Origin of the sequence: Escherichia sp. AM3 (assembly GCF_032029835.1) — a bacterium.
Taxonomy (GTDB): Bacteria; Pseudomonadota; Gammaproteobacteria; order Enterobacterales; family Enterobacteriaceae; genus Escherichia; species Escherichia coli.
Genome location: NZ_JAVUPQ010000003.1, coordinates 1 through 176,968, shown reverse-complemented (window position 1 = coordinate 176,968; position 176,968 = coordinate 1). Strand labels below are relative to the sequence as shown.

Annotated in this window: 167 protein-coding genes, 1 tRNA gene, 6 pseudogenes and 1 riboswitch; of the genes and pseudogenes, 80 read left to right on the top strand and 94 right to left on the bottom strand. The window is 50.8% G+C overall.

The features are described 5' to 3' along the window. Window positions 1-78 precede the first annotated feature (78 nt). From RTW80_RS02995 to RTW80_RS02960, 8 genes and pseudogenes are all read right to left on the bottom strand, one after another. Window positions 79-1,311 (bottom strand): annotated as a pseudogene (locus tag RTW80_RS02995) (DNA internalization-related competence protein ComEC/Rec2); the annotation flags it as partial. 207 nt (window positions 1,312-1,518) lie between these two features. Next, window positions 1,519-1,803 carry an integration host factor subunit beta gene (gene ihfB, locus RTW80_RS02990; RefSeq protein WP_000167336.1) on the bottom strand — a complete coding sequence of 95 codons (285 nt, stop codon included), beginning with the start codon at window positions 1,801-1,803 and terminating at the stop codon, window positions 1,519-1,521. A gap of 159 nt (window positions 1,804-1,962) precedes the next feature. Further along, the gene (rpsA, locus tag RTW80_RS02985) at window positions 1,963-3,636 is read right to left on the bottom strand and encodes a 30S ribosomal protein S1 (protein WP_000140327.1); all 1,674 of its coding nucleotides are present in this window, start codon (window positions 3,634-3,636) and stop codon (window positions 1,963-1,965) included. Window positions 3,637-3,746: 110 nt separating this feature from the next. After that, window positions 3,747-4,430 carry a (d)CMP kinase gene (cmk, locus tag RTW80_RS02980; RefSeq protein WP_000125016.1) on the bottom strand — a complete coding sequence of 228 codons (684 nt, stop codon included), beginning with the start codon at window positions 4,428-4,430 and terminating at the stop codon, window positions 3,747-3,749. Window positions 4,431-4,602: 172 nt separating this feature from the next. Further along, complete coding sequence (ycaL, locus tag RTW80_RS02975; protein ID WP_001379643.1) at window positions 4,603-5,367, bottom strand: metallopeptidase YcaL; 765 nt, start codon at window positions 5,365-5,367, stop codon at window positions 4,603-4,605. A gap of 168 nt (window positions 5,368-5,535) precedes the next feature. Beyond that, on the bottom strand, window positions 5,536-6,819 hold the full coding sequence (gene aroA, locus RTW80_RS02970; RefSeq protein WP_000445249.1) for a 3-phosphoshikimate 1-carboxyvinyltransferase: 1,284 nt from the start codon (window positions 6,817-6,819) through the stop codon (window positions 5,536-5,538). Window positions 6,820-6,889: 70 nt separating this feature from the next. Beyond that, the gene (serC, locus tag RTW80_RS02965; protein ID WP_000057149.1) at window positions 6,890-7,978 is read right to left on the bottom strand and encodes a 3-phosphoserine/phosphohydroxythreonine transaminase; all 1,089 of its coding nucleotides are present in this window, start codon (window positions 7,976-7,978) and stop codon (window positions 6,890-6,892) included. A gap of 198 nt (window positions 7,979-8,176) precedes the next feature. Continuing rightward, entirely contained in the window at window positions 8,177-8,869 is a 693-nt protein-coding gene (locus RTW80_RS02960; RefSeq protein WP_000642849.1) for a DUF421 domain-containing protein, read from the bottom strand. A 129-nt stretch (window positions 8,870-8,998) separates the two neighbouring features. Between RTW80_RS02960 and ycaO the strand changes: the two genes are divergently transcribed. The 4 genes from ycaO to pflA all read left to right on the top strand — a co-directional run bounded on the left by ycaO (window position 8,999) and on the right by pflA (window position 15,291). Next, window positions 8,999-10,759: a 30S ribosomal protein S12 methylthiotransferase accessory factor YcaO gene (gene ycaO, locus RTW80_RS02955; RefSeq protein WP_032247746.1), complete on the top strand. Its 1,761-nt coding sequence runs from the start codon at window positions 8,999-9,001 to the stop codon at window positions 10,757-10,759. A 405-nt stretch (window positions 10,760-11,164) separates the two neighbouring features. After that, window positions 11,165-12,022 carry a formate transporter FocA gene (gene focA, locus RTW80_RS02950; RefSeq protein WP_000642546.1) on the top strand — a complete coding sequence of 286 codons (858 nt, stop codon included), beginning with the start codon at window positions 11,165-11,167 and terminating at the stop codon, window positions 12,020-12,022. A gap of 54 nt (window positions 12,023-12,076) precedes the next feature. Next, window positions 12,077-14,359, top strand: coding sequence for a formate C-acetyltransferase (gene pflB / locus RTW80_RS02945; protein WP_001292822.1), 2,283 nt, complete (start codon window positions 12,077-12,079; stop codon window positions 14,357-14,359). 191 nt (window positions 14,360-14,550) lie between these two features. Next, window positions 14,551-15,291: a pyruvate formate lyase 1-activating protein gene (pflA, locus tag RTW80_RS02940; RefSeq protein ID WP_000111043.1), complete on the top strand. Its 741-nt coding sequence runs from the start codon at window positions 14,551-14,553 to the stop codon at window positions 15,289-15,291. 81 nt (window positions 15,292-15,372) lie between these two features. On the opposite strand, the gene RTW80_RS02935 is transcribed toward pflA, so the two are convergent. Further along, window positions 15,373-15,963 (bottom strand): NAD(P)H oxidoreductase, encoded by a 591-nt coding sequence (locus RTW80_RS02935; RefSeq protein WP_001190363.1) that lies wholly within the window; start codon window positions 15,961-15,963, stop codon window positions 15,373-15,375. A 99-nt stretch (window positions 15,964-16,062) separates the two neighbouring features. On the opposite strand from RTW80_RS02935, the gene RTW80_RS02930 reads away from it, so the two are divergent. Continuing rightward, entirely contained in the window at window positions 16,063-16,971 is a 909-nt protein-coding gene (locus tag RTW80_RS02930) for a LysR family transcriptional regulator (RefSeq protein WP_001242684.1), read from the top strand. On the opposite strand, the gene RTW80_RS02925 is transcribed toward RTW80_RS02930, so the two are convergent. Beyond that, a complete protein-coding gene (locus tag RTW80_RS02925; RefSeq protein WP_000918506.1) occupies window positions 16,972-18,402 on the bottom strand; it encodes an APC family permease in 1,431 nt (476 codons plus the stop codon). A gap of 209 nt (window positions 18,403-18,611) precedes the next feature. Further along, complete coding sequence (locus RTW80_RS02920; RefSeq protein ID WP_000109259.1) at window positions 18,612-19,760, bottom strand: MFS transporter; 1,149 nt, start codon at window positions 19,758-19,760, stop codon at window positions 18,612-18,614. Between the two features lie 313 nt (window positions 19,761-20,073). Between RTW80_RS02920 and ycaC the strand changes: the two genes are divergently transcribed. Further along, complete coding sequence (gene ycaC, locus RTW80_RS02915; RefSeq protein ID WP_000165879.1) at window positions 20,074-20,700, top strand: isochorismate family cysteine hydrolase YcaC; 627 nt, start codon at window positions 20,074-20,076, stop codon at window positions 20,698-20,700. A 34-nt stretch (window positions 20,701-20,734) separates the two neighbouring features. Here ycaC and dmsC read toward each other — a convergent pair whose 3' ends face one another. The 8 genes from dmsC to lrp all read right to left on the bottom strand — a co-directional run bounded on the left by dmsC (window position 20,735) and on the right by lrp (window position 33,032). Then, window positions 20,735-21,598, bottom strand: a complete 864-nt coding sequence (gene dmsC / locus RTW80_RS02910; RefSeq protein ID WP_032247738.1) for a dimethyl sulfoxide reductase anchor subunit DmsC — start codon at window positions 21,596-21,598, stop codon at window positions 20,735-20,737. Between the two features lies 1 nt (window position 21,599). Beyond that, window positions 21,600-22,217 carry a dimethylsulfoxide reductase iron-sulfur subunit DmsB gene (gene dmsB, locus RTW80_RS02905; RefSeq protein WP_000213098.1) on the bottom strand — a complete coding sequence of 206 codons (618 nt, stop codon included), beginning with the start codon at window positions 22,215-22,217 and terminating at the stop codon, window positions 21,600-21,602. A 10-nt stretch (window positions 22,218-22,227) separates the two neighbouring features. Then, complete coding sequence (dmsA, locus tag RTW80_RS02900; protein WP_000850303.1) at window positions 22,228-24,672, bottom strand: dimethylsulfoxide reductase subunit A; 2,445 nt, start codon at window positions 24,670-24,672, stop codon at window positions 22,228-22,230. A gap of 238 nt (window positions 24,673-24,910) precedes the next feature. Next, a complete protein-coding gene (gene serS / locus RTW80_RS02895) occupies window positions 24,911-26,203 on the bottom strand; it encodes a serine--tRNA ligase (RefSeq protein ID WP_000886683.1) in 1,293 nt (430 codons plus the stop codon). 90 nt (window positions 26,204-26,293) lie between these two features. After that, window positions 26,294-27,637 (bottom strand): replication-associated recombination protein RarA, encoded by a 1,344-nt coding sequence (gene rarA / locus RTW80_RS02890; protein WP_000067755.1) that lies wholly within the window; start codon window positions 27,635-27,637, stop codon window positions 26,294-26,296. Window positions 27,638-27,647: 10 nt separating this feature from the next. Then, window positions 27,648-28,259 carry an outer membrane lipoprotein chaperone LolA gene (lolA, locus tag RTW80_RS02885; RefSeq protein WP_001295343.1) on the bottom strand — a complete coding sequence of 204 codons (612 nt, stop codon included), beginning with the start codon at window positions 28,257-28,259 and terminating at the stop codon, window positions 27,648-27,650. A 154-nt stretch (window positions 28,260-28,413) separates the two neighbouring features. Beyond that, a complete protein-coding gene (ftsK, locus tag RTW80_RS02880; protein WP_000077006.1) occupies window positions 28,414-32,403 on the bottom strand; it encodes a DNA translocase FtsK in 3,990 nt (1,329 codons plus the stop codon). 134 nt (window positions 32,404-32,537) lie between these two features. Then, a complete protein-coding gene (gene lrp / locus RTW80_RS02875; RefSeq protein WP_000228473.1) occupies window positions 32,538-33,032 on the bottom strand; it encodes a leucine-responsive transcriptional regulator Lrp in 495 nt (164 codons plus the stop codon). 544 nt (window positions 33,033-33,576) lie between these two features. Here lrp and trxB point away from each other — a divergent pair. From trxB to RTW80_RS02845, 8 genes and pseudogenes are all read left to right on the top strand, one after another. Beyond that, window positions 33,577-34,542: a thioredoxin-disulfide reductase gene (gene trxB / locus RTW80_RS02870; protein WP_000537418.1), complete on the top strand. Its 966-nt coding sequence runs from the start codon at window positions 33,577-33,579 to the stop codon at window positions 34,540-34,542. A 122-nt stretch (window positions 34,543-34,664) separates the two neighbouring features. After that, entirely contained in the window at window positions 34,665-36,431 is a 1,767-nt protein-coding gene (gene cydD, locus RTW80_RS02865; RefSeq protein ID WP_001043577.1) for a heme ABC transporter permease/ATP-binding protein CydD, read from the top strand. Continuing rightward, the gene (gene cydC, locus RTW80_RS02860) at window positions 36,432-38,153 is read left to right on the top strand and encodes a heme ABC transporter ATP-binding protein/permease CydC (protein ID WP_023281794.1); all 1,722 of its coding nucleotides are present in this window, start codon (window positions 36,432-36,434) and stop codon (window positions 38,151-38,153) included. It begins immediately after the preceding gene. Window positions 38,154-38,194: 41 nt separating this feature from the next. After that, window positions 38,195-38,899, top strand: a complete 705-nt coding sequence (gene aat, locus RTW80_RS02855; protein ID WP_001241678.1) for a leucyl/phenylalanyl-tRNA--protein transferase — start codon at window positions 38,195-38,197, stop codon at window positions 38,897-38,899. Beyond that, window positions 38,900-39,044 (top strand): annotated as a pseudogene (locus RTW80_RS31235) (hypothetical protein); the annotation flags it as partial. Window positions 39,045-39,103: 59 nt separating this feature from the next. Then, window positions 39,104-39,256 (top strand): annotated as a pseudogene (locus tag RTW80_RS31230) (hypothetical protein); the annotation flags it as partial. Beyond that, complete coding sequence (gene infA, locus RTW80_RS02850; protein ID WP_001040187.1) at window positions 39,184-39,402, top strand: translation initiation factor IF-1; 219 nt, start codon at window positions 39,184-39,186, stop codon at window positions 39,400-39,402. The pseudogene RTW80_RS31230 and the gene infA, both read left to right, overlap by 73 nt. 253 nt (window positions 39,403-39,655) lie before the next feature. Next, window positions 39,656-39,743, top strand: a tRNA-Ser gene (locus RTW80_RS02845). Between the two features lie 457 nt (window positions 39,744-40,200). Here RTW80_RS02845 and clpA read toward each other — a convergent pair. The 3 genes from clpA to yljB form a co-directional block, all read right to left on the bottom strand. After that, window positions 40,201-42,477: an ATP-dependent Clp protease ATP-binding subunit ClpA gene (clpA, locus tag RTW80_RS02840; protein WP_000934041.1), complete on the bottom strand. Its 2,277-nt coding sequence runs from the start codon at window positions 42,475-42,477 to the stop codon at window positions 40,201-40,203. A gap of 30 nt (window positions 42,478-42,507) precedes the next feature. Then, window positions 42,508-42,828, bottom strand: a complete 321-nt coding sequence (clpS, locus tag RTW80_RS02835) for an ATP-dependent Clp protease adapter ClpS (RefSeq protein WP_000520781.1) — start codon at window positions 42,826-42,828, stop codon at window positions 42,508-42,510. A 98-nt stretch (window positions 42,829-42,926) separates the two neighbouring features. Beyond that, window positions 42,927-43,001: a protein YljB gene (yljB, locus tag RTW80_RS02830; protein ID WP_001406719.1), complete on the bottom strand. Its 75-nt coding sequence runs from the start codon at window positions 42,999-43,001 to the stop codon at window positions 42,927-42,929. A 149-nt stretch (window positions 43,002-43,150) separates the two neighbouring features. On the opposite strand from yljB, the gene cspD reads away from it, so the two are divergent. Next, window positions 43,151-43,375, top strand: a complete 225-nt coding sequence (cspD, locus tag RTW80_RS02825) for a cold shock-like protein CspD (RefSeq protein ID WP_000410785.1) — start codon at window positions 43,151-43,153, stop codon at window positions 43,373-43,375. Window positions 43,376-43,447: 72 nt separating this feature from the next. On the opposite strand, the gene macB is transcribed toward cspD, so the two are convergent. Together macB and macA are read right to left on the bottom strand one after the other, a co-directional pair. Next, entirely contained in the window at window positions 43,448-45,394 is a 1,947-nt protein-coding gene (gene macB / locus RTW80_RS02820; protein WP_000188180.1) for a macrolide ABC transporter ATP-binding protein/permease MacB, read from the bottom strand. Further along, window positions 45,391-46,506 (bottom strand): macrolide transporter subunit MacA, encoded by a 1,116-nt coding sequence (gene macA, locus RTW80_RS02815; RefSeq protein ID WP_000746460.1) that lies wholly within the window; start codon window positions 46,504-46,506, stop codon window positions 45,391-45,393. The genes macB and macA overlap by 4 nt, the downstream gene beginning before the upstream one ends. A 150-nt stretch (window positions 46,507-46,656) precedes the next feature. Here macA and RTW80_RS02810 point away from each other — a divergent pair, with 150 nt between their 5' ends. Then, window positions 46,657-47,613: a VirK/YbjX family protein gene (locus RTW80_RS02810; RefSeq protein WP_001380339.1), complete on the top strand. Its 957-nt coding sequence runs from the start codon at window positions 46,657-46,659 to the stop codon at window positions 47,611-47,613. Here the strand turns inward: RTW80_RS02810 and RTW80_RS02805 are convergent. After that, window positions 47,610-49,268 (bottom strand): ATP-dependent endonuclease, encoded by a 1,659-nt coding sequence (locus tag RTW80_RS02805; RefSeq protein WP_000599802.1) that lies wholly within the window; start codon window positions 49,266-49,268, stop codon window positions 47,610-47,612. The genes RTW80_RS02810 and RTW80_RS02805 overlap by 4 nt on opposite strands. A gap of 424 nt (window positions 49,269-49,692) precedes the next feature. Here RTW80_RS02805 and aqpZ point away from each other — a divergent pair, with 424 nt between their 5' ends. The 8 genes from aqpZ to RTW80_RS02765 all read left to right on the top strand — a co-directional run bounded on the left by aqpZ (window position 49,693) and on the right by RTW80_RS02765 (window position 60,000). Then, window positions 49,693-50,388 carry an aquaporin Z gene (gene aqpZ / locus RTW80_RS02800; RefSeq protein ID WP_001298299.1) on the top strand — a complete coding sequence of 232 codons (696 nt, stop codon included), beginning with the start codon at window positions 49,693-49,695 and terminating at the stop codon, window positions 50,386-50,388. 494 nt (window positions 50,389-50,882) lie between these two features. Further along, complete coding sequence (gene lysO, locus RTW80_RS02795; protein ID WP_001338421.1) at window positions 50,883-51,782, top strand: L-lysine exporter LysO; 900 nt, start codon at window positions 50,883-50,885, stop codon at window positions 51,780-51,782. Window positions 51,783-51,925: 143 nt separating this feature from the next. After that, a complete protein-coding gene (gene hcp / locus RTW80_RS02790) occupies window positions 51,926-53,578 on the top strand; it encodes a hydroxylamine reductase (protein WP_000458809.1) in 1,653 nt (550 codons plus the stop codon). 11 nt (window positions 53,579-53,589) lie between these two features. Next, entirely contained in the window at window positions 53,590-54,558 is a 969-nt protein-coding gene (hcr, locus tag RTW80_RS02785; RefSeq protein ID WP_000178660.1) for an NADH oxidoreductase, read from the top strand. Window positions 54,559-54,690: 132 nt separating this feature from the next. Then, complete coding sequence (gene poxB / locus RTW80_RS02780) at window positions 54,691-56,409, top strand: ubiquinone-dependent pyruvate dehydrogenase (RefSeq protein WP_312718352.1); 1,719 nt, start codon at window positions 54,691-54,693, stop codon at window positions 56,407-56,409. 36 nt (window positions 56,410-56,445) lie between these two features. Then, the gene (gene ltaE / locus RTW80_RS02775) at window positions 56,446-57,447 is read left to right on the top strand and encodes a low-specificity L-threonine aldolase (RefSeq protein ID WP_000566372.1); all 1,002 of its coding nucleotides are present in this window, start codon (window positions 56,446-56,448) and stop codon (window positions 57,445-57,447) included. Window positions 57,448-57,457: 10 nt separating this feature from the next. Beyond that, the gene (locus tag RTW80_RS02770) at window positions 57,458-58,888 is read left to right on the top strand and encodes an SDR family oxidoreductase (RefSeq protein ID WP_001136559.1); all 1,431 of its coding nucleotides are present in this window, start codon (window positions 57,458-57,460) and stop codon (window positions 58,886-58,888) included. A gap of 98 nt (window positions 58,889-58,986) precedes the next feature. Beyond that, on the top strand, window positions 58,987-60,000 hold the full coding sequence (locus RTW80_RS02765; protein ID WP_063119401.1) for an NAD-dependent epimerase/dehydratase family protein: 1,014 nt from the start codon (window positions 58,987-58,989) through the stop codon (window positions 59,998-60,000). On the opposite strand, the gene amiD is transcribed toward RTW80_RS02765, so the two are convergent. Then, window positions 59,997-60,827, bottom strand: coding sequence for an N-acetylmuramoyl-L-alanine amidase AmiD (gene amiD / locus RTW80_RS02760; RefSeq protein ID WP_001255167.1), 831 nt, complete (start codon window positions 60,825-60,827; stop codon window positions 59,997-59,999). The two genes, RTW80_RS02765 and amiD, sit on opposite strands and share 4 nt — an antisense overlap. Beyond that, window positions 60,824-61,147, bottom strand: a complete 324-nt coding sequence (locus RTW80_RS02755; protein ID WP_001160737.1) for a heavy metal-binding domain-containing protein — start codon at window positions 61,145-61,147, stop codon at window positions 60,824-60,826. Before RTW80_RS02755 ends, amiD begins: the two co-directional genes overlap by 4 nt. Before the next feature lie 125 nt (window positions 61,148-61,272). On the opposite strand from RTW80_RS02755, the gene RTW80_RS02750 reads away from it, so the two are divergent. From RTW80_RS02750 to artJ, 6 genes are all read left to right on the top strand, one after another. After that, window positions 61,273-61,788, top strand: a complete 516-nt coding sequence (locus RTW80_RS02750; RefSeq protein ID WP_001270734.1) for a lipoprotein — start codon at window positions 61,273-61,275, stop codon at window positions 61,786-61,788. A 217-nt stretch (window positions 61,789-62,005) separates the two neighbouring features. Then, the gene (gene artP / locus RTW80_RS02745; protein ID WP_312718347.1) at window positions 62,006-62,734 is read left to right on the top strand and encodes an arginine ABC transporter ATP-binding protein ArtP; all 729 of its coding nucleotides are present in this window, start codon (window positions 62,006-62,008) and stop codon (window positions 62,732-62,734) included. Between the two features lie 17 nt (window positions 62,735-62,751). Beyond that, on the top strand, window positions 62,752-63,483 hold the full coding sequence (artI, locus tag RTW80_RS02740) for an arginine ABC transporter substrate-binding protein ArtI (RefSeq protein ID WP_000756569.1): 732 nt from the start codon (window positions 62,752-62,754) through the stop codon (window positions 63,481-63,483). A 6-nt stretch (window positions 63,484-63,489) separates the two neighbouring features. Next, entirely contained in the window at window positions 63,490-64,206 is a 717-nt protein-coding gene (artQ, locus tag RTW80_RS02735; protein WP_001001691.1) for an arginine ABC transporter permease ArtQ, read from the top strand. Beyond that, a complete protein-coding gene (gene artM, locus RTW80_RS02730) occupies window positions 64,206-64,874 on the top strand; it encodes an arginine ABC transporter permease ArtM (protein ID WP_000464491.1) in 669 nt (222 codons plus the stop codon). The genes artQ and artM overlap by 1 nt, the downstream gene beginning before the upstream one ends. 225 nt (window positions 64,875-65,099) lie before the next feature. After that, window positions 65,100-65,831 carry an arginine ABC transporter substrate-binding protein ArtJ gene (gene artJ, locus RTW80_RS02725; RefSeq protein WP_001295905.1) on the top strand — a complete coding sequence of 244 codons (732 nt, stop codon included), beginning with the start codon at window positions 65,100-65,102 and terminating at the stop codon, window positions 65,829-65,831. A gap of 198 nt (window positions 65,832-66,029) precedes the next feature. On the opposite strand, the gene rlmC is transcribed toward artJ, so the two are convergent. The 10 genes from rlmC to RTW80_RS02670 all read right to left on the bottom strand — a co-directional run bounded on the left by rlmC (window position 66,030) and on the right by RTW80_RS02670 (window position 74,762). After that, window positions 66,030-67,157 carry a 23S rRNA (uracil(747)-C(5))-methyltransferase RlmC gene (gene rlmC, locus RTW80_RS02715; RefSeq protein ID WP_001149740.1) on the bottom strand — a complete coding sequence of 376 codons (1,128 nt, stop codon included), beginning with the start codon at window positions 67,155-67,157 and terminating at the stop codon, window positions 66,030-66,032. Between the two features lie 40 nt (window positions 67,158-67,197). After that, window positions 67,198-67,686: a YbjO family protein gene (locus RTW80_RS02710; RefSeq protein ID WP_000389260.1), complete on the bottom strand. Its 489-nt coding sequence runs from the start codon at window positions 67,684-67,686 to the stop codon at window positions 67,198-67,200. Window positions 67,687-67,745: 59 nt separating this feature from the next. Then, the gene (gene potI / locus RTW80_RS02705; RefSeq protein ID WP_063119399.1) at window positions 67,746-68,591 is read right to left on the bottom strand and encodes a putrescine ABC transporter permease PotI; all 846 of its coding nucleotides are present in this window, start codon (window positions 68,589-68,591) and stop codon (window positions 67,746-67,748) included. Continuing rightward, entirely contained in the window at window positions 68,588-69,541 is a 954-nt protein-coding gene (potH, locus tag RTW80_RS02700; RefSeq protein ID WP_000105444.1) for a putrescine ABC transporter permease PotH, read from the bottom strand. The genes potI and potH overlap by 4 nt, the downstream gene beginning before the upstream one ends. A gap of 9 nt (window positions 69,542-69,550) precedes the next feature. After that, a complete protein-coding gene (potG, locus tag RTW80_RS02695; protein WP_000996005.1) occupies window positions 69,551-70,684 on the bottom strand; it encodes a putrescine ABC transporter ATP-binding subunit PotG in 1,134 nt (377 codons plus the stop codon). Between the two features lie 94 nt (window positions 70,685-70,778). Next, complete coding sequence (potF, locus tag RTW80_RS02690; RefSeq protein ID WP_000126069.1) at window positions 70,779-71,891, bottom strand: spermidine/putrescine ABC transporter substrate-binding protein PotF; 1,113 nt, start codon at window positions 71,889-71,891, stop codon at window positions 70,779-70,781. A gap of 350 nt (window positions 71,892-72,241) precedes the next feature. Then, window positions 72,242-72,718: a YbjN domain-containing protein gene (locus tag RTW80_RS02685; RefSeq protein ID WP_000203025.1), complete on the bottom strand. Its 477-nt coding sequence runs from the start codon at window positions 72,716-72,718 to the stop codon at window positions 72,242-72,244. A gap of 87 nt (window positions 72,719-72,805) precedes the next feature. Then, window positions 72,806-73,708, bottom strand: coding sequence for a 30S ribosomal protein S6--L-glutamate ligase (rimK, locus tag RTW80_RS02680; protein ID WP_000684321.1), 903 nt, complete (start codon window positions 73,706-73,708; stop codon window positions 72,806-72,808). Between the two features lie 60 nt (window positions 73,709-73,768). Then, a complete protein-coding gene (gene nfsA, locus RTW80_RS02675) occupies window positions 73,769-74,491 on the bottom strand; it encodes a nitroreductase NfsA (protein ID WP_000189162.1) in 723 nt (240 codons plus the stop codon). Beyond that, a complete protein-coding gene (locus RTW80_RS02670; RefSeq protein ID WP_001201560.1) occupies window positions 74,475-74,762 on the bottom strand; it encodes a DUF1418 family protein in 288 nt (95 codons plus the stop codon). The genes nfsA and RTW80_RS02670 overlap by 17 nt, the downstream gene beginning before the upstream one ends. Window positions 74,763-74,921: 159 nt before the next feature. Here RTW80_RS02670 and grxA point away from each other — a divergent pair, with 159 nt between their 5' ends. Further along, complete coding sequence (gene grxA, locus RTW80_RS02665; protein ID WP_001195225.1) at window positions 74,922-75,179, top strand: glutaredoxin 1; 258 nt, start codon at window positions 74,922-74,924, stop codon at window positions 75,177-75,179. Between the two features lie 29 nt (window positions 75,180-75,208). On the opposite strand, the gene RTW80_RS02660 is transcribed toward grxA, so the two are convergent. Further along, entirely contained in the window at window positions 75,209-75,586 is a 378-nt protein-coding gene (locus RTW80_RS02660; protein WP_000681108.1) for an inner membrane protein YbjM, read from the bottom strand. A 269-nt stretch (window positions 75,587-75,855) separates the two neighbouring features. Here RTW80_RS02660 and RTW80_RS02655 point away from each other — a divergent pair, with 269 nt between their 5' ends. Next, entirely contained in the window at window positions 75,856-77,541 is a 1,686-nt protein-coding gene (locus RTW80_RS02655) for an aspartate:alanine antiporter (protein ID WP_001024876.1), read from the top strand. A 235-nt stretch (window positions 77,542-77,776) separates the two neighbouring features. Here RTW80_RS02655 and RTW80_RS02650 read toward each other — a convergent pair whose 3' ends face one another. After that, window positions 77,777-77,995 carry an ogr/Delta-like zinc finger family protein gene (locus tag RTW80_RS02650; protein ID WP_000972391.1) on the bottom strand — a complete coding sequence of 73 codons (219 nt, stop codon included), beginning with the start codon at window positions 77,993-77,995 and terminating at the stop codon, window positions 77,777-77,779. A 90-nt stretch (window positions 77,996-78,085) separates the two neighbouring features. Continuing rightward, window positions 78,086-78,853, bottom strand: a pseudogene (locus RTW80_RS02645) (contractile injection system protein, VgrG/Pvc8 family); the annotation flags it as partial. Between the two features lie 97 nt (window positions 78,854-78,950). Here RTW80_RS02645 and RTW80_RS02640 point away from each other — a divergent pair. Beyond that, window positions 78,951-79,481: a hypothetical protein gene (locus tag RTW80_RS02640; RefSeq protein ID WP_000019233.1), complete on the top strand. Its 531-nt coding sequence runs from the start codon at window positions 78,951-78,953 to the stop codon at window positions 79,479-79,481. 5 nt (window positions 79,482-79,486) lie between these two features. On the opposite strand, the pseudogene RTW80_RS02635 reads toward RTW80_RS02640, so the two are convergent. Beyond that, window positions 79,487-79,768 (bottom strand): annotated as a pseudogene (locus tag RTW80_RS02635) (phage virion morphogenesis protein); the annotation flags it as partial. Between RTW80_RS02635 and RTW80_RS02630 the strand changes: the two are divergent. Both RTW80_RS02630 and RTW80_RS02625 read left to right on the top strand, forming a co-directional pair. Then, a pseudogene (locus tag RTW80_RS02630) lies at window positions 79,765-80,766 on the top strand (terminase large subunit domain-containing protein); the annotation flags it as partial. The pseudogenes RTW80_RS02635 and RTW80_RS02630 overlap by 4 nt on opposite strands. Continuing rightward, window positions 80,766-81,812, top strand: a complete 1,047-nt coding sequence (locus RTW80_RS02625) for a phage portal protein (protein WP_217823827.1) — start codon at window positions 80,766-80,768, stop codon at window positions 81,810-81,812. The pseudogene RTW80_RS02630 and the gene RTW80_RS02625, both read left to right, overlap by 1 nt. Before the next feature lie 55 nt (window positions 81,813-81,867). Here the strand turns inward: RTW80_RS02625 and RTW80_RS02620 are convergent, their stop codons facing one another. The 15 genes from RTW80_RS02620 to RTW80_RS02550 all read right to left on the bottom strand — a co-directional run bounded on the left by RTW80_RS02620 (window position 81,868) and on the right by RTW80_RS02550 (window position 90,302). Further along, complete coding sequence (locus RTW80_RS02620) at window positions 81,868-82,137, bottom strand: DUF6953 family protein (RefSeq protein WP_096997786.1); 270 nt, start codon at window positions 82,135-82,137, stop codon at window positions 81,868-81,870. Next, complete coding sequence (locus RTW80_RS02615) at window positions 82,127-82,318, bottom strand: hypothetical protein (RefSeq protein WP_024169233.1); 192 nt, start codon at window positions 82,316-82,318, stop codon at window positions 82,127-82,129. The genes RTW80_RS02620 and RTW80_RS02615 overlap by 11 nt, the downstream gene beginning before the upstream one ends. A 215-nt stretch (window positions 82,319-82,533) precedes the next feature. Further along, window positions 82,534-83,376, bottom strand: a complete 843-nt coding sequence (locus RTW80_RS02610; RefSeq protein WP_113993492.1) for a hypothetical protein — start codon at window positions 83,374-83,376, stop codon at window positions 82,534-82,536. Next, the gene (locus tag RTW80_RS02605) at window positions 83,376-83,591 is read right to left on the bottom strand and encodes a hypothetical protein (RefSeq protein ID WP_000094764.1); all 216 of its coding nucleotides are present in this window, start codon (window positions 83,589-83,591) and stop codon (window positions 83,376-83,378) included. The genes RTW80_RS02610 and RTW80_RS02605 overlap by 1 nt, the downstream gene beginning before the upstream one ends. 270 nt (window positions 83,592-83,861) lie before the next feature. Further along, window positions 83,862-84,095 carry a DinI-like family protein gene (locus RTW80_RS02600; protein WP_001217575.1) on the bottom strand — a complete coding sequence of 78 codons (234 nt, stop codon included), beginning with the start codon at window positions 84,093-84,095 and terminating at the stop codon, window positions 83,862-83,864. 10 nt (window positions 84,096-84,105) lie between these two features. Further along, on the bottom strand, window positions 84,106-84,294 hold the full coding sequence (locus RTW80_RS02595) for a hypothetical protein (protein ID WP_047090128.1): 189 nt from the start codon (window positions 84,292-84,294) through the stop codon (window positions 84,106-84,108). A gap of 153 nt (window positions 84,295-84,447) precedes the next feature. After that, complete coding sequence (locus RTW80_RS02590; protein WP_097493132.1) at window positions 84,448-86,820, bottom strand: replication endonuclease; 2,373 nt, start codon at window positions 86,818-86,820, stop codon at window positions 84,448-84,450. Then, the gene (locus tag RTW80_RS02585) at window positions 86,820-87,641 is read right to left on the bottom strand and encodes a hypothetical protein (protein ID WP_001420002.1); all 822 of its coding nucleotides are present in this window, start codon (window positions 87,639-87,641) and stop codon (window positions 86,820-86,822) included. Before RTW80_RS02585 ends, RTW80_RS02590 begins: the two co-directional genes overlap by 1 nt. Window positions 87,642-87,646: 5 nt before the next feature. After that, entirely contained in the window at window positions 87,647-88,501 is an 855-nt protein-coding gene (locus RTW80_RS02580; protein WP_049066405.1) for a DNA adenine methylase, read from the bottom strand. Beyond that, entirely contained in the window at window positions 88,498-88,725 is a 228-nt protein-coding gene (locus RTW80_RS02575; protein ID WP_000752613.1) for a TraR/DksA family transcriptional regulator, read from the bottom strand. The genes RTW80_RS02580 and RTW80_RS02575 overlap by 4 nt, the downstream gene beginning before the upstream one ends. After that, window positions 88,725-88,958 carry a DUF2732 family protein gene (locus tag RTW80_RS02570; RefSeq protein WP_001244228.1) on the bottom strand — a complete coding sequence of 78 codons (234 nt, stop codon included), beginning with the start codon at window positions 88,956-88,958 and terminating at the stop codon, window positions 88,725-88,727. Before RTW80_RS02570 ends, RTW80_RS02575 begins: the two co-directional genes overlap by 1 nt. Window positions 88,959-89,025: 67 nt before the next feature. Further along, window positions 89,026-89,367: a DUF5347 domain-containing protein gene (locus tag RTW80_RS02565; RefSeq protein WP_000963473.1), complete on the bottom strand. Its 342-nt coding sequence runs from the start codon at window positions 89,365-89,367 to the stop codon at window positions 89,026-89,028. Further along, window positions 89,331-89,531 carry a phage filamentation protein Fil family protein gene (locus RTW80_RS02560; RefSeq protein ID WP_000956182.1) on the bottom strand — a complete coding sequence of 67 codons (201 nt, stop codon included), beginning with the start codon at window positions 89,529-89,531 and terminating at the stop codon, window positions 89,331-89,333. Before RTW80_RS02560 ends, RTW80_RS02565 begins: the two co-directional genes overlap by 37 nt. A 7-nt stretch (window positions 89,532-89,538) precedes the next feature. Further along, complete coding sequence (locus RTW80_RS02555; protein ID WP_000460893.1) at window positions 89,539-90,048, bottom strand: phage regulatory CII family protein; 510 nt, start codon at window positions 90,046-90,048, stop codon at window positions 89,539-89,541. Between the two features lie 32 nt (window positions 90,049-90,080). Then, window positions 90,081-90,302: a regulator gene (locus tag RTW80_RS02550; RefSeq protein WP_152928262.1), complete on the bottom strand. Its 222-nt coding sequence runs from the start codon at window positions 90,300-90,302 to the stop codon at window positions 90,081-90,083. A gap of 87 nt (window positions 90,303-90,389) precedes the next feature. On the opposite strand from RTW80_RS02550, the gene RTW80_RS02545 reads away from it, so the two are divergent. The 4 genes from RTW80_RS02545 to RTW80_RS02530 all read left to right on the top strand — a co-directional run bounded on the left by RTW80_RS02545 (window position 90,390) and on the right by RTW80_RS02530 (window position 94,575). After that, window positions 90,390-91,328 (top strand): phage repressor protein CI, encoded by a 939-nt coding sequence (locus RTW80_RS02545; protein ID WP_042096903.1) that lies wholly within the window; start codon window positions 90,390-90,392, stop codon window positions 91,326-91,328. Window positions 91,329-91,371: 43 nt separating this feature from the next. Continuing rightward, window positions 91,372-93,141 carry an ATP-dependent endonuclease gene (locus tag RTW80_RS02540; RefSeq protein WP_152928264.1) on the top strand — a complete coding sequence of 590 codons (1,770 nt, stop codon included), beginning with the start codon at window positions 91,372-91,374 and terminating at the stop codon, window positions 93,139-93,141. Window positions 93,142-93,213: 72 nt separating this feature from the next. After that, window positions 93,214-94,245 carry a tyrosine-type recombinase/integrase gene (locus tag RTW80_RS02535; RefSeq protein WP_053289766.1) on the top strand — a complete coding sequence of 344 codons (1,032 nt, stop codon included), beginning with the start codon at window positions 93,214-93,216 and terminating at the stop codon, window positions 94,243-94,245. Between the two features lie 60 nt (window positions 94,246-94,305). Beyond that, on the top strand, window positions 94,306-94,575 hold the full coding sequence (locus RTW80_RS02530; RefSeq protein WP_001004343.1) for a hypothetical protein: 270 nt from the start codon (window positions 94,306-94,308) through the stop codon (window positions 94,573-94,575). A 150-nt stretch (window positions 94,576-94,725) separates the two neighbouring features. On the opposite strand, the gene rcdA is transcribed toward RTW80_RS02530, so the two are convergent. Further along, window positions 94,726-95,262, bottom strand: coding sequence for a DNA-binding transcriptional regulator RcdA (rcdA, locus tag RTW80_RS02525; RefSeq protein ID WP_001297003.1), 537 nt, complete (start codon window positions 95,260-95,262; stop codon window positions 94,726-94,728). 83 nt (window positions 95,263-95,345) lie between these two features. On the opposite strand from rcdA, the gene RTW80_RS02520 reads away from it, so the two are divergent. From RTW80_RS02520 to ybjH, 3 genes are all read left to right on the top strand, one after another. Further along, complete coding sequence (locus tag RTW80_RS02520; RefSeq protein ID WP_000217864.1) at window positions 95,346-96,554, top strand: MFS transporter; 1,209 nt, start codon at window positions 95,346-95,348, stop codon at window positions 96,552-96,554. Further along, a complete protein-coding gene (gene ybjI, locus RTW80_RS02515; protein ID WP_001299614.1) occupies window positions 96,554-97,369 on the top strand; it encodes a 5-amino-6-(5-phospho-D-ribitylamino)uracil phosphatase in 816 nt (271 codons plus the stop codon). The genes RTW80_RS02520 and ybjI overlap by 1 nt, the downstream gene beginning before the upstream one ends. Window positions 97,370-97,454: 85 nt before the next feature. Then, window positions 97,455-97,739, top strand: a complete 285-nt coding sequence (gene ybjH / locus RTW80_RS02510) for a protein YbjH (RefSeq protein ID WP_000605478.1) — start codon at window positions 97,455-97,457, stop codon at window positions 97,737-97,739. A 40-nt stretch (window positions 97,740-97,779) separates the two neighbouring features. On the opposite strand, the gene mdfA is transcribed toward ybjH, so the two are convergent. Further along, a complete protein-coding gene (mdfA, locus tag RTW80_RS02505) occupies window positions 97,780-99,012 on the bottom strand; it encodes a multidrug efflux MFS transporter MdfA (RefSeq protein WP_001180090.1) in 1,233 nt (410 codons plus the stop codon). Between the two features lie 284 nt (window positions 99,013-99,296). Here mdfA and ybjG point away from each other — a divergent pair, with 284 nt between their 5' ends. After that, entirely contained in the window at window positions 99,297-99,893 is a 597-nt protein-coding gene (gene ybjG, locus RTW80_RS02500) for an undecaprenyl-diphosphate phosphatase (protein WP_001295291.1), read from the top strand. Between the two features lie 57 nt (window positions 99,894-99,950). Beyond that, window positions 99,951-100,709 (top strand): DNA-binding transcriptional repressor DeoR, encoded by a 759-nt coding sequence (deoR, locus tag RTW80_RS02495; protein ID WP_000450121.1) that lies wholly within the window; start codon window positions 99,951-99,953, stop codon window positions 100,707-100,709. Between the two features lie 46 nt (window positions 100,710-100,755). On the opposite strand, the gene dacC is transcribed toward deoR, so the two are convergent. Then, a complete protein-coding gene (dacC, locus tag RTW80_RS02490) occupies window positions 100,756-101,958 on the bottom strand; it encodes a serine-type D-Ala-D-Ala carboxypeptidase (RefSeq protein WP_001300708.1) in 1,203 nt (400 codons plus the stop codon). 246 nt (window positions 101,959-102,204) lie between these two features. Between dacC and gstB the strand changes: the two genes are divergently transcribed. Then, entirely contained in the window at window positions 102,205-102,831 is a 627-nt protein-coding gene (gstB, locus tag RTW80_RS02485) for a glutathione S-transferase GstB (RefSeq protein ID WP_001295292.1), read from the top strand. On the opposite strand, the gene yliI is transcribed toward gstB, so the two are convergent. Both yliI and bssR read right to left on the bottom strand, forming a co-directional pair. Then, window positions 102,828-103,943 (bottom strand): aldose sugar dehydrogenase YliI, encoded by a 1,116-nt coding sequence (gene yliI / locus RTW80_RS02480; protein ID WP_000555031.1) that lies wholly within the window; start codon window positions 103,941-103,943, stop codon window positions 102,828-102,830. The genes gstB and yliI overlap by 4 nt on opposite strands. Window positions 103,944-104,053: 110 nt before the next feature. Next, window positions 104,054-104,437: a biofilm formation regulator BssR gene (bssR, locus tag RTW80_RS02475; protein WP_000497137.1), complete on the bottom strand. Its 384-nt coding sequence runs from the start codon at window positions 104,435-104,437 to the stop codon at window positions 104,054-104,056. Between the two features lie 213 nt (window positions 104,438-104,650). On the opposite strand from bssR, the gene rimO reads away from it, so the two are divergent. The 3 genes from rimO (at window position 104,651) to RTW80_RS02460 (ending at window position 106,907) form a co-directional block, all read left to right on the top strand. After that, entirely contained in the window at window positions 104,651-105,976 is a 1,326-nt protein-coding gene (gene rimO / locus RTW80_RS02470) for a 30S ribosomal protein S12 methylthiotransferase RimO (RefSeq protein ID WP_000049367.1), read from the top strand. A 225-nt stretch (window positions 105,977-106,201) separates the two neighbouring features. Next, entirely contained in the window at window positions 106,202-106,588 is a 387-nt protein-coding gene (locus RTW80_RS02465) for a type II toxin-antitoxin system RelE/ParE family toxin (RefSeq protein WP_000539521.1), read from the top strand. Further along, on the top strand, window positions 106,578-106,907 hold the full coding sequence (locus tag RTW80_RS02460; RefSeq protein WP_001280945.1) for a helix-turn-helix domain-containing protein: 330 nt from the start codon (window positions 106,578-106,580) through the stop codon (window positions 106,905-106,907). Before RTW80_RS02465 ends, RTW80_RS02460 begins: the two co-directional genes overlap by 11 nt. A 69-nt stretch (window positions 106,908-106,976) precedes the next feature. Here RTW80_RS02460 and RTW80_RS02455 read toward each other — a convergent pair whose 3' ends face one another. The 7 genes from RTW80_RS02455 to iaaA all read right to left on the bottom strand — a co-directional run bounded on the left by RTW80_RS02455 (window position 106,977) and on the right by iaaA (window position 117,072). Next, window positions 106,977-108,305 (bottom strand): GGDEF domain-containing protein, encoded by a 1,329-nt coding sequence (locus RTW80_RS02455; RefSeq protein ID WP_000086877.1) that lies wholly within the window; start codon window positions 108,303-108,305, stop codon window positions 106,977-106,979. Between the two features lie 7 nt (window positions 108,306-108,312). After that, on the bottom strand, window positions 108,313-110,661 hold the full coding sequence (locus RTW80_RS02450; RefSeq protein WP_032247305.1) for an EAL domain-containing protein: 2,349 nt from the start codon (window positions 110,659-110,661) through the stop codon (window positions 108,313-108,315). 177 nt (window positions 110,662-110,838) lie between these two features. Next, complete coding sequence (gsiD, locus tag RTW80_RS02445) at window positions 110,839-111,750, bottom strand: glutathione ABC transporter permease GsiD (RefSeq protein WP_001236042.1); 912 nt, start codon at window positions 111,748-111,750, stop codon at window positions 110,839-110,841. Window positions 111,751-111,752: 2 nt separating this feature from the next. After that, window positions 111,753-112,673 carry a glutathione ABC transporter permease GsiC gene (gsiC, locus tag RTW80_RS02440; RefSeq protein WP_032247294.1) on the bottom strand — a complete coding sequence of 307 codons (921 nt, stop codon included), beginning with the start codon at window positions 112,671-112,673 and terminating at the stop codon, window positions 111,753-111,755. 17 nt (window positions 112,674-112,690) lie between these two features. Next, window positions 112,691-114,229 carry a glutathione ABC transporter substrate-binding protein GsiB gene (gsiB, locus tag RTW80_RS02435; protein ID WP_032247295.1) on the bottom strand — a complete coding sequence of 513 codons (1,539 nt, stop codon included), beginning with the start codon at window positions 114,227-114,229 and terminating at the stop codon, window positions 112,691-112,693. Window positions 114,230-114,248: 19 nt separating this feature from the next. Beyond that, on the bottom strand, window positions 114,249-116,120 hold the full coding sequence (gsiA, locus tag RTW80_RS02430) for a glutathione ABC transporter ATP-binding protein GsiA (RefSeq protein ID WP_012135848.1): 1,872 nt from the start codon (window positions 116,118-116,120) through the stop codon (window positions 114,249-114,251). Then, complete coding sequence (iaaA, locus tag RTW80_RS02425) at window positions 116,107-117,072, bottom strand: beta-aspartyl-peptidase (protein WP_000513788.1); 966 nt, start codon at window positions 117,070-117,072, stop codon at window positions 116,107-116,109. Before iaaA ends, gsiA begins: the two co-directional genes overlap by 14 nt. A gap of 203 nt (window positions 117,073-117,275) precedes the next feature. On the opposite strand from iaaA, the gene moeA reads away from it, so the two are divergent. Together moeA and moeB are read left to right on the top strand one after the other, a co-directional pair. Beyond that, a complete protein-coding gene (gene moeA, locus RTW80_RS02420; protein ID WP_000397372.1) occupies window positions 117,276-118,511 on the top strand; it encodes a molybdopterin molybdotransferase MoeA in 1,236 nt (411 codons plus the stop codon). Beyond that, window positions 118,511-119,260 (top strand): molybdopterin-synthase adenylyltransferase MoeB, encoded by a 750-nt coding sequence (gene moeB, locus RTW80_RS02415; protein WP_000829242.1) that lies wholly within the window; start codon window positions 118,511-118,513, stop codon window positions 119,258-119,260. The genes moeA and moeB overlap by 1 nt, the downstream gene beginning before the upstream one ends. A 75-nt stretch (window positions 119,261-119,335) precedes the next feature. Here moeB and fsa read toward each other — a convergent pair whose 3' ends face one another. Then, window positions 119,336-119,998: a fructose-6-phosphate aldolase gene (gene fsa, locus RTW80_RS02410; protein ID WP_001301278.1), complete on the bottom strand. Its 663-nt coding sequence runs from the start codon at window positions 119,996-119,998 to the stop codon at window positions 119,336-119,338. Window positions 119,999-120,128: 130 nt separating this feature from the next. Here fsa and RTW80_RS02405 point away from each other — a divergent pair, with 130 nt between their 5' ends. The 4 genes from RTW80_RS02405 (at window position 120,129) to RTW80_RS02390 (ending at window position 125,844) form a co-directional block, all read left to right on the top strand. After that, window positions 120,129-121,028: a glycyl-radical enzyme activating protein gene (locus RTW80_RS02405; protein WP_063119388.1), complete on the top strand. Its 900-nt coding sequence runs from the start codon at window positions 120,129-120,131 to the stop codon at window positions 121,026-121,028. A 5-nt stretch (window positions 121,029-121,033) separates the two neighbouring features. Further along, window positions 121,034-123,466, top strand: coding sequence for a glycyl radical protein (locus RTW80_RS02400; RefSeq protein WP_000209326.1), 2,433 nt, complete (start codon window positions 121,034-121,036; stop codon window positions 123,464-123,466). A 145-nt stretch (window positions 123,467-123,611) separates the two neighbouring features. Continuing rightward, window positions 123,612-124,427 carry a sugar-phosphatase YbiV gene (ybiV, locus tag RTW80_RS02395; RefSeq protein WP_032247299.1) on the top strand — a complete coding sequence of 272 codons (816 nt, stop codon included), beginning with the start codon at window positions 123,612-123,614 and terminating at the stop codon, window positions 124,425-124,427. A gap of 151 nt (window positions 124,428-124,578) precedes the next feature. Further along, window positions 124,579-125,844, top strand: a complete 1,266-nt coding sequence (locus RTW80_RS02390) for a DUF1479 domain-containing protein (protein ID WP_000168787.1) — start codon at window positions 124,579-124,581, stop codon at window positions 125,842-125,844. Between the two features lie 240 nt (window positions 125,845-126,084). Here the strand turns inward: RTW80_RS02390 and RTW80_RS02385 are convergent, their stop codons facing one another. After that, window positions 126,085-127,677, bottom strand: coding sequence for an ABC-F family ATPase (locus RTW80_RS02385; protein ID WP_000961458.1), 1,593 nt, complete (start codon window positions 127,675-127,677; stop codon window positions 126,085-126,087). Between the two features lie 218 nt (window positions 127,678-127,895). Here RTW80_RS02385 and ldtB point away from each other — a divergent pair, with 218 nt between their 5' ends. Further along, on the top strand, window positions 127,896-128,816 hold the full coding sequence (gene ldtB / locus RTW80_RS02380) for a L,D-transpeptidase (RefSeq protein ID WP_001056384.1): 921 nt from the start codon (window positions 127,896-127,898) through the stop codon (window positions 128,814-128,816). Between the two features lie 58 nt (window positions 128,817-128,874). Here the strand turns inward: ldtB and RTW80_RS02375 are convergent, their stop codons facing one another. Together RTW80_RS02375 and mntR are read right to left on the bottom strand one after the other, a co-directional pair. Beyond that, window positions 128,875-129,993: an anion transporter gene (locus RTW80_RS02375; protein WP_000056442.1), complete on the bottom strand. Its 1,119-nt coding sequence runs from the start codon at window positions 129,991-129,993 to the stop codon at window positions 128,875-128,877. Then, the gene (gene mntR / locus RTW80_RS02370) at window positions 129,990-130,457 is read right to left on the bottom strand and encodes a manganese-binding transcriptional regulator MntR (protein WP_000091016.1); all 468 of its coding nucleotides are present in this window, start codon (window positions 130,455-130,457) and stop codon (window positions 129,990-129,992) included. The genes RTW80_RS02375 and mntR overlap by 4 nt, the downstream gene beginning before the upstream one ends. Window positions 130,458-130,642: 185 nt before the next feature. On the opposite strand from mntR, the gene mntS reads away from it, so the two are divergent. Then, entirely contained in the window at window positions 130,643-130,771 is a 129-nt protein-coding gene (mntS, locus tag RTW80_RS02365) for a manganase accumulation protein MntS (protein WP_001001761.1), read from the top strand. A 271-nt stretch (window positions 130,772-131,042) separates the two neighbouring features. After that, window positions 131,043-132,626 (top strand): phosphoethanolamine transferase, encoded by a 1,584-nt coding sequence (gene opgE, locus RTW80_RS02360; RefSeq protein WP_001054678.1) that lies wholly within the window; start codon window positions 131,043-131,045, stop codon window positions 132,624-132,626. A gap of 48 nt (window positions 132,627-132,674) precedes the next feature. Here the strand turns inward: opgE and ompX are convergent, their stop codons facing one another. Beyond that, on the bottom strand, window positions 132,675-133,190 hold the full coding sequence (ompX, locus tag RTW80_RS02355; RefSeq protein ID WP_001295296.1) for an outer membrane protein OmpX: 516 nt from the start codon (window positions 133,188-133,190) through the stop codon (window positions 132,675-132,677). 52 nt (window positions 133,191-133,242) lie between these two features. After that, complete coding sequence (locus tag RTW80_RS02350; RefSeq protein WP_120795379.1) at window positions 133,243-133,308, bottom strand: protein YliM; 66 nt, start codon at window positions 133,306-133,308, stop codon at window positions 133,243-133,245. Between the two features lie 234 nt (window positions 133,309-133,542). Between RTW80_RS02350 and rhtA the strand changes: the two genes are divergently transcribed. The 6 genes from rhtA (at window position 133,543) to ybiO (ending at window position 140,385) form a co-directional block, all read left to right on the top strand. Further along, window positions 133,543-134,430 carry a threonine/homoserine exporter RhtA gene (gene rhtA / locus RTW80_RS02345; RefSeq protein ID WP_001295297.1) on the top strand — a complete coding sequence of 296 codons (888 nt, stop codon included), beginning with the start codon at window positions 133,543-133,545 and terminating at the stop codon, window positions 134,428-134,430. Window positions 134,431-134,728: 298 nt separating this feature from the next. Beyond that, on the top strand, window positions 134,729-135,232 hold the full coding sequence (dps, locus tag RTW80_RS02340) for a DNA starvation/stationary phase protection protein Dps (protein WP_000100800.1): 504 nt from the start codon (window positions 134,729-134,731) through the stop codon (window positions 135,230-135,232). A 403-nt stretch (window positions 135,233-135,635) separates the two neighbouring features. Next, window positions 135,636-136,382 carry a glutamine ABC transporter substrate-binding protein GlnH gene (gene glnH / locus RTW80_RS02335; RefSeq protein ID WP_000843866.1) on the top strand — a complete coding sequence of 249 codons (747 nt, stop codon included), beginning with the start codon at window positions 135,636-135,638 and terminating at the stop codon, window positions 136,380-136,382. Between the two features lie 138 nt (window positions 136,383-136,520). Continuing rightward, entirely contained in the window at window positions 136,521-137,180 is a 660-nt protein-coding gene (gene glnP, locus RTW80_RS02330) for a glutamine ABC transporter permease GlnP (protein WP_001159065.1), read from the top strand. Continuing rightward, window positions 137,177-137,899, top strand: a complete 723-nt coding sequence (glnQ, locus tag RTW80_RS02325; RefSeq protein ID WP_000569083.1) for a glutamine ABC transporter ATP-binding protein GlnQ — start codon at window positions 137,177-137,179, stop codon at window positions 137,897-137,899. Before glnP ends, glnQ begins: the two co-directional genes overlap by 4 nt. A 260-nt stretch (window positions 137,900-138,159) precedes the next feature. Then, the gene (ybiO, locus tag RTW80_RS02320) at window positions 138,160-140,385 is read left to right on the top strand and encodes a mechanosensitive channel protein (protein WP_001267253.1); all 2,226 of its coding nucleotides are present in this window, start codon (window positions 138,160-138,162) and stop codon (window positions 140,383-140,385) included. Here ybiO and rlmF read toward each other — a convergent pair. Next, window positions 140,382-141,308, bottom strand: a complete 927-nt coding sequence (gene rlmF / locus RTW80_RS02315) for a 23S rRNA (adenine(1618)-N(6))-methyltransferase RlmF (protein WP_001295299.1) — start codon at window positions 141,306-141,308, stop codon at window positions 140,382-140,384. The genes ybiO and rlmF overlap by 4 nt on opposite strands. Window positions 141,309-141,583: 275 nt before the next feature. Here rlmF and mcbA point away from each other — a divergent pair, with 275 nt between their 5' ends. From mcbA to ybiJ, 5 genes are all read left to right on the top strand, one after another. Continuing rightward, on the top strand, window positions 141,584-141,844 hold the full coding sequence (mcbA, locus tag RTW80_RS02310) for a DUF1471 family periplasmic protein McbA (protein ID WP_000710619.1): 261 nt from the start codon (window positions 141,584-141,586) through the stop codon (window positions 141,842-141,844). A 264-nt stretch (window positions 141,845-142,108) separates the two neighbouring features. Continuing rightward, window positions 142,109-144,391 (top strand): catecholate siderophore receptor Fiu, encoded by a 2,283-nt coding sequence (locus RTW80_RS02305; RefSeq protein ID WP_000430057.1) that lies wholly within the window; start codon window positions 142,109-142,111, stop codon window positions 144,389-144,391. Window positions 144,392-144,432: 41 nt separating this feature from the next. Next, complete coding sequence (gene ybiX / locus RTW80_RS02300; protein ID WP_000990177.1) at window positions 144,433-145,110, top strand: PKHD-type hydroxylase YbiX; 678 nt, start codon at window positions 144,433-144,435, stop codon at window positions 145,108-145,110. A gap of 73 nt (window positions 145,111-145,183) precedes the next feature. Beyond that, entirely contained in the window at window positions 145,184-145,450 is a 267-nt protein-coding gene (gene ybiI, locus RTW80_RS02295; protein ID WP_000146343.1) for a C4-type zinc finger protein YbiI, read from the top strand. 264 nt (window positions 145,451-145,714) lie between these two features. After that, on the top strand, window positions 145,715-145,975 hold the full coding sequence (gene ybiJ, locus RTW80_RS02290) for a DUF1471 family protein YbiJ (protein ID WP_000849301.1): 261 nt from the start codon (window positions 145,715-145,717) through the stop codon (window positions 145,973-145,975). Between the two features lie 102 nt (window positions 145,976-146,077). Here ybiJ and ybiE read toward each other — a convergent pair whose 3' ends face one another. From ybiE to dinG, 4 genes are all read right to left on the bottom strand, one after another. Next, complete coding sequence (gene ybiE / locus RTW80_RS02285; RefSeq protein WP_211180490.1) at window positions 146,078-146,137, bottom strand: protein YbiE; 60 nt, start codon at window positions 146,135-146,137, stop codon at window positions 146,078-146,080. A 66-nt stretch (window positions 146,138-146,203) separates the two neighbouring features. Beyond that, window positions 146,204-147,289: a hydroxycarboxylate dehydrogenase HcXB gene (gene hcxB / locus RTW80_RS02280; RefSeq protein ID WP_000443530.1), complete on the bottom strand. Its 1,086-nt coding sequence runs from the start codon at window positions 147,287-147,289 to the stop codon at window positions 146,204-146,206. A gap of 140 nt (window positions 147,290-147,429) precedes the next feature. Then, complete coding sequence (ybiB, locus tag RTW80_RS02275) at window positions 147,430-148,392, bottom strand: DNA-binding protein YbiB (protein WP_000386551.1); 963 nt, start codon at window positions 148,390-148,392, stop codon at window positions 147,430-147,432. 27 nt (window positions 148,393-148,419) lie between these two features. Then, window positions 148,420-150,570, bottom strand: a complete 2,151-nt coding sequence (gene dinG, locus RTW80_RS02270; protein WP_001300645.1) for an ATP-dependent DNA helicase DinG — start codon at window positions 150,568-150,570, stop codon at window positions 148,420-148,422. Between the two features lie 119 nt (window positions 150,571-150,689). Between dinG and ybiA the strand changes: the two genes are divergently transcribed. After that, on the top strand, window positions 150,690-151,172 hold the full coding sequence (ybiA, locus tag RTW80_RS02265) for an N-glycosidase YbiA (protein WP_001145126.1): 483 nt from the start codon (window positions 150,690-150,692) through the stop codon (window positions 151,170-151,172). A 231-nt stretch (window positions 151,173-151,403) separates the two neighbouring features. Here the strand turns inward: ybiA and rhlE are convergent, their stop codons facing one another. After that, window positions 151,404-152,768, bottom strand: a complete 1,365-nt coding sequence (gene rhlE, locus RTW80_RS02260) for an ATP-dependent RNA helicase RhlE (RefSeq protein ID WP_000007101.1) — start codon at window positions 152,766-152,768, stop codon at window positions 151,404-151,406. 228 nt (window positions 152,769-152,996) lie between these two features. On the opposite strand from rhlE, the gene cecR reads away from it, so the two are divergent. Genes cecR through RTW80_RS02235 form a run of 5 tightly spaced genes read left to right on the top strand, consistent with a single transcriptional unit; the run spans window position 152,997 to window position 158,638 of the window. Further along, window positions 152,997-153,668, top strand: coding sequence for a DNA-binding transcriptional regulator CecR (gene cecR / locus RTW80_RS02255; protein ID WP_001296991.1), 672 nt, complete (start codon window positions 152,997-152,999; stop codon window positions 153,666-153,668). A 2-nt stretch (window positions 153,669-153,670) separates the two neighbouring features. Continuing rightward, window positions 153,671-154,666, top strand: a complete 996-nt coding sequence (gene hlyD / locus RTW80_RS02250) for a secretion protein HlyD (protein WP_000743444.1) — start codon at window positions 153,671-153,673, stop codon at window positions 154,664-154,666. Continuing rightward, complete coding sequence (locus tag RTW80_RS02245) at window positions 154,659-156,395, top strand: ATP-binding cassette domain-containing protein (RefSeq protein WP_000996107.1); 1,737 nt, start codon at window positions 154,659-154,661, stop codon at window positions 156,393-156,395. The genes hlyD and RTW80_RS02245 overlap by 8 nt, the downstream gene beginning before the upstream one ends. Next, entirely contained in the window at window positions 156,388-157,521 is a 1,134-nt protein-coding gene (locus RTW80_RS02240; protein ID WP_063119387.1) for an ABC transporter permease, read from the top strand. The genes RTW80_RS02245 and RTW80_RS02240 overlap by 8 nt, the downstream gene beginning before the upstream one ends. A gap of 10 nt (window positions 157,522-157,531) precedes the next feature. Next, entirely contained in the window at window positions 157,532-158,638 is a 1,107-nt protein-coding gene (locus RTW80_RS02235) for an ABC transporter permease (protein WP_000469031.1), read from the top strand. Here RTW80_RS02235 and RTW80_RS02230 read toward each other — a convergent pair. Then, window positions 158,600-159,010 (bottom strand): YbhQ family protein, encoded by a 411-nt coding sequence (locus tag RTW80_RS02230; RefSeq protein ID WP_000871982.1) that lies wholly within the window; start codon window positions 159,008-159,010, stop codon window positions 158,600-158,602. The genes RTW80_RS02235 and RTW80_RS02230 overlap by 39 nt on opposite strands. A 132-nt stretch (window positions 159,011-159,142) precedes the next feature. On the opposite strand from RTW80_RS02230, the gene RTW80_RS02225 reads away from it, so the two are divergent. Genes RTW80_RS02225 through RTW80_RS02215 form a run of 3 tightly spaced genes read left to right on the top strand, consistent with a single transcriptional unit; the run spans window position 159,143 to window position 162,098 of the window. After that, window positions 159,143-159,904, top strand: coding sequence for an endonuclease/exonuclease/phosphatase family protein (locus RTW80_RS02225; protein WP_001113347.1), 762 nt, complete (start codon window positions 159,143-159,145; stop codon window positions 159,902-159,904). Further along, window positions 159,901-161,142 carry a cardiolipin synthase ClsB gene (clsB, locus tag RTW80_RS02220; protein WP_000650314.1) on the top strand — a complete coding sequence of 414 codons (1,242 nt, stop codon included), beginning with the start codon at window positions 159,901-159,903 and terminating at the stop codon, window positions 161,140-161,142. The genes RTW80_RS02225 and clsB overlap by 4 nt, the downstream gene beginning before the upstream one ends. Beyond that, the gene (locus RTW80_RS02215) at window positions 161,142-162,098 is read left to right on the top strand and encodes a YbhN family protein (RefSeq protein ID WP_000045446.1); all 957 of its coding nucleotides are present in this window, start codon (window positions 161,142-161,144) and stop codon (window positions 162,096-162,098) included. The genes clsB and RTW80_RS02215 overlap by 1 nt, the downstream gene beginning before the upstream one ends. Before the next feature lie 35 nt (window positions 162,099-162,133). On the opposite strand, the gene RTW80_RS02210 is transcribed toward RTW80_RS02215, so the two are convergent. The 7 genes from RTW80_RS02210 to moaA all read right to left on the bottom strand — a co-directional run bounded on the left by RTW80_RS02210 (window position 162,134) and on the right by moaA (window position 166,596). Further along, entirely contained in the window at window positions 162,134-162,847 is a 714-nt protein-coding gene (locus RTW80_RS02210) for a Bax inhibitor-1/YccA family protein (protein WP_000446897.1), read from the bottom strand. Window positions 162,848-163,051: 204 nt separating this feature from the next. Next, window positions 163,052-163,756, bottom strand: coding sequence for a Bax inhibitor-1/YccA family protein (locus tag RTW80_RS02205; RefSeq protein ID WP_000373624.1), 705 nt, complete (start codon window positions 163,754-163,756; stop codon window positions 163,052-163,054). A gap of 136 nt (window positions 163,757-163,892) precedes the next feature. Beyond that, window positions 163,893-164,345, bottom strand: coding sequence for a molybdopterin synthase catalytic subunit MoaE (gene moaE / locus RTW80_RS02200; RefSeq protein ID WP_000852297.1), 453 nt, complete (start codon window positions 164,343-164,345; stop codon window positions 163,893-163,895). A gap of 1 nt (window position 164,346) precedes the next feature. After that, complete coding sequence (gene moaD / locus RTW80_RS02195; RefSeq protein WP_000598619.1) at window positions 164,347-164,592, bottom strand: molybdopterin synthase sulfur carrier subunit; 246 nt, start codon at window positions 164,590-164,592, stop codon at window positions 164,347-164,349. Continuing rightward, the gene (gene moaC, locus RTW80_RS02190; protein ID WP_000080888.1) at window positions 164,585-165,070 is read right to left on the bottom strand and encodes a cyclic pyranopterin monophosphate synthase MoaC; all 486 of its coding nucleotides are present in this window, start codon (window positions 165,068-165,070) and stop codon (window positions 164,585-164,587) included. Before moaC ends, moaD begins: the two co-directional genes overlap by 8 nt. Before the next feature lie 2 nt (window positions 165,071-165,072). After that, window positions 165,073-165,585, bottom strand: a complete 513-nt coding sequence (gene moaB, locus RTW80_RS02185; RefSeq protein WP_000084639.1) for a molybdenum cofactor biosynthesis protein B — start codon at window positions 165,583-165,585, stop codon at window positions 165,073-165,075. 21 nt (window positions 165,586-165,606) lie between these two features. Continuing rightward, complete coding sequence (moaA, locus tag RTW80_RS02180) at window positions 165,607-166,596, bottom strand: GTP 3',8-cyclase MoaA (protein ID WP_001408763.1); 990 nt, start codon at window positions 166,594-166,596, stop codon at window positions 165,607-165,609. Further along, window positions 166,584-166,728: riboswitch (molybdenum cofactor riboswitch) on the bottom strand. Its footprint overlaps the gene before it by 13 nt. 264 nt (window positions 166,729-166,992) lie before the next feature. Between moaA and yvcK the strand changes: the two genes are divergently transcribed. After that, on the top strand, window positions 166,993-167,901 hold the full coding sequence (yvcK, locus tag RTW80_RS02175; RefSeq protein ID WP_001295302.1) for a uridine diphosphate-N-acetylglucosamine-binding protein YvcK: 909 nt from the start codon (window positions 166,993-166,995) through the stop codon (window positions 167,899-167,901). Window positions 167,902-168,092: 191 nt separating this feature from the next. Here yvcK and uvrB read toward each other — a convergent pair whose 3' ends face one another. The 5 genes from uvrB to bioB all read right to left on the bottom strand — a co-directional run bounded on the left by uvrB (window position 168,093) and on the right by bioB (window position 174,296). Continuing rightward, the gene (gene uvrB / locus RTW80_RS02165; protein ID WP_000042533.1) at window positions 168,093-170,114 is read right to left on the bottom strand and encodes an excinuclease ABC subunit UvrB; all 2,022 of its coding nucleotides are present in this window, start codon (window positions 170,112-170,114) and stop codon (window positions 168,093-168,095) included. Between the two features lie 578 nt (window positions 170,115-170,692). Next, entirely contained in the window at window positions 170,693-171,370 is a 678-nt protein-coding gene (gene bioD / locus RTW80_RS02160; RefSeq protein WP_000044837.1) for a dethiobiotin synthase, read from the bottom strand. Continuing rightward, window positions 171,363-172,118 carry a malonyl-ACP O-methyltransferase BioC gene (gene bioC / locus RTW80_RS02155; RefSeq protein ID WP_000246761.1) on the bottom strand — a complete coding sequence of 252 codons (756 nt, stop codon included), beginning with the start codon at window positions 172,116-172,118 and terminating at the stop codon, window positions 171,363-171,365. Before bioC ends, bioD begins: the two co-directional genes overlap by 8 nt. Then, window positions 172,105-173,259, bottom strand: a complete 1,155-nt coding sequence (bioF, locus tag RTW80_RS02150; protein WP_032247303.1) for an 8-amino-7-oxononanoate synthase — start codon at window positions 173,257-173,259, stop codon at window positions 172,105-172,107. Before bioF ends, bioC begins: the two co-directional genes overlap by 14 nt. Continuing rightward, entirely contained in the window at window positions 173,256-174,296 is a 1,041-nt protein-coding gene (gene bioB / locus RTW80_RS02145; RefSeq protein WP_000951213.1) for a biotin synthase BioB, read from the bottom strand. Before bioB ends, bioF begins: the two co-directional genes overlap by 4 nt. Before the next feature lie 86 nt (window positions 174,297-174,382). Here bioB and bioA point away from each other — a divergent pair, with 86 nt between their 5' ends. Continuing rightward, window positions 174,383-175,672 carry an adenosylmethionine--8-amino-7-oxononanoate transaminase gene (gene bioA, locus RTW80_RS02140; RefSeq protein ID WP_001300379.1) on the top strand — a complete coding sequence of 430 codons (1,290 nt, stop codon included), beginning with the start codon at window positions 174,383-174,385 and terminating at the stop codon, window positions 175,670-175,672. 58 nt (window positions 175,673-175,730) lie between these two features. Beyond that, entirely contained in the window at window positions 175,731-176,207 is a 477-nt protein-coding gene (locus RTW80_RS02135) for a kinase inhibitor (RefSeq protein ID WP_000767389.1), read from the top strand. Between the two features lie 699 nt (window positions 176,208-176,906). Here the strand turns inward: RTW80_RS02135 and RTW80_RS31225 are convergent. After that, window positions 176,907-176,968, bottom strand: a 62-nt coding sequence (locus RTW80_RS31225; RefSeq protein WP_071528444.1) for an IS1 family transposase, incomplete at its 5' end; no start/stop codon positions are given.

Below are 176,968 nucleotides of genomic sequence, written 5' to 3'. Positions count from 1 at the left end.
AGCTGATAGAAACAGAAGCCACTGGAGCACCTCAAAAACACCATCATACACTAAATCAGTAAGTTGGCAGCATCACCCAACCATCGCGGCGAGGATCAACGGAACCGTGATAAATGTCACCAAGGGAATTGCTAATAGATTTGCAATAAACGAGGTCAGACTAATGCCATGAAATATGACGATTTGCACGGGCATAAGCAGAAGTGTGATTCCCAGTTGCAGATGGATGAGGGAAACAACTGCACGCAATACCGGCGGCAGTTGCCACTCAGGACAGGGAAACCACTGATACCAAAATATCAATGCCGCGACCGCAGCGGCAGAGAGCCATAAACTTTGCGAGAGAATGGCAACAGGATCCATCAGCAAAATTGCCGCCAGACAACATATCCATACATCCCAGCCACTCCACTGTCGCCCACTTAACTTAAGCATTCCCCACGTAGCAAGCGCCACCATGGTACGCAATGCAGGAGGTTGCATTCCCGTCAACCAGGCATAAAAAGCAGCACAGCAGATTCCGCCAATTAATGGTATTTGCCAGTGGATCCAGCGCCCAGGCAGAAAAATTTGTCCACTGCGAATGAGTCCGGCAGCCAGCAACGCCGCAAAAGCGATGTGCAATCCCGATATCGCCATTAAATGCGCCGTTCCAGTATCGCGCATGATATTTTTGATTTCTTTGGGGACGGATAACCGTTCCCCCATACCTAAACCAAGAATAACCGCATTCCACGGATAGGGTTGCAGCGTTGTTTGTAGTGACGCCAGATACTGTGCACGCAGGCTACAATTCGGTTCAATGACACTTGCCTGCAGAAAACGGCCGGTGAGCGGCTGATGCTGGGCAATGGCATAACGCTGGCTATCAAAGCCGCCATCATTAAGTTGGCCATGAACTGCACGAACTTTGAGTTTCATTGACCATTGTTGTCCAGCACAAACCGCTTGCGGAAGATATTCGCCATACATCACGAGACCTGACGCAGGGAATATACGTCGACCTTGTAGATGAGTAATTTGACCGTAATGAGTGGTCATGCCGTCAGTTGCAGTGATCTCAACAATTGCATCCTGCGTCGCGCCAGTTAAGGTTTCTCCTGCCCACAAAATTTGCTTTGCTGATAATATGCCCCAAACGAAAAACAGCAACGTCAGCGCGATATAACGGACGGTTTTAACAGGGATAAATGCCAGTACGCAGGCGAAGAGAGTCAGAAACGCAAGGGTTAATGTCCCAGGCAATTGGGGCAAAATCAGCAACGGAAAAATTCCGCTAATTATGCATACACCGACTGTCGTTATTTTCATGCACCCCTCCCTGTTTATGGAAAGTGTGCAACTTTGTTGAGCGGTTGTCTGGTGGGAATTTTGCGTTCCCCGAGGCATATTCAGAAGAATTTAACGAAAGGGTGAAAACTGTTCAAAACTCTGCGAGGCAGCTTCCAGTTCCAGATTAGAGAAATGAAAAAAGCACCCGACAGGTGCTTTTCTCTCGTTCAAGTTTGAGTAAAAAACTTAACCGTAAATATTGGCGCGATCGCGCAGTTCTTTACCAGGTTTAAAGTGAGGAACGTATTTTCCTTCCAGTTCTACTTTATCGCCAGTCTTCGGATTACGTCCGGTACGTGGTGCGCGGTAGTGCAAAGAGAAACTGCCGAAACCGCGGATTTCAATACGCTCGCCCTGCGCAAGAGTCGAGGCCATATGCTCCAGCATCTCTTTTACTGCATCTTCAACCGTCTTGGCGGGAATGTGCGATTGCTGGGTGGCAAGTCTTTCTATCAATTCTGACTTGGTCATGATTCCTCCGGTTCCTTAAAGGCAAATTAAGCGGCTGCTGTTGCTGCATTGATTAAGGGCGGCCGTAGCCGCCCTTAGTGCTTGATTACAGGACGAAACCTGCAATCTGTCAAGTAAACTCAACAAACTTCGGAATAAAAATCCCGAAGAGTCAGAGAATTACTCGCCTTTAGCTGCTTTGAAAGCTTCAGCCATTGCGTTGTTGGAGAAGTTTGCATCTTCCTGTTTGTTAACAGTTGCGATTGCATCTTTCTCGTCAGCTTCGTCTTTCGCACGAACAGACAGGCTGATTGCGCGGTTTTTACGATCAACGCCGGTGAATTTAGCTTCAACTTCGTCGCCAACGCTCAGAACCAGGGTAGCGTCTTCAACGCGGTCACGGGATGCTTCAGAAGCACGCAGGTAACCTTCAACGCCGTCAGCCAGTTCTACGGTTGCGCCTTTAGCGTCAACTGCAGTTACTTTACCGGTTACGATAGCGCCTTTCTTGTTTAGAGCAACCCAGTTGTTGAACGGATCTTCTGCGAGCTGTTTAACGCCCAGGGAGATACGTTCACGTTCTGCGTCAACCTGCAGAACAACTGCAGCGATTTCGTCGCCTTTTTTGTATTCACGAACTGCTTCTTCGCCTGCAACGTTCCAGGAGATGTCAGACAGGTGAACCAGGCCGTCGATGCCGCCGTCCAGGCCGATGAAGATACCGAAGTCAGTGATAGACTTGATTTTACCTTCAACACGGTCGCCCTTGTTGTGGGTTTCCGCGAACTGCTGCCACGGGTTAGCTTTGCACTGTTTCAGACCCAGGGAGATACGACGACGTTCTTCGTCGATATCCAGAACCATAACTTCCACTACATCGCCAACGTTAACAACTTTGGACGGGTGGATGTTTTTGTTGGTCCAATCCATTTCGGAAACGTGTACCAGGCCTTCAACGCCTTCTTCGATTTCAACGAAGCAGCCGTAGTCGGTCAGGTTGGTCACGCGACCAGTCAGTTTGGTACCTTCCGGATAACGTTTAGCGATAGCTACCCACGGATCTTCGCCCAGCTGTTTCAGGCCCAGGGATACACGGGTACGTTCGCGGTCGAACTTCAGCACTTTAACAGTGATTTCGTCGCCCACGTTGACGATTTCGCTCGGATGCTTAACGCGTTTCCAGGCCATGTCAGTGATGTGCAGCAGGCCGTCAACGCCGCCCAGATCAACGAATGCACCGTAGTCAGTGAGGTTCTTAACGATACCTTTAACTTCCATGCCTTCCTGCAGGTTTTCCAGCAGCTGATCGCGCTCTGCGCTGTTTTCGGATTCGATAACGGCACGACGAGAAACAACAACGTTGTTGCGCTTCTGATCCAGCTTGATTACTTTAAATTCAAGCTCTTTGCCTTCCAGGTGCAGAGTGTCACGCACCGGACGAACGTCTACCAGAGAACCTGGCAGGAACGCACGAATACCGTTCAGCTCAACAGTGAAGCCGCCCTTAACTTTGCCGTTGATAACACCGGTAACAGTTTCAGCATCTTCGTAAGCTTTTTCCAGCGTGATCCAGGCTTCGTGACGTTTAGCTTTCTCACGGGACAGCAGAGTTTCACCGAAGCCGTCTTCTACTGCGTCCAGAGCAACGTCAACTTCGTCACCTACCTGGATTTCCAGCTCGCCCTGGGCGTTTTTGAACTGCTCAGCCGGGATGGCGGACTCAGATTTCAGACCAGCGTCAACCAGTACTACGTCTTTGTCGATAGCAACAACAACGCCACGAACGATAGAACCCGGGCGGGTTTCGATTTCTTTTAAGGACTCTTCAAAGAGTTGAGCAAAAGATTCAGTCATGTTTAATCTTCAGGTTTATATTTAACGTCCACCTGGCTCCATGCCGGATGGGGTTGTTTAACATACCCGCTGTCATTCCATTGCAACGGGGGTACTGCAAATTCGGTCGCTTATGCGAGAGCCAATTTCTGGCGCGCGTATTGTAGCGCTTTTTCAATCACTTGCTCAATGCTTAAGGTGGTGGAATCCAACACTAAAGCATCGGCTGCCGGAACCAGTGGCGCTACCGCTCGGTTACGATCGCGGTCGTCGCGTTCTTTGATCTCGGCCAAAAGGCGCTCAAAGTTAACACTAAAGCCCTTCTCCTGCAACTGTAGCATGCGGCGATGCGCACGTTCTTCCGAGGAGGCGTCAAGGAAAATTTTCACTGGTGCATCAGGGAATACCACCGTTCCCATGTCGCGGCCATCGGCAATCAGACCTGGTAATTCGCGAAACGCGCGTTGGCGACGCAATAATGCTTCACGAACGCGTGGGAATGCCGCGACTTGTGAAGCTGCATTCGCCACTTCCTGAGTACGAATTTCGCCGCTGACATCTTCCCCTTCGAGGATCACTTCCAGATTGCCATTGGTCGACACAAAACGTACATCCAGATGGGATGCCAGCGGTACCAGCGCATCTTCCGACGCAACATCAACATGGTGATGTAATGCCGCCAATGCCAGTACGCGATAAATTGCACCCGAGTCCAGCAGATGCCATTGCAACGCTTCCGCCATAGCCTTACACAAGGTGCCTTTCCCTGCACCGCTTGGGCCATCAATGGTAATAACCGGGGCAATTGCCGTCATCTTTATCTCCTTAAAACAGGCGTACCGTTAACATAACCGCGCGCATTATACGCGCCGACGCCACAAATCGTTAACGTTGTGTGCAAAAACCAGTTTTGTCTGTATTCAGATGGGGATTTATTGCGCAATTATAGCGGGCTGGCAGAAGACCAGCCCGAAAGATGACAATGATTTACTTACCAGAGGCGATACGATCACGGATGTGTTGCGCACGCTCTGTTGATGGTGGGTGAGAGTCAAACATGGACTGGGTGCGACCGCCATCCAGGCTAGCCAGTTTTTCAAAGCTGCCAACCAGCCCCTGGGTGCTGATGCCACGTTTCTTCAACAGATCAAAGGAGAAATCATCTGCTTCGGACTCTTTATCACGGGAGTATTTAGCATTGATAGCGCCTTCTGCGATATCACCTAATTGTGAGCGGGAAAGCTGGGAAGCCACACCGCTGGTAGCTGAAATGGCATCGCGTGCGGCAACGATCGCATAAGAAGCTTTCATTTCAGCCAGCGAGTGACCCAACGCGACGTGGCCCAGTTCATGGCCCAGAACGCCTTCAATTTCGTTGTCATTCATCATGTCCATCAGGCTACTGTAGACACGAACACAGCCGTTCGCCATCGCCCATGCGTTGACGTCGCTGGTCATATAAACCTTATAGTTGACCGGCGTGCCATTAATATTGTTACCCAATGCTTTGGCGATTTTTGCCAGACGTTTACCGTACTTGCTGGATTTACTTGCGACTTGATTGCCGCTGTCCATTTCTGCACAGCCCTGATTGGCAATCGCTTTTGCATCGGCATCGCTTAATGTTGCTGCTTTATAGGCATTTAAACCGGAGCTGATAGCCATATTGGTATCAATACCGTGGGTATTTTGACACCCTGTCAGTAATGCTGCAGAGGTCGCAATCGCCAGCAGTAATTTAGTATTCTTCATGTGAATCATCCGTTGATTAATCATATATAAATATTATGTATCAACAACTTACATTGACAAGCGACGCTACCATTAATCAAAATGACTCACAAGGTCCGAAAAAAAACGCCGACAATGTGCCGACGTTTTGATAAAGAAAGATTTGGCTATTTATTGCCCGTTGTTCATTCAGGCTGCCTGGCTAATCCGCGCCAGCTGCTCGAAATAATCCGGAAATGTTTTGGCCGTGCATTTGGGATCAAGAATCGTCACTGGTGTATCTGACAACGCCACCAGCGAGAAACACATCGCCATCCGGTGATCATTGTATGTCGCGATCTCGGCAAAGTTCAGTTTTTCCGGTGGAGTGATACGAATGTAATCGTGCCCCTCTTCTACTTCCGCACCGACTTTACGCAGTTCTGTTGCCATCGCAAACAGGCGATCGGTTTCTTTAACACGCCAGTTATAGATATTGCGCAGCGTGGTGGTGCCTTTTGCAAATAACGCCGCCGTGGCAATGGTCATCGCCGCATCGGGAATATGGTTCATATCCATATCAATAGCGTTCAGTTCACCACGCGTGCAGGAAATATAATCATCGCCCCAGCAAATGGTCGCGCCCATTTTTTCCAGCACATCAGCAAAGCGAATATCACCCTGCATACTGTTACGTCCAATACCGGTCACTTTTACAGTGCCGCCTTTGATTGCTGCTGCTGCCAGAAAGTAAGAAGCCGAAGATGCATCGCCTTCGACCAAATAAGTACCCGGAGACTGATAAGACTGCCCGCCTTTTACGACAAATTGTTGATAGTGCTGATTTTCAATTTCAACACCAAACGTCTTCATCAGATTGAGTGTGATGTCGATATAAGGTTTAGAAACCAGATCGCCTTTAATACGAATCACCGTATCTTCCGGCGCAAGAGGCGCAGTCATTAACAGTGCGGTGAGGAATTGGCTGGAAACGGAGCCATCAACGTCAACGTTGCCGCCGGTAAAGCCGCCCTGTAAACGCAACGGCGGATAATTTTCTTGTTCCAGGTAAGTGATCTTCGCCCCGCCCAGGCGCAGAGCATCCACCAGATGACCAATCGGGCGTTCTTTCATACGCGGCTCACCGGTCAGCACAATATCATTGCTACCCAGACAAAGAGCTGCCGCCAGCGGACGCATTGCCGTTCCGGCGTTACCGAGGAACAACTCCAGGGCACCTTCTGCGTGTAATGGACCGCCGTTACCGATAATTTCGCAACGCGTACGATCGGCTGAAAGCGTATAGCTTACCCCTAACCCTGTTAATGCATTCAGCATATGGCGCACGTCATCGCTATCCAGCAGATTGGTTAATACTGTTTTGCCGTGTGCTAATGCCGCCAGCAATAAAGCGCGGTTAGAAACGCTCTTGGAACCGGGCAGATTAATAGTGCCATCGACACGAGCGATGGGTTGTAACGTCAGGGATTCCATGAACTCAACTCTCTACAACAGAAATAAAAACCCCACAGGCTGGCTGTGGGGATTAAGCAAAATTTCGGCATTAGCCGTGACGGCGTTCGAACTCAACCATGAAGTCTGTCAGCGCTTTAACGCCTTCCAGCGGCATGGCGTTATAAATAGACGCGCGCATTCCGCCGACCACACGGTGACCTTTCAGTGCATGAAGGCCAGCAGCAAAAGACTCTTCAAGGAACAATTTGTCAAGCGCACTGTCCGCCAACTGGAACGGCACGTTCATCCGCGAACGGTTAGCTTTCGCCACGTCATTGCGGTAGAAATCGCTGTTATCAATCACCCCATATAGCAGTTCTGCTTTTTGCTGATTGATTTTATCCATTTCAGCTACACCGCCGTTCGCTTTCAGCCATTTAAAGACCAGACCAGATAGATACCAGGCAAATGTCGGCGGCGTGTTAAACATGGAGCCGTTATCGTTGAGGATGGAATAATCCAGAATCGACGGACACGCGATATTCGCTTTGCCCAGCAAATCTTCACGAACGATGACGATTGTCAGGCCAGCCGGGCCGATATTTTTCTGCGCGCCAGCGTAAATTACACCATAACGGCTGACGTCAATCGGACGGGAAAGAATGGTTGAAGAGAAGTCGGCGGCGACCACCACATCTTTGCCGAAGTCTGGCGTCTCGTCGATGGCGATACCGTCGATGGTTTCATTCGGGCAGTAATGCATATAAGCCGCATTATCAGAGAGTTGCCATTCACGCATTGGCTTAACCGCGCGCAGACCATCAACAGTCACTTTGGCGTCAAAGACATTAGGCGTGCAGTATTTTTTCGCTTCTTTAATGGCACTTGCCGCCCAGTAACCGGCATCAACATAATCTGCGGTGGTTTTATCACCGAGAATATTCAGCGGTACCGCAGCAAACTGACCGCGACCACCGCCATGGCAGAATAATACCTTGTAGTTGGAGGGGACATTAAGAAGATCGCGAAAATCCTTCTCGGCTTCCTCTGCAACCTGAATGAACTCTTTGCCACGGTGACTCACTTCCATCACCGACGTACCAAGACCGTTCCAGTCGCGCAGTTCCTGTTGAGCCTGTTTAAGCACCTCTGCCGGTAGCATTGCCGGACCAGAACTAAAATTGAAGATTTGAGCCATTTCCCCTCACCACGTTGCGTTGCTATTAACCCGCGGTCAATCGATTGCGACCACAGGTAATACATTATTCCTGTGGCTATCGGTTTTATCATTCAGTGACACACATCGCAATGAGTAAAACCGTTGAGGGCAAAAATGTGGCTTGCATCACACAAAAGAATCTCTCGGATTATTAGCAAAAAGCCGATGTTTTTACTGTCAGGTCACCCGTTTTGCCCGACTTGCCTTCGTCCATTCTGGATTTGCACAGCGCGGACATAATTGTTTTTCCCCCGCTTTCATATGAATGATTTCACTACAACGAATACAGGCATAGTCCGCCGACTCCGGCACCACTTTGTAACGCTGCGTACAATCACTGGGTAAAATAAGTAAACCCGGTTTCACCTTGTCATCTTCAAAGAAATAGACACTGATTTGCCCGTTGGTTTCGAGAATCGCCAGACGTACCTGCCCCAGCTGCTCCACGCCACGCAATCGTAGCTCCATAAAGAACTCAAATTCCGTCATGTTGGAGTTATTGAGTTTCGACCAGGCCAGCTCGCCATCTTCAATAATGACAACTGGCTTGCCTTCCAGAAGATCTTCCAGTTTTTCACTGTGCGCCATCAACCACATTACCAGGCGGTATAACAACGCCAGAGTAATAAAGACGATAAGTACCGGGACCATCGGCACATCATCATAAAACGCCACATCTCCCGCCGCTGATCCCAGCGTCAGAATGATTAAAACTTCAAACAGCGACATCTGCCGCACACCGCGTCTTCCGGTCATTTTGAGGAACAAAAAGACCAGTACAAAGGTATAAAGACTACGTAGTGCAACTTCGCCAAGGAAATCAAAAGGCACTTTATCAAATGCCATACGGTGGAGATCGAACGCCTTCATTTTTATGCTCTTAACGTGGTTTATCCGCTAAAAGCATAGTCAACAGTTCATCGGCATGGCGGCGGTGATAGCGCCTTTGAGATAAAACCCGTATTATTGCGCGCTTTCCGTACGACTAAAGTGATTTTCATGACGCAAACATTTATCCCCGGCAAAGATGCCGCTCTGGAAGATTCCATCGCTCGCTTCCAGCAAAAACTTTCAGACCTCGGCTTTCAGATTGAAGAGGCCTCCTGGCTGAATCCCGTGCCTAACGTCTGGTCTGTACATATTCGCGACAAAGAGTGCGCACTGTGTTTTACCAACGGTAAAGGCGCAACCAAGAAAGCGGCGCTGGCTTCTGCACTCGGTGAATATTTCGAGCGTCTCTCAACCAACTACTTTTTTGCGGACTTCTGGCTGGGCGAAACCATCGCCAACGGTCCGTTCGTGCATTATCCCAACGAAAAATGGTTCCCACTGACCGAAAATGACGATGTGCCAGAAGGGCTGCTCGATGACCGTCTGCGCGCGTTTTATGATCCGGAGAATGAACTGACCGGCAGCATGCTGATTGACCTACAATCCGGTAACGAAGATCGTGGTATTTGCGGCCTGCCGTTTACGCGTCAGTCCGACAATCAGACCGTTTATATTCCGATGAATATCATTGGTAACCTGTACGTCTCCAACGGTATGTCCGCAGGTAATACCCGCAACGAAGCACGCGTTCAGGGATTGTCTGAAGTTTTCGAACGCTACGTGAAAAACCGCATTATTGCTGAAAGCATCAGCCTGCCAGAGATCCCGGCAGACGTGCTGGCGCGTTACCCAGCAGTAGTTGAAGCCATCGAAACGCTGGAAGCGGAGGGTTTCCCAATCTTCGCTTATGACGGTTCGCTTGGCGGCCAGTATCCGGTGATTTGCGTGGTACTGTTCAATCCTGCTAACGGTACCTGCTTTGCCTCTTTCGGTGCGCATCCTGATTTTGGCGTAGCACTGGAACGTACCGTGACCGAGCTGCTGCAAGGTCGTGGCCTGAAAGATTTGGATGTGTTTACTCCGCCAACCTTCGATGATGAAGAAGTCGCTGAACATACCAACCTCGAAACGCACTTTATCGATTCCAGCGGTTTAATCTCCTGGGACCTGTTCAAGCAGGATGCCGATTATCCGTTTGTGGACTGGAATTTCTCCGGCACCACGGAAGAAGAGTTCGCCACACTGATGGCTATCTTCAACAAAGAAGATAAAGAAGTTTATATTGCCGATTACGAGCATCTGGGCGTTTATGCTTGCCGTATTATCGTGCCTGGCATGTCCGATATTTATCCGGCTGAAGATCTGTGGCTCGCGAATAACAGTATGGGCAGCCATTTACGTGAAACGATTCTTTCGCTACCAGGCAGCGAGTGGGAAAAAGAAGTTTACCTGAACCTCATCGAGCAACTGGATGAAGAAGGTTTTGATGACTTTACCCGCGTGCGTGAGCTGTTGGGTCTGGCGACCGGGTCGGATAACGGTTGGTACACCCTGCGTATCGGTGAATTAAAAGCCATGCTGGCGCTGGCTGGTGGCGATCTGGAACAGGCTCTGGTCTGGACCGAATGGACGATGGAGTTTAACTCATCAGTATTTAGTCCGGAACGCGCCAACTATTATCGCTGCCTGCAAACGTTGTTATTACTGGCACAGGAAGAAGATCGCCAGCCGCTGCAATATCTGAATGCGTTTGTTCGCATGTACGGCGCAGATGCCGTAGAAGCCGCCAGTGCGGCAATGAGCGGCGAAGCGGCGTTTTACGGCCTGCAACCGGTAGATAGCGATCTGCACGCGTTTGCTGCACATCAGTCGTTGTTGAAGGCCTACGAAAAGCTGCAGCGCGCCAAAGCAGCATTCTGGGCAAAATAAAATCAAATAGCCTACGCAATGTAGGCTTAATGATTAGTCTGAGTTATATTACGGGGCGTTTTTTTAATGCCCCGCTTTACATATATTTGCATTAATAAAATAATTGTAATTATAAGGTTAAATATCGGTAATTTGTATTTAATAAATACGATCGATATTGTTACTTTATTCGCCTGATGCTCCCTTTTAATTAACTGTTTTAGCGGAGGATGCGGAAAAAATTCAACTCATTTGTTAATTTTTAAAATTTATTTTTATTTGGATAATCAAATAGTTACTCCGTATTTGCATAAAAACCATGCGAGTTACGGGCCTATAAGCCAGGCGAGATATGATCTATATCAATTTCTCATCTATAATGCTTTGTTAGTATCTCGTCGCCGACTTAATAAAGAGAGAGTTAGTGTGAAAGCTGACAACCCTTTTGATCTTTTACTTCCTGCTGCAATGGCCAAAGTGGCCGAAGAGGCGGGTGTCTATAAAGCAACGAAACATCCGCTTAAGACTTTCTATCTGGCGATTACCGCCGGTGTTTTCATCTCAATCGCATTCGTCTTCTATATCACAGCAACCACTGGCACAGGCACAATGCCCTTCGGCATGGCAAAACTGGTTGGCGGCATTTGCTTCTCTCTGGGGCTGATTCTTTGTGTTGTCTGCGGAGCCGATCTCTTTACTTCCACCGTGTTGATTGTTGTTGCTAAGGCGAGTGGGCGCATCACCTGGGGTCAGTTGGCGAAAAACTGGCTAAATGTCTATTTTGGCAACCTGGTCGGCGCACTGCTGTTTGTACTTTTAATGTGGCTTTCCGGCGAGTATATGACCGCAAATGGTCAATGGGGACTAAACGTCCTACAAACCGCCGACCACAAAGTGCACCATACTTTTATTGAGGCCGTCTGTCTTGGTATCCTGGCAAACCTGATGGTATGTCTGGCAGTATGGATGAGTTATTCTGGCCGCAGCCTGATGGACAAAGCGTTCATTATGGTGCTGCCGGTCGCGATGTTTGTTGCCAGCGGTTTTGAGCACAGTATCGCAAACATGTTTATGATCCCGATGGGTATTGTAATCCGCGACTTCGCATCCCCGGAATTTTGGACCGCAGTCGGTTCTGCACCGGAAAATTTTTCTCACCTGACCGTGATGAATTTCATCACTGATAACCTGATTCCGGTTACGATCGGCAACATTATCGGTGGTGGTTTGTTGGTTGGGTTGACATACTGGGTCATTTACCTGCGTGAAAACGACCACCATTAATGGTTGTCGAAGTACGCAGTAAATAAAAAATCCACTTAAGAAGGTAGGTGTTACATGTCCGAGCTTAATGAAAAGTTAGCCACAGCCTGGGAAGGTTTTACCAAAGGTGACTGGCAGAATGAAGTAAACGTCCGTGACTTCATTCAGAAAAACTACACTCCGTACGAGGGTGACGAGTCCTTCCTGGCTGGCGCTACTGAAGCGACCACCACCCTGTGGGACAAAGTAATGGAAGGCGTTAAACTGGAAAACCGCACTCACGCGCCAGTTGACTTTGACACCGCTGTTGCTTCCACCATCACCTCTCACGACGCTGGCTACATCAACAAGCAGCTTGAGAAAATCGTTGGTCTGCAGACTGAAGCTCCGCTGAAACGTGCTCTTATCCCGTTTGGTGGTATCAAAATGATCGAAGGTTCCTGCAAAGCGTACAACCGCGAACTGGATCCGATGATCAAAAAAATCTTCACTGAATACCGTAAAACTCACAACCAGGGCGTGTTCGACGTTTACACTCCGGACATCCTGCGTTGCCGTAAATCTGGTGTTCTGACCGGTCTGCCAGATGCATATGGCCGTGGCCGTATCATCGGTGACTACCGTCGCGTTGCGCTGTACGGTATCGACTACCTGATGAAAGACAAACTGGCACAGTTCACTTCTCTGCAGGCTGATCTGGAAAACGGCGTAAACCTGGAACAGACTATCCGTCTGCGCGAAGAAATCGCTGAACAGCACCGCGCTCTGGGTCAGATGAAAGAAATGGCTGCGAAATACGGCTACGACATCTCTGGTCCGGCTACCAACGCTCAGGAAGCTATCCAGTGGACTTACTTCGGCTACCTGGCTGCTGTTAAGTCTCAGAACGGTGCTGCAATGTCCTTCGGTCGTACCTCCACCTTCCTGGATGTGTACATCGAACGTGACCTGAAAGCTGGCAAGATCACCGAACAAGAAGCGCAGGAAATGGTTGACCACCTGGTCATGAAACTGCGTATGGTTCGCTTCCTGCGTACTCCGGAATACGATGAACTGTTCTCTGGCGACCCGATCTGGGCAACCGAATCTATCGGTGGTATGGGCCTCGACGGTCGTACCCTGGTTACCAAAAACAGCTTCCGTTTCCTGAACACCCTGTACACCATGGGTCCGTCTCCGGAACCGAACATGACCATTCTGTGGTCTGAAAAACTGCCGCTGAACTTCAAGAAATTCGCCGCTAAAGTGTCCATCGACACCTCTTCTCTGCAGTATGAGAACGATGACCTGATGCGTCCGGACTTCAACAACGATGACTACGCTATTGCTTGCTGCGTAAGCCCGATGATCGTTGGTAAACAAATGCAGTTCTTCGGTGCGCGTGCAAACCTGGCGAAAACCATGCTGTACGCAATCAACGGCGGCGTTGACGAAAAACTGAAAATGCAGGTTGGTCCGAAGTCTGAACCGATCAAAGGCGATGTCCTGAACTATGATGAAGTGATGGAGCGCATGGATCACTTCATGGACTGGCTGGCTAAACAGTACATCACTGCACTGAACATCATCCACTACATGCACGACAAGTACAGCTACGAAGCCTCTCTGATGGCGCTGCACGACCGTGACGTTATCCGCACCATGGCGTGTGGTATCGCTGGTCTGTCCGTTGCTGCTGACTCCCTGTCTGCAATCAAATATGCGAAAGTTAAACCGATTCGTGACGAAGACGGTCTGGCTATCGACTTCGAAATCGAAGGCGAATACCCGCAGTTTGGTAACAATGATCCGCGTGTAGATGACCTGGCTGTTGACCTGGTAGAACGTTTCATGAAGAAAATTCAGAAACTGCACACCTACCGTGACGCTATCCCGACTCAGTCTGTTCTGACCATCACTTCTAACGTTGTGTATGGTAAGAAAACGGGTAACACCCCAGACGGTCGTCGTGCTGGCGCGCCGTTCGGACCGGGTGCTAACCCGATGCACGGTCGTGACCAGAAAGGTGCAGTAGCCTCTCTGACTTCCGTTGCTAAACTGCCGTTTGCTTACGCTAAAGATGGTATCTCCTACACCTTCTCTATCGTTCCGAACGCACTGGGTAAAGACGACGAAGTTCGTAAGACCAACCTGGCTGGTCTGATGGATGGTTACTTCCACCACGAAGCATCCATCGAAGGTGGTCAGCACCTGAACGTTAACGTGATGAACCGTGAAATGCTGCTCGACGCGATGGAAAACCCGGAAAAATATCCGCAGCTGACCATCCGTGTATCTGGCTACGCAGTACGTTTCAACTCGCTGACTAAAGAACAGCAGCAGGACGTTATTACTCGTACCTTCACTCAATCTATGTAATTAGATTTGACTGAAATCGTACAGTAAAAAGCGTACAATAAAGGCTCCACGAAAGTGGGGCCTTTTTTAGCGCGAGAGCCTTTTTTGTCAGCTATCTATACTTTAAGGTGACTGCCAAAACAGACTCGACGTAGCCTTCGAGCTGCGCACCAACACGGCCTCAGATGGGCCACATCTGGAGAAACACCGCAATGTCAGTTATTGGTCGCATTCACTCCTTTGAATCCTGTGGAACCGTAGACGGCCCGGGTATTCGCTTTATCACCTTTTTCCAGGGCTGCCTGATGCGCTGCCTGTATTGTCATAACCGCGACACCTGGGACACGCATGGCGGTAAAGAAGTTACCGTTGAAGATTTGATGAAGGAAGTGGTGACCTATCGCCACTTTATGAACGCTTCCGGCGGCGGCGTTACCGCATCCGGCGGTGAAGCAATCCTGCAAGCTGAGTTTGTTCGTGACTGGTTCCGCGCCTGCAAAAAAGAAGGCATTCATACCTGTCTGGACACCAACGGTTTTGTTCGTCGTTACGATCCGGTGATTGATGAACTGCTGGAAGTAACCGACCTGGTAATGCTCGATCTCAAACAGATGAACGACGAGATCCACCAAAATCTGGTTGGAGTTTCCAACCACCGCACGCTGGAGTTCGCTAAATATCTGGCGAACAAAAATGTGAAGGTGTGGATCCGCTACGTTGTTGTCCCAGGCTGGTCTGACGATGACGATTCAGCGCATCGCCTCGGTGAATTTACCCGTGATATGGGCAACGTTGAGAAAATCGAGCTTCTCCCCTACCACGAGCTGGGCAAACACAAATGGGTGGCAATGGGTGAAGAGTACAAACTCGACGGTGTTAAACCACCGAAGAAAGAGACCATGGAACGCGTGAAAGGCATTCTTGAGCAGTACGGTCATAAGGTAATGTTCTAATTTCCCCGTAAAGCGGCAACTTTATTGAGTTGCCGCTTTTTTATTCCGCGCTTCATTCTGCTACAGCGTTTTTAACACATCTTATAGTGCATCTACCATATCCCGTACCTGAGATAATAACGACTGATAATAGCTCGCGTGAAGTTCTTCCCCATCGAATACCACTGTATTACACAAGAAAGTGACATCGGCATCTTCAATACCAAGATAACTGCACATATTTTTTAAATAATCGCTTATATTTTTTTCCCAGCCCATCTGGACAAATGATTCTTTGTCTCCTCCAACCAGCGCCACCCAACGAACTTTATTGAATGGTAATTTGTGCCCATCTCCATAAGCCAGCCCATTATTCCATACTCTGTCAATATATCCTTTTAGCATTGCCGGGAAGCTGTACCACCAGAGAGGAAAAACCACCACTAACGTGTCATGTTCAAGCAGCTCTGAATAAAGCTGATGAACCTCTGGAGAATAACGTTTATCCATATTCTTCCAGTCTGGTTCATCTTCCGGCGTCATCACTGGGTTGAAATTACGCCGATATAAATCGAGTTCCGTCACCTGTATTTTCCGCTCCATTGCCCGCTGATGGATCGCATCAGCAATATGTGCGGTCAATGAATCATGACGAGGATGGGCCCATACCAAATAAATACGTTCAGACTGCATAATTTTACCTCCACGTTAAGTTCTGGAGCGCACTTTACGCAGGCGGCATAATCCTGTAAACGTGATGATTCAGGATGAGTTAATGAAGGATTTTCACTAATGCGGATGAATATGTCTGACTTTGCCACTTTCTTTGCCGTGGCCCGTAATCAAAGCTTTCGTGCAGCGGGCGATGAGTTAGGCTTATCCTCGTCCGCCATTAGCCATAGTATTAAAACACTGGAACAACGTCTTAAAATTCGCTTATTCAATCGGACAACCCGAAGCGTATCGTTAACGGAAGCGGGTTCTAATCTCTATGAACGATTGCGCCCAGCTTTCGACGAAATTCAGATCATGTTAGATGAGATGAATGATTTTCGTCTGACACCGACAGGAACGCTCAAAATCAATGCCGCCCGGGTAGCTGCACGTATATTTTTAATGTCTTTACTGGTTGGTTTCACACGTGAATATCCTGATATTAAAGTCGAGCTCACAACTGACGACTCTCTTGTCGATATCGTCCAACAGGGCTTTGACGCTGGCGTTCGACTTAGTTGCATCGTCGAAAAAGATATGATCAGCGTGGCGATCGGCCCGCCAGTGAAATTATGTGTAGCAGCAACGCCAGAGTACTTTGCAAGATATGGCAAACCCCGCCATCCTCATGATCTGCTTAATCATCAATGTGTTGTTTTTCGTTATCCCAGCGGCAAACCTTTCCACTGGCAATTTGCAAAGGAGCTGGAAATTGCTGTCGCAGGAAATATCATTCTGGATGATGTTGATGCTGAACTGGAGGCCGTTTTGATGGGTGCTGGTATCGGGTATCTGCTCTATGAACAGATCAAGGAGTACCTTGATACTGGTCGTTTAGAATGTGTACTGGAAGACTGGAGCACAGAGCGTCCAGGCTTCCAGATCTATTATCCAAACCGCCAGTATATGTCCTGCGGCTTGCGCGCATTTCTCGATTATGTAAAAACGGGTCAGATCTGCCAGAGTCAGCGTCACCGACCACAATAATTATTTACTATTCGCTTTACGCGCCAGCAGCGGGAATATCAGTCCTAATCCTACCAGCACAAACGGCGTTGCAACATTCAGCGCCAACTGGAAGGTCCACTCTGCAGTGAAGGCTTCCATTTTCGGGAAGATCCCCGTCAAACAGGCAAAGGCGGTAAAGGCAAAACACCAAATCCCGACGGTCATTGCCAGAGGCTTATTACGAATAAAGACATATTCTGGTTTATATTTCTGCGCCAAGCGAACGACTGCAATAAATGCAACAAATACCCATAAATAACGCAGCGGCATCACTACCGAATTAAGGTTCAACAGCCATTTATAGAGATTGTTCATATCACCAATGCCGAGAGTCGGCAGCATAATCAGAATCGCCACCAGTACCAGGGTCAGAAAATAGCCATTAACGGGCGTACCAGAAGCGTTGGTACGACATAAACTGGCTGGAATATATTTGCTGTCAGCATCACCTAATAGCACTTTAAGCGGGGCATCAATCGAGAATACCAGCGCCGCTACTTGTCCCAGGGTATTCGCAATGGCGTAAATCACCATTAAAGTATTACCCATGTTGTAATACTCGCCCAGCTTCTGAAAGGCGTAATACTGACCGTTGGTCATTAAGTCATCCGGGATATTACGCGAATCAAACATCATCCCCATCGCCAGCGAGCCCAGAATGGCACAAACCGCAACCATCACCGCCAGGCATAACATCCCTTTTGGAAATTCTTTTCCTGGGTTGCGCGTTTGATTAACGTAAGGAGAAATCTTCTCTGCTCCGCCAACCGCGAAAACCAGCATTGAAATAGTGGTAATGTAGGTAAAGTCGATATGAGGAATGAACGTTTCCCAGGTAATGTTTGTGGTCGCAATATGCACTTCAGTAATTGCAGGCGCGGTTACCGCCATCGCCACATACAGGAGCGACATAACAAACATAGCAATCCCTGCCACAGAACCGACGATTTTCAGCGATTTCATACCGCGTGAAGCAACCCACATAAAGAAGATAAACAGCACCAGCGTTAACCCCTGTAACGCTACGACTGAATATTCTTTGATTAGCGAACCGTCGCCTTTCATCGCCCAACCGAGCGCAATCAGAATTGCCTGGGGTTTTTGTGCCAGATAGGGAATATGCACCACCCAGTAGGTCCACGCGGCGAGATAAGCCAGTCCGGGTCCCATCGTGTGTTTAATCCAGGTACTGACCCCGCCCTTCCCATCTTTGAAGGTCGAGCCTAACTGACCAACAATTAGCGCATAAGGTGTGAAATAGAGTGCAAAGATAAACACCCATGAAAAAACAACCACCAGCCCCTGGTTGGCATAGTTATTAACAACGTTGCCAAAACCCCAGACAGTGATAAAAGACATCAGCGCAATGTTGTACCATCGCAACTGTTTTTCCTGAACATTCCCAGCCATAGACAAATCCTTCGCCAAAATTAAAGGGGCATCTGTAAAACGAGGGATTATGCGCGGCAAATAAGAAGTGCGGAAATAGCGAAATGCAAAATTATAACCTGCTGCACATTTTATTTTTAAACGAATAAAATTTGGAATAAAGCAAGTCAGATAGAAGAAACAAAAAAGCAGAGTGTGAAACAGTAAGTTCACACTCTGCTTGAATTCATTTACACGTGAGCAACGGGTTTCGGCGTATGACCGGCGTTGCGCAGCAGCATCAGCAAATAGATAAACGATACGCTGGCGATCATGATAAACAATAAATTATCGGAGAAATTCTGCATTAGCATAGCGGTAAATGACGGGCCAAGCAGACTTCCCACAGTATAGCTCAACAGTAAGGCCTGGTTCATCGCCACCAGTTGATGATGTTCAACTTTCTCGCAAGCCCATGCCATCGCCACCGGATATAGCGTAAAGCCAGCGGCACCGAGGATGAATAACGCTGGGGCCATCGCCGCCTGGCTAAGCATCGCGATACTGCCGAGAATGACGACAAAGACCTGAACACGCAACACCAGCAGTCGACCAAACTTATCCGCCAGACGTCCAATCGGCCATTGTCCAAGGATACCCGCACTGACCAGTACCGCCATCCAGAAACCAATGCTGGCATTGCTCACCCCTTTGTGATTGAGGTACAGCGGCATCAGGCCATATAGAGATCCCAGAACGATTCCTGAGATAATGCAGCCATTCACGCCAAGCCGCGCCTGACGGAGTTTTAGCATTGACGTAATTGACGTCGAATCATGGTTTTCAGCCTGCTGATTCAGCACACGCGTAAACAACAGCGGTAAGATCCCTGCCAACGTCAAACCTGTAACCCACGGCAATACGGACATCAGCTCGGTTGAAACTTTGCTGACCAGTAACTGGCCTAAAAACGTTCCCACGTAATAAACCATCATATACGCAGCAAGCAAACGCCCACGGTTACGTGACGTCCCACTGCACATCAGCGCGCTCTCAACAACCACCCAAATCATGGCACAGCCGACGCCCGCGACAAAACGCCAAGCCAACCAGCTCCAGAATCCAATCATCAGGCCAAGGCCGGCACAGCCAGCGGCAAAAATGAAGGAGGCCAGATAATAGCTGCGGTTAAAGCCAATGCGCTTAATGACATACCCTGTCAGCAATGTACCGACAAGGTTGCCGGTAAAATAGGATGAGCTGACAACGCCTACCTGCCATGTGGACATGTGTTCCTGGGCGAGCCAAAGCGGCACGAGTGTATTTAACACCGCAATCGCCAGAGTCAACAAAAGCAGGCCAGACAGCAAAAGCATGACAGGCTGGGTATACGTGGACATGAATTAAAACCGTGAGGAAGTTCAAATTTCATGCGCATCATGCCACCGCCAAAAACATTGTCAATGGGTGAAAATACGCGATATCCCAGCGGCGGTATTATCGATTTATATTACTCATTCATAACGCTAATGCTGAAGAGATGATTAGTCTCATCTGATTGTTTTTATTGAACTAACACAAATTTCATACGCTTCGTTCAGTCGAAAAATTTCATGGTCACAGCAAACTCATATTTCCCGTCTATGCTTTCAGAGCAATGCATCGCGTCTGATCGATTTCAGACGTACCACTGACTCTCGAAAGGAGAAGAGGATGACCAAACCGTATGTTCGTCTTGATAAAAATGATGCTGCCGTTTTGCTTGTTGATCACCAGGCTGGTTTACTTTCCCTTGTACGGGATATCGAACCCGATAAGTTTAAAAATAACGTGCTGGCGCTGGGTGACCTGGCTAAGTATTTCAACTTACCAACTATTCTTACCACCAGTTTTGAAACCGGTCCTAACGGCCCATTAGTTCCAGAACTGAAAGCACAATTCCCCGATACACCTTACATTGCTCGCCCGGGAAATATTAACGCCTGGGATAACGAAGATTTTGTAAAAGCTGTCAAAGCGACAGGTAAAAAACAGTTAATTATTGCCGGTGTGGTAACCGAAGTTTGCGTGGCATTCCCGGCGCTTTCAGCCATTGAAGAAGGGTTTGACGTCTTTGTCGTGACTGACGCGTCAGGGACCTTTAATGAAATTACCCGGCATTCGGCATGGGATCGCTTGTCGCAAGCTGGTGCGCAATTGATGACATGGTTCGGCGTGGCGTGCGAGCTGCATCGCGACTGGCGTAATGATATTGAAGGACTGGCGACGTTGTTCTCTAACCACATTCCTGATTATCGTAATTTGATGACCAGTTATGACACGTTAACGAAGCAGAAATAAAAGAGAACCGGGGCCGAAACCCCGGTTGTTATGATTAGCTTGCGACGGCCATCCCCACGGTCATATGCAAACCATAGAATACGCCGCGACCGATTAATTCCCCTGCCAGAAGCAGAATGAATGATACAGAAAGTAGCGGAACCGCAGGCTGATAACCTTTTAGCTGTGGTGCAATCCACAAGCACAGGGCAACGGCCAAAAGCACGATCCGCCAGGACATCAGCGCACCATAGTCCGGCACCAGCGCTGCGGCCTGCTGCACAGAACTATGAATAGTCGCCAGCTCTGCGCCCTGCATCACTGACACCACGCCACTCACTACCAGTGCCAGTACAGAAATTGCTGGCAGCAGACGCATCACCCAGCCATCGACGCCAGCCAGACTCAACAACAGGTAACCCAGTAACGGGCCGCCCATAAACATCGTCAGGAAGAAGCCCATCGGCGTCCAGATGCTGTACCAGGTCGGAACGGTATCAATGCTGTTATACACACGCACCATCATCCAGACAAAGATGACGCCAAGAACCATCGTCACTATCAGCCACAGCGTACGCAATGCCGGTGACAGCTTTTTCAGCATTGCCAGCAACCAGCCGATGCCGCCTACGGCAAAAAAGATCGAACCGCTGGCGATTTCGTTACTGAGTGCTGAAGCCCCTACCCGGTTGAGCGAGTTAAAAGCGCGCATTGGTGAACCAAGATGGAGCATAGAGGCGATAAAGCCAATGCCCATCAGCACCCATAAACCAAACATGCAGGCGATAACACGCTGCTGGGCTTCTGCTCGCAGGTCGCCTTTGAGCAGCGCCAAAGCCAGAACGATAAAACCACCTGCTACACATTGCCCGAAGACCGTGAAGATCATCAGCGGCCATTCATGCCATCCACTTCCCATCTCACACCTCCTTCGGGTTTGCCAGATAGCCAGTGGTATCCCCGGTCGGGCGGCTATTGGCATTGGGTTTGATCACAATATTCGGTTTGGTAAAGTGAGCTCGCGGCAACGGCGCAACGGCCGCCAGATCGCCATGTTTTTTACGCAGCTCGTCGATAGGGCCGAAATCCAGCGCCCGCAGCGGACAAGATTCAACACAGATCGGCTTTTTACCCTCCGCAACACGGTCATAACAACCATCGCATTTGGTCATATGGCCTTTCGTTTCGTTATATTGCGGTGCGCCATACGGGCAAGCCATATGGCAGTAGCGGCAGCCAATGCACACATCTTCATCGACCACAACAAAACCATCTTCACGTTTATGCATCGCACCGCTCGGGCAGACTTTAGTACAAGCCGGATCTTCGCAGTGGTTACATGAAATCGACAGATAGTAGGCAAACACGTTCTGGTGCCAGACACCGTTATCTTCCTGCCAGTCGCCGCCAGCATATTCATAAATGCGGCGGAAGCTGACTTCTGGCGTCAAATCTTTGTAGTCTTTACAGGCCAGCTCGCAGGTTTTGCAACCGGTGCAACGGCTGGAATCAATAAAAAATCCATACTGGGTTGTCATCGGTTACTCCTTACACCTTTTCAACCTGAACAAGGTTTGTATGTGACGGATTCCCCTTAGCGAGAGGAGACGGACGTTGAGTGGTCAGTACGTTAATACAACCACCCTTATCGACACGTTTTGCATCCGGGTCATACCAGGCACCTTCACCCAGTGCGACCACACCCGGCATCATTCGTGGCGTCACTTTCGCCTCAATATGAACCTCACCACGATCGTTAAAGATCCTGACTTTATCGCCGTTGTGGATACCGCGTTTTTGGGCATCAAGCGGGTTGATCCACATTTCCTGACGGCAAGCCGCTTTCAGCACATCAACGTTGCCGTAAGTTGAGTGAACGCGAGATTTATAGTGGAAACCTGTAAGCTGCAGCGGATACTGTTTGTTCAGCGGATCCTGATAACTTTCAAAGCCCGGCGTGTAGATCGGCAGTGGATCGATCACATCGCCTTCAGGCAATTCCCAGGTAGCGGCAATGTCAGCCAGCGCCTGCGAATAAATCTCAATTTTGCCCGATGGCGTAGTCAGTGGGTTTGCCTGCGGATCTTCACGGAAGGCTTTATAAGCAACGTGATGCCCTTGTGGGTCGCGCTTTTTAAAGATCCCCTGCTTGCGGAACTCTTCAAACGTTGGCAGTTCAGGAATCGCTTCCCGCGACTGGGCATACAGATGCCGCATCCACTCTTCCTGGGTACGGCCTTCAGTAAACTGTTGCTCAACGCCAAGACGTTTTGCCAGTTCGCTGGTCATTTCATAGATGGTCTTACATTCAAAGCGCGGTTTAATCACCTGATCGTTGAAAATCACGTAAGACATATTCCCGCAGGATGCATCCAGCGCAAAGTCCATCTGTTCGGAAGCGGTGCAGTCAGGCAGCAGGATGTCAGCATATTTCGCCGATGAGGTCATGTGGCAGTCGATAACCACAATCAGCTCGCACTTCTTATCATCCTGAAGGATTTCATGGGTACGGTTGATTTCAGAATGCTGGTTAATCAGGCAGTTACCGGCATAGTTCCAGATCATTTTGATCGGCACATCCAGCTTATCTTTCCCGCGTACACCATCACGCAGCGCCGTCATTTCCGGGCCACGTTCAATGGCATCGGTCCACATAAACATCGAAATGCTGGTCTGGATCGGGTTTTCCAAGGTCGGCATACGGACAAACGGTAAGCTGTATGAACCTTCACGCGCGCCGCTGTTGCCTCCGTTAATACCAACGTTACCGGTCAGAATCGCCAGCATCGAGATAGCACGGGTTGCGATTTCACCGTTAGCGTGACGCTGCGGGCCCCATCCCTGGCTGATAAACGCCGGTTTGGTACTACCGATTTCACGAGCCAATTTGATGATTTTGTCTGCCGGAACACCAGTGATTTGCGAGGCCCATTCCGGCGTTTTAGCCACGCCATCTGGCCCTTCACCCAGAATATAAGCTTTATAGTGGCCATTTTTCGGCGCACTGGCTGGCAGGGTTTTCTCATCGTAGCCAACGCAATATTTATCGAGGAATGCCTGATCCACCAGGTTTTCAGTGATCATGACGTACGCCAGACCGTTAACCAGTGCGGCATCTGTTCCCGGACGAATAGGGATCCACTCATCTTCGCGCCCGGCACCGGTGTCGGTATAGCGCGGATCGATGATGATCATGCGGGCATTAGATTTCTGGCGTGCCTGTTCAAGATAGTAAGTCACCCCACCGCCACTCATTCGCGTTTCGCCAGGGTTATTACCAAACAGCACTACCAGCTTACTGTTTTCGATATCCGACGGGCTGTTGCCATCTGCCCAGCCGCCGTAGGTATAGTTCAAACCTTCCGCAATTTGCGCGGAGGAGTAGTCGCCGTAATGGTTCAGATAGCCGCCGCAGCAGTTCATCAGCCGCGCGACCAGGGTATTTCCCGGCGGCCAGGAGCGGGTCATGGTGCCGCCCAGCGTACCGGTGCCATAGTTCAGATAGATAGACTCGTTGCCGTACTCTTTGATCAGGCGCTGCATATTGGTCGCGATGATGTCGTAGGCTTCTTCCCAGCTAATGCGCTCGAATTTGCCTTCACCGCGCGCCCCGACTCGTTTCATCGGATATTTCAGGCGGTCCGGATTGTAGACACGGCGACGCATGGAACGCCCACGCAGGCAGGCGCGAACCTGGTGCAGGCCGTCGTAATTGTCATCGCCGGTATTGTCCGTTTCGACATATTTGATTTCACCGTCCACGACGTGCATACGTAGCGGGCAGCGACTACCACAGTTAACTGTACAGGCGCTCCAGATAACCTTTTCGTCTGATTTTGTTGGAATGGCGCTATCGACAGCGTGCGCAATCCGACTAAAAGGTAATGTTAATGCGCTGCTGGCCATTGCCAGGCCGCCGATCGCTGTCGTTTTTACCAAACCACGGCGACTCACCTCAGCAGCCAATACCGCATCAGGGATTTTCGTTTTCATAATGGCTCACTCAAGCTTGCTCACGATTGATTCCAGTAACAAACCGTATTGTGTAATTATTTCTATAGCAGTTCGCTATATAGGCTTGTATACATCGAATAATTTGAAAATCAAAGAGATAGGTAGATTTTCACTCGAAAGTAGTATTACGTGTAAGTGAGGAGTAATTATTGTTCGGTATCAAAGGGAGACAAAAAAAGCGCCCGCAGGCGCTTTTTAGATTCAGAAAAATTGGGTATTAGCCAATATATTCCAGTCCGTTCATATACGGACGCAGAACTTCTGGTACTTCAATACGACCATCAGCCTGCTGATAGTTTTCCATTACTGCAACCAGCGTACGACCAACAGCCAGACCAGAACCGTTCAGGGTATGAACCAGACGGGTTTTCTTGTCCGACTTGCTGCGGCAACGTGCCTGCATACGACGTGCCTGGAAATCCCAAACGTTGGAGCAGGAAGAGATCTCACGGTAGGTGTTCTGTGCCGGGATCCATACTTCCAGGTCGTAAGTTTTGCAAGCGCCAAAGCCCATGTCGCCAGTGCAAAGGATGATTTTACGGTACGGCAGGCCCAGCAACTGCAGGACTTTTTCTGCATGACCAGTCATCTCTTCCAGCGCCGCCATTGAGTCTTCTGGGCGCACGATCTGCACCATTTCAACTTTGTCGAACTGGTGCATACGGATCAGACCACGGGTGTCACGACCATATGAACCGGCTTCAGAACGGAAGCATGGGGTGTGGGCGGTCATCTTAATTGGCAGATCATCTTCATCGATGATTTCACCGCGCACCAGGTTAGTCAGCGGAACTTCTGCCGTTGGGATCAGCGCATAGTTACTGGTGTCTGCTTCTTCTTCCAGCGGACGAGTATGGAACAGATCGCCAGCAAATTTCGGCAGTTGACCCGTACCGTACAGCGTGTCCTGGTTAACCAGGTACGGAACATAGTTCTCACTGTAGCCATGCTGTTCGGTATGCAGATCCAGCATAAACTGCGACAGTGCGCGGTGCATGCGAGCAATCTGCCCTTTCATTACCACAAAGCGGGAACCAGTCAGCTTAACTGCAGCTGCAAAGTCGAGGCCAGAGTGCATTTCACCCAGCGTCACGTGGTCACGAACTTCAAAGTCAAACTCACGCGGGGTACCCCAGCGGCTGACTTCAACGTTGTCATTTTCGTCTTTACCTACCGGCACTTCATCTGCAGGCAGGTTAGGGATGGTCAGCGCGATATCGCGAATTTCAGCCTGTAAAGCATCCAGCTCGGCTTTTGCTGCATCCAGCTCTTCGCCCAGTTTGTTCACTTCCAGACGTAAAGGCTCGATATCTTCCCCGCGCGCTTTCGCCTGGCCAATGGATTTCGATCGGGAGTTACGCTCCGCTTGCAGGTTTTCCGTTTTGACCTGCAATACTTTACGACGCTCTTCAAGAGCGCCCAGCTTATCTACATCCAGCTTAAAGCCCCGGCGTGCCAGTTTTTCAGCGACTGCGTCTGGCTCATTACGCAGCAGATTGGGATCGAGCATGCTTATCCTGTGCTTATCGAATTAAATGGGAGATGTGGCCACAGCCTGCGACCACAGGGATACAGTAACAACATTACCGCAACGATAACATTAACGGTAGCGTTTTATGGGGCTATTTTGATCCTGTTCAGCCAGCCAGGCGAGCTTTTCGCCAATCTTGCCTTCAAGGCCCCTGTTTGTCGGGAAATAATAGCGTGTTTGTGCTATTTCCGGCGGGAAGTAAACCTCACCGGCAGCATAAGCGTTTGCTTCATCATGAGCGTAACGATATTCCTGCCCGTAGCCCATTTCCTTCATTAATTTCGTCGGCGCATTACGCAAATGAACCGGCACGTCATAATCCGGGCGTTCGCGAGCATCGGCCAGCGCGGCTTTAAACGCAGTGTAGACAGCGTTGCTTTTTGGCGCGCAGGCCAGGTAAACAATCGCCTGAGCAATGGCGCGTTCACCTTCCGCCGGGCCAACGCGAGTAAAGCAATCCCAGGCCGCAATTGCCACCTGCATCGCCCGTGGATCGGCATTACCGACGTCTTCAGACGCAATCGCCAGACAGCGACGCGCGACATATAACGGATCGCCACCAGCGGTAATAATTCGCGCATACCAGTACAGCGCCGCATCGGGTGCGCTACCACGTACCGACTTATGCAGTGCGGAAATCAGATCGTAAAAGCGATCGCCTTTGTTATCAAAGCGGGCGCTACGTTCACCGGCGATTTCGGTCAGTAATTCAGGCTTCAGGACCCGCTTACCGCTATCATCGACTTCGGCCATATCCGCCATCATTTCCAGCGTATTTAACGCCCGGCGCGCGTCGCCATTCACCAGTTCAGCAATGGCGCGTCGTGTTTCATCTGGCAGAACAATATCCTGACCACCATAGCCACGGGTTTTGTCTTCCATCGCCTGAGTTAGTACTTGCTCAATATCCTCTGTACTCAGGGATTTCAACAGATAGACACGGGCACGGGAAAGCAGTGCCGAATTAAGCTCAAACGACGGGTTTTCAGTGGTTGCGCCAATAAAAGTGATGGTGCCGTCTTCAATATGTGGCAGAAATGCATCCTGCTGGCTTTTGTTGAAACGGTGAACTTCGTCAACAAAAAGAATAGTGCGGCGACCTGCATTGCGGTTTTGCCGGGCGCGCTCGATCGCCTCGCGAATCTCTTTCACGCCAGAGGTGACGGCAGAAATACGTTCCACATCAGCGTTCGCATAGCGGGCAATCACTTCAGCGAGAGTTGTTTTGCCGGTACCCGGCGGCCCCCAGAGGATCATAGAATGTAAATGCCCGGCTTCGATAGCGCGCGGCAACGGCTTCCCCGCAGCCAGCAAATGTTGCTGGCCGATATACTGTGCTAAATTTTCTGGCCGCATACGCGCGGCCAGAGGTTGAAAAGTATTATCCGAAAAATCGAGCGACAGATTGCTCACTCAGGTGCCTCTACTTACGTTGATCATCTACCGTGACGCCTTGCGGCGGGGTGAAGGTAAATTTCGCTGCATCCACAGCCCCATTTTGCTGGGATTTCAGTTGATAACTGCTGCGCTGATCGTCCTGCTCCACCGCGCTAAACTGATGGATTGTGCCATCACGTCCCACGTTAATGGTGAACTGCTTCAGATTGCCATTGCTGGCTTTCGGCGTCAGGACAAAGTCATCGCCATTCTGTTTGATATTGTACTGCTGCCAGTCGCTGGACTGGTTGCGGGCAATCAGCATAAACGGCGTATTACCGGTGGCATCTTTCAGCCAGGTTGCCGTAGCTTGCTCAACGAACGGGTTATAGAACCACAGTGTTTTACCGTCAGAAACCAGAATGCTTTCATCAGGTTGTGTCATATGCCAGTTGAATAAGTTTGGACGTTTCACCCACAGATCGCCCTGACCTTCCTGCACCGCCGCGCCGCTACCGTCAGTCACTTTTTGTGTGAAGCTGGCGTGGAAGCTGCTGACTTTATCCAGGCGGCTTTTCAGATCGCTTGCGGCATCAGCCCAAACGCTGCTTGCTACTAAGCTTGAGAGTAATGCACAGGTGATGGCAATTTTTTTCATCATTATTCCTCAAATTACGTCACTCCCGATCGGGAGTTCCCTCTACTCTCTATTCCAGGCTAATAATCAGCTTGAGGAAAGAAGAAAATACTGAATTTTCAGTTGATAGAGTGCCGGATGCGACGCTACCGCGCCTTATCCGGCAATGCATTAATTAGTCAAACGGCGGTGGGGCCAGCACTTCACGATTACCGTTGTGCCCCTGTTCGCTGACAATCCCCTGCGCTTCCATCTGTTCGATAATACGCGCTGCACGGTTATAACCAATGCGGAACTGACGCTGTACGCCAGAAATTGACGCTTTGCGTTTTTCAGTGACAAACTGCACCGCCTGATCGAACAACGGATCCAGTTCTTCAGCGCCATCGAAACCACCCGCACCACCTTCGCTTTCGCTGTCGGAGGTGATGCCATCAACATACTGTGGGCGACCACGCGCTTTCCAGTCCTGCACCACGGCATGAACTTCCTGATCGCGAACAAAAGCACCATGGACACGTACCGGCAACGTGGAGTTCGGCCCAGAGTAGAGCATATCCCCCATACCCAGCAGTGATTCCGCGCCAGCCTGATCAAGAATGGTACGTGAGTCAATCTTACTGGATACGGTAAAGGCGATACGGGTCGGAATATTCGCTTTAATCAGACCAGTAATAACATCAACCGATGGACGCTGAGTTGCCAGTACGAGGTGGATACCCGCGGCACGGGCTTTTTGCGCCAGACGTGCTATCAGCTCTTCCACTTTTTTACCTACCGTCATCATCAGGTCGGCAAATTCGTCAACCAACACCACAATGTATGGTTCTTTTTTCAGCACCGGATGCTGGGCATCCATACTGTCACCCGGCTTCCAGTACGGGTCTGGAATCGGACGCATCATGCGATCGGCTTCAGCAATTTTTTCGTTATAACCCGCCAGATTACGCACACCCAGCGCAGACATCAGTTTATACCGACGCTCCATCTCGTTAACACACCAGCGCAGCGCGTTGGCGGCATCTTTCATATCAGTAACGACTTCCGTTAACAGATGCGGAATGCCTTCATAAACCGAAAGCTCCAGCATTTTCGGGTCGATCATGATGAAACGCACATCTTCTGGCTGTGCTTTATAAAGCATGCTCAGGATCATCGCGTTCACACCGACAGATTTACCGGAACCGGTAGTCCCCGCAACCAACAAGTGCGGCATTTTCGCCAGATCGGCAACCACCGGCTCACCGGCGATATCTTTACCCAGCACCACGGTTAATGGCGACGGATTATCGCGGAATTTGGCGTTATCCAAAACTTCGCGCAGATAAACGGTTTGTCGTTTTTTATTCGGTAACTCCAGACCTACATAGGGTTTGCCAGGAATAACTTCAACGACACGCACCGCCACCGTCGAAAGTGAACGGGCAAGGTCCCGTGACAAGTTAGAAATGCGCGCCGCTTTTACGCCCGGTGCCAGGTTCAATTCAAAGCGAGTGATAACCGGCCCCGGAGAGTAATTGACGACATCGGCTTTAATACGGAAATCAGCCAGACGCGCTTCCACCAGGCGAGCCATTTGTTCAAGCGCAAAGGTATCTACCGGCTCCACTTCGCTCGGCGGCGGTGTCAGCAAATCCAGAGAAGGCAGCGGCGTCGTCGGTTTATGCAACGGACGGCTGTCGCCATTACGCATCAACAGCGGATGAAGCAGGGTATCCTGCGGTTGTGGCGCAACTGGCTGTTGTGGCTGCTGATACTGCTGCTGCGGCGCAACCGGTTGTTGCGGCTGCTGATATTGCTGCTGTGGCGCAACCGGTTGTTGCGGCTGCTGATATTGTGGCTGCGGCGCAACCGGCTGTTGTGGCTGCTGATACTGCGGCTGCGGCGGAACTGGTTGTTGCGGCTGCTGATATTGCTGCTGCGGTGCAACCGGTTGTTGCGGCTGCTGTACAGGTTCAACAATTGGCGTAAACAACGGTTCGTGTGGACCATCATCCAGCAACGCTTTCATTGGCGAAAATTCAAAATCATCCAGCGAGAACGGATTCGCCCCAGCCGGTTGTTCGCCGGAATAACGTTGTTGTTGAGTTTGCGCAAACTGACGAGCCAGTTCAGCCTCTGCCGCAGCATCTGCATCTTCTGCGTTTACGGGCACATCATGTTGATACTGTTCGCCATAGCGTTGCTGCTGTGTCTGGGCGAACTGACGTGCCAGTTCATCCTGCTGCATCGCATCGATTTCATCATCGTTGTACTGATCGCCAGAATCGTACTGATTGCGCTGGGCTTCACGGGCTTTTTCTTCCGCCGCACGCTGTGAGGGCAGCTTAATACCGTAAGACGCCAGTTCACGACGAGTTGGCACGCGGATACGTTTCGGTCGTGGCAACTGCGGACCAATCCCCTCTTTGACCTGAGGACGCGGTCCACCGCTATTTGCCAGACTGAAGACTGGCGCGGCAACGGTTGCGGCAGCCCCCGTCGCCAGTGTCGCTTTTTTCACGCCAGATGCCAGCGGGGAAACAGCGGCAGCGGCTTCTACTGGAGGTACTGCTGCAACAGAAGGTGCTTTCAGCGAAGATTTGATCGGTTCTGGTTCTTTAACCGGTTCTGGAATCGGTTGATACCAGGCCGCAAGTTGTTCACGTTCACGGGCTCGCTTCTCTTCAACTTCTTCAAAGTAGTAAAGCGGCGGACGCGCGGGTTTTGTCTCTTCTACAACGGGTTCAGGCTCCACAACAGGCTGCTGTTCAACGGGTTGCGGCTGTTGGTACAACGGCTCCTGAGCGGCTGGCTGCTGATAAGTTTGCTCAGTCTGGTATGTAGACTGTGGAGCAAAAGTGGATTGCTGCTCTTCGGCTTGCCAGGCGTTACCTGCCACCGGTTGTTCTGGCGCAGGGGCATAATACGGCTGTTGCGCAGGTTGTTCAGCTGCAGGTGCATAATACGGCTGCTGCGGCTGTACTGGTTGTTGCAGCGGCTCATTATATTGCACTGCAGGCTGCGCATATTGTGACTGCTGTGGGTAACCTTCCGGTGCAGGAGCAATAACCGGCTCTCCCGTTTGTGGACCCGGTACAGGCTGCCAGGCTACTGTAGGTTGCGCAGGTGGAACATCAACAGAGGCAACAGGCGGCGTCTGAGTCACAGGTTCAACCGGCGCAGCCCAGCTTTGTGTCGCCGTGGTAGCAGCAGCTGCTACAGCGACAGGTTCGGTAATTGGCGCACCGTTTAATAATGGATCGTATTCGTCATATTCTGGCTGCGTTGCACGATTGCCCGAAAATAGGACGTCGTCCGGGTCGGCAGCCACACCGCGTGCAGTGTAGGTAATCTCTTCGTCATCATCCATCCGCTTACCGGAGAACAACGCAGCGTCTGTTTGCCGCCCCATCGGATTAATGAATTTTTCCGCCAACCGTTTACGACGCGCTAGCGCGCCGCGAAGAATACGGGCACGGCGTGATTCATGCTGTTTGCCGTGATTTTCATCTTCATACTCTGCGTCGTCTTCATACTCATCTTCATCGACCCAGGTATCATCGCGACGGGTACGATTACTGGCGAAGGTGAGAATGTTTAAAATCCAGCCGCCGAGTTTTTCAGCAATGGTCACCCATGACCAACCGGTGAACAACGTCAGGCCCGCTGCCCAAACGCAGAGCAGCGCAATAGTTCCCCCGCTACTGTGTAGCAGTGGTTGTAGCGTAGTGCTTAGTAAGCTGCCAATGACGCCACCGGAGGCAAAATACCAGATATCGTCAGCGTTGATTGCCGCCAGACCACAGGAGGTAAGGATGAGCGCCAAAACGCCAATGATGCGTAGCGAAACGGCAAAATAATCAATGTATTCGTCGCTGGACTGATGACGCCAGGCAAACCAACAACCGCCGACAATAATGACGGGAATGGTGTAAGCCATCACGCCAAAAATAAAGAACAGCGTATCTGCCAACCACGCACCGGGCATCCCACCTAAATTATGGATAGGTTCATGCCAGGCCGTTTGCGACCAGCTGGGGTCCGAAGGGTTAAAGCTTAGTAAGGCAGCCATCAACCAGACGGCAAACAGGACAATAAGGATCAGCAACGCCTCCAGAAGGCGGCGGCCGCTACTTAACTTTGTCAATGTGACTTCTTTGTCTTCAGTGTATTCCTGGCTCAAGAAAGGCTCTCCAGGTTACAGGCTTTTCCTGCCCGATGCTAAAACGGACAACAGTACCAGGTTACCCCAGTACTGTTGCTGTATGGATTAACAGGAGTGTAATCAAAATACGCCGATTTTGCACCTGTTCCGTGTTAGCGCGTCTTAATAACCAGACGATTACTCTGCTTGACTTCTTCCATAACAACGTATGTCCGTGTGTCATTGACGCCAGGCAGACGCAGCAGGGTTTCCCCCAGCAACTTACGGTAGGCTGACATATCCGGCACGCGTGTTTTCAACAGGTAGTCGAAATCACCGGATACTAAATGACACTCCTGAATTTCTTCAAGTTTTTGTACAGCGGTATTGAATTGTTCAAACACATCCGGTGCGCCACGATTCAGAGTAATCTCAACGAATACCAGAAGTGATGCATCCAGATAATGGGGGTTAAGCAGCGCCGTATAGCCCTGAATAAACCCTTGTCTTTCCAGCCGACGCACACGCTCAAGGCACGGCGTTGGGGAAAGTCCCACACGTTTAGAAAGCTCGACGTTAGAAATACGCCCATCCTTTTGCAACTCATTAAGAATGTTACGATCGATACGGTCGAGATCTTTGCCAGGGCGCTTCTTGCTATCTACCATTATTATTGTCTCTCTGTATTCCTTCCCTACTCCTGTCTGACCCTGAAACATCACTGTTCAGAGTCGCTACCCGTCACGATAGACCGAAATCATGAAGATTCACGGCGCGCAATGCCTGGGTCTACGGTGAGAAGACCGTTGCCTTGTGGCAGCTATCGACATCACGAATGGCGTCTGTCCACGCCATACGTAGATTTCACTAGCACGGTAAACATGGTATTTACATGCATGGTTATGCGCATATAAGAATACTGTTTTTTTTCTTCCTCGAATGTTTTCGCAAAACACCAGGGGATTGTCAAAGCAAAACATCGATTTTTAGTACAACATGCCAGATATTCATTAACAGGGGCGTTTATTCATCATTTAATCGGCTTATAAAGCGGGAAATTTAAGTAGCAGAGGTGATAATGACGGGAGAATTTGACCTGCTTATCGATGCTGCCGATTGCACAAATTGTTAACAAAATCGTCATACTCTTTTTTTACGTCTGTAAATTCCCTACAATCCTGCCCATTGTCTGCCAACAACTATGGGGATCTCATGGGCACGACCAAACACAGTAAACTGCTTATCCTGGGTTCAGGCCCGGCGGGATACACCGCTGCTGTCTACGCGGCGCGCGCCAACCTGCAACCTGTGCTGATTACCGGCATGGAAAAAGGCGGCCAACTGACCACCACCACGGAAGTGGAAAACTGGCCTGGCGATCCAAACGATCTGACCGGTCCGTTATTAATGGAGCGCATGCACGAACATGCCACCAAGTTTGAAACTGAGATCATTTTTGATCATATCAACAAGGTGGATCTGCAAAACCGTCCGTTCCGTCTGAATGGCGATAACGGCGAATACACTTGCGACGCGCTGATTATTGCCACCGGAGCTTCTGCACGCTATCTCGGCCTGCCCTCTGAAGAAGCCTTTAAAGGCCGTGGGGTTTCTGCTTGTGCAACCTGCGACGGTTTCTTCTATCGCAACCAGAAAGTTGCGGTCATCGGCGGCGGCAATACCGCGGTTGAAGAGGCGCTGTATCTGTCTAACATCGCTTCGGAAGTGCATCTGATTCACCGCCGTGACGGTTTCCGCGCGGAAAAAATCCTCATTAAGCGCCTGATGGATAAAGTGGAGAACGGCAACATCATTCTGCACACCAACCGTACGCTGGAAGAAGTGACCGGCGATCAAATGGGTGTCACTGGCGTTCGTCTGCGCGATACGCAAAACAGCGATAACATCGAGTCACTCGACGTTGCCGGTCTGTTTGTTGCTATCGGTCACAGCCCGAATACTGCGATTTTCGAAGGGCAGCTGGAACTGGAAAACGGCTACATCAAAGTACAGTCGGGTATTCATGGTAATGCCACCCAGACCAGCATTCCTGGCGTCTTTGCCGCAGGCGACGTGATGGATCACATTTATCGCCAGGCCATTACTTCGGCCGGTACAGGCTGCATGGCAGCACTTGATGCGGAACGCTACCTCGATGGTTTAGCTGACGCAAAATAATTTTACAAATCAGTAACAAAAGTAAAGAAGGCGACACCATGCGACTATGGGTCGCCTTTATTTTTTCCCCGTTGTAACATTGCTCTGCAAATAATTCTGATAACTCACCTGCTAAGCGTGCAATGAATAAATCTCGTCAAAAAGAGTTAACCCGCTGGTTAAAACAGCAAAGCGTCATCTCCCAACGTTGGCTGAATATTTCTCGTCTGCTGGGCTTTGTGAGCGGCATATTGATCATTGCCCAGGCCTGGTTCATGGCGCGAATTCTGCAACATATGATTATGGAGAATATTCCCCGTGAAGCCCTGCTGCTTCCCTTTACGTTACTGGTTCTGACCTTTGTACTGCGCGCATGGGTGGTCTGGTTACGCGAACGGGTGGGTTATCACGCCGGGCAGCATATCCGCTTTGCCATCCGCCGTCAGGTTCTCGACCGTCTGCAACAAGCAGGGCCAGCGTGGATTCAGGGTAAACCTGCGGGGAGCTGGGCGACGCTGGTACTCGAGCAAATTGACGATATGCATGATTACTATGCACGCTATCTGCCGCAAATGGCGCTGGCAGTGTCGGTGCCGTTGCTGATTGTGGTGGCGATCTTCCCCTCTAACTGGGCTGCGGCGCTCATTCTGCTGGGCACAGCACCGCTAATTCCGTTGTTTATGGCGCTGGTTGGAATGGGGGCTGCCGATGCTAACCGACGTAACTTTCTCGCTCTTGCTCGCTTAAGTGGGCATTTCCTCGATCGCCTGCGCGGCATGGAAACATTGCGTATTTTTGGTCGTGGTGAAGCTGAAATTGAAAGTATTCGTTCTGCTTCGGAAGATTTCCGCCAACGGACAATGGAAGTGCTACGACTGGCGTTTTTATCCTCCGGCATTCTCGAATTTTTTACCTCGCTGTCAATTGCTCTGGTGGCGGTCTACTTTGGTTTTTCCTATCTCGGCGAGCTGGATTTTGGTCACTACGATACTGGCGTGACGCTGGCTGCGGGTTTTCTGGCCCTGATCCTTGCGCCAGAGTTTTTCCAGCCATTACGCGATCTCGGTACGTTTTATCATGCTAAAGCCCAGGCTGTTGGTGCAGCTGACAGTCTGAAAACGTTTATGGAAACCCCGCTCGCCCATCCGCAGCGCGGTGAGGCGGAATTAGCATTGACCGATCCGCTGACCATTGAGGCCGAGGATCTGTTTATCACGTCGCCGGAAGGTAAAACGCTGGCCGGACCGCTGAACTTTACTTTGCCAGCAGGCCAACGTGCAGTGTTGGTTGGTCGCAGCGGTTCAGGTAAAAGCTCACTGCTGAACGCGCTTTCTGGTTTTCTCTCATATCAGGGATCATTACGAATCAACGGGATAGAATTACGCGATTTATCACCAGAATCATGGCGTAAACATCTCTCCTGGGTTGGGCAAAACCCACAATTACCGGCAGCAACATTACGGGATAACGTACTACTGGCGCGACCTGATGCCAGCGAACAAGAATTACAAGCAGCGCTGGATAACGCCTGGGTCAGCGAGTTTCTACCGCTCCTGCCACAAGGCGTTGATACGCCTGTTGGCGACCAGGCTGCCCGCCTTTCCGTGGGGCAGGCGCAGCGCGTGGCGGTGGCCCGTGCGTTACTAAATCCCTGTTCGCTATTACTGTTGGATGAACCCGCTGCCAGCCTTGATGCTCACAGTGAACAGCGCGTAATGGAGGCGCTGAATGCCGCCTCTCTGCGCCAGACAACGTTAATGGTCACCCACCAGTTAGAAGATCTTGCTGACTGGGATGTCATTTGGGTTATGCAGGATGGCCGGATTATTGAGCAAGGACGTTACGCGGAATTAAGTGTGGCTGGTGGCCCATTCGCCACATTACTGGCCCATCGTCAGGAGGAGATTTAAATGCGCGCTTTGCTACCCTATCTGGCACTGTATAAACGTCATAAATGGATGTTAAGTCTTGGTATTGTGCTGGCAATTGTGACGCTGCTCGCCAGTATCGGTCTGTTGACACTTTCCGGCTGGTTCCTCTCGGCCTCAGCGGTTGCGGGGGTTGCCGGACTGTACAGCTTCAACTATATGCTACCCGCTGCGGGCGTGCGTGGCGCAGCAATCACCCGTACTGCCGGGCGCTATTTTGAACGTCTGGTAAGTCACGACGCGACTTTCCGCGTGTTGCAGCATCTGCGCATTTACACCTTCAGCAAATTGCTGCCCCTCTCCCCTGCCGGACTGGCGCGCTATCGTCAGGGCGAATTGCTCAATCGCGTGGTGGCGGATGTTGATACGCTCGATCATCTTTACCTGCGCGTTATCTCGCCGCTGGTGGGCGCTTTTGTGGTGATTATGGTGGTGACAATCGGGTTAAGTTTCCTTGATTTCACCCTCGCCTTTACGCTGGGCGGCATTATGTTACTGACGCTTTTCCTGATGCCACCGCTGTTTTATCGTGCGGGAAAAAGCACCGGGCAAAATCTGACTCATCTTCGCGGACAGTATCGCCAACAACTGACGGCCTGGCTGCAAGGGCAAGCTGAGCTGACCATTTTTGGTGCCAGCGATCGTTATCGCACGCAACTAGAGAATACAGAAATTCAATGGCTGGAAGCGCAACGCCGTCAATCTGAACTGACCGCATTGTCGCAAGCGATAATGCTGCTCATTGGCGCATTAGCGGTGATCCTGATGCTGTGGATGGCGTCTGGCGGCGTTGGCGGCAATGCTCAACCCGGCGCGTTAATTGCCCTGTTTGTCTTCTGCGCGTTAGCCGCGTTTGAAGCACTGGCACCAGTAACGGGTGCATTTCAGCATCTGGGGCAAGTCATTGCCTCTGCCGTTCGGATCACTGATTTAACGGATCAAAAACCGGAAGTCACCTTCCCTGATACCCAAACTCGTGTTGCCGATCGCGTTTCGCTGACATTACGGGATGTTCAGTTCACTTATCCGGAGCAATCCCAACAGGCACTTAAAGGGATTTCTCTTCAGGTAAACGCCGGGGAACATATTGCGATTCTCGGGCGAACCGGATGCGGCAAATCAACACTGTTACAACTGCTGACCCACGCTTGGGACCCGCAACAGGGCGAGATTTTGCTTAACGATAGCCCCATAGCCAGCCTGAATGAAGCGGCTCTACGACAGACCATCAGCGTTGTTCCTCAGCGAGTGCATCTGTTTAGCGCCACGCTGCGTGATAATCTGTTACTCGCCTCGCCTGGCAGTAGTGATGAGGCTCTGTCGGAGATCTTGCGTCGCGTTGGTCTGGAGAAGCTGCTCGAGGATGCAGGTCTCAACAGTTGGTTAGGTGAAGGCGGACGCCAGCTCTCCGGTGGTGAACTGCGCCGTCTGGCTATCGCCCGTGCGCTGTTACATGATGCGCCACTGGTGTTGCTGGATGAACCTACCGAAGGCTTAGATGCCACAACCGAAAGCCAGATCCTTGAATTGCTTGCAGAAATGATGCGTGAGAAAACGGTGTTAATGGTCACCCATCGACTTCGCGGACTCTCTCGTTTCCAACAAATAATAGTGATGGACAACGGGCAAATTATTGAGCAAGGTACTCACGCAGAACTGCTTGCCAGACAGGGGCGTTATTACCAGTTCAAGCAGGGTTTGTAAGCTATTATTGAACGATCCGACTTGCGTGGAGTTTTGCGGTCATGCGCCTGGTTCAGCTTTCTCGCCATTCAATAGCCTTCCCTTCCCCGGAAGGCGCATTACGTGAGCCTAACGGCCTGCTGGCACTTGGGGGCGATCTTAGCCCTGCGCGCCTGTTAATGGCTTACCAGCGTGGTATTTTTCCGTGGTTTTCTCCAGGCGACCCCATCCTCTGGTGGTCGCCCGATCCCCGCGCGGTGCTATGGCCAGAATCACTGCATATCAGCCGTAGTATGAAGCGATTTCATAAACGCTCGCCCTATCGTGTCACGATGAATTACGCTTTTGGTCAGGTCATTGAAGGCTGTGCCAGCGATCGCGAAGAAGGAACCTGGATCACGCGTGGCGTGGTCGAAGCCTACCATCGCCTTCACGAACTCGGTCATGCCCACTCCATTGAAGTCTGGCGTGAAGATGAGCTTGTCGGCGGTATGTACGGCGTGGCCCAGGGAACACTATTTTGTGGCGAGTCCATGTTCAGCCGGATGGAAAATGCGTCTAAAACGGCGCTTCTGGTATTCTGTGAGGAATTTATCGGTCATGGCGGTAAGCTTATCGACTGCCAGGTCCTTAACGATCACACAGCATCGCTTGGTGCCTGCGAAATTCCCCGCCGGGATTACCTTAATTATCTCAATCAAATGCGCCTCGGACGATTGCCGAATAATTTCTGGGTACCACGGTGCTTGTTTTCACCACAAGAATGAATGTTTTCGGCACATTTCTCCCCAGAGTGTTATAATTGCGGTCGCAGAGTTGGTTACGCTCATTACCCCGCTGCCGATAAGGAATTTTTCGCGTCAGGTAACGCCCATCGTTTATCTCACCGCTCCCTTATACGTTGCGCTTTTGGTGCGGCTTAGCCGTGTGTTTTCGGAGTAATGTGCCGAACCTGTTTGTTGCGATTTAGCGCGCAAATCTTTACTTATTTACAGAACTTCGGCATTATCTTGCCGGTTCAAATTACGGTAGTGATACCCCAGAGGATTAGATGGCCAAAGAAGACAATATTGAAATGCAAGGTACCGTTCTTGAAACGTTGCCTAATACCATGTTCCGCGTAGAGTTAGAAAACGGTCACGTGGTTACTGCACACATCTCCGGTAAAATGCGCAAAAACTACATCCGCATCCTGACGGGCGACAAAGTGACTGTTGAACTGACCCCGTACGACCTGAGCAAAGGCCGCATTGTCTTCCGTAGTCGCTGATTGTTTTACCGCCTGATGGGCGAAGAGAAAGAACGAGTAAAAGGTCGGTTTAACCGGCCTTTTTATTTTGTGATATGTATGAAGTACTTTGGAAGTATAAGTCCATAACTTGTCTCGATGTAGATATACTGCACAAGTTGTTTACAGTATGAGCAAACAATAATTATCATTAAAATTCTTCTTGACCGTTTTACTCCAACTCCCTATAGTAGCGCCCCGTTGCCACCCATGAGGTTTGGCAGCAAAACAATTTGGTGAGGTGTCCGAGTGGCTGAAGGAGCACGCCTGGAAAGTGTGTATACGGCAACGTATCGGGGGTTCGAATCCCCCCCTCACCGCCATATTTAAAGAAGAGCTCGTACGAAAGTGCGAGCTTTTTTTTCGCATTTTATCTGTCTGTACGGCAGTGAACATGGTGGGTGGAGTATGTTACCTGTGAATTTCTAAGCTGCCTGTACGGCAGTGAACGCCAACTTTCACAGCCTTTGCAAGATTGTTCCTTTCTAAGCTGCCTGTACGGCAGTGAACGTTCGCTGCAACCGCTAGCCAAGACGGTAGGTTTTTCTAAGCTGCCTGTACGGCAGTGAACTCAAATACTACACGTTTAGCCCGTTGTTAATAAAGCAAAACCATCCCATTCTCCTGCAGCACCCTTTTTTATCCTTACCTTCCCGCAGCACTAATTATCAACAACTTACCATCATCATTAAAAAAAGGGTCTGAACCTCCACCCCATAAATAAAAAGTCCGCAACCTCTTTCGAGATTACGGACTTGACCAACCTACCTGACAATCAGATTAATGCGCTGCTTCCGCCTTGTGCTTTTGTGCACTCTGGAATCCGTAAGTCAGCTCATTTTTCTCTTTATCCAGCGCGACGGTGACCTGACCGCCGTCCACCAGCGAACCAAACAGCAGTTCGTTGGCGAGCGGTTTTTTCAGGTTGTCCTGGATGACACGCGCCATCGGACGTGCGCCCATTGCCCGGTCGTAACCTTTCTCGGCCAGCCAGTTACGCGCTTCCTGGCTCACTTCCAGAGAAACACCTTTCTGATCCAGCTGAACCTGCAACTCGACGATGAATTTATCCACCACCTGATGGATCACGTCGGTTGACAGATGATCAAACCAGATAATGTTGTCGAGACGGTTACGGAATTCCGGTGTAAAGATCTTCTTAATCTCTTCCATCGCATCGGTGCTGTTATCCTGGTGGATAAGACCAATGGATTTACGCTCAGTTTCACGTACCCCGGCGTTGGTGGTCATCACCAGCACCACGTTACGGAAGTCCGCTTTGCGTCCGTTGTTATCGGTCAGCGTACCGTTGTCCATCACCTGCAACAGAATATTGAACACGTCAGGGTGCGCTTTCTCGATTTCGTCCAGCAGCAGAACCGCATGTGGATGCTTGATGACCGCATCAGTCAGCAAACCGCCCTGATCAAAACCAACGTATCCCGGAGGCGCACCAATCAGACGGCTGACGGTATGGCGTTCCATATACTCGGACATATCAAAGCGCAGAAGCTCAATGCCCAACGCTTTCGAAAGCTGTACCGTCACCTCTGTTTTCCCGACCCCGGTAGGACCGGCAAACAGGAACGAACCGACCGGTTTATGTTCGTGACCTAAACCTGCACGCGCCATCTTAATGGCTTCAGTCAGCGCCTCAATGGCTTTATCCTGGCCGAAGACCAGCATTTTCAGGCGATCGCCGAGGTTTTTCAGGGTATCGCGGTCACTCTGAGAAACACTCTTCTCTGGAATGCGTGCAATACGGGCCACCACGGACTCAATATCCGCCACATTAACGGTTTTCTTGCGTTTGCTTACCGGCATCAGACGTGCGCGAGCGCCCGCTTCGTCGATAACATCAATGGCTTTATCCGGCAGATGACGATCGTTAATGTATTTCACCGCCAGCTCTACCGCCGCACGCACCGCTTTTGCGGTATAACGCACGTCGTGGTGCGCTTCATACTTCGGTTTCAGGCCATTGATGATTTGAACAGTTTCTTCGATCGACGGTTCAGTAATATCAATTTTCTGGAAGCGACGCGCCAGAGCACGGTCTTTCTCGAAAATGTTGCTGAACTCCTGATAGGTTGTCGAACCAATTACGCGAATTTTACCGCTGGAGAGCAACGGTTTGATCAGGTTAGCCGCATCGACCTGGCCACCAGACGCTGCACCCGCACCGATAATGGTGTGGATCTCATCAATAAACAGGATGCTGTTAGTGTCCTGCTCCAGCTGCTTGAGCAACGCTTTAAAACGTTTTTCAAAGTCGCCGCGATATTTAGTGCCCGCTAACAGAGAACCGATATCGAGAGAGTAAATTGTACAGTCAGCCATCACTTCCGGCACATCGCCCTGAACAATTCGCCAGGCAAGACCTTCTGCAATCGCGGTTTTACCGACACCAGATTCCCCCACCAGCAGCGGGTTGTTTTTACGGCGACGGCAGAGAACCTGAATAGCACGCTCAAGCTCCTTCTCACGACCAATCAGTGGGTCGATTCCGCCCACGCGCGCAAGCTGATTCAGGTTCGTCGTGAAATTCTCCATACGTTCCTCCCCACCAGCTTGTTCTTCGCTGTTTGGCTGGCTGCCAGGATCAGAAGACTGTGTCGGCTCGTCTTTACGCGTGCCATGAGAGATAAAATTCACCACATCGAGACGGCTGACTTCATGTTTACGCAACAGATATGCCGCCTGCGACTCCTGTTCGCTAAAGATAGCGACCAGAACGTTTGCACCGGTAACCTCATTGCGACCGGAGGACTGGACATGGAAGACCGCACGTTGCAGTACACGCTGAAAACTCAGCGTCGGCTGTGTGTCGCGCTCCTCTTCACTGGCAGGCAGAACGGGTGTGGTTTGTTCAATAAAGGCTTCCAGTTCCTGACGGAGCGCAACCAAATCCACAGAACACGCTTCCAGCGCCTCCCGGGCAGATGGGTTACTGAGCAGCGCCAGTAACAAGTGCTCGACGGTCATAAACTCATGACGGTGCTCGCGCGCTCTGGCGAAAGCCATATTTAAACTGAGTTCCAGTTCTTGATTGAGCATAGGCACCTCCCCCAATTTTTATGCCTGCATTCAGGCTTTTTCTAGCGTACACAGCAATGGATGCTCATTCTCCCTCGCGTACTTGTTCACCATCGCCACTTTGGTTTCTGCAACCTCGGCGGTAAAGACTCCGCAAATGGCCTTCCCCTGGTAGTGAACAGCGAGCATCAATTGCGTTGCACGTTCTACATCATAAGAAAAGAATTTTTGTAACACGTCAATAACAAACTCCATCGGAGTGTAATCATCATTGACTAATATCACTTTATACATAGATGGCGGTTTTAGCGCGTCGCGAACTTTTTCTTCCGCCAGTTGATCAAAGTCCAGCCAGTCGTTCGTTTTACCCATTGTCAGTTATCATCTTCGGTTACGGTTATCGGCAGAACGCCCTGCCGCTGACAAGAGCTTATTTGCCTGACCAATCTACTCCACATGATAGATAACTATCATCTATCGTTGGCATCAGCGACATCTGTCACATTCCTGTCAATAGCGTTAACTGCTTCAAATTTTTGATTCATACCTGCCCCCTGTCCCCTGTCAAATGCTTGACGGCTCGCCCTAATTCTCTAAATTGTATTTCTAGAGTTGGCGAGGTTTTGAACAGCCCCCTCTCTGACCCCGGTTTATTCCATCTTACTTGTATAAGATTTGCGAAGGATGTCGAAGCATGGAAAAGGGTACTGTTAAGTGGTTCAACAATGCCAAAGGGTTTGGTTTCATCTGCCCTGAAGGCGGCGGCGAAGATATTTTCGCTCATTATTCCACCATTCAGATGGATGGTTACAGAACGCTAAAAGCTGGACAATCCGTTCAGTTTGATGTCCACCAGGGGCCAAAAGGCAATCACGCCAGTGTTATTGTGCCCGTCGAAGTAGAAGCGGCAGTCGCATAGCTCTTCTGTCTCATTGTGTACATCCTAAAGGCAAAATGCCAGCCCGATCGGCTGGCATTTTTATCTCAAAAATTACTCTCGTGCCAGAGCATCTACTGGATCCAGTCGTGCCGCATTTCGTGCGGGTAACCAGCCAAATAAAATCCCGGTGACCGTCGAGCAGAGAAACGCCAGCAGCAGCGCCAACGGTGAAAAACCAATCTCCCAGCCGGGTAAGAAAAGCTGCAAGGTGAAAGCAATTAACAGTGACAGTGTTATTCCCAACGCGCCACCGACCAGGCAAACCAGTACGGCTTCGATCAGGAACTGTTGCAAAACATCGCTTGCTCGCGCACCTACAGCCATGCGAATGCCAATTTCCCGCGTCCGCTCGGTCACTGACACCAGCATAATATTCATTACACCAATACCGCCCACCACCAGCGAAATCACCGCCACCAGCGTCAGAAACAGTTGTAAAGTACGTGTGGTCTTTTCAACAGTTTTCAAGACGCCGTCCATGTTCCAGGTAAAGAAATCCTTCTTTCCGTGGCGCAGTGAAAGTAAACGCGTGAGTTGCTGTTCCGCCTCGGCGCTGTCAAATCCTTCTTTCACCCTGACAGTAATGGAGTTAAGCCACGACTGGCCCATAACTCGCCCGGACATCGTGCTGTAAGGTAGCCAGACACGCAGCACTTTACTGCTACCAAACATCGACTGTTTTTCTTCCGCCACACCAATGACTCTGGCGGGCATATTGCCGACCAGAATCACCTCGCCAACCACATCTGCTTTATGGGGGAAAAGCTGGCGGCGAGTATTACTGTCGAGAACCACGACCTGCGCACGACCGTTCAGCTGCTCCTGATTAAAGGTGTTCCCTTCACTGAAGGTCATGCCATAGACATTAAAATAATCGCCGCTCACGCCATTGGCACTGGCAGCAACATCAACATTGTTATAACGCAGGCGCAGGTTTTGCGAGACGGCAGGTGTGGCTGAGGCGACCCACGGTTGTTTTTGGATGGCGATTAAGTCGTCGTACTTCAGCGCCTGTTGATATTGCGGATCGTCATCGCCAAAATCTTTCCCGGGATAGACATCAATAGTATTCGTACCAATAGAACGAATATCCGCCAGCACCATTTGTTTGGCGGCGTCACCCACCACGACAATGGAAACCACCGACGCAATACCGATAATAATCCCCAGCATGGTCAGTAAAGTACGCATTTTATTCGCTGCCAGCGCCCGCCATGCCATCGTCAGCGCCTCGTTAAAACCGCTGACAAACTGCCGCCAGCCAGACACCGTGTTGACAACAGGCTCCGTCCCGCCAGCAACATTCACTTTTTCAATGGCGGGAGGATTGCGCACAATTTCGCCGTCGCGAATTTCGATCACCCGCTCGGCCTGAGCAGCGACCTGCGGATCGTGGGTGACGATAATCACCGTATGCCCGCGATCGCGCAGCTGATGCAGGATCGCCATCACCTCTTCGCCAGAATGGCTGTCCAGTGCGCCGGTTGGTTCATCGGCAAGAATTACCTGACCGCCGTTCATCAATGCCCGCGCGATGCTGACGCGCTGTTGCTGACCACCCGAAAGCTGTGCCGGATAATACTCTGTACGGTCTTCCAGCCCCAGCCGTTGCAGCAACTCCTGGGCGCGAAGCAGCCGCTGTTTCCGCTCAAGACCAGCATAGACGGCGGGAACTTCAACGTTCTGCTCGGCGGTTAAATGCGAAAGCAAATGGTAACGCTGGAAAATAAAGCCGAAATGCTCGCGGCGCAGTTGCGCCAGCGCATCGGCGTCCAGCGTGGCAACATCCTGACCGGCGACGCGATAGGTGCCGCTGGTGGCCTTATCCAGACAGCCGAGAATATTCATCAGGGTCGATTTACCGGAACCCGAAGCGCCAACAATCGCCACCATCTCACCAGCATAAATATCGAGGGTGATGCCCTTCAACACCTCAACCTGCTCATCACCGGCAGGATAGCTGCGACGAATATCCTTTAATTCGAGCAAAGGCGTCATTGTGCAGCTCCTGGTTTGGCCTCACCAATCACCACTTCATCGCCCGCTTCCAGCCCTTTGACAATCTCAACATCGGTATCGTTACGTGCGCCAATCGTCACTTCACGCTCGCGTGTTTCACCATTACGCAACAATTTGACTTTATAACGATTATCGCCAACCGGATCGCCTAACGCCGACAGAGGGATCGTCAGCACATTTTTCACATCGGTGAGCTGAATATGCACTTGCGCAGTCATATCCAGCCGCAGCAAACCATTGGGGTTGGGGACTTCAAAACGGGCGTAATAGAAAATAGCGTCGTTAACCTTTTCCGGCGTCGGTAGTACATCCTTGATTTGCCCCTCGTAGCGCGTCAGTGGATCGCCAAGTACCGTAAACCAGGCTTTTTGCCCCGGCTTCAGGTGGATTACATCCGCTTCAGAAACCTGCGCTTTTACCAGCATGGTGCTCATATCTGCCAGCGTCAGAATGTTCGGTGCTTGTTGTGCGGCAATCACCGTCTGGCCTTGCAGAGTGGTGATTTGCGTGACTTCCCCGGCCATCGGGGCAACGATGCGAGTGTAATCGAGATTGGTTTTAGCCGTATCGAGAGAAGCCTGATTGCGCTTGATTTGCGCGTCAATGGTGCCAATTTGCGCCTGTTTCACAGCCATCTCCGTCGCGGCGGTGTCGAGATCCTGCTGTGAAACCGCCTGCGTTTGTGCCAGACGTTGCTGACGGGAATACGTCACCCGCGCCAGTTTCAGCTCCGCTTCCGCCTGCTGCCGCTGCGCGCGTAGCTCCATCAGCGTTGCTTCGACCTCCTTGATCTGGTTTTCAGCCTGTTCAGGATCAATGACCCCTAAAAGCTGGTCTTTTTTTACTTTATCGCCAATCGCCACCGACAGCGTTTTCAACTGACCGCTGACCTGCGCGCCCACGTCAACCTTACGCAGCGCGTCCAGCTTTCCGGTCGCCAGCACGCTTTGCTGTAAATCACCGGGGCGCACAATCAGTGTCTGATAAGTCGGCACGGGTGCGTTAAGAATTCTCCATAACGTAATCAGTCCGGCGATGACTATCACCAGCGCAATAACGTAACGCTTCTTCACGGTTTTCCGCTTTTTCATAAATATTCTGAATACTCCATATGCCAATCCGGGTCATTAACTTCAACGAAATATCAACAAACCCCTAAAATTTACGTTAGTAATCACACTATTGATGTTTGGTTAAGATACGCAATGGTGAAATCGACGTCATGTATAACCATTGATTTCATGAATATGTCGCAGCTAACTGAACGGACCTTTACGCCATCTGAATCTCTCAGCAGCCTGTCACTTTTTCTTAGTCTGGCACGTGGACAGTGTCGGCCGGGTAAATTCTGGCATCGCCGTAGTTTTCGCCAGAAATTTTTGCTGCGCTCGTTGATTATGCCGCGTTTAAGCGTTGAGTGGATGAACGAACTTTCCCACTGGCCTAATCTCAATGTATTGTTAACGCGCCAGCCGCGACTGCCTGTGCGTCTGCATCGCCCTTACCTTGCGGCGAATCTTAGCCGTAAGCAATTGCTGGAGGCGTTACGTTACCATTATGCGTTACTCCGCGAATGTATGTCGGCGGAAGAATTCAGCTTATATTTGAATACCCCCGGGCTGCAACTGGCGAAGCTGGAAGGCAAAAACGGCGAGCAGTTCACGCTTGAGCTGACCATGATGATCTCAATGGATAAAGAAGGTGACAGCACAATCCTGTTCCGCAACAGCGAAGGTATTCCTCTGGCAGAGATCACGTTTACCCTGTGTGAATATCAGGGGAAAAGAACGATGTTTATTGGCGGACTGCAAGGCGCAAAATGGGAAATTCCACATCAGGAAATCCAGAATGCGACGAAAGCCTGCCACGGGCTATTTCCCAAACGCCTCGTGATGGAAGCGGCCTGTCTGTTTGCCCAACGTTTGCAGGTAGAGCAGATTATTGCCGTCAGCAATGAAACGCATATTTACCGCAGCCTGCGTTATCGCGATAAAGAAGGCAAGATCCACGCTGATTACAACGCTTTCTGGGAATCGGTTGGCGGCGTATGTGATGCTGAACGCCATTACCGCCTTCCAGCACAGATAGCACGAAAAGAGATTGCCGAAATCGCCAGTAAAAAACGGGCTGAATACCGTCGGCGCTATGAGATGCTCGACGCTATTCAGCCACAAATGGCCACGATGTTTCGCGGTTAATCCGCGCGACCGCGCGCCAGCCACAGCACGCGTGAGAACATTTTTTTCAGCAGCGTCGGTACGGAGTCCACACCACGACGTCCTGCCTCCATTGCCACTTCAATGGCAAGATCGGGTTTGGAAGAGCGATGGATCGCTTTCGAGATAATTTTGCGTAGATTCATCGGTACATTTTCCGGGATTTGCGCCATGCGGTGGAACACATCGGAAAATCCCTGGCGATACATAAAATGTTCCATATCCAGCGCCGGTAACGCCGTTAAATGTTCTCGTTCGGCTTCCCGATCGTTATTCAACAGGCTGCGTACCGTAGCGGCATATTTCTTCCCTGCTTCATCGCCATCGACCAGTACATGCCATTCAATCCCCATTCGGCGGGCAAATTTAACCAGTGGCTTTAGCCCGGACTGGGCAAACTCAATGACCTTGATCCCTTCGGCATCAAAATGATGTCCGCACTGACGCGCCAGTTCATTGATAACCCAGGTTTCCGTTTCCCCTTCCACCAGCAACCAGCAGCGTGCAAACAGCGATGACGGACGGTTAAAACGAATGTGAAAGGATATGCGTCGGCTATCTTCGGTACTCAAGCCACTCGGCCCCAGACGCCAGGCGGCAACGCGCGAGGACTCACGTACCAGTCGGCAAACATGCTCTACCGGCGTTAACGAAAGCAACTCACCCGAGTTGGTGGTGGCAATGCGCTGCAATGGCAGAAGATTCAACAGATGCCAGGCAACTGAAAGCATAATGGGGTGTAAACGGGTTTCTGGATCTTCGATCAGCAACAATGGACGGGCGTCTTTATCCAGTCGCAATGTGCCTTTTGCCTGCAACAAAGTAGCAAACAGGCCGAGCAAAATAACCCGATACGAGCGCCCACCAGGTCGGTCAATCATCCGGTTGATGATATCCAGATAGCGCCAGCTTCGTTGCTCATTGCTGGCTCGCCGCCGCATTAAACGATATCGCGCCTGTCCGGCCCCCTGCTCAGAGAAATAATGCTCAAGCAGCTGTACCATTGCGGAAAGTCCCTGACGAATCTGCCCATCAGAGAGATTTTGCGGATGTGAGGATAACTCACGGGCGAGGAAATCGAGCTGGCGCGCGGTGACTTCCACATTAGGGACATTTGGCACCGTGCCGTTACGAATACGGCGCATAAAACGGGCATCACGCAAGCGCAGCACCGGCATTAAACGCACCAGATGGCGTGCCTGATCGTTAATATCCTCGACATCAATCGGATGTCCGTCTTTATCGAGAAAACTGCGCAGTGTCATCACGCTGCCGTCTTCCGCACTCTCCCCTTCCAGACGATAAAAAATACGGTGATAGCCATCGGTGCATGGCGTCCAGCACGCTTCCAGCGGCCGATAACGGCGAACCCGATGTCGGCCTGGCAGCGATTCGCGGAAGGTCAAAATAATATGCAGATGATGTTCTCGCCCGTTGATATCTCCCGGCGGGAACCAGAAATCGTCGCGCTCAAAATGGTAGAGATCTGATTCTGGCGATAGCAGCAGAGTTAAGGCGTCCAGCAAGCTGGATTTACCCCACGCGTTCTCCCCAATCAGGACGTTGTTTTGTTCCAGCATCAACGACAAACGGTTGATACCGCGAAAACCCACAATTTCAACGCGCTCAAGAATCATATCCCCTCCAGAAATATGTGACTTATCCTTTACGCTGGCAGTATAACGGGAAAGGCCTTGCTAATACGTGATGACATCACATTTAAGCATGGCAAATGTCTGAAAAATGAGCGAATAATCGCGTTATACTCCCTCTTGCTGATAAGTCTGCAAAAACAACAAAATCAAATAATTAGCATGATAAATTATTTTTTATTACGCCTAAAGGATTAAATCTTTTGCTTGCACTACACTGTCAATCAGACAAACGACTATATGGGGCAACCCGCTGTTGCCCTAAATCAAATTTACTGGATTTATTTATCTGGTGAATGACTCGCCTTCGTTTTTAAAATAGCCGCGCATTATTTCCGTCGTCACTTTTTACGACGGCCCTATAAAACGACCATATTTTTCACAGGGTCAATTTTTAATTGAGGTGGATATGTTCAGAAAATTAGCAGCTGAATGTTTTGGTACTTTCTGGCTTGTTTTTGGTGGCTGTGGTAGTGCTGTACTGGCCGCAGGCTTCCCGGAATTAGGCATTGGTTTTGCCGGCGTGGCGTTGGCGTTCGGTCTGACCGTTCTGACGATGGCCTTTGCTGTTGGTCATATTTCTGGTGGTCATTTTAACCCGGCGGTCACTATTGGTTTATGGGCTGGCGGACGTTTTCCGGCAAAAGAAGTCGTTGGCTACGTAATTGCCCAGGTTGTCGGCGGTATTGTTGCGGCAGCGCTGCTGTATTTAATTGCCAGTGGTAAAACGGGTTTTGACGCGGCAGCCAGCGGTTTTGCTTCTAACGGTTATGGCGAGCATTCACCAGGCGGTTATTCCATGCTTTCCGCGCTGGTAGTTGAACTGGTATTGAGTGCAGGTTTCCTGTTGGTGATCCACGGCGCAACCGACAAATTCGCTCCGGCAGGTTTTGCGCCGATCGCTATTGGTCTGGCCTTAACCCTGATTCACTTAATCAGTATTCCGGTGACTAACACTTCTGTTAACCCGGCGCGCAGCACCGCGGTTGCTATCTTCCAGGGCGGCTGGGCATTAGAACAACTGTGGTTCTTCTGGGTGGTGCCAATTGTCGGCGGCATTATCGGTGGTCTGATTTACCGGACCCTGCTGGAAAAGCGTGATTAATTAACGCAGAAGGCCTGGCGTAATGTCAGGCCTTTTTTTAAGATGTTGTTATATGTTGATTCATCATCTTGTTGCGCTCCTTTCATGAGCTAAGCCACATATTGCCACTGGCGCAAGGAGCGCGCAGGGGGCGGCCAATCGCCGCCGCCCCCTGCACCCCCGGGCTCTGGCGAACAAAATCGCCGCTGCGCGGTGCCCTCGACTTATCCCTTACGGCTACCGGGTCGGGCGCGAGGTAACATCCCTGTAAAACGCGCCCTCAGCCCACATCCATGTGGGCTGCCCCGGCCTTCAGGGAACGCCTCGGCGATTTTGACGCCACCAACATCGGTGCAGTTTGTAATTAAAGCGCAAGAATATCTTTAAATGAAAACGAATACTCTACTGCTCCTTATGCATAACATTTCCTTTTAATTGCAACTTTACTCGTCCTTCCGCTTTCAGTAGTGTGTCATCGCGCATTTCGACTTCATCTTTGCAAGGACTGGGTTTTCATGTTTTCTGGGCTGTTAATCATTCTGGTTCCCCTGATTGTGGGTTACCTCATTCCGCTTCGCCAAAAAGCTGCATTAAAAGTTATTAATCAGCTATTAAGCTGGATGGTTTACCTTATTCTCTTTTTTATGGGTATCAGTCTGGCGTTTCTCGATAACCTCGCCAGTAACCTGTTGGCGATTCTGCATTATTCTGCTGTCAGTATTACCGTTATTTTACTATGTAATATTGCCGCCCTGATGTGGCTGGAGCGAGGCCTGCCATGGCGCAATCACCATCAGCAAGAAAAACTCCCGTCGCGTATTGCGATGGCGCTGGAGTCGCTAAAACTGTGCGGCGTAGTAGTGATTGGTTTTGCCATTGGTCTGAGTGGACTGGCTTTCTTACAACACGCGACCGAAGCCAGCGAATACACGTTAATTCTGCTACTTTTCCTCGTCGGTATTCAGTTGCGCAATAATGGCATGACCTTAAAGCAGATTGTCCTTAATCGCCGGGGAATGATTGTCGCCGTGGTGGTGGTTGCCAGTTCATTAATTGGTGGTTTAATTAACGCCTTTATTCTTGATCTCCCCATCAATACCGCGCTGGCAATGGCCTCCGGTTTCGGCTGGTATTCTCTTTCCGGTATTTTATTGACCGAATCTTTTGGCCCGGTAATCGGGAGCGCGGCGTTTTTTAATGATCTGGCCCGTGAACTGATTGCTATTATGTTGATCCCTGGGCTGATTCGCCGCAGCCGCTCTACTGCACTGGGCTTATGCGGTGCCACATCAATGGATTTCACCCTGCCCGTTCTTCAACGTACTGGCGGGCTGGATATGGTCCCGGCGGCAATTGTTCACGGTTTTATTCTTAGCCTGTTAGTGCCGATCCTCATCGCCTTTTTCTCTGCGTAATACCTCTCTGGCGGTAGATCCCTGCCGCCAAAATTGCGCTAAATCAATCTCCCTTAAAGTTGCATGAAAAATCCCTTTTATCCCCGCGTTAAGCGTCTTAACCTTAAACATGTATATTAAATATAACTTTAAAAGGTGTGATCATGTTTTGTGTGCAATGTGAACAAACTATCCGTACTCCGGCAGGAAACGGCTGCTCATACGCGCAGGGGATGTGTGGTAAAACGGCGGAAACTTCTGACCTTCAGGATTTACTCATCGCGGCGCTGCAAGGGCTTTCTGCCTGGGCGGTAAAAGCGCGTGAATACGGCATCATCAACCACGATGTTGACAGCTTCGCGCCACGTGCCTTTTTCTCAACCCTGACCAACGTTAACTTCGATTCTCCGCGTATTGTCGGCTACGCTCGTGAAGCGATTGCCCTGCGCGAGGCGCTGAAAGCGCAATGCCTGGCTGTAGATGCCAACGCGCGCGTCGATAACCCGATGGCTGACCTGCAACTGGTGAGCGACGATCTCGGCGAGCTGCAACGTCAGGCAGCAGAATTTACCCCTAACAAAGATAAAGCGGCGATTGGCGAAAACATTCTCGGCCTGCGTCTGCTGTGCCTGTATGGCCTGAAAGGTGCGGCGGCCTATATGGAACACGCGCATGTTCTCGGTCAATACGACAACGATATTTATGCCCAGTATCATAAAATCATGGCGTGGCTGGGGACCTGGCCTGCCGATATGAACGCGCTTCTTGAGTGTTCAATGGAAATCGGCCAGATGAACTTCAAAGTGATGAGCATTCTGGATGCAGGCGAAACCGGTAAATACGGTCACCCGACGCCAACCCAGGTCAACGTCAAAGCGACGGCGGGTAAATGCATCCTGATTTCCGGTCACGATCTCAAAGATCTCTACAACCTGCTGGAACAGACCGAAGGCACGGGCGTTAATGTCTACACCCACGGCGAAATGCTGCCTGCGCATGGCTACCCGGAGCTGCGTAAATTCAAGCATCTGGTCGGTAACTACGGCAGCGGCTGGCAGAATCAGCAAGTGGAGTTCGCTCGTTTCCCTGGCCCCATCGTGATGACCTCGAACTGCATCATCGACCCAACCGTAGGCGCTTATGACGATCGTATCTGGACCCGCAGCATTGTTGGCTGGCCTGGCGTGCGTCATCTGGACGGTGATGATTTCTCTGCGGTTATCACCCAGGCGCAACAGATGGCAGGCTTCCCGTACAGCGAAATTCCGCACCTTATCACCGTGGGTTTTGGTCGCCAGACGCTGCTTGGCGCTGCTGATACGCTGATTGATCTGGTGAGCCGTGAAAAACTGCGTCATATCTTCCTGCTTGGTGGCTGTGACGGCGCACGCGGCGAGCGCCACTACTTCACCGATTTCGCCACCAGCGTGCCGGATGACTGCCTGATCCTGACCCTCGCCTGTGGTAAATATCGCTTTAACAAACTTGAGTTTGGCGATATCGAAGGTCTGCCGCGTCTGGTAGATGCAGGTCAATGTAACGATGCTTACTCAGCGATTATTCTGGCTGTCACTCTGGCAGAGAAACTGGGCTGTGGTGTGAACGATCTGCCGCTGTCGCTGGTGCTCTCCTGGTTTGAACAGAAAGCGATCGTCATTCTGCTGACGCTGCTTTCTCTGGGCGTGAAAAATATCGTCACCGGCCCGACTGCACCTGGTTTCCTGACACCAGACCTGCTGGCGGTGCTGAACGAGAAATTCGGCCTGCGTTCTATCACCACTGTTGAAGAAGACATGAAGCAACTGTTGAGCGCGTAAGGAGTTTGTCGATGACGATGCCAACGAATCAATGCCCGTGGCGGATGCAGGTTCATCACATTACGCAAGAAACGCCGGATGTGTGGACGATTTCCCTGATTTGCCACGATTACTACCCATATCGCGCCGGGCAATATGCACTGGTCAGCGTGCGAAACTCAGCGGAAACGCTGCGTGCTTACACCATTTCCTCCACGCCAGGCGTGAGTGAATATATCACCCTGACCGTGCGGCGGATTGATGACGGTGTCGGCTCCCAGTGGCTGACGCGCGATGTAAAACGCGGTGATTATCTCTGGCTTTCGGACGCGATGGGGGAATTTACCTGCGACGATAAAGCAGAAGATAAATTCCTGTTGCTGGCGGCAGGCTGCGGCGTCACGCCGATTATGTCGATGCGTCGCTGGCTGGCGAAGAACTGTCCACAGGCCGATGTACAGGTGATCTACAACGTGCGTACGCCGCAGGATGTTATTTTCGCCGATGAGTGGCGTAACTATCCGGTAACGCTGGTGGCAGAAAATAACGTTACCGAAGGCTTTATCGCTGGTCGTCTCACTCGCGAACTGCTGGCAGGTGTACCTGACTTAGCTTCACGTACCGTGATGACCTGCGGCCCGGCTCCGTATATGGATTGGGTAGAGCAGGAAGTGAAAGCGCTCGGCGTGACGCGTTTCTTTAAAGAGAAATTCTTCACCCCAGTAGCAGAAGCGGCGACCAGCGGTCTGAAATTCACCAAACTGCAACCGGCACGAGAATTTTACGCCCCGGTTGGCACCACGCTACTGGAGGCGCTGGAAAGCAATAACGTTCCGGTTGTCGCTGCCTGCCGTGCGGGTGTTTGCGGCTGCTGTAAGACAAAAGTGGTTTCCGGTGAATATACGGTGAGCAGCACAATGACGCTGACCGACGCCGAAATCGCTGAAGGTTACGTACTGGCCTGCTCCTGCCATCCGCAGGGGGATTTGGTTCTCGCATAATCGCCTTATGCCCGATGATATTCCTTTCATCGGGCTATTTAACCGTTAGTGCCTCCTTTCTCTCCCATCCCTTCCCCCTCCGTCAGATGAACTAAACTTGTTACCGTTATCACATTCAGGAGATGGAGAACCATGAAACAAACGGTTGCAGCTTATATCGCCAAAACACTCGAATCGGCAGGGGTGAAACGCATCTGGGGAGTCACAGGCGACTCTCTGAACGGTCTTAGTGACAGTCTTAATCGCATGGGCACCATCGAGTGGATGTCCACCCGCCACGAAGAAGTGGCGGCCTTTGCCGCTGGCGCTGAAGCACAACTTAGCGGAGAACTGGCGGTCTGTGCCGGATCGTGCGGCCCCGGCAACCTGCACTTAATCAACGGCCTGTTCGATTGCCACCGCAATCACGTTCCGGTACTGGCGATTGCCGCTCATATTCCCTCCAGCGAAATTGGCAGCGGCTATTTCCAGGAAACCCACCCACAAGAGCTATTCCGCGAATGTAGTCACTATTGCGAGCTGGTTTCCAGCCCGGAGCAGATCCCACAAGTGCTGGCAATTGCTATGCGCAAAGCAGTGCTTAACCGTGGCGTTTCCGTTGTTGTGTTACCGGGTGACGTGGCGTTAAAACCTGCGCCAGAAGGAGCAACTACCCACTGGTATCATGCGCCACAGCCAGTTGTGACGCCGGAAGAAGAAGAGTTACGCAAACTGGCGCAACTGCTGCGTTATTCCAGCAATATCGCCCTGATGTGTGGCAGCGGCTGCGCGGGGGCGCATAAAGAGTTAGTTGAGTTTGCCGGGAAAATTAAAGCACCTATTGTTCATGCCCTGCGCGGTAAAGAACATGTCGAATACGATAATCCGTATGATGTTGGAATGACCGGGTTAATCGGCTTCTCGTCAGGTTTTCACACTATGATGAATGCCGATACGTTAGTGCTGCTCGGCACGCAATTTCCCTACCGCGCCTTCTACCCGACCGATGCCAAAATCATTCAGATTGATATCAATCCAGCCAGCATCGGCGCGCATAGCAAGGTAGATATGGCGCTGGTCGGCGATATCAAATCAACCCTGCGTGCATTGCTGCCACTGGTGGAAGAAAAAGCCGATCGCAAATTTCTGGATAAAGCGCTGGAAGATTACCGCGATGCCCGCAAAGGGCTGGACGATTTAGCTAAACCGAGCGAGAAAGCCATTCACCCGCAATATCTGGCGCAGCAAATTAGTCATTTTGCCGCCGATGACGCAATCTTTACCTGTGACGTCGGCACGCCAACAGTATGGGCAGCGCGTTATCTACAAATGAACGGCAAGCGTCGCCTGTTAGGTTCGTTTAACCACGGTTCGATGGCTAACGCCATGCCGCAGGCGCTGGGTGCGCAGGCGACAGAGCCAGAACGTCAGGTGGTCGCCATGTGCGGCGATGGCGGTTTTAGCATGTTGATGGGCGATTTCCTCTCAGTAGTGCAGATGAAACTGCCAGTGAAAATTGTCGTCTTTAACAACAGCGTGCTGGGCTTTGTGGCGATGGAGATGAAAGCTGGTGGCTATTTGACTGACGGCACCGAACTACACGACACAAACTTTGCCCGCATTGCCGAAGCGTGCGGCATTACGGGTATCCGTGTAGAAAAAGCGTCTGAAGTTGATGAAGCCCTGCAACGCGCCTTCTCCATCGACGGTCCGGTGCTGGTGGATGTGGTGGTCGCCAAAGAAGAGTTAGCCATTCCACCGCAGATCAAACTCGAACAGGCCAAAGGATTTAGCTTGTATATGTTGCGCGCAATCATCAGCGGACGCGGCGATGAAGTGATCGAACTGGCGAAAACGAACTGGCTAAGGTAAAAAGGGTGGCATTTCCCGTCATAATAAGGACATGCCATGATTGATTTACGCAGTGATACCGTTACCCGACCGAGCCGCGCCATGCTCGAAGCGATGATGGCCGCCCCGGTTGGGGACGACGTTTACGGAGACGACCCTACCGTTAATGCTCTGCAGGACTATGCAGCAGAGCTTTCCGGTAAAGAAGCCGCCATTTTTCTGCCTACCGGCACTCAGGCCAACCTGGTCGCTCTGCTCAGTCACTGCGAACGTGGCGAAGAGTATATTGTCGGTCAGGCCGCGCATAACTATCTGTTTGAAGCCGGTGGCGCAGCGGTGCTGGGCAGTATTCAGCCGCAACCCATCGACGCGGCTGCCGACGGCACGCTACCGCTGGATAAAGTGGCGATGAAAATCAAACCCGACGATATCCATTTCGCCCGCACCAAATTACTCAGTCTGGAAAACACCCACAACGGCAAAGTGCTGCCGCGTGAATACCTGAAAGAAGCATGGGAATTTACCCGCGAGCGCAATCTGGCGCTGCATGTTGACGGTGCGCGCATCTTTAATGCCGTGGTGGCTTACGGCTGCGAACTGAAAGAGATCACGCAATATTGTGATTCGTTCACCATTTGCCTGTCGAAAGGTCTTGGGACGCCAGTCGGTTCATTACTCGTCGGTAATCGTGATTACATTAAACGTGCCATCCGCTGGCGGAAAATGGCCGGTGGCGGGATGCGTCAGTCCGGGATTCTGGCTGCCGCCGGGATGTATGCCCTGAAAAATAACGTCGCACGGTTGCAGGAAGATCACGACAACGCCGCCTGGATGGCGGAGCAACTGCGTGAAGCAGGCGCGGATGTGATGCGTCAGGACACTAATATGCTGTTTGTTCGCGTCGGGGAAGAAAATGCTGCCGCGTTAGGCGAATACATGAAAGCGAGAAACGTGCTGATTAACGCCTCGCCGATTGTCCGCCTGGTGACGCATCTTGACGTCTCGCGCGAACAACTGGCGGAAGTCGCCGCCCACTGGCGCGCATTCCTGGCGCGTTAAGGAGAGAGACGTGCCGCAACGCATTTTAGTTCTCGGTGCCAGTGGCTACATTGGTCAGCATCTGGTGCGCACACTCAGCCAGCAAGGGCATCAGATCCTGGCGGCGGCACGTCATGTCGACAGGCTTGCAAAGCTGCAACTGGCAAACGTCAGTTGCCATAAAGTCGATCTCAGCTGGCCGGATAACCTTCCGGCCCTGTTGCAGGATATCGATACCGTCTATTTTCTGGTGCACAGCATGGGCGAAGGCGGCGATTTTATCGCTCAGGAGCGCCAGGTGGCTCTCAACGTCCGCGATGCGCTACGTGAAGTACCAGTTAAGCAATTAATCTTTCTCAGTTCGTTGCAGGCCCCGCCACATGAGCAGTCGGATCATCTGCGTGCTCGTCAGGCTACGGCGGACATTCTTCGTGAAGCGAATGTACCTGTGACCGAACTTCGGGCCGGAATTATCGTTGGCGCAGGTTCAGCGGCGTTCGAAGTCATGCGCGATATGGTCTACAACCTGCCAGTGTTAACGCCGCCACGCTGGGTACGTTCACGCACCACGCCCATCGCGCTGGAAAACTTGCTGCACTATCTGGTGGCGTTGTTAGATCATCCGGCCAGCGAACACCGCATCTTCGAAGCCGCCGGACCAGAGGTGCTCAGTTATCAGCAACAGTTTGAACATTTTATGGCGGTGAGCGGTAAGCGCCGCTGGTTGATCCCCATCCCCCTCCCCACCCGCTGGATTTCGGTGTGGTTTCTCAATGTGATTACTTCCGTACCGCCCACCACCGCCAGGGCGTTGATTCAGGGGCTGAAACACGATCTGCTGGCGGATGATACCGCGCTACGTGCACTCATCCCACAACGGCTGATCGCTTTCGATGACGCGGTACGTAGCACGTTGAAAGAGGAAGAAAAACTGGTCAACTCCAGCGACTGGGGCTACGACGCTCAGGCCTTTGCCCGCTGGCGACCGGAGTACGGTTATTTCGCCAAACAGGCGGGGTTTACCGTTAAAACGTCCGCCAGCCTTGCGGCTTTATGGCAGGTGGTGAACCAAATCGGCGGTAAAGAGCGTTATTTCTTTGGCAATATTTTGTGGCAGACACGGGCGTTGATGGACCGCGCGATCGGTCATAAGCTGGCGAAAGGCCGCCCGGAGCGCGAATATTTACAGACCGGCGATGCGGTGGATAGCTGGAAAGTGATTGTCGTTGAACCGAAAAAGCAACTTACGTTGTTATTTGGCATGAAAGCGCCGGGGCTGGGACGACTGTGTTTTACCCTGGAAGATAAAGGTGACTATCGTACTATTGATGTCCGCGCTTTCTGGCATCCGCACGGTATGCCGGGGCTGTTTTACTGGTTATTGATGATCCCCGCGCATCTGTTTATTTTTCGCGGAATGGCAAAACAAATCGCCAGACTGGCAGAACAAAGCACAGATTAATCGACAAAACCTGCGTTATTCTTTCATGTTTCCCATTGCATCATGGGGGAAATCACGGAAGAATGCGCACGTCATTTTCTCAACAACAGTGGATTGATATGAAGGTACTGGTTACCGGCGCCACCAGCGGCTTAGGTCGAAACGCGGTAGAGTTTTTATGCCAGAAAGGCATCAGCGTGCGAGCGACCGGTCGCAACGAGGCAATGGGCAAATTGCTGGAAAAAATGGGCGCAGAGTTTGTTCCGGCGGATCTGACCGAGCTGGTTTCATCACAAGCTAAAGTGATGCTCGCGGGCATTGATACGCTGTGGCACTGCTCCAGCTTTACCTCACCCTGGGGGACACAACAGGCTTTCGATCTGGCTAACGTTCGCGCCACTCGCCGCCTGGGTGAATGGGCTGTCGCCTGGGGTGTGCGTGACTTTATTCATATCTCTTCCCCCTCCCTGTACTTCGATTATCACCACCATCGCGATATTAAAGAAGATTTTCGCCCTCACCGCTTCGCCAACGAGTTTGCCCGCAGCAAAGCAGCCAGCGAAGAAGTGATCAATATGCTTTCGCAGGCGAATCCACAAACGCGCTTTACTATTCTGCGCCCACAAAGTCTGTTCGGACCGCACGATAAAGTCTTTATTCCCCGTCTGGCGCATATGATGCACCACTACGGCAGTATTCTGTTACCGCATGGCGGCAGTGCGCTGGTCGATATGACCTACTATGAAAATGCCGTGCACGCAATGTGGCTGGCAAGCCAGGAAGCCTGCGATAAGCTACCTTCCGGGCGTGTGTACAACATCACCAACGGCGAGCATCGCACACTGCGCAGCATCGTGCAGAAGCTGATCGACGAGTTGAATATTGACTGTCGTATTCGTTCCGTCCCCTACCCGATGCTGGATATGATCGCCCGCAGCATGGAGCGTTTAGGCCGCAAGTCAGCAAAAGAGCCGCCGCTGACCCACTACGGCGTCTCCAAGTTGAATTTTGACTTTACGCTGGATATTACGCGTGCGCAGGAAGAGTTAGGTTATCAGCCGGTCATCACCCTGGATGAAGGTATCGAGAAAACTGCCGCCTGGCTACGCGACCACGGAAAACTGCCGCGCTAATCCTGCCCGTATTTCTCCAGCAATGCTTCGGCAATCGCCTGAGTTTCTGCATCCGCTTCGCCGTTATATAACGTCGGGCGGAAATGCATCTGGAATGCCATAATCACGCGCCGCTGCTCGCGCGGTGTCATATCAGGTTTAACGTCATAACCGTAGCGCGCCAAAAGCTCCAGCAATGACGCGGTATCTACCGGTGTGTGCGGCGCGCGCCCGGCAAGGTAAAAGTTAACCCGCTGCGCATCCGGCCAGGCACCAATCCCCTGCTGCGCCAGTTGCTGCCAGGGAAATAATGGCCCCGGATCGTCTTTGCGCTGCGGTGCGATATCCGCATGTGCCACTACGTTTTCCGGCTTGATGTGATAACGGGCAATAATATCTTTCGCCAGTGGAATAAGCGCCTGAATCTGTGCCGGTTCAAACGGGGCAAAATATTTCACTCCGGCCGATTTTTGCCAGCCACGGTTTTCCAGCTCAATGCCAATAGAGGTGTCGTTAAGGCGCGTTGCCCCGCGCCAGGCGCTAATCCCCGCATGCCAGGCCAGTTCTTGTTCCGGCACCAGTTGCCAGATGCGCGGTTTACCGTTGTATCGCGGTGGTACCGCAGGGACCAGATAATGCGAGCTGACCTGCTTATCGGTCAGTGTCGCCAGCGAGCTATCAAAATCATCTGCGGTGTAGTGGATCACCAGCACTTTAATGCGCGGATACGCCGCCTGCGCCTGGCGTCGGGTATCAAGCTGATATCCCTCTTTCTCGACAATGCCTTTTTCGCCTGCACACCCTGCCAATAACAGAGCGGCAGCGACCAGCCAGAAGACTCTTCTCATCGACGCGTTTTCACCGCCGTACCGCTGACGCTAACCATCAGCATACTGCCGTTTTGCCCGACCGTTTCGTAGTCGATATCAATACCGACGACGGCATCGGCCCCCAGCGCCCGCGCCTGGGAGCCTAATTCCTCAAAGGCGATCTCCCGTGCTTTACGCAGTTCTTTTTCATACGCACCGGAACGTCCGCCAACGATATCGCGGATACCGGCAAAGAAATCACGGAAAATATTGGCACCTAAAATCGCTTCGCCGGTCACCACACCGCAATATTCAACGATGGTCTGGCCTTCCAGAGTTGGGGTTGTAGAAAATTGCATGATCGATCTCCTTGTTTGCTAAGCCTTCGATCTCAAAAGCATTATCAGACTGATACGCTATTATTGAAAGGATATCATTATTATCGTAGAACGCTTTCAGAGCGATCGCTTATAAGGAAATCATTATGCGCTACAGCAAATTGACAATGCTTATCCCCTGCGCACTGCTCCTCAGTGCCTGCACCACAGTCACTCCAGCTTATAAAGATAACGGCACACGCAGTGGTCCTTGCGTTGAAGGAGGCCCGGATAACGTGGCCCAGCAATTTTATGACTACCGCATTTTGCACCGCAGCAACGACATCACCGCCTTGCGCCCTTATCTGAGCGACAAACTGGCGACACTGCTTAGCGATGCCTCCCGGGATAATAACCATCGGGAACTACTGACCAACGATCCATTCTCCAGTCGAACCACCTTGCCAGACAGCGCCCACGTTGCCAGTGCATCGACTATCCCTAATCGTGATGCCCGTAACATTCCTTTGCGCGTGGATCTTAAACAGGGTGACCAGGGCTGGCAGGATGAAGTGTTAATGATTCAGGAAGGCCAGTGTTGGGTCATCGACGATGTGCGTTACTTAGGCGGTAGCGTTCATGCCACGGCGGGTACGCTCCGTCAGTCCATCGAGAATCGCTAACGCCTTGATCAACCAATAAACCCCGTAAATTGTCCGGCATTTCGTGAGGAATGCCGACATTTATGCTCGCCGACCACCGCCCCCGTTATTTTGTGCTATGTTTATTGAATAATGCGCTTTGCTTTTAACTTTTAAAGCAGAAATATTGCATAATTATTCTGTCAAAGGTACTATCTTCGACCTCAATAGCTATCAGACTGCCAGTATACGAGTGTCAATGAGTATTCAATTAAACGGCATTAATTGCTTCTACGGCGCGCATCAGGCGCTGTTCGATATCACGCTGGATTGCCCACAGGGCGAAACGCTGGTGTTACTTGGCCCCAGCGGCGCGGGTAAAAGCTCGCTGCTGCGTGTACTCAATCTGCTTGAGATGCCGCGCTCCGGTACGCTCAACATTGCAGGCAACCATTTCGATTTCACCAAAACACCCTCTGACAAAGCGATTCGCGATTTGCGTCGTAACGTTGGCATGGTGTTTCAGCAATACAACCTGTGGCCGCATCTGACCGTGCAGCAAAACCTGATTGAAGCGCCCTGCCGTGTACTGGGGTTGAGTAAAGATGAGGCGCTGGCCCGTGCAGAAAAACTGCTGGAACGTCTGCGTCTCAAACCTTATAGCGATCGTTACCCGCTGCATCTTTCTGGTGGTCAGCAGCAGCGTGTTGCTATTGCCCGTGCGTTGATGATGGAACCGCAGGTACTGCTGTTCGATGAACCGACCGCCGCACTGGACCCGGAAATTACGGCACAAATCGTCAGCATCATTCGTGAGCTGGCAGAAACGAATATTACCCAGGTGATCGTCACCCACGAAGTTGAAGTGGCGCGTAAAACCGCCAGCCGAGTGGTGTATATGGAAAATGGTCATATCGTAGAACAAGGCGACGCGAGCTGCTTTACCGAGCCGCAAACCGAAGCATTTAAAAACTATCTCTCTCACTAAGATTCGGGATAACAACAATGAAAAAAGTTCTGATTGCCGCGTTAATTGCAGGTTTTAGTCTTTCCGCCACAGCTGCCGAAACCATTCGTTTTGCTACCGAAGCCTCCTATCCTCCGTTTGAATCGATTGATGCAAACAACCAGATCGTTGGTTTTGACGTCGACCTGGCACAAGCGCTGTGTAAAGAGATTGATGCAACCTGCACTTTCTCTAACCAGGCGTTTGACAGCCTGATCCCAAGCCTGAAATTCCGTCGCGTAGAAGCCGTGATGGCGGGCATGGATATCACTCCGGAGCGTGAAAAGCAGGTGCTGTTTACCACCCCGTACTATGACAACTCTGCCCTGTTTGTGGGTCAGCAAGGCAAATACACCAGTGTTGATCAGCTGAAAGGCAAAAAAGTCGGCGTACAGAACGGGACGACACACCAGAAATTCATTATGGATAAGCACCCGGAAATCACTACCGTTCCGTATGACAGCTACCAGAACGCAAAACTGGATCTGCAAAACGGGCGTATCGACGGCGTCTTCGGTGACACCGCAGTGGTCACTGAGTGGCTGAAAGATAACCCGAAACTGGCGGCGGTGGGCGACAAAGTGACCGATAAAGATTACTTCGGCACTGGCCTCGGCATCGCGGTACGTCAGGGCAACACTGAGCTGCAGCAGAAACTCAACACTGCGCTGGAAAAAGTGAAGAAAGATGGCACTTACGAAACCATCTACAACAAATGGTTCCAGAAGTAATTCCTGATGAATGAATTTTTTCCTTTAGCAAGCGCCGCCGGGATGACCGTCGGCCTTGCCGTTTGTGCATTGATTGTCGGGCTGGCGCTGGCGATGTTCTTTGCGGTATGGGAGTCGGCAAAATGGCGTCCTGTCGCGTGGGCAGGTTCAGCGCTGGTAACCATTCTGCGTGGCCTGCCAGAAATTCTGGTGGTGCTGTTTATCTATTTTGGCTCCTCGCAGCTGCTGCTGACGCTTTCGGATGGCTTCACTATCAATCTTGGGTTCGTGCAGATCCCAGTGCAGATGGACATTGAGAACTTCGACGTTAGCCCGTTCCTTTGTGGTGTCATCGCTCTGTCACTGCTGTATGCCGCCTATGCCTCGCAAACGCTTCGGGGCGCGTTGAAAGCGGTGCCGGTGGGTCAGTGGGAGTCTGGTCAGGCGCTGGGGCTGTCGAAATCGGCTATCTTTTTCCGTCTGGTGATGCCGCAGATGTGGCGTCATGCGCTGCCTGGCCTCGGTAACCAGTGGCTGGTGCTGCTGAAAGATACCGCGCTGGTCAGTTTGATTAGTGTGAATGATTTAATGCTGCAAACAAAAAGCATCGCTACTCGTACCCAGGAACCATTTACCTGGTACATTGTGGCGGCGGCGATTTACCTGGTGATCACCCTGCTCAGTCAGTACATTCTCAAACGCATTGACCTGCGCGCGACACGTTTTGAGCGGAGGCCCAGCTAATGTTTGAGTATTTACCCGAACTGATGAAAGGGCTACACACCAGCCTGACGCTAACCGTTGCCTCGCTGATTGTGGCACTGATTCTGGCATTGATTTTTACCATCATCCTGACGCTGAAAACGCCGGTGCTGGTGTGGCTGGTGCGGGGTTATATCACGCTGTTTACCGGTACGCCGCTGCTGGTGCAGATCTTCCTGATTTATTACGGGCCGGGCCAGTTTCCGACTTTGCAGGAGTATCCGGCACTGTGGCATTTGTTGTCAGAACCGTGGTTATGTGCGCTGATTGCGTTATCGCTGAACAGTGCGGCGTATACCACGCAGCTGTTTTACGGTGCAATTCGTGCGATCCCAGAAGGTCAGTGGCAGTCCTGTAGCGCCCTGGGAATGAGCAAAAAAGATACGCTGGCGATCCTGCTGCCGTATGCCTTTAAACGCTCGCTCTCTTCTTATTCCAACGAAGTGGTGCTGGTGTTCAAAAGTACCTCTCTGGCTTACACCATTACGCTGATGGAAGTGATGGGATACAGCCAGTTGTTGTACGGACGCACCTACGATGTAATGGTGTTCGGTGCGGCAGGGATTATTTACCTGGTCGTCAACGGCCTGCTGACGCTGATGATGCGTCTGATCGAGCGCAAAGCACTGGCATTCGAACGGCGGAATTAATGTAGCTGCATGCTGATGCCGGATGCGGCGTGAACGCCTTATCCGGCCTACTCAGTGCATAAATTCTTATAATGAAGACGGACAACTCACTAAGTTATCCGTCTTTTTTTATTTAATTTAAATTATTTAATCATATTTATTGCATATAAATTCACTTGATGGCATTGTTATCCCATGCCGCAGACACGGCCAAAAATCATAAGATTGACAGACGGGAGTTCCATCATGAAAAAGTTAGTTCTTGCCGCTTTACTTGCTTCCTTTACTTTCGGTGCTTCTGCCGCAGAGAAAATCAATTTTGGCGTTTCAGCCACCTATCCCCCCTTTGAATCTATAGGTGCTAATAATGAGATTGTCGGCTTTGATATCGATCTGGCAAAAGCCTTGTGCAAACAAATGCAGGCAGAATGTACTTTTACTAATCACGCGTTCGACAGCCTGATCCCGTCACTGAAATTCAGAAAATATGACGCCGTAATCTCCGGTATGGATATCACGCCCGAGCGTAGCAAGCAGGTATCGTTTACCACGCCCTACTATGAAAACTCAGCCGTCGTGATTGCCAAAAAAGATACCTACAAAACGTTTGCCGATCTGAAAGGCAAACGTATTGGGATGGAAAACGGCACCACGCACCAGAAATATATTCAGGATCAGCACCCCGAAGTGAAAACTGTCTCCTATGACAGTTATCAGAATGCCTTTATCGATCTGAAAAATGGTCGTATTGATGGGGTATTTGGTGACACAGCGGTGGTAAACGAATGGCTGAAAACCAATCCGCAACTGGGCGTTGCTACTGAAAAAGTGACCGATCCGCAATACTTCGGCACCGGTCTGGGCATCGCTGTACGTCCGGATAACAAAGCTCTGCTGGAAAAACTGAATAACGCGCTGGCAGCAATTAAAGCTGACGGTACATATCAGAAAATCAATGACCAGTGGTTCCCGCAGTAAGATTCAGAAAGCCGCAACCGCGGCTTGAGACTGATGACAAAGGTAAAATTGCCTGATGCGCTACGCTTATCAGGCCTACATGGCCCATGCAATGTATTGAATTTGCACGCTTTTGTAGGCCGGATAAGGCGTTTACGCCGCATCCGGCATAAACAACGCGCACTTTGTCAGCAATCTGAAGCCGCACCTGCGGCTTTTTTATTGCTTCACCAGCAGCGTCAGCACTTCATAGTGCGCGGTGTGCGGGAACATATCAAAAAGCTGTACCCGTTCGATGCGGTAACCAGGCAGTTCTCGGACATCTTTCGCCATGGTTTGGGCGTTACAGCTGGAGTAGATGATAAAACGCGGTGCCATCGTTGAGAGATAATCACACAGCGGTTTACCAATGCCGCGGCGCGGCGGGTTAACCAGCACCAGCTCCGGCACCTCCCCCTGAGCAGTGGCAAACTGAGTGGAGTCCAGCGCCTGAAATTGCAAACGCGTTAAGCCCAGTTCAGCGGCTGACTGCTTTGCACAGGCAATGGCCTCTGGCGCAATTTCGATCCCGGTTAACTGCATGTCAGGCGTCGCGCAGTGTAAACCAAAGCCCCCCACGCCACAGAACAGATCCCACATATGTTTAACCGGCAGCTGTCGTACCCAGTCGCGCGCGGTAGCGTACAGCTGGCTGGCGACCGCCGGATTAGTCTGGAAGAAACTTTGCGGACGGACCCACAGCGGCACATCGTTAAAACGCTCCGCCAGTGCCTGTTGTTCGGTCAGGTAGATCTCCGTCTCCCCTTCCATAATCGCCATATGTACCGGCTGAATATTGACGGTAATAACTTTTAGCTGCGGTAGTTGTTCCTGTAACCACGGTAGCGCCTTACGCAGTTGCGCCAGTTTGGTTTCGGAACGCAACACAAAACGCAGCATCATGCCGCCATCGCTCTGGCTTTCAGTCAGCAAAATGTATTTCAGTTCGCCACGCTTACGCGCCACGTTGTAGGGCGTTAACCCCGCTCGGGCGATAAACGGTTTTAGCGCCGCAAAAACGGGCGCAAATGAGGCAGGATAAAGCGGGCAGTCACAAAGGTCTTCCGGTGTGCCGTCTCGATGCAGCATACCGAGCAGTGGTTTTTCAACGCTACCACTCACCACCATTTTGGCTTTATTACGAAACCCTTGTTCCGGGCCTGACACCGGCGCGCACCATTCCTCAACCGGAAAGTCGGCGAGCAGATTTTTAAGATCGGCGGTTTTAGCGGAGAGTTGCTCTGGAATCGGCTGCGTTATCCACTGACAGGAACGACAGCGACCCGCGTCGTAAAGTGCGCACTGCATACATTGACCTTCACATCATCAGGGGCGACGATTATACACATTATTGCAACTGGAAGAACCGCCGACTGGTCGAGGGAACGAACAGCAGCATCAGGATGAGCATATCCGGCAGCTTCTGCAGCATCAGGCTATGGAAGATTTCACGTTTTGATTCACCGGGAATGCTGAACAGCTCCGGATAACCATACCCCAGCGAAGCCGCCCACAAGTAACTTGCGGCGGTGATTTGTGTCAGCAGATATAGCCAGCGCGCCCAGCGACGCCCTTTCACCAGTGAAAACGCACACCAGATCTCGATAAAAACCAGCACCAGACTGCTTAAAAAGACCAGCGTTAAGCTCCAGGTTTGTACGCTGCGATGAATGAACTCGCCAATACCGCGCACGCCCAGCGTATTGAAAATCATCAGCACGTCGAGGCCACGGATCATAATAATGGCGAGCGCCGCTACCTGCACCAGCGCAGGCACATTCAGGCGAGCATGAGATGAAGATGTTTTCTTAAAAAATCCCAACGTTTCGTCTTCCATGAAAACAATGCCGCGGCATGCGCGGCATTATGTAGCCAGGTTGGCAAATTTTAGTGTCTTCAGCCACGTCTTGCACGCTGGATATCGCGTATCCGCTGTTTTTCTGCGCGAGCCATCAGATACCAGGCGATAAATCCGACAATTCCGACCGCACCGAGAATTAACGTTGCAAGGGCGTTGATTTCCGGATTCACCCCCATCCGCACGCTGGAAAAGACCAGCATCGGTAACGTGGTGGCTCCCGGCCCAGAAACAAAGCTGGCGATCACCAGATCATCAAGCGACAAAGTAAAAGCCAGTAACCAGCCAGAAATGATCGCGGGCATGATCATCGGTAGCGTAATGACGAAAAATACTTTCAGCGGCGTCGCACCGAGATCCATCGCTGCTTCTTCTATCGAGCTATCCAGTTCCCGCAGACGCGACGAAATAACGACTGCCACATAAGCCGTACAGAACGTGACATGCGCCAGCCAGATGGTAAGCATCCCGCGGTCCGCAGGCCAGCCAATGGCATGAGCAAGCGCGACGAATAACAACAACAGCGACAAGCCCGTGATGACATCTGGCATCACCAGCGGCGCGGTGATCATAAAGGCAAAGCCATTTGATCCGCGAAACCTGCCAAAGCGCACCAGCACCACCGCCGCAATAGTCCCGAGGATCGCCGCCGCCGTTGCCGCACAGGAAGCAATTGTCAGGCTTAAACCAACCGCACTCATCATCGCGTCATCGCGCAATAACTCACCATACCAGCGCGTTGACCAGCCGGCCCACACCGTCACCAGTTTCGAGCTGTTGAATGAATAGATCACCAGCATCAGCATTGGCGCGTAGAGAAAGGTGAAGCCCAACAGCAAAATCACAATCCGCCAGGGCGAACGAACTACCGGTAAATTATTCATCCGTGTTCTCCCACGCTTTTTTGCTGGTGTTTGTGAAACCACATTATCGGCACAATTAGCAGCAGCAACATGATGATCGCTACCGCCGAGGCCACCGGCCAGTCGCGGTTGTTAAAGAACTCCTGCCACAGCACGCGCCCGATCATGATGCTGTCCGGGCCACCGAGCAGTTCCGGGATCACAAACTCGCCCACAGCCGGGATAAACACCAGCATCGATCCGGCAATAATCCCACCTTTAGTCAGCGGCACGATCACAGTAAAGAACGTTTTCAGCGGTCGTGCACCGAGATCCAGCGCTGCTTCCACCAGCGAATAATCAATACGAATCAACGCGGTATAAATCGGCAGTACCATAAACGGCACGTAAGCGTAAACAATGCCGATATAAACGGCCAGATTGGTATGCAGAATGGTCAGCGGTTGATCGATAACCCCCAGCCACAGCAGAAAATTATTCAGCACACCGTTGTTTTTTAATATTCCCATCCAGGCATAAACGCGGATCAGAAACGAGGTCCACGACGGCAGGATCACCAGTAGTAATAAAATATTACGGGTCGAAGGCTTACTGTGCGCCACCGCCCACGCCAGCGGATAGCCGATCAGTAAACAGCAAATAGTCGAAATCGCCGCCACCTGTAACGACTGGAGATAAGCATCAAAATAGAGCGGATCGTCGGTCAGTTGCAGAAAATTACCGAGATTAAGAGTGATGGAAAGTTGCCCGTCAGCCCACTCCATCAGCTCGGTATAAGGTGGAATAGCGCGCGCCATCTCTCCCAGGCTTATTTTAAAGACAATCAGAAATGGCAGCAGAAACAGCAAGATCAACCAGATATATGGCAACGCAATGACCAGTTTGCGCCCATGCTTCATTTGCAGCTGCGACAACCACAGCTTAAATCCGCCCGGCGGTTTCGACTGGGCAGCAGGTTCAAGTGTACTCATCTTTGCTCCTTAAACCGTCAGCACCACACAGCTGTCCACTTCCCAGCACAAACGCACTTCGTCGCCCCAGGTCGGTAACCCTTTACGATGACGATGGGCGTTTTGTAGCTGGGCGCTGATCATCTGCCCACTTTTCAGTCGAACGTGATACACCGAAAGATCGCCGAGATAGGCAATGTGTATCACCTCCCCCACCGCGAAGTTACAACCATTGGCGGGCGGCTCTTCGCAAAGCATGATTTTTTCCGGGCGCAGCGCTACGTGTACCGGCACGTTATCGACCACTGAAGCATCCGCATCGACTTTCAGTGGATGCACCAGCCCCGGCGAATCAAGCACCAAGCCATCTTCCTGACGCTCTTTGAGTACACCTTCAAAGACATTAACCGAACCGATAAATTCAGCGCTGTAGCGGGTAGTTGGATGCTCGTAGATCTCTTCCGGCTCGCCAATCTGGACAAATTTCCCGCGATTCATAATGGCGATACGCCCCGCCATGGTCATCGCCTCTTCCTGATCGTGGGTGACCATCACACAAGTCACACCGACGCGCTCCAGAATATCCACCACTTCAAGCTGCATCCGGTCACGCAGCTTTTTATCCAGCGCGCCCATCGGCTCATCGAGCAGTAATAGTTTCGGGCGTTTGGCAAGGCTTCGGGCCAGGGCCACACGCTGTCGCTGACCACCGGAAAGCTGATGCGGTTTGCGTTTGGCGAACTCCTGCATGTGCACCAGGCCGAGCATCTCATTGACCCGACTGGCAATTTCCGCTTTCGGTAGTTTGTCCTGTTTCAGGCCAAAAGCGATGTTCTGTTCCACGGTCATATGCGGAAACAGCGCGTAAGACTGAAACATCATATTGATGGGGCGCAGGTAAGGCGGAACCTGTGACAAATCGACGCCATCAAGCATTATCTGTCCGGCAGAAGGTTGTTCGAAACCTGCCAGCATACGCAGCAGCGTGGACTTGCCACAGCCGGATGCGCCCAGCAGCGCGAAGATTTCACCTTTGTAGATAGTCAGGCTGACATCATCCACCGCATGTTGACCATCGTAGGATTTGGTGAGGTTGCGGATTTCTAATAGCGGCGTCAGCGCCTTACGGGTTTTCGCCTGCGGGCGAGGGATAGCGTCATTCACGGCTGCTCTCCGGCATTGAATGTGTGCAAGCGCACCATGATGGTGCGAATTGCCGGCGTGTGTGGTGCACCCGTCCGGCATCTACGACTGCGGATTATTTTCCGCTCTTCACTTTGGTCCACGCGCGGGTGCGCACACGGTCGATTTTCGGGTCCTGCACTTTCAGAGTGAACAGCTTCGCACGGACATCCGCAGGCGGATAAATACCCGGGTTATCACGAACTTCCGCACTCACCAGCGGCGTGGCTGCTTTATTGGCGTTAGCATAGAACACATGGTCAGAGATATGTGCCACCACATCCGGACGCAGCAGGTAATTCAGGAACTGATAGGCTTCGTCTTTATTTTTGGCATCGGCAGGCATGGCGAATACATCAAAGAACGCCATCGCCCCTTCTTTTGGAATCGAGAACGAGACATTCACGCCATTCTTCGCTTCCTTCGCGCGGTTTGACGCCTGCCAGACATCACCTGCCCAACCAATCGCCACGCAGATGTCACCATTCGCCAGGTCATTAATATATTGAGATGAATGGAAATAACGAATGTTCGGGCGCAGCTTTAACAGCAGATCGGTAGCAGGTCCGGTGTAATCATCCGCTTTAGTGCTGTTGGGATCTTTGCCGAGATAATTCAGCACGGTAGCAAAAACTTCTTCTGGCGCATCGAGGAAAGAGACACCGCAGCTTTTCAGTTTTTCCAGATTTTCAGGCTTGAGGATCAAGTCCCAGCTATCGACGGGCGCGTTTTCGCCCAGCACCGCTTTGACTTTATCGACGTTATAGCCAATCCCGGTCGTCGCCCACATATAGGGCATAGCAAATTTATTGTCGGGATCGTGTTTGGCGACCAACTTCAGCAGTTCCGGGTCGAGATTCTTCCACTCCGGCAATTTGCTTTTATCCAGCGGCTGGAAAACTCCCGCTGTCAGCTGGCGTTCAAGAAAGCTTGCTGACGGCACCACCAGGTCAAAGCCGGTGCTCCCGGCCATTAATTTGCCTTCCAGTACTTCGTTAGAGTCGAAAACATCGTAGACGACTTTAATACCGGTTTCTTTTTCAAAGTTAGCCACCGTGTCGGGGGCGATATAATCAGACCAGTTATAAATGTGGAGTGTTTTTTGTTCAGCCGCGAGCGTGCCGACAGAGACGGCCATCAGAGCACCCGCAACCAGACCCGAAAGCCATTTTTTATTTAAGGCGGTCATATCTCTTTCCTTCTGAAAGTTCGTTAACAAACGAACAAAAGTTGTCACACTGAAAGATATGCAATAAACGTGCATATTTTTTATCGGCGCGGTGTAAGAAAAGAGAACTCTCTCCCGGCCAGCACTGCTCGCTATATAAAAGCATCGCAAGAATAACTTTAGCCAGGGTTTGAGACTATAGCTCGGATTAAAAAACGGTATTTAACAAATTTTTATGCGTATTTTCTCTATGTGATAAAGCCAAATCGACACAAGAGAAGTGAAATAATCTTTAAGAAAAGGTTAAAAACAGCAGATAATTTTGCAGCGCGCAGCCACTGCACCAGCGACTGCGTGCTCGAAAGGAGTTATCAGTGGAGGAAATAGTTTTCGGTAACGTTGTTTTGCCCTTCATCGTCAGTCGGTAACAGCAGTTGATGGGCATTAGCTTCAAGAATGACCATCGAAATCTGCTCTTCGCTCTGACGCACGAACCATGCAAACTGCTCATAGGTTACGCCCTGCATAACGGATAAAGACTGGCAAACCACCAGCTTTGGCAGATTATCATCCTGCATATCAAGAAATGCTTTCACGGTCAGCGAACTGGCATTGATGGCAGATAAATCCGCCGCCAGCGGCAATACGGCTGAAGGTCGGACTTCCGCCATGGCAGAAAACAGGATCGTGTTATCGATCAGATCGATTTTGGCATCAAAGACACCGTCGAAATTCTGCATATGGGGCAGATGCAGAGCCTGACAGTTATCACATTCAAAAAAACTCATCCCCAGGTCATCGAGCCATTGACGCAGCGTATCCAGACCAGGAACGACCAGCGATGTCATAATTTTGTACAACCTCTTTCGATAAAAAGACCGGCACAGCTTACGCAAAAAGCGCAGGCAAAACCATGATCAGTAATGTGATTGCGACTAACCACCCGTTTTCAGGCAATATTCTGTCGTAGCGTGGCGTTCGATCCAGCGGATCATTTTACCCGCGATGTCGATACCAGTGGTTTTTTCTATTCCTTCCAGCCCCGGCGACGCATTCACTTCCATCACCAACGGCCCGCGATTAGCACGCAGAATATCCACACCAGCAACGTCCAGCGCCATCGTTCGCGCGGCTTTTATCGCGATTTCACGCTCCTGTGGTGTGATACTGGCGACGCTTGCCGCGCCGCCACGATGCAAATTGGAACGAAAATCGCCCTCTTTCGCCCGCCGTTCAATCGCAGCGACCACTTCATCGCCAACAACCAGACAGCGGATATCGCACCCTTGCGCCTCTTTGATATATTCCTGCACCAGAATATGCGCGTTCAGACCGCGGAAAGCGTCAATCACGCTTTCCGCCGCCTGACGCGTCTCCGCCAGCACGACGCCAATTCCCTGCGTGCCTTCAACCAACTTGACCACCAGCGGCGCACCACCGACCATGTCGATTAAATCGCTGGTATCATCCGGCGAATGCGCAATGCCCGTGACAGGCAGGTCGATGCCCTGACGCGCCAGCAGTTGCATGGAACGCAATTTGTCACGCGCCCGGGCAATGGCGACCGACTCATTGAGCGGATAGCTCCCCAGCATCTCGAACTGGCGCAGTGCCGCCGTCCCATAAAAGGTAATGGCGGTGCCAATACGCGGGATCACTGCGTCAAAATGGGGTAACTTGCGGCCTTTGTAGTGAATAGAAGACGCCGCAGGATTTATGTTCATGTAGCAAGAAAGCGGATCAAGAATTTCAACCAGGTGACCGCGCTGTATAGCGGCTTCACGCAGCCGCTTACACGAATAGAGCGTTCCATCCCGGGACAATATGGCAATTTTCACCCTGCACCTCTCTGTCAGACCTGGTCAAAAGCCCGCGTATCATACATCGACGTGGCGGTTTTAGCGCGTCGCCCAACCCTGTTTGTGCAAATAATCCAGAATAAATGGGCGGCTTTCTTTAATGATTGTTCGGCGGATATGATCGCTCCAGGTATCCCGGCGATTATTGCTGCCACGGGTGAGGTAATATTCAGCCAGTTGTTCGTCATACTGCGCCAGTGCGTCTTTATCCAGCGGTTGATAGCTGTTTTCATGCACCAAAATGGAGGACGGTAAACGCGGCTTAAGATCCGGATTATCCGCAGGCCAGCCAAGGCACAGCCCAAACAGCGGCAGAACATGCTGCGGTAATTTCAGCAGTTTCGTCACCGCTTCAATATTATTGCGCAGGCCGCCGATATATACGCCGCCCAATCCCAGCGATTCCGCTGCGATTAATGCATTCTGCGCCATCATTGCCGTATCAACGACACCGAGCAACAGTTGTTCCGCCAGGCCGAGCTGAGCATCCGGACAGATCTGTAAATGGCGGTTAAAGTCGGCACAGAACACCCAGAACTCCGCCGCTTGCGCTACGTGTTTTTGCCCGCCGGTCAGCGTCACCAGTTCTTCACGTAACGCTTTGTCGGTAATGCGAATAATGCTACTGCACTGCAAAAAACTGGAACTGGACGTCGCACGGGCGCTGTTAATAATCGCCTCACGCTGCGCTTCGGAAATGGGTTCATCAGTGAAATGGCGAATGGAGCGATGGCCACAAATAAGTTCAATGGTTGGCGTCATTATCTTTTTCTCTTTCTGAACGTGAATATTGCGGTGGACGGTTCATCAGCTGTGGGGCAAGACGTTTTGCCACCTGAAGAATAACCACCACCGCAGCGGGAAGCATGAGCAAAACACCGAGAAAAATCATCAGAATCTGCACTTCTGGCCGAGAAAATGGCTCAGGCAGCGACAGGGAGTCACTTACCGACAGCAGCGCCACCGCCAGTAGCATCATTCCGATAAATTCCAGTATCAACACGCCTTTAGGCAATTTACCGATCGCGCGCATACGCTTCCCTCTGCAAAGTGAGCCTTCAGTCTAAAACTTTTCACTGTATTGTGTTTAACAGTTATAGCTTTTAGCAATTAATGCAACAGGTTAAACCTACTTTCAGCGAATACATTTTAGCGTGATCATTACAGGCATAAATCTATGAGGAGAGAAATAATGCAAACCGTTATTTTTGGTCGTCCGGGTTGCCCTTACTGTGTGCGTGCAAAAGATCTGGCTGAGAAATTGAGCAATGAACACGATGATTTTCAGTATCACTATGTAGATATTCGTGCGGAAGGGATCACTAAAGAAGATCTACAACAAAAGGCAGGTAAACCCGTAGAAACCGTGCCGCAGATTTTTGTCGATCAGCAACATATCGGCGGCTATACCGATTTTGCTGCATGGGTGAAAGAAAATCTGGACGCCTGATCGTCTGACAAGCCCTCGCGTTGAGGGCTTTACTGATTTTTTCTGTGCTGTGGTTTAAACAAACTACTGATAAATAAGAAACACAGTGCCCCCAGCGCACACCAGAACACCGCACTTAATAACCATGCCAGCTCTTGCCAGAATGAGCGCGTCGGTGAAAAAAACAGCCGCATAATGAGCATCGAACAGGGTGCCGCCAGCATTGCGCCAAACAGAGGTTTCAGGACTTCTCTACGCTGTGAAAAGAAGCTGGCGACTGCTCCAGGAAGAATGAAAAATAGCAAGCCGATTTCAGGATGCCCGGCAGCCCGAAAAGCGCCTTTCATGTGCGTCGCCAGAAAAAGGCACACCACAATGAAGAGGACAAAACAGCAGATTGCCCCCGCCCAACGTTGTTTATGTTTCACTCGTTCCTCCTGACACTGCGTCTATCGAACACATTTTTCGCCAGTGTGGCGTTCAGTAAGATAAAGCCGCTTCGCATTCCATGCTAATATAGGCCAACGCAATTCATATAGCCGTTGATACCTAATGTGATTACACTAGTAAAATATATTGTTACTTTACTATCGTTTAGGTGCGCTGAATGAATCTGCGCCCTGAATTCTGGTAAAAAACATTATCGTAAATTACCATTTCTTTCAACAGCTTACTAGTAAACAAGAAGTTAGCCTCCGTGAATATAAACGTCGCCGAATTGTTAAATGGGAATTACATTCTGTTATTATTTGTGGTCCTCGCGCTTGGGCTATGTCTCGGAAAGTTACGACTTGGTTCGATCCAACTGGGTAATTCCATTGGCGTTTTAGTCGTATCGCTGTTATTAGGCCAACAACATTTCAGCATTAACACCGATGCGCTTAATCTTGGCTTTATGCTGTTTATTTTCTGTGTTGGGGTTGAAGCCGGACCGAACTTTTTTTCCATTTTTTTTCGCGATGGGAAAAATTACCTAATGTTAGCACTGGTGATGGTTGGCAGTGCGCTGGTGATCGCCTTAGGGTTAGGTAAGCTGTTTGGCTGGGATATTGGCCTGACGGCCGGTATGTTAGCAGGCTCTATGACGTCGACACCGGTTCTGGTCGGTGCTGGCGATACACTGCGTCATTCCGGCATGGAAAGCAGGCAGCTCTCACTGGCACTGGATAATCTGAGCCTCGGGTATGCCTTAACCTATTTAATCGGTCTGGTGAGTTTGATTGTTGGTGCGCGTTACTTGCCGAAATTGCAGCATCAGGACTTACAGACCAGCGCCCAGCAAATCGCCCGCGAACGTGGCCTGGACACTGATGCCAACCGTAAGGTTTATTTACCGGTGATCCGCGCCTATCGCGTCGGCCCGGAGCTGGTGGCCTGGACCGACGGCAAAAATCTGCGTGAACTGGGTATTTATCGACAAACCGGCTGCTACATTGAACGTATTCGACGTAACGGGATTCTGGCAAATCCAGACGGTGATGCCGTGCTACAAATGGGCGATGAAATAGCGTTGGTAGGCTATCCCGACGCCCATGCCCGACTCGATCCCAGCTTCCGTAACGGTAAAGAAGTTTTCGATCGTGACCTTCTCGACATGCGTATCGTCACTGAAGAAGTGGTCGTTAAAAACCATAACGCTGTAGGTAAACGTCTCGCACAACTGAAGTTGACCGATCACGGTTGCTTCCTTAACCGCGTCATTCGTAGCCAGATTGAGATGCCGATAGATGACAACGTCGTGCTTAACAAAGGTGACGTTTTACAAGTCAGCGGTGATGCCCGTCGCGTAAAAACCATCGCCGATCGCATCGGCTTTATCTCGATTCACAGCCAGGTCACTGACCTGCTGGCATTTTGCGCCTTCTTTGTTATTGGGCTGATGATCGGGATGATCACCTTCCAGTTCAGCACATTCAGTTTCGGCATGGGGAACGCTGCCGGGTTGTTATTCGCCGGAATTATGCTGGGCTTTATGCGTGCTAACCACCCGACCTTCGGTTACATTCCGCAGGGTGCATTAAGCATGGTGAAAGAGTTCGGCTTGATGGTGTTTATGGCAGGCGTTGGTCTGAGCGCCGGTAGCGGTATTAATAACGGCCTGGGCGCGATTGGCGGTCAGATGTTGATTGCCGGATTGATTGTCAGTCTGGTGCCCGTGGTTATCTGTTTCTTGTTCGGTGCTTATGTATTGCGAATGAACCGCGCGCTGTTGTTCGGCGCAATGATGGGCGCACGTACCTGCGCGCCGGCAATGGAGATCATCAGTGATACAGCTCGCAGTAACATCCCGGCGCTGGGCTATGCGGGCACCTATGCAATCGCCAACGTCCTGCTGACGCTGGCAGGGACAATCATCGTCATGGTATGGCCAGGATTAGGATAAAACTGAAGTTGCCCTGAAAATGAAATTTTTTTGCACAACCGCAGAACTTTTCCGCAGGGCATCAGTCTTAATTAGTGCCACTGCTTTTCTTTGATGTCCCCATTTTGTGGAGCCCATCAACCCCGCCATTTCGGTTCAAGGTTGATGGGTTTTTTGTTGCCTGAAATTTATGCCTTTTAAAATCATGATGTTAGAAGCACTGTTTTTTAACGATGGCGACAAAATGGCGGCAGCGTCAAAGAGAGAGCGCCACCTGTCCTGATTTCATTGGATGCGGCTGAACCGGATTTGACTCTTTTGGCGTTGCAATCGAACGAACAAAAGTTTCATGGGTAACAAAAGTATGGCTGCAGTTAATGTTCTGGCACTGGTTGTAACGCTCTTTGGTCAATGAAGATACCTGAAAACTGCTGCGAGTATGGGCGGCACTTCCACACAGTGGGCAAATCATCATTTTTCGTGTTCTCCCCATTTTTGCTAAATTCACAATAATGATACCGCATTATTCCATTTTGCAAACTTAAAAGTTCTCCATTGCGAAGAATCATTCCATTTCGAAATCATCAATCCTCACTTCAAGCTCCAGACTGGTCGTAAAACCGTTATCCGGGCTGACGGTATGCGTCAGAGTCGTAATGGTCCATTCCGCATCATCTATCGGCTGTTTAAAGCCACTGACTTTCACTGGCATTTCCGTGTAGAGATCTGCCCGCCCTTCCGCCAGTTGTAGCGAGAATGATGCAACGCCGCGTTGCAGGCGTTCCCACTGCATTTTCGCTGCCCGTTCGGCGTTGCTCCGGTTGGCATAAGTGCGATTAAGTACCAGCACGTTTTCATCCGTACCCACCAGGTAATCGCCCTGCTTCGCTTCCGGCTCTTTCTTCTGCTTCTTAGTCCTGCGCTTACGCTTCACCGTGGTGCTTTCTTTCTTCGCGGGTTCGCGGGTATGCAACCAACTGGCAATTACGCCCGTGTAGGCTCCGCGATCTGCCAGGGTAAAGCGGTGACTGTCGCCGTCCTTACGTGTGATTGAGATCACCGGCAGTGGTTTACCGCTGGCGCTTTTGCCCTGTCCCTGCCGGATGAATAACAGATTGCCATTTTTCACCGACGCGATGGCACCGTACTGGCGCGCCAGCCGCATCAGAAAACTGCCGTCACTCTCATTAGTCTGGTCTATATGCTCCACGGGCTTATCCGACAGGTCTTTACCCAGTGCCATCTTCAGCTTATGACGCGCGGCTATTTCCTTCACCACTTCCCCGACAGTGGTCTTGTGCCACGATTTTTCACGGCGGGTAGTTGTGCGTTCATAGGGTTAGGTTGCACGGACCTTGAATCTATGGCATCAATACGTCCTTGTGTGGTAAATGACACAAATACAATTCCAATCGAAGAAAGGTAAAAGAATGAGCCATCCAATTGATTATTACGCTATAGAAGAACACGCAAGAATAATTGAGCAATTATGCTGTTCATCTGAATTTTATTTACAGCGTATATATTCCACACAGAAAGTATATGATGATTCTATAGTAACTGAATTTGAAATGGAGGAGTTATCGTACAACGGATGGTTGGAATATACCATTAGCAACAATCTTATTAGCCTTTGTACAAAACTACGAATTCTCCAAGACACTAGTGAACATGAGTGGAACCCAGATTACTCACCTGAGAAAGAAGCATTTGAAGAACATGAAAATATACTTTTTGTTATAGATGGTCATGTTAAAGGTTCTATACGCGAATGCTGCAATAAAATTATTCACGCATTAAGTTTTGAGTTAACAAAAAAGACCGGCAAAAATGGAATAAAATATTGGGATGGTTCTATTATTGCTTCTGGGGTTCAAAACAAAAAAAACTGGAAAATTAAAATAGACCTTTTCCCTTTTTGCCAAAGCATAAAAAGTTATTTAAGTTTATTAAGTGCGTAAACATTCTAATTTTTCATCAAAAAATACTTTAAAAGTAAATCTCTTACTTCATTTTCAGTATGTTCATTTAAACCCAGCAATTTTCGGGATGGATACTTAATGACTCCCCCCTTTGGACTGACGCGATCGCGCAGGCCGTAATGATGAACGCGGGCAATGCGCTGCACCTTACCTTCAAACTGTACGCTGGCAGAATCCGCGCTGGCGGCGGTTTTCAGGTATTTTGTGGTGCGCAGCTTTGCAAACATCTGACGTTTGATGCGCCCTTTTTTACTTCGTGCTGTTACCGAAATTCCAGGAGCTGCGCAAAGTGGCTTCCGGTATGGCTATTCACAAAAAATGGCGACAAACCTATTTTTCCACGCCATCCAGCCTGACTCACAGTGCTTATCCGTTCTGGTCCGGTGCGCTGTTCAATCGTGGGCGCAACAAAGCCGATAAGGTGGACATCGACCTGTCCCACAGCAATCTGGCCCCCGGCCTGCTGTGCGCAGACGGGCAGTACCGCCAGATAGTCACTGTGGAAGATGCGGTGCGCGGCGGCTGTAACCTGTTCGACCTCGACCAGTTGCGCATGGAGTACAGCCCGGACGAATACCAGAACCTGCTGATGTGCGAGTTTGTGGACGATCTCGCGTCCGTGTTTCCGCTCAGCGAGCTGCAGGCGTGCATGGTGGACAGTTGGGAAGTCTGGACCGACTTTCATGCTCTGGCCCTGCGCCCGTTTGGCTGGCGCGAAGTGTGGATCGGTTATGACCCGGCAAAAGGTACGCAGAACGGCGACAGCGCCGGATGCGTGGTGGTGGCACCGCCAGCCGTGCCGGGCGGCAAGTTCCGCATTCTGGAGCGACACCAGTGGCGCGGGATGGACTTCCGCGCCCAGGCTGACGCCATTAAAAAACTGACGCAGCAGTACAACGTGACCTATATCGGCATCGACTCGACCGGCGTCGGTCACGGTGTCTACGAGAACGTGAAAGCGTTCTTTCCTGCCGTGCGGGAGTTTGTCTACAACCCCAACGTCAAAAACGCCCTGGTGCTCAAGGCCTACGACATCATCAGCCACCGCCGTCTGGAGTTTGACGCCGGACACACTGACATTGCGCAGTCATTCATGGCAATCCGTCGCGCAACCACCGCCAGCGGCAACCGCCCGACCTATGAAGCCAGCCGCAGCGAAGAAGCCAGCCACGCCGATCTGGCCTGGGCAACAATGCACGCACTGTTTAACGAACCGCTGCAGGGCGAATCCGCCAATACCAGCAATATTGTGGAGATTTTTTGATGAGTGAACCCGAAGCCTTAACCAGCAAAACGCCAACAGAAGCTACGGCACCGAAAAACACAGGCGTAAGTGCCGAGGCTTTCAGCTTTGGCGATCCGATCCCGGTACTGGACCGCCGCGAGCTGCTGGACTATGTGGAATGCGTACAGATGGACAGATGGTATGAACCGCCGGTCAGTTTTGATGGGCTGGCTCGCACCTATCGCGCCGCCGTACATCACAGCTCACCGATTGCAGTGAAATGCAACATTCTAACCAGCACCTACATCCCTCACCCGCTGCTTAGCCAGCAGGCTTTTTCACGTTTTGTGCAGGACTATCTGGTATTTGGTAACGCCTACCTGGAGAAACGCACGAACCGCTTCGGTGAAGTTATCGCCCTTGAGCCTGCTCTGGCAAAATACACCCGACGCGGATTAGATCTGGATACCTACTGGTTTGTGCAATACGGCATGACCACGCAACCGTATCAGTTCACGAAAGGCAGCATTTTTCACCTAATGGAACCGGATATTAATCAGGAGATCTACGGCCTGCCCGGTTATCTTTCTGCCATTCCGTCTGCCCTGCTCAACGAGTCCGCCACGCTGTTCCGTCGAAAGTATTACATTAACGGCAGTCATGCAGGCTTCATTATGTACATGACCGATGCCGCGCAAAACCAGGAGGATGTGAACAACCTCCGCAATGCGATGAAAAGCGCCAAAGGACCAGGTAACTTCCGCAATCTGTTTATGTACTCGCCTAACGGCAAAAAGGACGGGCTTCAGATCATCCCGTTGTCAGAAGTCGCGGCGAAGGATGAGTTTCTAAATATCAAGAACGTGAGCCGGGACGACATGATGGCAGCACACCGAGTGCCGCCGCAGATGATGGGGATTATGCCTAATAATGTAGGGGGGTTTGGGGATGTGGAGAAAGCCAGCCGGGTATTTGTTCGGAATGAACTGATGCCTTTACAAAAACGCATTGCCGAAATTAATGAATGGTTAGATGAAGAGGTAGTCAAATTTGAATATTATGGCTTAGAAAATAATCAGTCATAAAAAAGAAGTGAACAAGTTGAAATTATCAGCTTGTTCACTATTATCTGTATTATCTCTACTGCATCCGTCCGGGTAAATCGCTTTCATTGCGTAAACGCCAAGCTAACTGTTCACGATCCCAAACTATATCGTCTTTGCTAGCCTTTCTAAAATTTGCTAGCACAGTACTGCTTATAGCGTAATTACCATTCTCATTAGTTTTGATGAACTCGTCCCCAAAGTCATTGATTAGAAATTCAACAACCTCGGACTGATACAACACACCATTAGAACGAGTGGTATTAACCATCCAGTCAACTATTTTTATCAGAGAATCATTCATCATCACTCTCAGCTTTTGGAACAAATAAAACTAGAGTATCTTCGTGAAAAACTCCGCGCTGGTTCTTAGCACCAATAAACCACGTACAAACTGCCATTGTAGCCGATTGGTAGTGATCAATTACCATGATTGGACCATGTCCTGTTGCATGTTTTACTTTCTGGCCCGGTGTATATTTTGCCACTCTCACGTCTCCTTTCATGTGTAAGTTATCAATTTCAGAATATATCTACATTAATTGCAAGTAAACATGTTTGCGCGCGCTCGTATCCCCGCCACGCCTGCCCGCTTTATGTAGTAGTTTTCATGCAGGTGCATGATCTACGCAAAAGCCCGCCAGTTCTGGCGGGCCTTAGCAAAAACGATCCTCAAACGATCATGCGATCTCATGCAGCATAGTCATGCACGATCATTTGACTCAGCATCTGCTGCACGCTTGCTGCGCAAAGATGCACTTTTACTACCAATCTTTCGACAGTTCTTTCTATCCCTGGCTTCATTTTCTTTAAATTTGTTATATGTCTCAGTATCAAAAAACGAAATTGTTTCAACCTCATCTTTTGGTATGAGCACACGGAAATCTTCGATATTAAGCCGAGACATTCCACTTATCACACCACTATCAAGATAATGTTGGTGATAGTTAGTCGTGATACTAATCGTTAGATCATCTTTATCCCGATATCCGCTTAACATCGGGAGAAGTTCAAGGTGTTCTGAAAGCCCGTTTTCTAACGCCGGACAAGTAACAAGACCAACATAGATTTTGCGAGACGACAGAGTTGCTATGATCGGAAACTGTCTTGCGGACGCTTCCATGAGTAATGATTCGAAAGCGTTATTACCCACAGCTTTAGCTAAGGCATCCCAGCGACGATCTCCACGTGATGTGCGTAACTTATTTCCAAAACCTGAAATCGCAGCGAGAACAATTGAAATCATAACCCATGCTATCTGTTTGATTTCATTTATTCTTTGAAGTTTGTCTTTCGATGAAGACAACATGCCATTAAAACTGTCAGGTGTTAGATTCAAGGCATTAGCCAGCCAACGAAACCCTCCGCTGACGTTCAAAATAAAGGTGAAAAAACCGCCAAGGAGAAAAAAAACGATACCCCAGGCAGCCACAAAAAAATAAGCGTCCCAGCCGTTGGAACGCTTATATCGGTATCTTGTTGAAAGTGATAGGTTTACATAAATAAAACCACTAACCAAAATCACTGCTAAAAGTAATGTTGCCATTATCTGGTTCTATTAGTTTTCTCTTTTACAGTGCTCGTTTTGATGCCTTCAAGCTTATCCATCTGTGCCTTGATGGCATCCATTGCTCTTTTGTTAGACAAGTCTACGGACACAAAACCATCTTTACTAAGATTGAGTTTGTCCTGGTTCTCTTTAAGAACCCTTGCCAGACGTTCAACTGGGTTACCCAGGCTAAATGCGGCGATGCTTGACATAACTCCCCCTTTTCACATGGCGCGGAAGTCTACACTCCGACGCCTACAACCTCAACAGATTATCTTTAAAATTTAGACAACAATATCATCTGTTGATTTCGTTACTTAAACTTAAGTTCAATGCGCTCGATCATGCAAGCGGTTTCTTAAGAACTGTTAATTTCCTGGCATATATAGTGGTTAAGATAACAAATTGACACTAACGCCTCGCATAGCTCGTTGTTCAACCTTGCTGACGCCAGAAGCAAGTTCAGACGCCAGCAACGTTTCTTAATGCAGCCAGCTGTCGTCTTCCCACACCTTCTGCATAATTTTCATCACTTGCTTCCTTTCTTCGTCCAGTTGCAGTCCGGTCAGTTCCACACCGTTAGAGCTACCTTTACGGATACGAATTACCGTTTTGGGATATAGGGGGCGCAGATTGCGGTAAAGCTCGGATTCAAGGGCGTCCAGGGTAGACTGGCTAATCTTCTGCTCTTTATCGATCATTATTTCAATGCGCATAAAAGTCCCCTCAGCTGATGACATCCATTGAGCGGTTGTATTCGTGGCTTCTGATTTTTGCCATGAGTTCATCTGTCAGTTCAGAAACCCACTGCAGGGCCAACCCCTTCTCTTCATCACTACACTCACTAGCCGCTACAAGCTTAAGAAAAAAATCAATGCGTTGGAGCTTCAAAGACTCCCAAAAATAGTCCTGCATCTTTCCTCCTATGACACAACAAGCAATACTGTATGCATAACCACTGTTTATATTTACAGTATATAATAATCTTACTGATGTAAAACGTTTTTTTACGTTCATCAGCCTGATATGCCGGGTATTATTAAGAGCACGAATTGTTAACCCGCGTAATTAATACAGGTTCCGCCACTTATCATCTTCCTGCAAACGCTGGTTCCGATAGAAGATACGCAGGCCTGCTCCTGACGGAATGCTGCCGCCGCGAAGGAGTAAATCGACCTCTTTCTCGCTGCCATCAAATCCTCTGGACTTCAGTTCATAGACGAGCTGCTGTCGTTGATGGTCTGTAATTCGCTGTTTGTAGTCTCTACGCCGTTTCGGTTTCACCAGGCGTAACCTTGCAGCCAGTTCCCGGCGCTCTTTTTTGTTCATACTGTGCAGGTAATCGTGCAACTCCTTGTCATCCATACGGGTGATATCCGTTCTGGTATCCCCATCAGCTGATTTGTCTTTCCCTTGTTGGTACAAATTTTCAGCAAGGGGACAGTTATTGCCACGAGTCCAAGGGGCGCAAGCGCCCTGGTCGGCTGCCGCCTCCTGAACATCAACGGCCTTACGAACCATTTTCCACTTCACGGCATGAGTGCAGATCTTGCCCTCTGCAATAGGTGACCAGATGCCATAAATACGAATGCCGTGATCGCCATAGGCGGTCGGCTCTTCGTTGATTTCATAAGCGGTTCTGATGAGGTGATATTTGCGGGGAACCAGTACGCCGCCCTGCTTCATGATGTAGGTGGCAAAACAACCAGCATCAGCAGCAGCCAGGATGGCATCAAGGCGCGGGTTATCCAGTACCGGCGCACCTGCTTTTTTGTCCCCCTGTTGCCTTGCCGCCTGACCAGCCAGCAATCGCAGTTCACGGTAAGCCTGACGCCCCGGAATGCCAAAGAAGCGGAATTGCTGAACACGATGCAGAGACGCCCAGGCATTAACGTATTCAGCATTATCACGCAGGGATTTCCCCGTTTCCTTGCTGATCTCGCCAGCCAGACCACGCCCGTCAATGTTCTTACTGATGTATTTCGCGATGTAGCTTGTTGGCGTACCTTTGCGCGGGTTAATCAACTCAGACTTAAAGCGCGGCCCAGTGTTATTGCCCAGTTCCTCGCGGTCTTCACGGATGGCAAACTTACGCAGTAATGCAGTGATGGCGCGGCGGTCTTTTTTGCGCATAAAACACAACAGGTGCCAGTGAACTGTACCGTCATGATGCGGCTCAGCCACCCGCACGCCATACCACCGCAATCCGGCTTTGTGCATCGCCTTACGAAATGCAGCAAACATGCCGACCAGATAATCACTGCTTTGTCTTACCGTCGCATTTGTCCAAGTTGGGTTGGGCCTGCCATTATTTAGCGTGGAATGGAAACGTGACGGACAGGTGATGGTGTAGAAAACGGCGCAGTCACCGCGCATTTCCGCGATAAGCTCCAGGCCTTTAACACAGGCCATCATCTCATTGCGGCGATGCGCAGGGTTGCTGCTGCTGGCGTTTACCACGTCTTCCATATCCAGCGTGTCGCCGTCTTCGTTCACCAGTTCATGAGAACGAAAAAACTCCAGCGACTTACGGCGCTGCTCACGTTTATGCATCACGGCTTCATAGCTGACATAGGGAGATGCTTTTTTGCTGACCAGGCAGACAGCACGCAACTGCTCTTCCCGCCATTCGCAACGCATCTTCCATAATTTCCGGTACCACCAGTCAGCGCACAACATACGCGCCAGCGAACCCGGAATGAGTTCATAGGGCACGGGTTTACGGCGGTTTCTTTTCCGGCGGAGTTGCTCAAACGCAGGCGGGATGACATCCAGACGCAGGGTTTCCGCTGCCACCTTTTCCCATGTCTTGCGGATTTCTTCTGGCTTAACGTCATCGGTGACATACAAATCGCCACAAGCTGCATCAAGGCACATGCTCATATGCGCAGCTACCAGGGTGGACAGGCGTTTCACCTGATCCTGACTCATTTCAGGCAGGATCAGCAGGCCGTCCAGCCCTTCATGGCTTGCCATAAAGCGAAAAGAAGTGGATAGCTGACAGTCGCGTACATGCTCCAGCCGTTCCAGACATGGCTTAATCGTCTCACGCAAATAGCGGGAATAAGCCTTTGGCCTGCCCAGGCTGCTGAAGTATTCAATACGTTGCATCAGCGGCTTGCTGATATGGGAAGGCTGGGCATTGACGTCCGCCAGAATGACCATATCTGGATTAAAACGCTGCTGCTCATGCGCCAGCTTTGCCCGACTAATGAGCTTATCCTGCTCCATTTCGCGCTGGACAGGATCACGGGATTCATTAAAGAAATAACGCTCCCAGACCTGATCACTCAGTGCCTCGCGGCGCAGCTGTTCCTGCTCGTTATCGGCAGCGTACAGAGCGATCAGGTTTGAAAGCGCAGAAACTGAAGATTGCTCTTCTGTCTCTACGTAAGGATTGATTGCTTTTTTCTCAGCATTCCAGGAATAGCTGTAGTTCATTACGCAATCTCCAGTTCGAGCTGTGAAGGCTGCAAACCATTCGACAGCCAATCAGAAACTGAAGGTGGGCGAACAGCTTCAATTGCACCTTTTAAAATTGCGCAACGGTTTTTCAGAATGACAGCTTTCAGCTCCTTTTCCGTCAGATTGCGCGAATACTCAGCCTCCTGAATAGCCCGCGTCAGCTCAGGATATTTGCTATTAAATTTGGGGACATTGCAGGCAAGATTTGTACTGTCGGCAGTCGCCAGTGGGTAATTTCCCAACACACGACCGTCAAGCATGCGCAAACCATGAACAGCTGTTTTGAAATTGTGTCGGCAATAAATTGCTTCAAAAGCGTCCTGCATACGACGATGCCAGTGCGCAGTTCTGATAGCCGCATATTCACCAGACGATCCAAAGCAGACACGAGGCCATTCACGACATAGCTCGATAAGCCGATCGATTGACTCGTGCAGATGCCAGACGGGAGTTGCCTTCCCGTAGAACATTTTCGGAACTTCGTTTATCAGGGCATCATTGTCACGTTCACCTCCGTCCACAACATCAGGAATGACAAAAAAAGCGACCTTAGGATGGTGGTAATAGTTCAGGAGCCATTTATAAAAATCACTCCAGTTAATTTTTAGCCCACGCACCCATGCAGAAAATGCGCCGTTATCAATGCCGACGACCTGAGCGTGCTGAATGGACGCCGCAATCTGATCTGGTCGTACATAGGAGACGAAAGCGCCAGCTCCGCTCACCGCAATACGATGAACGTCGCCAGCACTTCCCCAGACAGGCGTCCCATGGAAATGATGAATTCCGTGGTGCATTTCTTTCACACTTGCACCCCGAAAATAACAGTAGAGTCACGTCCCCTACTAAAATCGGCACTAAACCAATTAGCAGATTTAGTGGCAATCATCTCTGTTGCAAATTTTCCCTCCCCCGCTGCAACGCCGATGCTGCGTTTCGCCCTGATGTAGTGGTGAGTGAAATTACGATAAAGGGACCGGGTCAAAGACGTGTTACTGTTAGAAACAATGACCGGATGTCCTTCTGATGACCGATGTTCAAGAATGGATGCCAGGTGATACTGATCATCTTCAGTGAAACCATCAGTGTGATAGCCGGAAAACGTACCGTCATAAGGCGGATCGCAATACACCACATCCCCCACCTTCAACATCGCCAGCGTTTCATCAAAGCTGGCGCAGATAAACGTTGCCCGCTGGGCTTTCTCTGCAAATGCGCGAATTTCTTTTTCAGGGAAATACGGATTTTTATAATTACCGTAGGGAATGTTGAAATGCCCGCTCTTGTTATAGCGACATAAACCACGGTAACCGTGACGATTGAGATACAGGAAATATACCGCTTTCATGAAATCAGTAATTTCAGTGGAGTAATTAAACTCCTGCCTTATGTTGTAATAAGCCACCTCCCTGTTTGCTTCCTCAAATAAAGCTCTGGCACGAGATATAAACGCCTCACAATCAGCAGCAACCTTTTTATAGAGGTTGATTAAATCAGGATTAATATCCGCAACAAGATAGCTGGGATAATCCGTCTCCATCATCACTGCACAGGAACCCGCGAAAGGTTCAACCAGTCGCGGGCCAGCAGGAAGATACTTTTTCAGTTCGGACATTATGGCGGTTTTATTTCCTGCCCATTTCAGGATGGTGCTCATACAGCACCTCCGTTGTAATGTTTGCCTTTCAGCTCTGCGATTTCCTGACAGGTAATGCAAAGCTGCACACCTGGAATGGCGCGGCGGCGTGCTGGCGGAATTGGCGCTTCACACTCAATGCAAAGCACGCGGGACACGCCCGGCGTTTTGGCACGAGCAGCACGGATATGGCGCTGGCGTTCTTCTTCAACGCGCTGCTGTACGAGATCCATTGCATCAGCCATTAGTGGATCTCCTGCGCTTCGTTCTGGATTGCTTCAGCAGTTACACGCAGTAGTTCTGCTGCTTCGACGTGGTTTAGCTGGCGGGATGTGATATGACACGCCAGGCTATCAAGGCGAGCTGCCATTGCTTCAGCCCTTGCCCGGCGTTCTTCCAGACGAGCCTCTGTCAGTAAAATATTAAGCCCTGCATCATCCGGTCCGGTTTTAGTCGTGAGGGTTTCAATATTACGCATAATCAATTCTCCTGAATTTAGATAAAGGGATACCCGGCGGGTTTACGCCATTAATTTCATTAGTTGGTTAATTCGGCATGGTTAGCCGTCTGGGAAATAAGCTCACCACTGCACGAAAATGATTCATTGCTTTAATCAACTCCCGCTTTTCGTCAGTGGTCAGCTCATTAATGCTGATGCTATGACGTTCAGCTGGAATTTTTGCCATAAAGAATATAGCAGCCAGTGCCCGTTTATTTTGTTCGTTATTGATATCCCGTGGATCACGCATATCTTTAATAAACCGCTCAAGCTCTGACTCAATATTCAGGCCAAAAACTTTCGCCCTTAGCTCCGCAATGTGATTAAGTCCATTCAGGCGTTCACCGGGGCTTAATGGAACAGTCGCCGCAGCGCCTTCAATAGCCATTTGTTCCCCCGTTTTTTCGTAGATAGTTCTGCCAGCAATTCATCTTGTGAACGGCACGGATGCCAGCGTTTACCATCCTCACCCATGATCCAGCCGTGACCGTAGTGCATTGCCGGACTTTGTTTTACCAGCAGCGATGCAAATGATGGTTCTTTCGTCAGCATAAGCACCTCACAGCAAACCGAATGAAGCACCGAGGCCAGTCACGGTATCAACTGCACTCGCCATCGCAGGATTAGCCTGTAAACGGGCCTGCAATGAAACAGCAGCCAGCGCCATCAGTCGTGTAACAGAGTTAATGCTGCTGATCGCATCACGACGGCCTGCACTGGTTTTTACATCGCCAGAAACCGCACCTGCCGCGACACGCCCTATCTCTGCAGTTGCACTCATGACGTAATGCGGCAGTTTCTCTTTTGCCACCTCATTAATCGGTACGCATGGCAGGCAGTGAATCTGAGCCAGAAAACCATCTACTAGCGTTGAATCTTCAGTCAGATCGGTAAGCAACCAGATTTCTGGTGCGGTTAATAAATGAGGTTGAGCTGGGTTCAGCTTGTTCCGCAGAATCTGCACATTCATGCCTGCACGTTCTGCCAGTTGCACCAGGTTGTGGCGCAATGCAAATGCACGACAGGCTTCATCAAAATGTGGATGTTTGGAAACTTGGTAATCAAACATAGTCGACACTCCTGATGCATCCCAAAATGGAACTAGATGAATACAACATTGCAATCAGTAAGTGCATCAACGGTAAGAGCAGCAAGGTTGATCATTACCTTTTCTCTTTTCTTGTCTTTCCGAAGGCGATGGCGAGGGATACGACCATCAGCCAGCATATCGTTGATGGTGTCGATAGAAAGACCAGTAAGTTCGCTATAACGCTCAATTGTGACGTGTGGCGTATTCAGAGTTATTGAAATGTTAGGGGTCATGATGCAACATCTCCTATTGGCTTGTGGTGAGCCGGTATTAATCGTGACAAAACATCACAAAACGGAGAATAGGTTCACATAAAGAATATGTCAACTCAAAAAATCACATTTCGCCATATTGAAGATAGTCTGAAAGCTATGGTCATGCAGAATCGTGGAGGGCAAAAAGTCATTGAGAGGATACTCAAGGCCTATGGTTTCAAATCACGCCAAGCCTTCTGTAAGCATCTTGGTATTTCACAAAGCACAATGGCTAATAGATATGCACGCGATACCTTCCCTGCTGATTGGGTTGTTATATGTTCAATGGAAACTGGCGCATCCCTAGAATGGCTGGCCTTTGGTTCTAACAATGCAGAAGAAAGTTTCCCCCCTTATGTGGAACAACATGATGAAACAGTCCCACATGAGGGGTTTAACAGCAACGCTCATCAATCATCCTTTAAGCGCCGCATTGAGAATCATATTGAGCTTACTAACGGAGGAAAAGCCGCGATAGAGAGGATTGTTAATGCTTACGGGTTTAAAACCCGCCAAGCCTTAGCCGACCACCTTGGTATTTCAAAAAGCACATTAGCCACACGATACATGCGAGATTCTTTCCCTGCGGATTGGGTGATTAAATGCGCATTAGAAACCAAAGCGGATCTCGCCTGGCTAGTTACAGGAATCGAAACACCAAATAGTTCACAAGAAGAAAACACTGTAATTTTAAATAAGTTCAATTTGGTCAATGGCGTGCTTGTCGAGTCAGGTTTTTTATCCATGGATCGGTGTCTACTTCCGAAGCAAGAAACTAGCAGCTTGATGTTTGTAAGCAATGGAGAAAAACATGTCATATGTGATAAAGAATTTCACCTAATTAGAGATGGAAAATGGTTAGTAGGAATTGACAATGAGTTATCTTTAAAAGAGTTAACTCGTTTACCTAAGAACAAAATTCTTGTTTCTGGTGGGAGTAAGGATTTTGAGTGTTCCATTGAAGATATTCAAATTATAGCCAGCATTATCTTAACAATACAATAACATTGCAGACATTACTTTTAAATACTTACTGGAGGAGTCTAAAATGAATCATCATCTTTCAAAGATTTCTATAAAAAACTTTAGATCTTGCAAAGATATTGATATCAATTTTTCTTCATTCACGCCTTTAATCGGTTACAACAATGCTGGTAAGTCAACGATTTTAAATGCTATTGAATGGCTTTTTAAGAAAAAACTTTTGTCCTCTGATGATTATACTAATCCAGATAACCCTATAGAAGTTATAGGCACAGTTAAGGGTATTACTGAAGATATTTTGTCAGCTTTAACAGAAGAAAACAGAACTAGAATTTCACCCTACATTATTGATGAGGTATTGATATTTAAGCGTCAACAGCCTGTTGGTGCTCAAAGTGCAAAAGACGTCAGATTATTAATTAAAAACCCAGAAAATAACGAATTCAGAACATCACCAACGGGTATTGAGAATGCGATAAAAGCTTTATTTCCAGACCCAATACGTATAGGTGCAATGGAAAATGCAGCGGATGATTCTTCAAAATCAAAAACAGGAACTACAATAGGTAAGTTGCTGGCAGAATTGAGTTGCAAAATAGAAGAGAAGCACACTCAAATGATACTAAGCCATTTAAATGCCGTTAATAGAAGAATGACTGCAACCGGTAATAAACGAATATCGGACCTCAATGATATTGATGATTCAATAAGTAGTAAAGTTGCTGATTTCTTCCCTGGGATAAGTTTAAAACTACACTTCGAACTCCCTGACTTCAAGGATATATTTAAATCAGGGACTGTAAAAGTATATGAAGATTCATTTCCCGGCATTGCTCGTGACTGTTCTTCTTATGGTCATGGCACACAGCGTTCGATTCAGATGGCTCTAATAAGACATTTAGCTGATATAACCAACGGTGATGATATTAAAACAACTACTCTACTGTTAATAGATGAACCTGAGTTATATCTTCACCCATTTGCTATCGAACAAATTAGAGAATCTCTAAAAACACTATCTCATCATGGATATCAAATAATTTTCTCTACCCATTCATCTCAAATGATTACCTCTGACTTAGCAAAAGACACTGTGTTAATCAGAAAAAACAGTCAGCGTGGCACTCATTGCAGATTAACATTAAAAGAAGCAGTCAATAAAGTAATCGAACAACGACCAGCACAAGCAACCCATTTATTTTCATTAACACAGTCTTCAAAAGTTTTGTTTGCTAACAATGTAATACTAACAGAAGGTAAAACAGAGACTACTCTGCTCCCATTTATTTTTAACAAAGTTAAAAATAAAACATTAGGTCAGATGCAAATAGCACTAATTGAAACAGGGTCCGTTGAAAGTATATCTAAAACGATGCAAATTCTAAATTCAATGGATATACCTACAAAAGCAATTGTTGATTTAGATTTTGCGTTCCGCGGTGCAATAAGGAACAACTTCTTAGAACATAATGACGAGGATATTTTACGACTAAAAGAAATCTTGAGAAGTATGCATGCTAATGGAGAATGCACTCTCGATGGATCCGGTTTGCCTACAAGGGGTAGTAACACTACCGCAGCTGAAGCATTTGCTATTATGTCTCAAAAGCCCGGCGCCAGAGAATTTTTGTCATCATTAGCCGCAAAACTGAGAAATGCAAATATTTGGATTTGGCTAAATGGTTCGATAGAAAACCATTTGGGTCTTACAGAAAAAAATGAATCAGTATGGGCTGATTTCAAAACAAAAGCAGATACACAACCTCTTTCAGATATCTGTGCAGATTTCGAAAGTATTGAGGCTTTAGTCGACTGGATTACCCCTGACGTATGATTTAATATTTACATACATTGACCACTGGTCAAACATACAGTTAAATTTAGCCCTCTGACATGAGGGCTTTTTATGGCAGTACGAAAACTCACCACAGGAAAATGGCTTTGCGAATGTTACCCCGCCGGACGTAGCGGACGTCGTGTGCGTAAACAATTCGCCACCAAAGGCGAAGCTCTGGCTTTTGAGCGTCACACGATGGAAGAAACCGAAGCAAAGCCCTGGCTGGGCGAATCAGTGGATCGTCGAACACTGAAAGACGTGGTTGAACTATGGTTCAAACTACATGGTAAATCTCTGACAGCTGGCCAGCATGTCTATGACAAACTGCTGTTGATGGTTGACGCTCTGGGCAATCCCCTTGCAACTGATCTCACATCTAAAATGTTTGCCCACTATCGAGATAAACGCCTGACAGGTGAGATCTACTTCAGCGAGAAATGGAAGAAAGGAGCAAGCCCGGTCACCATTAACCTGGAGCAAAGCTATCTAAGTAGTGTTTTTAGCGAACTATCCCGCCTGGGCGAATGGTCGTATCCGAACCCACTGGAGAACATGCGAAAATTCACCATCGCAGAAAAAGAGATGGCATGGCTTACCCATGAGCAGATTGTTGAATTGCTGGCTGATTGCAAACGTCAGGACCCAATTCTGGCACTGGTAGTTAAGATATGCTTAAGCACAGGCGCACGTTGGCGTGAAGCCGTAAATCTTACCCGCTCACAGGTGACCAAATACCGAATTACCTTTGTAAGAACGAAGGGGAAGAAAAACAGAAGCATCCCTATCAGTAAAGACCTTTACGAAGAGATCATGGCGCTTGATGGGTTCAATTTCTTCACAGACTGCTATTTTCAATTTTTATCCGTGATGGAAAAAACGTCCATCGTACTCCCTCGCGGTCAACTGACACACGTTCTGCGCCATACGTTTGCGGCGCATTTCATGATGTCGGGTGGAAATATCCTTGCTTTGCAAAAAATCCTCGGACATCACGACATAAAAATGACCATGCGTTACGCACATCTGGCACCGGATCACCTGGAAACTGCATTACGGTTTAATCCGCTGGCTACACTACCAACATCAACAGCAACTGTTTGAAAATGCGTGTTCTGCCCTATTGAGCTAATATTCTTTTTTCTTTCACATGGAGCACGACCAATGAATGAGTTACAGCATCAGGGAGCTGAGCTACGCAACAAAGCCAAAGAATTGGCTTTATCCGTACTCAGAACTCACCCAGATGGTCAAAAAAACGGTAAAGGGGTTAAACAAGCTGAAGTATTTCGCCTTAGTGGCCTAGATTGGGGAGAAAAACGAAAAGCAACAAGTTCGAACCAACAATATTGGGTTGTTGCGTTATTGCGTGAACTAGAAGACGAAGGTTTAGTCGAGCAGGTTGAAGAAAAAGGCCCATGGCGTCTAAGGTAAAACAAGTGGCGACAAAGTGGCGGCAGCGGTTGGCATTACCCCGTAATAACCACCACTGACCACCAACCCAACTTATTGTTTTTACTCTAACTTATTGTTTTCATTAACCCGTTTACATAAATGGGTTTTTTGTTATCTAAAATTTATCTACTACCCTGCAACCCTCTCAACCATCCTCAAAATCTCCTCGCGCGATAGCGGCTTACGGTCGGTGACAAAATGCAGCGTCATCCCCTCAATAAACGCATCAAGCGCGCGGGCGGTTCCGGGTTCAAACCATTGTTCGAGCGTTTGCTGACTGCGCTGCATCCAGTTTTGCATTACCGTTTTTAATAGCGGTTTTCGGCTAGCCAGCGCGTAGAGCTGGTACATCAGCTCCATATTATCCGGCGTTGCAACCTGTGAGCTGTAGATCATATCGGTGATAGCCTGGCATGCGCCTTGAGCATCACTAACATCGCTAAAAAATGCCTGATATTGCCGGGACATAATCTCAGTAAAACTGCTGAACGCCTCCAGCAACAACTCATCAATTCCTGAAAAATAGTAGGTCATCGATCCCAACGGTACCCCGGCAAGGGTAGCAATTTTGCGGTGCGTAACAGCATGTATTCCGTAAAGTTTCACCGCCTCCAGCGTGGCCTGGATAATTTTTTCTCGCCGTTGCGGATCGTTAGCGCGACGCATGTCATTTCCTCTGTCTGCAATTGTGTACAAATGTACACAACCTTGCTAATGTTGTCTTCCCTCTTCTTATTTTGACGTGATCTATGACCGTAAATTCTTCACGTAATGCATTGAAACGCCGAACCTGGGCGCTGTTTATGTTCTTCTTTTTGCCAGGCCTGTTAATGGCGTCCTGGGCAACCCGTACGCCTGCTATCCGCGATATTCTCTCTGTCTCGATCGCTGAAATGGGCGGTGTTCTCTTTGGTCTGTCGATCGGTTCGATGAGCGGTATTCTCTGCTCGGCGTGGTTAGTGAAACGCTTTGGGACACGTAATGTCATCCTGGTCACGATGTCCTGCGCATTGATCGGGATGATGATATTAAGTCTGGCACTCTGGCTGACATCGCCCCTGCTCTTTGCCGTTGGTCTCGGCGTCTTTGGGGCAAGTTTTGGTTCTGCGGAAGTGGCGATAAACGTTGAAGGTGCCGCCGTTGAGCGAGAAATGAATAAAACGGTTTTGCCGATGATGCACGGTTTTTATAGCCTGGGCACGCTGGCAGGCGCTGGTGTCGGGATGGCACTGACGGCCTTTGGCGTTCCGGCAACGGTGCACATTTTATTGGCGGCGCTGGTAGGTATCGCGCCTATTTATATCGCCATTCAGGCAATCCCTGACGGTACGGGCAAAAATGCTGCCGATGGCACCCAGCATGGCGAAAAAGGCGTACCTTTTTATCGCGATATCCAGTTGCTGCTGATTGGTGTTGTGGTGCTGGCGATGGCCTTTGCCGAAGGTTCTGCCAACGACTGGTTACCCTTATTAATGGTTGACGGTCACGGTTTTAGCCCCACTTCCGGCTCGCTGATTTATGCCGGTTTTACCCTGGGGATGACCGTTGGACGCTTCACTGGCGGTTGGTTCATCGACCGTTACAGTCGCGTTGCCGTGGTTCGGGCCAGTGCGCTAATGGGGGCGTTGGGTATTGGGCTGATTATTTTTGTCGATAGCGCCTGGGTCGCTGGGGTGTCTGTTGTACTCTGGGGAATGGGTGCCTCGCTGGGCTTCCCGCTGACCATTTCTGCCGCCAGCGATACCGGCCCCGATGCACCAACCCGCGTCAGTGTGGTAGCAACGACCGGTTATCTGGCTTTCCTCGTCGGGCCGCCGCTGCTGGGCTATCTCGGCGAACATTATGGATTACGTAGTGCAATGCTGGTTGTACTGGCGCTGGTTATTCTCGCGGCTATTGTCGCGAAAGCCGTCGCCAAACCCGATACCAAAACGCAGACGGCGATGGAGAATAGTTGATGAGCATTAAATTAATTGCGGTAGACATGGATGGTACTTTCTTAAGCGATCAAAAAACCTATAACCGTGAGCGGTTTATGGCTCAGTATCAGCAAATGAAAGCACAAGGCATTCGCTTTGTGGTCGCCAGCGGGAATCAATATTATCAGTTGATCTCTTTCTTCCCTGAAATTGCTAATGAAATTGCCTTTGTGGCTGAAAACGGCGGCTGGGTAGTGAGTGAAGGCAAAGATGTTTTTAATGGCGAGCTGTCGAAGGATGCCTTTACTACTGTCGTGGAACATTTGCTGACGCGCCCGGAAGTGGAAATTATTGCCTGCGGAAAAAATAGCGCCTATACGCTCAAAAAATATGACGATGCCATGAAAACGGTGGCGGAAATGTATTATCACCGTCTGGAATACGTCGATAACTTTGACAACTTAGAAGATATTTTCTTTAAGTTTGGCCTGAATCTTTCCGATGAACTGATTCCACAAGTACAAAAAGCATTACATGAGGCCATCGGCGATATTATGGTGCCAGTCCACACCGGCAACGGCAGCATCGATCTGATTATCCCCGGCGTACATAAAGCCAATGGCCTTCGCCAACTGCAGAAATTATGGGGAATAGACGACAGCGAAGTGGTGGTCTTTGGCGATGGCGGTAACGATATTGAGATGCTGCGTCAGGCAGGCTTTAGTTTTGCAATGGAAAATGCCGGCAGCGCGGTCGTCGCAGCGGCAAAATACCGGGCAGGCTCCAATAACCGTGAAGGCGTACTGGATGTGATCGATAAAGTGCTTAAACACGAAGCGCCATTTGACCAATAAAAACGGCAGCACGCCCGGCAACACAATACCTGAATGAAGGCTGCATAATTCGCGGAAATTAACCCGCTGCATTATTTCAGGCGAAATGATTATGAAAAATTGTCTACTGTTGGGCGCGCTTTTAATGGGCTTTACTGGTGTGGCGATGGCGCAAAGTGTCACCGTCGATGTGCCGAGTGGATACAAAGTGGTTGTAGTTCCTGATTCAGTCAGCGTTCCACAAGCGGTCAGCGTCGCGACTGTGCCGCAAACCGTCTATGTGGCTCCTGCGCCAGCTCCGGCTTACCGCCCGCATCCTTATGCTCGCCATCTTGCCAGCGTAGGTGAAGGGATGGTTATCGAACACCAGATTGACGACCATCACCATTAATTCGAGAATGCCTGATCGCACAAAGCAGTCAGGCATTTTTTTACCCTTCGTGAGAATTTCCCATCTGTTTATCTTTTAAAAAGATAACCATCAGCGACAGCCACAAAATTCCGTTGACAAGGTTGAAGAGATTAAACTGTCCGTTGCCCCCGTTCAGCCAGGCATGTTTGCTGATTTCAATACCAACGGTAAAGATCAGCATTTGCAGCATTCCCATCGCCGCAGAAACCGTACCTTTACTCATATCGCTGGCAAACAGGGTTAATCGCACCAGTCCCGCATTCGCCAGACCAATACCGAAAGCATAAATACTTAACCCGGCAGTCATCCATAAATACGCGTGCGATGAGATAACCGTTGCCGCAGCAGCGACCAACAGACCAATCATAATCGGCCAGCCGCCCATAATTATCAGCGAACGTACGGTGCGGCGCGAGGTCAGACGCGCTAACAGCAAGTTACCCGCAATTAACGCCCCGAAAATAGGCACTTGCAGCAAGCCATATTCATAGCTGCTCAACTGCTCGCCGGTAATGATGATAATCGGCGACTGGGCGATCCACGCCAGCAATGGCAGGCTAACGAATCCCAGCGCCAGCGCCCCCGCCACAAAGCGGCCGTTCTTCAGCACCAGCTTATAGTCACGACCGAGTTCTTTCAGTGACAGTTTCTCGCCTATACGCGTGGCGGTTTCAGGCATGGCTCGTTGCAGACCGAAAAAGGAGATCGCTGCCAATGCGGCAAACAAAACAAACATCCCCTCCCAGGGCAGCACATGGATCCACGCCGCGCCCACCAGCGGACCAAGTAGCGGAGCAATCAGCGCCACGTTCGCCATCAGCGCGGTAATCTTGATACAAACCGCCTCTTCGAAGGATTCCTGAATTGCGGCGTATCCCACAGCGCCAATGAAACAGAGGCTTATGCCCTGCAAGAAGCGCAACAGGGTGAATTGTTCAATGTTTTGCGCCAGCAATATTGCCAGACAGGTGACGATAAACCACACCACTCCCGCCAGCATCACCGGACGGCGACCAATACGATCCGACAGCGGCCCCAGCAGCCATTGTAAAAACATCCCGCCCGCCAGATACGCGGTCATCGAAGTAGGAACCCAATCAATGCCCGCCTGATATTGTTCCACCACGGCCAACATACCGGGTTGAATCATATCGTTGCCGATATAGGTTGAAAATTCGTAAAGCACCAGACAGAGAGGGAAAAGTAACGCCTGACGTCCAAGCCTGGCACCGGAAGCTAATTTATTTTGCATGCAATTTCTTCGCCAATAATAATCGCGCAGAGTTTAATAAAAGCGCAGCTAACGAGAAAGCGAATTTTGTAGCTGAAACCACGGTTAAGCACATTCTTACATTATTGCGAGTATAGCTACGCTTTCTTTAAGTTTTATTTAACCTATGCCCGTTACAATCACCCACCGTAAACAGGCCGCTTGAGGGAAATAAGACGATGCCGCTTTACCCAGTTTAACCTGCACTTTATTCTCAACGACTTGCCTGTATTGGCTCCCTTTTAATCACTTTGCGTCGGGAAGTTATGCTGGAAAATTTGAATCTCTCTCTATTCTCTCTTATTAACGCGACGCCAGACTCGGCTCCGTGGATGATCTCGTTGGCGATTTTTATTGCTAAAGATTTGATTACCGTGGTGCCGTTGCTGGCCGTGGTACTTTGGTTGTGGGGGCTTACAGCACAACGGCAACTGGTGATAAAAATCGCTATCGCGCTGGCGGTCAGCCTGTTTGTGTCCTGGACGATGGGACATCTTTTTCCGCACGACCGACCCTTTGTCGAAAATATCGGCTATAACTTCCTGCATCATGCGGCGGATGACTCATTCCCAAGCGATCACGGTACGGTGATTTTCACCTTTGCACTGGCATTTTTATGCTGGCATCGCCTGTGGTCCGGCTCACTTTTAATGGTGCTGGCCGTCGTCATTGCCTGGTCGCGCGTTTATCTTGGCGTCCACTGGCCGCTGGATATGCTCGGTGGATTGCTGGCAGGTATGATTGGCTGCCTTAGTGCCCAGATTATCTGGCAAGCGATGGGGCATAAACTCTATCAACGTCTGCAATCGTGGTATCGCGTCTGTTTTGCATTACCGATCCGCAAAGGCTGGGTGCGTGACTGATCTCTGCTAAAAAGTGTAGTATTGAGCGGCTCGCTTCAATAACTATTCAGAGGGATTATGGAAACACGTCGCGAAGAGCGTATCGGGCAGCTGCTGCAAGAATTAAAACGCAGCGATAAGTTACATCTTAAAGACGCCGCCGCCCTGCTTGGGGTTTCGGAGATGACGATTCGTCGCGATCTGAACAACCACAGTGCGCCCGTCGTTTTGCTCGGCGGCTATATTGTTCTGGAACCGCGCAGTGCCAGCCATTACCTGTTAAGCGATCAAAAATCCCGCCTGGTGGAAGAAAAACGCCGGGCGGCAAAACTGGCTGCGACGCTGGTAGAACCCGATCAGACCCTCTTTTTTGACTGTGGCACCACCACGCCGTGGATTATTGAAGCGATTGATAATGAAATCCCTTTTACCGCCGTTTGTTATTCGCTAAATACCTTTCTGGCGCTGAAAGAGAAACCCCATTGCCGCGCGTTTCTTTGCGGTGGTGAATTTCACGCCAGCAACGCCATTTTCAAACCCATCGATTTTCAGCAAACGCTGAATAATTTTTGCCCGGATATCGCTTTTTATTCTGCGGCGGGCGTGCATGTCAGTAAAGGCGCTACCTGTTTTAATCTTGAAGAGTTGCCGGTAAAACACTGGGCCATGTCGATGGCGCAAAAGCATGTGCTGGTTGTCGACCACAGTAAATTTGGCAAGGTGCGTCCGGCGCGCATGGGTGACCTGAAACGCTTTGATATTGTGGTGAGCGATTGTTGCCCGGAAGATGAGTATGTGAAGTACGCGCAGACGCAGCGCATTAAGTTGATGTATTAATGACGTATAACCGGATGACGTTTCGCGCCATCCGGTTATCAGAAGATTAAGAGAACCAGCTGCCGAACCACTGATGGAATTTCATCATCACGAAATCCCACACCCGACCAAAGAATCCGCCCTCTTCCACATTTTCCATCACGATCAGCGGACGCTGCTCAATGGATTTACCGTTAAGCTGGAAATCAATGGTCCCGACAACCTGACCTTTTTTCAGCGGTGCGGTAAGCTGCGGTTCCGTTAACGTATAACTCGCTTTCAGGTTTTTCAGCTGCCCACGCGGTATGGTCACGGAGCCCGCTTCGCCTGCCCCGAGATTCACTTCGCTCTTATCACCAAACCAGACGCGCTGAGTCACAAAGGTGGCATCAGGTTTAATTGGCGTCACAGTTTCAAAGAAGCGGAAACCCCAGGTCAATAATTTCTCAGACTCATTAAAACGGATACGGTCGGTTTTCGCCCCCAGCACTACGGAGATTAAACGCATATCGCCCTGGGTAGCCGAAGCAACCAGATTATATCCCGCGCCTGCCGTGGTTCCTGTCTTCATGCCATCAACATTCAGATTGCTGCTCCACAGCAGACGGTTACGGTTAGGCTGACGAATTTTGTTGAAGGTGAACTCTTTCTCTTTATGAATGGCGTACTCTTCCGGCACATCGTGGATCAATGCTTTGCCCAGCAATGCCATATCGCGCGCGGTACTGAACTGCCCCGGCGCATCCAGACCGTGCACCGTCTGGAAGGTAGTGTTGGTCAGACCCAGTTTTTTGGCATAACCATTCATCAAACCAATAAATGACTCCTGGCTCCCGGCAACGTAATCGGCCAGCGCAATACAGGCGTCATTACCGGACTGGATAATCACACCTTTGTTCAAGTCTGCCACCGAAACCTGATCGCCCGGTTTGAGGAACATTACCGATGAACCACGCAGTGCCGGATTTCCCGTCGCCCAGGCATCTTTACCGACCGTCACCATATCGGTGAGTTTAATCTTATCGGCCTTAAGCGCCTGCCCAACCACATAGCTGGTCATGATTTTAGTCAGGCTCGCGGGATCCAGTTTCTCATCCGCGTTGCCTTCTGCCAGCACTTTACCGCTGGCGTAATCCATTAAAATCCATGCACGCGCATCCACGCTCGGCGCTTCAACGGTTTGTTCCGCCGCGAATGCCGTTGGGGCAAAAAGGAATAAAAATGCAGAACCCGCTGCAAGACCACGAAGGAGAGAGGAGTATTGCGTCATAAATGCCACCCGAGTATCCATTCAAAAAAAATACGTTATATCGCCGTATGATAAGTTCGGTGATTAATAACGCACACACAAACTTAAAGAAACCGTAAGTTGGTAAAGTTTTTAAAGTTTATGCAATATCCTGCCGCTTCGCTGCTTCTGGTGTCATTTTTTTGCCAGCTGTTGCTTAAAAGTTAACTTTACTTCACCATCGGAGTCCTGTTCAGCCTGTGGCTGCCTGTCGGAAAAGGGGTGAGTATGATTACGCTGTGGGGTCGGAATAATTCAACTAACGTAAAAAAAGTATTGCTGACGCTCGAAGAACTGGAACTACCTTATGAGCAAATTCTCGCGGGCCGTGAGTTTGGGATAAATCACGATGCTGATTTTCTGGCGATGAACCCTAACGGGCTGGTGCCGTTGTTGCGTGACGACGAAAGTGATCTCATTCTTTGGGAATCAAACGCCATTGTCCGCTATCTGGCGGCACAGTACGGGCAAAAACGCCTGTGGATCGACTCACCGGCACGTCGTGCGGAAGCGGAAAAATGGATGGACTGGGCAAACCAGACGCTCAGTAATGCTCATCGCGGGATCCTGATGGGATTAGTCAGAACACCACCGGAAGAGCGCGATCAGGCCGCCATTGATGCCAGTTGCAAAGAGTGCGACGCCCTGTTTGCCCTGCTCGATGCGGAACTGGCAAAAGTAAAATGGTTCTCTGGCGACGAGTTTGGTGTGGGCGATATCGCTATCGCACCGTTCATCTACAATTTGTTTAACGTTGGCCTGACCTGGACACCGCGTCCAAATCTGCAACGCTGGTATCAGCAACTCACTGAACGCCCCGCAGTGCGCAAAGTGGTGATGATTCCCGTTAGCTAATTGCGTGGGCTAACTTTAAGTAATTCCCCACTGGACTCGTCGGTGAGAACGTATAAATAACCGTCGGGTCCAGTGCGAACATCACGAATTCGCTGCCCTCTGTCCGTTAAAATACGGCCATCTTCTGTCACTTTGTCGCCGTTGACGCTCATCACAATGACATCTTTATCTTTCAGCGCGCCAATAAATAATTTTTGCTGCCACTGGGGGAATTTATCGCTGTTATAGAAGGCCATGCCGCTCACAGCGGGCGAATCTTTCCAGTAAAAAACAGGTTGCTCGGTCCCGGCGACGATCTCCCCTTTCGCTTCCGGTATCTTAAAGCCTGAATAGTTGATTCCCCAGGTTGCCAGCGGCCAGCCGTAGTTTTTGCCTTTTTGCGGGATATTAATTTCATCACCACCGCGCGGGCCATGTTCATTCAGCCACAGTGCATTACTCCACGGATTCATCGCCATTCCTTGCGGATTACGAATGCCATAAGACCAGATCTCGGCGCGCGCACCGGATTCCTTTATAAAAGGATTATCATCCGGGATTTCGCCCTGGTCGGTCAGACGCACCAGTTTGCCCTGTAATTTATCCAGATCCTGCGCCGTCGGGCGCTGATTGTTTTCGCCCAGAGCAATAAAAAGATAACCTTTACCGTCGAATACCAGCCGCCCGCCAAAATGGTTGCCGGTAGACAGTTTTGGCATCTGGCGAAAGACGGTGCGGAAGTCGGTCACTTTTGAGAGATCATCACTTAAGCGGCCATAACCCACAGCAGTTCCGGCTTTGCCATCATCGCCAACTTCGGAATAACTTAACCAGATGCGGCGAGACTGAGCAAAATCAGGCGCTAAAACCACGTCCAGCAGGCCGCCCTGCCCGTGCGCCCAAACGTCCGGAACTCCGGAAAGCGGCGCAGATAATCCTTTTCCTGCTTGCCAGTGACGCAACTCGCCGCCGCGCAGAGTGATTAACATACCGTGATTATCGGGTAAAAAGGCCAGTGCCCAGGGATGGTCGAGTTTGTCTTGCAGTACTTCGACATTTACCGTTGCAGGAGCCGCCCAGAGAGCGGAAGAAAGACAAATAAGGGGCACAAGGAAAAAGGATTGTCGATGCATAACGCCTCCGGATTGACTCTGGCTTAAAGCGTAGTCAGTGGAGGAGATAACAAATTCATTTTTACAAAAACTTAAACATGAAGGGGGAGACGCTTTCTCCCCCTTAGTTTTCAGGCCTTCTCAAGCATGGCGTGCTTCTGCAGGCTCTGGATACTCAGCGTTAAGCTCATCAGACAATTTTCAAGCTTATCGGCGTTGACGGTAATAACAGTCGGGCAATCATGGTGCCCACTCATCAAACATACTGCGGCTGTCGCTAATGCTTCTTCAGCATGATGAAGAGCACTCCACTCTTCCTGATCCAGATGAAGATTCAACCGCAGCGATTTATCGTGCAGTTCGCGATTCAGTTTAAAAAAGTTATCTCGTAGATGATTGCTTTCGCTGACGGACATGTATCCTTTTGCCTTCCTCAGTTGCACGTATGCAGCGAGGTCAACGCGTGCGTCGATCAACCGGTTCAGCAGATCGATTCGCTGTCTGTCAACGAACATACTTCGATCCTCCTCTTTCCAGCCTTGTTGCAATTAAATAGTATGGCTATTTTTTTGAGCAAAATGCTGTCCAGGATCAATTCTTCACGCCGAATTAACAAAATTTACATTTCCTTCGCCTCCGCCAGCGAATGAGATTGCGATACAAATTTTATCCAGAACTCTGTAGAATCCCTGCCCTGACCTTTCCTGTAACTGAATATTTTTTAAGCTATGAGCAAAGTAACTCCCCAGCCGAAAATCGGCTTTGTTTCCCTTGGCTGTCCGAAAAACCTTGTCGATTCAGAGCGTATTCTCACCGAACTCCGCACTGAAGGTTATGACGTGGTACCGAGCTATGACGATGCGGACATGGTGATCGTCAACACCTGCGGCTTTATTGACAGCGCGGTACAAGAATCACTGGAAGCCATTGGTGAAGCGTTGAATGAAAACGGCAAGGTAATTGTGACCGGTTGTCTGGGGGCAAAAGAAGATCAGATCCGCGAAGTCCACCCGAAAGTGCTGGAAATCACCGGGCCTCATAGCTATGAGCAGGTTCTGGAGCACGTTCATCACTACGTGCCAAAACCGAAACACAACCCATTCCTGAGCCTGGTGCCAGAACAAGGTGTGAAACTGACGCCGCGTCATTATGCCTATCTGAAAATTTCGGAAGGCTGTAATCACCGCTGCACCTTCTGCATTATTCCGTCTATGCGCGGCGACCTGGTGAGCCGTCCGATTGGCGAAGTGTTAAGTGAAGCGAAACGTCTGGTAGATGCGGGCGTTAAAGAGATTCTGGTGATCTCGCAGGATACTTCCGCCTATGGCGTTGATGTTAAACATCGTACTGGCTTCCACAACGGCGAGCCGGTAAAAACCAGCATGGTCAGCCTGTGCGAACAGTTATCGAAACTGGGGATCTGGACACGTCTGCACTACGTTTACCCTTATCCGCATGTGGACGACGTCATCCCACTGATGGCAGAAGGCAAAATCCTGCCGTATCTGGACATTCCGTTGCAGCACGCCAGCCCGCGCATTCTCAAACTGATGAAGCGTCCGGGTTCTGTAGATCGCCAACTGGCGCGCATCAAACAGTGGCGCGAAATCTGCCCGGAACTGACCCTACGCTCAACCTTTATTGTCGGCTTCCCTGGCGAGACAGAAGAAGATTTCCAGATGCTACTCGACTTCCTGAAAGAAGCGCGTCTGGATCGCGTTGGCTGCTTTAAATACAGCCCGGTTGAAGGTGCAGACGCCAATGCCCTGCCTGACCAGGTTCCGGAAGAAGTTAAAGAAGAACGCTGGAACCGTTTCATGCAGCTGCAGCAGCAGATTTCCGCCGAGCGCCTGCAAGAGAAAGTGGGCCGTGAAATTCTGGTGATTATCGACGAAGTGGACGAAGAAGGCGCGATTGGTCGCAGCATGGCAGATGCACCGGAAATCGACGGCGCGGTTTATCTCAATGGTGAAACCAACGTTAAGCCGGGTGATATCCTGCGTGTGAAAGTCGAGCACGCCGATGAGTACGATTTGTGGGGTAGCCGGGTTTAATTAATCTAAAGGCAGATCTAACAAGGATATTGTTCTTCGATCTGCCTCTACTACCCTTCCCGATGTCCTACCCTTACGCACAAAATCCCCTGACGCATAAATCGAGAAAAATGAATCGTACTCGAGGCAACTCTCACTTTTTCACACCAAATTAAAGTTTTGATCGCAATTACTTGAAATAAGCGTAATGGTTACTATAGTAAACATTACCACAAGGATGGATGTATGGGTGTGTATAAGGCAAGGCGATTCAGCCAAAGCACGAAAAAACTTGGTATTCACGATAAAGTTCTCATGGCTGCCGCTGAAGAAGTGATGCAAGGCATATGGGAGGCTGATTTAGGTAGCGGTGTCATCAAAAAACGGTTACCCCTCCAACAAGGAAAGAGTGGTGGAGCCAGAACAATTATCTTTTTTAAATCAGCAAATCATGTGTTTTTTTATGATGGTTGGTCCAAGAGTGGTCTAAGCAGTAAAGGAACCAAAGAAATCGAAGATGATGAACTGGCAGCCTACAAAAAAATGGCAAATGCATTTCTGGCCTTTAGCAATAAGCAAATAGAGGATTTGATCGAAACTGGCTTCTTGATTGAGGTGAAAAATGAGCGATAAATTACAAATGATGCTGGAAGATGCAAAGGAACTGAATGCATTGGGCCTGATGTCTGATAGTGAGGTTGATGCCATTGCCGTCATGGTCAAAGCCCGTGAAGTCAGCGCCCGTATAGCCAAAGTCAAATCAATGACGGGTGAAGAGATCAAAGCCATCCGCACCCGATACGGCATGTCACAATCCGTGCTGGCACATACAATGGGAATGTCAAAAGAAAGTGTCTCGAAATGGGAACGTAATGAAATAAAACCGAGCGGCCCGGCACTACGTATTTTGAATACATTGGCAATAAAAGGGCCGGAAGTTTTTGCAAAGTAAAATGTTTGCAAATGATTTACCACATTCATTAGTACCCCTTGATTCAGGGGTACTAACACTATTCTAATTCTACTGCCAGCTAATCTGAGCCCTGCCGTTTTTCTTACTCTTATACAGTCGCTCATCCGCCAGCATTTTCAAGCGTTCGACGGTAGTACATTCATTTGAATGCGCTACACCGATACTGGTGCTTAAATTAATGCTTCCCACCTGGAAATGAACGATTTCTTTTAGTATCGATAGCAACTCTTCCAGCGTGCCGCCAGTATAAATCACCGCAAATTCGTCACCGCCGAAGCGGTAGACTTTACCTTTATCTACCGGGATCTGTGATTTAAGGATTTTCACCACTTTCATCAACACTTCATCGCCCAGCAAATGACCGAAGGTGTCGTTAATATTTTTGAATTTATCGACGTCAAACAGGCACAAATAACCGCCTTTTTCCGGCAGCGCTTTTAAATCTTCGTCAAAGGATTTTCTGCCCATTGCTTTGGTCAGGTCGTCCAGGAACGCCGAGTTATACATACTGTAGAGTTTTTTGACATCGGCAGCCGAAAAGAAAAGCCCGCCATCCAGTACGCGTTCAAAATGGTTATTAATAATGGCTTCTTTCTCCACAATACCACGATTAATCACTCTGCGTACCAGATAGAGGCAACTGGCACCCGATATCACTGCCACCAATGCGGCAAAGAAAATGATCAATGTACAAACCCGCAAATAAACATCTTTTTTATACGCAAATACGTACAATCCGGTCGGCAAATAGGCAAAGTGCTCCATCGCTTCCGAAACGGTGAAAATGGTGTTTTTAGCATTAAATTCATCACCGGTCACCGGTTTACCGTTCTTAAACAGAGAGAACATCAGGTTCTCGCTATCCATCGCCAGAGATTTTGACAGTAAAGAAAAACGCTCCAGACCAAGCAAAAATATCAGACTACGATTGTGAGTTACCGGATAGAGGTAATAGACGAAGGTTTTACCGTCAAAAGAGATAAACCCTGTATTTTTGACATGTCGATACTTCACAACCTGCATAATATCTGCACAATAATTTTTCTCGAACTCCTTTACCTGAATACATTCGTCACTGGAAATCAGATAAGGACCGACATCGTACAAGTAAGAGGGTGAAACCGAGTCAGCGTAAGCTGTGCGTAAGCCAACCAACAGCTGTTCCTCCGTGGGATTTAGCGTGTTGATAAGATCAATTGCCACGCTACGCCGATATTCAGCAATATTTGCCACCGCAAAAGCAGTATCAATAACGGACTGTTTCAGGCCATACACCCGTTCCTTTACCATTTGAGTGTAGATCCCGCAGGCAACTGCTGAAATCATGATAAAAATCAGCAGACTGACTGTAAGTACGAACTTATTGATTCTGGACATACGTAAACTACTCTTTTACTAATTTTCCACTTTTATCCCAGGCGGAGAATGGCATGGGTTTCTGGTACAGATACCCCTGAGCCTGAACACATCCTAATTTGATTAATTCGCGCGCAACGTCTTCGCTCTCTACGCCTTCCGCAATCACCGGGATCCGGTTATAGCGTGCCAGGTCGAAAATAATGCGCACAATTTTTCCCGCAGTACCGAAAATATCGCCGGTAAATTGCGAGTCCACCTTTATGCTATCTGGATTAATTTCATAAAAACGTTTCAGGTTTGACAAACCGGTGCCAAAGTCATCAATCGATATCCGTACCCCTTGTTTACGCAGTTGTTCAATATTGAGATAAAAATGTTCATTAATTCGCTCGATCACGGTTTCAGTGATCTCAACACAGAGGCTGTTCGCCTTCAGGCCATTTTCTTTCATGATGGTGGTAAAACGCTCATGAAAGTGCGGTTCGTTTAACTGCCATGGCGAAATATTAATATGCAGTAAGAAATCATCCTTCAGCGACGCACGCTGACTAAAATGTCTGAATTCACCCATTGCCGTTTTAATAATCTGATAACCCAGCTCATTGATAAACCCGATATCTTCAGCAATGGTAATGAACTTCAGCGGTGAAATGATCCCCCGCTCCGCAGACACCCAACGGCACAACGCCTCCGCGCCCAGAATGGCGCGGGTGTTAATATCAACGATCGGTTGATAGACCAGGAATAGTTCGCCAATTTCCATTGCATGGCGAATATTACGCGCAATCCAGATATTCTCTTCTATTTCGTTGAGTTTCGCGTCATCACAGAAAATAAACTCTGAGAACATATGGTCACGGATACTGGAAATCGCCAGTTTCAGTTTTTCTGCGTAACTCCAGGCGTTTTCCCCCTGCAAAGGTTCACAAATGGCAGACTTATGGATGCGCAGATTACGGTAGCCAAAGCTGCTGTCAAAATCGTTTACCATCACTATTTTACGGGTAAATGTCTGTACATTTTCCCGGCACAGAAGTAAATAGAGATCGGCATTGAATGTCACGATATCGCAGCATTGCGCATATTTTTCGGCAATTCGCTGACACAATTTCCTGACGATTTTATTGCGTTCATCAACACCAAACACCGCTTCCACGGCTTCCAGACCACACAGTTTGATGATCCCCACAGCCAGATACTGATTATTGTTGGACTCAATAATCGCCATATTTTTAATAAAACCGCTTTCCTGATCGTAAGAGATCAGTGAGAGCAATTTATTTGACCGTTCAATTTCGGCATCTTTCATTTCCGCGATCGAATTTTTAATGCTGATAATCTCTTTCGCATCGCCTTCGCGAATTTTCAGAGCCTCGATTTGATCCGTTGAGTCGGGCAAAAATGCCAGCGTATTAACCAGCTCTGTCATTTCAGAAAATTGCCGACGGAACACACGAGTGGTCATTAAATAAACCACCAGCAATACGATAATAATGAACGCAAACGGCAGATAAAAAAGTTTATCTGAGGCGTTCAATAAATTACCGCCAGGATAATAAAAATAGATTTCGAACAATGCATTATTTGGCACTGCTGATGTCTTTGCAATATACTCCGTATCGACAGAATCAATAATATTATAATTACCTTCGCTATTATAAATAATCAGTTTTTCACGAGCGAGTTGATTCTTGGCAATGATCTCATGACCTTGTTTCAAAAATAGAACTTCATCATTAGCGCTGATTTGATCAAGATACTCGTTCAGATACCGCCAGTTTAAATCGACATGAATTTTATCTACCGCTAACAAATCGTGATCTTTGCCGTTGATACGTAGCGTAAAAGAGATACATTTTTTACCCGGACGATCAAAGCAATTGTATGCCGGATTCCAGCTGTTGTTAGAGTCATCTGAAGCCACCGACCACGGTCGTTTCGATGGGTTAAAATCGGCAAAAATAACCCGCCCTGACTCGTCGACAAGCGGTCCATTTACTTGTTCCTGATGATAAACAACGATTTTATCATTCGCCCTCCGTGAAAAGAGATAATATTTATTATCATCAAGTACCAGTCCCACCGAGTCTAAAAATGGCATCATTTCCATTTTCAGAATCACGGCGCGTTGAATCTCCTCTGTATTTTTTAATAAATACAGTGAGTCCTTTAATGTCAGGGCCGAACGTTCAATATCTTTAAAGAAATAGCCAACGTTTTTCTGAATAAGTTCAAAGCGGCTATCGGCACGTTTTACCGCGCGTTCCGATACCAGTTGATAGTTAATGATGAAAAAAAGACCAATAAATGACAGTGCTGCCAATAAAAATAAAATTATCAGCCTTATCTTTATCTTTTCGTATAAACTCAGCATGTTAATACATTTAACAAAATAACTGTCTGAACGCTGTGCCGCTGCAAAAATAGTCCCTTGCTGCGGCTTTTTAACCAAATTACCCGATTCTACAAAATCAGCAGAAAGTTACAACACTTGCTTAGGGCAATAATTTCCTGTGAGGTGATTACCCTTTCAAGCAATATTCAAACGTAACTATCCTTTAATTTTCGGATCCAGCGCATCGCGTAAACCATCGCCCAACAAATTGAACGCCAGTACGGTCAGAAAAATAGCCAGGGCCGGAAAAATAGCGACATGCGGCGCGATAACCATATCCGCTCGTGCCTCATTGAGCATTGCTCCCCACTCTGGTGTCGGCGGTTGAGCACCGAGGCCGAGAAATGACAGGCTGGCGGCAGAGATAATCGAGGTGCCAATGCGCATGGTGAAAAACACCACGATAGACGAGACGGTCCCAGGCAAGATATGACGCAATAAAATGGTCATATCGCTGGCACCAATACTGCGTGCTGACTCAATAAAGGTTTGCTGTTTCAACACCAGCGTGTTGCCGCGCACCAGTCGGGCAAACGCGGGGATGGAAAAAATGGCGACTGCGATAATCACGTTAGCAATGCCGCTTCCCAACACCGCAACAACAGCGATCGCCAGTAAAATACCCGGGAAGGCAAACAGCACATCGCAAATGCGCATGATCAGCCGATCCCACCAGCCTTCATAATATCCAGCCAGCAAGCCCAGCAACGTCCCGATCGCCGCACCGATAAACACGGCAAACACGCCCGCCGCCAGCGAGATTTGCGCACCAACCAGGACACGGCTGAAAATGTCACGCCCCAGTGAATCGACGCCAAACCAGTGCTGCAAAGAAGGTCCGTTATTCAGATTGTCATAATCAAAATAATTTTCGGCGTCATAGGGAGCGATCCAGCGTGCAAAAATAGCCACCACAATCAATAAAATAACGAACAATGCGGCGGTCATCGCCATATGCTGACGGCGAAATCGTCGCCAGAATTCATGCCACGGTGTACGTACCTGGTCAGGTTTGACCAGTGGCATGGCGTTTAACACCGCCTGACGTCGCCAGTTAAATAGTCGCATCCTTACTTGTACCTGATAGCCGGGTTAATGGCGGCGTAAAGCACATCCACCACTAAGTTGATAAGAATAAATTCCAGCGAGAAAAGCAGAATTTCCGCCTGAATCACCGGGTAATCGCGCATTTCTACGGAGTCAACGAGTAAGCGTCCAAGTCCGGGCCAGTTGAAAACTTTCTCCACCACGATAGAACCACCGAGCAAAAAGCCAAACTGTAAGCCCATCATGGTCACTACCGGGATCATCGCGTTGCGTAGCCCGTGTTTGAGGACAACCCAGGTTTCGCTCACCCCTTTCGCCCTCGCGGTACGCATATAATCTTCGCTTAAAACGTCGACAAACGACGCGCGGGTAAAGCGCGCCATCACGGCGGCCACTGCCGCGCCGAGCGTCAGGGAGGGTAAAATGTAGTGCTGCCAACTGTCTGCTCCCACGGTAGGCAGCCAGCCCAGTTCAACGGAGAATACCTGAATTAAAAGCATCCCCAGAGCAAATGCCGGAAACGAGATCCCCGACACCGCAATGGTCATACTCAATCGATCCGGCCAACGATTACGCCAGACGGCGGCGATAATTCCCGCCGCCATACCAAATATCACCGCCCAGACCATACTGGTTATGGTCAGCCACAGCGTTGGCATAAAGCGGCTGGCAATCTCATCGGCAACCGGACGACGCGACACCATCGACAGGCCAAAATCCCCCTGCACAGCATTGCTGATATAGTGCCAGAACTGGTGATACAGCGGCTGATCCAACCCCAGCTGCTGACGCACCAGTTCTATAACCTGCGCATCAGCTTCGGGCCCGGCAATCAATCGCGCCGGATCGCCGGGCAGCATATGCACAAATAAAAACACCAGCACCGAGACGATAAACAGCGTTGGAATCAACCCCTGTAAGCGTTTGATAACGTAATTAAGCATTCCACTCCCTGCGTTGCTTATTGCAAATCCGCGTCTTCAAAGCTGAAGCCGGTGTCTGGCATGATCCAAAAACCGGTCAGGTTTTTACTGTGTGCCGACACCAGTTTTTCTACCACCAGCGGGATCCACGGCGATTCTTGCCAGATGATATCCTGCGCCGCCTTATATAAGCGGGTCTTTTCCACCGGATCATTCGTTTTCAGTGCCTGATCCAGGAAGTCATCCACCTGTTTATTGCTGTAAAACGCGGTATTAAACAGCGTCGGTGGCCAGTTTTGCGATGCAAACAGCGGCGATAGTGCCCAGTCAGCTTCGCCGGTTGAAGCCGACCAGCCAGTGTAGAACATCCGCACGCCGCTCTCTTTTTGCCCTTTACCTTCAACTTCTGCCGCCCGCTGTCCGGCATCCATCGCAGTCACCTGGGCTTTAATCCCGACCTGCGCTAACTGCTGCTGGGTAAATTGCAGCACTTTCTGCGCGGTGCTGTGGTTATGTGACGACCACAGCGTGGTACTGAAACCGTTGGGATATCCCGCCTCTTTCAGTAATTCGCGCGCTTTCACTGGATCGTAAGGCCACGGTTTATAACTTTGCGCGTAGGCGATACTCGGCGGTACCACACCAGTAGCTGGCGTTGCATAGCCCGCGAAGGCTACTTTCACCAGCGCCGGGCGGTTAATGGCGTAATTCAGCGCCTCACGGACCTTCGGGTTATCGAACGGTTTTTGCGTCACGTTCATACTGATATAACGCTGCATAATTGACGGACTGGCCATCAACTCGATATTTTTGTTTTTCTCCAGCAGTGCGGCCTGCTCGTAAGGAATGGGGAAAGCAAACTGCGCTTCACCGGTTTGCAGCATTGCCGCGCGGGTGTTGTTATCCGCCACCGGACGCCAGGTTATGCTGTCCAGTTTGGGCAATCCTGGCTGCCAGTAACCCGCGAATTTTTTCACCTTCACAAAATCGGTCTGATTCCAGGTATCCAGTTCATACGGTCCGGTTCCCACCGGATGAAAACCAATCTCCTTGCCATATTTTTCCAGCGCTGCCGGTGAAATCATCGCGGTCGCCGGATGGGCAAGAATATTAATAAACGCTGAAAACGGCTGTTTGAGAGTAATCTTTACCGTTGTCGGATCGATCGCCTCCGTTTTGGCAATATTCTTATACAGGTTATAGCGTTTAAGATGATTCGCCGGATCGCTGGCCCGGTCCAGATTCGCTTTTACTGCCGCTGCGTTGAAATCGGTGCCATCCTGGAATTTAATGCCTTCCCGCAATTTCACGGTGTATGTAAGGCCGTCATCGGAAACGGTATAACTCTCCGCCAGCACGTTTTTCAGTTTCATCTCTTTATCCAGACCAAACAGCCCCTGGTAAAACGATTTCGCTACGGCCTGAGATAACGTGTCATTTGCGTCATACGGATCGAGCGTGGTGAAGTTCGATCCTACCGACACCACCACATCTTTGGCAGCGAATGCACAAGATGCCATCAACGCTGTCGCAATGCCCAGCGCCACTAACCCACTACGGTGTACAGCTCTTGCCATTTTATTCTCCGCCTGAATGTTATCTACGCATGAATGCGTATTCTGATTGTGGTTGTGCGACGTAATGCCCCGGCCCGACGCATTGCAACGAGACGCCTGCCACCTCTTCGCCACGCAGATGAATATTGCTGGGAAGATCGTCCGACAGCAGTACACGCTGCGGTCGTTGTCGGGACGGTTCAGCGACCGGAACTGCCGCCAGTAATTTACGCGTATAAGGATGCTGCGGGTTTTCGAAGACCGCGCGCCGTGGGCCAATTTCAACAATTTGCCCGAGATACATCACCGCCACACGATGACTAATCCGCTCTACCACGGCCATATCGTGGGAGATAAACAGATACGCAATGCCGAAATCACGCTGGAGATCGAGCAACAAGTTGATAATCTGCCCGCGAATAGAAACATCCAGCGCCGAAACGGCTTCGTCGGCAATGATCACTTTTGGATTCAATGCCAACGCGCGAGCAATGCAGATGCGCTGGCGCTGACCGCCGGAAAACTCATGCGGGTAACGCCAGGCATGTTCAGGTAACAGGCCCACGCGCTCCAGCAACCACGCAACGCGTGCAGCCGCGTCTTTACCTGGCAATAAACCGTGTACGCGCAGCGGTTCGATAATCGAATCACCGATGGTCTGACGTGGGTCCAGCGAAGCGTAAGGGTCCTGAAAAATAAACTGAATATCCCGGCGTAATGCCTGAAGTTTGCCGGGTGACAAGGTATCGATTCGCTGACCGTTAAAGATAATTTCGCCGCCCTGCGATTCGACCAGGCGCAGCAACGCCCGCCCGGTAGTGGATTTACCGCTGCCAGACTCGCCCACCAGCGATAGCGTTTCGCCAGGCCAGAGATCAAAACTGACTTTCTCAACGGCATGCACTTCCCGCGTTACGCGATTCAACAAACCGCTGCGCAAAGGGAAACGGGTGACAAGATTACGCACCCGTAAAACAGGTTCGCCATCCACCACCGTTTTCTGCTCGATGGGGGGTTCCTGTTTCGCTGGATGTTCAAGCGATATCAATGGGAAACGTCGGGGATAATCTAACCCTTTCATCGCACCAAGTTGCGGAACAGCAGCTAACAGCGCACGGGTGTAAGGATGTTGCGGTGCATGAAAAATCTGTTCGACGGTACCCGTTTCCACCGCCTCGCCCTGATACATCACCAGTACCCGATCGGCAATCTCTGCCACCACGCCCATATCGTGAGTGATAAAGATAACGCCCATCGACATCTCTTTTTGCAATACTTTGATTAATTGCAGGATCTGCGCCTGAATAGTGACATCCAGCGCGGTGGTCGGCTCATCGGCAATCAGCACCGCCGGGCGGCATGACAGCGCCATCGCAATCATCACTCGCTGGCGCATCCCGCCAGAGAGTTGATGCGGATAACGTGAAAGAATGGTTTGTGCCTCCGGAATGCGTACCTGATCCAGCATCCGCTTCGCCTCGACCATCGCTTCTTCACGACTGGCGTTCTGATGCAGACGAATTGATTCGGCAATCTGTTCACCCACAGTAAATACCGGGTTCAGCGATGTCATCGGCTCCTGAAATATCATCGCCATATCCGCACCGCGCACATGGCGCATTTGTGCAGCGCTCTGCTCGCTAAGTTCAATCACTTCACGACTGCGCCGCCGCAACAGCATTTTATCACACTGTACTAAACCGCCCGCCTGTTCCAACAGACGCATCAATGCCAGCGCAGTCACTGACTTACCGGAGCCGGATTCGCCAACAATGGCCAGCGTCTCACCGCGTTGAAGGCTAAAAGAGAGATTGCGGACCGCAGCTATTTTCTGCTGGTCCTGCATAAAGGCAATTTTCAGATTTTCAACCGCCAGCACATCACCGGCATCAAGTTCATCACTGTGTGGCAACGGTGTCCCCTTTTTCACGGTAGATACCGGTGGTTGGCGTATCGCCTGCGTAGCCCCAGGCGCGATACATTCCTTCGGTGTTAAACGGTAGCGCGACATTCCCTTCATGGTCGATAGCGATTAAGCCACCGCTACCGCCAAGCGCAGGGAGTTTTTCCATTACTACCCGCTCGCAGGCTTCCGCGAGACTTAATCCGCCGTAATCCATTAACGCGGCGATGTCATATGCCGCCAGCGCGCGGATGAAGACTTCGCCCGTGCCGGTACAAGAAACCGCCACACTGGCGTTATTGGCGTAGCATCCGGCACCCACTAAGGGACTATCGCCAACTCGTCCGGGTAATTTATTGGTCATTCCGCCTGTGGACGTGGCTGCCGCCAGATTGCCGTCTAAATCCAACGCCACGGCCCCCACGGTGCCCATTTTCTGTTTTTCATCCAGTGGCGCACCGCTATGGTCGAGGACTGTTGCCCCTTCCTCGCGCGCTGCCAGTAGTTGTTCATAACGCAAAGGCGTGGAGAAAATCTCCGGTGAGACGCGCTCCATGCCATGAGCAAACGCAAAATTTTCTGCCCCTTCGCCAATCATCATCACATGCGGGCTTTGCTCCATCACCAGCCGGGCGGCAAGAACCGGATTACGCAGATGACTAACGCCCGCCACCGCACCGGCTTTCAGGGTGTTACCATCCATCACACTGGCGTCCAGTTCATGGGTTTCATCACGCGTAAAGACAGCGCCAATTCCGGCGTTAAACAGTGGACACTCTTCCAGCAGACGCACCGCTTCCGTCACCACATCCAGCGCACTTTCGCCCGCTTCCAGCATTTTCTGCCCGGTTTCAACAATGGCAGACAACGCCTCAATGTAGCGTAATTCCTGTTGCAGACTCATCTGCGCGCGGCTAATTGCACCTGCGCCACCATGAATTGCAATGACTGCTTTGCCCATAGTATTCGTCCATTAAGGGTGGCTCGCCACTTTTGCTATAAATATCAGAATTTTTATGAATTACTCATTCAATTTTTGAATATAGAAAGATGGATATGGCATGTAAAGGCAGGACCCAGCGCTACGCCCGAGGTGGCATACAGTCTGTGGCGTTTTTCTGACATAATAGGCAAATTCGATTTTGCCTCCGCAGGAGTGTTTTCATGGAATTTACCACCGGATTGATGTCGCTCGACACCGCGCTTAATGAGATGCTTTCTCGCGTCACCCCACTGACCGCCCAGGAAACGCTGCCACTGGTACAGTGTTTTGGTCGTATTCTGGCGAGCGATGTCGTTTCGCCACTGGATGTCCCGGGGTTTGATAACTCCGCTATGGACGGCTACGCGGTGCGTTTAGCCGATATTGCCTCCGGGCAACCGCTGCCCGTTGCCGGGAAATCGTTTGCCGGTCAGCCGTATCATGGTGAATGGCCTGCGGGCACCTGCATTCGTATTATGACCGGTGCGCCGGTGCCGGAAGTCTGCGAAGCGGTGGTGATGCAGGAGCAGACTGAACAAACGGACAATGGCGTGCGTTTTACTGTTGAAGTGCGTAGCGGGCAAAATATTCGCCGTCGCGGTGAAGATATCTCTGCGGGTGCGGTTGTTTTCCCGGCGGGAACTCGCCTGACTACCGCAGAGCTGCCAGTAATTGCTTCACTGGGGATTGCCGAAGTTCCGGTGATTCGTAAAGTGCGTGTAGCGCTTTTTTCTACCGGTGATGAACTCCAGTTGCCAGGCCAGCCGCTGGGCGACGGCCAAATCTACGATACCAACCGTCTCGCCGTACACCTGATGTTAGAACAGCTGGGATGCGAGGTAATCAACTTAGGGATTATCCGCGACGATCCACATGCCCTGCGCGCCGCATTTATTGAAGCCGACAGCCAGGCGGATGTGGTGATCAGTTCCGGTGGTGTTTCGGTTGGTGAGGCGGATTACACCAAAACCATTCTCGAAGAACTGGGCGAAATTGCTTTCTGGAAACTGGCGATTAAACCGGGCAAACCGTTCGCGTTTGGTAAACTCAGCAATAGCTGGTTCTGCGGCCTGCCGGGCAACCCGGTTTCAGCGACGCTGACCTTCTATCAACTGGTACAGCCTTTGCTGGCAAAACTAAGCGGTAACACCGCCAGCGGCCTGCCCGCGCGCCAGCGCGTACGCACAGCGTCCCGCCTGAAAAAAACGCCAGGACGTCTTGATTTCCAGCGCGGCGTGCTGCAACGCAACGCCGATGGCGAACTGGAAGTGACGACCACCGGACATCAGGGTTCACATATATTCAGCTCCTTTAGCCTCGGCAACTGCTTTATCGTGCTGGAACGCGATCGCGGCAATGTGGACGTGGGCGAATGGGTGGAAGTAGAACCGTTTAACGCGTTGTTCGGAGGCCGGTAATGGCGGAACTCAGCGATCAGGAGATGCTGCGCTACAACCGGCAAATCATTCTGCGCGGTTTTGATTTTGACGGTCAGGAGGCACTAAAAGATTCTCGTGTGCTGGTAGTCGGCCTCGGTGGACTCGGCTGCGCAGCCTCGCAGTATCTGGCAAGCGCCGGTGTCGGCAACCTGACGCTGCTCGACTTCGACACGGTTTCGCTCTCGAATCTGCAACGCCAGACGCTGCACAGTGATGCTACGGTCGGGCAACCGAAGGTGGAATCCGCCCGTGACGCCCTGGCGCGGATCAACCCACATATCGCGATTACGCCAGTCAATGCACTGCTGGATGACGCAGAACTTGCAGCATTGATTGCTGAACACGATCTGGTGCTCGACTGTACGGATAACGTTGCGGTACGTAATCAACTGAACGCAGGCTGTTTTGCCGCGAAGGTGCCGCTGGTTTCCGGCGCGGCAATTCGTATGGAAGGTCAAATCACGGTCTTCACTTATCAGGACGGCGAGCCTTGCTATCGCTGCCTCAGCCGTTTGTTTGGCGAGAACGCGTTAACCTGCGTAGAAGCAGGCGTGATGGCACCGTTGATCGGCGTAATTGGTTCGTTGCAGGCAATGGAAGCGATCAAACTGCTGGCAGGTTATGGCAAACCGGCCAGCGGGAAAATCGTCATGTACGATGCGATGACCTGTCAGTTTCGCGAAATGAAACTGATGCGCAATCCGGGGTGTGAGGTGTGCGGGCAGTAATTGCCACCTCCAGGCCTGATAAGACGCGGCACTCCGCCACGTCATCAGCAATTTATGAGGATGCAGAACGTCCGGTTAAATCGACGTTCTGCCAAACGCCCCCAGCCAGTCCTGCTCAAACTTCGCCACCGCGGCATCGACAGCCGGATAGCTAATCATCTGTTGTGCCACATCCAGTGGCAGAGTAATTGATTCACATCCTGCCAGTAAGCAGTCCAGCGCCTGACGCGGGGTTTTGAAACTCGCTGCCAGCACTTTCGCCTGCGGCGCATGCATTTTCAATAACTGGTGTAAGTCGGTCACAGTCTGAATGCCGCTACCGCCCTGAGCATCAATACGGTTGACGTAAGGCGCAACATATTCCGCACCTGCCAGCGCCGACAGCAGCCCTTGTGCCGCGCCATATACCGCGGTTCCCAGCGTCGTAATCCCTTCCGCTTTTAACATCTTAATCGCTGCCAGCCCCTCGGCGGTCACCGGAACTTTCACCACGATATCCGCAATAATAGAACGCAGCTTAAGCGCGTCATTAACCATCCCTTCGGCAGTGGTAGCCATTACCTGGGCAAACAGACGCCCCTGACCGCCCATCGCTTCATGAAGTTCCGGAAGCACAACATCCAGCGGTTTTTTACCCGCGGCGATAATGCTTGGGTTAGTGGTCACACCCGCCAGCGGAAAAATACGTGACAGCGCCTTCACCGCAACAACGTCTGAAGTATCCAGATACAGTTCCATAACCATCCTCAAAATGTACTTTTTGTCTGAATGTAGACTATCACGGGAAAACTCTCTGAACAGTTGACGCACATCAATCTAACTTTCATTCGAAAGTATTTTAATGTTTGAACGAAACAGAGAGGCAACTATGATTTTCAATATTCAGCGCTACTCGACCCATGATGGCCCCGGTATCCGCACGGTCGTATTTCTTAAAGGCTGTTCGCTGGGCTGCCGCTGGTGTCAGAACCCGGAAAGCCGCACCCGCACGCAGGATCTGCTGTATGACGCACGACTGTGTCTGGAAGGCTGCGAGCTGTGCGCTAAGGCCGCGCCGGAAGTGATTGAGCGCGCGCTGAATGGTTTGCTTATTCATCGGGAAAAGTTAACCCCGGAGCATCTGACGGCGTTAACCGACTGCTGTCCGACACAGGCGTTAACCGTGTGTGGTGAAGTGAAAAGCGTTGAGGAGATCATGGCGACCGTTTTGCGCGATAAACCGTTTTACGATCGCAGCGGCGGCGGCTTAACGCTTTCGGGTGGTGAACCCTTTATGCAGCCGGAGATGGCGACGGCGCTACTGCAAGCCAGCCACGAGGCAGGCATTCATACTGCAGTAGAAACCTGTCTGCATGTGCCGTGGAAATATATCGCCCCTTCTCTGCCCTATATCGATCTGTTTCTTGCCGATTTAAAACACGTTGCCGACGCGCCGTTTAAACAGTGGACCGACGGTAACGCCGCCAGAGTGCTGGATAACCTGAAAAAACTCGCCGCAGCGGGAAAAAAAATCATTATCCGCGTGCCGCTGATTCAGGGCTTTAATGCCGACGAAACCTCTGTAAAAGCCATTACCGATTTTGCCGCCGACGAGCTGCACGTTGGCGAAATTCATTTCCTGCCCTACCACACGCTGGGCATCAACAAATATCACTTACTTAATCTGCCCTATGACGCCCCGGAAAAACCGCTTGATGCGCCAGAACTGCTCGATTTTGCCCAGCAGTATGCCTGCCAGAAAGGGTTAACCGCGACCTTACGAGGATAACAACCATGACCACACTGAAACTGGACACGCTCAGCGACCGCATTAAAGCGCACAAAAATGCGCTGGTGCATATTGTGAAACCGCCAGTCTGTACCGAGCGCGCGCAACACTATACCGAGATGTATCAACAACATCTCGATAAGCCGATCCCGGTACGTCGCGCGCTGGCACTGGCGCATCACCTGGCGAATCGCACTATCTGGATCAAGCACGATGAGTTGATCATTGGCAACCAGGCAAGCGAAGTTCGCGCCGCGCCGATCTTCCCGGAATATACCGTCTCCTGGATCGAAAAAGAGATTGATGATCTGGCAGATCGTCCGGGTGCTGGTTTTGCGGTGAGCGAAGAGAACAAACGTGTTCTGCATGAAGTGTGCCCTTGGTGGCGCGGTCAGACGGTACAGGATCGTTGCTACGGCATGTTTACCGATGAGCAAAAAGGTCTGCTGGCGACCGGAATCATTAAAGCGGAGGGCAATATGACTTCCGGCGATGCGCACCTGGCGGTCAATTTCCCGCTGCTGCTGGAAAAAGGGCTTGATGGTCTGCGCGAGAAAGTGGCGGAACGTCGCTCGCGCATCAACCTGACGGTGCTGGAAGATTTGCACGGCGAGCAGTTCCTGAAAGCGATTGATATCGTGCTGGTGGCAGTCAGTGAACACATTGAACGTTTCGCTGCCCTGGCGCGTGAAATGGCCGCGACCGAAACCCGCGAAAGCCGTCGCGATGAACTGCTGGCGATAGCAGAAAACTGCGATCTTATCGCCCACCAGCCGCCGCAGACGTTCTGGCAGGCGCTGCAACTGTGCTACTTCATCCAGTTGATTTTGCAGATTGAATCTAACGGTCACTCGGTGTCGTTTGGTCGTATGGACCAGTATCTCTACCCGTATTATCGCCGTGATGTTGAACTGAACCAAATGCTGGAACGCGAACACGCCATCGAATTGCTGCATAGCTGCTGGTTGAAATTGCTGGAAGTGAACAAGATCCGCTCCGGCTCACACTCAAAAGCCTCTGCGGGTAGCCCGCTGTATCAGAACGTCACCATTGGCGGGCAAAATTTGATTGATGGTCAGCCGATGGATGCGGTGAATCCGCTCTCCTACGCGATCCTCGAATCCTGCGGTCGCCTGCGTTCGACGCAGCCTAACCTCAGCGTGCGCTACCATGCGGGAATGAGTAACGATTTCCTCGACGCCTGCGTACAGGTGATCCGGTGCGGCTTCGGGATGCCGGCCTTCAACAACGACGAAATCGTGATCCCGGAATTTATTAAACTCGGTATTGAACCGCAGGACGCTTACGACTACGCAGCGATTGGTTGTATCGAAACCGCCGTCGGTGGCAAATGGGGCTATCGCTGTACCGGCATGAGCTTTATCAACTTCGCCCGCGTGATGCTGGCTGCGCTGGAAGGCGGTCGTGATGCCACCAGCGGCAAAGTGTTCCTGGCACAAGAAAAAGCGTTGTCGGCAGGTAACTTCAACAACTTCGATGAAGTAATGGACGCGTGGGATACGCAAATCCGTTACTACACCCGCAAATCAATCGAAATCGAATATGTCGTCGACACCATGCTGGAAGAGAACGTGCACGATATTCTCTGCTCGGCGCTGGTGGATGACTGTATTGAGCGAGCAAAAAGTATCAAGCAAGGCGGCGCGAAATATGACTGGGTTTCTGGCCTGCAGGTCGGCATTGCCAACCTCGGCAACAGCCTGGCGGCAGTGAAGAAACTGGTGTTTGAACAGGGCGCGATTGGTCAGCAACAGCTGGCTGCCGCACTGGCGGATGACTTCGACGGCCTGACTCATGAGCAACTGCGTCAGCGGCTGATTAACGGTGCGCCGAAGTACGGTAACGACGATGATACTGTCGATACGCTGCTGGCTCGCGCTTATCAGACCTATATCGACGAACTGAAACAGTACCATAATCCGCGCTACGGTCGTGGTCCGGTTGGCGGCAACTATTACGCGGGTACGTCGTCTATCTCCGCTAACGTACCGTTTGGCGCGCAGACGATGGCAACGCCGGACGGACGTAAAGCGCATACCCCGCTGGCAGAAGGCGCAAGCCCGGCTTCCGGTACTGACCATCTCGGCCCAACGGCAGTCATTGGATCGGTGGGTAAACTGCCTACAGCAGCGATTCTCGGCGGCGTGTTGCTCAACCAGAAACTGAATCCGGCGACGCTGGAGAACGAATCTGACAAGCAGAAACTGATGATCCTGCTCCGTACCTTCTTCGAGGTGCATAAAGGCTGGCATATTCAGTACAACATCGTTTCCCGCGAAACGCTGCTGGAGGCGAAAAAACATCCCGATCAGTATCGCGATCTGGTAGTGCGTGTCGCGGGCTATTCCGCCTTCTTCACCGCGCTCTCTCCAGACGCTCAGGACGATATCATCGCCCGTACTGAACATATGCTGTAATCTCCTCGGCCCGGCGGCGTCGTCGCCGGGCTAAATCATTCACATCATCAATTTCATCCTTACTTTCATTCGAAATATAATTTGTGCTCTACGTCACATTGTTATTACACTGTTACGGTTTCATTTTCGAGCCGGGAGCACACCTATGAGCGTAAAAGTTATCGTCACAGATATGGACGGTACTTTTCTTAACGACGTCAAAACGTACAACCAACCACGTTTTATGGCGCAATATCAGGAACTGAAAAAGCGCGGCATTGAGTTCGTTGTCGCCAGCGGTAATCAGTATTACCAGCTTATTTCATTCTTTCCTGAGCTAAAGGATGAGATCTCTTTTGTCGCGGAAAACGGCGCACTGGTTTACGAACATGGCAAGCAACTGTTCCACGGCGAACTGACCCGACATGAATCGCGGATTGTTATTGGCGAGTTGCTAAAAGATAAGCAACTCAATTTTGTCGCCTGCGGTCTGCAAAGTGCATATGTCAGCGAAAACGCCCCCGAAGCATTCGTCGCACTGATGGCAAAACACTACCATCGCCTGAAACCTGTAAAAGATTATCAGGAGATTGACGACGTACTGTTCAAGTTTTCGCTCAACCTGCCGGATGAACAAATCCCGTTAGTGATCGACAAACTGCACGTAGCGCTCGATGGCATTATGAAACCCGTCACCAGTGGTTTTGGCTTTATCGACCTGATTATTCCCGGTCTACATAAAGCAAACGGTATTTCGCGGTTACTGAAACGCTGGGATCTGTCACCGCAAAATGTGGTAGCGATTGGCGACAGCGGTAACGATTCGGAGATGCTGAAAATGGCGCGTTATTCCTTTGCGATGGGCAATGCTGCGGAAAACATTAAACAAATCGCCCGTTACGCTACCGATGATAATAATCATGAAGGCGCGCTGAATGTGATTCAGGCTGTGCTGGATAACACATCCCCTTTTAACAGCTGACCTCTCTACCGGAGCCATGCGCTCCGGTTTTCCCTTCTTTTTACATCCTGTACATCACATCAAATCACTAAACTTGCATTAACTTATTTATAACTTATATTGTCACATGCAAATCATTATAGTTTCGAATGAAAGTTAATGCGAGGTGGTTATGGCTTCTACTTTTACCAGCGACACATTGCCTGCCGATCACAAAGCAGCTATCCGTCAGATGAAGCACGCGCTGCGGGCGCAGCTTGGCGACGTCCAGCAGATCTTTAATCAGCTAAGCGATGACATTGCCACGCGAGTGGCTGAAATCAACGCACTCAAAGCACAGGGCGATGCCGTCTGGCCGGTGCTGTCATATGCCGATATCAAAGCAGGTCATGTTACTGCAGAGCAGCGCGAACAGATTAAACGTCGCGGTTGTGCGGTGATAAAAGGCCATTTCCCCCGCGAACAAGCGCTAGGCTGGGATCAGTCGATGCTGGACTATCTGGACCGCAACCGCTTTGACGAGGTCTACAAAGGCCCCGGCGATAATTTCTTCGGGACGCTCAGCGCTTCACGTCCCGAGATTTACCCCATCTACTGGTCGCAGGCGCAAATGCAGGCCCGCCAGAGTGAAGAAATGGCGAATGCGCAGTCGTTTCTCAATCGTCTGTGGACATTTGAAAGTGATGGAAAACAATGGTTTAACCCGGATGTGAGCGTCATCTACCCTGACCGTATCCGCCGCCGTCCGCCCGGAACGACCTCCAAAGGTCTTGGAGCGCATACCGACTCCGGGGCACTGGAACGCTGGCTGCTTCCAGCGTATCAGCACGTTTTCGCCAACGTCTTTAATGGCAATCTGGCGAAATACGATCCCTGGCATGCGGCACATCGTACGGAAGTTGAAGAGTACACGGTGGACAACACCACCAAATGTTCCGTGTTTCGGACATTCCAGGGCTGGACAGCGCTCTCTGATATGCTACCTGGTCAGGGACTGCTGCACGTCGTGCCCATTCCTGAAGCCATGGCGTACGTACTGTTACGTCCGCTGCTTGATGATGTGCCGGAGGATGAACTGTGCGGCGTAGCGCCCGGAAGAGTGTTGCCGGTATCAGAGCAATGGCATCCACTGTTAATTGAGGCGTTAACCAGCATTCCAAAACTCGAGGCCGGAGACTCCGTCTGGTGGCACTGCGACGTCATCCATTCCGTTGCCCCCGTTGAAAATCAACAGGGCTGGGGCAACGTGATGTACATTCCTGCGGCACCGATGTGCGAGAAAAATCTTGCCTACGCGCACAAGGTGAAGGCCGCACTGGAAAAAGGCGCATCGCCGGGCGACTTCCCGCGCGAGGACTATGAAACAAACTGGGAAGGACGCTTTACGCTTGCCGACCTCAACATTCACGGTAAGCGAGCGTTGGGCATGGACGTTTGAGAGTTAATGGAAGTGAATTGATGTGGGATTAAGAAAATCGATTCGACGTTACTCAGATTGCTGACAAGTGCGCTTTCTTAATGCCTGATGCGGCGTTAACGTCTTATCTGGCCTACAAAGTCCTGCAGATTCAATATATTACAGGCACTGCGTAGGCCTGATAAGCGTAGCGCATCAGGCAATTTTACATTTGTCATCAGTTTCAGTAGCCCTGACCATATCAGGGCTACTGATAATAACTTACTCGATCCCTTTACTACGCAGGTAATCTTCATAATTACCGCTAAAGTCGATCACGCGTTCCGGGGTGATTTCCAGAATACGGGTCGCCAGGGAGCTTACAAACTCACGGTCGTGAGAAACAAAGATCAGCGTGCCCTGATACAGTTCCAGTGCCATGTTCAGCGACTCAATGGATTCCATATCCAGGTGGTTGGTCGGTTCGTCCATGATCAGAATGTTCGGCTTCTGCATCATTAACTTACCAAACAGCATCCGCCCTTTTTCCCCACCGGAAAGCACTTTAGCTGGCTTTTTGATGTCGTCCTGGCTGAACAGCAAACGACCGAGAATGCTGCGTACCGCCTGCTCGTCATCGCCTTCCTGCTTCCACTGGCTCATCCATTCGAACACGGTCAGATCATTTTCAAACTCATATTCGTGGTCCTGAGCATAGTAACCAATGCGCGCGTTCTCAGACCATTTTACGGTGCCGCTGTCCGGTTGCAGATCGCCCACCAGCGTTTTCAGCAGCGTTGATTTACCGACGCCGTTGGTACCCAGTACCGCCAGTTTTTCACCCACTTCCAGCAGCAGGTTGAGATTTTTAAACAGCGGACCGTTATCAAACCCTTTGGTCAGACCTTCCACTTCCAGCGCGTTACGGAACAGTTTCTTATCCTGTTCAAAACGGATGAACGGGTTCTGACGGCTGGAGGCTTTCACCTCTTCCAGTTTGATTTTATCAATCTGGCGCGCGCGCGAAGTTGCCTGGCGAGATTTCGAGGCGTTGGCGCTAAAGCGGCTAACGAAAGATTGCAACTCAGCAATCTGCGCTTTCTTCTTGGCGTTATCGGCCAGCAGACGTTCACGCGCCTGGGTCGCCGCCGTCATGTACTCATCGTAGTTACCCGGATAAACGCGCAGCTCGCCGTAATCCAGATCCGCCATGTGGGTACAGACCATGTTAAGGAAGTGACGGTCGTGCGAGATGATGATCATGGTGCTGTCACGCTCGTTCAGCACCTGTTCCAGCCAGCGAATGGTGTCGATGTCGAGGTTGTTGGTCGGTTCGTCGAGCAGGAGAATATCCGGATCAGCAAACAGCGCCTGCGCCAGAAGCACACGCAGCTTCCAGCCAGGAGCAACTTCACTCATCGGGCCGTAGTGCTGTTCCACTGGAATTCCCACGCCAAGCAACAGTTCACCGGCGCGAGCTTCCGCAGAGTAACCGTCCATTTCGCCGTATTTAACTTCCAGATCGGCCACTTTATAGCCGTCTTCTTCACTCATTTCCGGCAAAGCATAGATGCGGTCGCGCTCCTGCTTCACTTCCCACAACTCTTTATGCCCCATGATCACCGTATCCAGCACAGTGAACTCTTCAAAGGCAAACTGATCCTGACGCAGTTTACCAATGCGCTCGTTGGGATCGAGGGAAACGTTACCCAGCGTCGGCTCAAGGTCGCCGCCGAGGATCTTCATAAAGGTGGATTTACCACTACCGTTCGCGCCAATCAGGCCGTAACGGTTGCCGCCGCCAAATTTGACGGAAATGTTTTCAAACAACGGCTTACTGCCGAACTGCATGGTGACGTTACTGGAAACTAACACAGGCGTATCCTGAAAAGAGATATGACAAACCGCGCATTATGCCATAAGTCTGAAAGAAGATCCTGCTCCTCGCTTAAGGTCTACACTCAAGCCAAAGGCAAAAAATGTGATTTCGTACACATCTGATTTCACTGTGAGCTGGAATGAACTTATAATGCGCTTCCAATACTCTAATATTCTCAACCCAATGGCCTGCCAGGCACAAAATCTCGCTTAACATGAATATGAAATTGAAAACATTATTCGCAGCGGCCTTCGCTGTTGTCGGCTTTTGCAGTACCGCCTCTGCGGTAACTTATCCTCTGCCAACCGACGGGAGTCGCCTGGTTGGTCAGAATCAGGTGATCACCATTCCTGAAGGTAACACTCAGCCGCTGGAGTATTTTGCCGCGGAGTACCAGATGGGGCTTTCCAATATGATGGAAGCGAACCCGGGTGTGGATACCTTCCTGCCGAAAGGCGGTACTGTACTGAACATTCCGCAGCAGCTGATCCTGCCGGATACCGTTCATGAAGGCATCGTCATTAACAGTGCAGAGATGCGTCTGTATTACTATCCGAAAGGGACCAACACCGTTATCGTGCTGCCGATCGGCATTGGTCAGTTAGGCAAAGATACGCCTATCAACTGGACCACCAAAGTTGAGCGTAAGAAAGCAGGCCCGACCTGGACGCCGACCGCCAAAATGCACGCAGAGTACCGCGCTGCGGGCGAACCGCTTCCGGCTGTCGTTCCGGCAGGTCCGGATAACCCGATGGGGCTGTATGCACTCTACATCGGTCGTCTGTACGCTATCCATGGCACCAACGCCAACTTCGGTATCGGCCTGCGTGTAAGTCATGGTTGTGTGCGTCTGCGTAACGAAGACATCAAATTCCTGTTCGAGAAAGTACCGGTCGGTACCCGCGTACAGTTTATTGATGAGCCGGTAAAAGCGACCACCGAGCCAGACGGCAGCCGTTATATTGAAGTCCATAACCCGCTGTCTACCACCGAAGCCCAGTTTGAAGGTCAGGAAATTGTGCCAATTACCCTGACGAAGAGCGTGCAAACAGTGACCGGTCAGCCAGATGTTGACCAGGTTGTTCTTGATGAAGCGATTAAAAACCGCTCCGGGATGCCGGTTCGTCTGAATTAATCTTCAAAACTTAAAGCAAAAGGCGGACTCATAATCCGCCTTTTTTATTTGCCAGACCCTAGTTGGCCGGGAGTATAACTAACAAAACATATCCCACCAACGCCGCCCACAACAGCATCGGTATTGAATAGAGATGGAAACGCCACCAGATGCGGCGATCGTTCGCCATACGTAGCGCAATCAAATTTGCCAGCGATCCGGGTAATAACCCAAAGCCACCTACGTTTACCGCCCATACCAGTAATAAAGACGGCGGCACATAGTTCAGCAACAATATGGTACTCGGCACGTTACTGATCACCTGCGATAAACCGATTGCCGTTAACCATAACCCGGGTTCAGATAGATGACTCACGTTACCCAACACGCCTTGCAACGCTGGAAGCTGGGTCAGTAAATGGACGTCGATAAACATCGCCATAAACACCAGCAGCAGCGTCCAGTCCACACTGAGCACCACGCGACGTGCCAGCAGCGCAAAGCCTGCCGCCACAATCACCAGTCCCCACAGCTCTTGTTTGAACTCCAGCGCCGTCAGAAAGACGATATACAGCCCCAGACAACTCCACACCAGCCGCGGTTTCCACTCCGGTGTTTGCACCCCCGTATGGTATTGCAGCGCCTTTCCAGGGAAACAACACCAGCACAGGAGCAGGAGCGTCAGCATCATTGCGCCAGCCAGCGGTGCCATTTGGGCAATAAATCCGGCAAACGAAAGACCAGAACGTCCCCAGATAAGAATATTTTGCGGGTTGCCAATTGGCGTCAGTAGCGAACCAGCGTTGACTGCCAGCGCCTCAAAAATAATCAGCCGATTAACCGGGATCTCACACAGTCTTTTTAGCGTGATAGTCAGCGGAACAACAATAAACAGCGCGACATCGTTGGTCAGAAAGGTAGAAAGCAGCGCCGCCGCCAGCACCATAAACATCGCCAGCCGACGCTCCGTAGCAAAGCGGCGCACCATTTTGCGCCCCAGCACATCAAAATAACCGCTTAACTCCACACCTTTGGTCAGCAGCATCAGGCCGCTTAAGGTGATGATGGTGTGCCAGTCGATAGCAGCAGGCCAGGATTTCGGTGCAAAGGGCACGAAAAAGCTTAATCCGATACCAACAAGAATTAATAACTGAAAAAAACGATCGCCTTGCAGCGTGCGTAAAAAAGGCAGGCTCATTTGGCACCGTGTTTCTGGGTAAACAAACGAAAAGCGTCGAGCGTCTCTTCACTAACATGGTGCTCCATGCCTTCCGCGTCGCGACGGGCGATTTCCGGACTGACGCCCAACACCAACAAGAAATTTTCGACTATCTGATGTCGCTCGCGGCTTTCCTGCGCCAGCTTCTCTCCTTCTGCCGTTAAAAACACGCCACGCCAGGGGATCATTTCAATCAGCCCCATGGTTGCCAGCCGCTTAAGCATTTTAGCCACCGTCGGTTGCGAAACTCCCAGACGAGCAGCCATGTCCACCTGACGAGCTTCCCCCACTTCCCTGATCAAGTCAGAAATCAGCTCAACGTAATCATCAATAAGCTCGCGCCGATGCGCCTCTCTGACCTGGCGGAACCCTTCAACGTGCTCTTCCACGTTCACTAACTGCGTCACTTTTTTTGCTGTTGGCGTACCTGCGCGACGACTCATTGTGCTTCCTCATTATGGTGACGCATACATAGCGTTCTCATTTCGTGCGCACATTGTAAACCAGAGTTGCGAAGGTACAAAAAATTAACGTTTTAGCAATAGCTATATAATATAGCCTGTGCTATATCTGTATGTAATGCAATCATCCCTCAAGGATCGACGGGATTAGCAAGTCAGGAGGTCTTATGAATGAGTTCAAGAGGTGTATGCGCGTGTTTAGTCATTCTCCCTTTAAAGTACGGTTAATGCTGCTCTCTATGTTGTGCGATATGGTCAACAACAAACCGCAGCAAGATAAACCTTCCGATAAATAGCGGCGTCGCGGTACGCCGCTTCACTCCTGCTTTCATGCAGGCATAACGCGTTTTGGTCTGAAAAACCCCACTTTTTGTCGGATTTGCAATCCCCTTCGCAAAAGATTTGTTCGTCAGTAGTTGACCTGAACGGCGGCTCGCTCTATCTTCTTGCAGCCCTGCGTATATTGCGGCTCGCGGATGCGGACCCCTTTCCACTCTTCACGCACTCTTGCAGGTATTGACCCTTGACGCCAGGGTAAGCACATGGCGTTTGTTACGATAGTGGCATATGAATTTAACCCTCAAAGAATCGCTTGTTACCCGTAGCCGGGTATTTAGCCCGTGGACTGCGTTCTACTTTTTACAGTCGCTATTAATTAACCTCGGCTTAGGTTACCCCTTCAGTTTGCTCTACACCGCTGCGTTTACGGCTATTTTGCTTTTGCTATGGCGAACATTGCCTCGCGTACAAAAAGTTCTGGTCGGTGTCAGTTCGCTGGTGGCGGCTTGTTATTTCCCTTTTGCTCAGGCCTACGGCGCGCCTAATTTCAATACATTGCTGGCATTGCACTCCACCAATATGGAAGAGTCGACCGAAATCCTGACGATTTTTCCGTGGTACAGCTACCTGGTCGGCTTATTTATTTTTGCGCTCGGCGTAATAGCAATCAGGCGAAAAAAAGAGAATGAAAAAGCGCGCTGGAATACCTTCGACAGCCTGTGTCTGGTATTCAGTGTGGCGACATTTTTTGTTGCTCCCGTGCAAAACCTGGCCTGGGGTGGCGTATTTAAACTGAAAGATACTGGCTATCCGGTATTTCGTTTTGCTAAGGATGTCATCGTCAATAATAACGAGGTGATTGAAGAGCAAGAACGGATGGCAAAACTTTCCGGAATGAAAGATACCTGGACGGTCACTGCCGTTAAGCCGAAGTATCAGACCTATGTGGTGGTGATCGGTGAAAGCGCGCGTCGCGATGCCCTCGGTGCCTTTGGCGGTCACTGGGACAATACCCCGTTTGCCAGCAGCGTTAACGGTTTGATATTTGCTGACTACATTGCCGCCAGTGGCTCCACGCAGAAATCGCTTGGCTTAACGCTCAATCGCGTTGTCGATGGCAAACCACAGTTTCAGGATAACTTTGTCACCCTGGCAAATCGCGCGGGCTTCCAGACCTGGTGGTTTTCCAACCAGGGTCAAATCGGCGAATACGATACCGCTATCGCCAGCATCGCCAAACGAGCAGATGAAGTGTACTTCCTGAAAGAAGGTAATTTTGAAGCAGATAAAAACACCAAAGACGAAGCGTTACTGGATATGACCGCTCAAGTGCTGGCGCAAGAGCACTCGCAACCGCAGCTGATTGTTCTACATCTGATGGGCTCACATCCGCAGGCCTGCGACAGGACACAAGGAAAATACGAAACCTTTGTGCAATCGAAAGAAACGTCGTGCTATCTCTATACCATGACGCAAACGGACGATTTACTGCGCAAGCTGTACGATCAGTTACGCAACAGCGGCAGCAGCTTCTCGCTGGTTTACTTTTCTGACCACGGTCTGGCCTTTAAAGAGCGCGGTAAAGACGTGCAATACCTTGCCCATGATGATAAATATCAGCAAAATTTCCAGGTGCCTTTTATGGTCATTTCCAGCGACGATAAAGCGCATCGTGTGATTAAAGCCCGCCGCTCAGCCAATGACTTCTTAGGCTTTTTCTCCCAGTGGACGGGGATTAAAGCGAAGGAAATTAACATCAAATACCCGTTTATATCTGAGAAGAAAGCCGGGCCGATATACATCACCAACTTCCAGTTACAGAAGGTGGATTACAACCATCTCGGAACCGATATTTTCGACCCGAAACCTTAAAAACAAAAATCCGCCCCGAGAGGCGGATTTTTTATATCACCAAAGTGATTAGAAGCGGTAACCAACACCGGCAATCCAGGTGCCTACGTCAACGCTACGAATACGGCTCTGCTCGTAAGAGAAGTCCAGAGCAACGTTTTCCATCGGGTTGAACTGCAGACCCGCACCGTAGGAGAAACCGTAGTCGCTGGTGTCGTGTTTGTAGGTCGGGTATTCAGTGGTCTGGAATTTACCATAACCCACACCCACTACACCGTAGATGCTTGCCCAGTCGTTAATGCGGTAAGCCGGACCAGCAGTGATGCCGTAGTACTGGTTTTTGTTGTAGTCACCAGAGCTTGCAGTACGGCTTTTCTCGGTGTAAGTGAAAGAACCGATCACACCCAGCGGGCTGTTGTCTTCTTCATAGCGGTATTTCAGGTTGAAACCGCCCATTTTGTTCATTTGGCCCTGAGCGTCGCTCTGTGCGTAACCGCCAGTTACAGTAGAAGTCGCAGCTACGGAAGTACCTGCGGTGAAAGCCAGAACTGCGGCCAGTGCTGAAAGACATGCAATTTTTTTCATAACCACCTCAAATGTGATTCAAATAAGTCCTAAGTTTTAAATATATCAAAAATTAATGGGAAACTCTTCGCGATTTGTGATGTCTAACGGGCCATTTCATGTAACAGAACGTTTCCATACACCGCTATCCATCTAAATTTAAATCACTTTTTCAGAGAACTGCGTAAGTATTACGCATGTTTTCCCTGTCATTCATCCAGATTATTCCTAATCACCAGACTAATGATTCCATCAATCCTGGCGCATTTTAGTCAAAACGGGGGAAAATTTTTTCAACAAATGCTCAACCAGCATTGGGTATATCCAGTACACTCCACGCTTTACTTAAGTCTAGATATTTGTGGGAGAAAGGATGCCGGGTTCATTACGTAAAATGCCGGTCTGGTTACCAATAGTCATATTGCTCGTTGCCATGGCGTCTATTCAGGGTGGAGCCTCGTTAGCTAAGTCACTTTTTCCTCTGGTGGGCGCACCGGGTGTCACTGCGCTGCGTCTGGCATTAGGAACGCTGATCCTCATCGCGTTCTTTAAGCCATGGCGACTGCGCTTTGCCAAAGAGCAACGATTACCGCTGTTGTTTTACGGCGTTTCGCTGGGTGGGATGAATTATCTTTTTTATCTTTCTATTCAGACAGTACCGCTGGGTATTGCGGTAGCGCTGGAGTTCACCGGACCACTGGCGGTGGCGCTGTTCTCTTCTCGTCGCCCGGTAGATTTCGTCTGGGTTGTGCTGGCGGTTCTTGGTCTGTGGTTCCTGCTACCGCTGGGGCAAGACGTTTCCCATGTCGATTTAACCGGCTGTGCGCTGGCACTGGGGGCCGGGGCTTGTTGGGCTATTTACATTTTAAGTGGGCAACGCGCAGGAGCGGAACATGGCCCTGCGACGGTGGCAATTGGTTCGTTGATTGCAGCGTTAATTTTCGTGCCAATTGGAGCGCTTCAGGCTGGTGAAGCACTCTGGCACTGGTCGGTTATTCCATTGGGTCTGGCTGTCGCTATTCTCTCGACCGCTCTGCCTTATTCGCTGGAAATGATTGCCCTCACCCGTTTGCCAACACGGACATTTGGTACGCTGATGAGCATGGAACCGGCGCTGGCTGCCGTTTCCGGGATGATTTTCCTCGGAGAAACACTGACACCCATACAGCTACTGGCGCTCGGCGCTATCATCGCCGCTTCAATGGGGTCTACGCTGACAGTACGCAAAGAGAGCAAAATAAAAGAATTAGACATTAATTAAATTTACATTTCTGCATGGTTATGCATAACCATGCAGAATTTCTCGCTACTTTTCCTCTACACCGTCTTTATATATCGAATTATGCAAAAGCATATTTATTCCGAAAATTCCTGGCGAGCAGATAAATAAGAATTGTTCTTATCAATATATCTAACTCATTGAATCTTTATTAGTTTTGTTTTTCACGCTTGTTACCACTATTAGTGTGATAGGAACAGCCAGAATAGCGGAACACATAGCCGGTGCTATACTTAGTCTCGTTAATTACTGGGACATAACATCAAGAGGATATGAAATTATGAGTACCGCTAAATTAGTTAAATCAAAAGCGACCAATCTGCTTTATACCCGCAACGATGTCTCCGACAGCGAGAAAAAAGCAACAGTAGAGTTGCTGAATCGCCAGGTTATCCAGTTTATTGATCTTTCTTTGATTACCAAACAAGCGCACTGGAACATGCGCGGCGCTAACTTCATTGCCGTACATGAAATGCTGGATGGCTTCCGCACCGCACTGATCGATCATCTGGATACCATGGCAGAACGTGCAGTGCAGCTGGGCGGTGTAGCTCTGGGGACCACTCAAGTTATCAACAGCAAAACCCCGCTGAAAAGTTACCCGCTGGACATCCACAACGTTCAGGATCACCTGAAAGAACTGGCTGACCGTTACGCAATCGTCGCTAATGACGTACGCAAAGCGATTGGCGAAGCGAAAGATGACGACACCGCAGATATCCTGACCGCCGCGTCTCGCGACCTGGATAAATTCCTGTGGTTTATCGAGTCTAACATCGAATAAATCCATCGCTGATGGTGCAGAACTTTAGTACCCGATAAAAGCGGCTTCCTGACAGGAGGCCGTTTTGTTTTGCAGCCCACCTCAACGCACTTATTTAGTGCATCCATCTGCTATCTCCAGCTGATTAAGTAAATTTTTTGTATCCACATCATCACACAATCGTTACATAAAGATTGTTTTTTCATCAGGTTTTACGCTAAATAATCACTGTGTTGAGTGCACAATTTTAGCGCACCAGATTGGTGCCCCAGAATGGTGCATCTTCAGGGTATTGCCCTATAAATCGTGCATCACGTTTTTGCCGCATCTCGAAAAATCAAGGAGTTGCAAAACTGGCACGATTTTTTCATATATGTGAATGTCACGCAGGGGATCGTCCCGTGGATAGAAAAAAGGAAATGCTATGAAGTCTGTATTAAAAGTTTCACTGGCTGCACTGACCCTGGCTTTTGCGGTTTCTTCTCATGCCGCGGATAAAAAATTAGTTGTCGCGACGGATACCGCCTTCGTTCCGTTTGAATTTAAACAGGGCGATAAATATGTGGGCTTTGACGTTGATCTGTGGGCTGCCATCGCTAAAGAGCTGAAGCTGGATTACGAACTGAAGCCGATGGATTTCAGTGGGATCATTCCGGCACTGCAAACCAAAAACGTCGATCTGGCGCTGGCGGGCATTACCATCACCGACGAGCGTAAAAAAGCGATCGATTTCTCTGACGGCTACTACAAAAGCGGCCTGTTAGTGATGGTGAAAGCTAACAATAACGATGTGAAAAGCGTGAAAGATCTCGACGGGAAAGTGGTTGCTGTGAAGAGCGGTACTGGCTCCGTTGATTACGCGAAAGCAAACATCAAAACTAAAGATCTGCGTCAGTTCCCGAACATCGATAACGCCTATATGGAACTGGGCACCAACCGCGCAGACGCCGTTCTGCACGATACGCCAAACATTCTGTACTTCATCAAAACCGCCGGTAACGGTCAGTTCAAAGCGGTAGGTGACTCTCTGGAAGCGCAGCAATACGGTATTGCGTTCCCGAAAGGTAGCGACGAGCTGCGTGACAAAGTCAACGGCGCGTTGAAAACCCTGCGCGAGAACGGAACTTACAACGAAATCTACAAAAAATGGTTCGGTACTGAACCGAAATAATAACGCTACACCTGTAAAACGCACTGGCAGTTCCCTCTCCCCTATGGGGAGAGGATTAGGGTGAGGGGCGCAAACCCGCTCCGGGGCCATTAATTACCCTGAATTTGATTATTTACACCACGGTAACAGGAACAACATATGCAGTTTGACTGGAGTGCCATCTGGCCTGCCATTCCGCTTCTGATTGAAGGTGCCAAAATGACCCTGTGGATTTCGGTCCTCGGTCTGGCAGGCGGTCTGGTAATCGGATTGCTGGCAGGTTTTGCACGCACCTTCGGAGGTTGGATAGCCAACCACGTCGCGCTGGTCTTTATTGAAGTGATCCGCGGCACACCTATCGTCGTCCAGGTGATGTTTATTTATTTCGCCCTGCCGATGGCGTTTAACGACTTACGCATCGACCCATTTACTGCGGCGGTGGTCACCATCATGATCAACTCCGGCGCGTATATTGCGGAAATCACGCGTGGTGCGGTGCTGTCTATCCACAAAGGTTTTCGTGAAGCAGGACTGGCGCTCGGTCTTTCACGTTGGGAAACCATTCGCTACGTCATTTTACCGCTGGCACTGCGTCGTATGCTGCCGCCGCTGGGTAACCAGTGGATCATCAGCATTAAAGACACCTCGCTGTTTATTGTGATCGGCGTGGCGGAACTGACCCGTCAGGGGCAAGAAATTATTGCCGGTAACTTCCGCGCCCTTGAGATCTGGAGCGCCGTGGCGGTGTTCTATCTGATTATTACCCTGGTGCTGAGCTTTATTCTGCGTCGTCTGGAAAGAAGGATGAAAATCCTGTGATTGAATTTAAAAACGTCTCCAAGCACTTTGGCCCAACCCAGGTGCTGCACAATATCGATTTGAACATTGCCCAGGGCGAAGTCGTGGTGATTATCGGGCCGTCCGGTTCCGGTAAATCGACCCTGCTGCGCTGCATCAACAAACTGGAAGAAATCACCTCCGGCGATCTGATTGTCGATGGCCTGAAGGTTAACGATCCGAAAGTTGACGAGCGCCTGATTCGCCAGGAAGCAGGTATGGTGTTCCAGCAGTTTTACCTCTTCCCGCATCTGACGGCGCTGGAAAACGTCATGTTTGGCCCGCTACGCGTGCGTGGCGCGAACAAAGAAGAGGCGGAAAAACTGGCACGTGAGCTGCTGGCGAAAGTCGGTCTGGCAGAACGTGCACATCACTACCCTTCCGAACTTTCTGGTGGTCAACAGCAGCGTGTGGCGATTGCCCGCGCGCTGGCGGTGAAGCCGAAAATGATGCTGTTTGATGAACCGACTTCCGCTCTTGACCCGGAACTGCGCCATGAAGTGCTGAAGGTTATGCAGGATCTGGCTGAAGAAGGGATGACGATGGTGATCGTGACCCACGAAATCGGTTTTGCCGAGAAAGTAGCTTCGCGGCTGATCTTTATCGACAAAGGCCGGATTGCGGAAGATGGCAATCCGCAGGTGTTGATCAAGAACCCGCCGAGCCAGCGCTTGCAGGAATTTTTGCAGCACGTCTCTTAATAAGACACATTGCCTGATGCGCTACGCTTATCAGGCCTACAGGATATCTGGCAACTTATTAAAATTGCATGAACTTGTAGGACGGATAAGGCGTTCACGCCGCATCCGGCAAAAAAGCCCGCACGTTGTCAGCAACCTGCTTAATATCCCTTCCTCCCTTTCACCCGAAAGGGAGGCACACCAGATTCCTCTCATTTAAAATCGCCCCTCCTCCAGCATCTATACTTATCTTTTTGCTCTATTTTCTCACTGGAGGAGTCATGCGGTGGATCCTGTTCATCCTCTTCTGCCTGCTGGGCGCACCTGCCCACGCGGTATCCATACCCGGCGTTACAACCACAACGACAACGGACTCAACGACTGAACCGGCCCCGGAACCGGATATCGAACAAAAAAAAGCGGCCTATGGCGCACTGGCGGATGTGCTGGATAATGACACCTCGCGTAAAGAGTTGATCGACCAGTTGCGCACCGTTGCCGCTACGCCCCCTGCTGAACCGGTACCAAAAATAGTGCCGCCGACGCTGGTCGAAGAGCAAACCGTGCTGCAAAAGGTCACCGAAGTCAGCCGCCATTATGGTGAAGCCCTTTCCGCCCGCTTCGGGCAACTTTATCGCAATATCACCGGCTCCCCGCATAAGCCGTTTAATCCACAAACCTTCAGCAATGCGCTGACCCATTTTTCAATGTTAGCGGTATTAGTGTTTGGTTTTTACTGGCTGATTCGCCTGTGCGCACTGCCGCTTTATCGCAAAATGGGTCAGTGGGCGCGGCAAAAAAATCGTGAGCGCAGCAACTGGTTGCAGCTTCCGGCGATGATTATCGGGGCGTTTATTATCGACCTGCTGTTACTGGCCCTGACATTATTTGTCGGCCAGGTATTAAGCGACAACCTGAATGCAGGCAGTCGCACCATCGCTTTCCAACAAAGTTTGTTTCTCAACGCCTTTGCCCTCATTGAATTTTTCAAAGCCGTACTACGCCTGATTTTTTGCCCAAACGTGGCGGAGCTGCGCCCGTTCACGATTCAGGACGAGAGCGCCCGTTACTGGAGTCGTCGCCTGAGCTGGTTAAGCAGTTTGATAGGTTATGGCCTGATTGTGGCCGTGCCGATTATCTCTAATCAGGTGAATGTACAGATAGGTGCGCTGGCGAACGTCATCATTATGCTGTGCATGACCGTCTGGGCGTTGTACCTGATCTTTCGTAATAAAAAAGAGATTACCCAGCATTTGCTCAACTTCGCGGAGCATTCGCTGGCCTTTTTCAGCCTGTTTATCCGCGCCTTTGCGCTGGTGTGGCACTGGCTGGCAAGCGCCTATTTTATCGTGCTGTTTTTCTTTTCTTTGTTCGATCCGGGCAACAGCCTGAAATTTATGATGGGTGCAACGGTGCGCAGCCTGGCGATTATTGGTATCGCAGCGTTTGTTTCCGGTATGTTTTCCCGCTGGCTGGCGAAAACCATCACTCTCTCGCCACATACTCAGCGTAACTATCCGGAGCTGCAAAAACGGTTGAATGGCTGGCTGTCGGCGGCGCTGAAAACGGCGCGTATTCTGACAGTCTGCGTGGCGGTAATGTTGCTGTTGAGCGCATGGGGATTGTTCGATTTCTGGAACTGGCTGCAAAACGGCGCGGGGCAGAAAACCGTAGATATCCTGATCCGTATCGCACTCATTCTTTTCTTCTCGGCGGTTGGCTGGACGGTGCTCGCCAGTTTGATCGAAAACCGGCTGGCTTCGGATATTCATGGCCGCCCGCTACCCAGCGCCCGCACGCGTACCCTGCTTACGCTGTTTCGTAACGCGCTGGCGGTGATTATCAGTACCATCACCATCATGATTGTGTTGTCGGAAATCGGCGTCAATATCGCGCCATTGCTGGCAGGTGCCGGGGCATTAGGTCTGGCTATCTCGTTTGGTTCGCAAACGCTGGTGAAAGATATTATCACCGGGGTATTTATTCAGTTTGAAAACGGCATGAACACTGGAGATTTGGTGACTATCGGGCCGTTGACCGGCACAGTGGAACGGATGTCGATTCGCTCCGTGGGCGTACGCCAGGATACCGGGGCGTATCACATCATTCCGTGGTCTTCGATAACCACCTTTGCTAACTTTGTCCGCGGCATTGGTTCGGTGGTGGCAAATTATGATGTTGATCGCCATGAAGATGCTGATAAAGCCAATCAGGCACTGAAAGATGCGGTAGCGGAATTAATGGAAAACGAAGAAATTCGCGGGCTGATTATTGGTGAACCGAATTTTGCCGGGATTGTCGGCTTAAGCAATACCGCGTTTACACTGCGTGTTTCGTTCACCACGCTGCCACTCAAACAGTGGACGGTACGCTTTGCCCTCGACAGCCAGGTGAAAAAACATTTCGACCTGGCGGGCGTTCGCGCGCCAGTGCAGACTTATCAGGTGCTGCCTGCTCCGGGCGCGACCCCGGCTGAACCGTTACCGCCGGGGGAACCAACGCTTTAACGCTGGCGATTGACAAAACGGCGGCGCTGCTCGTCGTTCATAAAGGTCCAGGCAATAAAGCGACTCTGCTTTTGCCCCTGGGCCATCTCTTTTTTAACCACCTTCACCGCGCCCACGTCCGTCAGGGCACGATACAACGGCGGTAAGTTTTCACCACGAGATACCAGTGATGTAAACCACATCACCTGCTTCGCGAAGCCTTTGCTCTCTTCAATCATCTTTTTGATAAAGGTGACTTCACCGCCTTCACACCACAACTCCTGTTGCTGGCCGCCAAAGTTCAGTGCATCGTCTTTGTTCAGCCCCAGGTTACGGCGTTTACGCTCACTACCTGCCCGTGCCGCAGCGGCGGAATCGTGGAATGGCGGGTTACACAAGGTCGCGTCGTATTGCTCGTTTTTATGGATGATGCCGTTAAAAATCGCCCCACTCTCTTTTTGCCGACGCAGACGAATGGCGCGGTTAAGCCCCGGATTAGAACTGATAATCGCCTGCGCACTGCTTAACGCCTGGCTGCTGGTTTCACTACCGGTAAAACGCCAGCCATATTCATGTACGCCAATCAGCGGATAAATACAGTTCGCACCAACGCCGATATCCAGAATGCTGGCATTCGCTGGAATTGTTCCGCTTGCTTCTGCCAGTAAATCGGCAAGGTGATGAATATAATCCGCCCGGCCCGGTACTGGTGGGCAGAGAAAACCGTCGGGGATATCCCAGTTCGCTACGGCGTAAAAATGGGCCAGCAACGCCTTATTGAGCGCCTTCACCGCCAGCGGATTGGCAAAGTCTACGCTTTGCTCCCCGGCGGGTGTAAGCGTGAGGAATTGCCTGAGTTCAGGATTGACCTGACAAAGCGTGGCGAGATCGTAGCGGCTGTGATGACGGTTGCGCGGATGCAACCCCGGTTTCTGGGCGGACATAGCATTCTCCTTTAAGCAGCGGCGTAAGATACCCGCATAACGCGACAGGGTAAATATCTGGCTGCGTTTATCATTCCCCAAAACCTTAACATGGCTATGGTTTATGGCAATTCATCATAAAAATCAGCATTATGCATGTCATTGATTTGTCTTATTTTGTAAAAATATATCGTTCAAAAAATAAGCACATCTCTGTCAATTTTTTGCGTCATTTGCATCGCGCAGGCGACCTACACTTATCAGGCACTACCCGTTGTATTTATGAGGATGTCATTATGAAAAAGTGCCTCACACTACTGATTGCCACCGTCCTGAGCGGAATCTCTCTCACGGCTTATGCCGCGCAACCGATGAGTAACCTGGACAGCGGTCAGCTACGGCCCGCCGGTACCGTTTCGGCAACTGGCGCATCAAACCTAAGCGATCTGGAGGATAAACTGGCAGAAAAAGCGCGCGAACAAGGCGCGAAAGGTTATGTCATTAATTCCGCAGGCGGAAATGACCAGATGTTCGGTACTGCAACCATCTACAAATAACCCCACCAACGTAACTGCATTCGCCTCTGGATGCAGTTTTCGTCTGTTTTGTAATCAAAAAACATCAAATATGAACTCAATGTAAATAAATGTATTTCTTTTTCGCGCAATGGGTGATAGAAAATCGCTCCAAGTGATAATGCTTATCAAAATTATTATCACTTGCACGAACACTATCACGGGATTAACAGTGGCATCGCATCCGCAGAGATGCTTTCTCGTGGCAGTGAAAATTTCAACATATAAGAAAAAGTCACCTGCAAAATGGAAAACAATCGCAATTTCCCTGCCAGACAATTTCATTCGCTCACGTTCTTTGCCGGTCTTTGTATTGGCATCACGCCTGTGGCTCAGGCACTCGCCGCCGAAGGGCAAACTAACGCGGATGACACGCTGGTTGTCGAAGCATCAACGCCTTCGCTTTATGCGCCACAACAATCTGCCGATCCGAAATTCTCGCGTCCGGTAGCGGATACTACCCGCACGATGACGGTAATTTCTGAACAAGTGATTAAAGATCAGGGCGCAACCAACCTTACCGACGCGCTCAAAAACGTCCCCGGCGTGGGTGCGTTTTTTGCGGGTGAGAACGGTAACTCCACCACTGGCGACGCCATTTATATGCGTGGTGCCGATACCTCTAACAGTATTTATATTGATGGCATTCGCGATATCGGCAGCGTCTCGCGCGACACCTTCAATACCGAGCAGGTCGAAGTGATTAAAGGGCCGTCCGGCACCGACTACGGGCGCAGCGCACCGACAGGCTCGATCAATATGATCAGCAAGCAGCCGCGCAATGATTCCGGCATTGACGCCTCCGCCAGTATTGGCAGCGCCTGGTTCCGCCGCGGCACGCTGGACGTCAATCAGGTCATTGGTGATACCACCGCGGTGCGCCTGAATGTAATGGGCGAAAAAACGCACGATGCCGGACGCGACAAAGTCAAAAATGAGCGTTACGGCGTCGCCCCTTCTGTCGCTTTTGGCCTTGGTACAGCGAATCGTTTGTATCTTAATTATCTGCATGTCACCCAGCACAACACGCCAGACGGCGGCATTCCGACCATCGGTTTGCCGGGCTATTCTGCCCCATCTGCGGGAACGGCGGCCCTGAATCATTCCGGAAAAGTTGATACTCATAACTTTTACGGCACGGATTCCGATTACGACGATTCGACCACCGACACCGCCACCATGCGTTTTGAGCACGACATCAACGATAACACCACCATTCGCAATACTACCCGTTGGTCGCGCGTAAAGCAGGATTACCTGATGACGGCGATTATGGGCGGGGCGTCGAATATTACTCAGCCCACCAGCGATGTGAATAGCTGGACCTGGTCACGCACGGCGAATACCAAAGATGTGAGTAATAAAATTCTCACCAACCAGACCAACCTGACCTCGACGTTCTATACCGGTTCTATCGGTCATGATGTCAGTACCGGCGTGGAATTTACCCGTGAAACGCAGACTAACTACGGCGTTAATCCGGTGACGTTACCCGCGGTAAATATTTATCATCCTGACAGCAGCATTCATCCCGGCGGCCTGACGCGCAACGGCGCAAACGCCAATGGTCAGACGGATACCTTCGCAATTTACGCCTTTGATACGCTGCAAATCACCCGTGATTTTGAGCTGAACGGCGGGATCCGTCTGGATAATTATCATACTGAATATGACAGTGCCACCGCCTGCGGCGGCAGCGGACGCGGTGCCATCACCTGCCCAACTGGTGTGGCAAAAGGTTCTCCGGTCACCACCGTCGACACCGCCAAGTCGGGCAATCTGATGAACTGGAAAGCCGGGGCGCTGTATCACCTGACGGAAAACGGCAATGTCTATATTAACTATGCCGTTTCCCAGCAGCCTCCGGGCGGCAACAACTTCGCCCTTGCGCAGTCTGGCAGCGGTAACAGTGCCAACCGCACCGATTTTAAACCGCAAAAAGCCAACACCAGCGAGATTGGCACCAAATGGCAGGTTCTGGATAAACGTCTGTTGCTCACCGCCGCGCTGTTCCGCACTGATATCGAAAATGAAGTTGAGCAAAATGATGACGGAACTTACTCGCAATACGGTAAGAAACGCGTCGAAGGCTATGAGATATCCGTGGCCGGGAATATCACTCCCGCGTGGCAGGTGATTGGCGGCTATACCCAGCAAAAAGCAACCATCAAAAACGGCAAAGATGTTGCCCAGGATGGTTCCTCATCGCTGCCGTATACCCCGGAGCACGCCTTCACCTTATGGAGCCAATATCAGGCAACCGACGATATCTCTGTTGGCGCGGGCGCACGCTATATCGGCAGTATGCATAAAGGTTCAGACGGCGCGGTGGGAACGCCAGCGTTTACCGAAGGTTACTGGGTCGCCGATGCCAAACTGGGGTATCGAGTTAATCGCAATCTCGACTTCCAGCTAAACGTTTACAACCTGTTTGATACCGATTACGTCGCCTCAATCAACAAGAGCGGCTACCGTTATCACCCGGGCGAGCCAAGAACCTTCTTGCTCACAGCCAATATGCATTTCTGAATCAGATGTGGGGCGCAGGCCCCACTTTTTGGAGAAATTGTATGATGTACCACATTCCCGGCGTGTTATCGCCACAGGACGTCGCTCGTTTTCGCGAACAACTGGAACAAGCCGAATGGGTGGATGGACGCGTCACCACCGGCGCACAAGGTGCGCAAGTTAAGAACAATCAACAGGTCGACACCCGCAGCACGTTATACGCCGCCCTGCAAAATGAGGTGCTGAACGCGGTTAACCAACATGCTTTATTCTTTGCCGCGGCCTTGCCGCGTACCCTTTCCACGCCGCTGTTTAATCGCTATCAGAACAATGAAACCTATGGTTTCCATGTGGATGGCGCAGTACGCAGCCATCCACAAAACGGCTGGATGCGTACTGACCTTTCTGCCACGCTGTTTTTAAGCGATCCACAAAGCTACGACGGCGGCGAACTGGTCGTTAATGACACCTTCGGACAACATCGGGTAAAACTCCCGGCAGGCGATCTCGTGTTGTATCCCTCCAGCAGCCTGCATTGCGTGACACCCGTAACCCGCGGCGTACGAGTGGCATCATTTATGTGGATCCAGTCGATGATCCGCGATGATAAAAAGCGCGCCATGCTGTTTGAACTGGACAACAATATTCAGTCGCTGAAAAGCCGCTACGGCGAAAGTGAAGAGATCCTGTCGCTGCTTAATCTTTATCATAATCTGCTGCGGGAATGGTCGGAGATCTGATGCTTGAACTGCCCGAGTTCGTCCCTGGATTAGCTACACTTAACTGTACAAGTATTGATATGGGGAGGTCGATATGGCATCCGGTTGGGCTAACGATGACGCCGTCAACGAACAGATCAACAGTACAATTGAAGATGCGATTGCCCGCGCTCGGGGTGAAATTCCGCGCGGCGAAAGCCTGGATGAATGTGAAGAGTGCGGTGCCCCCATCCCGCAGGCCCGTCGGGAAGCCATTCCTGGCGTGCGCTTATGTATTCATTGTCAGCAGGAGAAAGATTTACAAAAACCAGCTTATACAGGATATAATCGCAGAGGTTCGAAAGACAGCCAGTTACGTTAACTACAACTGGCGAGATGCATAGCGAGTATAATTTGTATTTTGCGTGGCATTCCGTGCCTTTAACGCTGCTGTGACTGCCACGCGGTATAAAACAAGTTCATAAGTACAACAAATAAATGGTTTATCAGTAGGTTAGATATCAATCAATTTATTTGAACAAGGCGGTCAATTCTCTTCGATTTTATCTCTCGTAAAAAAACGTGATACTCATCACATCGACGAAACAACGTCACTTATACAAAAATCACCTGCGAGAGATTAATTATGAAAACTATCAATACTGTTGTTGCTGCTATGGCTCTTTCAACTCTGTCATTTGGCGTGTTCGCGGCGGAACCGGTAACGGCATCCCAGGCACAGAACATGAATAAAATCGGCGTGGTTTCTGCCGATGGCGCATCCACCCTCGATGCCCTGGAAGCGAAACTGGCTGAGAAAGCCGCGGCAGCCGGTGCCAGTGGATACAGCATCACTTCCGCCACCAACAACAATAAATTAAGCGGTACTGCGGTAATTTATAAGTAATTCGTAGGACGGATAAGGCGTTTACGCCGCATCCGGCAACAGATGCCTGATGCGACGCTACCGCGTCTTATCAGGCCTACAAAATCCGAACCGTTGGACGGATCAGGCGTTTACGCTACGTCCAGCACAAGTATTTCCCTGTCTGTTTGCCGACAGACGCATATGCTCTAACCCTCATTGATCCTATGTTACCCTTGTTTGCCCGTCCGCCACTGGACGGGCTTTTTTTTAGCTGGCTAACTGCTGACAGAAAGCCTGCAACGTCTCTTCCGGCATACCAATCTGCCGCGCTGCATCACAAATGGCCTGCCAGCTTCCCGCATCCAGTGGAATCCCCTGCTTCTGCCGTTCGCGACGCGTGTTCACTTCCCACTCGCCCGGTAGCAAAATCGGCTTATCATCATCATGCGGCGAGGCTTTCACCCACTCGGCAAAGGCTTCGGTCTGCGCGTTACAATCCGGCGCGCCGAAGAGTTCCGGGTTGATGATGATAGTGGTCATGCAGTTAAGAATGGCATCGGGACTGGTTTGTAACGTTTCCTGATGCGTCGTTTTACCGCCGGAAAGCGCCCCGCCAAGAATTTCACACATCGCTGCAAGGGCGTAGCCTTTATGTTCGGCAAAGGTCAACAGCGAACCCAACGGCGACTCCTGCATTACCGCCGGATTGGTCGTCGGCACGCCGTTAACGTCAATCAGGCAACCTGGCGGCACGGGGACGCCTTTATGCCAGGCGACGCGGGTTTTGCCAAATGCAATGGCGCTGGTGGCGTAATCAAGCAACAGCGGGAAATTATCTTTACGAGGGAAAACCACACAGAACGGATTGGTGCCAAAGCGGCTGTCGCGACCGTGGAACGGCGCGACCATTGGAATACCGACCACGCTAACAAAGTGGATAGAGACAAACCCCGCCGCTGCACACTGCTCCGCCCAGTAACCGATACGGCCGATATGATGCGAGTTATGTAGCGCCACGGCGGCAATACCGTGCTGATGCGCTTTCTCAATCCCCAGCGCCATCGCTTCATGTGCCGCGACCTGACCAAATGCGCGATCGCCATCGAGCGTGACCGCCGCCCCCGCCTCTTTAACGGTTTTGGCATGATGGTTAATTTGCAGGTGCCCCTGACTCCAGGAGCGTACATAGCTTGGGATCATGCCAATACCATGTGAATCATGCCCTGCCAGGTTTGCCGCGATTAAATGATCGGCAACTAATTTCGCTTCTTGTTCCTCGCTACCCATCTGACGAAATACAGCCTGAATAAAACTGTGCAGCGTCTGAGCATCAAAGCGATGACCACTTTCCATGGTTAACTCCTGTTTATGTTATGTGTTTGTTGTATTTTTATGCTGCACGCCGGGCGTGGGAAGGTCAATAAAGATGCAGGAATTTCATATTGCGGTGGGGTAAAAGCCGGATGACATGGCTCATCCGGCTGAGAAAAGAATTAAAATGCCTGATTAACGCGCGCCAGGCCGTCGCTGATAGTTGCCGCTTCACCCGTAGCCACCAGGCAGCAAGCCATCTGGATTTTCAGCGATTCGGGAATCGGTTCGCTGCCAGCAAGGCAACGCTCAATCCACTGCGCCGTGGTTTCCGGATCTTTTGCTTGTGGCAGTAACTCGCTACCAGCAGTGTCCTGTTTTTCATACAGCACCCGCATCCCTTCACGGTCAATGAGATTGATCTGCGGGCAGCGCTGCGGATTAGCATACACTTCACCTTCAGTACCATGCATTAGTAGCGCCCGCCCGCCGATATCGCTAAAGAACTTCGCGACGCGTCCAATGTATTCCGGATGCGAAACGCTGGAAAGACGCAGCGCCTCACCTTCGGCAAATGGCGTCGCCAGTTTCGCCAGGGTATGTGCACTGTTACGCACGCCCATCCGCCAGCGCATCGCCAGTTGTTTTTCCAGCGGCGGGCAAAACGCGCCGACTGGCATAAACACCGGTTGATGTTCGTCGAGCTTCGCCTGCGCCTGCCCGCCGTGCAACGTTGGCGTAATACCCATCAATTCAAAAATGGTTTCAGTCAGCACGCGGGTTGGATCTTCGCTAACCCCGTGAACCACCACAGGAAAACCGAGTTTGTGCAGGAGAATCGCCAACAACGGCGTCAGGTTGGCCTGTTTACGCGCGCCGTTGTAACTGGGGATGACAATCGGCATCGGCTTGCCTGCTGGCGGCGTCAGCTTGATGGTGTGATTTTGCATGGCTTCGTAAAAGCCGAGCATCTCTGCTTCCCCTTCTCCTTTGATACGCAGCGCAATCAATACGCCGCCCAACTCAAGGTCAGGGACTTCACCATTGAGCATATGAGCATACAGACCGCGCGCAGTATCCCGGTCTAAATCGCGCGCGTGGTTTTTCCCGCGCCCGATCTCTTTAATGATTTTGCGATAGTCCATTTACGACTCCTTACCTGACTCACATCATTAACGCCGCCGACGGCGTGGGGATTTCGTTTTTTCTTTCTTTTTAACTATACCTTCAGGGACTTCCGGTTGCTCTATCGGAAATACCGGTAATGCATCCAGTAGTCGCTTGCCATAATTTTTGGTCAGCAAGCGTTTGTCGTAGATAACCACTTCGCCCCAGCAACCGTGGCTTCGAATCAGTCGCCCAACCTGCTGAATCAGGTTAAACGAGGCGCTCGGCAGGCTTTGCACCTCAAACGGATAGCGGTTGAGGCTTTTCAGCCATTCCCCTTCGGTGATCACCACCGGGCTGTCGATGGGCGGAAAAGCGATTTTGTGGATATGCACCTGGCTGAGCAGATCACCTTTCAAATCAAGCCCTTCGGCAAATGACTGTAAGCCCACCAGCACGCTGCGCTCACCGTTGGCGACGCGTTTGCGGTGCAGTTCAACTAAACGGTAACGCGGCTGATCGCCCTGAACCAGCAACATCAGACGTAAATCCGTCACATAGTCGAGAAAGCGCTGCATCGCCCGTCCGCTGGCAAACAGTACCAACATACCGAGATGTTTTTTGCTCTCCACCTGCTTACGGAAAAAGGCCGCCATTTCGGCAATATGCTGCTCTTCGTTGTCGATGGAAGGCTCAACGCGCATCCGGGGAATAACAATTTTGCCCTGTTCGCAGTGGTTAAAGGGGGAATCCAGCGCCACAAAACGGTCGCCCGCTTTCTCTTTCAGACCACTCATCTCCTGCAAACGCGAAAAACTGTTCAGCGAACGCAAGGTTGCGGAGGTGACAATAATGTGCGGAATACTGCGCCACAGCAGCCTTTCCAGCTGATCGCTGACACGTATTCCCACGCAGTGAAACCAGAGGTGTAGCTGCCCTTCGCGCTCTTCCCGCGTCGCCCATTTGGTCACCGGTGCACCGGAAGATTGCGCCAGCGAAGCCAGCCGCCAGAGTTTGCTTTGCGCCTCGAACATCCCCAACGCGCGGTTCATCTGCAAAATCAACCGATGCAGACGTACAATGTCATGGCTGCCGGTTTTCTCACTTAAATCGTTAAGAAATAACTCCGCCAGGCCACGCAGCATCTCGGTGAGTTTTGCCAGCCGCTGGCAGATCTCCAGCACTTCATCTGGCAGTTCGCCCATCGCAAAACGGTGCTCTGCCTCCTGCCCGGCAGGCATGTAGAGATTGAGAATGTTGTTTAACGAGGCGATAAGCTCATACAACTCTTCACAATGCGCATTCAAACGTTCAGGGATCGCCAGCGGTGGGATGGTCTTCGGGCGAAACTGCTCCATGCAGGTAGCGACCAGTTTCGTGAACAAGTCCAGCTGTAGCCGATACCACGGCGCGGTGATTTCGGCGCTCATCTCAAGCGCATCCCGCGCCACATCCGGCAGGTGATGGCCTTCGTCCAGCACCAGCAGTAAATTTTTCGGGTCAGGCAATACCGCTTCGCTTTCCATCGCCGCCATCACCAGCGCATGGTTTGCCACCACCACTTCCGCTTCCTGAATCTCCCGACGAGCGACAAAAAACGGGCATTCACGATAGTAGTAACAATTGCGGTTGAGGCAGCTGGCTTTGTCGGTACTTAAACGACGCCAGAGATCGTCATCTATAGCGATATCAGTATGATCGCGCAGACCATCCCATTTATAAGTATCGAGATCGCCCTTCAGCTTCGCACAACGTTTTTGCTCTTCCTGATTGTTCGGCGTCAGTTCGTCGTCAAGAAACGCCAGCAGATCCTGTTGCGTGGGTACAGTACTGGCGAGCGCCGTCAGATTACGCGGACAAACGTAGCGCCCACGCCCAAAAGCGGCAGTGAATTTAAGATCGGGAATGATCTTTTTCAGCAGCGGTAAATCTTTGCTGTAAATCTGATCCTGCAATGCCACGTTGGCGGTACTCACCACCAGCGTTTTTTGCTCTTCGCGGGCAATGGCGATGCCGGGAATCAAATAAGAGAGCGTTTTCCCAACGCCGGTGGGGGCTTCAATCGCCAGATGTCGCCCTTCTTCTCCGGCCAGCGTTTTGGCGACGTCCGCAATCATCTGCCGCTGCGGCGCACGGGGAATAAAGTCGGGGATCTGTTCCTGAAGCGCCTTATACCAGGCGGCAATTTGCGCTTTAAGCGCGGCGGTTAATGCCATGAGAAAACCTGAAATACTGTATAAACAGCCAATATTGTGGCATTTTTCGGTTTTCAGGGGTAATGGTTTTTCTGTTTCTGGAAAGCGGCTCGCAATAACCACCAACATAATGCGGTTTAATGCCCGTTCGAGCACAAAGGATCCAACACGTCATGCAAGACACCATCATAAATTTCTACAGCACCAGCGATGACTACGGTGATTTTTCTAACTTTGCCGCCTGGCCCATCAAGGTTGACGGGAAAACCTGGCCCACCTCAGAACACTATTTTCAGGCACAAAAATTCCTTGATGAAAAATACCGCGAAGAGATCCGTCGGGTTTCTTCCCCTATGGTCGCCGCACGCATGGGGCGCGATCGTTCTAAGCCTCTGCGTAAAAACTGGGAGTCGGTCAAAGAACAGGTGATGCGAAAAGCACTTCGCGCTAAATTCGAACAGCATGCAGAACTGCGTGCGCTCTTGCTGGCAACCGCGCCCGCAAAACTGGTTGAGCATACGGAAAACGATGCTTACTGGGGAGACGGTGGTCATGGTAAGGGCAAGAATCGACTGGGCTACCTTTTAATGGAGTTGCGCGAACAATTGGCTATAGAGAAGTAACGTCTCGGTGGCTTATGGGCGGTAAAACAGATAAATTTTTTCCCGTGTTCTCAAATTGCTGACAAGTGCTTGTTGTGAAATGCCGGATGCGGCGTAAACGCCTTATCCGGCCTACAAAAGCATGCAAATTCAATATATTGCAGAGTTCACGTAGGCCTGATAAGCGTAGCGCATCAGGCAGTTTTGCGTTTGTTCATCAGCCTGATGCCGGGCATAGCCCGGCATAAAAGATTACTGCGCAGCGGCAGGTTTACGCGGACGGCGGCGACGTTGTTGTTCGCCTGCCGGTTTGGCATCGCCGAGGCGGCGAGACGGTTTTTCTGCAGGTTTCGCGCTTGCAGATTTTGCGCCACCTTCCCCACGGCGTGGTTGCTGTTGACCGCGACCACCACCTTGCCCACGACCGCCGCCGCCACGTTGCTGGCGACCGTTCTGGATCGGTTCGGCTTTGATTGACGGGTCCGGCTCATAGCCCGGAATCGCAATGCGCGGGATCTCTTTTTTCAGCAGTTTTTCGATATCACGCAGCAGTTTGTGTTCATCAACACACACCAGCGACAACGCTTCACCGGTAGCAGCCGCACGACCGGTACGCCCGATACGGTGGACATAATCTTCAGGTACGTTTGGCAGTTCATAGTTGACGACGTGCGGCAGCTCTTCAATATCCAGGCCGCGCGCAGCGATGTCAGTTGCCACCAGTACACGAATATCGCCCGATTTAAAATCAGCCAGCGCACGAGTACGCGCACCTTGCGATTTATTGCCGTGGATCGCCGCACTACGGATGCCATCTTTATTGAGCTGTTCAGCCAGATGGTTAGCGCCGTGTTTGGTACGGGTAAACACCAGCACCTGCTGCCAGTTCCCTTTCCCAATCATGTGCGACAGCAATTCGCGTTTGCGTTTCTTATCGACAAAGTGAACGTGCTGGGTCACCTGATCAGACGCGGTATTGCGGCGTGCCACTTCGATTTCCAGCGGGTTGTGCAACAGTTTTTCCGCCAGGGCTTTAATATCGTCAGAGAAGGTCGCGGAGAATAACAGGTTCTGGCGCTTCGCAGGTAGTTTTGTTAACACGCGACGGATATCGTGGATAAAGCCCATGTCGAGCATGCGGTCAGCTTCATCGAGGACGAGGATTTCAACCTGATCCAGCTTCACTGCATTCTGATGTTCCAGGTCCAGCAAACGTCCCGGGGTTGCCACCAGCACATCAACGCCGCCACGCAGTTTCATCATCTGCGGGTTAATACTCACACCACCAAACACCACCAGCGAACGAATGTTCAGGTATTTGCTGTAATCACGGACGTTTTCGCCAATCTGCGCCGCCAGTTCACGGGTCGGGGTAAGAATGAGCGCACGTACCGGACGACGCCCTTTGGCGTGCGGCTGGCGAGTGATCAGGTGTTGCAACAGCGGCAGCGTAAAGCCCGCTGTTTTGCCGGTGCCGGTCTGGGCGCTAGCCATCAGGTCGCGGCCTTCCAGCACCGCAGGGATCGCCTGCTGCTGAATAGGGGTGGGTTCACGGTAACCCTGCTCGGCAACGGCGCGCAGGATATCAGGGCTTAAACCCAAAGAATCGAAAGACATAACTACTCCGAACCGCCCCGACCGTTACCGGTGTAGTTTTCAGGGAGATACTGAAAAGGAAAATGACAAAAACCACAATGTCATGAGGGAGCGGAGTGTAGCAGTTTTTGTGACGCAGCGCATAAATTATCCCTGTGACTGGCGTTGCTAAAATTCTTAGCCATACTGGACAACTCCCCTATGGAGTCATAATCTTAATCAATCATTTGATTAAGAATGGACTGTGCGATGAATAATCCTGCCATGACAATCAAGGGTGAACAGGCGAAAAAACAGCTGATTGCTGCCGCACTGGCGCAGTTTGGTGAATATGGAATGAACGCCACCACTCGCGAGATAGCCGCCCAGGCCGGGCAGAATATCGCTGCCATCACCTACTACTTCGGTTCGAAAGAAGATTTGTACCTCGCCTGCGCCCAGTGGATTGCCGATTTTATTGGCGAGCAGTTCCGTCCGCATGCCGAGGAAGCCGAACGCTTGTTCGCGCAACCACAGCCTGATCGGGCTGCCATCCGTGAACTGATCCTTCGCGCCTGCAGGAACATGATTAAGCTGCTCACCCAGGATGACACCGTCAACCTCAGCAAGTTTATCTCCCGTGAGCAGCTCTCTCCCACGGCAGCCTACCACCTGGTGCACGAACAGGTGATTAGTCCGCTACACAGCCACCTGACACGCCTGATTGCCGCCTGGACCGGCTGCGACGCCAATGACACCCGCATGATCCTTCATACCCATGCGTTGATTGGTGAGATTCTGGCGTTCCGTCTTGGCAAAGAAACAATTCTGTTACGTACCGGCTGGACCGCGTTCGATGAAGAAAAGACCGAACTGATCAACCAGACGGTGACCTGTCATATCGACCTGATTTTGCAAGGATTATCGCAAAGGAGTTTGTAGTGATGAAAAAACCTGTCGTGATCGGATTGGCGGTAGTGGTACTTGCCGCCGTGGTTGCCGGAGGCTACTGGTGGTATCAAAGCCGCCAGGATAACGGCCTGACGCTGTATGGCAACGTGGATATTCGTACGGTAAATCTTAGTTTCCGTGTTGGGGGGCGCGTTGAATCGCTGGCGGTGGACGAAGGTGATGCTATCAAAGCGGGTCAGGTGCTGGGCGAACTGGATCACAAGCCGTATGAGATTGCCCTGATGCAGGCGAAAGCGGGTGTTTCGGTGGCACAGGCGCAGTATGACCTGATGCTTGCCGGGTATCGCGATGAAGAAATCGCTCAGGCCGCCGCAGCGGTGAAACAGGCGCAAGCCGCCTATGACTATGCGCAGAACTTCTATAACCGCCAGCAAGGGTTGTGGAAAAGCCGCACTATTTCGGCAAATGACCTGGAAAATGCCCGCTCCTCGCGCGACCAGGCGCAGGCAACGCTGAAATCAGCACAGGATAAATTGCGTCAGTACCGTTCCGGTAACCGTGAACAGGACATCGCTCAGGCGAAAGCCAGCCTCGAACAGGCGCAGGCGCAACTGGCGCAGGCGGAGTTGAATTTACAGGACTCAACGTTGATAGCCCCGTCTGATGGCACGCTGTTAACGCGCGCGGTGGAGCCAGGCACGGTCCTCAATGAAGGTGGCACGGTGTTTACCGTTTCACTAACGCGTCCGGTGTGGGTGCGCGCTTATGTTGATGAACGTAATCTTGACCAGGCCCAGCCGGGGCGCAAAGTGCTGCTTTATACCGATGGTCGCCCGGACAAGCCGTATCACGGGCAGATTGGTTTCGTTTCGCCGACTGCTGAATTTACCCCGAAAACCGTCGAAACGCCGGATCTGCGTACCGACCTCGTCTATCGCCTGCGTATTGTGGTGACCGACGCCGATGATGCGTTACGCCAGGGAATGCCAGTGACGGTACAATTCGGTGACGAGGCAGGACATGAATGATGCCGTTATCACGCTGAACGGCCTGGAAAAACGCTTTCCGGGCATGGACAAGCCCGCCGTCGCGCCGCTCGATTGTACCATTCACGCCGGTTATGTGACGGGGTTGGTGGGGCCGGACGGTGCAGGTAAAACCACGCTGATGCGGATGTTGGCGGGATTACTGAAACCCGACAGCGGCAGTGCCACGGTGATTGGCTTTGATCCGATCAAAAACGACGGCGCGCTGCACGCCGTGCTCGGCTATATGCCGCAGAAATTTGGTCTGTATGAAGATCTCACGGTGATGGAGAACCTCAATCTGTACGCGGATTTGCGCAGCGTCACCGGCGAGGCACGTAAGCAAACTTTTGCTCGCCTGCTGGAGTTTACGTCTCTTGGGCCGTTTACCGGACGCCTGGCGGGCAAGCTCTCCGGTGGGATGAAACAAAAACTCGGCCTGGCCTGTACCCTGGTGGGCGAACCGAAAGTGTTGCTGCTCGATGAACCCGGCGTCGGCGTTGACCCTATCTCACGGCGCGAACTGTGGCAGATGGTGCATGAGCTGGCGGGCGAAGGGATGTTAATCCTCTGGAGTACCTCGTATCTCGACGAAGCCGAGCAGTGCCGTGACGTGTTACTGATGAACGAAGGCGAGTTGCTGTATCAGGGAGAACCAAAAGCCCTGACACAAACCATGGCCGGACGCAGCTTTCTGATGACCAGTCCACACGAGGGCAACCGCAAACTGTTGCAACGCGCCTTGAAACTGCCGCAGGTCAGCGACGGCATGATTCAGGGGAAATCGGTACGTCTGATCCTCAAAAAAGAGGCCACACCAGACGATATTCGCCATGCCGACGGGATGCCGGAAATCAACATCAACGAAACTACGCCGCGTTTTGAAGATGCGTTTATTGATTTGCTGGGTGGTGCCGGAACCTCAGAATCGCCGCTGGGTGCAATATTGCATACGGTAGAAGGCACACCCGGCGAGACGGTGATCGAAGCGAAAGAACTGACCAAGAAATTTGGTGATTTTGCCGCCACCGATCACGTCAACTTTGCCGTTAAACGTGGGGAGATTTTTGGTTTGCTGGGGCCAAACGGCGCGGGTAAATCGACCACCTTTAAGATGATGTGCGGTTTGCTGGTGCCGACTTCCGGCCAGGCGCTGGTGCTGGGGATGGATCTGAAAGAGAGTTCCGGTAAAGCGCGCCAGCATCTCGGCTATATGGCGCAAAAATTTTCGCTCTACGGCAACCTGACGGTCGAACAGAATTTACGCTTTTTCTCTGGTGTGTATGGCTTACGCGGTCGGGCGCAGAACGAAAAAATCTCCCGTATGAGCGAGGCATTTGGCCTGAAAAGTATCGCCTCCCACGCGACCGATGAACTGCCATTAGGTTTTAAACAGCGGCTGGCGCTGGCCTGTTCGCTGATGCATGAACCGGACATTCTGTTTCTCGACGAACCAACGTCCGGCGTTGATCCCCTCACCCGCCGCGAATTTTGGCTGCATATCAACAGCATGGTAGAGAAAGGCGTCACGGTGATGGTCACCACTCACTTTATGGATGAAGCAGAATATTGCGACCGCATCGGCCTGGTGTACCGTGGGAAATTAATTGCCAGCGGCACGCCGGATGATTTGAAAGCGCAGTCGGCCAACGACGAGCAACCCGATCCCACCATGGAGCAAGCCTTTATTCAGTTGATCCACGACTGGGATAAGGAGCATAGCAATGAGTAACCCGATCCTGTCCTGGCGTCGCGTACGGGCGCTGTGCGTTAAAGAGACGCGGCAGATCGTTCGCGATCCGAGTAGCTGGCTGATTGCGGTAGTGATCCCGCTGCTACTGCTGTTTATTTTTGGTTACGGCATTAACCTCGACTCCAGCAAGCTGCGGGTCGGGATTTTACTGGAACAGCGTAGCGAAGCGGCGCTGGATTTCACCCACACCATGACCGGTTCACCCTACATCGACGCCACCATCAGCGATAACCGTCAGGAACTGATCGCCAAAATGCAGGCGGGGAAAATTCGCGGTCTGGTGGTTATTCCGGTGGATTTTGCGGAACAGATGGAGCGCGCCAACGCCACCGCACCGATTCAGGTGATCACCGACGGCAGTGAGCCGAATACCGCTAACTTTGTACAGGGGTATGTCGAAGGGATCTGGCAGATCTGGCAAATGCAGCGAGCGGAGGACAACGGGCAGACTTTTGAACCGCTTATTGATGTACAAACCCGCTACTGGTTTAACCCGGCGGCGATAAGCCAGCACTTTATTATCCCGGGTGCGGTGACCATTATCATGACGGTCATCGGCGCGATTCTCACCTCGCTGGTGGTGGCGCGAGAATGGGAACGCGGCACCATGGAGGCTCTGCTCTCTACGGAGATTACCCGCACGGAACTGCTGCTGTGTAAGCTGATCCCTTATTACTTTCTCGGGATCCTGGCGATGCTGCTGTGTATGCTGGTGTCAGTGTTTATTCTCGGCGTGCCGTATCGCGGTTCGCTGCTTATTCTGTTTTTTATCTCCAGCCTGTTTTTACTCAGTACCCTGGGGATGGGGCTGCTGATTTCCACGATTACCCGCAACCAGTTCAATGCCGCTCAGGTCGCCCTGAACGCCGCGTTCCTGCCGTCGATTATGCTTTCCGGCTTTATTTTTCAGATCGACAGTATGCCCGCGGTGATCCGCGCGGTGACGTACATTATTCCCGCTCGTTATTTCGTCAGCACCCTGCAAAGCCTGTTCCTCGCCGGGAATATTCCAGTGGTGCTGGTGGTAAACGTGCTGTTTTTGATCGCTTCGGCGGTGATGTTTATCGGCCTGACGTGGCTGAAAACCAAACGTCGGCTGGATTAGGGAGAAGAGCATGTTTCATCGCTTATGGACGTTAATCCGCAAAGAGTTGCAGTCGTTGCTGCGCGAACCACAAACCCGCGCGATTCTGATTTTACCTGTGCTTATTCAGGTGATCCTGTTCCCGTTCGCCGCCACGCTGGAAGTGACTAACGCCACCATCGCCATCTACGATGAAGATAACGGCGAGCATTCGGTGGAGCTGACCCAACGTTTTGCCCGCGCCAGCGCCTTTACCCATGTGCTGCTGCTGAAAAGCCCACAGGAGATCCGCCCAACCATCGACACACAAAAGGCGTTACTACTGGTGCGTTTCCCGGCTGACTTCTCGCGCAAACTGGATACCTTCCAGACCGCGCCGTTGCAGTTGATCCTCGACGGGCGTAACTCCAACAGTGCGCAAATTGCCGCCAACTACCTGCAACAGATCGTCAAAAATTATCAGCAGGAGCTGCTGGAAGGAAAACCGAAACCTAACAACAGCGAGCTGGTGGTACGCAACTGGTATAACCCGAATCTTGACTACAAATGGTTTGTGGTGCCGTCGCTGATCGCCATGATCACCACTATCGGCGTAATGATCGTCACTTCACTTTCCGTCGCCCGCGAACGTGAGCAAGGTACGCTCGATCAGCTACTGGTTTCGCCGCTCACCACCTGGCAGATCTTCATCGGCAAAGCCGTACCGGCGTTAATTGTCGCCACCTTCCAGGCCACCATTGTGCTGGCGATTGGTATCTGGGCGTATCAAATCCCCTTCGCCGGATCGCTGGCGCTGTTCTACTTTACGATGGTGATTTACGGTTTATCGCTGGTGGGATTCGGTCTGTTGATTTCATCACTCTGCTCGACACAACAGCAGGCGTTTATCGGCGTGTTTGTTTTTATGATGCCCGCCATTCTCCTTTCCGGTTACGTTTCTCCGGTGGAAAACATGCCAGTATGGCTGCAAAACCTGACGTGGATTAACCCTATTCGCCACTTTACGGACATTACCAAGCAGATTTATTTGAAGGATGCGAGTCTGGATATTGTGTGGAATAGTTTGTGGCCGCTACTGGTGATAACGGCCACGACAGGGTCAGCGGCGTACGCGATGTTTAGACGTAAGGTGATGTAACTTCTTATCTTTCGCCAGCAAAGACACTACCGCCGGGCCAGCAAGGATCGCCAGCCCTGCAATTGCCAGCAAAAAGTTGTTTTCCAGTACGCGGGACAACAGCCACAGCACAATCAGCGCTGCGCCAAAATACCAGGTCGTGGTCAGCTCTTCCAGCACGTCTGCCACCTCACGCCAGCGTTGCTCGGGGTGGCGCTGAAACACCAGCATCATCACTACCGTGACACAATACAGTGCGCATAATCCCACGCCGACGTGAACCAGAGTCTTACTCATCCAGCCCACCACCAGCAGCGCCACTACCAGTAAATGCAACATAATCTGCCAGCAACTTAGACCCGTTGCGACACGAACACGTTGTTGCCACTTCATGGCTTCTCTCCTGAAGAATTTATCTCTACTTACTCAGAGTACCGAACTTTACGGAAAATTCCGTAAGACCGCACCTTTTTGTGACGCCGACTACACTATTTCAATGAGATAAGAGGCAAAGACAGGAAAATTATGCCCGATCAAACACAACAATTTTCGTTCAAGGTGCTCACCATCAATATTCACAAAGGCTTTACCGCGTTTAACCGACGCTTCATTTTGCCGGAACTTCGCGATGCCGTGCGTACCGTCAGCGCCGATATTGTTTGCCTGCAGGAAGTGATGGGCGCGCACGAAGTTCATCCGCTGCATGTGGAAAACTGGCCCGATACCTCGCACTACGAGTTTCTCGCCGACACTATGTGGAGCGATTTTGCCTACGGTCGCAATGCCGTATACCCGGAAGGGCATCACGGCAACGCCGTACTGTCGCGTTATCCCATTGAACATTATGAGAATCGCGATGTTTCGGTCGATGGTGCGGAAAAGCGCGGCGTGCTCTACTGCCGCATTGTGCCGCCGATGACCGGAAAAGCGATTCATGTGATGTGCGTACATCTGGGCCTGCGTGAGGCGCACCGTCAGGCGCAGCTTGCGATGCTCGCCGAATGGGTCAATGAGCTGCCGGACGGCGAACCAGTATTGGTGGCGGGTGATTTCAACGACTGGCGGCAAAAAGCTAATCATCCGTTAAAAGTGCAGGCCGGGCTGGATGAGATATTTACCCGCGCCCACGGACGCCCGGCGCGCACGTTTCCGGTGCAATTTCCTCTACTACGTCTGGACAGGATCTACGTCAAAAATGCCAGCGCCAGCGCGCCAACCGCGTTGCCGCTGCAGACATGGCGACACCTTTCTGATCATGCCCCTTTAAGTGCGGAGATTCATTTATGAAATGTAGCTGGCGTGAAGGCAATAAGATCGAATTGCTGGAAAACGGCGAGCAATATTATCCCGCGGTGTTTAAGGCGATTGGCGAGGCACAAGAACGCATCATTCTTGAAACGTTTATCTGGTTTGAGGATGACGTCGGCAAACAGCTGCATGCGGCACTACTGGCAGCAGCGCAACGCGGGGTTAAAGCGGAAGTCTTGCTGGATGGCTACGGTTCGCCGGATCTCAGCGATGAGTTTGTCAATGAACTGACGGCAGCTGGCGTGGTATTTCGCTACTACGATCCCCGCCCTCGCCTTTTTGGTATGCGCACCAATGTGTTTCGCCGGATGCATCGCAAAATTGTGGTGATCGACGCGCGTATCGCCTTTATTGGCGGGCTGAATTACTCCGCCGAGCATATGTCCAGCTACGGTCCAGAGGCTAAACAGGATTACGCGGTACGCCTTGAAGGGCCGATTGTCGAAGATATTCTCCAGTTTGAGCTGGAAAACCTGCCTGGACAGAGCGCGGCACGACGCTGGTGGCGACGTCATCACAAAGCGGAAGAGAACCGCCAGCCGGGAGAAGCGCAGGTATTGCTGGTCTGGCGCGATAACGAAGAACATCGCGATGATATTGAACGTCACTATCTGAAAATGCTCACTCAGGCGCAGCGAGAAGTCATTATCGCCAACGCCTACTTCTTCCCCGGCTATCGATTTTTACACGCCTTGCGTAAAGCGGCACGGCGCGGGGTGCGGATCAAACTGATCATTCAGGGCGAACCGGATATGCCGATTGTCAGAGTCGGTGCGCGCTTGCTGTATAACTATCTGGTTAAAGGCGGCGTTCAGGTATTTGAGTACCGCCGCCGCCCGCTCCACGGCAAAGTGGCATTGATGGACGATCACTGGGCGACAGTAGGGTCCAGTAATCTCGATCCGCTCAGTTTGTCACTGAATCTCGAAGCAAATGTCATCATCCACGATCGTCATTTTAACCAGACGCTGCGCGATAATCTGAACGGCATTATTGCCGCAGATTGTCAGCAGGTCGATGAGACCATGCTGCCGAAACGCACCTGGTGGAACCTGACCAAAAGCGTGCTGGCGTTCCACTTTTTACGCCACTTCCCGGCGCTGGTTGGCTGGCTTCCGGCACACACACCACGTCTGACGCAGGTTGATCCCCCCGCACAACCGACAATGGAAACGCAGGATCGGGTAGAAACTGAAAACACGGGGGTAAAACCCTGATGAGTAAATCACACCCGCGCTGGCGCTTAGCAAAGAAGATCCTCACCTGGCTGTTTTTTATCGCGGTGATTGTGTTGCTGGTGGTCTACGCCAAAAAGGTGGACTGGGAAGAGGTCTGGAAGGTCATCCGTGACTACAATCGCGTTGCGCTGCTCAGTGCGGTCGGGCTGGTGGTCGTCAGTTATCTGATTTACGGCTGCTATGACCTGCTCGCCCGCTTTTACTGCGGTCACAAACTGGCGAAGCGCCAGGTGATGCTGGTGTCGTTTATCTGCTACGCCTTCAACCTGACACTCAGTACCTGGGTCGGCGGCATTGGTATGCGCTATCGTTTGTACTCTCGTCTGGGGTTGCCCGGTAGCACTATTACGCGGATTTTCTCGCTCAGTATCACCACCAACTGGCTGGGCTATATTTTGCTGGCGGGGATTATCTTTACCGCAGGCGTGGTGGAGTTGCCGGATCACTGGTATGTCGATCAAACTACGCTGCGTATTCTCGGCATTGGCTTACTGATGATTATCGCGGTTTATTTGTGGTTTTGCGCTTTCGCGAAGCACCGCCATATGACCATTAAAGGGCAAAAGCTGGTACTGCCTTCATGGAAATTCGCCCTCGCCCAGATGCTGATTTCCAGCGTTAACTGGATGGTAATGGGGGCGATTATCTGGCTGTTACTTGGTCAAAGCGTTAACTATTTCTTTGTACTGGGCGTGTTGCTGGTTAGTAGTATTGCAGGCGTCATCGTGCATATTCCGGCGGGAATTGGTGTGCTGGAAGCGGTGTTTATCGCGCTACTGGCTGGGGAGCATATCACCAAAGGCACAATTATCGCCGCCCTGCTCGCTTACCGTGTGCTGTATTACTTTATCCCACTGCTGCTGGCGCTGATCTGTTACCTGTTGCTGGAAAGCCAGGCGAAAAAGCTACGAGCGAAAAATGAAGCGGCGATGTGAAGTTCAGTTAAGTTCTTTAGTATCTGCATTTACGACTAATGAAAAAAACGCGTATGCCTTTGCCAGACAAGCGTTATAGCTATCGCGGCAAGTATCCCAAAGAAGCCGATAAAATAGTAATAGAGTGTTAATGCACCTGTAAAAGCGCAACGAACCGGACTCCACAACTCTTCACTATGGCATTTTCCTGCCAGTTCAAGGAGCTTATTTCGTCCATGCGAGATAATGCCTGGCCATAACACAATCATTAAGCAACTTATTACCCAAATGGGCCGTTCACTCATTAATGCCGCATTCACGATGATTACCAGGGCCAACCCTGTCAACGTCATCATAATGATAAAACGGTGAGAACCAGGATCAACATTAAATAATAAACCGGCCAGCATACTGATTAAAAACATCGCGCCCGCAGTGCTGAACACGATGATAATGGCATATACAGGAACTAAACTTGCAACGACAATCGCCACCAAAGAGAGTAAAAACAGATATATTACGCCCGCGATGGCGGCATTTATCTTGTTGATATCCTTACTTAAGCCATACATACAAAGTAATAATAACCCTATGGCGACATACATTGGTGGTGAATCATATTTGGTTGCCGTAATTTCGAGATACTTAGCTCCCCAGGCTAGTCCTGCGGTTGCCACCAAACCTAAAGCGGTAATGAGCCATATACCGTTTAATATCCTGGCCTCGTGCTGAAAATCTAATTTATTGCTGTTTTTCGAGTATGATTCCATTCTTTTAGTTATCCTTAGAAAAAATATTAATATTCATCATGAATAAATTTAAACCCACGCATACAAAATACTTTTGTATTTATGGATACGGAAAACGCTTCCGCTCGTCCATAAGGCGTATTTTATACCTGGTACTTGTTAAGTGTCGTTTTTAGTAAGAAAAAAATCCCGACACATGGCCGGGATATTGATGGTGAAAAAGAATTAACGGCGGTTGCCGAAGATCCGCAGCAACATCAGGAACAGGTTGATGAAGTCCAGATACAAGGTTAACGCGCCAAGAATGGAATATTTGCGCAGGTTCGACGTGTCGCGGGTATCAATCTGCTCACCCATATTTTTCAGTTTCTGGGTGTCATACGCCGTCAATCCGACAAAGACAATCACGCCGATGTAGGTGACTGCCCACATCAACGCTTCGCTTTTCAGCCAGAAGTTGACCAGCGATGCCAGCACAATGCCGATTAACGCCATAAACAGCATATTGCCAAAGCCGCTTAGATCGCGCTTCGTGGTGTAACCATACAGGCTCATTGCGCCGAACATCCCGGCAGTAACGACGAAAGTACTGGCGATAGAAGCAGCGGTATAGACAATGAAAATACTGGAAAGCGTAAGACCCGTCAGCGCCGAATAAAGCATAAAGAGCATAGTCGTTACACCTGCGCTCAGCTTTTGAATCATCGCTGATAACACAATAACCAATGCTAATTGCGCGATGATCAGACCGATTAAAAAGACACGGTTAGTGAACAACAGCTCCATCACTGCCGCAGAATTAGCTGCATACCAGGCAACAAATGCGGTCAGCAACAAGCCAACGGTCATCCAGCCATAGACTTGCGCCATATAAGTCTGCAAGCCAGCCCGGGGTTGTACAATTGAATCAGAACGTGGGAATCTGTCCATGACGATCTCCTTAAGATATTAGGAATATCTTAAGGATACTGCAAAATGATGAGGCTGTGCATCGACGCAGCGTAAACGCATGTACTGAGCGGTGAAATTGCCGGACGCAGCGGTGCCTTATCCGGCTAACAAAAAACTACCAGCGTTTTGCCGCCTGCCGATCGCTCTCCCGAGCTTCGACCCAGCGGTCGCCTTCCGGCGTGGCTTCACGCTTCCAGAACGGTGCGCGGGTTTTGAGATAATCCATAATAAACTGCCCGGCTTCAAACGCACTGCTGCGATGCGCACTGGTGACACCGACAAAAACGATTTCATCGCCCGGCCATAATTCCCCGATGCGGTGAATCACAGTGACGCGCCCCAGCGGCCAGCGGTTACGCGCTTCATCAACAATTTCTGCCAGTGCTTTTTCAGTCATCCCCGGATAGTGTTCGAGGGTTAATGCGTTGACGCTGTCGCCCAGGTTATGGTTGCGCACCTTACCAGTAAAGGTGACTACCGCACCGTCTTCGTCACGCTCCGCCAGCCACGGGTACTCTTCTCCTACGCTGAACGGCTGCGGACCAACAACAATTTTGGTTTCTGCCATCTTAACCTCCGGTTACCGGCGGGAAGAAAGCTACTTCGTCGCCGTCAGTCAGCGGATGGTCAAAACTCACCAGCGTCTGGTTGACGGCAGCCAGTAATTTGCCATCTTCCAGCGCCAGCGCCCAGCGATCGCTCTGCGCAGCCATGTGCTGGCGTAACGCTTCAACAGTTGGGAAATCCGCAGCCACTTCGGTTGCATCTGTTCCCACCAACTCGCGCACCTGGGCGAAAAAAAGAACTTTAATCATCCGCTTCCACCTTAAAGTCACCCGACTTGCCGCCGCTCTTCGCCAGCAAACGTACCGAACCAATCACCATATCTTTTTGCACCGCTTTGCACATGTCATAAATGGTCAGCGCCGCCACGGAGGCCGCGGTTAATGCTTCCATTTCGACACCGGTTTTCCCGGTCAGGCGGCATAAGGTTTCTATACGCACCCGATTGTGCTCCGGCTCGGCCTGTAAATTGACTTCAACTTTGCTGAGCATCAGCGGATGACAGAGCGGGATCAGATCCCAGGTGCGTTTTGCCGCCTGAATACCGGCAATACGCGCAGTGGCAAATACGTCGCCTTTGTGGTGGCGACCATCAATAATCATCGCCAGCGTCTCGCTGCGCATGGTGACAAAGGCTTCCGCCCGCGCTTCACGCACGGTTTCCGCTTTGGCGGAGACATCCACCATGTGCGCTTCGCCAGCGGCGTTGATATGGGTCAGTTGCGACATACTTATTTCTTCAAATGTGGATGGAAATTACACGGACGCGTACGGGCATCCAACTGCGGCGCGATGATATTTTCCCATGCGGTACGGCACGCTTTGGTCGAACCCGGCATGGCGAAAATCAGCGTTTTGTTAGCGACGCCCGCTACCGCACGAGATTGCAACGTGGAAGTGCCAATCTCTTCAAACGACAACATACGGAACACTTCACCAAAACCTTCAACTTCACGGTCGAACAACGGCAGCAATGCTTCGGGAGCCTGATCACCTTCCGTCAGGCCAGTACCACCCGTAATCAACACCACTTGTACATCGTCGCTGGCGATCCACGCAGATACCTGAGCGCGAATAGCGTAGCGGTTTTCTTTCACAATGGCTTTATCGACAACGTGATGGCCCGCTTCTTGCGCCGAATCGCGCAAATAGTGACCGGAGGTATCGTCTTCTTCACCGCGCCGATTAGAAACCGTAAGAATAGCAATACGGGTCGGGATAAATTCAGTGCTTACCTGACTCATCTGATCTCTCCTTTTGACGTTTTAGCCGCCAATGTACGATAAGTTTTGCGTAATACCGGTGTTGTTTTGATGCAGGAAATGGGTCTGTTTCTTCTCCCGCAGCGCCGCTGAAATACGCGCTTCCAGCGCCTGTTGCTGGGCATCGTCTTCCAGCAGATCGCGCAGGTTAACGCCGCCTTCACCAAACAGGCAGAGATGGAGTTTACCAATGGAGGAAACGCGCAGGCGGTTGCAAGTGGCGCAGAAGTCTTTTTCATACGGCATGATAAGGCCAATCTCTCCGGCGTAATCCGGATGGCAAAAGACTTGCGCGGGACCGTCGCTGCGTTGACGTAATTGGTGGATCCAGCCGCGACGCAGTAGCTCGTCACGCAGAACCTGACCAGAGATGTGATGCTTACGGAAGAGCTCACTGCCCTCGCCCGTTTCCATCAGTTCGATGAAACGCAGCTGGATAGGGCGATGCTGGATCCAGTTCAGAAAGGTGTCGAGCTGGTGATGATTAACATCACGCATCAGCACGGTATTGACTTTGACCTTCTCAAAACCGGCCTCAAATGCAGCATCAATCCCTGCCATGACCTGGTTGAATTTATCCTGCCCGGTAATAGCGTGAAACTGGCGGGCGTCCAGACTGTCGACACTGACGTTAATGCCAGTAAGTCCCGCATCGCGCCAGTTCGCCACATCGCGTTCCAGACGGTAACCATTGGTGGTGACCGCAATCTGGCGGATAGCGTCGTTTTCCCGCACAGCGGCGATGATATCGGTAAAGTCGCGGCGTAAAGACGGCTCTCCTCCTGTCAGGCGCACTTTTTCGGTGCCCAGACTGGCGAAGGCGCGCGTAACCCGGCGAATTTCATCGACGGTAAGAAAGCCTTTATTGGTGACGCCGCTCGGTTTGTAGCCATCCGGCAGGCAGTAGGTGCAACGAAAGTTACACACATCGGTAATCGACAGGCGCAAGTAGTAAAACTTACGCGCAAATGCATCAGTCAGTTGTGAAGCCATGTACACCTTTCCAGATACGGGAGGCGAAGTCATTTCTTCCTTCGCCCTGGTGGCAATCTTTACGAGCATTGTCACGGCCAAAGCACCGTATCAGTTGACCCAGGTGCAGAGGCTAGAGTGTTTAGTGGTTAAGCCGATACTAGCGTGTAAATGAGATTTTTACCATCCACACTTTCGCTATGTAATCATGTATATAGCGTCATGATCGTGCTATTTCGCTACAGAATAAGGGAAAATGGCAGTTTTACTTTGATATACATCATCAGGGCGGCATAGCGTGCATCGTCCTTTAGAGGTAGAAGAAAATAGTTTGTATCCTCAATATTGGCAGGTTAATTGCTGTTTCCCCGCAATTTGCGCTACTGTAGCGCGGATAATCTGACTCCAGGAAACTATATGCGCAATCGTACGCTGGCTGATCTTGATCGTGTCGTTGCTCTCGGCGGAGGGCATGGACTGGGACGCGTTCTCTCATCACTTTCGTCTTTGGGTTCTCGTTTAACGGGTATCGTCACCACCACCGATAATGGTGGCTCGACGGGGCGTATTCGCCGTTCAGAAGGCGGCATTGCCTGGGGCGATATGCGCAACTGCCTCAATCAGCTGATAACGGAACCGAGCGTCGCCTCCGCGATGTTTGAATACCGTTTTGGTGGCAATGGCGAACTTTCCGGTCATAATCTCGGAAACTTGATGTTAAAGGCGCTGGATCACCTTAGCGTGCGGCCTCTGGAAGCCATCAATTTAATTCGTAATCTGCTGAAAGTGGATACGCATTTGATTCCAATGTCAGAGCATCCTGTTGATCTGATGGCGATTGACGATCAGGGGCATGAAGTTTACGGCGAGGTCAATATCGACCAGTTAACTACGCCGATTCAAGAGTTATTGTTAACGCCTAATGTACCCGCAACGCGTGAGGCGGTTCACGCTATCAATGAAGCGGATCTCATCATTATTGGGCCTGGCAGTTTTTATACCAGCCTGATGCCAATTCTGCTGCTGAAGGAAATCGCCCAGGCATTACGCCGCACGCCAGCGCCGATGGTTTATATCGGCAATCTGGGGCGTGAGTTGAGTTTACCTGCGGCTAATTTGAAGCTGGAAAGCAAGCTGGCAATTATGGAGCAGTATGTTGGTAAAAAGGTCATTGATGCGGTCATCGTCGGGCCAAAAGTGGATGTCTCGGCGGTGAAAGAGCGGATTGTGATCCAGGAGGTACTGGAGGCCAGCGATATTCCGTATCGTCATGACCGCCAGTTGTTACATAACGCGCTGGAAAAGGCGTTACAGGCTTTAGGTTAACGGAAATCCGAAGGAAAATTCCGGCTTCCTATTGAAGACAAAGTGCGCGTTGTTTATGCCGGATGCGGCGTGAACGCCTTATCCGGCCTACAAACCGCGCTAATTCAATGTATTGCAGAGATCATGTAGGCCTGATAAGCGTAGCACATCAGGCAATTTTGCTTTTGTCATCTGTCTTCATCGTTATCCTGTCACGACGCCGCGATAAACAATTCACGCAGCTGATGCAACTGGTCACGAATTTGCGCCGCTTCTTCGAACTCCAGATTCTGCGCGTGTTGCATCATCAACCCTTCCAGTTCATGGATTTTCTGCTGCAGCGCTTTAGGCGACATATCCATCGGCACATTATCCGGCTCAACAATCGGGCGCGATTTTCCTCTGCCCTTCGCTTTGGTTTTGGCAATGTTCTGCCCCAGCGCCAGGATATCGACCACTTTCTTGTTCAAGCCTTGCGGCGTAATGCCGTGTTCTTCGTTGTACTTCTGCTGTTTCTCGCGGCGACGTTCGGTTTCGCCAATCGCTTTCGCCATTGATGGGGTGATCTTATCGCCGTAGAGAATCGCTTTACCGTTAACGTTACGTGCCGCACGACCAATGGTCTGGATCAACGAACGTTCGGAACGCAGGAAGCCTTCTTTGTCAGCGTCGAGGATCGCCACCAGCGACACTTCCGGCATATCCAGACCTTCGCGCAGTAAGTTGATCCCTACCAGCACGTCGAACTCACCCAGACGCAAGTCGCGGATAATCTCCATACGTTCGACGGTGTCGATATCTGAGTGAAGATAACGCACGCGCTCGCCATGTTCTTCGAGATATTCGGTAAGATCTTCCGCCATCCGCTTGGTCAGTGTGGTGACCAGTACGCGTTCGTTAATTGCCGCTCGCTGACGAATCTCCGAAAGAAGATCATCAACCTGTGTCGCCACCGGCCGCACTTCGATAATCGGGTCAAGCAATCCGGTTGGACGCACCACCTGATCCACCACATCGCCGCCGGATTTTTCCAGCTCGTAATTACCCGGCGTCGCCGAAACATAGATGGTTTGCGGCGCTAATGCTTCGAACTCTTCAAACTTAAGCGGACGGTTATCCAGCGCTGATGGCAGGCGGAAGCCGTACTCCACCAGTGTCTCTTTACGCGCCCGGTCACCGCGATACATGCCGCCAATTTGTGGAATGGTGACGTGAGATTCATCGACCACCAGCAGCCCATCAGCAGGGAGGTAATCAAACAGCGTCGGCGGTGGCTCACCCGGTCCACGACCGGAGAGGAAGCGCGAGTAGTTTTCAATCCCCGAACAGTAGCCCAGCTCGTTCATCATCTCCAGATCAAACTGGGTACGCTGGGTCAGCCGCTGCTCTTCCAGCAGTTTGTTGTTTTCCAACAGCACTTTGCGTCTGGCGGCCAGCTCTTCTTTGATCTCCTCCATCGCCTGTACGATGCGCTCGCGCGGTGTGACGTAGTGCGTTTTCGGGTAGATGGTAAAACGTGGAATAGTGGAAACAATCTGCCCGGTCAGCGGGTCAAATAACGACAATCGTTCCACTTCCTCGTCAAACAGTTCCACGCGAAGTGCAATGTCATCCGATTCTGCCGGGAAGATATCTATCACCTCGCCACGAACGCGGAAAGTACCACGCTGGAATGCTTGATCATTACGAGCGTATTGCAGCTCCGCCAGTCGGCGCAGAATCGCGCGCTGATCGATAATCATACCGACCGTGAGATGGAGCATCATCTTGAGATATAAATCAGGATCGCCCAGACCATAAATCGCGGAAACAGACGCCACCACAACCACATCACGCCGCTCCAGCATCGCTTTGGTGGCGGATAAACGCATCTGCTCAATATGTTCGTTAACCGAGGCATCTTTCTCAATGAAAGTGTCGGAACTCGGTACATAGGCTTCCGGCTGATAGTAGTCGTAGTAGGAGACGAAATACTCCACCGCGTTTTCCGGGAAGAACTCTTTCATTTCGCCATACAGCTGGGCCGCCAGCGTTTTGTTGGGCGCAAGTACCATGGTTGGGCGCTGAAGGTCAGCAATGACATTGGCAATGGTGAAGGTTTTCCCTGAGCCAGTCACGCCAAGTAACGTCTGGTGCGCCAGGCCATCTTCCAGCCCCTCTTCGAGACGTCGAATCGCCTCTGGCTGATCGCCAGAAGGTTTAAAAGCGGAATTCAGTTTGAACGGTTTACTCATGAGTCGCTACCTGAAGGAGTTGGGCGGGCAGGTATGTAATTTTACTCGTCGTACTTAATTATGCCAACAAATTATACTGGATAAAAAAACAGTTCATCACCATAATATTTCTGATACAGCGTAAACTCCGCTGTCAATCATGAGCAAAATTTACTCTGTGGCGAGATAAAACTCCGGCCTTACCGGGTTATCCCCAAAGCAACGGCTTTTTTAACATTTGTCAAGATGAGTGATGACAGTTTTATGGCAAGAGATGCCTGTTCAGTGACTGCCATTGCATTTATCTAACCAGTTAAAAAATAAAAGATATTTCTTTGAGCCGTCTTTAACGCCAATTCGCGTGCAAGCCGCGTATTCTCTCGCTTGCCTCGTGTTTTCTAACTCTAATACACATGGTTATCCACAGGAATAGTGGATAACTGTCTCCAGCCCCTATCCCCCGCCGCCTGGGCAATTCCCACATTCGCCGCATGAGGCGGAAGTAAAATTTTTTTCGTGATTATTTTAGAATTTAATTGGTTAAATTGCAGTCAATCGAAGACGCGATCTCGCTCGCAATTTAACCAAATACAGAATGGCTACAACAAGGCAAGGTTTATGTACTTTCCGGTTGCCGCATTTTCTGGATTTTCTGCAAGCCAGGGGATCTCTCCCAGCAGCGGCGCGGGAATCATGCGGGTGAGCGTGGTCATATATTCAGCGTGACGTTTTCCCGGAGGCGTAACATCGTTCGCCACCCAACCCGCCAGAGTCAGTCCGGCGTGTTGTATTGCCTGCGCAGTCAACATCGCGTGATTAATACAGCCGAGTTTCACACCAACTACCAGTATCACCGGCAGTTGTTCCTGTGTTACCCAATCTGCAAAAGTGAAAGTGTCAGAAAGCGGCGTAAACCAGCCGCCAGCACCTTCCACTAACACCCAGTCAGCCTGTTGTTCAAGCGCGCGTAATCCGGCGCTCATTACCAATGATTCTATCGGTCTGCCCTCTTGCGCGCTGATGATGTGCGGCGAAGTGGGTTCTGCGAAGGTGTAAGGATTTACTGTTGCGTAATCCAGCTGCAGGCTGCTGTTGCGCTGTAACGCCAGCGCGTCGCTATTGCGTAAACCTTCCGGGGTCTTTTCGCTGCCAGAGGCGACCGGTTTATAACCTGCCGTCCGGTAGCCTGCTGCCTTTGCGGCTTGTAAAAGTGCACAACTGGCGACAGTTTTCCCCACTTCGGTATCCGTTCCGGTGACAAAATAACGTTTACTCACGAGCAATCACTCCCAAAAAAAGATGATACGTCAGAGGATATCGCCCCTGCTGTTGCGGCCAGGCCAGTTGCAATCGCTGCAACTGCGAACGCGTTAATATTCGCGGGTCGCGCCCTTCATGAAGATGCGTGGCACCGATGCCTTTCAGCGAACGCATGGCACTGAGCGCATCATCAAACCACAGCGTGATGGGCTGAATATGATGTTGATAATGCACGCCGTTCAGCGACTGTTCGATTTCATCTGGCGGTAAAAAGCGATTAGCATGCGGACGCTCGTCCACCGCCTGCCACGCCTGATGCAGTTCGGGTAACGATCCCTGCACCAGCGTGGTAAACGCGACCACGCCTTTGGGGCGCACCACCCGATACAGCTCGCGGAGTGCCGTGGATAAATTACCGCACCACTGCACTGCGAGATTGCTCCATGCAAGATCGAACGTCGCAGTCGCTAACGGCAGGGATTCGATATCTCCCGCCAGATAATGGTCTGCGGCATCCTTCTGGCGTGCCTGAACAAGCATTGGCGGCGAGAGATCTAAGGCCGTCACCTGCGCGTGACGTTCCCGCCAGTGGCGGCTCATCCAGCCAGGTCCACAACCCGCGTCCAGTACGTGGGTGTATTTACGCTGTGGAAGCATTGCCAGTAAGGCGTCAGCACTCTGGCGCTGTAGATCTGCATGTTGCTCATAGTGTGCGGCTGCCCGACCAAATGCCGCTGCAATGGCTTGTTTATTAACCGTTGCCATGCAGCACCTCCAGCAGACGGTCGATATCCTGCATTTCATGCGCAGCGGTTAGCGTTAAGCGCAGTCGCGCAGTACCAGCGGGTACGGTTGGCGGGCGAATCGCCGTGACCCAGCAGCCTTGCTGGCGCAGTTTTTCTGCCAGTTGTAACGCACGGCTGTTATCACCGACAATCAATGGCTGGATGGCGCTGCATGAATCAGCAAGCGTAAACGGCAAATCCTGTACTCCGGCACGAAAACGCGTAATGAGTGCCGCCAGTTTTTCGCGCCGTGCATCACCCTCATCACTGCGAATGACCGCCAGCGACGCACGTAATGCCTGCGCCTGAGCGGGCGGCATACTGGTGCTGTAGATAAGGTGGCGGGCGAATTGCAGCAGATAATCCGCCACCGTACTGGAGCAAAGCACCGCTGCCCCGCTGACGCCAAATCCTTTGCCAAAAGTCACTACCAGCAATTCTGGTTTTACCTTTTGCAGCCAGCAGCTGCCGCGCCCCTGCTCCCCGATAACGCCCGTGCCGTGGGCATCATCGACCATCAACCAGCCATTGTGCTGTTGCGTTACCTGCTGGATTTCCGCCAGTGGCGCACTATCGCCGTCCATGCTGAACACGCCTTCTGTCACCACCATTTGCTGCCCCGGACAGGGGGAAGCAAGCAGTCGCGCCAGATGAGTGACATCGTTATGAACAAAACGGCGAAGCTGCGACGGGCTTAAACTGGCAGCCTCCAGCAATGAGGCATGGCTAAGCCGGTCGGCAACAATACGGTCCTCTTTCGCCATCATCGCGGCAATGACCGCCTGATTAGCGGCAAAACCAGAGATAAACAGCAGTGCCCGCGAATAGCCCAGCCACTCGGCCAGTTCTTCTTCCAGCGCCTGATGTGCCACGCTATAACCGCTGACGTGACCGGAGCCGCCGCTACCGACGCCAAATTGCTCCGCACTCTGCTTCCAGGCACGGATAATTTGCGGATGATGGCTTAAACCTAAATAATCGTTACTGGAAAAGTTCAGATACTGGCGATCGTCCGCCACCAGCCAGCGTCCTGCTCCTTGCGCCACTGGATAACGGCGACGCAGGGCATCGGCAGCACGCCGCGCATCGAGGGCCGCGTTGATTCTATCCTGCCAGCTCATAGTGCTGCCGCGTTGTAATATTCGTCAGTGTCCGGGGTCATCAGTGCCTGTTCCAGACGCTGCTGTTGTTCGTTATCGCCCGCCAGCACGGCAGTTTGCTGCGGATTTAGCCCCAGTTTGCGGAACAGTTGCAGGTCTTTATCTTCTTCCGGATTCGGCGTGGTCAGCAGTTTGCAACCGTAGAAAATCGAGTTTGCGCCTGCCATAAAGCACATCGCCTGAGTCTGTTCGTTCATCTGCTCGCGTCCGGCAGAAAGGCGCACGTAAGAGGTTGGCATCATGATCCGCGCGACCGCAATGGTGCGAATAAAATCAAAGGCATCGACATCATCGTTATCGGCAAGCGGCGTGCCTTTCACCTTCACCAGCATGTTGATTGGCACGCTTTCCGGCGGCGTCGGCAGGTTTGCCAGTTGCAGCAATAATCCGGCGCGATCTTTTACCGTTTCGCCTAAGCCCACAATGCCGCCAGAACAGACTTTGATCCCGGCATCGCGCACTTTTTCCAGCGTATCGAGGCGTTCCTGATAAGTGCGTGTGGTGATGATATTGCCGTAAAACTCCGGCGAGGTGTCCAGGTTGTGGTTGTAGTAATCCAGCCCGGCGTTCGCGAGGCGCTGCGCCTGAGATTCACTCAACGTGCCCAGCGTCATACACGCCTCCAGCCCCATCGCTTTTACCCCCTGCACCATTTGTTCCAGGTACGGCATATCGCGTTCGTGGGGATTCTTCCACGCCGCGCCCATACAGAAGCGCGTCGATCCTGCCGCTTTCGCTTTGCGCGCCGACTCCAGCACCTGTTCAACTTCCATCAACCGCTCGGCTTCCAGCCCGGTTTTGTAGCGCGAGCTTTGCGGGCAGTATTTGCAATCTTCCGGACAAGCTCCGGTCTTAATCGACAGCAAAGTGCTGACCTGCACCTGACGAGGATCGAAATGCTGTCGATGTACCTGCTGCGCTTCAAACAGCAGATCCAGCAACGGTTTTTCAAATAATTCTGTGACTTGCGACAATGTCCAGCGTGGGCGGTGAGCCATGGGGCTTCTCCAAAACGTGTTTTTTGTTGTTAATTCGGTGTAGACTTGTAAACCTAAATCTTTTCAATTTGGTTTACAAGTCGATTATGACAACGGACGATCTTGCCTTTGACCAACGCCATATCTGGCACCCATACACATCCATGACCTCCCCTCTGCCGGTTTATCCGGTCGCGAGCGCCGAAGGTTGCGAGCTAATTTTGTCTGACGGCAGACGCCTGGTTGACGGTATGTCGTCCTGGTGGGCGGCGATCCACGGCTATAATCACCCGCAGCTTAATGCGGCGATGAAGTCGCAAATTGATGCTATGTCGCATGTGATGTTTGGCGGTATCACCCATGCGCCCGCCATCGAGCTATGCCGCAAACTGGTGGCAATGACGCCGCAACCGCTGGAATGCGTTTTTCTCGCGGACTCCGGCTCCGTAGCGGTGGAAGTGGCGATGAAAATGGCGTTGCAGTACTGGCAGGCCAAAGGCGAAGCGCGCCAGCGTTTTCTGACCTTCCGCAATGGTTATCATGGCGATACCTTTGGCGCGATGTCGGTGTGCGATCCGGACAACTCAATGCACAGCCTGTGGAAAGGCTATCTGCCAGAAAACTTGTTTGCTCCCGCCCCACAAAGCCGTATGGATGGCGAATGGGATGAGCGCGATATGGTGGGCTTTGCCCGCCTGATGGCGGCGCATCGTCATGAAATCGCGGCGGTGATCATTGAGCCGATTGTCCAGGGCGCAGGCGGGATGCGCATGTACCATCCGGAATGGTTAAAACGAATCCGCAAAATATGCGATCGCGAAGGTATCTTGCTGATTGCCGACGAGATCGCCACTGGATTTGGTCGTACCGGGAAACTGTTTGCCTGTGAACATGCAGAAATCGCGCCGGACATTTTGTGCCTCGGTAAAGCCTTAACCGGCGGCACAATGACCCTTTCCGCCACACTCACCACGCGCGAGGTTGCAGAAACCATCAGTAACGGTGAAGCCGGTTGCTTTATGCATGGGCCAACTTTTATGGGCAATCCGCTGGCCTGCGCGGCAGCAAACGCCAGCCTGGCGATTCTCGAATCTGGCGACTGGCAGCAACAGGTGGCGGATATTGAAGTACAGCTGCGCGAGCAACTTGCCCCCGCCCGTGATGCCGAAATGGTTGCCGATGTGCGCGTACTGGGGGCCATTGGCGTGGTCGAAACCACTCATCCGGTGAATATGGCGGCGCTGCAAAAATTCTTTGTCGAACAGGGTGTCTGGATCCGACCTTTTGGCAAACTGATTTACCTGATGCCGCCCTATATTATTCTCCCGCAACAGTTGCAGCGTCTGACCGCAGCGGTTAACCGCGCGGTACAGGATGAAACATTTTTTTGCCAATAACGAGAAGTCCGCGTGAGGGTTTCTGGCTACACTTTCTGCAAACAAGAAAGGAGGGTTCATGAAACTCATCAGTAACGATCTGCGCGATGGCGATAAATTGCCGCATCGTCATGTCTTTAACGGCATGGGTTACGATGGCGATAATATTTCACCGCATCTGGCGTGGGATGATGTTCCTGCGGGAACGAAAAGTTTTGTTGTCACCTGCTACGACCCGGATGCGCCAACCGGCTCCGGCTGGTGGCACTGGGTAGTTGTTAACTTACCCGCTGATACCCGCGTATTACCGCAAGGGTTTGGCTCTGGTCTGGTAGCAATGCCAGACGGCGTTTTGCAGACGCGTACCGACTTTGGTAAAACCGGGTACGATGGCGCAGCACCGCCGAAAGGCGAAACTCATCGCTACATTTTTACCGTTCACGCGCTGGATATAGAACGTATTGATGTCGATGAAGGTGCCAGCGGCGCGATGGTCGGGTTTAACGTTCATTTCCACTCTCTGGCAAGCGCCTCGATTACTGCGATGTTTAGTTAATCACTCTGCCAGATGGCGCAATGCCATCTGGTATCACTTAAAGGTATTAAAAACAACTTTTTGTCTTTTTACCTTCCCGTTTCGCTCAAGTTAGTATAAAAAAGCTGAACGCGAAACATTAAAAACCATTAATATCAATGTGTTACAATATCTTTAGTCTAAAAAATAGACTACATGATGCTACAAAACACAACATATCCAGTCACTATGAATCAACTACTTAGATAGTATTAGTGACCTGAGACAGAGCATTAGCGCAAGGTGATTTTTGTCTTCTTGCGCTAATTTTTTGTTATCAAACATGTCGCACTCCAGAGAAGCACAAAGCCTTGCAATCCAGTGCAAAGATTTGTGTGCCTCAGTTTTGTCTAAGTGTTCTACTGAAAACATAGTAAAATCGGCAACAGCTGGAAATCATTCAATACTCGCACTATCGAAAGTTCACCAGCCAACCGCAGCACGTTCTTGCATACGACGTGCTGCGGTTTTCTTTATGATTTATGCACAATGGACAATTTGAAATTATTGATGATTGTATGGTGCATCGTTTTCTGAACCTACACTGATTTTTTGGTATAGCCTTGCCTAGCCAGTCTTACCGGATCAAACCCTTCGCTATTGCAATACTAACCAAAATCATCAATTTGACAGCGATTAACCAGAATAATAGTATACTATCACCAGGGTAATGACTCCAACTTATTGATAGTGTTTTATGTTCAGATAATGCCCGATGACTTTGTCATGCAGCTCCACCGATT

Bases quoted from the DNA above. Each gene is read 5' to 3' on its own strand.
- ihfB (WP_000167336.1), bottom strand. From the start codon at position 1,803: ATGACCAAGTCAGAATTGATAGAAAGACTTGCCACCCAGCAATCGCAC.
- rpsA (WP_000140327.1), bottom strand. From the start codon at position 3,636: ATGACTGAATCTTTTGCTCAACTCTTTGAAGAGTCCTTAAAAGAAATC.
- cmk (WP_000125016.1), bottom strand. From the start codon at position 4,430: ATGACGGCAATTGCCCCGGTTATTACCATTGATGGCCCAAGCGGTGCA.
- ycaL (WP_001379643.1), bottom strand. From the start codon at position 5,367: ATGAAGAATACTAAATTACTGCTGGCGATTGCGACCTCTGCAGCATTA.
- aroA (WP_000445249.1), bottom strand. From the start codon at position 6,819: ATGGAATCCCTGACGTTACAACCCATCGCTCGTGTCGATGGCACTATT.
- serC (WP_000057149.1), bottom strand. From the start codon at position 7,978: ATGGCTCAAATCTTCAATTTTAGTTCTGGTCCGGCAATGCTACCGGCA.
- RTW80_RS02960 (WP_000642849.1), bottom strand. From the start codon at position 8,869: ATGAAGGCGTTCGATCTCCACCGTATGGCATTTGATAAAGTGCCTTTT.
- ycaO (WP_032247746.1), top strand. From the start codon at position 8,999: ATGACGCAAACATTTATCCCCGGCAAAGATGCCGCTCTGGAAGATTCC.
- pflB (WP_001292822.1), top strand. From the start codon at position 12,077: ATGTCCGAGCTTAATGAAAAGTTAGCCACAGCCTGGGAAGGTTTTACC.
- pflA (WP_000111043.1), top strand. From the start codon at position 14,551: ATGTCAGTTATTGGTCGCATTCACTCCTTTGAATCCTGTGGAACCGTA.
- RTW80_RS02935 (WP_001190363.1), bottom strand. From the start codon at position 15,963: ATGCAGTCTGAACGTATTTATTTGGTATGGGCCCATCCTCGTCATGAT.
- RTW80_RS02930 (WP_001242684.1), top strand. From the start codon at position 16,063: ATGCGGATGAATATGTCTGACTTTGCCACTTTCTTTGCCGTGGCCCGT.
- RTW80_RS02925 (WP_000918506.1), bottom strand. From the start codon at position 18,402: ATGGCTGGGAATGTTCAGGAAAAACAGTTGCGATGGTACAACATTGCG.
- RTW80_RS02920 (WP_000109259.1), bottom strand. From the start codon at position 19,760: ATGTCCACGTATACCCAGCCTGTCATGCTTTTGCTGTCTGGCCTGCTT.
- ycaC (WP_000165879.1), top strand. From the start codon at position 20,074: ATGACCAAACCGTATGTTCGTCTTGATAAAAATGATGCTGCCGTTTTG.
- dmsC (WP_032247738.1), bottom strand. From the start codon at position 21,598: ATGGGAAGTGGATGGCATGAATGGCCGCTGATGATCTTCACGGTCTTC.
- dmsB (WP_000213098.1), bottom strand. From the start codon at position 22,217: ATGACAACCCAGTATGGATTTTTTATTGATTCCAGCCGTTGCACCGGT.
- dmsA (WP_000850303.1), bottom strand. From the start codon at position 24,672: ATGAAAACGAAAATCCCTGATGCGGTATTGGCTGCTGAGGTGAGTCGC.
- serS (WP_000886683.1), bottom strand. From the start codon at position 26,203: ATGCTCGATCCCAATCTGCTGCGTAATGAGCCAGACGCAGTCGCTGAA.
- lolA (WP_001295343.1), bottom strand. From the start codon at position 28,259: ATGAAAAAAATTGCCATCACCTGTGCATTACTCTCAAGCTTAGTAGCA.
- lrp (WP_000228473.1), bottom strand. From the start codon at position 33,032: ATGGTAGATAGCAAGAAGCGCCCTGGCAAAGATCTCGACCGTATCGAT.
- trxB (WP_000537418.1), top strand. From the start codon at position 33,577: ATGGGCACGACCAAACACAGTAAACTGCTTATCCTGGGTTCAGGCCCG.
- cydD (WP_001043577.1), top strand. From the start codon at position 34,665: ATGAATAAATCTCGTCAAAAAGAGTTAACCCGCTGGTTAAAACAGCAA.
- cydC (WP_023281794.1), top strand. From the start codon at position 36,432: ATGCGCGCTTTGCTACCCTATCTGGCACTGTATAAACGTCATAAATGG.
- aat (WP_001241678.1), top strand. From the start codon at position 38,195: ATGCGCCTGGTTCAGCTTTCTCGCCATTCAATAGCCTTCCCTTCCCCG.
- infA (WP_001040187.1), top strand. From the start codon at position 39,184: ATGGCCAAAGAAGACAATATTGAAATGCAAGGTACCGTTCTTGAAACG.
- clpA (WP_000934041.1), bottom strand. From the start codon at position 42,477: ATGCTCAATCAAGAACTGGAACTCAGTTTAAATATGGCTTTCGCCAGA.
- clpS (WP_000520781.1), bottom strand. From the start codon at position 42,828: ATGGGTAAAACGAACGACTGGCTGGACTTTGATCAACTGGCGGAAGAA.
- cspD (WP_000410785.1), top strand. From the start codon at position 43,151: ATGGAAAAGGGTACTGTTAAGTGGTTCAACAATGCCAAAGGGTTTGGT.
- macB (WP_000188180.1), bottom strand. From the start codon at position 45,394: ATGACGCCTTTGCTCGAATTAAAGGATATTCGTCGCAGCTATCCTGCC.
- macA (WP_000746460.1), bottom strand. From the start codon at position 46,506: ATGAAAAAGCGGAAAACCGTGAAGAAGCGTTACGTTATTGCGCTGGTG.
- RTW80_RS02810 (WP_001380339.1), top strand. From the start codon at position 46,657: ATGAATATGTCGCAGCTAACTGAACGGACCTTTACGCCATCTGAATCT.
- RTW80_RS02805 (WP_000599802.1), bottom strand. From the start codon at position 49,268: ATGATTCTTGAGCGCGTTGAAATTGTGGGTTTTCGCGGTATCAACCGT.
- aqpZ (WP_001298299.1), top strand. From the start codon at position 49,693: ATGTTCAGAAAATTAGCAGCTGAATGTTTTGGTACTTTCTGGCTTGTT.
- lysO (WP_001338421.1), top strand. From the start codon at position 50,883: ATGTTTTCTGGGCTGTTAATCATTCTGGTTCCCCTGATTGTGGGTTAC.
- hcp (WP_000458809.1), top strand. From the start codon at position 51,926: ATGTTTTGTGTGCAATGTGAACAAACTATCCGTACTCCGGCAGGAAAC.
- hcr (WP_000178660.1), top strand. From the start codon at position 53,590: ATGACGATGCCAACGAATCAATGCCCGTGGCGGATGCAGGTTCATCAC.
- poxB (WP_312718352.1), top strand. From the start codon at position 54,691: ATGAAACAAACGGTTGCAGCTTATATCGCCAAAACACTCGAATCGGCA.
- ltaE (WP_000566372.1), top strand. From the start codon at position 56,446: ATGATTGATTTACGCAGTGATACCGTTACCCGACCGAGCCGCGCCATG.
- RTW80_RS02765 (WP_063119401.1), top strand. From the start codon at position 58,987: ATGAAGGTACTGGTTACCGGCGCCACCAGCGGCTTAGGTCGAAACGCG.
- amiD (WP_001255167.1), bottom strand. From the start codon at position 60,827: ATGAGAAGAGTCTTCTGGCTGGTCGCTGCCGCTCTGTTATTGGCAGGG.
- RTW80_RS02755 (WP_001160737.1), bottom strand. From the start codon at position 61,147: ATGCAATTTTCTACAACCCCAACTCTGGAAGGCCAGACCATCGTTGAA.
- RTW80_RS02750 (WP_001270734.1), top strand. From the start codon at position 61,273: ATGCGCTACAGCAAATTGACAATGCTTATCCCCTGCGCACTGCTCCTC.
- artP (WP_312718347.1), top strand. From the start codon at position 62,006: ATGAGTATTCAATTAAACGGCATTAATTGCTTCTACGGCGCGCATCAG.
- artI (WP_000756569.1), top strand. From the start codon at position 62,752: ATGAAAAAAGTTCTGATTGCCGCGTTAATTGCAGGTTTTAGTCTTTCC.
- artQ (WP_001001691.1), top strand. From the start codon at position 63,490: ATGAATGAATTTTTTCCTTTAGCAAGCGCCGCCGGGATGACCGTCGGC.
- artM (WP_000464491.1), top strand. From the start codon at position 64,206: ATGTTTGAGTATTTACCCGAACTGATGAAAGGGCTACACACCAGCCTG.
- artJ (WP_001295905.1), top strand. From the start codon at position 65,100: ATGAAAAAGTTAGTTCTTGCCGCTTTACTTGCTTCCTTTACTTTCGGT.
- rlmC (WP_001149740.1), bottom strand. From the start codon at position 67,157: ATGCAGTGCGCACTTTACGACGCGGGTCGCTGTCGTTCCTGTCAGTGG.
- RTW80_RS02710 (WP_000389260.1), bottom strand. From the start codon at position 67,686: ATGGAAGACGAAACGTTGGGATTTTTTAAGAAAACATCTTCATCTCAT.
- potI (WP_063119399.1), bottom strand. From the start codon at position 68,591: ATGAATAATTTACCGGTAGTTCGTTCGCCCTGGCGGATTGTGATTTTG.
- potH (WP_000105444.1), bottom strand. From the start codon at position 69,541: ATGAGTACACTTGAACCTGCTGCCCAGTCGAAACCGCCGGGCGGATTT.
- potF (WP_000126069.1), bottom strand. From the start codon at position 71,891: ATGACCGCCTTAAATAAAAAATGGCTTTCGGGTCTGGTTGCGGGTGCT.
- RTW80_RS02685 (WP_000203025.1), bottom strand. From the start codon at position 72,718: ATGACATCGCTGGTCGTTCCTGGTCTGGATACGCTGCGTCAATGGCTC.
- nfsA (WP_000189162.1), bottom strand. From the start codon at position 74,491: ATGACGCCAACCATTGAACTTATTTGTGGCCATCGCTCCATTCGCCAT.
- RTW80_RS02670 (WP_001201560.1), bottom strand. From the start codon at position 74,762: ATGCGCGCGATCGGTAAATTGCCTAAAGGCGTGTTGATACTGGAATTT.
- grxA (WP_001195225.1), top strand. From the start codon at position 74,922: ATGCAAACCGTTATTTTTGGTCGTCCGGGTTGCCCTTACTGTGTGCGT.
- RTW80_RS02650 (WP_000972391.1), bottom strand. From the start codon at position 77,995: ATGATGATTTGCCCACTGTGTGGAAGTGCCGCCCATACTCGCAGCAGT.
- RTW80_RS02640 (WP_000019233.1), top strand. From the start codon at position 78,951: ATGAGCCATCCAATTGATTATTACGCTATAGAAGAACACGCAAGAATA.
- RTW80_RS02625 (WP_217823827.1), top strand. From the start codon at position 80,766: ATGAGTGAACCCGAAGCCTTAACCAGCAAAACGCCAACAGAAGCTACG.
- RTW80_RS02620 (WP_096997786.1), bottom strand. From the start codon at position 82,137: ATGATGAATGATTCTCTGATAAAAATAGTTGACTGGATGGTTAATACC.
- RTW80_RS02610 (WP_113993492.1), bottom strand. From the start codon at position 83,376: ATGGCAACATTACTTTTAGCAGTGATTTTGGTTAGTGGTTTTATTTAT.
- RTW80_RS02605 (WP_000094764.1), bottom strand. From the start codon at position 83,591: ATGTCAAGCATCGCCGCATTTAGCCTGGGTAACCCAGTTGAACGTCTG.
- RTW80_RS02600 (WP_001217575.1), bottom strand. From the start codon at position 84,095: ATGCGCATTGAAATAATGATCGATAAAGAGCAGAAGATTAGCCAGTCT.
- RTW80_RS02595 (WP_047090128.1), bottom strand. From the start codon at position 84,294: ATGCAGGACTATTTTTGGGAGTCTTTGAAGCTCCAACGCATTGATTTT.
- RTW80_RS02590 (WP_097493132.1), bottom strand. From the start codon at position 86,820: ATGAACTACAGCTATTCCTGGAATGCTGAGAAAAAAGCAATCAATCCT.
- RTW80_RS02585 (WP_001420002.1), bottom strand. From the start codon at position 87,641: ATGCACCACGGAATTCATCATTTCCATGGGACGCCTGTCTGGGGAAGT.
- RTW80_RS02580 (WP_049066405.1), bottom strand. From the start codon at position 88,501: ATGAGCACCATCCTGAAATGGGCAGGAAATAAAACCGCCATAATGTCC.
- RTW80_RS02575 (WP_000752613.1), bottom strand. From the start codon at position 88,725: ATGGCTGATGCAATGGATCTCGTACAGCAGCGCGTTGAAGAAGAACGC.
- RTW80_RS02570 (WP_001244228.1), bottom strand. From the start codon at position 88,958: ATGCGTAATATTGAAACCCTCACGACTAAAACCGGACCGGATGATGCA.
- RTW80_RS02565 (WP_000963473.1), bottom strand. From the start codon at position 89,367: ATGGCTATTGAAGGCGCTGCGGCGACTGTTCCATTAAGCCCCGGTGAA.
- RTW80_RS02560 (WP_000956182.1), bottom strand. From the start codon at position 89,531: ATGCTGACGAAAGAACCATCATTTGCATCGCTGCTGGTAAAACAAAGT.
- RTW80_RS02555 (WP_000460893.1), bottom strand. From the start codon at position 90,048: ATGTTTGATTACCAAGTTTCCAAACATCCACATTTTGATGAAGCCTGT.
- RTW80_RS02550 (WP_152928262.1), bottom strand. From the start codon at position 90,302: ATGACCCCTAACATTTCAATAACTCTGAATACGCCACACGTCACAATT.
- RTW80_RS02545 (WP_042096903.1), top strand. From the start codon at position 90,390: ATGTCAACTCAAAAAATCACATTTCGCCATATTGAAGATAGTCTGAAA.
- RTW80_RS02540 (WP_152928264.1), top strand. From the start codon at position 91,372: ATGAATCATCATCTTTCAAAGATTTCTATAAAAAACTTTAGATCTTGC.
- RTW80_RS02535 (WP_053289766.1), top strand. From the start codon at position 93,214: ATGGCAGTACGAAAACTCACCACAGGAAAATGGCTTTGCGAATGTTAC.
- RTW80_RS02530 (WP_001004343.1), top strand. From the start codon at position 94,306: ATGAATGAGTTACAGCATCAGGGAGCTGAGCTACGCAACAAAGCCAAA.
- rcdA (WP_001297003.1), bottom strand. From the start codon at position 95,262: ATGCGTCGCGCTAACGATCCGCAACGGCGAGAAAAAATTATCCAGGCC.
- RTW80_RS02520 (WP_000217864.1), top strand. From the start codon at position 95,346: ATGACCGTAAATTCTTCACGTAATGCATTGAAACGCCGAACCTGGGCG.
- ybjI (WP_001299614.1), top strand. From the start codon at position 96,554: ATGAGCATTAAATTAATTGCGGTAGACATGGATGGTACTTTCTTAAGC.
- ybjH (WP_000605478.1), top strand. From the start codon at position 97,455: ATGATTATGAAAAATTGTCTACTGTTGGGCGCGCTTTTAATGGGCTTT.
- mdfA (WP_001180090.1), bottom strand. From the start codon at position 99,012: ATGCAAAATAAATTAGCTTCCGGTGCCAGGCTTGGACGTCAGGCGTTA.
- ybjG (WP_001295291.1), top strand. From the start codon at position 99,297: ATGCTGGAAAATTTGAATCTCTCTCTATTCTCTCTTATTAACGCGACG.
- deoR (WP_000450121.1), top strand. From the start codon at position 99,951: ATGGAAACACGTCGCGAAGAGCGTATCGGGCAGCTGCTGCAAGAATTA.
- dacC (WP_001300708.1), bottom strand. From the start codon at position 101,958: ATGACGCAATACTCCTCTCTCCTTCGTGGTCTTGCAGCGGGTTCTGCA.
- gstB (WP_001295292.1), top strand. From the start codon at position 102,205: ATGATTACGCTGTGGGGTCGGAATAATTCAACTAACGTAAAAAAAGTA.
- yliI (WP_000555031.1), bottom strand. From the start codon at position 103,943: ATGCATCGACAATCCTTTTTCCTTGTGCCCCTTATTTGTCTTTCTTCC.
- bssR (WP_000497137.1), bottom strand. From the start codon at position 104,437: ATGTTCGTTGACAGACAGCGAATCGATCTGCTGAACCGGTTGATCGAC.
- rimO (WP_000049367.1), top strand. From the start codon at position 104,651: ATGAGCAAAGTAACTCCCCAGCCGAAAATCGGCTTTGTTTCCCTTGGC.
- RTW80_RS02465 (WP_000539521.1), top strand. From the start codon at position 106,202: ATGGGTGTGTATAAGGCAAGGCGATTCAGCCAAAGCACGAAAAAACTT.
- RTW80_RS02460 (WP_001280945.1), top strand. From the start codon at position 106,578: ATGAGCGATAAATTACAAATGATGCTGGAAGATGCAAAGGAACTGAAT.
- RTW80_RS02455 (WP_000086877.1), bottom strand. From the start codon at position 108,305: ATGTCCAGAATCAATAAGTTCGTACTTACAGTCAGTCTGCTGATTTTT.
- RTW80_RS02450 (WP_032247305.1), bottom strand. From the start codon at position 110,661: ATGCTGAGTTTATACGAAAAGATAAAGATAAGGCTGATAATTTTATTT.
- gsiD (WP_001236042.1), bottom strand. From the start codon at position 111,750: ATGCGACTATTTAACTGGCGACGTCAGGCGGTGTTAAACGCCATGCCA.
- gsiC (WP_032247294.1), bottom strand. From the start codon at position 112,673: ATGCTTAATTACGTTATCAAACGCTTACAGGGGTTGATTCCAACGCTG.
- gsiB (WP_032247295.1), bottom strand. From the start codon at position 114,229: ATGGCAAGAGCTGTACACCGTAGTGGGTTAGTGGCGCTGGGCATTGCG.
- iaaA (WP_000513788.1), bottom strand. From the start codon at position 117,072: ATGGGCAAAGCAGTCATTGCAATTCATGGTGGCGCAGGTGCAATTAGC.
- moeA (WP_000397372.1), top strand. From the start codon at position 117,276: ATGGAATTTACCACCGGATTGATGTCGCTCGACACCGCGCTTAATGAG.
- moeB (WP_000829242.1), top strand. From the start codon at position 118,511: ATGGCGGAACTCAGCGATCAGGAGATGCTGCGCTACAACCGGCAAATC.
- fsa (WP_001301278.1), bottom strand. From the start codon at position 119,998: ATGGAACTGTATCTGGATACTTCAGACGTTGTTGCGGTGAAGGCGCTG.
- RTW80_RS02405 (WP_063119388.1), top strand. From the start codon at position 120,129: ATGATTTTCAATATTCAGCGCTACTCGACCCATGATGGCCCCGGTATC.
- RTW80_RS02400 (WP_000209326.1), top strand. From the start codon at position 121,034: ATGACCACACTGAAACTGGACACGCTCAGCGACCGCATTAAAGCGCAC.
- ybiV (WP_032247299.1), top strand. From the start codon at position 123,612: ATGAGCGTAAAAGTTATCGTCACAGATATGGACGGTACTTTTCTTAAC.
- RTW80_RS02390 (WP_000168787.1), top strand. From the start codon at position 124,579: ATGGCTTCTACTTTTACCAGCGACACATTGCCTGCCGATCACAAAGCA.
- ldtB (WP_001056384.1), top strand. From the start codon at position 127,896: ATGAATATGAAATTGAAAACATTATTCGCAGCGGCCTTCGCTGTTGTC.
- RTW80_RS02375 (WP_000056442.1), bottom strand. From the start codon at position 129,993: ATGAGCCTGCCTTTTTTACGCACGCTGCAAGGCGATCGTTTTTTTCAG.
- mntR (WP_000091016.1), bottom strand. From the start codon at position 130,457: ATGAGTCGTCGCGCAGGTACGCCAACAGCAAAAAAAGTGACGCAGTTA.
- mntS (WP_001001761.1), top strand. From the start codon at position 130,643: ATGAATGAGTTCAAGAGGTGTATGCGCGTGTTTAGTCATTCTCCCTTT.
- opgE (WP_001054678.1), top strand. From the start codon at position 131,043: ATGAATTTAACCCTCAAAGAATCGCTTGTTACCCGTAGCCGGGTATTT.
- ompX (WP_001295296.1), bottom strand. From the start codon at position 133,190: ATGAAAAAAATTGCATGTCTTTCAGCACTGGCCGCAGTTCTGGCTTTC.
- rhtA (WP_001295297.1), top strand. From the start codon at position 133,543: ATGCCGGGTTCATTACGTAAAATGCCGGTCTGGTTACCAATAGTCATA.
- dps (WP_000100800.1), top strand. From the start codon at position 134,729: ATGAGTACCGCTAAATTAGTTAAATCAAAAGCGACCAATCTGCTTTAT.
- glnH (WP_000843866.1), top strand. From the start codon at position 135,636: ATGAAGTCTGTATTAAAAGTTTCACTGGCTGCACTGACCCTGGCTTTT.
- glnP (WP_001159065.1), top strand. From the start codon at position 136,521: ATGCAGTTTGACTGGAGTGCCATCTGGCCTGCCATTCCGCTTCTGATT.
- ybiO (WP_001267253.1), top strand. From the start codon at position 138,160: ATGCGGTGGATCCTGTTCATCCTCTTCTGCCTGCTGGGCGCACCTGCC.
- rlmF (WP_001295299.1), bottom strand. From the start codon at position 141,308: ATGTCCGCCCAGAAACCGGGGTTGCATCCGCGCAACCGTCATCACAGC.
- mcbA (WP_000710619.1), top strand. From the start codon at position 141,584: ATGAAAAAGTGCCTCACACTACTGATTGCCACCGTCCTGAGCGGAATC.
- RTW80_RS02305 (WP_000430057.1), top strand. From the start codon at position 142,109: ATGGAAAACAATCGCAATTTCCCTGCCAGACAATTTCATTCGCTCACG.
- ybiX (WP_000990177.1), top strand. From the start codon at position 144,433: ATGATGTACCACATTCCCGGCGTGTTATCGCCACAGGACGTCGCTCGT.
- ybiI (WP_000146343.1), top strand. From the start codon at position 145,184: ATGGCATCCGGTTGGGCTAACGATGACGCCGTCAACGAACAGATCAAC.
- ybiJ (WP_000849301.1), top strand. From the start codon at position 145,715: ATGAAAACTATCAATACTGTTGTTGCTGCTATGGCTCTTTCAACTCTG.
- hcxB (WP_000443530.1), bottom strand. From the start codon at position 147,289: ATGGAAAGTGGTCATCGCTTTGATGCTCAGACGCTGCACAGTTTTATT.
- ybiB (WP_000386551.1), bottom strand. From the start codon at position 148,392: ATGGACTATCGCAAAATCATTAAAGAGATCGGGCGCGGGAAAAACCAC.
- dinG (WP_001300645.1), bottom strand. From the start codon at position 150,570: ATGGCATTAACCGCCGCGCTTAAAGCGCAAATTGCCGCCTGGTATAAG.
- ybiA (WP_001145126.1), top strand. From the start codon at position 150,690: ATGCCCGTTCGAGCACAAAGGATCCAACACGTCATGCAAGACACCATC.
- rhlE (WP_000007101.1), bottom strand. From the start codon at position 152,768: ATGTCTTTCGATTCTTTGGGTTTAAGCCCTGATATCCTGCGCGCCGTT.
- cecR (WP_001296991.1), top strand. From the start codon at position 152,997: ATGAATAATCCTGCCATGACAATCAAGGGTGAACAGGCGAAAAAACAG.
- hlyD (WP_000743444.1), top strand. From the start codon at position 153,671: ATGAAAAAACCTGTCGTGATCGGATTGGCGGTAGTGGTACTTGCCGCC.
- RTW80_RS02245 (WP_000996107.1), top strand. From the start codon at position 154,659: ATGAATGATGCCGTTATCACGCTGAACGGCCTGGAAAAACGCTTTCCG.
- RTW80_RS02240 (WP_063119387.1), top strand. From the start codon at position 156,388: ATGAGTAACCCGATCCTGTCCTGGCGTCGCGTACGGGCGCTGTGCGTT.
- RTW80_RS02235 (WP_000469031.1), top strand. From the start codon at position 157,532: ATGTTTCATCGCTTATGGACGTTAATCCGCAAAGAGTTGCAGTCGTTG.
- RTW80_RS02230 (WP_000871982.1), bottom strand. From the start codon at position 159,010: ATGAAGTGGCAACAACGTGTTCGTGTCGCAACGGGTCTAAGTTGCTGG.
- RTW80_RS02225 (WP_001113347.1), top strand. From the start codon at position 159,143: ATGCCCGATCAAACACAACAATTTTCGTTCAAGGTGCTCACCATCAAT.
- clsB (WP_000650314.1), top strand. From the start codon at position 159,901: ATGAAATGTAGCTGGCGTGAAGGCAATAAGATCGAATTGCTGGAAAAC.
- RTW80_RS02215 (WP_000045446.1), top strand. From the start codon at position 161,142: ATGAGTAAATCACACCCGCGCTGGCGCTTAGCAAAGAAGATCCTCACC.
- RTW80_RS02210 (WP_000446897.1), bottom strand. From the start codon at position 162,847: ATGGAATCATACTCGAAAAACAGCAATAAATTAGATTTTCAGCACGAG.
- RTW80_RS02205 (WP_000373624.1), bottom strand. From the start codon at position 163,756: ATGGACAGATTCCCACGTTCTGATTCAATTGTACAACCCCGGGCTGGC.
- moaE (WP_000852297.1), bottom strand. From the start codon at position 164,345: ATGGCAGAAACCAAAATTGTTGTTGGTCCGCAGCCGTTCAGCGTAGGA.
- moaD (WP_000598619.1), bottom strand. From the start codon at position 164,592: ATGATTAAAGTTCTTTTTTTCGCCCAGGTGCGCGAGTTGGTGGGAACA.
- moaC (WP_000080888.1), bottom strand. From the start codon at position 165,070: ATGTCGCAACTGACCCATATCAACGCCGCTGGCGAAGCGCACATGGTG.
- moaB (WP_000084639.1), bottom strand. From the start codon at position 165,585: ATGAGTCAGGTAAGCACTGAATTTATCCCGACCCGTATTGCTATTCTT.
- moaA (WP_001408763.1), bottom strand. From the start codon at position 166,596: ATGGCTTCACAACTGACTGATGCATTTGCGCGTAAGTTTTACTACTTG.
- yvcK (WP_001295302.1), top strand. From the start codon at position 166,993: ATGCGCAATCGTACGCTGGCTGATCTTGATCGTGTCGTTGCTCTCGGC.
- uvrB (WP_000042533.1), bottom strand. From the start codon at position 170,114: ATGAGTAAACCGTTCAAACTGAATTCCGCTTTTAAACCTTCTGGCGAT.
- bioC (WP_000246761.1), bottom strand. From the start codon at position 172,118: ATGGCAACGGTTAATAAACAAGCCATTGCAGCGGCATTTGGTCGGGCA.
- bioF (WP_032247303.1), bottom strand. From the start codon at position 173,259: ATGAGCTGGCAGGATAGAATCAACGCGGCCCTCGATGCGCGGCGTGCT.
- bioB (WP_000951213.1), bottom strand. From the start codon at position 174,296: ATGGCTCACCGCCCACGCTGGACATTGTCGCAAGTCACAGAATTATTT.
- bioA (WP_001300379.1), top strand. From the start codon at position 174,383: ATGACAACGGACGATCTTGCCTTTGACCAACGCCATATCTGGCACCCA.
- RTW80_RS02135 (WP_000767389.1), top strand. From the start codon at position 175,731: ATGAAACTCATCAGTAACGATCTGCGCGATGGCGATAAATTGCCGCAT.